Here is a 230,686-nt window from a genome sequence, read left to right on the forward strand (position 1 = left end):
TTGCTCCAGCACGGGGTGTGCCAGTGTCGTCGGTCCTCGATCCCGGAGTCGGGGCCCTCCACCAGCCAGACCACGACATGCGCAGTCCCCGAACGGATCTCGTGGTCACACCCGGGGCAGCGGTAGATCTTGACGGCGCGCTCCGCAGCGACCGGGTGAACCTCGTAGTCGTATCCGTCGGGCCCCGCCTCGACCCGCCGCGAGACCGACGACAACGGCGGGGGCCCGTACCGTCGTGGCGGTGTGCGGCGCCGTGTCATGCCGCCAGTCTAATCCGCAGGCCTCAGAACAGCCGGTATTCGTCGCTGTCCATCCCGCGCATTCTGTCGTAATCCAGTGTCACACAGCGGATCCCGCGATCGACCGCCAGCGTGCGCGCCTGCGGTTTGATCTGCTGGGCGGCGAACACGCCCCGCACCGGCGCCAGCACGCTGTCGCGGTTGAGCAACTCCAGATAGCGGGTGAGCTGCTCGACGCCGTCGATCTCGCCGCGCCGCTTGACCTCCACCGCGACCGAGCCGCCCCGCTCGTCGCGGCACAGCAGGTCGACGGGCCCGATCGCGGTCATGTACTCGCGCCGCACCAACGTGTACCCCTCACCCAGCAGGCCGACGTGCTCGGCCAGCAATGCCTGCAGGTGCGCCTCGACACCGTCCTTGACCAGCCCGGGATCGACGCCCAGATCGTGACTGGAGTCGTGCTCGACCGCTTCGACGGTGATGCGCAGCTGTTCTCCTGCTTTGTTTTCCACTACCCACACCGGCGCCTCGCCGCCGGGCTCTTCGGTCAGCCGGCACGGCGGACTCATCCAGTTCAACGGCTTGTAGGCGCGGTCGTCGGCGTGCACGCTGACCGACCCGTCGGCCTTGAACAGCAACAACCTGCGCGCGGACGGTAAATGCGCGGTGAGCCGGCCGACATAGTCCACCGTGCACTGGGCAATGACGAGTCGCACCCGACTCACCTTAGAGCGTGGCCGACAAATTAGGCTGACGCCACCATGTCGGCACAGAAGACCGTAGCGCGACGCCTGGGCCAGGTGCTCGAAGCGGTCACCCGTCAGAGCGGCCGGCTGTCGGAGACCCCGGCGTACGGCTCGCTGCTGCTCGGGCGCGTCACCGAAAGCCAACGGCGCCGGCGCATCCGCATCCAGGTGATCCTGACCGTGCTCGTCGTGGCCGTGAACCTGATCGGCATCGGCGTCGCCCTGCTGTTGGTGACGGTCGCGATCCCCGAGCCGAGCGTGTTCGACGACGCGCCGCTCTGGCTCACGTTCGCGGTGGTGCCCGCCTACATCGCGGTAGCGCTGGCGCTGGGCGCGTTCTGGATCACCCGGCGGACCGTGCTCGCGCTGCGTTGGGCGATCGAGGAGCGCACACCGACCCGCGAGGACGAGCGCAACACATTCCTGGCGCCGTGGCGGGTCGCGATCGTCGACCTCGTGCTGTGGGGAAGCGGGGCGGTGCTGCTGACGGTCCTCTACGGCCTGGTCAACACGTTGTTCATCCCGCGGTTCCTGTTCGTGGTGAGCTTCTGCGGCGTGCTGGTCGCCACCGGCAGTTACCTGCTGACCGAGTTCGCGCTGCGGCCGGTGGCCGCGCAGGCACTCGAGGCGGGACGTCCGCCTCAGCGGCTGACCGCGGGCATCATGGGCCGGACCATGATGGTCTGGTTCTTCGGCTCGGGCGTCCCGGTGATCGGTATCGCGCTGGTGGCCTTCTTCCAGCTCTTGATGCGCAACATGACCGAAACCGAGTTCGCCGTCGGCGTGGTGATGATCTCCACCGCCACGCTGATTTTCGGTTGCCTGTTGATGTGGATCCTGGCCTGGCTGACGGCAACGCCGGTGCGGGTGGTGCGCACGGCGCTCGAGCGGGTCGAGCGCGGCGATCTGCGGGGCAACCTGGTGGTCTTCGACGGGACCGAACTCGGCGAGTTGCAACGCGGTTTCAACGCGATGGTCGACGGCCTGCGGGAACGGGAACGCGTGCGCGACCTCTTCGGCCGCCACGTCGGGCGCGAGGTGGCCGCCGCCGCCGAACGCGAGCGCCCGAAGCTGGGCGGGGAAGAACGCCACGTCGCTGTCGTGTTCATCGACATCGTCGGCTCCACTCAGCTGGTGACCAGCCTGCCTCCCGCCGACGTGGTGGCGGTGCTCAACCGGTTTTTCAGCATCGTCGTCGAGGAGGTGGACCGCCACCGCGGGCTGGTCAACAAGTTCGAGGGCGATGCGACGCTGGCCGTGTTCGGCGCCCCGAACCGCCTCGAGTGCCCCGAGGAGGAGGCGCTGACCGCCGCCCGCCGTATCACCGAGCGGCTCGGCGAGGAGATGCCCGAATGCCAGGCCGGCATCGGCGTCGCGGCGGGCCAAGTGGTCGCCGGCAACGTCGGCGCCCGGGAACGCTTCGAGTACACCGTGATCGGCGAGCCGGTCAACGAGGCCGCGCGGCTGTGCGAGCTGGCCAAGTCATATCCGGGCCGGTTGCTCGCCACGGCCGGCACGCTCGACGGCGCAAGCGAGAACGAGCGCGCCCATTGGTCGCTGGGCGAGACGGTCACCCTCCGCGGGCACGAGCGCCCCATCCGGCTGGCCTCGCCCGCCGAGCCCGCTCCCCCGACCGAGTAGACCGCGTCACCGCCGCCCGCGGGGCGGCAGCACGGGTGTCACGAGCCGACCGGTCTCGAGATAGCTGTCCAGATTGCGGATCGCGAGCTGCGCCATCGCCCGTCTCGTCCGGGCCGTCGCGCTGCCGATGTGCGGGAAGAGCACCACGCTGTCGAGCCCGAGCAACTCCGTGGGCACCCAGGGCTCCTCGGCGAAGACGTCCAGGCCCGCGCCGGCCAGCCCGCCGCCGGTCACCAGCTCCACCAGCGCGTCCTGGTCGACCACGCTGCCGCGCGCGATGTTGATCAGGTAGCCCTCGGGCCCCAATGCGTGCAGGACGCTGCGGTCGACCAGGTGACGCGTTCCGTGATCTCCCGTGGTGGCGACGACGAGGACGTCGACCGATTCGGCCAACTCGACCGGAGACTCGGCGTAGCGGTATGGCGACCCGTCGATCCGATTGCGGTTGTGATAGGCGATGGCACAGTCGAACCCGAGCAGCCTGGTCGCGATGGCCGAACCGATGCGACCCAGGCCCAGGATGCCGACCCGCAGGCCGCTGACGTCGCGGGCGTACGGGAACTGGCCCTCGCGCGCCCATCGGCCGCCGCGCACGTAGCGGTCGGCGGCACCGAAACGACGCACCGTCGTCAAGATGAGCCCCAGCGCCGTGTCCGCGACCGTGTCCGAGAGCACGCCGGGGGTGTTGCTCACGCAGACCCCCCGGCGCTCCGCCGCATCCAGATCGATCAGGTCCACACCGGCGCCGTTGTTGACGATCGCCTCCAGGCGGGGCAGCGCCGCGATCGTCTCCGCGTCGACGCCGGGCCGCCCGGACGTGACCAGCACCCGGACGCCGGCCGCGCGCCCCGCCAGGAAATCGGCCCGACCGGGACCGTCGGGCAGCCTGGGGATCCGGTAACGCGCGGCCAGCTCGGCTTTGAATGTGGGCTCGAACTCGCCGATGCCCAGCACGCCGTCGGGACTCTTCACCGTCACAGCTCCATCATCGCCCACGATGCCGAGGGATCTCCCCAGCGATCACGTTGTGACGGAGCTTTTCCCGACCGGACGATTACATCGGCGGCATCAGCACCGTGTCGATCAGGTACACCGTCGCGTTCGCCGTCGGCACGCCACCGCAGACAACGCCGGCGTTGGCGACCCTGAGATCGTTCCCCTGGCCGGTCACGTTCACGTTCGCGCCTTGCAGGGTCTTGTGGGAACCCGCCACCCGGGCCGGGCTCAGCTGCCCCTGCACCACGTGATAGGTCAGAATGCTCGTCAGCAGCTTCGAATCGGTCTTGAGCTGGCCGATCGTAGACTCCGGCAGCTTGCCGAAGGCGGCGTCGGTCGGTGCGAACACCGTGTACTGGCCGTTGTTCAGCGTGTCGACCAGGTTGACATCGGGATTCAGCTTGCCGGACAGCGCGGCGGTCAACGTCGTCAACATCGGGTTGTTCGACGCCGCCACCGCGACCGGGACCTGCGACATGCCCTCTACCGATGCGGGACCGCTGGGATTTGCCGCCGCGTAATTCGCGCATCCCGGCCCCACCAGGTCGGCCGCTGCCGCGGTCGGGGCGGTGGTCACGGTGAGACCGATGAGGGTCGCCGCCGCGAAACCCGTCGCCAACATCGAGGTGGTGCGTGCTTTCATGTGTCTGGCCTCCTACGTGTCGGCGACGGGTTTCCGCCGCCGGATTGGTATCGACACGAGTAGTTCGGAGCCCGAACCGGTTTGGACTGCCGACCGGGGAAATTAATCGTGCCCCGGTTCAGCCGTAGGTGAACGAGTAGATCTGCAACCCCTGGCTGGGGCGAACCTCGAGCGTTCCCGACGCCGGACGATCGTCGGCGACGATCCGGTGCGACGTCGGCGGACCGCTGATCGGCACCGCAACGGAGTGTCCGCCGCGGGTGACGGTCAGGGTTCCCGTTCCGCCGGCGACGACATAGACGTCTTGGGCGTGGTAGTTCAGTTCGATGCCGCACCGGTCCGTGTCGGCCGTCGCGCCCTGGTAGTCCAGCGACCACCGTCCCCGCAGCGCGAAGCTGTCGGCGGCGAGGGCCTGCGGGTAGTCGAACGTCGCGGCCCCTTCGTCGTAGCGGCCGTCACCGCCGTAGTTGACGACCTTGCCCACCGCCAAATAGGTCTCCGGGGTCGTCTGTCGGCGGGGAGCGGACCCGGTCGTGTCCCCCGGCGGCGGCAGCTCGAGTCCGGGATGCGCGTCGACGAGCAGCCGCCGGATCAGCTTCTCGGTGACGCTGTAGTCACCTTCGCCGAACTCGATGTGGCGCACCTCGCCGGCGCCGTCGATCAGATATTCCGCGGGCCAGTAGCGGTTTCGGTAGTTCGTCCACGTCGAATACCGGTTGTCGAGGGCGATCGGATAACGGATGCCCAGATCAGCGGCGCCTTTGGCGACATTGCCGGCCACCTTCTCAAAGGCGTACTCGGGCGTGTGCACCCCGATCACCTCGAACCCGTAGTCCTGGTACGCGTCGTACCAGCCGACGACGTGGGGGATGGCGCGCTGGCAGTTGATGCACGAGTACGCCCAGAAATCGATCAGGACAACCTTGCCGCGCAGCGCCGCGAGTTCGACCGGCCGATCCCCGGGTGTGTTCAGCCATCCGGCTATGCCCTTGAGACCCGGTGCCGGGCCGCAGTTTTCGAGCTCCGCGGCACCGTCGCCGCAGTTGGACAGCTGCGCGTTCTGGTCGTTGACGATGCCACCGAGCTGCAGGTGCTGGCGGATCCCAGGGTCGGCGGCCAGCCTGTCCTGCAGCGGGCCGGTGTAGTCGGGCACGGCGGTCTGCAGCGCCGCGGCCGCATTGAACACCAAGGCCACCGCGAGCGAGATCATCACCAGGCCCGCCGCGACGCGGATCTGCCGCTGGTTGCGCCGGAACACGTTTATCCGCTGGGCCACTCGTTGGCCCGCCAGTGCGAAAACCAGCAAGGGCACGGCGATGCCGAGCGTGAACGCGCCCGTCAGCACCGCGGTGGCCGAACCGATGGAAGCCGTGGCGCCGGCCACCGCGATGGCGGCGAGGACGGGCCCCGCGCAGGGGACGTAGAGCGCGCCCAGCGCCAGACCCAGGCCGAAACCGCCGCCGTCCATGCCGATGGATTTTTGCGGGATGCGCGCGAACGGCCGCTCCAGCAGATGCTGGAGCGGCGGGAAGATCAGGCCCAGGCCGATCGCGACGAGCGCGGCGAGCGCGGCCCAGCGGATGGCGTCCTGCGGCAGGTGCAGCAGGGACAGCAGTGCCGAGCCGGTCAGCGTGACGAGGCTGAAGCTGACCACCAAGCCGCCGACGACCAGGTAAGGCCGCAGGGTCCTCGACCGCTTGCGTTGCGGCGCAGCGTCGTTGGCGGCGTCTGGGGTGCCCGCGAAGAAGATCACCGGGAGCACCGGCAGGATGCACGGCGAGACGCCCGTCAGCAGGCCACCGAGGAAGCCGATCAGCGCGACGGTCAACACGACAGGTATTCGTGGCCGCTGCGGTCCCGGATTGGTGCCGATCGAGAAGAACAGCCCGACCGTGGCCGGGCTGTTCTCGTCTCGCTCGCTCTACTGGCCCGGAGGCATCAGCACGGTGTCGATCATGTACACCGTCGCGTTGGCGGTGTGAACGCCGCCGCAGACCAGACCGGCGTCGTTGACCTTGAGGGCGTCGCCCTGGCCGGTCACGGTCAAGGTGGCGCCCTGCAGGGTCGGATGGGTGCCGTCGACCTTGTCCGGACTCGCCTGACCCTGCACCACGTGGTAGGTCAGGATGCTCTTGAGCAACGGGGCGTCCGTCTTGAGTTTGTCGATGGTGGCTGCCGGCAGCTTGCCGAAGGCCGCGTCGGTGGGCGCGAATACGGTGTACTGGCCGTCGTTCAGCGTGTCGACCAGGTTGACGTCCGGGTTCAGCTTGCCGGCCAGCGCCGACGTCAGGGTGGTCAGCATCGGGTTGTTCGACGCGGCCGTGGCAACCGGGTCCTGGGCCATCCCGGCGACGGACCCGGGACCGCTGGGGTTCTGCTTGGCGTAGGCGGCGCAACCGGCACCGATCAGGTCGGCCGCGGGATCGGCCATGGCCGACGTCGTCACGGACACCGCCATGTTCGACGGCGTGCTCTCAGTCGTCGACGACCCGGACGCCGACTTGTTGCTCGAACACGCCGAGAAGCCGACGACAGCGATCGTCGCGAGACTTGCCGCAGCGACTGTTCTGACCCGAGCGTTCTTCATCGCGTTTGCACTCCTTCATCAGGGACGGCCACCTGCGCCGCCTTTCGAACGGACGAAGGTGATTCGGAGACACCGCGGCCGCGGATGGGTGCGGGCGGTGATCCGTTCAGCGCAGCGGCAACTCGGCCAGTATCGCCCCGGTCGGCTGGGCCGAGCCGGTGCCCGGTTCGACGGTGAACGCCAGGGCCGTCGAGGCGCCGAGGTTGGTCAGCGTCGCGGTGGTCGAGGGCGCCACCGCCGCCGTGCCCATCGTCCCTGCCGAGGTCGCACCCTTGGCGCCCAGCAACCACATCTGGTAAACGGTGCCCGGTGAGGGTGGCGGGACATTGTTCATCACCAGAACGCCCGCGTTGCGATCACGGGAGAACACCACCGTGGCCGTGCCGTCGGCGAGCGGGCGGGACACCGTTCGCACGTCCGGGGCGGCCAGGACTTGCGCCGCGACCGTCGCGGGTGGATGCGGTCGCACCAGCACGCCGACACCGAAGGCGACCGCTCCGACCACGATTGCGGCCGCCGCGGAAGTCACAGCCGCGATCCGCCAACCTGACCGGCGCTTGCGGGGGGATTCCGCCGCCGCCAGCGTGGCGGCCCGCAGCCGGGGCGGCGGGCCGACCGCGGTCGCCGCCGACGCGACCGCCATCGTCTCGCGGATGGCGCGGACTTCAGCCTCGAAGGCCGCCGCCAACGGCCGCGGGGAGGCGGCCACGCGCCGCTCGATGTCGACTCGTTCCGCGTCCGACACGGCGTCGAGCGCGTATGGCGCGGCCAGTTCGAGCAGTTCGAATTCGGTCGGTTCGGTCATCGCACGTCCAGACAGTTCCGCAGGCTCCGCAGCGCGTCGCGCATGCGCGATTTGATCGTCGACAGATTCGCGTCCAACCGCTGCGACACTTCGCTGTAGGTCAATCCCTCGTAGTACGCCAACTGGATACACTGCCGCTGCGTGTCGGTCAACGCGTCCAGGCATTCGGTCACCGCACGACGTTCCTCACCGGCGATCGCCGAGTCGACGACGACATCGCCCGGCGGCTCGGCGCTGGACGCGGCGTAGCGAGACTCCCGCCTGCTGAACGCTTCCTCGGAGCGCACCCGGTCGACGGCGCGCCGGTGCGCCATGGTCAGCAGCCAGGCCAGAGCCGAACCTCTGCCCGAGTCGTACTCCCCCGCCGTGCGCCACAGCTCGAAATAGATCTCCTGGGTCGTTTCCTCGCTGTAGCCCGGGTCACGCAGCACGCGCATCACGAGTCCGTACACGCGGCTTGCGGTGAGGTCGTAGACGGCGGCGAACGCGGCACCGTCGCCGCGCGCGACCCGACGCAGCAATGCGTCCAGCTCGTCGCCCGGTCGTCCACTCATCGATGGGTAGCCTATGTGAGCTCCCGCGCGCCGGTCTTTCTTTCACGCTGGTGATTCGAAGCTGTCGGACAGACGGACGAGCCTTCCCCGCACCCCACTTTGATGTCGCATTTCCGCCAGCTTTGTCGGCGGGCGGGTGTAACTGTGGAAACGTGCACGAAGACTTCGAACGCTGCTACCGGGCCGTGCAGTCCAAGGACGCCCGCTTCGACGGCTGGTTCGTCACCGCCGTGCTCACGACCCGGATCTACTGCCGGCCGAGCTGCCCCGTGCGGCCACCCTTTGCCCGCAACGTCCGTTTCCTTCCGACCGCGGCGGCCGCCCAGCGGGCGGGGTTTCGGGCCTGCAAGCGGTGCCGTCCCGACGCGTCGCCGGGCTCCCCCGAATGGAACGTGCGCGGCGACCTCGTCGCCCGGGCCATGCGGCTGATCGCCGACGGCACGGTGGACCGCGAAGGCGTCGGCGGCCTGGCGGCGCACTTGGGCTACACCGCCCGGCAACTGGAACGCGTGTTGCGCGCCGAAGCCGGCGCCGGCCCGCTCGCGTTGGCCCGCGCGCAGCGGGCACAGACCGCGCGACTGCTCATCGAGACCACCGACCTGCCTTTCGGCGACATCGCTTTCGCCGCCGGGTTTTCCAGCATCCGCCAGTTCAACGACACCGTGCGTCTGGTGTTCGAAGGCACGCCGACGGCGCTGCGCCGGAGCGTGGCGACTCGGCCGCGACGCTCGAAGTCCGAACCGTCCCCGGCAGCGGTGAACCTGCGGCTGCCGGTCCGCACCCCGTTCGCCTACCAGGGTGTGTTCGGCCATCTGGCCGCCACGGCGGTAGCCGGTTGCGAAGAGGTCCGCGCCGACGCCTACCGGCGGAGCCTGCGGCTTCCTGCCGGCAACGCCGTGGTAGCCCTCACGCCGGCCGCCGACCACGTCCGCTGCCGGCTGGTGCTCGACGACTTCCGCGACCTCGCCACCGCGATCGCACGCTGCCGGCGACTGCTGGACCTCGATGCCGATCCCGAGGCGGTGATCGACGCGCTGGCCGACGACCCGGCGCTTGGGCCCGTCGTGGCCCGGGCCCCGGGGCAGCGCATTCCCCGCACCGTCGACGAGGCCGAACTCGCGGTGCGCGCGGTCCTGGGCCAACAGGTGTCCACCAAAGCCGCCGGGACCCACGCCGGCAGGCTGGCATCGGCCTACGGGGACCCGATCCACGACCCCGACGGGGGCTTGACCCACACGTTCCCCTCGGTCGATCAACTCGCGGAGATCGATCCGGAGCTTTTGGCGGTGCCCGCGGCCCGGCGACGGACGCTGGCCGCCCTGATCTCCGGCCTCGCCCGCGGGCACGTCGTGCTGGACGCCGGCTGCGACTGGGGCGGCGCGCGTGCCCAATTGCTGGCCCTGCCGGGAATCGGCCCCTGGACCGCGGAGGTGATCGCCATGCGCGGGCTCGGTGACCCCGATGCATTTCCCGCCGGTGACCTCGGCCTGAGGCTGGCCGCCGAGCGGCTGGGCCTGCCCACCCGGCAACGGGCACTCGTCGAGCACAGCGCTCGTTGGCGACCCTGGCGTTCGTATGCCGCCCAACATCTGTGGACCACGCTGGCACATCCGGTAAACGATTGGGAGGTTGCATGATTCGTGCCGACGACAACGCAGAGCGAAGCGATGAGCTGGGCGCCGCCAGCTGGCGGGGGAGAGTGGCGGACATGATCGAGTACCGCACCGTCGACAGCCCGGTCGGGCCCCTGACCCTGGCCGGGCGCGGATCGGTGTTGACCAATCTGCGGATGGTCGACCAGAAACACGAGCCCAGCCGCACCGGCTGGTCACCCGCCCCCGAGGCGTTCGCCGACGCCGTCGACCAACTCGAGGCCTACTTCGCCGGCGAGCTCGTCGACTTCGACATCGAGCTGGACTTGCGGGGTACCGATTTCCAGCGCCGAGTTTGGAAGGCGTTGTTGACGATTCCGTATGCGGAGACCCGCTCCTACGGACAAATCGCCGAACAGATCGGTGCCCCCGGTTCGGCGCGCGCGGTGGGCCTGGCCAATGGCCGGAATCCCATCGCGATCGTCGTGCCGTGCCACCGTGTCATCGGCGCCGGCGGCAGCCTCACCGGTTACGGCGGCGGCATCGAGCGCAAACGCACCCTCCTCGAATTGGAGAAACGGCGGGCAGGCGCGAATTTGTCATTATTCGACTAGAAAGCACAAAAACACCCCCGGGTTACGGGGGTGTTTTTGTGTATGTTCGGCGGTGTCCTACTTTTCCACCCGAAAAGGGCAGTATCATCGGCGCTGACAGGCTTAGCTTCCGGGTTCGGAATGGGACCGGGCGTTTCCCTGTCGCTCTGGCCGCCGTAACTCTATTTATTTTGAATAAAGTGTTCTGGTGGGGGGTGTGGTGTCCGAAGACAGTGGTTGCGAGGTGTGTTGGTAAGTTTTCGGCCGGTTAGTGCCAGTTCCCTGCACTCATTGCTGAGCTTCCAGGTCTGACCTATCGAACCCGTGGTCTGCGGGGGGCCTTATCCCTCTAAAAGGGTGAGAAACCTGATCTTGGAGAAGGCTTCCCGCTTAGATGCTTTCAGCGGTTATCCTAGCCGAACGTGGCTATCCAGCGGTGCCCCTGGTGGGACAACTGGTAGACCAGAGGTTCGTCCGTCCCGGTCCTCTCGTACTAGGGACAGCACTCCTCAAGTTTCTGACGCGCGCGGCGGATAGAGACCGAACTGTCTCACGACGTTCTAAACCCAGCTCGCGTGCCGCTTTAATGGGCGAACAGCCCAACCCTTGGGACCTGCTCCAGCCCCAGGATGCGACGAGCCGACATCGAGGTGCCAAACCATCCCGTCGATATGGACTCTTGGGGAAGATCAGCCTGTTATCCCCGGGGTACCTTTTATCCGTTGAGCGACACCCCTTCCACTCGGGGGTGCCGGATCACTAATCCCGACTTTCGTCCCTGCTTGACGTGTAGGTCTCGCAGTCAAGCTCCCTTGTGCATTTACACTCAACACCTGATTGCCGTCCAGGTTGAGGGAACCTTTGGGCGCCTCCGTTACATTTTAGGAGGCAACCGCCCCAGTTAAACTACCCGCCAGGCACTGTCCGTGAACCGGATATACGGTTCGACGTTAGGTGTCCAATACGATCAGAGTGGTATTTCAACAACGACTCCGCCCCAACTGGCGTTGGAGTTTCACAGTCTCCCACCTATCCTACACAAACCGTACCGAACACCAATACCAAGTTGTAGTGAAGGTCCCGGGGTCTTTTCGTCCTGCCGCGCGTAACGAGCATCTTTACTCGTAGTGCAATTTCGCCGAGTCTATGGTTGAGACAGTTGAGAAGTCGTTACGCCATTCGTGCAGGTCGGAACTTACCCGACAAGGAATTTCGCTACCTTAGGATGGTTATAGTTACCACCGCCGTTTACTGGGGCTTAAATTCTCCGCTTCACCTTACGGTTAACGGGTCCTCTTAACCTTCCAGCACCGGGCAGGCGTCAGTCCGTATACATCGTCTTGCGACTTCGCACGGACCTGTGTTTTTAGTAAACAGTCGCTTCTCACTGGTTTCTGCGACCGGTTTCCGCTCCCACCGCAAGGGTGTTCACGGCATGCCGGCCCCCCTTCTCCCGAAGTTACGGGGGTATTTTGCCGAGTTCCTTAACCATAGTTATCTCGTACGCCTTGGTATTCTCTACCTGACCACCTGTGTCGGTTTGGGGTACGGGCCGTGTGTGTGCTCGCTAGAGGCTTTTCTTGGCAGCAGAGGATCACCGAATTCGCCTCAATCGGCTATGCATCACCTCTCAGGATTAATGAGCGACGGATTTGCCTACCGCTCTCCCTACAGGTTTACCCCAGTATTACCACTGACTGGTACGGCTACCTTCCTGCGTCACCCCATTGCTTGACTACTACCAGCGAAGATCCCACGCAGCCCCGAAACGCCATGCCCCCGAAGGGGAATGGTCATTCCGGTTTTGGGTGGTTAGTACCGCTGATTCGTCAGGGACGCCCACACACGGGTACGGGAATATCAACCCGTTGTCCATCGACTACGCCTGTCGGCCTCGCCTTAGGTCCCGACTCACCCTGGGCGGACTGGCCTGGCCCAGGAACCCTTGGTCTTTCGGCGGGCAAGGTTCTCACTTGCCTAATCGCTACTCATGCCTGCATTCTCACTCCCCCACCCTCCACCACCGGTTACCCGGAGGCTTCGCTGAATGAGGGACGCTCCCCTACCCAACCTTGCGGTTGCCGCGGCTTCGGCGGTGTGCTTGAGCCCCGCTACATTATCGGCGCACAATCACTTGACCAGTGAGCTATTACGCACTCTTTCAAGGGTGGCTGCTTCTAAGCCAACCTCCTGGTTGTCTCTGCGACTGCACATCCTTTTCCACTTAGCACACGCTTAGGGGCCTTAGCCGGCGATCTGGGCTGTTTCCCTTTCGACGTACGGAGCTTATCCCCCGCCGTCTCACTGCCACGCTATACACCACGGCATTCGGAGTTTGGCTGACGTCAGTAACCTAGTAGGGCCCATCGGCCATCCAGTAGCTCTACCTCCGTGGTGAAACACGTGACGCTGCACCTAAATGCATTTCGGGGAGAACCAGCTATCACGGAGTTTGATTGGCCTTTCACCCCTACCCACAACTCATCCCCTCAGTCTTCAACCTAAGTGGGTTCGGGCCTCCACGCGGTCTTACCCGCGCTTCACCCTGGTCATGGGTAGATCACTCCGCTTCGGGTCCAGAACACGCCACTCAATCGCCCTATTCAGACTCGCTTTCGCTGCGGCTACCCCACACGGGTTAACCTTGCGACGTGTCCCTGACTCGCAGGCTCATTCTTCAAAAGGCACGCCATCACCCCACAAGGAGGCTCTGACGGATTGTAGGCACACGGTTTCAGGTACTATTTCACTCCCCTCCCGGGGTACTTTTCACCATTCCCTCACGGTACTAATCCGCTATCGGTCATCGAGAAGTATTTAGGCTTACCGGGTGGTCCCGGCAGATTCACAGCAGATTCCACGGGCCCGCTGCTACTCGGGAGTTGATACTAGGTAGGTGTCGGGTTTTCGCGTACCGGGCTCTCACCGTCTACGGCAGACCATCCCAGGCCACTTCCGCTAACCACGACACTTTATGACTACCTCTCAGCCAGGTAGAGCTGAGACATATCAATCCCACAACCCCGCACACACAACCCCTACCCGGTTACACATGCGTGCGGTTTAGCCTGTTCCGCGTTCGCTCGCCACTACTAGCGGAATCACAATTGTTTTCTTCTCCTACGGGTACTGAGATGTTTCACTTCCCCGCGTTACCTCCCGCACCCTATATATTCAGATGCGGGTAACACGACATCACTCGTGCTGGGTTTCCCCATTCGGAAATCCTCGGATCAATGCTCGGTTGACAGCTCCCCGAGGCATATCGCAGCCTCCCACGTCCTTCGTCGGCTCTCGATGCCAAGGCATCCACCATGCGCCCTTAAACACTTACTAACACACAAAAACCAAGAAGAAATTACACAAAACGAATACGCCGCCGCTATGAGCGACGAATCCGCTTAGATGCTCGCAACCACTATCCAGTAATCAAACACCACACCCCACCACCAAGATGGAGGGACACCACTGAGGCAGTCCCGCTAGGACAGCCCGAGTGTTGTCTCAGGGCCCAATAGTGTGTCTGGCGATCAGTTGCTGTTGCGCACCCGGCCCCGTCCACTACAGACGGGAACCCCTCACGGCTCGCACCCCACTTGTTGGGGTGCTTTTCGTGGTGCTCCTTAGAAAGGAGGTGATCCAGCCGCACCTTCCGGTACGGCTACCTTGTTACGACTTCGTCCCAATCGCCGATCCCACCTTCGACAGCTCCCTCCCAAGGGTTAGGCCACTGGCTTCGGGTGTTACCGACTTTCATGACGTGACGGGCGGTGTGTACAAGGCCCGGGAACGTATTCACCGCAGCGTTGCTGATCTGCGATTACTAGCGACTCCGACTTCACGGGGTCGAGTTGCAGACCCCGATCCGAACTGAGACCGGCTTTAAAGGATTCGCTCCACCTTGCGGCATCGCAGCCCTTTGTACCGGCCATTGTAGCATGTGTGAAGCCCTGGACATAAGGGGCATGATGACTTGACGTCATCCCCACCTTCCTCCGAGTTGACCCCGGCAGTCTCTCACGAGTCCCCACCATTACGTGCTGGCAACATGAGACAAGGGTTGCGCTCGTTGCGGGACTTAACCCAACATCTCACGACACGAGCTGACGACAGCCATGCACCACCTGCACACAGGCCACAAGGGAACCGACATCTCTGCCGGCGTCCTGTGCATGTCAAACCCAGGTAAGGTTCTTCGCGTTGCATCGAATTAATCCACATGCTCCGCCGCTTGTGCGGGCCCCCGTCAATTCCTTTGAGTTTTAGCCTTGCGGCCGTACTCCCCAGGCGGGGTACTTAATGCGTTAGCTACGGCACGGATCCCAAGGAAGGAAACCCACACCTAGTACCCACCGTTTACGGCGTGGACTACCAGGGTATCTAATCCTGTTCGCTCCCCACGCTTTCGCTCCTCAGCGTCAGTTACTGCCCAGAGACCCGCCTTCGCCACCGGTGTTCCTCCTGATATCTGCGCATTCCACCGCTACACCAGGAATTCCAGTCTCCCCTGCAGTACTCTAGTCTGCCCGTATCGCCCGCACGCCGAGGGTTAAGCCCCCGGTTTTCACGAACAACGCGACAAACCACCTACGAGCTCTTTACGCCCAGTAATTCCGGACAACGCTCGCACCCTACGTATTACCGCGGCTGCTGGCACGTAGTTGGCCGGTGCTTCTTCTGCAGGTACCGTCACTTGCGCTTCGTCCCTGCTGAAAGAGGTTTACAACCCGAAGGCCGTCATCCCCCACGCGGCGTCGCTGCATCAGGCTTGCGCCCATTGTGCAATATTCCCCACTGCTGCCTCCCGTAGGAGTCTGGGCCGTATCTCAGTCCCAGTGTGGCCGGACACCCTCTCAGGCCGGCTACCCGTCGTCGCCTTGGTAGGCCATCACCCCACCAACAAGCTGATAGGCCGCGGGCCCATCCCACACCGCAAAAGCTTTCCACCTCAAGACATGCGTCTCGAGGTCGTATTCGGTATTAGACCCAGTTTCCCGGGCTTATCCCGAAGTGCAGGGCAGATTGCCCACGTGTTACTCACCCGTTCGCCACTCGAGTACCTCCGAAGAGGCCTTTCCGTTCGACTTGCATGTGTTAAGCACGCCGCCAGCGTTCGTCCTGAGCCAGGATCAAACTCTCCAAACAAAAACTCCTCGCGAACGAGGTGAATTCAAATCAGAGATACCTGACAAGACACCAAATCTGGCGTCAAAAAGCGACCATACCCACACACGGGGCGTGTACGGCATGGTCAAAAAAACAACAACAAACAAAAACACCAAACACACTATTGAGTTCTCAAACAACACTCTATACTTGCCTCACCCGCTCCGGGGCAACCCTGCCAGCTTAATACAAACTTGGCAGTGGAGTCAAGCCCCAGTTTTTCCGGCCTTTTCAAGTGGCCCGTTTCGGGGCGGCCGTGCCAGGTTAGTACAGATCCAGCAGGAAGGTCAAGCCCAGTTTTGGCCAACTTCGTTCTCTGGCCGCGCCTTTGGGCGCTGACTCCGACTACTGTACCCGCTCGATCTCCGCTCCCAAAATCTGCAGGTTTTCCACGAACAATGGGTAGCCGCGGTCGATGTGGAAGACGTCGTGCACCTCGGTATCGCCGTCGGCCACCAGCCCCGCCAACACCAGGCCGGCGCCGGCGCGAATGTCCGAACACCACACCGGCGCGCTGGACAGCTGCGGGAGACCCCGGACCACCGCGTGGTGGCCGTCGGTACGGGCATCGGCACCGAGCCGGATCATCTCTTCGACGAAGCGGAAGCGTGCCTCGAAGACGTTCTCGGTGATCATCGACGTGCCGTCGGCGATCGACGCCAGCGCGATGGCCATCGGCTGCAGATCGGTCGGAAAGCCAGGAAACGGCAACGTCGCAACGTTGATGGCCTTGGGGCGTTCGTACTGGGCTACCCGGAAGCTGTCGTCGGTCTGGGTCACGGTGGCGCCGGCGTCGTGCAGCTTGTGCAACACCAGCTGCAGATGGGCGGGGTCGACCCCGGTCACCGAGATGTCACCGCGGGTCATCGCCGCGGCGATACCCCAGGTCGCCGCAACGATGCGGTCCCCGATGACCCGGTGCTCGGTCGGATACAGCCGTGGGACGCCGGTGATCGTCATCGTCGGCGAGCCCGCACCCTCGACCTGAGCCCCCATCTGGTTCAGCATCGTGCACAGATCGACCACGTCGGGCTCCCGCGCCGCGTTGTGGATGGTGGTCACACCGTCGGCCACCACCGCGGCCATCAAAATGTTCTCGGTCGCCCCGACCGACGGGAACTCCAGCTGAATCTCCGCGCCGCGCAACGTCTCCGCCTGCGCGACCACGCAACCGTGCTCGATGTTGCACTGCGCGCCCAGCTGGCGCAGACCCGCCTGGTGCATATCCAGCGGACGGGACCCGATCGCGTCACCGCCCGGAAGGGCGACCCTGGCCCGCTTGCAACGGCCCACCAGCGGCCCCAACACGCAGACCGACGCCCGGAACTGCCGCACCGCCGCGAAGTCGGCATCGTACTTCGGCTCGTCGGGGGACGTGATGCGGGCGACGTCGCCGTCGAGTTCGACGGTGGCGCCCAGACCGCGCAGCACCTCCGCCATCAACGGCACGTCGAGGATGTCGGGGCAGTTGGTGATGGTGCTGGTGCCCTCGGCCAACAGCGTCGCGGCCATGAGCTTGAGCACGCTGTTCTTGGCGCCGCCCACTACGACCTCGCCGGACAACCGGTTGCCACCGGTCACCACGAATCGCTCAGCCACCCGCATCAGTCTAGTGAAGCCCTATCGGCTTGTCAGTCAGCCCGGTTGACGACGATGCGGTCCGCGGAGCGGAGTGAGGCGGAGTCAAGCGATCGAGCCGAGCGGTTGGACCAGGGTACGGTTTTGTCATGGCGATACACCTGACCCGCATCTATACCCGGACCGGCGACGACGGAACGACCGGGCTGAGCGACTTCTCGCGGGTCTCGAAGAACGACCTGCGCCTGGTGGCATATGCCGACTGCGACGAGGCCAACTCCGCGATCGGTGTCGCCATTGCCCTGGGCCAGCCCGGCCAGGAGATCTCCGGTGTGCTGCGCCAGATCCAGAACGACCTGTTCGACGCCGGCGCGGACCTGTCGACCCCGGTGGTGGAGAATCCCGAATACCCGCCGCTGAGAGTCACTGAGCCCTACATCGACCGGCTCGAAAAGTGGTGTGACACATATAACGACCCGCTGCCGGCGCTGAACTCCTTTGTGCTGCCGGGCGGTTCGCCGTTGTCGGCGCTGTTGCACGTCGCGCGTACCGTCGTACGCCGGGCCGAGCGGTCGGCGTGGGCCGCCGTGGATGCCGATCGCGAGGCGGTCAGCATCGTGCCGGCGAGATACCTCAACCGGCTGTCCGACCTGCTGTTCATCCTGGCGCGGGTGGCCAATGGCGGCGACGACGTGCTCTGGGTACCCGGCGGCGGCGCGCCGGCGCGGGACTGACCGGGGGGCTCGCCGTCCGACCGTCGCTCCCTGGCGCTTCTAGGTGCTGCGTCGGCGGGCGCGCGGTGACGGCCGGGATTCCAGCCAGGACAGGAACGCGGTCAAAGCCCCCTTGTCCAGGGCGATCTCGTATCCAGACCTGCGGTCCTGCGTCGTGTCGCGCAACTCCAGAACGACGATCTCGTGGGTCATGATGTCGAACTCGTCGCCCCGCGGCGCGCGCCGTCCCACGATCTCCACTCCGCGCCGGGCCAGCCGCCGGTCCGGCCACAGCCTCAGACTCGACAGCCGGTAGAACGCGGCTTCGCCGCCACGATAACGGATCACACCGTGTCGCCAGCCGTGGCCGCCGACTGCGGGAATGTCCCGCATGATCGCCGCGGTGCCGCCTTGGCGCAGCTTCCACAACCGGTAGCTCAAGGCGAGGACGGCCACGCCCAGCACGACGACGAGCGCGGCCATGAGACCCATGGACGCGCTCATCGGCGCCTAGTCGATCGCGCCGAGGGCACGCAATCTGGCGCGGCCCCGTGCGGCGATACGAGGATCGTCGGACTCGGAATCCTGTCTGGCGGAGCTCTCGTCGATCTCCGATTCGAACGCCGCGGATTCGGCCAGGATGCTCACGCTCTCCTCGGTGACCGACAAGAATCCGCCGTCCACCGCGATCCGCAGATCGTCCGCGCCGTCCCGCTCCACGCGCACCACGGCGTCGTCGACCAACTGGGCCACCAGAGGGATGTGGTGAGGCAGGATGCCGATTTCTCCGACGGTGGTGCGGGTGAACAGGAACGTCGCCTCCCCGGACCAGATCTTCCGGTCGACGGCAACGATCTCCACGTTCAGTTCCGCCACCTCACACCGCCTTTCGCCTTGATGCCAGCAGGGTTTCGGTCACAGCTTGGCGCCGAGGCTCTCGGCCTTCTTGGCCAGGTCGTCGAGACCGCCGATCAGGAAGAACGCCTGCTCGGGGATGTGGTCGAACTCGCCCTTGGTCAGGCGGTCGAACGCATCGATGGTCTCCTTCAGCGGCACCGTCGAGCCCGGCTGTCCGGTGAACTGCTCGGCGGCCATCATGTTCTGCGAGAGGAACCGCTCGATGCGCCGGGCCCGGTTCACCAACTGCTTGTCTTCCTCGGAGAGCTCGTCGATACCGAGGATGGCGATGATGTCCTGAAGGTCCTTGTAGCGCTGCAGCACCCGGATGACCTCCTGGGCCACGCGGTAGTGCTCCTCGCCGACGACACCAGGATCGAGGATCGTCGAGCTGGAGGCCAGCGGGTCGACCGCGGGGAAGATGCCCTTGGAGAAGACCGAACGGGACAGCTCGGTGGTGGCGTCCAAGTGCGCGAACGTCGTTGCCGGCGCCGGGTCGGTGTAGTCGTCGGCGGGTACGTAGACCGCCTGCATCGACGTGATCGAACGCCCACGCGTCGAGGTGATGCGCTCCTGCAGTTCACCCATCTCGTCGGCCAACGTCGGCTGGTAACCCACCGCCGACGGCATGCGGCCAAGGAGCGTCGACACCTCGGATCCGGCCTGGGTGAACCGGAAGATGTTGTCGATGAACAGCAGCACATCTTGGCCGGCCTCGTCGCGGAACCACTCCGCCATGGTCAGGGCGGACAGCGCCACCCGCATACGGGTGCCGGGCGGTTCGTCCATCTGGCCGAACACCAGTGCGGTGTCCTTGAGCACGTTGGCTTCCTGCAGCTCCACCCAGAGGTCGTTGCCCTCGCGGGTGCGCTCGCCCACACCGGCGAAAACCGAGGTGCCACCGAAGTTCCGGGCGATACGGTTGATCATCTCCTGGATGAGCACCGTCTTGCCCACGCCCGCGCCGCCGAACAGCGCGATCTTGCCGCCACGCACGTACGGAGTCAGCAGGTCGACGACCTTCAGGCCGGTCTCGAGCATTTCGGTGCGCGGTTCGAGCTCCTCGAACGCCGGGGGCTTGCGGTGGATCGACCAGTGCTCGAAATCTTCGCCGTACCCCGGCTTGTCCAGGCATGCGCCCAGCGCGTCGAACACATGCCCCTTGACTTCCTGGCCGACCGGCACCGAGATCGGGCGACCGGTGTCGGTGACCTCCACGCCGCGCACCAAGCCATCGGTCGGCTGCAGCGAGATCGTTCGCACCAAGTTGTCGCCCAGATGCTGTGCGACCTCCAGCGTGAGGGTCTTGGCGAGCGCTTCGTAAGTGATCTCGGCGTGCAGAGCGTTGAACAGCCCCGGCACCGAACCCCGCGGGAACTCGACGTCCACGACCGGCCCGGTGATCCGGACCACGCGGCCGTTGCTCTCGCTCTCGGTCGTTTTCGCGCTCTTGTGGGCAGTAACAGTCATATCTTTTCGCTTCCTCGTCGGGCCTATCTAGCGCGCGTCGGCGAGCGCATTTGCGCCACCGACGATTTCGCTGATTTCCTGGGTGATCTGTGCCTGCCGCTCGCGGTTCGCCATCAGCGTGAGCGCCTTGATGAGGTCGTCGGCGTTGTCGGTGGCCGACTTCATCGCCCGCTGTCGCGACGCCAACTCCGATGCCGCGGCTTCGAGCAGCGCCTCGTAGACACGGGTGGTCAGGTACCGCGGCAGCAGGGATTCGAAAAGCGTCGTCGCGTCCGGTTCGAACGAATACAGCGTCCGCAGTTCGGGTTCTTCCTCGACGTACTCGATCACCATAGGAGCGATCCGGTGCGCCACCGCCGACTGGGACAACATCGACTTGAACTCGCTGTAGACGATGTGCAACTCGTCGACGCCCTCGGCGCCAGGCGGACTACCGACCTCGTCGCCGACACCGAACATGAACGCGTCGACCAGGGTCCCGGCGATCTCGGTGGCGTTCTCGTACTGCGGCTGCTCGGAGAAACCCGTCCACCATTTGGCGATGTCCCAGTTTCGGAACTTGTAGTAATTAAGAGCTTTACGGCCCACGGTGTAGAGCACCGGAGTCTTGCCTTCTTCTCTCAGCAGAGAAAAGAGTTCTTCGGCGCGCCGGAAGATGCTCGCGTTGTACGCACCACACAGGCCGCGGTCGGACGTCACCACGAGCACGCCCGCACGCGTGGGCTCTGGGCGCTCGACGAGCAGTGGATGATCCAGAGCGGCTTCAGCCGCCAACGTGGTCAGCATCGCCGTGATTTGGAAGGCATAAGGCCTGGCGGATTGGAGACGAGCCTGCGCCCGCCCGATGCGTGACGTGGCGATCAGCTCCTGGGCCTTGGTGATCTTTTTGATCGACCCAGCCGAGCGGATTCGCCCGCGCAACTCGCGAAGTGTGGCAGCCATTGGTTGCTACTTCTTCTCTTTCTTTGCCTTCTTCTCCGGCGCCGGCTTTTTCACCTTCACCGATTCCTTGCCCAGGTCCTCTTCGCTCATGGCACCGACGTGCTCGTCGGGTACCACCGACGCACCGCTTGTGGACCCGAAACTCTTCTTGAAATCCTTGATGACTTTCTCGAGCTTTTCGGCGGTCTCGTCGGAGAGCTTCTGGGTGTCGCGGATACTGCTGAGAATCTGCTCTTCGGACGCCCTGATGTGGTCCAGCAGTTCGGTCTCGAAGCGCCGGACATCCTCGACGGGTACCGAGTCCAGATGACCGCCGGTGCCGAGGAAGATCGAAACCACCTGTTCCTCGACGGGCATAGGCCGGTACTGCGGCTGCTTGAGCAGTTCCACCAGCCGGGCACCGCGATCCAACTGCGCCTTGGACGTGGCGTCCAGATCGGAAGCGAATGCGGCAAATGCCTCCAACTCGCGGAACTGTGAGAGGTCCAGGCGGAGGCTTCCCGCCACCTCCTTCATGGCCTTGATCTGCGCTGCGCCACCGACCCGGGACACCGAAACGCCCACGTTGATCGCGGGACGCACGCCCTGGTTGAACAGATCGGATTCCAGGAAGCACTGCCCGTCGGTAATCGAGATGACGTTGGTGGGAATATAGGCCGAGATGTCATTGGCCTTCGTCTCGATGATCGGCAGGCCGGTCATCGAGCCCCCACCGAGTTCGTCGGAAAGCTTGGCGCAGCGCTCCAGCATTCGCGAGTGCAGATAGAAAACGTCGCCCGGATAAGCCTCGCGGCCCGGCGGACGGCGCAGCAGCAGCGAGATGGCGCGGTAGGCCTCGGCCTGCTTGCTCAGGTCGTCGAAGACGATCAGCACGTGCTTGCCGTCATACATCCAGTGCTGGGCAATGGCCGAACCGGTAAAGGGCGCAAGCCATTTGAAACCGGCCGAATCGGACGCCGGCGCCGCGACGATCGTGGTGTAGTCCATCGCGCCACCCTCCTCCAGGGCACGGCGAACCGAGGCGATCGTGGTTCCCTTCTGCCCGATGGCGACGTACACGCACCGCACCTGCTTGCTGACGTCGCCGGTCTCCCAGTTCTGCCGCTGGTTGAGGATGGTGTCGACGCACACCGCGGTCTTTCCGGTCTTACGGTCGCCGATGATCAGCTGACGCTGGCCGCGGCCGATCGGAGTCATCGCGTCGATGGCCTTGATACCGGTCTGCAAAGGTTCCTTGACGCTCTGCCGTTGCACCACCGACGGCGCCTGGATCTCCAGGGCACGCCGCGTGTCCGTGTTGATGTCGCCCTGACCGTCGATCGGCTGGCCCAGCGGATTGACCACGCGCCCCATGAACGCGTCGCCGACGGGCACCGAAAGGACTTCGCCGGTACGCTTGACCTGCTGGCCTTCTTGGATCTTTTCGAAGTCACCCAGGATCACCGCTCCGACACTGTGCTCGTCGAGGTTGAGGGCGACGCCGAGAACACCACCGGGAAACTCGAGCAGTTCCTGGGTCATGACGGACGGCAGTCCGTCGACGTGGGCGATGCCATCACCTGCGTCGACGACAGTGCCGACTTCCTCGCGCGAGGTGTCGGAGCTGAAAGAGCCTACGTACTCTTCGATGGCGCCCTGAATATCGTCAGCGGAGATTGTCAACTCGGCCATGGCTTTTCGTCTTTCTACTTCTGTTCGCGTGGGTCTTCGATGGGTCTGTGATGAATACTTCGTGTTCAGTCAGGCAACTGAGCCTCGGCTGCGGCCAGGCGCGAGGAGAGCGTTCCGTCGATCACCTCGTCGGCCACTGCGATCCGCAGCCCGCCCAGCAGTGCCGAGTCGATCCGCAGTTGCACGGTCACCGGGTTTCCGTAGATGCGGCCGAGGACCTCGATGAGACGAGCGCGCTGGGCGCCGCTGAGCTCGGCTGCCGCGCCGACTTGCGCGACGACTTCGCCGCGGCGAGCCACCGCGACTTGAGCGAGGAACTGCACGGCCTCCTCGGCCGGCTGACCCCTCAGCAACTCGACCGTATGGGTCAGCAATGCCGACACGATCGGGTTGACGCTGCTGCTCGCGCCGCGAAGAACACTGCGCAGCAGCTGAACTCGTTTCTCGGCCGGAACGACATAGTCACCCAGCAGGATGCCGAGGCGCGGCTGCGTGTCGAGGATCCGGGAGAAACGGAACAACTGTTCTTCGACTTCGCCGGTCTTGTCCTCACGTTCGGCAACCTCCAGCAGGGCTTGCCGCGACAGGTGCTCGATCGCATCGATCAGGTCCTCCTCGGCCGACCAACGCTGGCTGACCGCCGCGCGCAACACCTCGATCGTCGCGTCGCCGACCTTCCCCGACAACAACCGCTCGATCAACCGGACCTGCGGTCCCGAGTCTTCGACCGACAAGGTGAGGTAGCGGGTGACCACCATTTCACTGTCGAGCATCTTGGCCACCGCGACCAGCTCGCCGGCCAGCACGGACAGCCCGTCCTCGTCGAGATCCTCGATAACCGTGGCGAACCGGTCCAACAGGTCCCGCAGTGCCCGCCGGCTGGCCGCACGCATCTTGGTCAGCAGCGGGTACTGCACGTCGGCGGAGGCCGGCGCCATCGCGTCGAGGTCGTCTAGGAACCGGTCCACGGTGGCCGACTGCTGCGCGGCGTCGGCGACGTAGTTGCGCACCAGTTCAGTTGCACCGCGCACGGATTCGTGGCCGAGCTCCAGCCGGAGCTGGCGGCTCAGCTGCGTCCGCAGCAGCTCGACCTGGCGGGCGCCCTGCCCCGTGATGCGTTCGGCCTCCACCTCGGCCTGAACCCGGAACTGCTCGGTGATTCGCTTCGCGTCGGTCTGAGCCTCTTCGATGACTCGCTTCGACTCCGACTTGGCGTCGTCGACCGCCTTGCTGTGCGCGTTGCTGGCCTGGCCCAGGCGCTCGGCGGCCGTGGCGGCGTCGCTCAGCTGTTGACTGACCACCTTCTGCCTGGTGGCCATCAGATTGCGCACCGGCGGAACGACGTAGCGCACCACGAGGAAAACGATGACCGCGAAACCGATCAGCTGTCCGATGAACGTCGACATGCGGCTACCGTCCGGACGATCTGGTCGAGGTGGCGACCGGGCCGACGTCGACGCCGAGGATACGACTGGCCAAAGTCGCCGACATGCCTGCCACGTTGGAGCGCAGATCCAGTTCCACCGCGTCCCTTTCCCGCTTCAATTGCTCTGCGGCCGTTTGCAACGTCGACATCACCTGGTGCTCGGCACGGGCTCGCGCGTCCTCGACCACCTTACGACCCTCGGCCCGGGCGTTGTCGCGGTGCGACGACGCCTCGATCCGGGCCTTGGTCATGACTTCGTCGTAATCGGCCTGGGCGGCCTCGAACTGCTCGTTCGCCTTCTTGTTGTCGGCAAGGGTCTTGGCGACCATCGCGTCGCGCTCACGCAACACCTTCAGGATCGGCGGTACGACGAACGTGCCGATGACGGCGAGGACGATCAGGAAGATGGCGAGAACGAAGAAAAAGGTGCCGTTTGGAATGAGGAAGTTGTTGGTCTTCCCTTCCTCCGCTGCCTGGCCGGCGGCCAGAACGAGGGTGCTTGCGTCGCCCATCACAGCGAATTAGGTGCCGACCGGGGTAGCGAAGACGAACAGCGCCATGAACGCCAGGTTGATGAAGTAGGCCGCCTCGACCAAACCGACGGTGATGAAGAACGGTGTGAACAACCGTCCCTGCGCTTCCGGCTGCCGGGCGATACCCGAAACCAGCGCGTTGCCGGCGATGCCGTCACCGATGCCGGCACCGATCGCGCCGCCACCCATGATCAGGCCACCGCCGATGAGCGCGGCGGCAGCGACTTGGGGGTCCAGGGCCATTCTTTCCTCCTTTGAGTGGTGGCTGTCTGGTAGCGGTCTACCAGGCGCCGATAGTGATGCGCGGATGAGCCGGATGCGTGGCGGTCTCAGTCATGGTGTTCTTCGACCTCCATCGCCTGGCTGAAATACAAGATCGTCAAGATGGCGAAGATGAACGCCTGGATCGCGCCGACGAACAGATCGAACGCCTTCCAGATCGCGTTGGGCGCCCACATGATGTACGGCGGAAACAGCGCGATCAGTGCGACCAGGATGCCGCCGGCAAAAATGTTGCCGAAAAGTCGGAGCGACAAGGAAATTGGCTTCGCGAGTTCTTCGACGAGGTTGATCGGCGCCAAGAATGCCACGTGTCCTTTGAGCACCGCGAGCGGGTGGCCGACGATGCCACGACGCCAGATTCCTGCCACGTGGTAGCAGACGAAGACGAACAAGGCCAGTGCCAGCACATAGTTGATGTCCGCCGCCGCCGACTTGAGCAGCTCGGTGGTGTGCCCCGACTTGTCGGTGTACTGCAGCGGCAGCACCGACAGCCAGTTGGAGATCAGGATGAACACGAAGATGGTGACCGCGAGCGGGAGCACGAAGGGGGCGATCCGCATGCCGATGGCGCCCTCGACCTGGGCGCGCATCTGCTCGGTGATCGCCTCCCAGAACAACTGCACCCCACTGGGCACGCCCGTCGAGGTGATCTTCGCGCGCAGGAAGAACGCCAGCCCGATCACGATCGCCGCGGCGATCGCTGTCGACAGGATCGTGTCGGTGTTGACGGTCATCCCCAGCCACGTGGCGTGGGTGTGCTCTCCGACCTCGATCTGCGACTCGGCCAGGATCACCTGAGTCATTTGCCGGTACCCCTTTCTTCCGGCCCTGCCGACGACTCACCGGGCACCCCTGCACGTAGCTTCTTCCAGACCGGCACGGCGGTCGATATCACCAGCAGCACCTGGAACAGTGCCAGCCCGAACATCACACCCAGCCCGGCGGGCCGGAAAAGATAGGCGATGACCAGCGCGACCACCGTCATGACGGCCAACCGCGACGCCGAGTTGATTGCCATCGACCTTTTCATCGGATTTTCCTGCGAGGTGATCGAGTCGACCGAGCGGCGCACCAACAACGCGTTGAGCAAACCCAGCAGTAGCCCGACACCGAAAAACACCCCGAGCATGAGATGACCCGACAACGCGGCGGCGACAACCGCGACCGCGGTGATCCCGATGCTGATCAGGAGAAGCCGAACGGGTCGGAAAGCAACAGAGGGAAACACCAACGGCGCGTCCTGCGCTGGCGTCGTCACTGCAGCACCTCAATCCCGAGTTAGTGGAGCGGGAACGCCCCGACCGACTGATCAGTGGCCCGCCGAGCGTATCGCAGTCATCACGATGGAATCACCCAAGGGGTAGCTCCCTGCGTCCGTCGTGAATCGGCGCGATCGGGAAGACGACCGATGGGCCGGTGAGCCGACAACCCTCGAGGTTCTTTTCGGGGTTCTACCTGCACCGTACCATATGACAGGGACCACTACTACTCCTTGTCGTAGCCGTCGTCGTCGTAGTCGTCGCGGCGGCGCAGCAGCGGGATCGCTGTCGCCACGCCGGCTACCACGATCGCGCCGAGCATCACCGCCCCGGTGCCGCGGGGGTTGAAAAAGATCGTGCTGGCCGCGCCGAAGGCGACGATGCCCACCCACAGGTAGATCAGCAGCACCACCCGGCGGTGCGAGTGTCCGATCTGCAGCAACCGGTGGTGCAGGTGCATCTTGTCGGGGGAAAAGGCGCTGCGACCCGCGCGGGTGCGCCGCACGATGGCCAGCAGCAGGTCCAGCATCGGCACGAACATCACCGCCGCCACCAGCAAGAACGGCGACAGCAGAGCAAACACGTCACGAGCGCCGTAGGCGTTCTGCGACACCGGGCCGGCGGCGGTCGTGGAGGCGGCAGCCAGCATCAGACCGATCAACATCGAACCGGAATCGCCCATGAAGATCCGGGCCCGGTGAAAGTTGTGCGGCAGGAAGCCCAGGCAGGCGCCGGCCAGCACCACCGAGATGACGGCCGGCGGATAGAACAGCACATCGCCGCCGTGGTCGCGCAGCATGCCCACCGAGAACATGCAGAAGGCCAGCGCGGTGATGAGCCCCAGCCCGGCGGCCAGGCCGTCGAGCCCGTCGACGAAGTTCATCGCGTTGACGACCGACACCGTCAGCGCCAGGGTCAGCAGGATCGACGAGGCCTGATCCAGCACGATGGTGCCGACTCCCCCGATCGGGATGTACAGAACGGTCCAGGCGACACCCATGGTGACCAGCACGCTGGCCGCGGTGATCTGCCCGGCGAATTTCGTCAGGGCGTCCAGGCCCCAGCGGTCGTCGATGAGCCCGATGCCCATGATGATCGCGCCCGCGACCAGCACCGCGGGCATGCCGGTCGAGTAGACGAAACCCCGGGTCAGCGCGGGCAGCTCGGAGGCCAGGAACACGGCGGCCAGGACGCCGAGGAACATCGCCAGCCCGCCCATGCGCGGGGTCGGCGTCACGTGCACATCCCGTTCCCGCGGATAGGCCACCGCGCCCAGCCGGGTGGCCAGCACCCGCACCGGTCCGGTCGCGAAGTAGGTGATGACCGCCGCGGTCAGGCCGACCACGGCGAGCTCGCGCAGGGGGACGCCGGCACCGCGATCGGACAGGGCGAGCAAACCGCCGGCAAGGCTGGTCACGTCGCTGGACACCTCGAGACCGTACTGCACCGGCCGTGAGCGTCGAACACCGCCGGACTGTATCCGATCGCCCGGCCCGGGAAGGTCGTGAGTCGTTGATTCACCGACGCCACAGGGCGGCTGCGCGGCCTCCCCACGCGCACCGTCGGCGCGCGGTCCGCTAGGCGGTCAGGGTTTCGGGATCCAGGCCCAGCACTTCGGCGATCCGCTCGGCGCTCACCGGTCCGGCGCGCAGAATGCTCGGTGCGGCCCCGGTCAGGTCGACGATCGTGGACGCGGCCTGCTGCTGGGCGGCGCCCGCGTCGAGGTAGACGTCGACGAGATCACCGAACTGGGCGCGCGCCTGGTCCGCATCCACCGCGGGCGGGCGGCCGGACACGTTGGCGCTGGACACCGCCATGGGGCCCACCTCGCGCAGCAATTCGATGGCGACCGGGTGCAGCGGCATCCGCAGCATCACGGTCCCCCGGGCATCGCCGAGATCCCATTGCAACGAGGGCGCTTGCGTCACCACCAGGCTCAGCGCGCCCGGCCAGAACGCGCGGATCAGCTCGCGGGCCCCGTCGGGCATGGTGTACACCAGGCCCTCGATGGTGTGCCAGGAGCCGACCAGCACCCCGACCGGCATGTCCCGGCCGCGCCCCTTCGCCGACAGCAGCGCCCCCACCGCGGCACCGTTGAAGGCGTCGGCACCGATTCCATAGACGGTGTCGGTCGGCATCACGACCAGCCGGCCGCCCTTGACCGCGCCGACCGCCGAGGCGATTCCCCGCGCACGCTGCTCGCGGTCGGCACAGCTGAACACTTCAGTCATCGGCGCCGCTCCTCCTCATCGCTGCACTCTGCATCGTCGCGACGCGAGTCATCGGCGCCGCTCCTCCTCATCACTGCGCTCTGCATCGTCACGACGCGAGTCATCGGCGCCGCTCCTCCTACGGGCCGTCACGAACCTGGGCCGGCCCGCCAGATCGCACCGGCTTTGGATGTCGTCGAAAAGCCCCGTGTCCTGCACCAATCGGGCCGTCCGCGCCGCGGTGGTGTCGTCGTGTTCGACGGCGAACAGGCCACCCGGGCGCAGCCAACGCCCGGCCAGGGCCACCACGGGAGCGATCACCGCCATCCCGTCCGGCCCGCCGAACACCGCATGATGCGGATCATGATGGAGCACTTCGGGTTCCAGCGCGGCGTTGGAATCCGGATCGTCGGGAACGTAGGGCGGGTTGGACACGACCAGGTCGACGCCGCCGTCGAGTTCGGGCAGCAGTCCCGACGTGCCGACGTCGGCGCGCACCAGCTCGACGGCGGTGCCCTCGGCGTTGCGGCGCGCGTACTCGAGCGCCGGCGCCGAGTCGTCGATGGCGATGATCCGGGCGTCCAGCCCGAGACCGGCACGGTGCCGGGCCAGCGCGACCGCCAGGGCACCGGATCCGGTGCACGCATCGACGATCACGGGCCGGGCGCCGAGCGGCTGCGCGATCGCCCACTCCAGCATGGCTTCGGTCTCCGGACGCGGGATGAACACACCCGGGCCGACGTGCAGAAGGAGCGGCCCGAACGCCGCCGTCCCGAGAAGATGCTGCAACGGCACCCGCAGCGAGCGGGCGGCGACGGCGTCGCGGTACCGACCGAAGAACTCGTCGTCGGGCGTGTCCAGCAGACCCAGCCTGCCCCGGTCGGTGCCGGCCAGATGGGCGGCCAGTTCCTCGGCGTCCCACCGCGCCGAATCGATCCCCGCCCGGGCGAGCAGCGCCGCCGCGGAGTCGATCGAACGCCGCAGCCGAGTCGTCATGCCTGCTGCAGCCGTGACTGCTTGTCGGCGGCGCTCAGCGCGTCGAGCAGCGCGTCCAGGTCGCCGCCGAGAACCTGGTCGAGATTGTGCGCCTTGAAGCCGATCCGGTGGTCGGTGATCCGGTTCTCCGGGAAGTTGTAGGTGCGGATGCGTTCGCTGCGGTCGACGGTGCGAATCTGGCTGGCCCGATCCGCCGACGCGTCGGCCAGCGCCTGCTCCTCGGCGAGCGCCTGCAGGCGGGCGGCCAGCACCTGCATGGCGCGGGCCTTGTTCTGCAGCTGCGAACGCTCGTTCTGGCAGGTGACGACGATGCCCGTGGGCAGGTGGGTGAGGCGCACCGCCGAATCGGTGGTGTTGACGCCCTGGCCGCCCTTGCCGGACGAGCGGTACACGTCGATGCGCAGGTCGGACTCGTCGATCTGCACCTCGCCGACTTCCTCGGGCTCCGGATAGACCAGTACCCCGGCCGCCGAAGTATGAACCCGGCCTTGGGATTCCGTCACCGGGACCCGCTGCACGCGGTGCACCCCGCCTTCGAACTTCAACCGCGACCAGACGCCGTCGACGGCGTCGCCCTTACTGGCGATCGACAGCGTCGCGTCCTTGTAGCCGCCCAGATCCGAGAACGTCTCGTCCAGCACCGTCACGGTCCAGCCGTGCCGCTCGGCGTAGCGGATGTACATCCTGGCCAGGTCGGCGGCGAACAAAGCAGACTCCTCGCCCCCCTCGCCGGATTTCACCTCGAGGACGATGTCGTCGGCGTCATGCGGGTCGCGGGGCGCCAGCATGTCGGTGAGCTGGGTGTCCAACTCGGCCACCCGCGCTTCGAGCGCGGTGACCTCCTCCGCGAACGACGGGTCGTCGGCGGCCAGTTCGCGCGCCGTCTCCAGGTCTTCCCTGGCCGACGTCAGCTTGCGGTGGGTGGCGACGATGGGGGCCAACCGGGCGAACCGGCGGCCGGCTTTGCGCGCCTCCCCGGGATTGCTGTGCAATTCCGGATCTGCCAGTTGGTGCTCAAGGTCGGCATGTTCGGCGAGCAGCACATCGATCGCCTGCGTCGGCTGCGTCATGTCACACCTCCTTCCGCACGCTGTTCGGCGCAGACACGAACCGACGCCCGCCTGTGCGGGTCACACACAGTCCGGGCGTCGGTGAGCCGGCTATTTGTCGGCCGCGTCGGCCTTGTCAGCTGCGCCCTTGCGCTTGCCGTAACGCTTCTCGAAGCGGGCCACGCGGCCGCCGCTGTCGAGGATCTTCTGCTTGCCCGTGTAGAACGGGTGGCACTGCGAGCACACCTCGACGACGATGCGGCCACCCGGCTTGGTGCTGCGGGTCTCGAACGTGTTGCCGCATCCGCAGTGCACCGTGGTGGGCTCGTAGGCGGGATGGATGTCAGTTTTCATGGGAGTCCTCTTCAGGTTGTCGAGCGTCGATTATGCCAGGTCAACCGATACCTCCCCAAAACACCGGCGTGCATCGCCGCATTCCCGGTGCGCCGGGGTTGCGCCCAGACATGATCCACGGCGACGTCGGTCGGCGTGTCGGGTGCAGCCCCTAGTCGTTGTCCATGGAGCCGGGCGTCGTCTTGGACACCTGCACCAGGAACTCGTAGTTGTTCTTGGTCTTGCGCAGCTGGCTCATCAGCAGGTCGATGGCCTGGTGGGAATCCAGGCCCGACAGCACGCGGCGCAGCTTGTGCACGATCGCGAACTCGTCCGGCGAGAGCAGCAACTCGTCCTTGCGGGTGCCCGACGGGTTGACGTCGACCGCGGGGAACACCCGGCGCTCGGAGATCTTGCGGTCCAGCTTGAGCTCGGCGTTGCCGGTGCCCTTGAACTCCTCGAAGATGACCGTGTCACCGGTGGACCCCGTCTCGACCATCGCGGTGGCGATGATGGTCAGCGACCCACCCTCCTCGATGTTGCGCGCGGCACCGAGGAAGCGCTTCGGCGGATACAGGGCGGTCGAATCGACACCACCGGAGAGGATCCGGCCCGACGCGGGCGAGGCGTTGTTGTAGGCGCGCCCGAGGCGGGTGATCGAGTCCAGCAGCACCACGACGTCCTTGCCCTGCTCGACGAGCCGCTTGGCGCGTTCGATCGCCAGCTCGGCCACCGAGGTGTGGTCCGACGGCGGGCGGTCGAACGTCGAGGCGATGACCTCGCCCTTGACCGAGCGCGTCATGTCGGTGACCTCCTCGGGCCGCTCGTCGACGAGCACGACCATGAGGTGGCATTCGGGGTTGTTCTTGGTGATCGCGTTGGCGATGTCCTGCAGGATGGTCGTCTTGCCCGCCTTGGGCGGGGAGACGATCAGCGCGCGCTGGCCCTTGCCGATCGGCATGATCAGGTCGATGACCCGCGTGGTCAGCCGCTCGGTCGTGGTTTCCAGGCGCAGCCGCTGGTTGGGGTACAACGGCGTCAGCTTGCTGAAGTCGGGCCGCTTCTTGGCGTCTTCGACCGATCCGCCGTTGATGGTGTCCAGCCGCACCAGCGGATTGAACTTCTGCCGCTGGTTGGCCTGTTCGCCGTCGCGGGGCACGCGCACCGCGCCGGTCACCGCGTCGCCGCGGCGCAGGCCGTTCTTGCGCACCATGTTCATCGACACGTAGACGTCGTGCGGGCCGGCCAGGTACCCGGAGGTGCGCACGAACGCGTAGTTGTCGAGGACGTCGAGGATCCCGGCCACCGGCTGGACGACGTCGTCCTCGCGCAGTTCGGTGTCGGCGCCGTCGCCGGAACGTTCGCTGCGGCGCTTGCGGTCCCGGAAGCGGCGTCCGCGCCGGCCCTGGCGCCCGTCGCCCTCGTCGTCCTGCTGGTTCGAGGCGCGCGACTGTTGGTTACCCGAGCCCTGCTGGTCATTGCCCTGCTCGCCACCGCCGTCCCGCCCGCGCTCGTCGGACTTCGTGTTCTGTTGGCGCTCTTGGGTGTCGCGTTGGCGCTCTTGGCGATTGTCGGCCGCGTCGGCCGACTTGCCCCCGCCGTTACCCGAGCCGTCGCGCTCGTCGTCCCGGGCGCGGTTCTTCGAACCGGCCTCGCGGGACGCGCCGCGACGTTCCCGGCGTGGCGCCTCGGCTTTCGCCTCGTTCTGGTCGGCCTGGGGGGCCGGCGCTTCGGCGGTGGCGGTTTCGCTGTCGGATTTGTCGCTCTTCTCAGGAGCCGGCCCGCCACCGGCGGTTGTGCCGTTGGCCTTGCCCCGGTGTTCCTGGATTGCGGCGATCAGTTCATTCTTGCGCATGCCTGACGTGCCCTTTACGCCGGCTTGGCTGGCCAGCGCGCGCAGCTCGGGCAGCACCATCGTGGACAGCGACCCGCCCGAGGCAGAGGCTTTGACGGCCGGCGCGTCATGGTTCACGGAATTCGACGCGTGATCGTTCTCGGTGCTTTCGCCAGCCGTGATGAGGTCCGTATCAGTCACGGATTTCCTTTCTTCCCCCGCTGATCACGTCATAAGGGGGTTCGTTGCGCACGTAGCTCGAATTGCCGAGTGCGCCCAATCGTCGACTCTGCGACGGTGATCGCCGGGATCAGTGCCAGGATCGGCGTGAGAAACGGCGACCTCGTCCACGAGAAGAATTGGTGGTGTCCTAGCGGCAAGGCAGTATGGATGCAGAAGCAGATGCTGCGATTGCTGGACGATGCCGAGGATAGCCCGCATCCTGGCCGGAAGCAAGCAAACGCGTTGACTCACCAAAAATGCGCGCGTAGACCCATTCGTTGCCTCAGCTGAGAATGCGCGCGTGCGGCGCGCCTACCCGGCCGGAGATGTATCGCTGGATAGGCCCAGAGGATGGGACTGACGGTGAGTCAACGCAAGGCTGTGACGAAGGCGATCGCGACCCGCTACGCGCGAGCTGACAAGGCCGGCAAGGGCCGGATCCTCGATGAGTTGTGTGCTACCACCGGCTGGCACCGCAACCATGCACGCAAGGCATTGAAGAATGCACTGCGCCCGAAGGTCGTCAAGATCAGGGCGCCGCGTCCACCGAAGTATGGGCCGAAAGTTATTGCGGCGCTGACGTTCTGCTGGGCGGTGCTGGGAATGCCCGCCGGCAAACGACTGGCGCCGATGCTCGACGAGTTGGTGGCGATCTTGCGCCGGTTCGGCGAGCTGATCATCGATGACGACACCGCGGCGCTGCTGGTGGGCATGTCGGCGGCCACCATCGACCGCCGCCTGGCCCCCGAGCGCAAGCGCCACGAGCTCAAGGGCCGCAGCCATACCAAGCCGGGATCACTGCTCAAATCCCAGATCCCGATCCGCACCTGGGCGGACTGGGACGACGCGGTGCCCGGGTTCGTTGAGATCGACCTGGTCGGCCATGAGGGCGGCAACGCCGCTGGTGAGCACGCTTACACGCTGACCGTCACCGACATCGCCACCGGGTGGACCGAGAACCGCAGCGTGCCCAACAAGGCCCGTAAATGGGTGCTCGCGGCGTTGGACGATATCGCGAAGGCCATGCCGTTCCCGATCCTGGGCGTAGACAGTGACAACGGAAGTGAGTTCATCAATCATCACCTGTTGGCCTGGTGCGAGCAGCGGAAGATCACCTTCACCCGCTCACGGCCAGGCAACTCCAACGACGGTTGCCACGTGGAGCAGAAGAACTGGGCGATCGTGCGCACCGTGGTCGGCTACCACCGTTACGACACCACCGCGGAACTGTTGCTGCTCAACAAGATCTGGGTATTGCAGTCACTGCTGACCAACTACTTCTACCCGCAGCAAAAACTCGTTTCGAAGACCCGTGTCGGCGCGAAGGTCAGCAAAAAACACGACAAGGCCACCACCCCGCATCGTCGCGCGGAGCGCCACGAGGCGGTCTGCGCCCAGGACAAGGCGATCCTCGCCGACACCTACACCGGCATCAACCCAGCCGCCGTGCAACGCCAGATCCAGGCCCTGACCACAGAGCTACTCACGATCACCACCAGCAAGGCCGGGCCGGCCAAAAAAGCCCCCGTTACGCGCGCATCCTCGAATGAGGCAACGAATCAATCCTCGCGCGCATCTTGACACGAGGCAACAGGGCAAACCCCTCGGCCGCGCCGCGGATCAACCGGCGACGGTGACCCCCGGGCCCCAGCGAACTGCGTCGCCGGCGGTCATCTCGGTGATGGTGAATCCGTTTGCGGCACCGTACTCCAGCGCTTGCCAGGGCAACTCCGCCTCTGTGCTGAGTGCGATCAATGACGGGCCGGCCCCGGAAAGCGCCGCTGCGACACTATGACGCCGCAGCAGGCGCAGATATTCCGCCGAGGCCGGCATCGCCGGGGCACGTTGCGGTTGGTGCAGCATGTCTTCGGTGGCCACGAGCAGCAAATCCGGTCGTTCGGTCAGCGCCACCACCAGCAGCGCGGCGCGGCTGACGTTGAAGCTCGCGTCGTCGTGGCTGACGTGGGCGGGCAGCAAAACCCGGGTCTCGGCGGTCAACGAACGCACCTCGGGAATCGCGCAGAACAGCCGGATCTGCGGATGAAGCCGCAGCGGCACCGCCGAGAAGGCGGGACCGGCACCGGTGCGGTCCACCCACGAGACCACCGCACCGCCCAACACCGCGGCCGCGGCGTTGTCGGGGTGACCCTCGAACTCCGAAGCCAGCTGGATCAGCTGCGCGTCCGTCAACGGAGTCGAATCAGCCTGTGCGACAAGGCCGTTGGCCGCAGCAAGGCCACCGACCACCGCCGCGGCGGAGGAGCCCAGACCGCGCGAGTGCGGGATGGCGTTACGGCAGCGGACCACCAGCCCCGGGGCGCCGACGCCGGCGGCCTGCAGACCGCGTTGGACCGCGCGGACCACCAGATGTTCGGGGCCACGCGGCAGCGAGTCGGCACCTTCCCCCTCGACCAGCACCCGCAGTCCGGAATCCGTTGTCTCCACGACCACGTCGTCGCAAAGGCTCAACGCGAGACCGATGCTGTCGAAACCTGGACCCAGGTTGGCGCTGGAAGCCGACACCACGGCGCTCGCCACCAGGCCCGCGGGCAGCATCAGAGTCACCGTCAGGCCAGTCCCAACTTCTCGACGACGAGCACGGGATCCACGGGCAGTGGGGACACGGTCGGCATGTCTTTCAGCGCGGTGTCGGGATCCTTGAGCCCATTGCCCGTCACCGTACACACCACCGTCGAACCGCGGGCCACCCAGCCGTCCTCGACGGCCTTGAGCAGCCCGGCGATGCTGGCCGCCGACGCCGGCTCGACGAAGACACCCTCGGAGCTGGCCACCAGGTGGTAGGCGGCCAGGATCTCCTCGTCGGTGGCGGCCAGGAAGCGTCCGTTGGATTGCTGCTGGGCCTCGACGGCCGCCGTCCAGGATGCCGGTGCGCCGATGCGGATCGCGGTCGCGATGGTCTCGGGATGGCGCACGGGCTTGCCGTGCACCAGGGGCGCCGCGCCGGCGGCCTGGGTGCCCAGCATGCGGGGCAGGGCGTCGATCACGCCCTCCTGGTGGTACTCCCGGTAGCCCTTCCAGTAGGCGGTGATGTTCCCGGCGTTGCCGACGGGCAGCGAGTGGATGTCGGGGGCGCGGCCCAGCGCGTCGACGATCTCGAACGCCGCCGTCTTCTGGCCCTCGATGCGCACCGGGTTGACCGAGTTGACCAGCGCGATCGTCGGGAAGTCGGCGGTCATCTTGCGGGCCAGCTCCAGGCAGTCGTCGAAGTTGCCGTCGATCTGGATGATCTTCGCGCCGTGCATGACGGCTTGCGCGAGCTTGCCCATCGCGATCTTGCCCTGCGGGATCAGCACCGCGCAGGTGATGCCGGCGCGGGCGGCATACGCCGCCGCCGAGGCCGAGGTGTTCCCGGTCGAGGCGCACAGCACGGCCTGCTGGCCGCGGGCCACCGCGTCGGTCACCGCCATCGTCATGCCTCGGTCCTTGAAGGAACCGGTCGGGTTGAGCCCCTCGACCTTGAGGTGAACCGTGCAGCCGGTCAGCTCGGAGAGCCGGGGCGCGGCGATCAGCGGGGTGCCGCCCTCGAGCAGCGTGACCGGGGTCCAGTCGTCACCGACCGGCAGCCGGTCGCGGTAGGCGGCGATCAGCCCCGGCCACGGAACGTGGGTGGCCATCCGTGGAGCGCTCATAGGGTGGTTCCTTCCAGCCTCAGCACGCTGGCCACCCGCTGCACGACGTCCAGCTCGGCGAGCGCCTCGACGGTTTCGGAGAGCGCGGCGTCGGTCGCGGTGTGGGTGACCACCACGATCCGGGCGCCGACGCGCCGCCCGCCCTCGTCGGCCACGCCCTCCTGCCGTACCTCGGCGATGCTCACCTCGCGTTTGGCGAATTCCGCGGCCACCGTGGACAAGACGCCGGGCTTGTCGGCGACGTCCATGCTGACGTAGTAGCGGGTCGTGATCAAACCCATTGGCGCGATGGGAAGTTGGGCGTACCTGGACTCCTTGGGACCCCGGCTGCCCAGCACCCGGTTGCGGGCGGCCATCACCAGGTCGCCGGTCACCGCCGACGCCGTGGGCGCACCGCCGGCGCCCTGGCCGTAGAACATCAGCCGGCCGGCGGCCGCGGCCTCGACCACCACGGCGTTGAAGGCGCCGTTGACCGTGGCAAGCGGATGCGACAGGGGCACCAGCGCCGGGTAGACCCGCGCCGACACCCGCTCCTGGCCGTCGCCGCCCGTGACACGCTCGCAGATCGACAGCAGCTTGATGGTGCAGCCCAGGGCCCGCGCGGAGGCGAAGTCGTCGGGGGTGATCTTGGTGATGCCCTCGCGGTACACGTCGTCGGCGGTCACCCGGGTGTGGAAGGCGATGGAGGCCAGGATCGCGGCCTTGGCCGCGGCGTCGTAGCCCTCCACGTCGGCCGTGGGATCGGCCTCGGCGTAGCCCAGCGCGCTGGCGTCGGCCAGTGCGCTGCCGTAGTCGGCGCCGGTGCTGTCCATCGCGGACAGGATGTAGTTGGTGGTGCCGTTGACGATTCCGGCCACCCGCAGCACCGTGTCGCCGGCCAGCGACTGGGTGAGCGGGCGGATGACCGGGATGGCGCCCGCGACCGCCGCCTCGAAATACAGGTCGACGTTGGCGGTTTCGGCCGCCTGCGCCAGTTCGCCGGTGGAGATCGACAGCAACGCCTTGTTCGCCGTCACGACGGACTTGCCGTGCTCGAGCGCGGTCAGGATCGCCTTGCGCGCCGGCTCGACCGGGCCCATCACCTCCACGACGATGTCGACGTCCTCGCGCGAGACGAGTTCTTCGACGTCGTCGGTGAGCAACTCGACGGGGACGCCGCGGTCGGCGGCCACGCGGCGCACCCCGATGCCGCGCAGCAGCAGGGGGGCGCCGATGCGGGCCGCGAGGTCGTCGGCGCTGTCCTCGATGATGCGGACGACTTCGCTGCCGACGTTGCCCAACCCGAGTACCGCTACGCCGACTGGCTTTTCACCACCGGGCACAGGCCGTTCACCTCACTTCCAGACTCAGCAGATCGTCGACCGTCTCCCGGCGCAGGATCAGGCGGGCCCGCCCGGCGCGCACCGCGACCACGGCCGGCCGGCCGATCATGTTGTAGCGGCTCGAGAGCGAATAGCAATACGCACCGGTCGCGGCCACCGCAAGCAGATCGCCGGGCCTCAGGTCGCCGGGCACCCAGGCGTCGCGCACGACGATATCACCGCTTTCGCAGTGTTTCCCCACGATGCGGGCCTGCACCGCCGGCGCATCGCTGCCCCGCGAGACCAGCCGGGCGTCGTACTCGGCGCCGTAGAGCGCGGTGCGGATGTTGTCGCTCATGCCCCCGTCGACGCTGACGTAACGCCGGTTCGCCGTGGCGCTCACGTCGACGTCCTTGACCGTGCCGACCTCGTACAGCGTGATCGTGCCCGGTCCGGCGATGGCCCGTCCGGGCTCGACCACGAGTTTGGGCGTGGGCAATCCCACGGCCGCCGACTCGCTGCGCACGATGGCTTGGAGTTTGGCCGCCAGGTCGGTCACCGGCGGCGGATCGTCGGGCGCCAGATACGAAATGCCAAGGCCGCCGCCGAGATCCACCGTGGACAGCTGGGCGGTCTTCTGGGCGCCGAACTCGGCGACGATCTCGCGCAGCAGGCCGATGACGCGATGGGCGGCGATCTCGAAGCCGGCGACGTCGAAGATCTGCGAGCCGATGTGGCTGTGCAGCCCGACCAGCCGGAGGTGATCGGTGGCGAACACCCGGCGCACCGCGGCCATCGCCGCGCCGCTGGCCACCGACAGCCCGAACTTCTGGTCCTCGTGCGCGGTGGAGATGAACTCGTGCGTGTGCGCCTCCACGCCGACGGTCAGGCGCACGAAGACGTCCTGGACGACGCCGGCGTCGGCCGCGACCGCGTCGAGGCGCTCGATCTCGGTCATCGAGTCGACGACGACGTGCGCCACCCCCGCCTTGACGGCGTCGGTGAGTTCGGCGACCGATTTGTTGTTGCCGTGCAGGGTGATCCGCTCCGGGGGGAAGTTCGCGTGCAGCGCCACGGCCAGCTCACCGCCGGTGGACACGTCCAGGGACAGGCCCTCCTCGTCGACCCAGCGGGCGATCTCGCCGCACAGGAACGCCTTGGCGGCGTAGTTGACGTTGCCCCCGCCACCGAAGGCCGCCGCCATCTCCCGGCAGCGGGAGCGGAAGTCGTCCTCGTCGACCACGAACAGCGGCGTCCCGTACTCGCGGGCCAGCTCGGTCACCGGCAAACCCGCGATGCTGACGACGCCGGTCGCGTCTCGAACGGTGTTGCGCGGCCACACGTTCGGCGCCAGCGCCAGCAGCTCCTCGGGGGACTGCGGCCGCGGCGGGCTGCCAGGATGGCGGGTCTCTTCGGCGTGCCGGGGACCGGCGGGATGCACGGTCACATGCGCTCCGGGGCGCCGACGCCCAGGATCGTCAGTCCGTTGGCGATGACCTGGCGGGTGGCCTGGCACAGGGCCAGCCGCGCGGCGTGCAGGTCGGTGGGCTGCTCGTCGCCCTGCGGCAACACGCGGCACGAGTCGTAGAACCGGTGGTAGTCGCCGGCGAGGTCTTCCAGGTAGCGGCAGACCCGGTGCGGTTCGCGCAGCGTGGCCGCCGTCTTGAGCACGCGGGGGAATTCGCCGAGGCTGCGCAGCAGCGTGCCCTCCTTGTCGTGGGTGAGCAGCTCGAGGTGGGCGGTGTCGGGAACCAGGCCGAGCTCGGCGGCGTTGCGAGCCAGCGCCGAAAGGCGGGCGTGCGCGTATTGCACGTAGTAGACCGGGTTTTCGTTCGAGGCCGAGGACCACAGCGCCAGGTCGATGTCGATCGGGGTGTCCACCGAGGAGCGGGTCAGGCTGTAGCGCGCGGCGTCGACGCCGATCGCCTCGACCAAGTCGTCGAGGGTGATCACGGTGCCGGCCCGCTTGCTCATCTTCACCGGCTGGCCGTCGCGGACCAGGTTGACCATCTGCCCGATGAGCACCTCGACGGTGGCCGGGTCCTCACCGAAGGCGGCGGCCACGGCCTTCAGGCGCGCGATGTAGCCGTGGTGGTCGGCGCCGAGCATGTAGATGCACAGGTCGAACCCGCGCTGCCGCTTGTCCAGGTAGTAGGCGATGTCACCGGCGATGTAGGCGGGCTTGCCGTCGCTCTTGATCACGACGCGGTCCTTGTCGTCACCGAAAGCGCTGGTGCGCAACCAGCTTGCGCCGTCCTTCTCGTAGATGTTGCCGGTCTGGCGGAGCCGGGCGATGGCCTCCTCGACGCGGCCGCTGGTGTGCATCGAGTCTTCGTGGGTGTAGATGTCGAAGTCGGTGCCGAACTCGTGCAACGACTCCTTGATGTGCGTGAACATCAGGTCGACCCCGATTTCGCGGAAGGTCTCGCGCATCTCGGGTTCGGGCAGGCTCAGCGCGTCGGGGGCCTTGGCCAGCACGTGCGCGGCGATGTCGGTGATGTAGTCACCGGCGTAGCCGTCTTCGGGCGCCGGTTCGCCCTTGGCCGCGGCGATCAACGAGTTGGCGAACCGGTCGATCTGGGCGCCGTGGTCGTTGAAATAGTATTCGCGCTCCACGGCGGCGCCCTGGCTGGACAGCAGCCGGCCCAGCGCGTCCCCGACGGCGGCCCAGCGGGTGCCGCCGATGTGGATCGGTCCGGTCGGGTTGGCCGAGACGAACTCGAGGTTGATCTTCTGCCCGACCAGGTCGTCGGCGTGGCCGAACGTGTCGCCGGCGTCGATGACGTTGGTGACGACGACGGCCTGCGCCGAGGCCTCCAGGCGCATGTTGATGAAGCCCGGCCCGGCCACCTCGGCCTGCGAGATCCCGTCGTTGCGTGCCAGCGCCTCGGCCAGCCATCCGGCCAGCTCACGAGGGTTGGCGCCGACCAACTTGGCGAGCTGCAGCGCCAGGTTGCTGGCGTAGTCGCCGTGCTCGGGGCTGCGCGGACGCTCCACGGTGACCGTCGGCGGCAACGCCGCGGTGTCGAGCCCACGCTCGGCCAGCACCGCGGCGGCGGTGGTCTTGAGCAGCTCGGCCAGGTCGGCGGGGGTCACGAGCGTCCATCCTATTGGCTCGGGTGCTCCCGCCATCCATCGCGGTGACGAAGCGCCCGCCGGAATGCGTTAGGCTGTCGGGGCCCCAACGGCGCAACATCTTGTTCAGTGCGCCCCCGTAGCTCAGGGGATAGAGCGTCTGCCTCCGGAGCAGAAGGCCGCAGGTTCGAATCCTGCCGGGGGCACCATCTGACCAGCGCAGATGCAATCCCGCGCAATATTCGCGCAACATCGGCGTGGCTCCGAGCAGAACGGAGCCCGTATATGACGACCTCACCATCCCGCGACAGCTTGTCGGTGCCTGGAGTGACGGTGGACTTCCCCACGCAGGAAGGCACCACCATGACAGCCACCACAACCAACCCGCACCCGGTCGACTCCGAAACCCGCGCATGCTGCGGCGGCATCGGCCGGCATGTCCCCGACTGCCCCGAGATGGCCGCCGTCCCGATGCCTGCCGGCGCCTCCCGAGTGTTCAACTGGGAGTCGGCCGAGGTCACCGGGCGCCAGCTGCCGTCCCGCATCTTCGACGGCACAGTCCGCCGCGTCGAGCGCCTGCGCGGCGACCCGATCGAGGTGCGCATCGAGGGCACCCAACTCGCGAATGGATTCCCGGAGCGTTTGGTGCGTTGCCAGATCCGCGAAGGCGACGACGTTCTCACGACCGCCCAGGCCCGCAAACTCGCCGAAGCACTCGCTGACGCGGCAGCCGAGGTTGACCAGATGAACGAATTTGACTCGGCGATCGTGGCCTTTTCAGAAGCCGCCGACGTGATCGACGGGTGGGTGAAGTCATGACTACCACCACACCAAACAGGTCCCCTAACGTCGCGCTGCCAGTCGGCACGGTAGAAGCTGACCGATGGGAAGACATCGACGCCCAGCCGTGGCGCACGGTCACATTCCTGCGCCACCAGGTCACCGACAGCGACGCCCGCGCGTCGATGAATGCCTGCCAGCACGCCGATGGGCGCATCGATGAGTACGAGGTAGTCGTGATCGGTGACCACCTCAACAGCGACCAGGCCCGCGAGCTGGCCGCCGTGCTGCTCGAAGCTGCCGCCGAGATAGACCGGCAGGTGACACGATGAGCACGAGCACCAACCCGCGGCCCGAGGTTGCACTGCCGCCTGGCGCAGTCACCGACGACGACGCTTGGGCATCCTGGGACAACGAGTGTCGCTGCTTCCGCGGCCCTGATCGCGCCGTGCTGAATGGCGCCGCCGAAGTGATCGCCGAAGTACGCACCTGCGGAGTGCAACTCGCGGATGGCAGCGTCGACAACGGCCAGGACGCGCCGACGATCGACGTTCATTTCCACCACGGCTCTGAACTATCGGCCGATCAGGCCCAAGAGCTGGCTCGAGCGTTGCTCAACGCGGCGGCCGAAGTGCAACGGTGGGTCCGTGGTTAGCCACGCGTGTCCGCGCTGTGGCTATGAGTCGCGCTGTTCGCGCGGCGGCTGGGTGGACCGTCACCCGGCCGCCGTCGCGGTCATCGCGTTGCCGACCATGTACACCCTCGTCGGTGTGATCTTGGCCTTCCCGTGGTTCTTCATCCCGCTGCTGATCGTCGCCGCGGCCGGCTGGGTCGACCGCAGGAATCGGAAGCGGGCAGCCATCGCGGCCCGAGCCGACTGGGAACACCGCACACTGATGGCCCGGGCCATCTTCGCTCCGCACCCGCTGCTACCGGCGCCGCTCAACCCACCGCCGAAGCCGCGGACGGCTCCGGTATCGGTGCGGCACGTCCTGACCGATTGGCCGACCACCCCGATGCTCACCAGGCCGATACGGACCAGACGATGACCGGCCGCACCTTTCAACGGGAACGGCTGTTTTCGCCGCGAGCGAATACCTGCAGAGAGACACTGCCTGCTTATCGGGCTTCCAAGCGGACTGAGCAACATCTTGGAGAGAAGATGAAACGACTATTCGTCGCCGCAGCAATAACCGCCTGCGCAGCCTTCGGCGCCACGCCCGCAGCACACGCGGATCCGCCGCCACCTTGGCAGGACCCCCATATCCCGGACCGGCAGCACGGCAACTGCGCCGGCGGCCAGGGCGGCGCGTTCGGATTCGGATGGTGCGACGGCGCGCCCTACCCAGACGGCACCCGCTGGCATCAAATCCTCGGCACCGGCGGTTCGTGGGGTGGCGGGAACTGGGCGCACAAACCAGAATGCGTCAACCCTGACAACAGCCCCGCACCGCCGAGCGGCTGCGGCGGCAACGCCTGAACACGGCCGATTGGAGACCATGATGAAACGCATACTCGCCGCTGCTGCGCTTCTGCTGTCCGCCTACGGCTTCGGCGCGTTCGATCCCGCATCAGCCCACGCCGAACCAGGCTGCCAACCATTCGGCGGTCCCGGCTGCTGCCAGTTCCTCGGCCAGAACTACACCGTGTACTACCCGTGCACGCAGTACCAGCCCTGGCTGCCCTACGGGACCGCGAACAACCCACCGCTGGGTGGGAGCGTGGCTGGGGATTGCTCACTGCCGATCAATGCGCACAATATCGGGTGCTCGTGACACGGACGGCTTAGGCGCATGTCTCGCATTTTCGATGACTTCGAACGGACAAATCTAGCACCCGCGTCCGACACCGAAAGCTCGTATCGCTTTCTCAACCGCGCAGCACGGCCCGACTGGGGATTGGTCCGCAACCTTATTGAGGACTGGTTCACTGAATATCCAGTGGCCGCGCAGGCGGATCTGCGAAGCCGATTCCAAGACGACGACAACATCCAACACATCGGCGCCTGGTGGGAGCTGTATACCTACACGCTGTTTCGCCGCCTCGGCTACCAAGTAGCTATCCACCCGGTACTGGAAAACACGAGCCGGCAACCAGACTTCCTGGTGATCCGTGACGGGGTCAGCATGTACGTCGAATGCGTTATTTTCCTATCAGGTCTTGGACCGGTGAAAGGCCAAGGCAGCGGCGAACGATCATGGATCTTTGAAGCCACAAATCAGGCTCGCGACCCAAACTTTATGGTGGACATCGAGATTCACCAAAGCGGAACGCAAAGACCTAAGGCGTCTGAGATTGTTCAGCCACTCGAATCCTGGCTTTCATCTCTGGACCCGGACGAAGTCGCAGAGCAGATCGACGCAGGGATGGGTATCCCAGCGTTAGTGCTCCGCGTGCGGGGATGGATCATCGAATACGGTGCATTTCCAGTGAAGCCCGAAAGTCGCGGGGAAACAAGCCGTCTCATCGGGAGTTATCCAATGACCGGAGGATCCATCAACAACGACACGGTCCGCTACCGTGACCTCGTCAGTCGCAAAGGCGGACACTATGGGCAGCCGGACAAGCCGTTGGTCGTCGCCGTCCTCAACACCTCAGGGTTCCTCGAGCAAGATGAAGTGGCCGAAGCGTTGTTCGGGTCACGAGCAATCGAATACTACGAAGGGCAACCCGAATCTGTGCGCGCCGTTCGCAGGCGCGACGGTTATTGGCGTCAAGGCCCCCCGAAACGCGGGGCGCGCGTTTCCGCGGTACTCGACGGTGAAAATATCTATCCTTGGCGCGTATCGGCGCAAATGCCGACTCTTTGGGTCAACCCATGGGCCGAAAGGTCGATCAATGCCACACTGCCGTTCGCCACTTTTACAGCGCGTGATACCGGCGAGGTTCACCAAACAAAAAGTGGCACTTCGGCTGGCGCTGTTTTCGATCTCAACACGGACTGGCCGGGATTCGGGCGCTGATCACGGGGCAGCGTAACTACACGTAGACATCGGAACCCCGTACCTAGCCGCCAGCAGCTCGCCGACCCGCTGATCGCATCCCGCGGCCACGATGTACAGCTCGAGGATTTCGCCCGAAGCGGCGCGCCACTCAACGCCGAGGTCATCGAACTTCGGCAACAGCGGGTCGCTGTACGGCACGGCCCCATTGAGGCGCACGCGGCCGGCGACGTAGGCCGGTTGCGCGGCCACGCCCAGGACCGACGCCCACCCTGCGACCTGGCTCTTGTACGCCGATGCCCGAGCCGATACCGCCGCCCAGGTTCGGTCCGCATAAACACCACAAATGCAACCCGGCGCTGGCGGCTGGTGCGCCGAGTCGCGGCGACACAGGGCTATCTGGGCTGCCTTCGACCACGATCCCGGCGCCACCGGATTCCGCAGCAGATCCTCGCCGGGGCGCACAATCCAAAAGCGCCAACCCTCGACGCTGTGTGTCCGCGCCAGGTGCTCATCCACCAGCCGATGCAGCGACGGCAGCGCGGCCGAGATGCGGTCGAACGCCTCGACGAAATCGCTTGCCGATGAAGGATTGCGGACCTCGACATAGTGCAGCCGGTCATCGGCGACGCCGTGCGCTTGGAGCTGGCCCACATGCTCACGACCGAGCGCGACCACCACGTCGGCGCCGAGCACCTGGGCGCCGATCGCCGCGGCCCGATGATCCGGCATCGGGTAGCCGCGCTCTACGAGCAGCCGCGCCGCGAGAGCATCCATACGGCCGCCGACAAGCGGGCACGTGCCGGCGCTGGACACCCGCACCGCGTCCGCCAAGCCGCGCTGCCGCAACTGCTCGGTGAACATGGCCGCGGCCAGCGGCGAACGCCCCCGGTTATAGCGGCAGACGAACGAAACGTGCACCGTCACTGCCAGTCCGCTGGCGAGTCGTCGTACCGTTCCGCGATTTCGATACGGTCGTTGGGATAGACGCGGTACGAACGCACCGACCGGTCCCGGAATATCTCAAGGTCTTTCGGCACCGGCACGCTGTGGCCGCCGAGCATCCACTTAGGCGCCGTCACCGGGTCGCCGGACTTCAGCCGCTCCTCAAACAGACGCTCAGCGTCCAAGGCGGCTTGGTCCTCAACCGAATCCCGCTGCGCCCGGTCCAACTCCACGTGAAGCAGGCCCCGGTCCGGCTGCGCCTCCATCTCACACTGGCGCCGCAGCACCTTCTCGAAAACTCCCGCAACGTGCACACCGAGCGCGCCGGTAGCACGCCTAGAACGCGCCATGCTGCCGACTCCATCTCGTCCGCGCCGCCCTCGAAGCCTTCTCCGACGCCCGCGACCGCGGCTGCGGCAAATCCGTCTCCACGTGACGCAACAACCGCGGCAAGCTGGCCTCCAACAGCCTGAGTTCGGCGGACAATTTCACGCGCACCTTGTCGTCATCACTCGCGCACCAGCGCCGCCACAAATCCACCTGCCGATCCACATTCCGAGCGATGGGCTCCAACACCGCCCGCTCGGCCGCCGACCAACTCAGCGGATCAACCAGCCCGCGATCCGCGCTGTTCTCGGCCAACTCCTCATCGAGCCAGCGCAGCAACTCCAACGCTTCGGCGCTATGGCCGCCCTCGGCGACTGGCGAAGTGACTGTGACAGTTCCGGTGTCACAGTTGTCACGGTCACTGTCACACTCACGGCGCGACCGCTGACGACGCGCCTGCTGCCGACACCGCGCCGAACAATACACAGCCCGAGCACCGCCAATGAACTTGTTTCCGCAGGTCGGACAGGTTGTCTTCTCTCCCGCCATCGTCAACTCCTTCCCCTGCTCAATCACGCGACTCGGAATCCGGCCCGTCGACTCCAATTCCGCCCGCTCGGCGCCACTACGCGATTCAGCCGGAATGCGTGCGGCCGTCCGAATTCGCAGAAAGCGAAGGCGCGGCGATATGCCCGGGGCCGGGGTGGTGGCACCCCCGTCTAGGCGTTTGAACTGCGGTGATGCTGCTGTAGCAAACACTTTCCCGTTCACGCTCGCTGTTTGTCGGTGGTGCGTGCTTTGTGGTCGTTGCATGGGGCACAGGCCCCGCGCAGGTTCGTCGGGTCGAGCGCGAGGTCTGGTCTGCGCGAGGCTGGTTGGATCTTGTCGACGGTGGTGGCCTTCCCGGTGCAGATCCCCGGGTAGTGGATTTGGCAGCGGTGGCCGTCGCGGTCGAGGATGTCGCGGCGGATGCGCTTCCATTGCGATGTTGAGGTGATCTGGCTGGACATGGTGCGCTCGGTCGGCCAGTTGCAGTTGTGGTCGTCGCAGTACTTCGTTCCGGCTGCGATCAGTGTGGTGCAGTTGCCGTTGTCGCCTGGGCAACGACGTGGTGCGCGTGGCATTAGGTCGTCATCTCCCTGGTTGGGGTTGGGCCGGCGGCGCGCGTGCTGGTGGTCGCGGGCGTGTCCACGGCGCCCAGGGTCCAGCGATGAGGAGATCGGAAGTGCAGCGCCGCCGACCCAAGCATTGCGGGTTACTTGCTTTCGAGCGCGATGACGCGGCGCTCGAGGTCGGCGAGCGCGTTGAAGATGGCGCGTAGTGCTGGCTCGGATGCGATGGGGCCTGCGGTTGTGGCGAAGCGGGCGGCCGCGACGACGTTCTTCGTCAGCGGCGGCAGGTCGCTCGGGCTGGAATCGAAAGCGTCAGCGGACATTGGTGGTTTCCTTTCGGGCGGTGATCTTGCGGATGACGCGGTCGTAGTCGCCCAGCGGTGCGTTGAGCGGGGCGGATCGGATGCCTTCAATGACTGTCGGGTTCGGGTTGGCGTCGCGGCGGCGCTGCTCGCGTTGCTGCTGCAATTCACGGAGCGTCGGTACCCACGGCTCGGCGGCGGATGTGACCAGCCACGCGAGCATCTGTGCGCTGTATTCGTGTTCGGGCCATGGTTCGAGCCGCGGTTGGCTGCCGTCGATGCGGATTGCAGCGGTGTGGTCGGGTCGCTGCCAGTCGGGCCAGACGGCGCTGATGTTGCGTAGGAACAACCTTGAGGCGTGGTCGTCGCCGCGGCCGTTGGCGCGGCGGGCGCCCATGTTGACATCCGCTGGGGCCAGGTACATGACTTCGCGTTGTGCGTCGCGTAGCGTGGCGTAGTCGTTTGCCAGCTCACCCAGGGTTTTCCATTGGGGGCCAGCGTCGTTGGCGACGGCTTCCTCGGGTGTCGTTGCGCCGCCGAGCTGGTCGACGATCGCCTTAGCGTCGTCGAGGAGTGCCATCAATTGGGTGTTCAGGTGTGTGAGTAGTGCGTCGATGTTCTGTACGGCGCAGGTGCGGGCGGCCGCGGTGGCGCGCTGTTGGACGTCGACCAGGATTGCGCGCTCTTGCTCAGCTATTGCGATGGCTGAGCGGTGTGCGAGGACGCGGCGCGGCCACTCGGTGAAGCTGCCGCCGTTCAGAGGGTCGTCTGCCGGGTCGATCGGCTCCGGCCGTGCTAGTTCGCTGATGAAGGTGCGGGCCTGGTCGGCGATATCCAGCGCGGTCCGGTAGCCGGGCAACTGATCGTAGGCGGCTGCAAGAAACTGATTCACTTCTGTGCTCCTGTTCCGAATCTCTTTTGTGCTGCTGCTCGGCCGACGGCACCGGGTCCGCTCTGAGTCGTTGCGGTAGATGATCCGGTTTGTTTCTTGCCGAATCGTTTCTCGGCTTCGGCACGGCCCGCAGCCCCCGGTAGCGCGCCTGGTGGTTGGCCGCCGTGCTGGCCCCAGCTCGAACGCTGCTGGCCGCCGGGCTGGTCGTGCTGCACCCCGAATAGCGCGGTCAGACTACCCATGACGCGCTGCTCATCGACCTGACCGTCCGTGTCGATGAACTTTGCCGGGTCGATGCCGGAGAGCCACGCATCGAGCTGGCTTCCCGACAGTATTTGCGCGGCAACTTCCTTCAACTGCTCGGCGCTGTTGGGCGGTCGGACGCGCGCGGTGAACGCGGTCCAGTCTTCGTCGTTCATCCGGCTGGCGTAGTCCTCGAGCTGGGCTTGCTGCCGCTCAGGGTCGTTGTCACTCAATGTGTTTCCTTCCAGTGCTCGACGGCTGTGCGTGGGAAGCGCCAGCGGTCGCCCTGCTGGATGCCGCCGAGTTCATCGCGGTGGCGACGGACCCACCTGTCGTTGCGCCCGATCAGTTGCGCGACTTCCATACTGCTGAGTGTGTCGGACTGGTCGGTGTTGAGCGAGTTTTGCTGTCCGCGTGCGGACATTCGGATTTTGGTGTCGAGCTGCACGTAATAGCGGTTCAACCACGGCGGAATAGGCTCGCCAGTCAGCCGGCGCCGGCGCACGACTTCAGCCGCACAGCGATAAGCACACTGCAAGTCGGTTTCGGTCACGCCGACACCGCCTTGCGCTTCCTGTGCTCGCTCGGGTGCGACACCCATGGCCGATGCTGCCCAGCGACGACGCCGTGAACGCCGTTGTGTGGCAACTCGTCGGCCCATGCACGGCAAGCCGCTAGTGCCGGGCAGCGGTGGCATGCGCTGATGGCGAACTGGATGCGCTCTGCCGTGTCGTCGTCGGATGGCCCGGCGTCGAATGTGTCTGAATGCCCGCGGCACAGTGCACCCGGTAGTGCTGGGACGCCGCGCAGGATCGCTGCCGTCAACTCAACCCACGGCGCCGTCATCGCACCGGACTCCCGAGCCCGACGACTTCTGACGGCCTGTTGGCCAGGTCCAGGCAATAGACCAGATGCCCCGGGTCCATGTACCAGTGCGACCGGCCGCACCAGTCGCAGGTGAGTTCGACGAATTGGTGGCCGTCGCGCAGCGGACGAGTTTGCAATACCTTCGCGCGCTTCACGATGCACCGCTCTGGTTTGCTGGGCAGCTTGGCTTGTGTCCCATCGTCGGCACGTGCCAATGGCACCCACTGCAGCGGTCAGGTCCATCCGGCGGTGTGAAGCCACTTTCTGCACCGTTTCCGAGGGGGTGGGTTTCGGATCGGTGCAAGCGGTTATTGCGGTGCATCTGGTTGTTTCCGCAGGAATCTGCACCGGTTTCACCGGTATAACCAGTTGCACCGGTTTCAGATGGGGGTGCACCGATTCGGAGTCGGCGCCACACCGGTTCGAATTGTGACCGGAAGAATCCCCTTGGCCCGCGTCCACCCGGGCGCTGGGAAGTGACCTTCGACGCCTGGGAAACGAGTTTGCCGAACCGGTGCTCGGTTAGTGCCTTGCCATAGCTACTTTGCACTCCCCAGTAGTCGGGATTGTGTCCGATGAGCTTGGCGACGAGTTCGCGCGTCGGTACCAGCTCGTCGTGGTCGGAGAAAACGGAATGCAAGTCTGTCATCAGCACCACGGCGGGCGGCTGATTCCGTAAACCCGCATCCCGTTCCGCTGCATCTTCATCGAGGCTTCGGCGTATGAGTTCATCGGCGACAGCCGGCCAGCGTCCCCCGGCGACGACTGCAACACGCTTGAGTGGGCGCCACTTCTCCTTGGTGCGGGCGATGCAGTTCGGCGGCAGATCGACGGGGAGACCTTTGATCTGGTCGCGTACGTGGTCGGCGAATCGAGCGACCCTATCGTGAAGCGCACGCGCCTCGTCCTCGATGTGCTCCCAATCGCTGTCCTCGATCGACCCATCCGTGTCGGGCATGAGCAGGAGCCGGATGCAGCGAGACCGTGTGTCATCTGCGAGGACCGGGGCATTGCCGGCTATGGCTACGGGTGCGTGCGTGGGCATCTCGCTTGCTTCCCAGCCGCCGCCCTTGATGGGCACCAACACCGGCCTGGTGGCCCCGACGCGGTAGCCGCTGTTGATGATCGCGAGCAGGTCAGGCGTTCCTGGACCGTCTGGGCGCAGCGTGCGGTCCACCTCGTCGAACAACAAAGTCCGCATCTCGCGTTCGAGTAAGCGCGGAATCAGGGCAGGTGATGGCGTACTTGCCATCTGAATCGGGTTGAAGCACAGCCGGTTTAGGTGATCCAGTGCGGTCGTTTTCCCGCTCTCGGGCATGATGGAATCTAGTTGCAACCGCGGAGTCGTATACAGTTCGGCGGCGAGATGCGTGTGCACGGTCCACAACGCCAGCAGCGCGAGGTCTCCGCCGAACGTCACCTTGATGAAGCGCCCGAACCACTTTTCAAGATCGTCGAGTACCTGGGCGCCGTCGGGGTCATCCTCGGCATACCATTCGCGCAGTTCGTCCGAGCGATCGATGGTAGTCACTAGATCACCGACCGCGGAATGTAGACGTCGCGACGGTTACGGGTCTGCCGCTCAACGTCTTTCCAGTCGGCAGCCGCGGACAGGGCCTTCGATGCCTCGGACATCGCCTCCTGGCGGCTGTCCAGCCTTAGCGCCCAGTGCTGGGCAGCATCGAGCAATGCGGCCAGTTTCACTGGCCCATCGGGGAGCGCGCACCACGCCGGAGAGCCGACCAGCGGCCACGAATCGACCCGATCCAGAAACGGCCGCACGTGCTCGTGAACTGACCACCAGGAGACCTGTTGCGATTCAATCGTCCTAGACATCGGCCGCCGCCGCTCGTGCCCGGCAGGTCGGGCCGCGATGATGGATCACCGAGACTGGGTCAGCCAGAGGCCGATGGCAGTCGACACACCGGACACTGAGCCGGTATCCGAGCGCGTAAGTCTCTGCCAGTACCGCGGCCTCGCGCCGGTCCTCGGCGGTCGGGGCGGCGTAACCGTCTTGACGGCGGTATCCGTTAGAATTCTGGGCAGTTGTGGTGGTTGGAGAGGGTCGGTCCTGTGGGGGGACCGGCCTTTTTCGTTCGGTCATGCAGCACCACCGCCGACCGGCTGCAGCAGCGCGTTTTCCAGCTCGTTCAGATCGACCTTGATCAGCCGCGGGCCGACACGGTATCCCTGTATGCGGCCTTGGGCGATGTAGCGCCGAATGGTGCGGGTGCAAACATCGGCCGTCGCCGCTGCGACGGGGATGCTGGCCAGTCGAAGTTGAGGTTTGTTCTTGGGCACGGTGAGCCGCCCTCCTTTAAAGGGTCGGCTCGGGCGCCCAGATCCGAGCTATTCGCGGGTCTCCCGCGGACGGTACCCACGATAACAGTCGTGTCCGCTAAGGTACGGACCTGTCACTGTTCGGCGTGTCCCGGCGGCGGCGACACGGTGGACTTGCGGCCTTCGCGGCCAAAGATGCCACCGACCGTGAACAGATATTCATCAGTGCGGCAATCGCAAGCGGCCCAAACCGGTTCGGTCGGGTCAAACATGCCCTCAATGAACGGCTCCGAACGCCCCCACTTCCCGCGCCGCTTCGATGCTTTACGTTCTGCGCTGGCGGCCGCCGCCAGGCGCCCATGCTCACCAGGAGGCAAATCCCCGGGGTCGGGAAGACCCCGAGGAAGCCGGTCGAGGGAGGCTAAGCGGATCACACGAACGTCGGTGCCGTCGGGGAGCTTGAGCGGAATCACTTCGATTATTTTGGAATGACAACCAGTACAATAGATTTCGTGGTCTACGTAGGACGCCTTGCTTCTCAATGCGTCAATTGCGGCAAGTTGGGCATCGAGGTAGGCGTCGACTTCGTGCATGGCTTCTTCGGTCAACCATGACAGGTCAGGTTTATCGTTCACGTTGTCTCCGTTGACTTTTTGGCGAGACGCGAGAGGCGTTCCGCAATTTCGGCGTCGCGCCCCTCGGCGACGTGCTGGTATTTCAGCGCCATTTGTGGGGTGGTGTGCCCGAGACGGTGCATCAATTCTGCTGTGGTGGCACCGGATTGGGCGGCGAGCACCGCGCCGACGTGGCGCAGGTCGTGGACTCTCAGGTTCGGTTTGCCGATAGCTGCGCGGGCCTTCTCCCAGTGAGTCCGGTACAGGTCAGCGCGCAGATGGTTTCCGTCCTCGTCTGGGAACAGCAGCGAATCGGCAGCGCGGCCGACGTGATTCTTTATGTGCGACTTGATGATTGGCCGTATGTGGGGCGGCACTGCCACATCTCGCACGCCGGCCGCGGTTTTCGGCTCTCCGGGATAGAAGTTGCCGTTGCGGTAGGTGACGGCCCGACGCACGTGCAGAACGGCGCAATCGCTGCTGACATCTTTGCGGCGGAGCTCGGAGGTCTCACCCCAGCGCAACCCGCACCATGCGGCCATGACCACGCTGGCGCGCAGCTGCGCGGGCATCTTGGCGGCCAGCTTGTCCACTTCGGCCGGCGTCAGGATGTCCACTTCGCGGCGGCGCTTGGTTTGCATCGCCGCGCGGATGCGGCACGGGTTGGCGTCGAGCACTTCGTCCTGAACGGCGGTCGCGCAGATGGCGTGCAGCAGCGCATAGGCGTGCGCGTTGCGGGTCGGATGCCCAGAACCGAGGGCGCCATGCCATTCGCGGACCTTGGCCGGTGTCAGGGTGACAATCTTCGCGTCGCCCAACTCGGGCAGAATCAGCCGCTCCAACATGGACTCGTAGTGTGAGCGCGTGCGTGGGCGCAACTGGCGCTGCTCGATCCAGCGGGCCGCGTAGGCGCGCAAGGTGATGCCGTCGGAGCGTTCGACCGCTCCCCACGTGCCGAGATCGATTTTGCGGCGCTCGATGGCAAGCCAGCCTTCGGCGTCGGACTCGCTGGCGTAGGTTCTGGGGGCACGGTGAAGCTTCGTGTCGGGGCCGATGTAGGCGGCGCTGTAGCGGCCCGAGCGTTCCTGCCGGATACGGCCGAAGCCGCGGCGACTACGCGCCACCGGTCAGACTTCCGCACAAGATTTGCACAACTTGAGTGTACCGATATGTCCGGCAGTGTCCTATACTGTCGGAGTGGGAAAAGTGCCTAATCCGCAGGTAAAGGCGCAGAAACCGCAGTTAGAGAAACCAGCCACGCCGCACGTCTCGTCAGGTTCGAATCCTGCCGGGGGCACCCAAGCATTGTTTTACCGTGAGATGGCGAAACGGCTGGGGTACAGCGTCGGCGTGGCTGGCTGATCGTGCCCTTGCCCTGTTCGATCACGGGCAGTGAGGCGTTCACGGAGTGGCAGGACGCGGGCCTGGGTTGGACACCGGAGGATGCCCTGCAGTGGCTGCCGTCCGAGTCGTGACCCACCTCTAGGGCTCATGATGCTGGCGCTGACCAGCATAGACGCGGGCCCGTGGAATTTCGTGTTACGTTAATCAAGTGAGGCCACTGAAGGTCCACGACTCCGCCCTGAAGCGCGAGTACACCGAGGACGACATACGACACGCTCTGAATCACATACACGTCTCCTACGACGTGGTCGACGATGATCCGCCCCGGACCTGGGTATTCGGGTTCACGGCCACGGGAGTCTTGATCGAACTGATAGTGCTTCACAAGGCGAAGGAAGACCTCGTGATCCATTGCATGACGGCCAGGAAGGCTGAACTTGACAAAGCCCTCCGCATCACGGGAGGCAGGTACTGACATGGCAACTTCGAAGAAGGATGCGGCGCGCGCCGCCACGACGCTCAGGACGGGCAAACGGAACAAGTCGCCCGCTGCGTCACACCTGGCCCACGACGAGCGCCCGTTGCCGGAGTCGGTGGACGAGGAAACCATCGCCCGTTTGGTCGCCGAAGCCGAGGAGGGTATTCCCGCCGAGAAACTGCGTCGTCGCGGGCGTCCTGCGATCAGCGATGAAGCGGCGCGCACGTTTTCGGTTCGGCTGCCTGATGACCTGGTAACCCTGGCTGACGAGCGTTCCGAGATCGACGGTGTGACGAGAGGAGAGACGATCCGCCGCGCGCTCATCGAGTACCTGACGAAGTGACGCGGAGCAACGAGAACCCACTCGACCTGTGAGAAAGCATGAGGACTATGACCGTTCGCGCCGGACTGGCTCCCAAGTTCTACTTTGGCCGCGACGCGGTGCTGTTGGCCATGGACAACGCAGGGGTGACCCCATTCCTCGCGGCGCTCACCCAAGCACAACAACAGGGGTCGTCTCGACTCGACGTCGACGAGATGACTCACCAGTTCTTCGTCGAACCCGGCGCGGCCGAGGTTCAGTTCCAGGACGCGGCGGCGGTGTGGCGGCTCGACCACGCCAAGGCGGCCGAAATCATCGACCTACTCACCGATATGAGTCGGCATCCGGGTGCGGGTCACTACTACGTCGACATTGCGGCGCCCGCTACCACGCTCGTGGTCTCACTCGACGAGTACGCCTGAGGACCGCGCCGCGGGTTCGGCCCCACGGGTGAACGCATAGTGCAACACCAGGGCGGTGACGACGCCGTAACCGATGTGGGGCACCAGGTCGCTGACCCAGCCCACGAGTCCCCAGGTGCGCGGGTCGGTCACCCCCAGGACGGTCATCGGCCCGTTGGTGCCGATCAGCGCGAACACGGCGGCGGCCAGGATGCCCGTCGTGAGCCCGGGCCGCCAGCCGAGCCCGTAGGCCAGCCCCAGAATCACGCCGATGCCGATGCCCGCGGTGTATCCGGTCAGCGCCCCGAGGCCCGAAAGCCGGGCCGCCAGCACGTCCCCGCTGCCGGGCACCCTCAGGTGGATCAGCTTCGCCATGGCCGCGACGGTCCGCTCAGGCGTGCTGCTGGCCGGCCGGCCCCGGATCGCCATGTCGAGGTAGGTGATCACGTTGAGTGTGGTGGTGCCCGCGGCGCCGGCCGCGGCGCCAATCAGCACACCCGCCCAGATGCGCGAAACCCGGTTGGTTTTCCTCACCGCTGTCTCCTGGATCGTCATGTCTTTCCGCGGTGGTCACCGCGCGGGCATTGACCCGTCAGCGCCGCAGCCGTGACCGCAGTGCCGACCACCATCGTCCGGCAACGCTGAGCTGGTCGAGCAGTTCGGGAGCCTGGGCGCGGACGGCCTCGAGCACCTGGCCGGGCGACGGGTTGACCATCGCGATGTCGCCGACGACCACCGTCGGAACGGTCTCGTTGCCGTCGGCGATCGAGCGGACCACCGCGGCGGCGTCCGGGTCGGCCCAGATGTCCACCTCCCGGGTCGGCAGGCCCAGCCGGCGCAGTGCGCCGCGCAGGCGCCAACAGAACGGACAACCCGGCCGCCAGTAGACGACCACCTCCGGCGCGCTCATGGCCGGCCCACCGAGCGCTGGATGTCCAGCAGCTCGTCGACCGACCATTGGTCGTCGGCATGCCGTCCGTAGTGGAGTGCGACAACCGTTCCGTCGGCATCGATGAGGAAGTCGGCGGGCAGCCCCAAATGCGTTGTGCCGTCATTCGATCCAACGCCGCCATAGTCGGGGTCGCCGCGGTGGTCGAGCATGGCCCGATACCCGCGCAACGCCGAGGACCACGAACGCGGGTCGGCGACGGCGCGCAGGCTGGTTTCGACCCCGAATTCGCGGTAGATCGCCTTGTCGGGGTCGGCGACCACCGCGAACGGTAACAACGCCTGGTAGCCGCGCAGCGCATCGGCCGGGGAATGGAAGAACACGACCTCGGTGATCCCGGCGCCGGCGAGTTCGGCGTGCCGGTCGGCGAATCCGCGCAGGTGCAGGCTGCAGATGGGGCACCCGGCGAATCGGCGAAACTGCAGGTGCGTGGTGCCGCTCGCCGCCGGTATCGACAATGACTCGCCGGTGATCGTTTCCCACCGGCGCACCGGGACGGTCGCGCCGGTCGACAGCCGGTCGCTCGTCGGGCGCTTCATGGCCGGCGCAACAGGAACAGGCTGTAGGCGGCCAGCGACTGCGCGTCGGCGATCACCCCCGAGCGGATCATCTGCTCGACGTCGTCGCGGGTGAACCAGGCATCGCGCATGTCCTGCTCCTCAGGTTCGCGGTCGTGCTCGCCCTCGACGATCCCGGTGGCCAGGAACACCCAGCCGCGCTGACTGGTCATTCCGGGTACCGTGTCGATCCGGCCCAGCGCCTCGAACGACGCGGCGCGCAGGCCGGTCTCCTCCCGCAGTTCCCGCTCGGCCAGCTCGGCCGGCTCGAGATCCTCGGCCGCGGTGCCCTGAGGGAACTCCCAGCACCGCACACCGAGCGGATACCGGAACTGTTCGACGAGTCGGAAGCGGTCCCCGTCGTAGGGCATCACCAGCGCGTAGTCCGGCTTGTCCACCACGCTGTAGATGCCGGTGGCGCCGTCGGGGAACCGGATGTCGTCCTCGCGGATCGACAGCCACGCGTTCCGGTAGATCTCGCGGGATGCCAGCTGTTCGATGATGGGCACCAGACCAGTATCGCGTCCGGGCGCAGCGCTGGCACAAATCGGCGCGGTGTCCGATAGTCATAACAACCAGCGAACACCGATAGCGCCAGAGGTGGGGGTTTATGCCGGACGAGCCAACCTCGAAACGCGCCTGACCATGCGCCGCCACATCATCGTCAGCGGTGACGACTCACTGGCCACGACGATCGTCGAGGAACTCAACAACGCCGGCGTCAGCATCGTCAAGCTCGCCAGCCCGGCCGATCTCCACGCCGCCGGGATAGCCCGGGCCGCCGCGGTCGTCTGCGCCGGCGACGACGACGCGATAAACCTCGAAATCGCGCTGCTGGCGCGCAAAGCCAACCCGGACGTGCGCGTGGTGGCGCGGCTGGCCAACGGCGTGCTGCGCGAAGCGGTGGCCGACGACAACGGCCCGGGCGCGATCCTCGACGTCGCCGACCTGGCGGCACCGTCGGTCGTGGAGGCGTGCCTGGCCCACAACACGCACCCGATCGAAGCTGCCGGCATCGAGTTCGTCGTCTCCGACGCCGAGGCGCCGCGGGACGGAACCCTGCGCGACATCTACGGCGACCTGGCGCCGGTGGCGGTCATCCACGGCAAGAACTCCGACACCCCCGGCAAGGTCGTGGCATGCCCGGGTCGGGACCTGCGGGTTCAGGCCGGCGACCTGACCGTGATGATCGGCACCCCCGAGGAACTGGACTGCTGCGGCATCAAGACGCCCCGGCCCAACCGCACGCGCACCCACCGGCCGCGGCTGCGGCGGCTGTTCGACGCCGTACGCACCCTGCGCAACGACGTCAACCCGATGTTCTATCGCGCGCTGGCTGCCGCGCTGACGTTGTGGATCGGCTCGACCGCGGTGTTGCGCTTCACCTACCAGACCCCGCCGGGCATGACGTGGATCGACGCGCTGTACTTCAGCACCGAGACGATCGCCACGGTGGGATACGGCGACTTCAGCTTCCTGCACCAGCCGATGTGGCTGCGACTGTTCAGCATCATGTTGATGTTCGCCGGTGTGACCACGACCGCGCTGCTGGTCGCGTTCATCGCCGACCTGCTGCTGTCGCGCCGCTTCGCCCACTCGGCCGGGCAGCGTCAGGCACGCCACCTGCGCAACCACATCGTCGTGGTGGGCCTGGGTTCGTTCGGCATCCGCGTCGTCAGCGATCTGACCGCCGCCGGGTACGACGTGGCGGTGATCGAGCGCGACGAGAACAGCCGGTTCCTGTCGTCGGCGGCCCAACTCGACGTGCCGGTGATCTTCGGGGACGCGACGCTGCGCCAGACGCTGGAGTCGGCCCGCGTCGACCACGCCCGCGCGGTCGCGGTGCTCACCCAGGACGACATGGTCAACATCGAGACGGGGATCGTGCTGCGCGAGATGCTGGGCCCGCGGACCATGCCGCACGTGCACCGGCCCGACGTGCCGACCGTGCTGCGCATCTACGACCGCGCGCTGGGCAGCGCGGTCGCCCAGCGGTTCGGATTCGAACACGTCCGCTCGACCGTCGACCTGGCCGTGCCGTGGTTCATCGGCGCAGCGATGGGCCTGCAGGTGCTCAGCACCTTCTCGGTCGGGCAGCGTTCCTTCGTGGTCGGCGCCATGCACGTGGCGGCCGGCAGCGAACTCGACGGCCTGCGGATGTTCGAGCTGTCCACCCGCACCCGCGTCATCGCGATCACCCGGCACGACGCGCCCCTGAACCTGCATCCGCGCCGCGACGCCTGGCTGCGCGCCGGCGACACCGTCTACCTCGTCGGGCCCTACCGGGAACTGCTGGCCACGCTGCGCAAGGGCCAGCCGCCCGCACCCGTCAGCGTCGACGAGCGCGCCAGCTAAAGCCGCCCGGCCACGTCGGCGGCGCGCCGGACCTGGTCGAGGTCCGAGCTCGTCGGGATGAGCTGCACCTCGTCGGTGCCGATGTCGGAGAACCTGCGCAGCACGTCCAGCAGCTGCTCCTCGGTGCCCGCCCAGCCGGTCGTCGGCGCCATCGCGTCGACGTACTCGGCCGGTATCCAGTTCATGTAGCGCCGCAGATGACGATGCACCTGCGCGCGGGACTCCTGGGGCGAGCCGAACGCGAACCAGAACGACGTCATCAGGTGGGGTTTCGGCTTGCCGGCCTGCGCCCACGCCTGCCGCGCCACGTCGAACAGCTCGTTCTGCTTGGCGGCGTCGAGGTCCAGGGTGGTGCCGGCCAGCCCGTCGGCCCAGGCCGCGGCGCTGCGGATGGTCTTGGGCCCGATGCTGCCCACGAGCAGCGGCGGGCCACCCGGCTGCACCGGCGCCGGCCCGACCGGCAGCACCGAGTCGGTGACCTTCTCCCCCGCCCACACCCGCTTCATCACCGCCACGCGCTCGGCCATGCCGCGCATCGTCTGCGTCGCCGGGTCCGCGCCCACGGCCTGATAATCCTCGTGCCTACCGCCGACGCCGATGCCCGCGCTCAGCCGCCCGCCGCTGAGCATGTCACCGGTGGCCAGCCCCTTGGCCAGCATGACGGGATCGTGCAGCTGCGGCACGATCACCGTCGTCAGCAGCCGCACCCGATCCGTCCAGGCTGCCAGCGCGCCGAGCAGCGTCAGGTTGTCCGGGTTGTCGAAGGCGATCCGCTCGCCCCAGCACAGCGACGAGAACGGGCCCTCGTCGACCGTGCGCGCCCAGTTCTCCAGAAGGGTCGCGTCGAGGTCAGGCTCCATCACCGGCATCGTCATCGCTATGTGCACACAGGCGATTCTGGCAGCATGATCCGGGTGGGCTCGAGCAGCACCTCCATCGCGCACGTGCGGCTGACCGTCACCGACATCGAGCGGTCGCGACGGTTCTACGAGAGCGTGTTCGGATGGCCCGTCCTGCTCGAGGTTCCCGACAACGCCGACGAGGCGACCCGCAACCGGCTGGGGTTTCTGTTCGGGGGCGTCATCTACGACCTCGGCGGCACGCTGCTCGGGCTGCGCCCGGTCGGCACCGACCGCTTCGACGAGGACCGCACCGGCCTGGACCACATCGCGTTCCGGCTCGTCAACAAGTCCGAAATCGACTCTGCTGCAGCACATCTGGACGAACTCGGCGTGGTCCATGAGCCGGTCAAGGACATCGGGCCGTCGTTCATCCTGCAGTTCCGCGACCCCGACAACATCGCCCTGGAACTCACCGCGCCGAAGTAGGGCGGGCGCGAGGGTGCGCAGAATGACAGCCTGGACGGCGTGTCACGGTACAGACACGCACGCTCGCGGGGAGAAGGGAAGGGGTACCACCATGGGCGTCAGTTTCAACCACACCATCGTCGCGGCCCGCGACAAGCACAAGTCCGCGGAGTTCCTCGCCGAGCTGTTCGGCCTGCCCGCGCCAAAGCCGTTCGGCCACTTTCTGGTTGTGGAGCTGGACCACGGCGCCAGCCTCGACTACGCCGACGTCGCCCCGGGCGAGGACATCACCCGCCAGCACTACGCGTTCCTGGTCTCCGAGCAGGATTTCGACGCGATCTACGGCAAGATCCGCGCGCGCGGCCTGCAGCACTGGGCCGACCCCCGACAGAGCCGGCCCGGCGAGATCAACCAGCGCGACGGCGGGCGTGGCGTCTACTTCCTGGACCCCGCCGGGCACGCCATGGAGATCATCACCCGCCCCTACGGCTCGGGCGGCTGACCGCTGACACCCTTTAGGGCGTGACCTCGTCGAGCTTCCCGGTGGCGACGTCGAAGACGAACCCCCGCAGCGACACGTGCTTGGTGACGAACGGGCTGATCTCGATGCGGCGCAACGACTGCCGCACGTCCTCCGCGACATCGGGGAAGGCCTCGGGCGCCCACGGCGGTTTGACGCCCGTCTCCTCGGCGATGGCGCGCCGGAAGTCGTCGTCGACGAACGTCAGCATGCCGCAGTCGGTGTGGTGGATCAGGATGACCTCGCGGGTGCCCAGCAACCGCTGGCTGATGGCCAGCGAGCGGATCGTGTCGTCGGTGACCACGCCGCCGGCATTGCGGATGACGTGGGCCTCGCCCTCGCCGATGCCCAGCATGCGGTAGACGTCGAGCCGGGCGTCCATGCACGCCACGACCGCGACGTGTTTGCTCGGCGGCATCGGGAGCGGGCCCTCGAAGGAGCTCGCATAGTCCGCGTTGTGGGCGAGATAGTCGTCAGTGACCGTCATGCCAGCCTCCCGGGAACGTTGCGGTGCATCGTAACAACCGGGCTTGGGGCCGCCGCCCTCGCGCCGCCGCGCTCCCCGGTCGATAACCTGTCCCCATGCGACACGGGCGGGCCAGTCAGGCATGATCCGCTTCCTGGCGCGCCGGTTGCTCAACTATGTCGTGCTGCTGGCGCTGGCGTCCTTTCTCACCTACTGCCTGACCTCGTACGCGTTCCGGCCGCTGGACAGCCTGCTGCAGCGCAACCCCCGGCCGCCGCAGGCGGTCATCGACGCCAAGGCCCACGCCCTCGGCCTGGACAAGCCGGTCCCGATCCGCTACGCCGACTGGGCCTCCCACGCGGTGCGGGGTGACTTCGGAACCACCATCACCGGCCAGCCCGTCGGCTCCACGCTGTGGCGCCGCGTCGGCGTCACGCTGCGCCTGCTGGTCATCGGCTCGGTGGTGGGCACCGCGTTGGGCGTGGTGGCCGGCGCGTGGGGCGCCATCCGCCAGTACCGGCTCAGCGACCGAGTCGTGACCGCGATGGCACTGCTGGTGCTGAGCACCCCGACCTTCGTCATCGCCAACCTGCTGATCCTCGGGGCGCTGCGGGTCAACTGGGCGCTGGACATGCACCTGTTCGACTACACCGGGGAGACCTCGCCCGGGGTGCGGGGCGGAACCTGGGCGCACCTGCTCGACCGCCTGCGGCACCTGATCCTGCCGTCGCTGACGCTGGCGCTGGGCGCCGCGGCGGGATACAGCCGGTATCAGCGCAACGCGATGCTGGACGTGCTGGGCCAGGATTTCATCCGCACCGCCCGCGCCAAGGGGCTCACCCGCCGGCGCGCCCTGGTCAAACACGGGCTGCGCACCGCGCTGATCCCGCTGGCCACGCTGTTCGCCTACGGCGTCGCCGGGTTGGTCACGGGGGCGGTGTTCGTCGAGAAGATCTTCGGCTGGCACGGGATGGGCGAGTGGCTGGTGCAGGGCATCGCGACCCAGGACACCAACATCATCGCCGCCATCACCCTGTTCTCCGGCACCGTGGTGTTGCTGGCCGGGCTGCTCTCCGACGTCTTCTACGCGGCGCTGGACCCGAGGGTGCGGGTGTCGTGACTTCCGAGGCCGCGAAGTTCACCTCGCAGCGCACCCTGGTGCTGCGGCGGTTCGCCCGCAACCGGGGCGCGGTGGTCTGCCTGACGCTGCTGGCGCTGCTGTTCGTCGGCTGCTACACGCTGCCGCCGCTGCTGCCGTATTCGTATCAGGACCTCGACTTCAACGCGCTGCTGCAGCCGCCCAACACCCGGCACTGGCTGGGCACCAACGCGATGGGCCAGGACCTGCTGGCCCAGATCGTGCGCGGCATGCAGAAGTCGATGCTGATCGGCGTCTGCGTGGCGTTCATCTCCACCGGGATCGCCGCCACCGTGGGTTCGGTCGCGGGCTATTTCGGCGGCTGGCGGGACCGGGTGCTGATGTGGGTGGTCGACCTGCTGCTGGTGGTGCCGGCCTTCATCCTGATCGCCATCGTCACCCCGCGAACCAAGAACTCGGCCAGCATCCTGATGCTGGTGCTGCTGCTGGCCGGCTTCGGCTGGATGGTCAGCTCGCGGATGGTGCGCGGCATGACGCTGAGCCTGCGTGAGCGCGAATTCATCAGGGCGGCACGGTACATGGGGGTGTCGAGCCGCCGGATCATCCTGCGCCACGTGGTGCCCAACGTGGCGTCCATCCTGATCATCGACGCCGCGCTCAACGTCGCCTCGGCCATTCTGGCCGAAACCGGCCTGAGCTACCTCGGTTTCGGCATCCAGCCGCCGGACGTCTCGCTGGGCAGTTTGATCGCCAACGGCACCCCGTCCGCGACCACGTTCCCGTGGGTCTTCCTGTTCCCGGCCGGGGTGCTGGTGCTGATCCTGATGTGCGCCAACCTCACCGGCGACGGTCTGCGTGACGCGCTGGACCCCGGCAGCGCGACGTTGCGGGGCGGCGCGCGGTGAGCCCGCTGCTGGAGGTGAGCGACCTGGCCGTCACCTTCCCGACCGACGGCGGGCCGGTGACCGCGGTGCGCGGCATCAGCTACAGCGTGGACGCGGGCGAGGTCGTGGCCATGGTGGGCGAGTCGGGCTCGGGCAAGTCCGTGGCCGCGATGGCCGTCGTCGGGCTGCTGCCCGAGTACGCCCGGGTGCGCGGCTCGGTCCGGTTGCAGGGCACCGAACTGCTGGGCCTGGCCGACGGGGCGATGTCGCGGTTCCGCGGCAAGTCGGTCGGTATGGTGTTCCAGGACCCGATGTCCGCGCTGACGCCCGTCTACACGGTGGGCGACCAGATCGCCGAGGCGATCGAGATCCACCAGCCGCGGGTCGGTCGCGGGGCCGCCCGCCGGCGCGCGACCGAACTGCTCGAGCTGGTTGGCATCGCGCAGCCGGAGCGACGCACCCGCGCCTTCCCGCACGAGCTCTCCGGTGGCGAGCGGCAACGGGTGGTGATCGCCATCGCGATCGCCAACGATCCCGACCTGCTGATCTGCGACGAGCCCACCACTGCGCTGGATGTCACGGTGCAGGCGCAGATCCTCGACGTGCTCAAGAAGGCACGCGACGTCACCGGCGCCGGGGTGCTGATCATCACCCACGACCTCGGCGTGGTCGCCGAGTTCGCCGACCGGGCGCTGGTGATGTACGCGGGCCGGGTCGTCGAGTCCGCCGGGGTGCGCGACCTCTACCTCGACCGTCAAATGCCTTACACCGTTGGATTGTTAGGTTCGGTGCCGCGGCTCGACGCCGCGCAGGGCACCCGGCTGGTGCCCATCCCCGGGACTCCCCCGTCACTCGTCGGCCTGGAGCCGGGCTGCCCGTTCGCGCCGCGCTGCCCGCTGGCTATTGACGAATGCCGTTCTGCAGAGCCGGATCTGGTGCCAGTCGGGCCTGAGCACCGGGCGGCCTGCATTCGCACCGAACAGGTCGACGGGCGCAGCGCCGCGGAGATCTACGGGGTCGAGACCGCATCCCGCGCTGCAGAACCCGGCGACTCGGCGGTCGTCGTGCGGGTCCGAGACCTGGTCAAGACCTACCCGCTGACCAAGGGCGTGGTGCTGCGCCGCACGATCGGCGAGGTGCGCGCCGTCGACGGGGTCAGCTTCGAGCTGCGCCAGGGGCGCACGCTGGGCATCGTCGGCGAGTCCGGTTCGGGCAAGTCGACCACGTTGCACGAGATCCTGGAACTGGTTGCCCCGCAATCGGGGTCGATCGAGGTGCTCGGCAGTGACGTCGCCGCGCTGAGCCCCGCGAGCCGCCGGGCACTGCGCCGCGACATCCAGGTCGTGTTCCAGGACCCGGTCGCCTCGCTGGACCCGCGGCTCCCTGTGTTCGAGCTGATCGCCGAGCCGTTACGGGCCAACGGTTTCGGCAAAGACGACACCAACGCCCGGGTCGCCGAGCTCTTGGGCATAGTGGGACTGCGCCGCGCGGACGCGACCCGCTACCCCGCCGAGTTCTCCGGCGGGCAGAAGCAGCGCATCGGCATCGCCCGGGCGCTGGCGTTGCAGCCCAAGATCCTGGCGCTCGACGAACCGGTGTCGGCCCTCGACGTCTCCATCCAGGCGGGGATCATCAACCTGCTGCTCGACCTGCAGGAGCGGTTCGGCTTGTCGTATCTGTTCGTCTCCCACGACCTTTCGGTGGTCAAACACCTGGCCCACGACGTGGTCGTGATGCACGCCGGCGCGATCGTCGAACGGGGCGACAGCGTGGCGGTCTTCGGCAACCCGCAGCACGAGTACACCCGCCGGCTGCTCGGCGCGGTGCCGCAACCGGATCCGAGTAGGCGTGGCTAGCGGGCCGGGCGCCGAGTCTGCGTCCAGCGCGCCGAGCCGCGGCAAATACACGCCCTGGACGCAGACTCGACCGGGGCGTCCCGCGGTCGCGCTTCTGGTCGCGCTTCTGGTGGCCGCGCTGGTGATCTCCGGCTGCTCGGCGATCAACCTGGCGCCCGAGACCGGCACGAAAGCGCGGATCGGCTCGAGCAGCGACGTCAACCCGCAGGATCCCGCCACGCTGCGCGACGGCGGCAACCTGAAGCTGGCGCTGAGCGACTTCCCGCCCAACTTCAACATCCTGCACATCGACGGCAATTCGGCCGAGGTCGCCGCCATGATGAAGGCCACGCTGCCGCGGGCGTTCGTCATCGGCCCGGACGGCTCGACGACCGTCGACACCAACTACTTCACCAGCGTCGAACTCACCGGAACCTCGCCTCAGGTGGTCACCTACACGATCAACCCACGCGCGGTGTGGTCCGACGGCACACCGGTCACCTGGCGCGACATCGCCAGCCAGATCCACGCCCTGTCCGGCGCCGACAAGGCGTTCGAGATCGCCGGGCCCAGCGGCGCGGACCGCGTCGCGTCGGTGACCCGCGGGGTGGACGACCGGCAGGCGATCATGACCTTCGCCAAGCCCTACGCCGAGTGGCGCGGCATGTTCGCCGGCAACGGTATGTTGCTGCCCGCCAGCATGACCGCCACACCCGAGGCCTTCAACAAGGGGCAACTGTCCGGACCCGGCCCGTCGGCGGGCCCGTTCATCGTTTCGGTCCTCGACCGGACCACGCAACGAATCGTGTTGACCCGCAACCCCACATGGTGGGGGCCGCGGCCACGCCTGGACGCCATCACCTATCTGGTGCTCGACGACGCCGCGCGGTTGCCCGCGCTGCAGAACAACACGATCGACGCCACCGGCATCGGGACGGTGGACCAGCTGGCGATCGCGCAGCACACCAAGGGCATCTCGATCCGCCGTGCGCCCGCCCCGAGCTGGTCGCACTTCACCTTCAACGGCGCCCGCGGATCGATCCTGGCCGACAAGGCGCTGCGGCTGGCGGTGTCCAAGGGCATCGACCGGCAGACCATCGCCAAGGTCGTCCAGTACGGGCTCACCACCGACCCGGTGGCACTGGGTAACCACATCTACGTCGCGGGCCAGGAGGGCTACCGGGACAACAGCGCCATCGTCCCCTACGACCCCGCCGCGGCGCGACGGGAACTCGACGCGCTGGGCTGGAAACTCAACGGCCGGTTCCGGGAGAAGGACGGCCGCCCGCTCGTCATCCGGGACCTGTTCTACGACGCGCAGGGCTCACGGGCGTTCGCCCAGATCGCCCAGCACAGCCTGGCCGAGATCGGCGTCAAGCTCGACCTGGTGGCCCGCTCCGGCAGCGGCTTTTTCAGCAACTACGTCAACGTCGGCGACTTCGACATCGCGCAGTTCGGCTGGCTGGGCGACGCGTTCCCCCTGTCGTCGCTGACCCAGATCTACCAGTCCGACGGGGCGAGCAACTTCGGCAAGATCGGCAGCCCGCAGATCGACGCCGCGATCGAGCGCACGCTCGAAGAACTCGATCCCGCCAAAGCGCGGGCGCTGGCCAACGACCTCGACAAGCTCATCTGGGCCGAGGGATTCAGCCTGCCGTTGACCCAATCCCCGGGCGACGTGGCGGTGCGCAGCACCCTGGCCAACTTCGGCGCCGCGGGCCTGGCCGACCTCGATTACACCGCGATCGGTTTCATGCGGTCCTGAGCCGGCGGCGCAGCGGCGCCGGATACGGAAGTGCAGCCTCCACGACGGCGGCCGCGTCGACCGCCTTCCACAGCAGCCGCATCCCCGCCCGCGGCGGGAGCGCGTCCAGCCGCGAGGCCTGGCCGACCAGCCTGGCCGGCGCCCCGTCCCACACCGCGGCGATGACGGCCAGGGCCGCGGGCTCGCGGAAGTCCAGCGCGCTGTGCGCCATCGTCGGCAGCGTCAGCAACACGGCACCGGGGATCAGCGACGCGATCCGGCGGGCCACCGCCGGCGGTGTCACCAGGTCACGGCCGCCGGAAAGCAGGACCGTGGGCCAGTCGAACTTCGGCATCTCGGCCGCCAGGTCGAAGGGCTCCGCCTCGAAAGCCATTGTCGGGGGCAGTGTTTCACGTAGCGCCACGGCCGGGTCGAGGGGCAGCCCGTCGGGCTCGGCGGCGTAGTCGAGTTCACGGAACGCGATGCGGCTGACCAGATCGGCCTCGAACCGGTACGGCACCTTGCGGTTGAGAATCTCGGTGGAGCGGAACAGGGTGCGCCACAGCAACGTTCGCCCGTCCAGCAACAGGTCGAGCTGGCGGTCAAGCAGCGCGGGGCCGCCGTACCCGTACATCCGGGCGGCCATCTCTCCGGCGGAGGCGGTCATCACCCCGGCGTCGACGAGCTTGCGCATCTTCGGTGCCAGCGCCGCGGTCTCGGGTCCCTCGCCGGCCAGCAACAGCCCGCGCACGGCGTCGCGCACCATCGCGATGTCGTGGCGCGACAGCAGCGGCGAATCCAGCACCATCGCCCGCACCCGGCCGGGATGGCGGACGCCGACCCCGGCCGCGATGTAGGTGCCGTACGAGGTGCCGTAGAGGACGGCCGAGTCGACGTGGGCGTCCTCGAGCACGGCGGCGACGTCGTCGACGACCTGCTCGACGGTGATCGCCTCGGGCGGCAGGTCGGCGCCGGAGTCGTCGTGGCGCGACATGCCCACCCCGCGGTGCTCGATCATGATGACGTCGAGGCCGGCCGCGGCGGCACGCCGCCGAAAACCCTGATACATCAGCACGGAGGCCACCCCCGGGCCGCCCGGGATGATCACCACCGGGTGGGTGGACTTGCGGCCGGCCCGCACGTAGTAGAGGTCGAACTCGTCGGCGCTGCCCGGCGAAACCGGCCGGCGCACCGGCCGCACCCCGGGCAGTCGGGCCAGCTTGTCTTGCGTGCGGCGCCGCTTGGCGTTCATGGTCATCGGTATCGGCCCACCATGGTCCCCTATTCTGCCGAGCGCGCCCGCGGTCGCGGTCCCGCGGCCCGCCCGGGGCCTTTCGACCCCGCTATACGTCGAGGTCGATGCGGTGCGCGCCCTTGACGCCGTCGTAGCGGCCGGGGCTGCAGGTCAGCACGATCACCTGCCCGTGCGCGCCCACGGTGTCGAACACCTGCCCCATCGTGGCCAGCCGGTCGGGATCGGTGAACCCGAGGGCGTCGTCGACCACCACCGGAACGGTGTCCTCCTTGGCGACCAGCGCGGCGCCGGCGAGCCGTGCCAGGATGCCGAGTTGCTCTTTGGCCCCGCCCGACAGGGATTCGTAGGGCACCGTGACGCCGTCGAGGGTCCGGCTGCGGATGCACAGGTCCGGGTCGATGTCGACCTCGAAGGTCGGCCCGAACACGGGGCGACCGAGCCGCTGCAGTTCGCTCCGGTAGGGCTCGACGTAGCGCAGCCGGGTGTTCTCGCGGTGGCGGGTCATCACCGAGCGCAGCAACTGCGCGGCGCGGGCCCGGCCGCCGATGCGGGCGTGCTCGGCAGTGGCGTGCTCGAGTTCGGTCTCGGCGGCGTCGAGTTTGCCTTTGCGGCCCTCGTTGCCGATGACCGAGAGTTCGATGCCGACCTCGCGCAGCGCGCCGGCGGCGTCCTCGTAGCGCTCGTGCAGGGATGTGGCCTCGACGGTCGCTGCCTGCAGTTCGGCGGCCACCGCGTCCGGCGCCGCCGCGGCCAGCTGTTCGGCCAGATCGGCCACGCGCTGCTCGGCGGCCCGGGCCGCCGCCAGCGTCGCCTGCGCCGCCGCGGCGAGGTCCTCGTCGCGGGATGACGCACGCTCCCGGGCCAGCCGCTCGGCAGCCGCGGCCAACTCCGCGCGCTGGGCCTCGGCTTTGTTCTGCAAAACCGTTGCCTGCGTGGATGACTCGTTGAGCCGGGCGCGGGCGGCGGCCGCCGCCTCGCGGGCGGTCTCGCAGGCGGCGTCCGCGGCCGCGCGGGCCTGCTCGGCGGAGTCGAGTTCGGCACGGGCCGCACCGGCATCGAGGGCCGGGATGCCGGCCTCGTCCCGCCCGGCGGCGCCGAGCTGCGTCAGGCGCGCGCGCAGGTGGTCGACATCGTCGTCGCCGCACAGCCCGGCCAACGTGGCGGTCAACCGGTCGCGGCCGCTCTCCAGTTCGCGGCGACGCCGGCCCTCCGAGCGTGCCCCGGCCAGGTCCGCCACCGCGCCGGCGGCCAGCGCGGCGGTCAGCTCATGGTGCGCCGCGGCGTGCTCGGCCTGAGCGTCGAGCGCGGCCGCACCCGGGGTGATCCGCGCGCTCAGCACGTCGGGCACCTCGACCGTGGTGGGGCCGGTGGCGGTGATCGACCAGGTTTCGCCGGCCGACAGCGACACCCGTTGGTCGCCGGTGCACAGTTCGACGTCGGTGGCCGCGGTGAACTCGACCGCCGCCGAGATCAGCGTCAGCTGCGCGCCGAGGCGATCGACCGCGGCCGCGGCATCCTCGATCCGCCCGAGCACCTGCTCGGTGACCGCGACCGCGGACAGTTGTGCGCAGATCTGGTCGCGCTCGGCCTGGAGGGCCTCGATCTTGGCCAGCCGCGCCCGCAGGCGGTCGGCCTCCTCGCGCTCGGCAATCCCGTCCACGGTGCGACGGGCGGCGTCGACGCGGCGTTGCGCGTCCAGCAGGGCCCCCGTCGCGGCTTGGGCTGCGGCGTCGGCGGACTCGGAGGCCACCCGCGCCACCGCCTGCGCCCCGGCGGCTTCCCGCGCCGCCGCCTCGGCGCCGGTGACGGTTGCCGTGCGGGCGGCGATGTCGCTGAGCAGCCGCAGGCGCCCCTCGTGGGCGGCGGCCGCGGCATCGCGCGTCGCGCCCGCCGCGGCGGCCACCAGCCCGGCTTCGCGCGCCTGGCCGGTGAGTTCGGCGACGGTGTCGGCGGCGGCCTGCGCGGCCGCCAGGCGCGGCCCGGTAGCCATCCGCTCCTGGGACAACTCGGCCACCTGCTCGGTCAGGGCGGCGTGGCGGCGCACCCGCTCGTCGACCTCGGCGACGGCCGCCGCGCATTCGGCCACCGCGGCCTCGGCTTTGTCCCGCCGGGAGATCGCGGTGGCCCACTCCCCGGTGGGCCGCCCGGTCGGGGTGAAGTAGCGGCCGTACTCGGCCTCGATCCGTTCGACCAGGAGCGGCTCGGTCCCCGACAGGGCCGCGTCGGCGCCCGAATGCGCGGCCGCGACGTCCAGCGCGCGCGACAGCGCGTCGCAGCCGGAGAGATTGACGGCGGCGGTCGACGCGCTCTGCAACACCCGCTGGGCGCGCCACAGGTCGTGGTCCACCGTCTCGGCCAGCATCGCCCTGACCCGCTCATGGGCTTCGTCGCCGGTCAGCTGTTCGCGGCGCGGCGTCAGCACCGTCAGCTCCGTCTCGTACTTCTTGTGGAACCGCTTGCGGTAGACGAAACGGTAAGGCCCGCAGCTGATCTCGGCGCAGACCTCCGAGCCGACGTCGCTGTTGGCGGGCTTGACCTGCTTGATCTCCTTTTTCGTCGAACGGTCCCGGCATTCCAGCAGCAGGTCCAGCGCCTCGATCATCGACGACTTGCCGATCTCGTTGGCGCCGCACACCACGACCACACCCTGGTCGGGAAACGCGACGTCCCGGTGCGCGATGCCGCGGTAGTTCGTCAGGACCAGCCGGTGCAGCTTCATGCCGCCCCCCGGTCGGCCAGCCGCAGCAACAGCGCCAGCGCCGCCTGGGCGTCGGCGGCGGAGTCGGTGTCGCCCTCGCGCGCCGCCGCCACGAGTTCCTCGACGGCCGCGGCGGCGAACCCGCCGATGCCCAGGTCGGTGAACTCGCCGTCGGCGGGGATCACGGCGAGGTCGGTGTGGCGGTCCCACAGCCCGAGCCAGGCGAACAACCGCGCGTACTTGTCCAGGCAGGCGTCCAGCGCGGCGCGGTCGGTGACGGTCAGCGAACCGGCCAGCGCCAGCCGCACCACCGTCCGGTCCTTCGCCGGCATCAGGTCGAGGTTGAGGTCGAGATCGGCGATGTCGCGGCTGTTGTCGACCTGGCGGCGCAGGGTGACGAACCGCCAGTCGCCGACGTTTCGGGAGTCCACGGTGACGGCCCGCCGCGGGTCGCCGTCGTCGATGTCGACGACCAGGACATGCCCCGGGTCGGATTCGACGTCGTCGAAGTTGGTGACCTCCGGGGAACCGGAGTACCAGACCCGGCCGCCGGCACCGACCCGGGTGAGCGAATGCTTGTCCCCCAGCGCCGCGTAGTGCACGACGCCCCGGTCCAGCGCGTCGTGGAGCCCGGCGAGCCGGATCAGCGAGGGTTTGCCGGGATCGGGGTCGAGTTCGTCGACACCACCGTGGGCGAGCAGGATCCGGGTGGCCGTGCCCGGGGACAGGCCGTCGAGGACGTCGGCGACCAGGTCGGTGGTCGGGACCTTGGACCGCCACGGTGCGGCGACGATCTCCAGCCCGGGCCGGACCTGGTGCACTCCCGCCCGGTCGAGCACCGTGACGTTGCCCGGGCATTCCGAGGTGAACAGCGCGCTGGTGTAGACCGACGAGGCGTCCAGCGGATCGTGGTTGCCCGGCAGCAGGTAGACGGGAATGCCGATGGCGCGCATGGCTTCCAGCGACTGGCTGACCACCTGGGGGGCGAGCTGGTTGTGTTCGAAGACGTCACCGGCCACCACGACGAACTCGGCGCCGACCTCGGCCGCCAGTGTCCCGAGGCCGGCCACCGCGTCGCGGCGCGCGGCCGAATAGCGCGGCTGGGCGTCACCGGCGAGGAAGTGCCGGGTCATGCCCAGCTGCCAGTCGGCGGTGTGCAGGAATCGCATGCCGGCGACCCCCTCTCGGATTGCGTGGCTGTCAGGGCACCGCGAGCTTAAATCCGGCCACCGACAAGAACGGGGACCTCGCCCGGCAGGTCTCGGGGAGGCCCGTCGAGACGGGCCACCGGCCACGTTTCGGCCGGTTGCACGGCGCGCAAGACCCCGCAGCGATGACCGCTGAAAAAACTTGTGTCACTTGTGTTTCTGTGGTCACATTCCGGGGTTTCTTGTCGGTGGGTGCCGATAGTTTCGCGGTGTGAGTGTTGACCGGGAGGCGTTGGGTGCGGCGTTCGACGCGCTCGACGCCGACCTGGACACGCTGCTGGGGTTCGACTGCGATGCGTTGACCACCCCGGAGTTGCTGGCCTGGCTGGGCCGGGTGGAAAAGGTGCGCCGGCGCCTGCCCGCCCTCGAGCATGCGGTGATCAACACCCTGGCCCACCAAGCCACCCCGCAAGAGTTGGGCGGCAAACTCTCCCACGCCCTCGCCGAGGCCACCCTGATCTCGCGTGCTGCAGCCAACCGGCGGGTGCGCGAAGCCGCCGACCTGGGCCCCCGCCACGGGCTGACGGGGGAACCCCTACCCCCGGTGCTGGCCGAGACCGCCGAGCGTCAGCGCCAGGGCACGCTCGGTTGCGAACACGTCACCGTGATCCGCCACTTCTGCCACCAGCTGCCCGGCTGGGTCGACCAACCCACCCGCGAACGCGCCGAAGCCGACCTGGCCCGCCACGGCACCCACATCCGCCCCGAACAACTCAGCACACTGGCCGAGCAACTCGACAACGCCCTCAACCCCGACGGCAACTACACCGACACCGACCGGGCACGCCGGCGTGGGCTGATCCTGGGCGCCCAGGGCCCCGACAAAATGTCGCACCTGAGCGGCTGGATCACCCCCGAACTGCGCGCCACCCTCGAAGCGGCGTGGGCCAAACTCGCCGCCCCCGGCATGTGCAACAACCTCGACGAGCAGCCCTGCATCGACGGCACCCCCACCCAGGACGCCATCGACACAGATGCCCGCGGCCCCGCACAGCGCCAACACGACGGCCTGCTCGCCGCGCTGCGCGCGATGCTGGCCTCCGGGGAATTGGGCAAGCACAACGGGCTGCCCGCCTCGATCATCGTCACCACCACCCTGGCCGAACTCGAAGCCGCCGCCGGACAAGCCCTCACCGGCGGGGGCACCCTGCTGCCGATGAGCGACGTCATCCGCCTGGCCCGCCACTCCCATCATTACCTGGCGATCTTCGACAAGGGCAAGGCCCTGGCCCTCTACCACACGAAGCGGTTGGCCTCACCCGCGCAGCGAATCGTGTTGTACGCCAAGGACCGCGGCTGCAGCGCACCGGGCTGCACCGTGGGCGGCTACTACTGCGAAGTCCACCACGTCACCCCCTACGCGAAATCCGGCACCACCGGCATCGACGACCTCACCTTCGCCTGCGGCGGCCACCACCCCATCACCGAAAAAGGCTGGACCACCCGCAAAAACAGCAAAGGCGACACCGAGTGGATCCCACCCAAACACCTCGAGCGCGGCCAACCCCGCACCAACACCTACTGGCACCCCGAAAAGCTCCTCCAGCACCGGGACGACGACGATGACGCGGCATAGCGGCCCCGGTTCCCCGTTGGCTACCGTGATGCCGATGAACGGCCAGCGCACGTTGCTGCTGCTGCGGCACGCGAAATCCGACTACCCCGCCGGGGTCGCCGACCACGACCGGCCGCTGGCACCGCGCGGCATCCGGGAGGCGGGGCTGGCCGGTGAGTGGCTGCGCGCCAACGTGACGGCCATCGACGCCGTGCTGTGTTCGACGGCGACCCGCACGCGCCAGACCCTGGCACGCACCGGAATAGATGCCCCGACGCGTTACGCCGAACGCCTCTACGGCGCCGCCCCCGGCACCGTCATCGAGGAGATCAACACGGTGGGCGACGAGGTCAAGACCCTGCTCGTGGTCGGCCACGAGCCGACGATGTCCGGCCTGGCACTGGTGCTGGCCGGCACCGACGGCACCGACGACGCCGTCGCCGAGCGCATCGCGGCGAAGTTCCCGACGTCGGCGATCGCCGTGCTCGCCGTGCCCTGCGCGTGGGAGGACCTGGAGCCGGGCGCCGCCGCGCTGGTCGGTTTCGAGGTTCCGCGCTGAGCCCGATTGCGCAGCTCCTCCTCGCCCCGCCACGCGGGCCGCATCGTCGCCGCGCTGAGCCCGATTGCGCAGCTCCTCCTCGCCCCGCCACGCGGGCCGCATCGTCGCCGCGCTGAGCCCGATTGCGCAGCTCCTCCTCGCCCCGCCACGCGGGCCGCATCGTCGCCGCGCTGAGCCCGAGCGGGCCGGCTACAGCTAGGAGTTGGTGGCCAGCGTCAGCTCCATGAGCTTGATGGCCTGCCCGCACGCGTCGATGCCGGGCGCCTGGGGGTTGATCCACCAGCCGACCACCCCCGCCGCGTCGCTGGCCACCCCGCACGCGCCGTTGGGGTCGTCCGGGCGCATCACGATCGAGTCGATGCCCGCGATGTTGCGGCTCTCGACCTTGTATTTCAGGAAGTCGGCGACCTTGCGCTCGTTGCTCAGGCTGCCCTGCTCGAACCAGAACCTCGTGATGTCGATCAGGCCGGCGGGGTTGGCCGCCTGCCACCGGCAGATCGCGCCGACGAACGTGCTCTGGATGTCGAGCGGATCGGCGCCGACCGTCTTGGCCAGGATGTCGGTGGTCAGCACCTCACATTCCTTGAGCAGGTTCGGATATTGCTGCTGGGAATTGTTGTTGCGCGGCACACCGCCCGAGCCGGCCTTGACGGCGTTGCCACCGACCGATCTCGAGCAACCGGTCAGCACCAGCAGCGCGGCGACCACCAGGGTCACCGCGGCGCGCACTCCTCTTCTGGCCATCACTTCGAATTCGCAATCGACTGGCGGGTGAGTTCGCGGGCGATGTCGCAGGGCGGCGGGAACGGCTTCTGGCTGAAGCTGATCGACCATTCGATGAAATCGTCCTGGAACTGGATGCCGACCTCGCACAGCGAGTCGCCGAGGTTGGGTTCGTTGCCGACCGCGATGAAACCGCTGTGGCCGTTGATGTTGATGTCGTCGACGCTGGCGCGCGAGAGCTCCTCGGTCTTGCGTTCCCGGCCGATGGGGCTGCCGCGATACCAGGAGAAGGAGAAATGCGGGCCGAGGATGCCGCCGCCGGCCAGCCACTGGCATCCCACCGAGTTGCGGGCGGTGTTGACCAGCCCGCTCATCTTGGTCAGTTCTGCCACCGTCTGATCGCTGATGCCACCGCACTGCGGGAACATCGGGCCGTGGTGGCCCTCGGCGTTGCCCGGCGCCGACGACGCCGTGGCCCCCGGCTTGTTGCCGCCGGAATTGGAGCACGCCGCCATCGCGGGGCTCAGGATCGTCAAGGTCGCGGCGGCAATGGCCAGGGTCGCCGGGTTACGCCGCACCGCTACTCCGCTGTTCCTCAGCCTGCTGCTCGTCCACACGATGCACTGTAGCGGCAGCCCCGCGGGGCAACCACCGGCGCGCCAGCTGAGCAGGCATTTCAATTCCCTTGATCCTGCCGGTGCTCAGCAGCCCGGCGCAGCACGTATGCGAGAGTTAGCCCCATGCTCCTGGCACTGCTGCGCCAGTACATCCGGCCCTACCGCCGGCTGGTCGCGGTGCTGATGACGCTGCAGATCGCCAACACGCTGGCGTCGCTGTACCTGCCGACGGTCAACGCCGCGATCATCGACGACGGCGTGTCCAAGGGCGACACCGCGACCATCGTCAGGCTCGGCCTGGTGATGCTTTGCGTCACCGGCCTGCAGGTGCTGTGCTCGGTCGGGGCGACCTACGTCGGGTCCCGCACGGGGATGGGCTTCGGGCGCGACCTGCGCGCGGCGGTGTTCGACCACGTCACCACCTTCTCCGAGCGCGAGACCGCGCGTTTCGGCGCGCCGACGCTGCTGACCCGCAGCACCAACGACGTCCGGCAGATCCAGTACCTGGTGCAGATCTCGGGCACCGTGCTGGTCACCGCGCCGATCATGTGCGTCGGCGGGGTCGTCATGGCCATCGACCAGGAGGCCGCGCTGACGTGGTTGCTGCTGGTCAGCGTCCCGGTCATGGCCGTGGCCAATTACTGGATCATGTCGCACATGCTGCCGCTGCTGCGCGGCATGCAGCGCCTCATCGACGGCATCAACCGGGTGATGCGCGACCAGCTCTCCGGTGTCCGGGTGGTGCGGGCGTTCGCGCGCGAGCGCTTCGAGAGCGAGCGCTTTGCCCGCGCCAACGCCGCGCTGTCGAACACCGCGCTGAGCGTCGGCAACTGGCAGGCGCTGATGCTGCCGGTGACCACACTGACCATCAACGCCTCCAGCGTGGCGCTGATCTGGTTCGGCGGCCTGCGCATCGACCGGGGCCAGATGCAGGTCGGCGCGCTGACCGCGTTCCTGGCCTATTTCACCCAGATCCTGATGGCGGTGCTGATGGCGACGATGACGCTGGTGGTGCTGCCGCGGGCATCCGTGTGCGCCGAACGCATCACCGAGGTGCTGTCCACCCGCCCCGCCGTCGGCAACCCGCCCAGCCCCCGGTTCCCTCGCGCGGGCATCACCGGCGTCGTGCGCGTGGCGGGCGTGACGTTTACCTACCCGGGCGCCGAACGCCCGGTGTTGCAGGACGTCTCGCTGACGGCGACACCCGGCACCACCACCGCGATCGTCGGCAGCACCGGGTCGGGCAAGTCGACGCTGGTGTCGCTGATCTGCCGGCTCTACGACGTGACCGACGGCGCGGTGCTCGTCGACGACGTCGACGTCCGCGCCTACGACACCGAGCGGCTGTGGTCGGCGATCGGGCTGGTCCCCCAGCGCGGCTACCTGTTCACCGGCACGGTCGCCGACAATTTGCGCTACGGCAGGGCCGAGGCGACCGAGGCACAGATGTGGGAGGCGCTGGAGGTGGCCGCCGCCGACGGCTTCGTGCGGGCACACCCGGACGGGCTGCAGATGCGGGTCGCGCAGGGCGGGATCAACCTGTCGGGCGGACAACGGCAGCGACTGGCCATCGCACGCGCGGCCATCCGGCGCCCGGCCGTCTACCTGTTCGACGACGCGTTCGCCGCGCTCGACGTGCACACCGACGCGCGGGTCCGGGCCGCGCTGCGGGAGGCGGCCGCTGACGCAACCCTCATCGTTGTCACACAACGTGTCTCGACCGCGGCCCAGGCCGATCAGGTGATCGTCGTCGACGACGGGCGGCTGGTCGGCGCGGGCACCCACGAGTCGCTGCTGGCCGGTTGTGCGACCTACGCGGAGTTCGCCGACTCCCAGTCGGTGGACGCCCTGCAATCGGGTCGGGTGGGGGGCGCGCCGTGACCGCGGCGGTCAGCCGGGTCCCCGTGCCCGCCGCGCGGTCCCGCGACTTCTGGGGTTCGGCCGCCCGGCTGGTCACACGGCTCGCGCCGCAACGGGGGCGGGCCGTGGCGGTGATCACGATGGGCGTCACCGGCACGGCGATCGGGGTGATCGTTCCGCGGATCCTCGGGCATGCCACCGATCTGCTGTTCAACGGCGTGCTCGGGCGGCAGCTACCCGCGGGCATCACCAAGGCCCAGGCGGTCGCGGCGGCCCGGGCCCGCGGCGACAACACCTTCGCCGATCTGCTGTCCGGGGCCAACGTGGTTCCGGGCCGGGGCGTGGACTTCGACGCGGTGGGACGAACCCTGGCGGTGGCCCTGGCGTTCTATCTGGTTTCGGCACTGCTGATCTGGGCGCAGGCCCGGCTGCTCAACGTCACCGTGCAGCGCACCATGGTCGCCCTGCGCGCCGACGCCGAGGCCAAGCTGCACCGGCTGCCGCTGTCCTACTTCGACGGCCGGCAGCGCGGTGAGTTGCTGAGCCGGGTCACCAACGACATCGACAACGTCCAGTCGTCGCTGGCGATGACGATCAGCCAGTTGCTGACGTCGGTGCTGACCGTGGTGACCGTCCTGGCGATGATGGTGTCGATTTCGCCGCTGCTGGCGACGATCACGGTGCTGACGGTGCCGCTGTCGCTGCTGGCGACGCGCGCGATCGCGCGGCGCTCGCAGCGCCTGTTCGCGGCCCAGTGGGCCAGCACGGGACGCCTCAACGCCCACATCGAGGAGACCTACAGCGGCTTCACGGTGGTCAAGACGTTCGGGCACCGGGCCGCGGCGCGCGAGCAGTTCCGCCGGCTCAACGACGACCTCTACCACGCCGGTTTCGGCGCCCAGTTCGTTTCGGGCCTGGTCGCGCCGGCGATGACGTTCGTCGGCAACCTCGGCTACGTCGCGGTGGCCGTCGTGGGCGGCCTGCGGGTGGCCAGCGGGCAGATCACCCTCGGCAACATCCAGGCCTTCATTCAATATGTCCGGCAGTTCAATTCGCCGCTGAGCCAGGTTGCCGGCATGTACAACACCCTGCAGTCCGGGGTGGCCAGCGCCGAGCGGGTTTTCGACCTGCTCGACGAGGCCGAGGAACCTGCGGACTCCCGGCCCGCGCCGCGGCCCAACGGCCTGGGTCCGCGGCCGGGTGGCCGCGTGGAGTTCCAGCACGTCAGTTTCGGCTACCGGCCCGGCGTCCCGGTGATCGAGGACCTGTCGATGGTGGCCGAACCGGGCAGCACGGTGGCCGTCGTCGGCCCCACCGGGGCCGGCAAGACCACCCTGGTGAACCTGCTGATGCGGTTCTACGACGTCGATTCGGGCCGGATTCTCTTCGACGGGGTCGACATCGCCACGTTGAGCCGGCAGTCGCTGCGGTCGCGGATCGGCATGGTGCTGCAGGACACCTGGCTCTTCGACGGGACGATCGCGGAGAACATCGCCTACGGGCGACCCGAGGCCAGCCAGGACGAGGTGACCCAGGCCGCCAGGGCAGCCTACGTCGACCGGTTCGTGCACACGCTGCCCGCCGGATACCAGACCCGGATCAGCGGCGACGGCGCCAACATCAGCGCCGGCGAGAAGCAGCTCATCACGATCGCACGCGCGTTCCTGGCCCGCCCGCGGCTGTTGATCCTGGACGAGGCGACCAGTTCGGTCGACACCCGCACCGAAGCCCTCGTCCAGCGGGCCCTAGGTCAGCTTCGCCAGGGCAGAACGAGTTTCGTCATCGCGCACCGTCTTTCGACGATCCGGGATGCGGACCGGATCGTGGTCGTCGAATCCGGCCGCATCGTCGAGCAGGGCAACCACGCCGAACTGCTGGCGCGGCGGGGCGCCTACTACGCGATGACGCGGGCCTGACCCGGCCGCCTCCGGGGCTGACGGCGGCCGGGCGGGCCGGGCTTACGGCTGCAGGTCCGGCCCCTGCGCGCGCAGGTCGTCGACCGCCGTCATCGCGTCGCGCAGCTTGGCCAGCCACTCCTCGGTGTGCTCACCCACCAGCCGGACCGTCCAGGCGAGCGCGTCGGCGCGCGACCGGGCGACCCCGGCGTCGACCAGCGTGTCGAGCACCTGGCGTTCGGGCTGCTTCAGGCGCGTCATCACCGGAACGGCGATGTGCGTGAACAGGATTCGCTCGGCGCCGGTTTTGGAGGGGACCTCGACACCCCAGGAGACCTTGCGGCCGTAGCGGTCCTGCGCCTCCTCGGCGATGCGCATCCGCTCCGAGCGGGTTTCCTCCCGGAACCGCGACGCCCGGCCGGCCGCGCGGGCCTCGCTGTCTGCGTCGCCCTCGGATTCCGGCAACTTCCCGACGACCGTGATCTCCTCGCGGTCGACGATGACGGTCGGGTCGCCGTCGAACCACCCTTCGGGCATACGCCCGGCGAACCATTCGCCGGCGTCGCCCGCATCCGGCTGCCCGGCCTGCTGCCAGCCGCCCGCGCGACCGTGCCGGTGGTGTGTGTGATGGGATTTCATAATTACATGATTACATCGTTACACACTGGATGGAAGGGTGTTCGCCGTCGGCCGAACCGGGGACGCCCCGGCGCCTCAGAGCTGGGAAAATCGTTGATCTGGGCGCCGGGACGGCGTATTTTCGGAAGGGAAGCAGGCCCGGAAGCGACCGAAATCAAAGAGCCGGACGATGGGGTAACAGTCGGCCGCGTAGCACCCGCGCATGACGGAGTTGCACGCCCCTAGCGTCGCGCCGGGCCTGCCCATACGGGATGGCTCAGCCGGTCCCCCGGCGAATCCGGAAGAGTTTCACGTCGCTTTTGACGCCCTTGAGCCGGCGCGCGCCCGCAAACGACCCGTCGAACGCGCCGGTGTCCGCGACGGCCTCCCACACCGAATCCGCGACGAGCGCCGTACCCGGGCGCGCCACCCCGGTGATCCGGCTCGCCACGTTGACGGGGCTGCCGAACCAGTCGCCGGCCCGGCTCACCGCCATCCCGGACGCCACCCCCGCGCGTAAGCGCGGAAAGTCGTCGTCGGTGTCGACGGCCTCGACGAGCTTCAGGGCGACATCGAGCAACGGCGCGGGATCGGGGCAGACGAACATCACCGCGTCGCCGATCGACTTGACGAAGCGCACCGGGGGGGCCGCCACGTCGCGCGCGAGATGGGCCAGCCGGTTGGCGAGGTGGCCCAGCTCTTCGGCCGAGATGACCTCCCCGAGCCGGGTGAAGCCGACCAGGTCGGCGAACGCGACGGTCACCGGTCGCGCACCCGGCAGGGGCTTCCCGGCGGCCCGCTCCCCCGCGGTGACGGCTTCGGTCTCCATCATGTGGCGCAGCTGAAGGAACAGCATCTCCTGAATCATGGGGCCGAGCACGGGGACGACGCGCCCCACCAGATCCTTTGACGCCTTTGCGATCTCCACCTCGGTGAGCCCGGGGCGCATGATCGCCGCCAGCGCGCTGTAGCGCATCACCTCGGCGGCGCGCGAGAGCCCCTCGGCGAGTACGCGGACGACGAGCACGACGTGCTCGGGATCCAGCCCCAACTCGACGAACCGCTGGGCGGTCGCGGCGGCTTCACCGTCGGCGCGCATGTGTACGACGGCATCGGGGTCGTCCACCCGGGCCAGGCCGATGGCGCGCTGGACGCGCTGCAGCAGCGTCAACTCGATGCCGTGACGCTCGCTGATCTCCCGGGCGGACACGTAGCTGCCGTCGTCTCCGATGAGGTGGCGGGTGGCCAGCAGCAGCGGGGGGTTGGTGGCGTGGATCTCGTCGGCGCCGATGCCCTGCTCGAGCAGCCACCGCACCAGCTGCGCCCGCTCGGTGCGCGCGGTGCCCTCCAGCCCGTCGAGCAGGTCGTCGATGCCCGGCTCATCGATGCCCGGCTCATCGATGCCCTCACCCACGTCCGGCCACCCGCCTGCCGGCGCGCCAGACGGCTTCGACGTCGCGGAGCGCGGTGAGGTCCTGCTGCACGCGGGCGGGAACGGCGAGCAGGTCGGCGTCGTAACCGGCGGCGATACGGCCTTTGCGGCGGCCCAGCCCGCAACTGTCGGCGGCGGCGGAGGTGGCTCCGGTCAGTGCCTCCGTGGTGGTGAAGCCGTGCCGGACCAGCTCCGCCAGTTCGTCGGGTAGCACGTCGTGGGCTTTGGCGGGCTCGATACCGGCGTCGGTCGAGAAGGCGACGCGGGCGCCGGCGTCGATGAGCCGGCGGATGTTCCGCCACACGCCCTCCATCAGCGCTTTGATGTCGTCCGGCATCTCGGGCAGCGCGCGGCCGATCGTGATCCCGCACCACACGCCCCGGCCGACGATCGCCTCGACGACCTCCGGGCTGGCGGCGACACCGCTCTCGGTGAGGAACGTGCAGTGCTCGATCCCGTCGACCCCCGCGGCGACCGCGGCCGCGATACCGGCGGTGGCGTGCGCGTGCGCGGTCACCGGCAACCCCGCCCGGTGCGCGGCGTCGACGACCGCGGCCAGTTCGTCGGCGCTGTACTGCGGCCGGCACGGATCGGTCCCGGCCGTCATGAAACCGCCGGTCGCCATGATCTTCACCCAGTCCGTGCCCCGCTCGGCCCGCTCCCGCACCGCGGCGACGAGCGCCCCGGTGTCCTCGGCCTCACCGCCCAGATACCAGCAATGCCCGCCGCGGCGGGTCAGCGGCGGCCCGGAGACCAGCAGCTCCGGCCCCACCTGCGCGCCGCGCCGGTATTCCTCGCGCAGCGTCAGGGTCGCGAAGTCGCGGTCACCGAGGTCGCGCAGCGTGGTGATCCCCGCATTCAACGCGGCCGCGGCGTGCCGCCGCGCCCGGTCGGCCAGCGCGTCGTGGGCCGTGTCGGCCAGGGCCTGGGGGTCGCCGTCGGGGTCCCAGCACAGGTGCGTATGCGCATCGATGAGCCCCGGCAACAGCGCCGCCCCGCCCAGGTCGACGAGCGTCGTGTCCGGCGGGCAGCCGGCGCTCGCAAACTCGACGGCGCAGATCCGGCCGTCCTCGACCACGACCGTCACCGGGCCACCGTGAAAGCCACCGTGAAACCGGTACCCGTCGAACATCCGGCCGGCGCGGATCGCGAGCCGTTCCCCCCGCCCCGCGGTCACGGCGGGGCCGGTGTGGGACTCATGGCGCGGCGAGCGAACTTCACGGACTGCGTGGTCTTCCGACGAAGGCGGCTGTTGTCGACAAAGATCTGTTATCGACAAAGATACAGTCCACGATGACCTCGCCACTTCTGCATGGATTGCCCCCGGTCGCCGACGACCGTGCCACGGTGGTGATCCTCGGCTCGTTCCCGAGTGCGCTGTCACTGGCGGCGGGCCAGTACTACGCCAACCCGCGAAATGCGTTCTGGCCGATCATGAGTCGACTTTTCGGCTTCGATGCGACGGCGCCGTACGACGCGCGGCTGGCGACGTTGCGGTCCCATGGGGTCGCCCTGTGGGACGTGCTGCACGCGTGCCGTCGCGTCGGCAGCGCGGACTCGGCGATCGAGCCGAAAAGCTTGGTGGTCAACGATTTCGGCGGATTCTTCGCCGAGCACCCGCGGATCTCGCGGGTGTATTTCAACGGCGCCAAGGCCGCCGCGCTGTACCGCAGGCTGGCGCCCGCCGCGCAACACGTGCACTACGAGCGGCTGCCGTCGACCAGCCCGGCGCATGCCGTGCGGCCGGACGTCAAGCTGACTGCTTGGCGGGCGATCACCGCGCCGATCGCGAGCGCGGCGCAGCCGGGCGAAGCGGGTCGGCGCCATCGGGCCGCCGCGTCATGACAGCGGCGGCCGCCGGTGGGCCCACGGCCGCGCCGCCTCGATCTGCGCGGACAGCGACAACAGCGTCGCCTCGTCGTCGGGCCGGCCGACGAGCTGCACCGCGAGCGGCAGCCGGTCACCGTCGAAGTCCCAGGGCACGGCCGCGACGGGCTGTCCGGTCAGGTTCCAGATCTGCTGGTAGGGGACCCGCTGCGCCACCAGCAGCAGCGTCGACACCGCGCCCCGGTGCTGGTAGGCGCCGATGCGCGACGGGCCCGCCGCGTTGCCCGGCGTGACGACGACGTCCACGTCGTCGAAGATCGCCTGGATCCGGGCACTCAGCGCCGGTTCCGCGGCGGCGAGGGCAGCCATCCGCCGGTCGGAGAAAAACGATCCGAGGCGCGCGATGTTGCGGGTGCGGGCCTCCATGAGCTCCGGGTGCGCCAGCGCGTCCGCGTCGTCGCTGATCCCGCGCAGGTAGCGCGGCAGGTAGTTCGCCAGGATCGCCGCGGGCGGGTACTCGGGGTCGGCGTGGATCACCTCGTGGCCCAGCTCGCGCAGCAGCGCGCCGGCCTCCTCGACCGCCGCCAGCTGGGCCTTCCCGACCCGCACGGGCAGCGGCGTCGGGACCTTGGTGCTCAAGGCGATCCGCAGCCTGCCGGGCGGGCGCCCCGCCGCGGCCACGAATTCCCCCTCGGCACCGGGCTCCGCGGACCCGGTGGCCGTCGCCTCGAGGAACACGGCCGCGTCCAGCACCGAGCGGGCCAGCGGACCGTTGGCGCTCAGCCCGTACCACGCGTTGTCGTGCGGCTCCAGCGAGATCCGGTCCCGCTGCGGTTTGAGGCCGAACAGGCCGCACCAGATCGCCGGGATGCGGATCGAGCCCCCGCCGTCGGAGCCCAGCGCCAGCGGCGCCAGCCCCGCGGCCACCGCCGCCGCGCTGCCGCCGCTGCTGCCGCCCGGCGTGCGCGTGAGGTCCCACGGGTTGCGCGTGGCGCCGAAGGCCAGCGACTCGGTGTAGGGGAACATCATCAGCTCGGGCGTATTGGTCTTGCCGATGATCACCGCGCCCGCGGCGCGCAACCGGCGCACCACCTCCGCATCGGCGGTCGCTGCCGGGCCGTGGCCGCCGCTGCCGTAGGCCGTCACCTCCCCGGCGACGTCGACATCGTCCTTGACCGCGATCGGCACCCCCAGCAGCGGCAGCCGCTCGCCCGCGTCGAGCCGCTCCTGCGCGACGGCGGCCTCGTAACGCGCGCTGTCGGTCAGCACCACGCGGTAGCAGCGCAGCTCGCTGTCCAGGCTCGCGATCCGGTCGAGGTAGACCTCGAGCAGCTCCGGGGCGGTCACGTCGCCGTCGGCCAGCATCCGCGCCTGCACGACCGCGCCGGCGAAGGCGAGCTCACGAGCGTCCATCGCGGCAGCATATCGGGCCGGACCATCGGCCCCGCGGCGCCGGACGCGGCGGCGTGGTGAAAGGTTGAGCCCATGCAGGATCACGTCTTCGATTCGCTGACCGAGGAACGACTCCGGGCCCGCAACACGATCAAGTGGAACTATTTCGGCGCCGACGTGCTGCCGTTGTGGGTGGCGGAGATGGACTACCCCACGGCACCGGCGGTGCTCGACGGGGTGCGGGCGTGCGTGGAGAACGAGGAGTTCGGCTACCCCCCGTTCACCGAGGACACGCTGCCGAGGGCAACCGCGGACTGGTGCCGGCAACGCTACGGCTGGCAGGTGGGGCCCGAGTGGGTCCGCGTGGTCCCCGACGTCCTCAAGGGGATGGAGGTCGTCGTCAATTTCCTCACCCGGCCCGAGAGCCCGGTGGCGCTGCCGGTCCCGGCCTACATGCCGTTCTTCGACGTCCTGCAGGTCACCGGCCGCCAGCGGATCGAGATCCCGATGGTGCGCCAGGATTCGGGACGGTACCTGCCGGACCTGGAGGCGCTCGAGGCCGCGTTCGTCCGCGGTGCCGGATCGGTGATCCTGTGCAATCCGAACAACCCGCTGGGCACGGCCTTCACCGCCGACGAGCTGCGGACCGTCGTCGACATCGCGGCCGCACACGGCGCGCGGGTGATCGCCGACGAGATCTGGGGGCCGCTGGTCTACGGGCGGCGCCACATTCCCGCGGCCTCGGTGTCGGAGGCGGCCGCGCAGACCGTGGTCACGCTGGTGTCCGCCTCCAAGGGCTGGAACCTGCCCGGCCTGATGTGCGCGCAGGCGATCCTGTCCAATCGCCGTGACGCCGAGGACTGGGACCGGGTCAACATGCTGCACAAAATGGGGGCCGCCACGGTCGGTATCCGCGCGAACATCGCCGCATACGGGCACGGCGGGCCGTGGCTGGACGAGCTGCTGCCCTACCTGCAGGCCAACCGCGACCATCTGGCGCGGACGCTCCCGGAGCGGGTTCCCGGGGTGACGGTCACCGCTCCGGAGGGCACCTACCTCTCGTGGGTGGACTTCCGCGGGCTGAACCTGCCGGCCGAACCGGCGGAGTATCTGCTCGACAAGGCCAAAGTGGCGGTGTCGCCGGGCATCCCGTTCGGCGCCGCGGTCGGCTCCGGGTTCGCCCGGCTGAACTTCGCGACCACGCGCGCGCTGCTGGACCGGGCGATCGACGCCATCGCCGGCGCGCTGCGAGCCTGAGCCGGCCAGTACCGTGGGCGACATGTCCTGCGTGTTCTGTGCCATCGTCGCCGGCGAGGCCCCGGCCGTCCGGATCCACGAAGACGACGACTACCTGGCGATCCTCGACATCCGCCCGTTCACCCGCGGCCACACCCTGGTGCTGCCCAAACGCCACAGCGTCGACCTCACCGACACCCCGCCCGAGATTTTGGCCGGGATGGCCACCCTCGGCCAGCGGATCGCCCGCGCGGCCCGGGCCACCGAGTTGGCCGACGCGACCAACATGGCGATCAACGACGGCCGCGCCGCCTTCCAGACGGTGTTCCACATCCACCTGCACGTGCTGCCCCGCCGCGACGGCGACAAGCTCTCGGTCGCCAAGGGGATGCTGCTGCGCCGCGACCCCGACCGGGAAGGGACCGGCCGAATCCTGCGGGAGGCTCTGGCCCGCATCGCGGCGAGCCAGCAGGAGTGAGTCATGCGAGCGTCGTTCGAGCAGTGGGTGGGCGTCCCGTTCCTGCGTCTGCATGACGCCGTCTACCAGAAGACCCACGGCTGGATCGGGCACCGGATACCCGGGGCGCCTCCCGCCCTGCTCCTGCACACCGTCGGCGCCAAAACCGGTCGGCCGCGCACCACGTCGCTGTCCTATGCGCGCGACGGCGACTCCTACCTGATCGTCGCCTCCAACGGCGGCGCCGACCGCCACCCCGCCTGGTACCACAACCTGCGCAAGCACCCGCGCTGCGAAATCAACGTCGGCCCAAGGCGTTTGGCGGTCACCGCCCGCCAGGTCGGACCGCAGGACACCGACTACCGGCGGCTGTGGGAGGTCGTCAACGCCAATAACGCCAACCGCTACGACGGCTACCAGAACCGTACGTCGCGGCCCATTCCGATCTTCGTCCTGACCGGGCAATAGCCGCGGAAAGGCCCATCGGGGCGTCGCGGCGCTCTATTGTTTGCTCACGCGCGGCGATGCGTCGCCAGGGCTCGCCGCGCACTTTGAAGTTGCGAAGTGGGGTGACGCAGCGATGAAGCCCTCGACCGGCAGGCCGTGGCAGCACCTGGGGGTGTCCGCGCGGGTCGGTTGGCTCCTCGTCGCCGCCTACGGCGTCGCGGAGGCGCTGGTCGTGGCCTCGTGGCGCTGGGGCTGGCGCGGCCCGTACGGGACCCGGCCGGTCGACGAGATCGTCACGGTGGCGTGTCTGCTGTGCGCGGCGGGGTGCGCCGCCAACGCGGCCCGCCACGCGGTTGGCCGCTCCCGATTCGGCTGGCTGGCCCTGGCGACGGCCCTGGTGGGCTGGGCGGCGGGAGAAGTCGTCTGGGCGGTCTACGACGTGCGACCCGACCTCGACCACGCGACCCACCCCGCGGCGGCCGAAGTGGTGCTCCTGCTGTATCCGATCGGGGCCATGGCGGCGGTGGTGGCGTTTTCCCACGTGTCCCGCAACACTCCCCCACGGATGGTGCTGGACGGCCTCATCCTGGCGACGTCGCTGTTCGTCATCTCCTGGGTGTTCGTCTTCGAAAAGCAGCTCCGCGAGGCCAGCGGCTCGCGGCTCTCCACGCTCACGGAGGTGTTCATCGACATCATCCTCGTGACGACGGCGATCATGGTGCTCTCGCGCGTCCGCCCCAGCGACGGGCCCAGCCGCAGCCTGGTCCCCGCCGGCATCGGGACGATCGGACTCGCCGACATCGCCGTGGTGTTCCACACCGGGATCGGCTCCTATCACACCGGCGACGTGGGCGATTTGACCCGGGTGGCCGGGTTGGGTTTGTTGACGTGGGCGGGGCTGGCCGGTGCGCACGAGTCCCCGACACCGGCGGCGCCCGACGACGCCCCGTACCGCACCCGGCTGTGGTTGCCGTACCTGCCGTTGCTGCTGGCCGCCGCGGTGGGGCTGGGTCACGCGCTGGGGCACATGCAGCACGGACCGATGCTCGCCGCGCTGGGAATCCTGGTTGCCGCCGTGCTGGCGCGCCAGTTCGTCGTGCTCGTCGAGAACCAGCGCCTGCTGACCGAGGTCGCCCGGGAAGCCTTCCGGGACAGCCTGACCGGCCTGGCCAACCGCGCCCGGTTCGTCCAGCGGTTGAACGAGGCCATCGCCCGCCCTCCGGTGGGCGACGCGCCGATCGCAGTCCTCTGCCTCGACCTCGACAACTTCAAGCTGGTCAACGACGCGTTGGGGCACCCGGCCGGCGACGAACTGCTCGTGCGGGTCGCCGAGCGGCTCACGGCCGCGGTGGACGAGTCGGCCACCGTCGCGCGACTCGGCGGCGACGAATTCGCGGTGCTCATCGAAGCCTCCGTCGAGGAGTCGCAGGCCACGGCGCATCGCGTCCTGGACGCCTTCACCCCGCGGATTCTCATCGACGGGGTGCCCTTGGACGTTCGGCCGAGCATCGGCTTCACGGTGGCTCCCGCCTCGTCGGGTTGCACCGTCGACGAACTGCTGCGCCACGCGGACCTGGCCATGTACGCCGCCAAACGCCAGGGTGGCCGGTGCGTCCACAGCTTCGTGCCCGATGTGCCCCTCACGGCCGCATCGCCGGAGGCCACCGGACCGGTGGTGTCGGCCGTCAGCGTTACGCGGCCCCGCCGGGCCCGTAGGCTTCCCGAGACGAGCGCCGACGCCGAGGTCACGGCGAGGTCCGTTCAGGAAACATCGACCGACGCACCCGAGGGCATCCGCTGGCCGCCGACGGCGGTCCGGATCGCCATCGGGGCCTTGGCGATCGGCGTCGTCGCCTTCGCCGCGCTGAGCGCGCTCACCCGGGCGGGCCAAGGCCACCCCGCCTTCGTCGGCGGCCTGTATGCGGCGTTGAACCTCTCGGCGGCCGCGCTGGTCGCCGCCCGCGCCGTGCACGTCACGGCGAACCGTTTCGCGTGGGCGCTGATCGCGGCCGGCATGGCGATCTCCGCGGTCGGTGACGTCGTCTACGCTGCCTGGGTCCCCGACGGCCAGTCGCCCTCGGTGGCGGACCCCGAGTACCTCGCGTTCTACCCGCTGGTCTACGCCGGGCTGTTGCTGCTGATGCGGGCACGCCTCGAGCGGGTGCCCGTGGTGATCCGGCTCGACTCGGTGACCTGCGGGCTTGCGATGGCCGCGGTGGCCGCGGCGTTGCTCGCGGGGCCCGTCCACACGGCCGCCCTCCGCCAACCGTCGACCGTGCTGGTCGGCCTGCTCTACCCGTGGAGCGATCTGCTCCTGCTGGCGCTGGCCACGAGCATGCTGCCGATCCTGGGCAGCAGCAAAGCCTTGCGCTGGTCTCTGCTGGTCGGCGGCTTCGTCCTATTCGCGGCGGCGGACACGGTCTACCTGTTCGAGACCTCGGCGCGCGCATACCGCGTCGGAACGGCGCTCGACGCGTGCTGGCCCGCGTCCTCGTTGCTGGTGGCGGCGGCCGCCTGGGCCCGGTCGGCGAGGGGACCGATCAGCGCCAAGCGCGGCCTGGGCTCCTTCGCCGTACCCGTCTCGTGCACCGTCGTGGCGGTGGCGGTGACCGTGCTGGGTCATGGATCACGGCCGGCCACGACGCTGGCCGCGTTGAGCCTGGTCGTGGTCGCCACCCGCTTCGCGGTGACGTTCCGCGACATCAGCGTGCTGGCCGAGGACCACAAACGCGCCATGACAGACAAGCTGACCGGCCTGCCCAACCGCCGCTCCCTGGTCACGGTGCTGACCGAGGTGTCCGCCCCGCAGCCCGCGCCGGCGACCAAGGTCGTATCGCGCCGCGCGCTGCTGCTGCTGGAGCTGTACGAGTTCCACGAGATCAACGGCTCGATCGGCGCCGCATTCGTCGACGAACTGTTGTGCCGCATCGCGAACCGGCTGGGGAAGACCATCCGCCGTGACGACCTGTTCGCCCGCGTCGGTGACAGCCGATTCGCGATCCTGCTGGCCGAGGGCACCGACCTCATCGCCGCGCGCGCCCAGGCCGGCCGTCTGCTCGAGTGCCTGAGCGAGCCGTTCGCGCTGGACCCGATCACCGTGCGGGTCGACGCCCGCATCGCCATCGCGCTGTGTCCCGACCACTGCGATCATCCCCAGGAACTCCTCGGCCTCGCCGAGGCGGCGATTCCCCACGCCCGGTCGGCCGTCAGCAAGATCGCCGTCTACGAAGCGGCGTTCGAGCTGTATCGGGACAACGACCCCAACCTCATCGAGGAACTGCGCGCCGCCCTGGACGACGGCGACGAGCTCACCTGTCACTACCAGCCCAAGATCAACCTCGACGGCAGCGTCCACAGCGTCGAGGCGCTGCTGCGCTGGCACCATCCCGACCGCGGTCTGCTGCTGCCGGCCGAGTTCGTCCCGGCCGCCGAACGCGCCGGGCTGATGCGCAAGATCGCCGACCGCACGCTGAACCTGGTCCTCGAGCAGATGCGGTCCTGGCGCGCGCGGGGCCTCACGCTGACCGTCGCGGTCAACCTGTCCACCACCAACCTGCTCGACCTGGACCTGGTCGGCACGATCGAACGGCTGCTGCGCGCCCACGACGTGCCCGCCGAGGCGCTGATCATCGAGATCACCGAGAGCACCCTGATCGACTCGATGAGGTCACGCCACACCGTGGCCTCGCTGCAACGCCTGGGCATCCACATCTCGCTGGACGACTACGGCACCGGATGGTCGTCGCTGGCGCGCCTGCAGGACGTCTCGGTCGACGAGCTCAAACTCGACCGGGTGTTCGTGGCGCGCCTCGCCCACGACCCGCGATCGGTCGCGATCGTGCGCTCCACGGTGGCCCTGGCCGAGAACCTGGGCGCCGACCTCGTCGCCGAGGGGGTCGAAGACGAGGTCACGCTGGATGCGCTGCGGCGCTACGGCTGCACGATCACGCAGGGCTTCGTGCACAGTCCGCCGCTGCCGGGCGACGAGCTGCCCCAGTGGATCGCCGACCACGCCCCGGCCGGCCGCGCGGCCCGGCAGCCGGCGGAGTCCTAGGTGGCTGGTGTCGAACGGCCATTGTGGGGGCGCTGGTTGACCGGTCGGGCTATTGGGCGATGCTCGTGTGGTCGTGAGCGGTTCCTAACTCAGGTGAATTCGGTTGTCGGGATTGGCGATTCCGTTGCTTGGCTGGTCTACAGGCGGTCCTGGTGGGCCGGTTGGCATCGCCGACCGGCCTCAGGTCGTGGCGGCGGCCCAGTTTGCGCCTTCCCGGTGTAATCCGAGCACACCCAGGCGTGCGAGGTTGATCGCGGCGGCCAGCAGGGAGAAATCGGCGGCGACCTTGGTGGTGCCGCGCACGCGCGCACGGCGGCCGCCGTGGCGGCGGCGCATCAGGTGGCCGATCTTGCGTTCCACTTTCGGCCGGGTGGCCTTGTAGTCGGCGACCCAGCCCGGATCTGCTTGGGTGGTGCGAGCACGGGTGAGTTCGGCCTCGTAGCGGCTGATCGCGATGGTGCGCCCGGCGGTTGAGCTGGTGCACTGCTCGGCCAGTGGGCAGCAGGCGCAAGCCGGGCCGAACACCGCGTTGCCGCCGCCGCCCTTGGCCGGGCGGATCGGCACGGTCACCGCGCCCGGGCAGGTGACCGTGCCGACGTCGAGGTCGATGACGAAGCGGTCCTTGGCGTAGCGGCCACCCGGCGCGGTCGGTGGCTGCACCTTGGTGAAGATTTCCGCGCCCGCGGTTTCCAACACGGCCAGCAGTTTGCCCGCACCGTAGGCGGCGTCGCCGTAAACCGCCGGGCATCGCTGGTCTTGGGCTCCGCACACGCTGGGGGCGCTCCCGTCGCCATCACCATCACCGACCGCGCCGGCCGCGGTCGTCGTGCCAGCACTTGCACCGAGGCTCGAGTCGTCCTGAGGATCAACGCAATCTCCGTCGGCGGTGTTGGTGTCGCTGGTCACCGGAGTGGGTAGGTCGCCGGCCAGCAGGTCGGTGGCGGGTTGGGCGTCGCCGGCGTTGCCGGCGGTGACTTCGGTGGCGGTGATGATCTCGGCGTCGGGGTCGATCGCGATGTGACCCTTGTATCCGTCGAAACCCCGCGCGGAGGTCTTGTGGCCGTGGCGTGCCTGCGGGTCCACCGTGGAGATCACCCGATCGGCGGCCACACGGCGCGCGATGCGGAATATCCCGTCGGCGGCGTCTTGGTCGAGGTCCTGGCCGACCACGGTGGCCAACAGTTTGGCCGCCTTGTCCACCTCGGGCTTCAGCGCCTGCTCATCCAGGCAGGCCAGCAGCGCAGACGCGTCGCGGGCCAGCGCGTCCACCAGCGCCTCGCGCGCCGCCACGTCGTCGTAGTCACACACCGGTTTGCCGGCGCTGACGTAGTCGTCGTCGCGGGACAGCCGCGCCCGCAGCGCGGGTTGCAGCTCCGCGCCGGCGACCGCCAGCAGTCCCCGGATCGCCGAGCGGATCAATGTGACCGTGTCCATGGTGGCCACCGCGTCATACAGCGGGGTCGAGTCCAGCACCCGCTTACGGCCCACCAGCCCGGCCGCCTTGGCCGCTTGCAGGGTGACCTCAAAGATCCGGTCCGGGCGATCCGAGCGGGCCAGCCTCGCGCGCATGTCCACCAACACGGTGTGCACAAACCCCGGATAATCGAAGTCCAGCCCGCCCGCGGCATACTTCCACCGCGCGTCGAACGCGAACCGATCCACCGCCTCCCGATCCGAAAGCCCCTCGATGCGCTGCAACACCATCACCACCGCCACAATCATCGGCGGCACGCTGCGCCGGCCGACATCGGTGAACAAGTCGGCGAACATTTCATCGCCGAACAAGTTGAAGCACTCCCGGTGCAGCACGCTGTAAATCGAGTCCGGCGCCACCCGGCCCTCGCAGAAATCCACCGTCGACCGCCACAAATCCGCCTGTTTCGGCGTCAAACCCAAACTCACCCAACCATTCTCGCCGACCGCACCCGATTACCCGGTCAACGCCACGCGAAAAACACCAGCCACCTAGAAAAGCTCTTTGGCCAGCAGCTCCAGCGTCGCGACCCGCGCAGGCGCGGTGGCCGGATCGGTGTCGTAGCGGGCCGACGCGACCGGGTTGACCATCACCTCGTCGACGCCGAACCGTGCGGCGAGCTCGCGCAGCCGGCCGGCGGCCTCGGCGGGCGCGCCGACCACGGCGCGTCGCAGCCCGCTGTCGACGATGCGCTGCTGCTCCGGCGTCAGCTCCGCGGCCAGGGCCTCTTCGACGAGGGGCACCGGCCCGAGGGCCTGGCCGGTCCGCAGGCGCGCCATCACCTGCAGGTTGGGCAACACCAATGCCGTTGCCTCCTCACGCGTTTCGGCCACCGAGGCGTTGACCGTCAGAAACGTCAGCGGCTCGGGGGTCAGCGTGCTGGGCTTGAACCGGGACCGGTAGATCTCCAGCGCCTCCTCGGTTCCCTGGCCGGAGAAGTGGTGGGCGAACACGTAGGGCAACCCCTTGGCGGCCGCCAGGTGCGCCGAGTACGTCGAGGAGCCGAGCAGCCACAGGCTCGGTTCGCCGGCGGCGGCGGGCGTGGCCCTGAGCCGGTAGTCCCCCGAACGCAGCGGCACCACCACGCCGCGCGCGCTCATCAGCGCGGCGACGTCATCGAGGTAGTCCGGGAAGTTCTCGATGTCCTCGTCGCCGCGGCTGCCGCGCAGGGCGTACGAGGTCACCGGGTCGGAGCCGGGCGCGCGGCCGATGCCGAGGTCGATGCGGCCGGGCGCCGCGGCTTCCAGCAGCGCGAACTGCTCGGCGACGGCCAGCGGCGCGTGGTTGGGCAGCATCACCCCGCCCGAGCCCAGCCGCAGCCGGGTGGTCTGCGCGGCCAGGTAGGCCAGCAGGACGGGCGGGCTGGTGGCGCCGACGGACGGCATGTTGTGGTGTTCGGCGACCCAGTAGCGGGTGAACCCCATCCGGTCCGCGGTCTGCGCCAGCTGCACGGTGGCGGCCAGCGCGTCCGCGGTCGTCTGGTCGCTGCGCACCGGGACGAGGTCGAGGACGGAGAGACGCACGATGGCGTCAACGCGCTTTGGGGTGCGAACGTTCCCCGTCAGTAGGTTTTCAGCTCGATCGAGTTGACGATGCGCTCGAAGACCTCCTGGGGTATCGGCGCGCCACCGGGGATGTTGTCGACGACCAGCCACTGGTTGCGCTTGACGTAGTCGGCGAACTCCTTCTGGTAGTTGGCGAAGCCCTTCTCGTAGTCGTCACCGCAGGCGGCGAGCTCCCCGGCCAGGATGTAGGCCCCCAGCAGCGCCACACTGGTGCCCTGGCCCGACAGCGGCGAGCAGCAGTAGCCCGCGTCGCCCACCAGCACCACCCGGCCCTTGGCCCAGTGATCCATCTTGATCTGCGACATCTCGTCGAAATAGAAATCCGGTGCGCTGCGCATGTACTCGAGCAGCTGCGGCCGCACCCAGCCGTCGCCGGCCATCCGCCGCTCCAGCTCGGCGAACTGGGCCTCGGTGTCGCGGTAGTCGATGCGCAGCTCGGCGTCCATGAAACCCAGCATGGCCCGGGCTTCGGTGTTGTCGCGCGCGCTGTAGACCCCGGCCATGCTCGACTCCCCGTAGTTCCAGGTCTGCCAGTAGTCCAGGTTCAAGAAATTGGGCACGGTGAAAATGGCCGCGAACGTGCCCAGCCGTTCGATGAACTGCTCCTCGGGGCCGAAGACCAGCCTGCGCACGGTGGAGTGCAGGCCGTCGGCGCCGACGACGAGGTCGAAGGTGCGCGGGTCGGCGCGCTCGAAGGTCACCCGGACCCCCGTGCCGTCGTCGTCGAGGGCCGCGATGCTGTCGCCGAACACGAACTCGGCATTGAGTTTGGTTGACTCGTAGAGCAATTCGACGAGGTCGTCGCGCAGCAGCTCGATCTCGGGGCCGGCGATGGGCCCAACGGTGGGTCCAGCAGGGGGGGCCTCGGTGTCGTGGGACATCTCGTTGCCGTCGCGGTCGACCACCGACGAGCCGCGGATCCGCGTCCGGAGATGGTCGGCAGCGGCCCGCAACGACATGCGTTCGAGCACCGTCAGCGCCGGGCCCCGCACGTCGATCGCCTGCCCGCCCGGCCGCAGCCCGGCGAAACGCTCCACGACCGTCACCGAATAACCTTGGTGGGCAAGCCAATACGCCGCGGTTACGCCGGCCACGCTGGCGCCGGATACCAGCACACTAACCATGGAAAGTCACTTGATCCCTGCCAGTTTCGCTGCATCGGTGAAGATGTCGTCGAGCATTGCCGGTGTCAACCTACCGGTGAACATGTTCTGCTGGCTCGGGTGGTAGCAGCCGAGCAACCGCACGCCCGCGTTCAGCTCCGCGACGACGCCGTGCCCGAACCGCGGCTTGGGCAGCCCGGCCGCGGCCGGCAGCCGCAGCGCGACCTGCCAGCCGAACCCGCCCAGGGCCACGATCACCCGGACGTGAGCGGCCACCAGCCGCCACTCGGCCTCCAGCCACGGCCAGCAGGTGTCGCGCTCCGCCGGAGTCGGGGCGTTGGCCGGAGGCGCACACCGCACCGGCGCGACGACGCGAACGTGCTTGGCGCGCAACCCGTCCGCGGCGTCCACGCTGGTCGGCTGGTTCACCAGGCCGGCCCGGTACAGCGCCGCGTACAGCTGATCGCCCGACCGGTCGCCGGTGAACATCCGCCCCGTGCGATTGGCGCCGTGCGCGGCGGGCGCCAGCCCCACGATCAACAGCCGGGGCCGCTCCGAACCCCAGCCCGGCACCGGGCGTCCCCAGTACGGCTGGTCGGCGAACGCCCGGCGTTTGGCGACGGCGACGTCCTCGCGCCAGCTCACCAGCCGCGGGCAGGCCCGGCACACGCTGATCAGCGCGTCGAGCCGGGGTATCGAGTCGGCGCCGGCCGCCAGCGCGAGTACCTGCGCGGCGCCGGCGGCCGCCGGGGTCTGCGGGGTCGCCGGATCGCCGGGCCATCCGGTGCCGGGTTCGACCGGGGAGCTGAACGGCTGGCCGGTGCGTGGGTGGACGAGCACATGAACATCGTGCATTCAGCCGGTGGCATCCGCGAAATTCGTTCGCTGCGCTCACCGACCCGGGGTTACATTCGGCCGCGATATCCATGAGTCTCACGAGCCGCGGCCCGGCATTCCTGATCCTGTTCGCCACGCTCATGGCCACCGCGGGCACGGGAATCTCGCTGGTGACGTTCCCGTGGCTGGCCCTGCAGCACCACGGTAGCGCGCGCGACGCGGCGATCGTGGCCGCCGCCATGACGGTGCCGCTGGTGGCCGCCACGGTGGTCGCCGGCACGGCCGTCGACTTCTTCGGCCGGCGGCGGATCTCGCTGGTGGCCGACCTGCTGTCCGGCACGGCGGTGGCCGGCGTCCCCCTGCTCACCCTGGCACTCGGCACCGACGCGATCACCGTGGCGGTGCTGGCGGTGCTGGCCGGGATGACGGGCGGGTTCGACCCGGCCGGGATGACGGCCCGCCAGTCGATGCTGCCGGAGGCCGCCGCGCGCGCCGGCTGGTCCCTGGACCACACCAACAGCATCTACGAGGCGGTCCTCAACCTCGCCTACATCCTCGGCCCGGGTCTGGGTGGTCTGATGATCGCCACGGTCGGTCCCATCTCCACGATGTGGATCACCGCCGGCGCATTCGGGTTGTCCATCCTCGCGATCGCCGCGCTGCGCCTCGAGGGCGCCGGCAAACCCGGGCCCTCGAACCGGGCCGAAGGGTTGATGTCCGGCATCACCGAGGGGCTGCGGTTCGTCTGGCAACTGCGGGTGCTGCGCACGCTCGGGCTGGTCGACCTGGCCGTCACCGCGCTGTACCTGCCGATGGAGAGCGTGCTGTTCCCCAAGTACTTCGCCGACCGGCGCCAGCCGGCCGAGTTGGGCTGGGCGCTGATGGTGCAGACCCGGGCCCCGGAGCGGCTGCGCGGCCGGGTGGTCGGGGCCATGGCGTCGCTGACCTACGCGGCGGGGCCTTTGGGACTTCTGGTGGCCGGGCCGCTGACCGACGCCGCCGGCCTGAAGGTCACCTTCCTGGCGCTGGCGCTGCCCATCCTGGCGATCGGACTGGTCGCCACCCGGCTGCCGTCGCTGCGGGAACTGGACTTGGCGCCCGAACTCGACGCGCCTTCACCGCTGTAGGCCTCGGCGTCACTCGCCGAGAATTCTGCCCCTTCCGACGCAACGGCGTAAACTAAGTCCATGACTAAGTCTGCTGCGATCAGGGTCGGCGTCCACGAGGCGAAGACCCGCCTGTCGGAGCTGCTGCGGCTCGTCGACAGCGGGCAGGAGGTCGAGATTGCCCGGGGAGGTGAACCCGTTGCAAAGCTCGTGCCGTTCCACTCGCAGAACACCCGCCGCTTGGGCATCGACCACGGCGTGTACACCGTGCCTGAAGATTTCGACGTTCCGTTGCCGGACGATGTTCTCGAAAGCTTTTATCGGTGAAGCGCTATCTCATCGATACCCACGTTTGGCTCTGGCTGCAGTCCGACCCCGGCCGGTTGTGCGACCAAACACGGGCAATCGTTCAAGACGTCCGCAACGGCATTTTCTTTTCGGCCGCCAGCGCCTGGGAGATCGCCATCAAATACCGGCTCGGCAAACTCCCGTTGCCCGAACCACCGGCCTCCTATATCCCTGATCGCATGCGTCGCTCCGGCACGTCTCCGCTGCCCGTCGACCACGCGCACACCCTGAGGACCGCTGATCTTCCCGATCACCATCGGGATCCGTTCGACCGTGTCCTCGTCGCTCAGGCGCAGCTGCTCGACCTGACGATCATCACCGCGGACAACCAGCTGTCTGCCTACGACGTCGCGGTCGTCGCCGCGTGATGATCGGATTTCGCCGGGGCTGCCCGATGCCACTGTCGCCCGCCTCGACGGTGCTGCGGCATCCCTTGGCTCGTCGCGACTTTGGTGAGTTCCTTTGTCAGAACACCGAACTTGACCCGTTCCAGGATCGCTCAACTGTGCAGCGGTCGGCGCGCCGTAGGATCGGCCCGTGAACCCGGATGCGTTGGCGGATCTGATCACCGGCCTGCCCGACGGGACGGTGGTCACCGATCCGGCGGTGACCGAGGGCTACCGGCAGGACCGGGCTTTCGACCCGTCGGCCGGCGAGCCCCTGGCGGTGGTCCGGCCGCGGCGCACCGAAGAGGTGCAGACGGTGCTGCGCTGGGCCAGCGCCAACCAGGTGCCGGTGGTGACCCGCGGCGCGGGCAGCGGCCTGTCGGGCGGGGCGACCGCGCTGGACAACGGGATCGTGCTGTCGACGGAGAAGATGCGCGACATCACCGTCGATCCCGTGACCCGCACCGCGGTGTGCCAGCCCGGCCTGTTCAACGCGGAGGTGAAGAAGGCCGCCGCCGAGCACGGCCTGTGGTACCCGCCCGACCCGTCGTCGTTCGAGATCTGCAGCATCGGCGGCAACATCGCCACCAACGCCGGCGGGCTGTGCTGCGTGAAGTACGGCGTCACCACCGACTATGTGCTGGGCATGCAGGTGGTGCTGGCCGACGGCACCGCCGTGCGGCTGGGGGGTCCGCGGTTGAAGGACGTGGCGGGCCTTTCGCTGACCAAGCTGTTCGTCGGCAGCGAGGGCACCTTGGGCGTGATCACCGAGGTGACGCTGCGGCTGCTGCCCGCGCAGAACACCTCGAGCATCGTGGTGGCGTCGTTCGGGTCGGTTCAGTCCGCGGTCGACGCGGTGCTCGGCGTATCGGCGCACCTGCGGCCCTCGATGCTGGAGTTCATGGATTCGGTGGCGATCAACGCCGTCGAGGACATCCTGCGCATGGACCTGGACCGCGGTGCGGCCGCCATGCTGGTGGCCGGCTCGGACGAGCGGGGCGCGGCCGGTGCGCAGGACGCCGAGGTGATGGCCGCGGTGTTCGCCGAACACGGTGCCACGGAGGTGTTCTCGACCGACGACCCGGACGAGGGCGAGGCGTTCGTCGCCGCCCGCCGGTTCGCCATCCCCGCGGTCGAGGCCAAGGGGTCGCTGCTGCTCGAGGACGTCGGGGTGCCGCTCCCGGCGCTGGGCGAGCTGGTCGGCGGGATCGCGCGCATCGCCGCCGAGCGCGAGCTGATGATCTCGGTCATCGCCCACGCGGGGGACGGCAACACCCACCCGTTGCTGGTGTACGACGCCGCGGACGCCGCGATGACCGAACGCGCCGAGCTCGCGTACGGCGAGATCATGGACCTGGCCCTCAGCCTCGGCGGCACGATCACCGGCGAACACGGCGTCGGGCGGTTGAAGCGGCCGTGGCTGGGCGACTACCTGGGGCCCGAGGCGATGGCGCTGAACCAGCGCATCAAGACCGCGCTCGACCCACTGGGCATTCTGAACCCCGGCGTGGCCATCTGAGCCCTCGCGCCCGGCTGCGGCGCGGTGCCGTCGGATTTGACACTGCGCGTCCCGTGTCGTACGAATGAGACATGACTGCGGCCGTGTCTCACAACGCGCCGGCCACGTTCGAACTCGCCACGGCCGACACGTGGGCGGCCCCCTGGTCGATGTACCGCGCGCTGCGCGACCACGACCCGGTGCACCACGTCGCGCCGGCCGGCAGGCCCGGGCACGACTACTACGTGCTGTCCCGCCATGCCGACATCTGGGCGGCGGCGCGTGACCACGAGACGTTCTCCTCGGCACAGGGTTTGACGGTCACCTACGGTGACCTGGAAATGATTGGGCTGCAAGACAATCCGCCGTTCGTCATGCAGGATCCGCCGGTGCACACCGAGTTTCGAAAACTGGTGTCGCGCGGTTTCACGCCGCGCCAGGTGGAGGCGATCGAGCCCAAAGTCCGCGCATTCGTGGTGGAGCGCATCGAGGGGTTGCGCGCCGCCGGGGGCGGCGACATCGTCGCCGAGCTGTTCAAGCCGCTGCCATCGATGGTGGTCGCCCATTACCTCGGCGTGCCCGAGGAGGATCGCGCGCAGTTCGACGGGTGGACGGACGCCATCGTGGCGGCCAACACCGTCGAAGGCGGTGTCGCCGGCGCACTGGGGAGCGCCGGCGACGCCGTCGGCTCGATGACGGCCTACTTCACCGGGCTGATCGAGCGGCGGCGCACCGAACCCGAGGACGACACCATCTCGCATCTGGTGGCCGCCGGGGTCGGCGCGGACGGCGACATCGCCGGCACCCTGTCGGTGCTGGCGTTCACGTTCACGATGGTCACCGGCGGCAACGACACCACGACCGGCATGCTGGGCGGGTCGATGCCACTGCTGCACCGGCGGCCCGACCAGCGCCGGCTGCTGGCCGATCGGCCCGGGCTCATCCCCGACGCGGTCGACGAACTGCTGCGGCTGACCTCCCCGGTGCAGGGCCTGGCGCGCACCACCACCCGCGACGTGACGCTGCACGGCACCACCATCCCGGCCGGTCGCAAGGTGCTGCTGCTCTACGGGTCGGCCAACCGCGACGAACGCCAATACGGGCCCGACGCCGGCGAACTCGACGTCACCCGGTGCCCGCGCAACATCCTGACCTTCAGCCACGGGGCGCATCACTGCCTGGGCGCCGCGGCCGCCCGGATGCAGTCGCGCGTCGCGCTCACCGAATTGCTGTCCCACTGCCCCGATTTCGAGGTCGACGAGTCCGCGATCGTCTGGTCGGGCGGCAGCTACGTGCGCCGCCCGCTGTCGGTGCCGATCCGGGTCGACGCCTGATGGCGGGCGACTGGCTCGGGGGGCGACGCCAGGAGGCGGCCACCGACCGGATCCTCGACGCGGCCGAGCGGCTGTTCACCGAGCGGGACCCGGCCTCGATCGGGATGAACGAAATCGCCGCGGCCGCAGGGTGTTCCCGCGCGACGCTGTACCGGTACTTCGAGAACCGCGACGCGCTGCGCACCGCGTACGTGCACCGCGAGACCCGCCGGCTGGCCCGCGCCATCGCCGAGCGGATCGACGGCGTCGACGATCCGGGCGAGCGGCTGATCGGCGCTGTGGCCGCGGCGTTGCGGATGGTGCGCGACAGCCCAGCCCTGGCGGCGTGGTTCGCAACCAGCCGTCCCCCGATCGGCGGCGAGTTCGCGGGCCGCTCCGAGGTGATCACCGCCTCGGCCGCGGCGTTCCTCGACTCGCTCGGTCCGGAAGACCCTGCCGCCGTCCAGCGCCGGGCGCGCTGGCTGGTGCGGGTGCTGACGTCGTTGCTGATGGTCCCGGGCCGCGACGAGGCCGACGAGCGGGCGATGATCGAGGAATTCGTCGTGCCGATCGTGACGCCGGCCGCAGCACGCCGGGTCTAGGTGGCTGGTGTTTTTCGCGTGGCGTTGACCGGGTAATCGGGTGCGGTCGGCGAGAATGGTTGGGTGAGTTTGGGTTTGACGCCGAAACAGGCGGATTTGTGGCGGTCGACGGTGGATTTCTGCGAGGGCCGGGTGGCGCCGGACTCGATTTACAGCGTGCTGCACCGGGAGTGCTTCAACTTGTTCGGCGATGAAATGTTCGCCGACTTGTTCACCGATGTCGGCCGGCGCAGCGTGCCGCCGATGATAGTGGCGGTGGTGATGGTGTTGCAGCGCATCGAGGGGCTTTCGGATCGGGAGGCGGTGGATCGGTTCGCGTTCGACGCGCGGTGGAAGTATGCCGCGGGCGGGCTGGACTTCGATTATCCGGGGTTTGTGCACACCGTGTTGGTGGACATGCGCGCGAGGCTGGCCCGCTCGGATCGCCCGGACCGGATCTTTGAGGTCACCCTGCAAGCGGCCAAGGCGGCCGGGCTGGTGGGCCGTAAGCGGGTGCTGGACTCGACCCCGCTGTATGACGCGGTGGCCACCATGGACACGGTCACATTGATCCGCTCGGCGATCCGGGGACTGCTGGCGGTCGCCGGCGCGGAGCTGCAACCCGCGCTGCGGGCGCGGCTGTCCCGCGACGACGACTACGTCAGCGCCGGCAAACCGGTGTGTGACTACGACGACGTGGCGGCGCGCGAGGCGCTGGTGGACGCGCTGGCCCGCGACGCGTCTGCGCTGCTGGCCTGCCTGGATGAGCAGGCGCTGAAGCCCGAGGTGGACAAGGCGGCCAAACTGTTGGCCACCGTGGTCGGCCAGGACCTCGACCAAGACGCCGCCGACGGGATATTCCGCATCGCGCGCCGTGTGGCCGCCGATCGGGTGATCTCCACGGTGGACCCGCAGGCACGCCACGGCCACAAGACCTCCGCGCGGGGTTTCGACGGATACAAGGGTCACATCGCGATCGACCCCGACGCCGAGATCATCACCGCCACCGAAGTCACCGCCGGCAACGCCGGCGACGCCCAACCCGCCACCGACCTGCTGGCCGGCGACCTACCCACTCCGGTGACCAGCGACACCAACACCGCCGACGGAGATTGCGTTGATCCTCAGGACGACTCGAGCCTCGGTGCAAGTGCTGGCACGACGACCGCGGCCAGCGCGGTCGGTGATGGTGATGGCGACGGGAGCGCCCCCAGCGTGTGCGGAGCCCAAGACCAGCGATGCCCGGCGGTTTACGGCGACGCCGCCTACGGTGCGGGCAAACTGCTGGCCGTGTTGGAAACCGCGGGCGCGGAAATCTTCACCAAGGTGCAGCCACCGACCGCGCCGGGTGGCCGCTACGCCAAGGACCGCTTCGTCATCGACCTCGACGTCGGCACGGTCACCTGCCCGGGCGCGGTGACCGTGCCGATCCGCCCGGCCAAGGGCGGCGGCGGCAACGCGGTGTTCGGCCCGGCTTGCGCCTGCTGCCCACTGGCCGAGCAGTGCACCAGCTCAACCGCCGGGCGCACCATCGCGATCAGCCGCTACGAGGCCGAACTCACCCGTGCTCGCACCACCCAAGCAGATCCGGGCTGGGTCGCCGACTACAAGGCCACCCGGCCGAAAGTGGAACGCAAGATCGGCCACCTGATGCGCCGCCGCCACGGCGGCCGCCGTGCGCGCGTGCGCGGCACCACCAAGGTCGCCGCCGATTTCTCCCTGCTGGCCGCCGCGATCAACCTCGCACGCCTGGGTGTGCTCGGATTACACCGGGAAGGCGCAAACTGGGCCGCCGCCACGACCTGAGGCCGGTCGGCGATGCCAACCGGCCCACCAGGACCGCCTGTAGACCAGCCAAGCAACGGAATCGCCAATCCCGACAACCGAATTCACCTGAGCTAGGAACCGCTCACGACCACACGAGCATCGCCCAATAGCCCGACCGGTCAACCAGCGCCCCCACAATGGCCGTTCGACACCAGCCACCTAGACGGTATGGGCAGGCTGGGGCCTCGCTGCATGTGATCGTGGGTTGCCGACAGGAATCAGGTCCTGGCCGGTAGAGCCACAGATGTAGGAGGCCCCAGTGAAACGCCATCGTACGAGTGTTGGGTTGGATGTGCACGCACGATCAGTGGTCGCGTGCGCCTTGGACGGGGACACCGGGGAGGTGTTCGAACGGCGATTGACCCCGGACTATCGGGATGTCCTGGAATGGTTGCGGTCGCTGCCGGGCAGGGTGGCGGTGACGTATGAGGCGGGGCCAACCGGGTTCGGGTTGGCCCGGTTTCTGCTGGCCGCGGGGGTCATGTGTCTGGTGGCTGCGCCGTCGAAGCTGCAGCGCCCATCAGGGGATCGGGTCAAGACCGACGCCCGTGATGCCGCGCATCTGGCCCGGTTGCTGCATCTGGGACAAATCGTGGCGGTCACGATTCCCAGCGCGGATCAGGAAGCAGCCCGCGATCTGGTGCGCGCCCGTGAGGACTGCCGCGGCGATCTGATGAGTTCCCGGCACCGGGTATCGAAACTGCTGCTGCGCCAAGGGATCATCTACTCCGGCGGGCGGACTTGGACCGGTAAGCACGAGGCATGGCTACGGGCGCAACGCTTCGAAGCCACCCCATTGCAGCTGGCTTACGACACCGCCCTGGATACGATGCTGGCCACCGTTGATCGCCGCGACCGACTCGATGCCGCGATCGCCGAACTGGCCGCCGACAGTGCCTACACGCCGGTGGTCACGCGGTTGGGCTGCTTGCGTGGGGTCTCGACGTTGACCGCGTTCGGGCTGGCGGTCGAGATCGGTGACTGGGGCCGGTTGACCGGGCGCTCAATCGGGGCCTACCTCGGGCTGGTGCCATGCGAGTACACGTCGGGGAATTCACGCTCGCAGGGATCGATCACCAAGACCGGCAACGGGCATGCCCGCCGGTTGCTGATCGAAGCGGCCTGGCACCACCGTCAACCGTATCGGCCCGGGGTAGATCTGCGGCGGCGCTGGGATGCCGCCAGCCCGGCAGCACGGGCGCGGGGCCAGCAAGCCAACCGGCGTCTGCACCACCGCTGGGTGTCCTTCGATGCCCGCAAGAAGCGCCCCGTGGTCGCCAACACCGCCATCGCCCGGGAACTGGCCGGCTGGTGCTGGTCGCTGGCTGTGCTCGACACCTGAGCACCGGCCCATAACTGTCCGAACAACCCGGTGGTGGCGGCAGCGCCTGGGAGTGACCCGCGAACGCCCTATGAGCAATCATGTTGCAGTGCAGTCTGATTACGCTCGATCTCTAGACCCGCGATCCACTCCAGCAGAACAGTCCGTCCTGCGGTAACCAACCCGCGAATATCAGACTTGACGACGCGTCGACAAACGACACGCTCGCCACCACAGAGTCCCCGTTCGGTCAACGGAAGCGGCGTCCCCGGCGACGGTCGAGGACGCCGCTTCCCCCTGCGGTCTTGACAAAACCGATTCCATATCAGGGCGTCCCGCGGCTCATTCGCGCACGCGCGTGAAGCGGTGCAGCAGCCAGGCCGGGGGGACCGTCATCGCCAGGGTCGCGACGAACAGGTACAGCATCGAGCCGGTGTAGACGTGCGCGCGCACGACGTAGACCATCGCGAATTCCATCGTGATCAGATGGATCAGGAAGATTTCGTAGGAGATCTCCCCCAGCCACACCATCGGCCGGCTGGCCAGCAGCCGCGAATACCAACCCCGGTCGCCCATGGCCAGCGGCGCCACCGCCAGCGTGGCGATCACCGCGTAGAACACCGTCTTGAACAGCGCCTCGCTCAGCGACGCCGGCGACGTCGTCGGCGCGCCCGCGATGGGCGTGGAGACGATGAAGTAGCTGACGACCGCCAGCGGGATGGCCACGAACGCGTAGCCGCGCACCCGCATCCCCTGCAGCACCGACAGCGCCATGCCGCCCAGGAACCAGGCCAGGTACGTCGGCAGCCACAGCCGGGCGCCGTCGGGAAATGCGTGGTCGGTGTGCACCAGGACCAGCCACGCGGGGCTGAGCAACGCCAGGCCCGCCAGGGCGCCCAGCACCAGCCGCGGGCGCCATCGCCGCCGGCAGATCAGCACCAGCAGCACGTAGGCCAGCAGCGGCAGCACGACGTAGAAGGACGCCTCCACCGCCAGGCTCCACATCTGCGTCAGCCCCTGGTGCAAGTACTTGCCCAGGTAGCCGTTGCAGTAGATCTGCGTCAGCGTGAGGTTGCGGGCCAGCCCCAGCCAGCTGTGCCCGGGGTTGGGCCCGGCCTCACGGAAGTGGTACAGCACGTAGGCGAACAGCACGGTGACGACGTAGGCGGGCATTATCCGGCGCACCCGGTGCCGCGCATAGCGGCTCAACGAGGGGGGCGGGCCGCCGGTGGCGGCCGATTTCACCCAGGGGCGAAACAGCAGGAAGCCCGAGAGCACGAAGAAGATCGGGACGCCGATCTCCAGCCGGGCGCCGACCAGGCCCCAGTAGCCGTGGGTGTACTTGCCGGTGGTGTAGGCCGCGTGGGTGCCGACGACCAGGAGCGCGGCGAGGGCACGGATGCCGGTCAGCGACGCGACCCGGTCCACATGCGAAATCTGTTCGAGCCCGCCCTGTTCGATCTCCTCGGACAGGGTCATCGGCCGGTGTCTCGTCGGGGCCGCCCACCGTCGTGGCGGGTCTTCGCGGGGGGCTTGCCGGACGACCTTTCGGGCCGCAGGTCGATGAGCACGCCCGAGATGCGGGTGCGCTCAAGCTTTTTCAGCGTCGATTTGGGCAGTTTGGCCGGCAGCTCCACCAGCGAGAAGTCCGGCCCGATCGAGATGTGACCGAAATCGCTGCGGTGCAGCCCGCCCTCGTTGGCGATGGCGCCGACGATGGCGCCGGGGCCGATCTTGTGCCGCTTGCCCACGGCGATGCGGTAGGTGCTGAAGGCGCGCAGGTGCCTGGGCTGCTCGGCGTGCTCGCGGCGCTCGCGGCGCTGCTCGGGTGGGGGTTCGGGCGCCATCAGGAACGCCTCGCCGTCGCGGGACTGCAGCGCCAGCGCCGCGGCGATGTCGGCCATCGGGACGTCGTGGTCGCGTTCGTAGTCCTCGACGAGCCGGCGGAACAGCTCGATGCCGGGGGCGCCGAGCGCGTCGGTGATGGAGTCGGCGAACTTCGCCACCCGCTGCGCGTTGACGTCCTCGACGCTGGGCAGCTCGGCCTCGGTGAGCGTCTGGCGCGTGGCCTTCTCGATCGCCTTGAGCAGGTGGCGCTCGCGCGGCGACACGAACAGCAGCGCGGTACCGCTGCGCCCGGCCCGCCCGGTACGCCCGATGCGGTGCACGTAGGACTCGGTGTCGTGCGGGATGTCGTAGTTCAGCACATGGGAGATGCGCTCCACGTCGAGGCCACGAGCGGCCACGTCGGTGGCTACCAGGATGTCGATACCCCCGGACTTGAGCGCGGCGATGGTCCGCTCCCGCTGCGCCTGGGGGATGTCGCCGTTGATGGCGGCCGCGGAAAACCCTCGCGCCCGCAGCTTTTCGGCGACCTCCTCGGTGGCCTGCTTGGTGCGGACAAAGACGATCATCGCCTCGAACGGCTCGACCTCCAGCACGCGGGTCAGCGCGTCCATCTTGCGCGGGCCGGCCACCTGGATGTAGCGCTGCAAGATGTTCTCGGCGGTGGCGGTTTTCGCCTTGGAGGTGACCTCGAGGGGGTCGTGCAGGTATTTGGTGGTGATCTTGCGGATCGCCGGCGGCATGGTCGCCGAGAACAGGGCCACCTGCTTGAATTCCGGGGTTTCGGACAGGATGCGCTCGACGTCCTCGGCGAAACCCATGGTGAGCATCTCGTCGGCCTCGTCGAGCACCAGGTAGTCGACGTGCGAGAGGTCCAGCGTCCCGCGCTCCAGGTGGTCGATGATCCGGCCGGGGGTGCCGACCACCACCTGCGCGCCGCGGCGCAGCCCGGCCAACTGCACGCCGTACGACGACCCGCCATAGATCGGCAGCACGTTCACCTCGGGCAGGTGGGCCCCGTAGCGGCTGAACGCCTCGGCCACCTGCAGGGCCAGCTCCCGGGTGGGCGCCAGCACCAGCGCCTGGGTCGCCTTGCTGGTCACGTCGATCTTGGACAGGATCGGCATCGCGAACGCGGCCGTCTTGCCGGTGCCCGTCTGGGCCAGGCCCACCACGTCCGAGCCCGCCAGCAGCGCCGGAATGGTCGCAGCCTGGATGGCCGTCGGCGACTCGTAGCCGACGTCGGCGGCCGCCCGCACCACGGCGGGATGGATCTGCAGGTCGGCGAAAGTGGCGGGCGGGGCCGCGGGCGAATCTTCGGAGGGGGCCATTGTCCTATGGAGTTTAGTGGGAACCGGCGGTTCGCAGGTGCCGAGCGGGGTCGGGTGGCCCCCCCCGTGGCCGAGCGCACATCGGGCCATGGCGGCCACGCCTGCCCGGCCCGCCGGCCCGAGGACGGTACGGTGCGCGGTGTGTGGTCGCTAGCCCGCCGTGCCCCGGCTGTCGTGTTGGTCGCCGCCACCCTGTCGGGCTGCGGCTCGGGTGACTCCACGGTCGCCAAGACCCCCGAGAGCAGGGTCACCGGCCCGGCGAGCGCCCCGGGCGCGGCGCCCGGGCCGCCGTCGATCACCGCGCCGCCGGCGCCCCCCACCAGCAGTGGCCCGCCGCCCGATCCCTGCGCGGTCGACCTCGCCGCGCCCGCGATCGCCAAAGTGGTCTCCGAGTTGCCACGCGACCCGCGCAGCGGGCAGCCCTGGAGCCCCGCCCCGCTGGCCGGCAACTACAACGAATGCGCCCAGTTGTCGGCCGTCATCATCAAGGCCAACACCAATGCGCCCGGCCCCAACACCCGCGCGGTGATGTTCCATCTCGGCAAGTTCATCCCGCAGGGGGTGCCAGACACATACGGGTTCAACGGGATTGACACCGCGCTGTGCACCGGTGACACGGTGGCGCTGACCTATCCCAGCGGCCTCAACGGCCTGCACACCCCGGTACGGTTCCATTGGAACGGCACCGGGGTCGAGATCATCGGGAACGTCCCCGGCTGAGCGGGCCAGCAGGCCGGCGACGCGGATACCCGCTGGTGCCGCATCGGCAACGAGGGAGATGACGTGAGTCACGACGCTAAGCGTGCCCGGTCAAGGCCATGGTGCCGGCAGTGCCGCCAACTTGGCTTCTCTCAGCAATGCGCCCGGCAAAGCGTTTCCAGATAGCGCGTGATCTCGAAGCTGCGCGTGTGCGGATCGACAAGCCGGAGCCGGATCGCTGTCCCCGGCACCGCCGAGCAAAGCGCAGGCCGGCGTTCTCGTCGGCTACCGCCCAGCTTCGCGCCGGTCTCGGCAAGCCGTATCAGCTGCTCACCAGGAGCGGCAGGGAGATCACCCCGGTGCCGCAGGTCACCACGAATACCCAACGGCCATCAACCGGCAGGCACACGTCGATACCGAAGAACGCGAATCCGATTTCGCCGCCGGCGGCGGCGTCGGGCAGCTCGTATTCGAAAGCGAGCGGCTCGTCGTCCGTCGGTGGCCTGGCTTCTACGTCGACCCGCCGAACCGGACTGTCGGTCTCAGTCTGCGTCAACAGCACGAGCGTGAACTGGGCCAACCGGTCGCTTCCAACCCTGAATCCGGCCAACACGCCGCCAGTCACCGTGAGTTTGTTGTCCACCACCGAAGCCGCTTCGGCGAGGAAGGCGCCGGTAATCACGCTGCCGAACGTACCGTGTCGCGGGCCCTCGCGGTCGGCAAGCCAGCGCACACCCGGCTCGGCACCCGACCGCTCACCTACAGTTGCTGCTGTGTTCGTCACCGGCGACAGCATCGTCTACAGCGCCTCGGATCTTGCCGCCGCCGCCCGCTGCGAATACGCCCTGCTCCGAGATTTCGACGCCAAGCTCGGCCGAGGCCCCGCCGTGGCCGTCGAGGACGAGCTGCTCGCGCGGACCGCGGCCCTGGGCAGCGAGCACGAGCAACGCGAACTCGCCGGACTACGAAGCGCATTCGGGGACGCCGTCGCGGTCATCGGCCGTCCGCCCTACACGCTCGCCGGACTGGCGGCGGCCGCGCAGGCGACCCGGCGCGCGGTCGAGCGACGCGCCCCGGCGGTGTATCAGGCCGCCATGTTCGACGGCCGCTTCGTCGGCTTCGCCGACTTCCTGGTGCGCGACGGGGACCGGTACCGGGTCGTCGACACCAAGCTGGCCCGCTCCCCCAAGGTCGAGGCGCTGTTGCAGCTGGCCGCGTACGCCGACGCGCTGGCCGCCGCCGGCATCGCGGTGGCGCCAGACGCCGAACTGCACCTGGGCGATGGAACCGTGGTGCCTTATCGGCTCTGCGACCTGATCCCGGTGTACCGCTCCCAGCGCGCGCTGCTGCAGCGCCTGCTCGACGAACATCACGCCGGCGGCACCCCGGTGCGCTGGGGCGACCCGCGGGTGGCCGCCTGCTTTCGCTGCCCGTTGTGCACCGAACAGCTGCGGGCGGCCGACGACCTGCTGCTGGTCGCCGGCATGCGGATGAGTCGGCGCGACGAGCTGGTGGCGGCCGGGATCACCACGGTCGCGCAGCTGGCCGGCCACACCGGGCCGGTGCCGGGCCTGGGTGCGGCGGCGCTGGCCAAACTGACCGAGCAGGCGAAACTGCAAGTGCGCCAACGTGACACCGGCGCCCCCCAGTTCGAGGTCGTCGACCCGCAACCGCTGGCCCTGCTGCCCGAGCCCGACCCCGGCGACCTGTTCTTCGACTTCGAGGGCGACCCGCTGTGGACCGCCGACGGCCGCGAGTGGGGCCTGGAATATCTGTTCGGCGTCCTGGAGACGTCGGGCACCTTCCGCCCGCTGTGGGCGCACGACCGGGTCGACGAACGCAAGGCGCTGACCGACTTTCTGGCGCTGGTGGCCAAGCGCCGCAAACGCCACCCCAACATGCACATCTACCATTACGCGCCGTACGAGAAGACCGCGCTGCTGCGGCTGGCCGGCCGCTACGGGGTCGGCGAGGACGAGGTCGACGACCTGTTGCGCAGCGGTGCTCTGGTCGACCTGTACCCGTTGGTGCGCAAAAGCATTCGCGTTGGTGCGGAATCCTTCAGCCTCAAGGCGCTGGAGCCGCTGTACATGGGGACGCAGCTGCGCGCCGGCGAGGTCACCACGGCCACCGCGTCGATCACCTCCTACGCCCGCTACTGCGAGCTGCGGTCCGCCGCCCGTTTCGACGAGGCCGCTTCGGTGCTCAAGGAGATCGAGGACTACAACCACTACGACTGCCGGTCGACTCGCGAACTGCGCAACTGGCTGTTGTTGCGCGCCTACGAGTCCGGCGTGGTGCCGGTTGGCGCGCAGGCGGTTCCGGCAGCCGATGCCGTCGAGGACAGCGACGAGGTGGCGGTGACGCTGTCGGCCTTCGCCGGCGATCCCGCCGCCGGCGGCCGCGCGCCCGAGCAGACTGCGGTGGCGCTGGTGGCCGCGGCGCGCGGCTATCACCGGCGCGAGGACAAGCCGTTCTGGTGGGCGCACTTCGACCGCCTGAACTTCCCGGTCGACGAATGGGCCGACAGCAGCGACGTTTTCATCGCGGTGGATGCGTCCGTCAGCGTCGACTGGCATACGCCCTCGCGCGCGCGCAAACCCCGGCGAGAGGTGCGGCTGCGCGGAGAGCTGGCGCGCGGCGACCTGGCGCGGGAGGTGTTCGCGCTCTACGACCCGCCGGCACCGCCCGGCATGACCGACGACCCCGACCGGCGGGCGGCCGGGCGCGCCGAGGTCGTCGGCGCCGACGACCCGATGGTGCCCACCGAGGTGGTCATCGTCGAGCGAGCGGGACGCGACGGCAACACCTTTCACCAGTTGCCGTTCGCCCTCACGCCCGGCGCGCCCATTCCGACGACAGTGCTGCGGGAGTCGATCGAGGCGACCGCCGCCACGGTGGCGGCCGGACTGCCGCGACTGCCGCGCACCGCCATCTTCGACATCCTGCTGCGCCGCACGCCCCGCACCCGCAGCGGCGATCCGCTACTGCGTAGCGGCGACGCCGCCGCCGACATCACCGCCGCGCTGCTGGACCTGGACTCGTCGTACCTGGCGGTGCACGGGCCGCCGGGAACCGGCAAGACACACACCGCCGCCCGCGCGATCCGCCGGCTCGTCACCGACCATGTCTGGCGCGTCGGCGTGGTGGCACAGTCGCATGCGGCGGTGGAGAACTTATTGGACTGCGTGATCGACGCCGGGCTGGATGCGGGACGGGTCGCCAAGAAGCGGCACCACCGCGACGCCGCGCGCTGGCAGCAGATCGAGGGCGACCACTACCCGGCATTCATCGCCGACACGCCCGGATGCGTGATCGGCGGCACGGCATGGGATTTCGCCAATCCGAACCGGGTGCCCCCGGGCAGCCTGGACCTGCTGGTGATCGACGAGGCGGGGCAGTTCTGCCTGGCCAACACCATCGCCGTGGCACCGGCGGCCGCCGCTCTCCTGCTGCTCGGCGACCCCCGGCAACTGCCGCAGGTCAGCCAGGGCACCCATCCCGAGCCCGTCGACGCGTCGGCGCTGGAGTGGCTGGTCGACGGCGAGCGCACGTTGCCCGACGCGCGGGGCTACTTCCTGGACCGCTCCTACCGGATGCACCCCGCGGTATGCGCCGCGGTCTCCACGTTGTCCTACGAGGGCAGGCTGCACTCCCACGACGAGTTGACCGCCACGCGCCGCCTCGCCGGATGCCGCCCCGGCGTGCGCGTGCTCCCGGTCGCCCACCAGGGCAACTCGAGCGAGAGCCCGGAGGAGGCCGACGCGATCGCCGCCGAGATCACGCGGCTGATCGGTGCCTCGTGGACCGACGAGCGCGGCACCCGCCCGCTGAGCGCCGCCGACGTGCTGGTGCTGGCTCCCTACAACGCCCAGGTGGCGTTGGTGCGCGGCCGGTTGGCCGCCGCCGGGCTCGGCGACGTGCGGGTCGGAACCGTCGACAAGTTCCAGGGCGGTCAGGCGCCGGTGGTGTTCGTTTCGATGACGGCGTCGTCGGCCGATGTGGTGTCGCGCGGAATGTCGTTCCTGCTCAACAGGAACCGGCTCAACGTCGCCGTCAGCCGGGCACAGTACGCGGCGGTGATCGTCCGGTCTGCACTGCTGACCGAGTACCTGCCGGCCACGCCCGCGGGCCTGATCGACCTGGGCGCCTTTCTGGCGTTGACGGACCGCGCCTACCTGCCGGAGGAGTGCCTGCCGTAGCCGGCGGCGGCTTCGCGGCGCAGGATCACCTCGACATAGTCGTCGTCATCGTCATGGTCGGCACCGACGACGGGGCCACCCACGGGCCGGGCCGGCACGTCGGCGCCCGTGCGGGTGCGGCCGATCACCGAGGGCGCGAACCCGACCAGAAACAGCGCCGCGAGGATCCCGAACAACGCGATGAACGCGGGCAGCAGCATCGACTGCGCCATCGCGGCCGAGAACGGGTCGCGCAGGAACGCGGGCAGTCGCAGCGCCCCCGTGTGTTCCGGGCTCCCCGCGGCCGGCATCTCCGCGCCGATCCGCGATGCCATGAACGCGGCCATGGCGGCGCTGCCCAGCACGGCCCCGAGCTGGCGGATCGCGTTGTAGACGCCCGAGCCGGCGCCGGCGAGGCGCGCGGGCAGATTGCGGGTCGCCGTCGCGGTCAGCGGCGACCAGACGAACGCGTTGCCCACCCCCAGCGCCAGGAACGGCAACACCAGCCGCCACACCGGGGTGTCGGGGCCCATCTCGAACGACAGCCACGTCAGCGCGACCGCCAGCATCGAAAAGCCGAAGCCGAGCACCGGCCGCGGGTGGTAGCGGTCGACGATCCTGCCGACGAAGGGCGCCAGCACGCCGTTGGCGATGGCCATCGGGGCGATCAGCAGGGCCGAGCGGGTCGGCGACAGCCCGCACACGGTCTGCGCGTAGAACGTGACCGGCAGCATCATCCCCGTCGTCGCGAAAGCCGTGACGGCCACCCCGGCGGCGCACAGACTGAAGTCGCGGTCGGCGAAGACGACCAGCGGAACCAGCGGTTCGCGGTGGTTGACCGACTGCCAGTAGACGAACGCGCACACGCAACCGGCGCCGGCGACGATCATCGCCCAGATCCAGGGCTGCCAATGCGCGGCCTGGCCCTGCTGCAGGGCGAAGACGATCAGGAATATGCCCGCCCCCGACAACCCGACGCCGACCGGGTCGAACCGGTGCGCCTGCGTGGGCAGCGCCGGAACCAGCCACACCGCCAACGCCAGCCCGGCGACGCCGATGGGCACGTTGACGAAGAAGATCCACTCCCAGCCCAGCGCGTCGACCAGTACGCCGCCGGCCAGCGGCCCCACCAGGCTGGCCACCCCGGCGGTGGCGCCCCACACGCTGACCGCCACACCGCGCCGGTGCGCCGGGAAGATCCGGGTGATGGTCGACAGGGTCTGCGGGGTCAGCACCCCGGCCCCGACACCCTGCACGACGCGCGCGGCGACCAGCATGCCGGCGCTGCCCGCCAGCCCGCACCACATCGAGGCGACGGTGAACACCACCAGACCGATCAGGTAGAGGTTCTTGGGGCCGAACCGGTCACCGAGCCGCCCCGCCACCAGCAACACCACCGCGTAACCCAGCAGGTAGGCGCTGGTCACCCACACCACGGCGTCGTACCCGATGTGCAGGTCGGCCATGATGGTCGGGTTCGCGATCGAGACGATGGTCGAGTCGACCATGATCATGAAGAAGCCGATCATCATCGCCCACAGCGCCGACCACGGGCTTCCGGTGAGCCGGGTGTCCGACGGCAGTCGCCGGGACCGGCGGGTGGCGACGTCGCGGCCGGGCCCCGGGCGCCGGTCTCCCGGGGGCGACGGGCGTGTCGCCGTGACCATGTACCCCACCTCGTTCAGCTCTTCGACGGTGCCCCACCACCGGGACCGGCAAACGGGCCGGACCGGCACGACCCGCGCTGCATCCCGCGTGCAGAGCCATTATCCCGGTGGGGTGACGGAACCCGCAGGCACGGACCCCCTGCCGGGCGACAATGCGCGTTAGCCTGAAATGAACGCCATTCGCAGGAGAGACGATATGCGGGCCCGACGGAACAGGTCTCAACGGTCTGACGGCCGATTGTCGAACAAGTCCGGCGCGGAGCAGCGGCCGCACCCCACCGACGGTCGGCCCAAGGCATCCGCGCGGGCGTTGGCGCAGGTCATCGAGCGGAGTGCGCGGCTACAGGGCCCGGCGGCCGAGGCGTATGTCTCCCGGCTACGGCACACCCACCCGGGGATCAGCCCCGCCGGGGTCGTCGCGAAGCTGCAGCGGCGCTACGTGGCGCTGGTCACGTTCAGCGGCATGGCGGTGGGGGCGGCGGCGACCATCCCCGGCATCGGCACGCTGAGCGCGCTGTCCGCGGCCGCGGCGGAGACCGTCGCGTTCCTCGAGGCCACCGCCTTCTTCGTGCTGGCGGTGGCGGTGGCGCACGGTATCCCCGCCGAGCACCGGGAGCGGCGCCGGGCGCTGGTGCTGTCGGTGCTGGTTGGCGACAACAGCAAGCAGGCGGTCGCCCCGCTGATCGGTCCGTCGCGCACCAGCGGCGGCTGGATCGCCGAGAGCGTGGCCGCGCTGCCGCTGTCATCGATGTCGGGGCTGAACTCGCGGCTGCTCAAGTCGTGGGTGCGGCGCTACACGGTGCGGCGCAGCGCCCTGGTGTTCGGCAAGCTGCTGCCGGTGGGCATCGGCATCATCGTCGGGGCCGTCGGCAACTACCTCGCGGGTCGCAAGATCGTGCGCAACACCCACCAGGCGTTCGGCACCCCGCCCCCGCGCTGGCCACGCGCCCTGCACGTGGTGCCACCGATCTCCGAGACGGGCTGAGCGCCCGTCGGTGGCCGGTTCGGCGGGCCTACCCCGCCCGTCTGGCGAATCGGTGGGGAAAGGTTAGCCTTTATGGGGCGGAAACGGTGAGGACCAGCGCCGTGAGGCGCCTCGCCAGCCGGGACGCACAAAGTCGCAGGCGTTGTGGAATCGAGATCCCAGGGCCTGCAGGGCAAAAGGATTGAGGCGAGAAGCGGCCGTGAGCAACATATCGCCATTCGGGCAGAACGAATGGCTGGTCGAGGAGATGTACCGCAAGTTCCGCGAGGACCCCTCGTCGGTGGATCCGAGCTGGCACGAATTCCTCGTCGACTACAACCCCGAGCCCGCCGCCGGTAGGCCCGCAAGCCCCCCGAAGACCGCCGGCGAGCCGTCGGCCGTCCCCGCCCCGTCGGCAAAGCCCGCGCCGCAGGCCAATAGCACCGAGACCCCCGCGGCTCCCGCCTCGGCCGGCAACGGCGCCGCCGCGTCACCGGCCGCGCCGCCCGCCAAGCCGCCGGCCAAGGCCGCCGTCTCCTCCGCCGAGGGTGACGAGGTGCAGGTGCTGCGCGGCGCAGCTGCGGCCGTCGTCAAGAACATGTCCGCCTCGCTGGAGGTGCCGACGGCGACCAGCGTGCGAGCGGTGCCGGCCAAGCTGCTCATCGACAACCGCATCGTCATCAACAACCAGCTCAAACGCACCCGCGGCGGCAAGATCTCCTTCACCCACCTGCTGGGCTACGCGCTGGTGCAGGCGATCAAGCAGTTCCCGAATATGAACCGGCACTACGCCGAGGTGGACGGCAAGCCGAACGCGGTCACACCGGCCCACACCAACCTGGGGCTGGCGATCGACCTGCAGGGCAAGGACGGCAAGCGCTCCCTGGTAGTCGCCGGCATCAAGGGCTGCGAGGAACTGCGGTTCGCCCAGTTCGTCACCGCCTACGAGGACATCGTCCGCCGCGCCCGCGACGGCAAGCTGACCGCCGAAGACTTTGCCGGCGTGACGATCTCGCTGACCAACCCCGGCACGATCGGCACCGTGCACTCGGTGCCCCGGCTGATGGCCGGCCAGGGCGCCATCATCGGCGTCGGCGCCATGGAATACCCCGCCGAGTTCCAGGGCGCCAGCGAGGAGCGCATCGCCGAACTCGGCATCGGCAAACTGATCACCCTGACCTCGACATATGACCACCGCATCATCCAGGGCGCGGAATCGGGCGACTTCCTGCGCACGATCCACGAGATGCTGCTGTCGGACGGCTTCTGGGACGAGATCTTCCGCGAGTTGGGCAATCCGTACCTGCCGGTGCGCTGGAGCACCGACAACCCGGACTCCATCGTCGACAAGACCGCCCGCGTCATGGAGCTGATCGCGGCCTACCGCAACCGTGGCCACCTGATGGCCGACATCGACCCGTTGCGGTTGGACGGCACCAGGTTCCGCAGCCACCCCGACCTGGAGGTGCTGACCCACGGCCTGACCCTGTGGGACCTGGACCGGGTGTTCAAGGTCAACGGCTTCGCCGGGTCCGAGTGCAAGAAGCTGCGCGACGTGCTGGGCCTGCTGCGCGACGCCTACTGCCGCCACATCGGCGTGGAGTACACCCACATCCTCGAACCCGAACAGCAGGAGTGGCTCGAGCAGCGGACCGAGACCAAGCACGTCAAACCGACCGTCGCCGAACAGAAGTACATCCTGAGCAAGCTCAACGCCGCCGAGGCGTTCGAGACTTTCCTGCAAACCAAATACGTTGGGCAGAAGCGGTTCTCGCTGGAAGGCGCCGAGAGCTTCATCCCGATGATGGACGCGGCGATCGACCAGTGCGCCGAGCACGGCCTCGACGAGGTGGTCATCGGGATGCCGCACCGGGGCCGGCTCAACGTGCTGGCCAACATCGTGGGCAAGCCGTACTCGCAGATCTTCAGCGAGTTCGAGGGCAACCTCAACCCCGCGATGACGCACGGCTCCGGTGACGTCAAGTATCACCTCGGCGCCACCGGTGTGTACCTGCAGATGTTCGGCGACAACGACATTGCGGTGTCGCTGACGGCCAACCCGTCACACCTGGAGGCCGTGGACCCGGTGCTGGAGGGCCTGGTGCGAGCCAAGCAGGACCTGCTCGCCGAGGAAGGCGACGACCCCGAAGCCCGCGCCTTCTCCGTGGTCCCGCTGATGGTGCACGGCGACGCCGCGTTCGCCGGGCAGGGCATCGTGGCCGAAACGCTGAACATGGCGAACCTGCCGGGCTACCGCGTCGGCGGCACCATCCACATCATCGTCAACAACCAGATCGGCTTCACCACCTCGCCGGAGTACTCGCGCTCCAGCGAGTACTGCACCGACGTCGCCAAGATGATCGGGGCGCCGATCTTCCACGTCAACGGCGATGACCCGGAGGCCTGCGTGTGGGTGGCCAAGCTGGCCGTGGACTTCCGCCAGCAGTTCAAGAAGGACGTCGTCATCGACATGCTGTGCTACCGGCGGCGCGGCCACAACGAGGGCGACGACCCGTCGATGACCAACCCGGCCATGTACGACGTGGTCGACATCAAGCGCGGGGTGCGCAAGAGCTACACCGAGGCGCTGATCGGCCGTGGCGACATCTCGATGAAGGAGGCCGAGGACGCGCTGCGCGACTACCAGGGCCAGCTGGAACGGGTCTTCACCGAGGTGCGTGAGCTGGAGAAGCACGGCGCGCGGCCCAGCGAGTCGGTGGAGGCCGACCAGATGATCCCCGCGGGGCTGTCCACCGGGGTGGACAAAGCCCTGCTGGCCCGCATCGGCGACGCGTTCCTGGCGCTGCCCGACGGGTTCACCCCGCACCCGCGCGTACAGCCGGTGCTGGAGAAGCGCCGGGAGATGGCATACGAGGGCAAGGTCGACTGGGCCTTCGGCGAGCTGCTGGCGCTGGGTTCGCTGGTGGCCGACGGCAAGCTGGTGCGGCTGTCCGGGCAGGACACGCGGCGCGGCACGTTCTCGCAGCGGCATTCGGTGATCTTCGACCGCCAGACCGGCGAGGAATTCACCCCGCTGCAGCTGCTGGCCACCAACCCCGACGGCACCCCCACCGGCGGGAAGTTCCTGGTGTACGACTCACCGCTGTCGGAGTACGCGGCGGTGGGCTTCGAGTACGGCTACACCGTCGGCAACCCCGACGCCCTGGTGCTGTGGGAGGCGCAGTTCGGCGACTTCGTCAACGGCGCGCAGTCGATCATCGACGAGTTCATCAGCTCCGGTGAGGCCAAGTGGGGCCAGCTGTCCAACGTGGTGCTGCTGCTGCCGCATGGGCACGAAGGGCAGGGCCCCGACCACACGTCAGCTCGGGTCGAGCGATTCCTGCAGCTGTGGGCGGAGGGCTCGATGACAATCGCGATGCCCTCGACGCCATCCAACTACTTCCACCTGTTGCGCCGGCACGCCCTCGACGGGGTACGACGCCCACTGATCGTCTTCACGCCCAAGTCGATGCTGCGCAACAAGGCGGCGGTCAGCGACGTCAAAGACTTCACCGAGATCAAGTTCCGCTCGGTGCTCGAGGAACCCACCTACGAGGACGGGGTCGGCGATCGCGGCAAAGTCACCAGGATCCTGCTGACCGCCGGCAAGCTGTACTACGAGCTGGCGGCCCGCAAGGCCAAGGACAACCGCGACGACGTGGCGATCGTGCGGATCGAGCAGCTGGCCCCGCTGCCGATGCGTCGGCTCCGCGAGACGTTGGACCGCTACCCCGACGCCGACGAGTTCTTCTGGGTGCAGGAGGAACCCGCCAATCAGGGCGCGTGGCCGCGCTTCGGCCTGGAGCTGCCGGAGTTGTTGCCCGACAAGCTGACCGGGCTCAAGCGGATCTCGCGCCGGGCGATGTCGGCCCCGTCGTCGGGATCGTCGAAAGTGCACGCCGTCGAGCAGCAGGAGATCATCGACACCGCGTTCGGATAGACCGGCGCCGACTCAGCGAGCGCCGGGCCCCTCTGTCCGAACGTCGGGCCTGCTACCGGCACATCGCGCTATCGGCACATCGCGAGGAAATCCAGGCGCCACAGCGACTGGAACAGCTTGCGGCCGAAATTCTCCGGGTCACCCGCCGCGACCCGCCGCGATCCCGTCTGCGCCACCGCCTCGGCGATCTCGCGGATGGTGCGCCGCCCGTCGACGTTCTGCACGAAGGGCAGTTGTGCCGAGTTGAGCTGCATGCTCCAATCCGGCCGGTAGATCTCGTTGCCGGACAGGCCGCAGCGCATCCGCATCGCCGGGATGTAGTCGAAGGACTCGTCTGCCGAAAAGTTCACGGCGTAGGACTGTTTCGGTCGATCTACTCGACACGCCATGAAAAAGTGGCACGCGTTCAACGTTTGGATCCGCTCCATGACGGACCAGAGTTTGCGCTCGGACATGTCGTTGGCGATGCGGTGAAAATCGCTGGTGGGCATGACCGAATCGTGCAGGTAGTAGGGCGCGTTGAAAAACCATCCCTGAAATGCCAGACCTGAAAGGTCGACAAGATCGATGCACTCGTCGACGGTGTAGCTGCACTGCCGCCCGTGCAGGAAAGTATCCACCAGGGCGGCGTCGGAGGATTGCAGATCACGCGCGATCCGAAGATAGCTCTGCACGGGGTGGTCGGCCGGCAGCATTGCGATGGTGTCCTTGATGATGCGGACCGATGCGTCCTCCTGCGCCAGTCCCATGTCACGAAAAAGCGACTCCAACAGCTCCACGCCGATGCGGCCGTATTTCGCATATAACATCAAGGCCAGGGCACCGTCTGGACGAAGGCAGCCGCCGAGCGCCCGCATCCCTGTCACCGGATCCGCAAGGTGGTGCAACACGCCGGTCGACACGATGAGGTCGAATTCGAGACCCAAGCTCGAGACTTCTTCGATCGGGAGCAGCTTCGGCTCGAGGTTCCACAGGCCGTGCTTGTCCTTGAGATAGTGGACATGGTCAAGTGAGGGCTGGCTGATGTCGATGGCCACTACCCGTGCGGTGGGGTTGGAATAGGCGAAAACCGCAGCCTGATTGGTTCCGCAGCCGGCGATCAGAATGTCGAGATCCGTCTTGTACTGCCGATCCGGCCACAACACCCGGTGCGCGTGAACCGGATCGAACCACTCCCAGTTGCCATCGAGCCACACTTCGAGGTCGTTGATGGGTTGCGGGTATCGCCACCGCTCGTACTGGCGGTTGACAACGTCCGCGCGAGGATCGTCGTTCATGTCCGTCCTGGCTCCTTAAACCCGTCAATCGAGAATAGATGACTACTGTGCTCACGGTGGCGCTGTGACAAAGCTGCCTCGCACCGATGGTTCCGCACACCCGTGACCTGACCGAGCCGGTACCGGCAGTACCGGCTAGCCTCGGTGGCAGCCGACCGACAAGGAGGAGCGTGTTCATGCAAGGTTTCGCCGGAAAAGTCGCCGTGGTCACCGGCGCGGGCTCGGGTATCGGCCAGGCGCTGGCCATCGAGCTGGCCCACTCGGGCGCCAAGTTGGCGATCAGCGACGTCGATATGGACGGACTGGCCGATACCGAGCAGCAGGTCGCGGCGCTCGGGGCCGCGGCCAAATCCGACCGGCTCGACGTGACCGAGCGTGAGACGTTTCTGGCCTACGCCGACGCCGTCGCAGCGCACTTCGGCACGGTGAACCAGATCTACAACAACGCGGGCATCGCCTTCACCGGCGATATCGAGATCAGCCAGTTCAAGGACATCGAGAAGGTGATGGATGTCGACTTCTGGGGCGTCGTCAACGGCACCAAGGCGTTCCTCCCGCACCTGATCGCCTCCGGCGACGGGCACGTCGTCAACATCTCGAGCGTGTTCGGGTTGTTCGCGGTGCCGGGGCAGGCGGCGTACAACTCGGCCAAGTTCGCCGTCCGCGGCTTCACCGAGGCGCTGCGCCAGGAGATGATCCTGGCAGGTCACCCGGTGGGCGTGACCACGGTGCATCCCGGCGGAATCAAGACCGCGATCGCGCGTAACGCCACCGCCGCAGAAGGGCTCGACCGCGACGAACTGGCCAGGACATTCGACAAGCAGATGGCGAGGACCAGCCCGCAGCGCGCTGCCGAGATCATCCTCGACGCGGTGCGCAAGAACAAGGCTCGGGTGCTCGTCGGCGGCGACGCCAAGGTTCTCGACATCCTGGTGCGGCTGACCGGGTCTGGCTACCAGCGGCTGTTCAGCCCGTTGATGCGCCGGATGCTGCCCCCGACGCATTGACGGGCGCGGTCTGGAAGCCGCCCACGCCGGCCCGGCACTGCGGGACCTAACGGCCCAGCGGGTGTTCGGCCAGCCATGCGTCGGCCACGGCCTGCGGATCGGCACCACCACCCCCACCACCATCGGCCGCCACCACCAACTGGCGGCGCATCGCCGCGAGCGCCGCGGTGTCGAGCACGCCCGCCACCTCGTTGATCGCCAGCAACGCACGATCGCTCAGCGCGTTGCGGCGATACAGCGGCACGACGTTCTCGGCGCGGATCAGCGCGGGCTTGCCGTCGGCGAGTGCGACCAGGTCGGCGGGAATGCCCGGATCGGCGGTGGTGGCCCATGCCGCCGTCAGCCGCGCGTCCCGCAGCGCCGCGAACATCGTTGCGTCGTCCGGGAATTCGCGCGGGGCCGAAAGCTTGCACGAGCCGACCGACGGGGGCGTTTGCAACCCGGAGACGGCCCCCAGAACCAGACCGTCACAGTGCTTGGGCAGCATGCTCAGGTCGGCGCCGGTGTCGCTTCCGCCCCAGGCCCGCGCGGTGGTCCCGGTCACCAGCACGACGGGTTTGTCCTCGGCGGCCGTCGCATAGTCGCCCGCGGCGATGCCCTCGGGCAGGGCGGCGACCAGGGCCCGGTACACCTGCTTGTCGGAGAGCACCGGGGTGCCCGGCTGCAAGGCCTGCAGGGTCCGGCCGGTGAACGCGGGGACGACGGTGAACGCGCCGGAAGCCAACTTCGAGATCGGGTCGGCGGTGGTCTGGGCCGCCTGCGCTGCGAAACCGTAGGACCGCAGCGCCGCCACGTAGACGGCGGCCAGCAGCGTCGACTCGGAGTCGAGGCGCGACCCTACAACCACGGGAGCGGCGCGGTGGTCGTCGCTGCCGCAGCCGGCGACGACCAGCACGGCGGCGAGCAGCAGCGCCACCAGCTTGCCGATCTTCACCCCGTGCGGGCGGCGGTGTCCGCGGCGATGGCCACCGCGGTGGCCACGGCTTCCCCGACGCGCAGGTCCAAGGGGCTCGGGACGATCCGATCTACGGCCAGGTCGTCGCTGACCACGGAGAAGATCGCCTCGGCGGCGGCGACCATCATCTTCTCGGTGATCCGGTCGGCCTTGGCGTCCAGCGCTCCGCGGAACACCCCGGGGAAGGCCAGGACGTTGTTGATCTGGTTGGGGAAGTCGCTGCGCCCGGTGGCCACCACCGCCGCATGCCGGGCCGCGACGGCGGGATGGATCTCCGGGTCGGGATTGGACAGCGCGAACACAATCCCGTCGGGCGCCATCGTGGCGATCAGCTCCTCGGGGATCAGACCGCCCGACACCCCAAGGAACATGTCCGCGCCGGCGAGGGCTTCGACCATGCCGCCGGTCAGGCCGCTCGGGTTGGTGCGCTGGGCCAGACCGACCTTGGCGCTGTTCATGTCGTCGCGCCCGGTGTGCAGGATGCCGCGCGAGTCCAGCACGGTGATGTCCGACACGCCCATCGCCATGAGCAGGTTGGTGCACGCGACGCCCGCGGCTCCGGCCCCGGAGACCGCGACCCGCAGCGAGGACATGTCGCGGCCGAGCAGCTTGGTGGCGCCCATCAGCGCGGCCAGCACGACGATCGCGGTGCCGTGCTGGTCGTCGTGCATCACCGGGCAGTCCAGCGCCTCGACGAGGCGGCGCTCGATGTCGAAGCAGCGCGGCGCGGAGATGTCCTCCAGGTTGACCGCGCCGAACGTCGGACGCAGCCGCACCAGCGTCTCGACGATCTCGTCGGGATCCTTTGTGTCCAGCACCACCGGGATGGCGTTGAGCCCGCCGTAGGCACGGAACAGGGCGCACTTGCCCTCCATCACCGGCAGCGACGCCGCGGGCCCGATGTCGCCCAGGCCGAGCACCGCGCTGCCGTCGCTGACCACCGCCACCAGCCGGTTCGCCCAGGTGTAGCGGGCGGCCAGGGTGTGGTCGGTCGCGATCGCGCGGCTGACCTGCGCCACCCCCGGGGTGTAGGCGATCGACAGGGCGCGCTGGGTGTCCAGCGGGGCGTTGAGCGCCACGGAAAGCTTCCCGCCCGCGTGCGCCTCGAAGATCTCCTCGTCGTGGATGACGATCGGGGAATGCTCGCTGTTCGGCACGGCCTCAGGGTACTGATTACCGATTAGTAGACCTAATCGGCGCCTCGGTCACCGGCGTCAGATCAGGCCCAGCTCCGTGACCGCTTTGCGCTCGTCGGCCAGCTCAGCGGTCGTCTTGTCGATGCGGGCGCGGGAGAAGTCGTCGATCTCGAGGCCGGTGACGATCGACCAGTTGCCGTCCTTGGTGGTCACCGGGAACGAGGACATCAGGCCCTCCGGCACGCCGTAGGAACCGTCGGAGATGACCGACATCGAGACCCAGTCGCCCTCCGGCGAGCCCAGCAGCCAGTCGCGGGCCGCGTCGACGGTGGCCGAGGCGGCCGAGGCGGCCGAGGATGCGCCGCGGGCGTCGATGACGGCCGCGCCACGCTTGGCGACCGTCGGGATGAAGTCGTTCTCGATCCAGGCCTGGTCGTTGACGACCTGGGCCGCGTTCTTGCCGTTGATCTCGGCATGGAACACATCGGGGTACTGGGTGGCCGAGTGGTTGCCCCAGATCGTCATCTTCTTGATGTCGGTGACCGCGACGCCGGTCTTCTTGGCCAGCTGCGTCAGCGCGCGGTTGTGGTCGAGGCGGGTCAGCGCGGTGAACCGCTCGCGCGGGATGTCCGGGGCGTTGCTCATCGCGATCAGGCCGTTGGTGTTGGCCGGGTTGCCGGTGGTCAGGACGCGAATGTCGTCGGCCGCGACCGAGTTGAGGGCCTTGCCCTGCGCGGTGAAGATCGCCCCGTTGGCCTCGAGCAGGTCGCTGCGCTCCATGCCCGGGCCGCGCGGGCGGGCGCCGACCAGCAGGGCCAGGTTCGCGCCGTCGAAGATCTTGTTGGCGTCCGAACCGGTCTCGATGCCCGCCAGCAACGGGAAGGCGCAGTCGTCGAGTTCCATCACGACGCCCTCGAGCGCCTTGAGCGCGGGCTCGATCTCGAGCAGGCGCAGCTCGATCGGGCGGTCGGGACCCAGCAGCGAACCGCTGGCCAGGCGGAACAACAGGCTGTAGCCGATCTGGCCGGCGGCGCCGGTGACGGCGACCTTGAGAGGACTTGCGCTCACGTCGGTTTACTCCTTGAGGAGAAGGTCGTGCGGTTCGGGTTTCGGCTCGAAACTATCGCACCGCGCCCGGCGCCCGGCGCCCGCACCCGGATGTCGCGCTGACGGGCACGAACACGCGTAGCATGGAGCACCGCCGGTCAGACCTGCGCTGCGATCGGAGGTGGATGTGTTCCAGGGATTCGACGCATTACCCGAAGCTTTGCGGCCGATCGCCAAGCCGCAGCCCCGCGTCTACCAGCATCACGTCCACCCCGAACCGGGACACGGCGCACCCCTGGTGGACTGCGGCGTCTACGTCGACGGCCATCGGCTGCCCGGCAGATACGGCTACGCCGACGCACTGCACAAGGTGCGCGAGATCGAACTGATCGGCCAGGAGGCGTTCGTCTGGATCGGGTTGCACGAGCCCGATGTCGAGCACATGCAGGAGGTGGCCGACGTGTTCGGGCTGCACCCGCTGGCGGTCGAGGACGCCGTGCACGCCCACCAGCGGCCCAAGCTGGAGCGCTACGACGAGACGCTGTTCCTCGTGCTGAAGACGGTGAACTACGTCGAGCACGAATCGGTCGTGCTGGCCCGGCAGATCGTGGAAACCGGCGAGATCATGATCTTCGTCGGCACGGGGTTCGTCGTCACGGTGCGCCATGGCGAGCACAGCGGGCTGGCCGATGTGCGCAAGCGGATGGACACCGACCCCGAGCATCTGCGGCTGGGGCCCTACGCGGTGATGCACGCCATCGCCGACTACGTGGTGGACCACTACCTCGGCGTGACGCGCCTGATGGAGGTCGACATCGACGCCATCGAGGAGGTGGCGTTCTCGCCGGGCCGCACCCTGGACGTGGAGCCGATCTATCTGCTCAAGCGCGAGGTCGTCGAGCTGCGCCGGTGCGTGAGCCCGCTGTCCACCGCGTTCTCGCGGATGCAGACCGAGAACAAGGACCTGATCTCCAAGGAGGTGCGGCGCTACCTGCGCGACGTCGCCGACCACCAGACGGAGGCCGCGGACCAGATCAGCGCCTACGACGACATGCTCAACTCGCTGGTGCAGGCCGCACTGGCCCGCGTGGGCATGCAGCAGAACAGCGACATGCGCAAGATCTCGGCCATTGCGGGCATCCTCGCGGTGCCCACGATGGTCGCCGGGATCTACGGGATGAACTTCGCCGACATGCCCGAGTTGCACGCGGAGTGGGGCTACCCCGCGGTGCTGAGCGGGATGTTCCTCGTGTGCTTCTTGTTGTACCGTGCCTTCCGCAAGCGGGGTTGGCTCTAGCGCGGCGGACTCACTTCGGCTGCGCGGCGGCGCGATTTGGATTCCGCACGTCGACGCCGTCGGTGTGCCACGCCCGCCGCATGGCCTCCGCGCCCTTCAGACGCACCCAGGCGGCCTCGGTCGCGGTGATGGGGGTCGCCGACAGGAAGACCACCGGATCGCAGGGCGGGTCCAGCTCGAGATCCGCGATCTCACTGCGGCCCAACAGGATCGCGGTGAACGGTGCGCTCACCGAATCCCGCGCCCACAGCGGCGCGCCCAGATCGATCAGCGCGTCGGGCACGAGCACCACCCCCTCGACGGCCGGGGTGGCCGCCAGAATCGCCAGGCTGCGGGGGATGCCGGTGGCCGGACCCGGATCGCGCAGGCACAGCGCGACTTCGGCGCGCGGGCCGCGCACCTGCTCGGTGACGGCCTCGGCTGGGTCACCCATCGGTCGCCGCGAGCAACCCAGCGTCACGTAGTGCACCAATTCGCCGGCCCCGCGCCGAAATCGCAGCACCTCCACGGGTTCGGCGCCCAGAAACGTCACCCGCGCCACGGCGGGCTCGGCACCGGCGAAGTGGGCACTCAGGTGCGCGCGCACCCGGTCCAGGATCTCTGTCACTGCCCACCGGCGGGAGCGACGGTGAGGTTGGCCCCGGAGTCGGCGTCGAAGACGGCGAGTTTGGCGGTGTCGAACGCCAACTCGACCGACTGCCCGATACGGGCCTTGGACTCTGCGGGAACCCTTGCCACGAACTGGTTCTCATGCCAATCCGCGTCCTCGGCCAACTCGTCCAACTGCAGGGAGTGCACCGCGCAACCCGCCGCGGTGAAGTACACGTACTTGTCGGCGCCCAGCGACTCGACCAGATCGACCTTCACCTCGAAGGTCAGCGCCCTGATGCGCTGGTAGCCGTCGATCAAGGCGGCGTCGGTGAGGTGCTCGGGCCGCACTCCGACGATGACGTTGTCCGGCTTCGGATGCTGCGCGATCGCCTGCTGGACCTCCGAGTCGAGCATCACCTCACCGAAGGGCAGCGTCAGCCCGAACGGCGTCAGCTTCGCGGGGAAGAAATTCATCGCCGGAGAGCCGATGAAACCCGCGACGAACAGGTTGGCGGGGCGCTCGTAGAGCTCGTCGGGCGTACCGATCTGCTGCGCGACGCCGCCGTGCATCACCACCACCCGGTCACCTAGGGTCATGGCCTCGGTCTGGTCGTGGGTGACGTAGACGGTCGTGGTGCCCAGCCTCTTCTGCAGCCGCGCGATCTCACCGCGCATCTGCACCCGCAGTTTGGCATCGAGGTTGGACAGCGGCTCGTCCATCAAAAATGCCTTGGGATGACGCACGATCGCCCGGCCCATCGCGACCCGCTGCCGCTGGCCCCCCGACAGTTGGGCGGGCTTGCGGTCCAAAAACTCGATCAGATCAAGGGTTTTGGCCGTTTCCTCGACCTTTTGGGCGATCTCGGCCTTCTTCATCTTCGCCAGGGTCAACGGAAATGCGATGTTCTGGCGCACGGTCATGTGCGGGTACAGCGCGTACGACTGGAACACCATGGCGATGTCGCGGTCCCTGGGCGCCCTCTCGTTCATCCGTTGACCGCCGATCCGCAGCTCACCCGAGGAGATGTCTTCGAGCCCGGCAATCATATTCAGCGTCGTGGTCTTGCCGCAGCCAGAAGGGCCGACCAGGATCAGGAATTCGCCGTCGGCGATCGTGATGCTCAGGTCCCGCACCGCCGTCGCGCCGTCCGGGTAGCTCTTGCTGACGTGCTCGAGCACGATCTCGGCCATCGAGTCATCCCTTCACGGCGCCAGAGGTCAAACCGGCGACAATTCGCCTCTGGAAGATTAAAACAAAGACGACGACGGGGACGGTGATCACGATGGCGCCGGCCGCGATCGAGCCGGTTGGCTCCTCGAATTGCGAACTGCCCGAGAAGTTCACGATCGCCACGGGCGCGGTGATCGCGGCCTTGGTCGCGGTCAGCGACAGCGCCAGCAGCAGGTCGTTCCAGGCGAAGATGAACACCAGGATCGCTGCGGTCACCACCCCGGGCGCCGCCAGCGGCACGATCACCTTCCGGAACGCCTGCGCCGGCGTCGCGCCGTCCATCTTGGCGGCCTTCTCCAGGTCCCATGGGATTTCCCGGAAGAACGCCGACAGGGCGTAGATGGCAAGCGGCAACGCGAACGTGGTGTACGGCAGGATCAACCCCGGCCAGGTGTCGAACAGTCCGGTGAAGCGCTCGATGTCGAACAACGGGGTGACCAGCGAGATCGCCGGGAACATCGTGATCAGCAGGGTGGCGCCGACGAGCAGGCGCTTGCCCGGAAAGTCCAGCCGGGCAATCGCGTAGGCCGCCATCGCGCCCAACACCACCGCGATCAGTGTGGTGATCAGCCCGACGCCGACGGAATTGACCAGCGCCGAGGAGAAGAAGTCGCCCCGGAAGATGCCGCGGTAGTTGTCCAGGGTCGGCGATGACGGAATCAGCTTGCCGTCCTTGACCGTTGACGTCGGCTTGAGCGACAGGCTCAAGATCCACAGAACGGGAAGGAGGGCGTACACCACCACCACGGTGTCGATGACGGCCCAGGCCGCGGTGCGCCGCCGGTCCCCGGGTTCAGCGGGCATGGACGTCACCACCGGGTGCCGCGACGCCGAACACCTTGATGAAGATCAGCGCGATGACGCCCACGCAGCAGAAGATCAGCACGCTGATCGCCGATCCCAGCCCGACGTTGAAACCCTTGAACAGGTTGTCGTAGCCCAGGATCGACACGGATTCGGTGCCGTTGGCGCCCTCGGTCAGCACGTAGATGTTGTCGAAGATGCGGAAGGCGTCCAGCGTCCGGAACAACAGGGCGACCACCACGGCGGGCTTGATGATCGGCAGGATGACGCGGGTCAGCCGCCGCCAGGCGCCCGCCCCGTCGACCTGCGCGGCCTTCAGCAGGTCCTCGGGGACCAGCGCCAACCCGGCCAGCAGCAGCAGCGACATGAACGGCGTGGTCTTCCACACCTCGGCGAGCACGACGATGCCCAGCGACGGGATCTGCTCGGTCAGCGGAGCCGCGTCGTGCGGCAGCAGGCCGGCCAGATAGCCGGTGCCCGGCGTCCAGGCGTAGTACCAGCTGTAGGAGGCGGCGACGGTGACGATCCCGTAGGGGATGAGCACCGCGGTGCGCACCAGGCCCCGGCCGACGAGGGTGCGGTGCATCACCAGCGCCAGCGTCAGGCCCAGCACGAACTCGATCGACACCGAAACCACCGTGATCGCCAGCGTCACCGTCAACGCGGTCCACCAGTACCGGTCGGTCAGGATGGTCTGGTAGTTGCCCAGGCCGACGAACGCGGTGTCCCCCGGCGTGGCCAGGCTGTTGCGTTGCAGGCTCAGCCATACCGCGTAGCAGATCGGATAGGCCGTCACGGCCAGCATCAGGATCGCCGCCGGCGCCACCAGCGCGAAGGCCAGCCGCCGCTCGTCGCGGCGGGTCATATGCCGGCGCGTCATGGCAGCAGCCCCTCCCCGTTGACGGCCTTTCGTACCTGCCGGGTGAGTTCGTCGGCCGTGCGCTCCGGGTCGATGTCGGTGATCGGGCTCAGCGTCGCCGCGAGCCGGATCGCCACCGCCTGGTAGTCCGGCGTCGCCGGCCGCACCGCGGCGTCGGTGAGCTGCTGGCGGATGATGGCGTACATCGGGTACTTGGCCTGGAACTGCGGATCGGAGTACAGCGAGATGCGCACCGGGGGCAGGCCCCCTTCGATCGAGACGTACTTCTGGCTCTGCATGCTGCGCAGGCATCGCACGGCCTCGAAGGCCTCGGTGCGGTGGCGGGTGGTGCTGGCCACCGCCAGGTTCGCGCCCCCGATCGTCACCCTGGCCGGCCGGCCGGGCGCCACACCGGGGTACGGCGCGAACCCGAAGACCTTCGTGCTGGCGTCGTAGGCGATGCGGAATTGCTCGTCGTCGGGGACGAAGGCGCCGAACTGGTTGATGGCGCCGGCCAACGCGGGGTCCTCGTTGAGCGGCAGGAAGCTCACCCCGCCCTTCACCGCGTTCTCCAGCATGGAAGCCAGCACATAGGGCCAGTTGACCTCCAGTGCGGCCCTGCCCTGTTCGAGCGCCAGCCGGGCGGTGCCCTCGTCGCTGCGGGTGATCGACGGGTCGGCTCCCGGGGCGGTGGCCACCGACTTGAGGATGCGCAGAGCGTTGACCGTGGCGGCCCGGTGCGCGGGCGTGTCGGTCAGGGTGACGTGGTGGCCGTCCTCGGAAAGCACCCGCCCGCCGCCGCTGACCAGCAGCGTGTTGAACCACACCACCAGACCCTCGTTCTGGTTGGCCTGCACGGCGATCCAGCTGGGCCGGCCCGCGGCCCGCAACGCGGCGGCCTCGGCAACCATCTCGTTCCAGTCGTGGGGCGGTTGCTTCACCAGATCCGCTCGGTACCAGAGCAGTTCGGTGTTGGTGACGACGGGCGCGGCGTAGAGCCGGCCCTTCCAGCGGGCGGTCTCGAGCGGGCCCGGCAGGGTGTCGGCGGTGGCGTCGGATTCGGTCAGGCCGGCCGGGTCGTCGGACAACGGCAGCGCCCAGCCCGCCTCGGCGAACTCCGCGGTCCACACCACGTCCATCGCCATCACGTCCAGGGTGCGGTCGTGCCCGGTCAGCCGTCGGGCCAGCTGCAGGCGCTGCTCGCCGGGGGCCCTGGGCAGGCTGATCTGCCGGATGGCGAACCTGCCGCCGGCCTGCTGGGTGCAGTCGTGGGCGACCGCGGTGAACGTCGCCCCGTCTCCGGCCGGCGTGTACAGGCTGATCACCAGCCCGTGCGCGCCGGAACCGCAGGCCGACCCGGCGGCTGCGGCGCTCGCCGTCGCGAGCAGGAGCGCACCCAGTCGGCGGACGCTACCGTGGCGCCGGCGGCGACTCACCCTCATCGGCTCTCGCGGGTTCTCTCGTGCGGCCTCAGATCGCCAGGCGCGCCAACAGGTCCCGCGCCTTCTCCGCGTTCTGCGGGTCGCAGAGCACGTCGTAGCGGCCGGCCACCAGTTGCATCGTGGAGCTGAAATCGCGCGTCCCGCGCGCCATCGCGTACGGAACCGCGGACGTGATCAGCCCGAAGAAGACGCCCGCGACCAGGCCGGTGACCAGCGCCGCCCACGGATTGGGGCTGAAGAAGCCCAGCACCAGCCCGATGAACAACCCCAGCCAGGCCCCGCTGAGCACGCCACCACCGATCACCTTGGGCCAGGTCAGCCGCCCGGTGACCCGCTCCACCTGCATGAGGTCGACGCCGACGATGGTCATCTGCTGGACGGGAAAGTCCTGTTCGGAGAGATAGTCGACAGCGCGCTGCGCCTCGGCGTAGGTGGGATAGGACCCGACGGGCCAGCCCTTCGGCGGGGTCGGCAAACCGGGCGCACCACGCCGGCCGGCCGGAGCGCCGGTGGGCGTGCCGCCGGGAACTTGTCCAGGCTGGAATGGACTAGTCATATGAGCTCATTCTCCTCCGCCTCGCCTTCGCTCGCTTCCACATCTCATCTTCGGCCCTCCCACCCTATGCCGCGACCCCTCGGCGACCTGCGAATACTCGAGGCGCCCGGCCCACACGTCCCGCGCGTTCGCGGACCGCGGTGGCCGCCCGCCCATGGGCTAGGTTGAACCCATGACGGCTCCCGGCGGCGGCTTCGGCGAGAGTGCCCACGACGGCGAGGCCGATGCGCCCCAGCCCGGCGGGGCCTTCGCGGAGCCGACTCGGCAAGGCCCCTGGGAGCCACCGGGATCCGGCTATCCGCCGCCCGGCCATCCGGCCGGGTATCCCGCGCCCTACCCCCCTCCGATGCCGCCGCCGGCGCCGATGCCGGGATACCGGCAGCCGGCACCGCCCTATCCCCCGGTGCCACCGCCGCCCGGCTATGGGCCACCACCCGGCTATGGGCCCGCCCCGTACCCGGGGGCCTATCCCCCGCCGCCGGACTATCGGGGCGGCTACGGGACGTTCGAGGTCGCGCGGTCCGGGACGAACGGGCTCGCGGTCGCCTCGCTGATTTCGTCGCTCACCGGTTTGCTCTGCTGTTTCATCGGCTCGATCGTGGGCATCGTGCTGGGCGTGGTCGCGCTGAGCCAGATCAGGCAGACCCGCCAGGGCGGCCAGGGAATGGCCGTGGCCGGCGTCGCGATCGGCATCGGCACGCTGCTGGTCGGCGTGGTCGTCGCCGTCTTCAACATGCATGCGCGTTAGCGGCGACAACGACTGCGCTCCGGCCGCCGGCTGCCGGCTGCCTAGGCTCTACGTCTATGGGATCGGCTAACAGGGTGTACGTCGCGCGGCTCGCGCGGATGCTGGTGCTGGGCCCACTCGGCGAAAACTTCGGGCGCATCCGCGATGTCGTGGTCAGCATCAGCATCGTCCGGCAGCAACCGCGCGTCCTGGGGCTGGTGGTGGACTTGGCCACCCGCCGCAGCATCTTCATCCCGATCTTGCGGGTCACCGCCATCGAGCCCGGCGCGGTCACGCTCAACACCGGCAACGTGTCCCTGCGCCGTTTCGAGAAACGGCCGGGTGAGGTGCTGGCCATCGGCCAGGTGCTCGACACCCCGGTCAAAGTCAGCGACCCCGCACTGCCCGAGCTGGCCGGGCTCGAGGTCGTGATCACCGACCTCGGCATCGAACAGACCCGAACCCGGGACTGGGTCGTGAGCAGGGTCGCGGTCCGCGGCCAGCGACGGCTGGGGCGACGCGGCCCCGTGCACGTGGTCGATTGGCAGTACGTGCAGGGCCTGACCCCGTCGGCGTTGGCGATGCCCGGGCAGGGGGTCGCCCAGCTGCTCGATCAGTTCGAGGGGCGCAGGGCCGTCGACGTCGCCGACGCCATCCGCGGGCTGCCACCCAAGCGGCGCTACGAGGTGCTCAGGGCGCTCGACGACGATCGACTCGCCGACATCCTGCAGGAGTTGCCCGAGTCGGATCAGGCCGACGTGCTGTCCCAACTGGGCACCGATCGCTCGGCCGAAGTGCTCGAGAAAATGGATCCCGACGATGCCGCCGACCTGCTCGGCGCCCTGAGCCCGACCGACGCCGAGATGTTGTTGACGCGCATGGACCCCGGGGAGTCCGGCCAGGTGCGCCGGCTGCTGACGCATTCACCGGACACCGCGGGCGGCTTGATGACGTCGGACCCGGTGGTGCTGACCCCGCACACCTCGGTCGCCGAGGCGCTGGCCCGGGTCCGCGACCCCGACCTCACCCCGGCGCTGTCGTCGATGGTGTTCGTCGCCCGCCCGCCCACGGCGACCCCCACCGGCCGCTACCTGGGCTGCGTGGCGCTGCAGCGGCTCCTGCGCGAACCCCCGGCCGAGCTGGTCGGCGGCATCGTGGACAGTGACCTGCTCACGCTGGCGCCGGAGACCCCGCTGGTCGCCGTGACCCGCTACCTGGCCGCCTACAACCTGGTGTGCGGGCCCGTCGTCGACGACCAGAACCATCTGCTGGGCGCGGTCACTGTCGACGACCTGCTCGACCACCTGCTGCCGCACGACTGGCGGATGGACATGCAGCGGCTGGACGCGGCCCGCCTCGAGGGACTGGGAGGGTCCGCGTGAGCAAAACCCCGGCACCCCGCGGGCTCTACACCCCGCGCACCTCCCGCCGGTACTCGCCGCGCGTGGACCCCGAGGCCGTCGGGCAGCTCACCGAGTCCATCGCGCGGTTCTTCGGCACCGGCCGCTACCTGCTGATCCAGACGATCGTGGTGATCGCCTGGATCGCCGTGAACCTGTTCGCGGCGACGGTGCGCTGGGACCCCTACCCGTTCATCCTGCTCAACCTGGCGTTCTCCACGCAGGCCGCCTACGCGGCGCCCCTGATCCTGCTGGCCCAGAACCGCCAGGAGAACCGCGACCGGGTCGCGCTGGAGGAGGACCGCCGCCGCGCCGCACAGACCAAGGCCGACACCGAGTTCCTGGCCCGCGAGCTGGCCGCGCTGCGCATCGCCATCGGCGAGGTCGTCACCCGCGAGTACCTGCGCGACGAGCTGGACGAGCTGCGAGCGAAACTCGACGCACTGGCGCCGGCATCGACGGATGCCGACTACCCGGCCGACGACGGTCAATGCCGCAGCTCTAAGAATTCGGGCTGAGAGCAGAACTGACCATTGCGCCACTCTCGTCACATGAGTTATGTATTGTGATCTGGTTCACGGAGCTAATAAGAACTGGTTACAGCCAGGTCACATTGCTTAGGACGGTCGAGTGCGCATTGGGGGACGCTGGGGTCGCCAGAGTCGAAACCCGGCCGCGGCGGCGGCCGGTCAACGCACGCGCCGCTTGACACGGACACCGGCCTTCGGTGTCGCCGTCATCACCCCGTTGATACTTGCGGGCGCGGTCGGCGGCGAAGCTCCGCCGCTGCAGGGCCCACCCCCGCCCAAGGGCACCGCCATCACCCCGGTGGCCGCGGTCTCACCCGCCGTTCCCGGGAATTCCGGGCCGGCCGTCGTCGCCGCCGACCGTGAGCCGACCGCCTTCCACATCGCGGAGGGTGCACTGGCGGCGCCGCCCCCGAAGGCCGTGAACGCCCCGGGCGCGCTGGGCATCCCGACGATGGCGCTGTCGGCCTACCGCAACGCCGAACAGAAGATGGCGGTCTCCGACCCGAACTGCGGCATCAGCTGGAACCTGCTGGCCGGGATCGGGCGCATCGAGTCCGGGCACGCCGGCGGCGGCGCCGTCGATGCGCGCGGCACCGCGGTCACCCCGATCTACGGCCCCGCGCTGGACGGCACCCTGCCCGGCAACGAGGTCATCATCCAGAGCAGCGTCGGCAACCGGGTGACGTACGCCCGCGCGATGGGCCCGATGCAGTTCCTGCCCGGCACCTGGGCCCGCTACGCCGCCGACGGGGACGGCGACGGCCGGGCCGACCCGCAGAACCTGTTCGACTCGACCCTGACCGCGGCGCGGTACCTGTGCAGCGGGGGCCTCAACCTGCGCGACCCGTCGCAGGTGATGGCCTCGATCCTGCGCTACAACAACTCGTCGGCCTACGCCCAGAACGTGCTGGGCTGGGCGTCGGCGTACGCGACCGGTGTGGTTCCGGTCGACCTGCCTCCGATGACCGGGCCGCCGCCCCCGCTCGGCGACGCCTTCCTCGAGCACCCGGAAGGCCTCGGGCCCAGCCTGCCGATGAACATCAACGGCCTGCCGATGGACCACCCGCAGGCGCGCACACCGCTGATCGACCTGAGTGGTTCCGAGCCGGCCGGCCAGCAACCGATGTTCCCCTGGATGGCGCCGACGCCGTCGCAGCTGCAGACCCAGATGCCCGGCTGCACGGTCATCTGCGTCACCCCGCAGGCACCCCCGGGGCCGGCCCCGCCGCCGTGGATGGCGGCCCAGCCGCCTCCCCCGCCGTGGATGGCACCGCCCCCCAACCCGGCGCCGGCGCCCGCACCCGGCGGCTGACACCCGGCCGCCCGACCCCGCCGCCTACACTCGGCGGTGATGTCACCTCATAACACCGACGACCTCACCGCAGCCATCCGCACGGCGCTGGGCAAGGTGATCGACCCCGAACTGCGGCGTCCCATCACCGAACTGGGGATGGTCAAGAGCATCGACATCGAGCCCGACGGCGGTGTGCACGTCGGGATCTACCTGACCATCGCCGGCTGCCCGAAGAAGAGCGAGATCACCGAGCGTGTCACCAGCGCGGTGTCCGACGTCCCCGGCACCGGCGCGGTGCGGGTCAGCCTGGACGTCATGAGCGACGAGCAGCGCACCGAGCTGCGCAAGCAACTGCGCGGCGATGCGCGCGAGCCCGTCATCCCGTTCGCCCAGCCGAGCTCCCTGACCCGCGTCTACGCGGTCGCCTCCGGCAAGGGCGGGGTGGGCAAGTCGACCGTGACGGTCAACCTGGCCGCGGCGATGGCCGCCCGCGGGTTGTCGGTCGGCGTGCTCGACGCCGACATCCACGGCCATTCCATCCCGCGGATGATGGGCACCACCGACCGGCCCACCCAGGTCGAGGCGATGATCCTGCCGCCCATCGCGCACGACGTGAAGGTCATCTCGATCGCCCAGTTCGTCGAGGGAAACACGCCGGTGGTGTGGCGCGGGCCGATGCTGCACCGGGCGCTGCAGCAGTTCCTGGCCGACGTGTACTGGGGCGACCTGGACGTGCTGCTGCTCGACCTGCCGCCGGGCACCGGCGACATCGCCATCTCGGTGGCGCAGCTCATCCCCAACGCGGAAATCCTGGTGGTGACCACCCCGCAGCTGGCCGCGGCCGAGGTCGCCGAACGGGCCGGCAGCATCGCCCTGCAGACCCGCCAGCGCGTCGTGGGGGTGGTGGAGAACATGTCGGGGCTGATACTGCCCGACGGGTCCACGGTGCAGGTGTTCGGCGAGGGCGGCGGCCAGCAGGTCGCCGAGCGGTTGTCCCGCGCGGTCGGCGCCGACGTGCCGCTGCTGGGCAAGGTTCCGCTGGACCCCGCGCTGGTGGCCGCCGGGGATGCGGGCATCCCGATCGTGCTGAGCGCGCCCGACTCGCCGGTGAGCGAGCAACTGCGTGGCGTCGCCGACGTCCTGTCCTCGCGGCGGCGCGGCCTGGCGGGTGTGTCGTTGGGCCTGGACCCCACCCGGCGCTAGGCGGCCCTCACAGCCAGCCGCCGGCGCCCGCGGTGCCGGCGATCACGAACGACATCCGCTACCTCCACGACCGCTCGCCGGCTCTCACCGGGCTCCGGGAACACTGTGCAGGCGCAGGCTGACGCGGCATCAAAGCCGCGGCCCGATGGTCGAAGCATCGGTGAACGGTCGGCGGCCCCGCGGCGCCGGCTCAGGTCGCGTCGCTGTCGAACGGCGTGGGGCCGTCGTGCTGCTCGGCCGCAAAGGTCGGTCCCGCCGGTTCCGCGGGCTGGGGCGGGGCTCCGTTGACCGGCCTGACCGGCCCGTCGAAGTTGCCGGTGAAGAAGGAGTCGTCGCCGTCGAAGAGGTGCTTGGTCAACGCGGCGCGCGGCGTCATCCCCCGCAGCCTCTGCAGCTCGCTGATCGGGCCGCGCAGGTCGTCGAACTCGGGGCCGATGTCCTCGCGCAGCTGACTGGTCACACCGCTGAGGTAGTCGCGCGCCTGCCGCAGCGCGGTCGCGCTCCAGCGGATGGCCCCCGGCAGCCGCTCCGGGCCGAGGATCACCAGCCCGACCACCACGAGGACAAGCATCTCCCCCCAGCCCACGTTGGCGAACATCTAGCTGGTATCGGGTTCCGGCTTGACCGTCAGCGTGACGTGCCGGCCGTCGCGGACCACCTCCACCGGCGCGTCCTGGCCGATGGTCAGCTGCCGCACGGCGACCACGAACTCGTCGGAGTCGGCCACGGTGCGGTTGCCGACCTTGACGATGACGTCGTTTTCCAGGATTCCCGCCTTCTGCGCCGGGCTGCCCGCCTTCACGTTGGCGACCTGAGCGCCGGACGCGATCGCGTTGCTCACCGACCGGGTGCTGATGCCCAGCGTCGGGTGCACGATCTTCCCGTCTTTGATCAGGGTTTCGGCGACCTGCCTGGCCTCGTTGATCGGGATGGCGAAGCCCAACCCGCTGGCGCTGTCCGACAACGACTTACCGGCGGTGTTGATGCCGATCACCTGCGAATCCATGTTGATCAGCGGGCCGCCGGAGTTGCCGTGGTTGATCGAGGCGTCCGTCTGGATAGCGTCGATGACGGTGTCGGTGTCCGACCCCTCCCCCGACAACGGGACGGGGCGGTGCAGCGCGCTGATGATGCCGTGGGTGACGGTGCTGCGCAGCCCCAGCGGGGCACCGGCGGCGAGGACCTCGTCACCGACGCGCACCTTGGCGGAGTCGCCGAGGCGGGCCACCGTCAGGTTGTCGACGTTGTCGACCTTGAGGACGGCCAGATCGGTCTTGGGGTCGCGCCCCACGAGGTTGGCGGGCACTTCCTTGCCGTCGTTGAACACCACGGTGGTCTTGAACTGGCTGGGATTGTTGGCCGCCTCGGAGATGACGTGGTTGTTGGTCAGGATGTAGCCGCGGCCGTCGATGATGACTCCGGAGCCCTGCAGCCCCTCCTGGTCGCTCTTGGACTCGATGGTCACCACCGAGTCGGCGGTCGCGGCCGCCACCTTGGCGAACCGGCCGGCCGGTCCCTGCGGGTTGTTGTCGGTGGCCAGCGTCACCCGCGAGGTGGTGAACGCCTCGACGACCTCCGCCGTCTTGCGACCGATCACCCCGCCGATCACGCCGATCAGCAGCGCGATCATTGCCAGGACGGCCAGCGCGCGGTAGGACACCCGGCCGCCGAACAGGACGTCGCGCACGCCCAACTTGCCGCGGTAGCCCGGCACGGTCTGCGGGGGGGCCGGGGCCACCGCCGGGGTTCCCAGCGCGGCCCCGGCACCGGGGTCGCGCCACGGGTCGTCGAGGTCGTCCGGACCGGCGCCGTTGCGTTCGCCGTCCAGCGCGCCGGCATCGATCGGGTGACGCTGCAGCGACTCGGAAATCCCCACCGGGCGGCTGAACGCCTCCTGCAGCACGGGGTCGGCCGGTTGGTCGTCAGGCCTGAATTCGCCTTGTTCGCGGTACTTCGCCGGTCGCACGCGCTCCGCCACGAAGGACCCCTGCAGCCCGGCGGGACGACTGAACGCCTGCCGCGACGCGGGATCGACCGGTGGCCGGGAGATGGGGCGCGGCGCCAGGCGCGGGGCGCTGTTCTTGCCGCTGTCTTGGTCGGAGGTCACATTATCCTCTTTGGATCCTCTTCTGAGCACTGGAGACAGCCCATTTAGGGGCGATAGCGGGACCGGCGTGGTCCGTGTCAATCCCTAGTATCCATGCTCCCCGGTCGTTCGGGGTGAGCGCCCACGGCGGGCCACCGGTCGGCAGGGGCGAGTCACCGGCGCTTGCGCTCGTCGCGCGCCTCGCGGTCGGCGAAAGGCTCCGATGGCGGCGATGCCTCGTCGGGCGAACAACGCGGGATGTCGGACAGCAAGCCAAGCAACGTGCTGGGGATCCGGATCGGGTGGGATTCGCGCAGCGCCGCACGCGCCCGGCTCTGATCGTCGACCTCGGCCGCGCACTGCGCGCACAACGACAGGTGGTGCGCGGCGCGCAGGTGCGCGTTCATCCTCAACTCGCCGTCGACGAAGGCCGCGATCGCCTCGGCGGACAGGTGTTCGGTGGAACCGAACTGGCGGGGCGCACCGACCGGCGCGTCGCTCTGGGAGGCGAACTGAGCGGGTAGCCAGGAGAACGCGCGGCGGAACACATGTCCCCGGTCGGCCATCGCCAGCTCCAATCGTCGCGCAACACCTCGAAATCCAACACCTCGAATGTAGCGCGACGTGGCGCCCGTGAGCCCGCTTGCGGACCCCGAAACCGCTGGTTTGTCCGGCCCGGTGTCGCGAGCGGGTCGCGATCCGGCTTGGTCGAGCCGGTGCATCGCATCGAGATCGGCCGCCGGGCGATCGTGCCGGCCTATGCCGACGTGACGGCGTCGGCGCGGCTGCCCTGGTCCGGGTGGGCGGCCAGGTAGTCGCGGAGCGCCTGGCGTCCGCGGTGGATGCGGCTGCGTACGGTGCCCAGTTTGACGCCCAGCGTGGCGCCGATTTCCTCGTAGGACAGACCTTCGATGTCACACAGCACCACGGCGGCACGAAACTCCGGCGGCAACGAATCCAGGGCCGCCTGCAGGTCCGGGCCAAGCCGGGCGTCGTGGTAGATCTGCTCGGGGTTGGGATCGTCGGCGGGTACCCGGTCGTAGTCCTCGGGCAGCGCCTCCATCCGGATGCGGGCGCGACGCCGCACCATGTCGAGGAACAGGTTCGTGGTGATGCGGTGCAGCCAGCCCTCGAACGTTCCGGGCTGGTAGTTCTGCACCGAGCGGAAGACCCGGATGAACGTCTCCTGCGTCAGGTCCTCGGCGTCCTGCTGATTTCCGGAAAGCCGGTAAGCCAGGCGGTAGACCCGGTCGGCGTGCTGGCGGACCAGCTCGTCCCAGGACGGCATCGTCGACTTGTCACCGGTCGCGTCGAACACCGCGGTGCCCTGCAGTTCCTCGGACGTCTCCACCCATTTGTCGTCGGGAAGCTCCTGGGGGTGCGACATGCTGGCCGGGCTCAAAAGCGTGGTGATGATCGAATCCTCCGAGTTCGGTCTGCCAGTGATTGGCATTTCGTCACTGGCGGCAACAGGAAGCTGCCATTCTGTATTCCCGGTCCATCGCCCTCCGCGTTCCATACGGCTACCGTCGCGTACCGGGGTGTGTGCGATATATGAGCAATCTGAGCTGAAGCTGAGAAACCATATCGTTACCTGCGCTGCGCAGGAGATATCCGCCGCGGGGCAACCTTAAACCTTTCCGTCCCGGCGGGCGTGTCGCCGCGGTCCGGTTCAGGCGCGCCTGAGCGACGGCGCCGCGGATTCGACATACGCTGCGGACATGGACGGCACCGGTAGCAGCTCCGTCACACCCGACCAGCCGGCCCCCGGCCGGGCCGAATCGCTGTTCGCGCACGCCGAGGGTTCGATCTCGGAGGACGCCATCCTGGCCGCGGCCCGCGAGCGCGCCGTCGACATCGGCGCGGGGGCGGTGACACCCGCGGCCGGCGCGCTGTTGAGCCTGCTGGCCAAGCTCAGCGGCGGCAAGGCCGTCGCCGAGGTCGGCACCGGCGCCGGTGTGAGCGGACTCTGGCTGCTCTCGGGGATGGGCGAGGACGGCGTGCTCACCACGATCGACATCGAGCCCGAGTATCTGCGACTGGCCAAGCAGGCGTTCTCCGAGGCCGGGGTGGGGCCGTCACGCACCCGCCTGATCAGTGGCCGGGCCCAGGAGGTCCTCACCCGGCTCGCCGACGAGTCCTATGACCTGGTGTTCATCGACGCCGACCCGATCGACCAGCCCGACTACGTCGTCGAGGGGGTGCGACTGCTGCGCTCCGGCGGCGTCATCGTCGTGCACCGGGCGGCTCTGGGCGGGCGGGCCGGCGACCCCTCCGCGCGCGACCCCGAGGTGGTGGCGGTCCGCGAGGCGGCGCGGCTCATCGCCGAGGACGAGCGGCTCACCCCGGCGCTGGTCCCACTGGGCGACGGCCTGCTGGCCGCCGTCCGCGACTGAACTTCTCGCGAGCAGACACAGAATCGCCCATTTCGGCACGAAATTGGGCGATTCTGCGTCTGCTCGCCGCGCCTGCTTGACCCCAGGCTGAACGCGCGTTTAGTCTCCTGAACATGCGTTCAGCCGACCTGACCGCCGCCGCCCGGATTCGCGACGCGGCCATAGCGCAGTTCGGCGAGCACGGGTTCGGCGTCGGAGTCCGGGCGATCGCCGAGACGGCCGGCGTGAGCGCCGCGCTGGTCATCCACCACTTCGGCTCCAAGGACGGCCTGCGCAAGGCGTGCGACGAATACCTCGCCGAAGAGATCCGCAGCGGCAAGCTGGAGGCGATGCGGTCCCCCGATCCGGCCTCGTGGTTCGCGCAGATGGCCGAAATCGAGTCCTATGCACCGTTGATGGCCTACCTGGTGCGCAGCATGCAAGCCGGCGGCGAACTCGCAAAGACACTGTGGCGCAAGATGATCGACAATGCCGAGAGCTACCTGGACGAGGGCGTGCGGTCGGGAGCACTCAAGGGAAGCCGCGATCCCCGGGCCAGAGCGAGATACCTGTCGATCACCGGGGGTGGCGGATTCATGTTGTATCTGCAAATGCACGACACACCAACGGATCTGCGTGCCGTGCTACGCGACTACGCCGACGACATGATGCTGCCCGCACTGGAGATCTACACCGAGGGACTGATGGCCGATCGCGCCATGTACGACGCATTCCTGGCCGCGAAAGAAGGAGAATCCCATGCCGGTTGAGCAGGTTGCGCCCATCGAAATCCGTGGGTTGACAAAATACTTCGGCGCGGTGCGGGCGCTGGACGGCCTGGATCTCACGGTGCGGGCGGGCGAGGTGCACGGCTTTCTCGGACCCAACGGCGCAGGCAAGTCCACCACCATCCGCATCCTGCTGGGCCTGGTGAAGTCCGACGGCGGCAGTGCGCGGTTGCTGGGCGGCGACCCGTGGACCGAGGCCGTCGACTTGCACCGCCGGATCGCCTATGTGCCGGGCGATGTCACGTTGTGGCCCTCGCTGACGGGCGGCGAGACCATCGACCTGCTGGCCCGGATGCGCGGTGGCATCGACGGGAAGCGCCGAGCGGAGCTGATCGAGCGCTTCGACCTGGATCCCCACAAGAAAGCCCGCACCTACTCCAAGGGCAACCGCCAGAAGGTGTCCCTGATCTCGGCCTTCTCGTCGCACGCCGAGCTGCTGCTGCTGGACGAGCCGAGTAGTGGCCTGGACCCGTTGATGGAGAACGTGTTTCAGCAGTGCGTCGGCGAAGCCCGCGACCGCGGGGTGACGGTCCTGCTGTCCAGCCACATCCTGGCCGAAACGGAAGCACTGTGCGAACGCGTCACGATCATCCGGGCCGGCAGAACCGTCGAGAGCGGGTCCCTGGCCGCCCTGCGGCATCTCAGCCGCACCTCGATCAGGGCTGAAATGACAGGCGATCCGGGCGACCTGACCCGGATCCGGGGAGTCGAGGACGTCATCGTCGAGGGCAACACGGTGCGCGCCCAGGTCGACAGCGAAAGCCTCGGCGAACTCATCCGGGCGCTCGGCCACGCCGGCGTGCGCAGCCTGGTCAGCCAGCCGCCGACGCTCGAGGAACTCTTTCTGCGCCACTACAACACCGCGGAGGCTTCGGCGTGATGAGCACCGCCACCGTGGATCGGCCACATCCCGCAACGCACCACGCACCGCAACGCTTTTCGAAATTCGCCGGCACGCTGGGGATGCTGCGGCTCTATGTGCGCCGCGACCGGGTCTCCCTGCCGCTGTGGGTACTGCTGTTGTCCGTGCCGTTGGCCACGGTCTACATCGGCAGCATCGAGAAGGTCTACCCCACCCAGGCCGCCCGCGCCGCACTCGCGGCCTCCATCATGGCCAGCCCGGCCCAGCGGGCGCTCTACGGGCAGGTCTACAACGACAGCCTCGGCGCGGTCGGCATCTGGAAGGCGGGGATGTTCCACGTGCTGATCGGGGTGGCCGTCATCCTCACGGTGATCCGGCACACGCGCGCCGACGAGGAGACGGGCCGCACCGAGCTGGTCGACTCGACCGCGGTGGGCCGCTACGCCAGCCTGAGCGCGGCGCTGCTGCTGTCGCTCGGGGCATCCGTGGCCACCGGCGCGATCGGTACGGCCGGACTGCTCGCCACCGCCGTGCCGGCCGGCGGGTCGCTCGCCTTCGGGGCGGCGCTGGCCGGCTCCGGCGTGGTGTTCACCGCCGTGGCCGCGGTGGCCGCGCAGCTGTCGTCGAGCGCGCGGTTCGCGCGGGGTGCCGCGTTCGCCGTGCTGGCGGGAGCGTTCACGTTGCGCGCCATCGGCGATGCCGGTGACGGCGCGCTGTCGTGGCTGTCGCCGCTGGGTTGGTCGCTGCAGGTCAGGCCGTATGCGGGCGATCACTGGTGGGTGCTGGCGCTGCACCTGGCGGCGGCGACGGCGCTCACCGCGGTGGCGTATCGACTGCTCGCCGCGCGCGACGTCGGCGCCGGACTGCTGGACGAGCGCGCCGGTCCCGGATCCGCGGCACCGCAGTTGGGCAACGCCTTCGGGCTGGCATGGCGGCTGGACCGCGGCTCGCTGCTGCTGTGGACGGCCGGGCTGTGCCTCTACGGCCTGTTGATGGGCAGCGTGGTGCACGGCATCGGCGACGAGCTGGGCGGCAGCCAGCTGGCGCACGACATGGTGGTGCGCATGGGCGGCACCGCCGCCCTCGAGGAGGCGTTCATCGCGGTGGCATTCACCATGATGGGCATGGTGGCCGCCGCGTTCGCCATCTCGCTGACCTTGCGGCTGCACCAGGAAGAGTCCGGCCAGCGAGCGGAGACGACCCTGGCGGGTGCCGTGTCGCGAAGCGGCTGGCTGGCAAGCCATCTGGTGGCCGCGCTGGCCGGATCCGCGGCGGCGATGCTGATCAGCGGTGCGGTGGGCGGACTCGTCTACGGCGTCGCCGCCGGCGACGTCGGCGGCAAGCTGGCGGTGGTGACCGGAACCGCCCTGGCACAGCTGCCGGCGGTGTGGTTGCTCGCCGCCGTCACGGTCGGGTTGTTCGGTCTCACGCCCCGTTTCGCACCGGCGGCATGGGGCGTGCTGGTCGCCTTCGTCGCCGTCTACCTGATGGGTTCACTGGCCGGGTTCCCGCAATGGTTGCTCGACCTGGAGCCTTTCGCCCACATCCCGCGCGTCGGCGGCGACTTCACCGCGGTGCCGCTGCTGTGGTTGCTGGCCATCGATGGCGCCCTGATCGCATTGGGCGACATCGCTTTTCGACGACGCGACCTGCGCTGCTAGGAGGATAGTGAAAACCGCCATTCGGCTGACGGCATCCTCGGTTCTGGGGCTGGCCGCATTAGCCTTGCTGCTGTTCGTACCGGCCGGCACGCTCGGCTATTGGCAGGCATGGGTTTTCATGGCCGTGTTCACGGCGGCGTCCCTGCTGCCGACGATCTACCTGGCGCGGACCCGCCCCGCCGCCCTGCAGCGGCGCATGCATGCCGGGCCGCGGGCCGAGACGCGAACGGCCCAGAAGATCAGCATCACCGGCTCGTTCGTGACCCTCTTCCTGATGGCGGCGTTCAGCGCATTCGACCATCGCATGGGCTGGTCGGGCGTGCCGGGGTGGCTGTGCGTGCTCGGTGACGTCCTGGTCGCGGCCGGGCTGACCGTCGCCATGCTGGTCATCGTCGAAAACAGCTACGCCGCCGCCACCGTCACAGTCGAGGCCGGCCAGCGACTGGCCTCCGCCGGTCTCTACAAGTTCGTCAGGCACCCTATGTACGTCGGGAACGTGATCATGATGGTCGGCATGCCGTTGGCGCTCGGCTCCTACTGGGGTCTCGCCTTCGTCATCCCGGGGATCGCGGCCCTCGTCTTCCGTATCCTCGACGAGGAAGAGTTGCTCAGCCAGGAGTTGGCCGGCTACAGCGAATACCGGGAGCGGGTGCGGTATCGATTGTTGCCCCATGTCTGGTAGCGGCCGGTCTAAGGTATCGGCGTGGCCCGAAATCCGGCACCCGCGCTCGACCGGCCGTGGCGGCGGGGCGGCGCCCTGCGCTACGGGGTGGACCGGATCCGCCGACTCGTCAAACCGCCCGTCACCGTCACCGACCCGCCGGCCGACGTCGTCGTCGACCGCGACGTGGGGGCCCCGGCCCGCGACGGAACCACGTTGCGCGTCAACGTCCTTCGCATGGAAGGCGATCCGCCCCGGCCGGTGGTGCTGAGCGTCCATCCCTACGGCAAGGACAAGCTGCCGGCGCGGCGGGGCAAGCGGTGGACGTTCTCGGCGCAGTACCGCATGCTGCGCCAGCCGCAGCCGGTGAGGTTCTCGGCGCTCACCGGCTGGGAGGCGCCCGACCCGGCGTGGTGGACCGCGCGCGGGTTCACGGTCGTGAACGCCGACTCCCGTGGGTGCGGCCATTCCGGCGGCACCGGAAAGCTGTTGTCGCACCGGGAGGCCGAGGACACCTACGACCTCGTGCAGTGGATCGCCGGGCAGCCCTGGTGCGACGGCCGGGTGGTCATGCTCGGGGTGTCCTATCTGGCCGTCAGCCAGTACGCCGTCGCCGCCCTGCGGCCGCCGGCGCTGCGGGCGATCTGCCCCTGGGAGGGCTTCACCGACGCTTACCGCGACCTGACTTATCCGGGCGGCGTCTGCGAGCGCGGGTTCGCCCGCCTGTGGGGACGCATCGTCGCCCGGACGACGCGGCAGACCTACAACCTCGCGCAGATGCAGGACGAGCACCCGCTGCGCGATGACTTCTGGCGGTCGCTGGTGCCCGACCTGTCGGCGATCGAGGTGCCCATGCTGGTGTGCGGCAGTTTCTCCGACAACAACCTGCACAGCCGCGGTTCCATCCGGGCGTTCACGCATTGCGGCTCCGCCCACGCCCGCCTCTACACCCACCGCGGCGGCAAGTGGGCGACCTTCTACTCCGAGGCCGCGCGCGACGAACAGCTGCAGTTCTTCCGCGGCGTGCTGGACGGCGCGGCGGGGTCGCGCAGCGTGCGGCTCGAGGTGCGCGAGGACCGCGACACCGTCGCCGCGGTGCGCGAGGAAGCCGAATGGCCGCTGGCCAGAACGCGTTGGCGGCCGCTGTATCTGGCCGGGGGCGGGGCGCTCTCCGCACAGCCACCGGCGGCCGGCAGCGTCACCTTCGAGACCCGTTTTCGCGCAGCATCTTTCACCTGGAAAATACCCGCGAATATCGAGCTGACCGGTCCCATGGCCGCGCGGTTGTGGGTCTCACTGGACGGCTGCGACGACGCCAACCTGTTCGTCGGCGTCGAGAAGTGGCGCGACGGAAGGTTCGCCGGATTCGAGGGTTCCTACGGCTACGGCCGGGACCGGGTCACCACCGGGTGGCAGCGGGTTTCACTGCGCGCGCCCGACCCCGAGCTCTCGCGGCCGTGGGAGCCCGTGCCGGCATGCACCGAACCGCAACCGGTGTCCGCCGGCCAGGTGGTGGCGGTCGACGTCGCGCTGGGACCGTCGGCGACGCTGTTCCGCGCCGGCGAGCAGCTGCGGCTGGTGGTCGCCGGGCGCTGGCTGTCGCCGCGCAACCCGCTCACCGGCCAGTTCCCGGCGGCCTACGCCAGATCGCCGCGGGGTCGGGTCACGTTGCACTGGGGACCGGGCTACGACGCCCACCTGCTCATCCCGGAGGTCCCCTGAGGCCCGCGAGCAGTCCCCCGCAAGCCGGAGGTGCCCCCGACAAAATCGCCCGTTTCGGCACGAAATTGGGCGACTTTGTGTCTGCTCGCCCTAGATCCAGACGCCCTTGCCCACCGCGACCACGCCGCCGGCGCTGATCGCGAAGCGCTCCCGGTCCCGCTCCAGGTCCACCCCGACCATCTCGCCGGGCCCCACCACCACGTTCTTGTCCAGGATCGCGTGCCGCACCACCGCGCCGCGGCCCACCCGGGCGCCCGGCATGATCACGCTGCCCTCCACGATCGCGCCGTCGTCGACCACGACGTTGGACGACAACACCGAGTTGCGCACCGAGGACGCCGAGATGATGCTGCCCGCACCCACCACCGACTCCTGCGCCGAGCCGCCGTTGACGAACTTGGCCGGCGCCAGGTTCTCCGACTCGCCGCGAATGGGCCAGCGCTTGTTGTACAGGTTGAACACCGGATGCACCGACACCAGGTCCATGTGCGCGTCGTAGAACGCGTCGAGCGTCCCGACGTCGCGCCAGTAGGCCCGGTCGCGGTCGGTGGCTCCGGGGACCTCGTTGTCGTTGAAGTCGTAGACCGCGGCCATCCCGTCGTTGACCAACCGCGGGATGATGTCGCCGCCCATGTCGTGATCGGAGTGGTCGTCGTCGGCGTCGGCGCGGATCGCGTCGATGAGCACCTTGGTGGTGAAGATGTAGTTGCCCATCGACACGAACGTGGACTCCGGGTCGTCGGGGGTTCCGGGCGGGTCCAGTGGCTTCTCCACGAAATCGCGGATGCGACCGGAGTCGTCGGCGTCGATGCACCCGAACGCGGTGGCCTCGCTGCGCGGGACGCGGATACCGGCCACCGTCGCGCCGGCCCCGCTGTCGATGTGGAACCGGAGCATCTGCTCGGGGTCCATCCGGTACACGTGGTCGGCGCCGAAAACCACGATGTAGTCGGGGTCTTCGTCATAGATCAGGTTGAGCGACTGGTAGATCGCGTCGGCCGAGCCGGTGTACCAGCGCGGGCCGAGGCGCTGCTGCGCCGGCACCGGGGTGATGTACTCACCGGCCAGGCCGGACAACCGCCAGTTCTGCGAAATGTGACGGTCGAGTGAATGCGACTTGTATTGCGTGAGAACACAGATCCGCAGGAACCGGGCATTCACCAGGTTGGACAGCACGAAATCGATCAGCCGGTAGGCGCCGCCGAAGGGAACCGCGGGCTTGGCGCGGTCCGCGGTGAGCGGGTACAGCCGCTTGCCCTCACCGCCGGCCAGGACGATGCCCAGCACGTGTGGCGCTTCCCTCATGGCACAAACCTATCGGCCGTTGCGAACCGCTGCCAGGGGATCCTTGCATTTGCCGTTCTGACGTTCTGTCCGTCAAGGTATTTGGCTCGCCCAGCCGCGCCGCGGCCCACCGGCCGCCGCCCACCGGCCGCCGTCCCGGCGCTACCCCATCCCGACTCGCGGACCACCCGGTCGCCGCACTACGGTGCCGATATGCGGGTGGCGATGATGACGCGGGAGTACCCACCGGAGGTCTACGGCGGGGCCGGGGTGCACGTCACCGAGTTGGTCGCCCAGCTGCGCCGGCTTTGCGAGGTCGACGTGCACTGCATGGGCGCGCCCCGCCAGGGGGCCCCGGGGGTGCAGGCCCACCAGCCCGATCCGCGGCTGCAGGACGCCAACGCGGCGCTGTCGACCTTGTCGTCGGACCTCGACATGGTCAACGCCGCGTCGGCGGCCACCGTCGTGCATTCGCATACCTGGTACACCGGCCTGGCCGGGCACCTGACCGCTCTGCTCTACGGCATCCCCCACGTGCTGACCGCGCATTCCCTCGAGCCGCTGCGGCCGTGGAAGGCCGAACAGCTCGGCGGCGGCTACCGGGTGTCGACGTGGGTCGAGCACACCGCGGTGCTGGCCGCCGACGCCGTCATCGCGGTCAGCTCCGGCATGCGCGAGGACGTCCTGCGGGTCTATCCCGCGCTGGACCCCGGCAAGGTGCACGTCATCCGCAACGGTGTCGACGCCGAGGTCTGGTACCCCGCCGGGCCCGCGGACCCCGGCGGCTCGTTGCTGGCCGAACTCGGGGTGGACCGGAACAGGCCGATCGTGGCCTTCGTCGGCAGGATCACCCGGCAGAAGGGCGTCGCCCACCTGGTGGCCGCCGCACATCATTTCAGCCCCGGGGTGCAGCTGGTCCTGTGCGCCGGCGCTCCCGACACCCCGGAGCTGGCCGAGGAGGTGCGCAACTCGGTGGCGCAACTGGCCCGCGCCCGCTCCGGCGTGTTCTGGGTCCGGGAGATGCTGCCCACGACCGATCTGCGCGAAATACTCTCGGCGGCAACGGTTTTCGTATGCCCGTCGGTCTATGAGCCGCTGGGCATCGTCAACCTGGAGGCGATGGCCTGCGGGACCGCGGTGGTGGCTTCCGACGTCGGCGGGATACCCGAGGTGGTCGCCGACGGTGTCACCGGGTCGTTGGTACATTACGATCCCGACGACGCCTGCGGATACCAGACGGGATTGGCCGCCGCGGTCAACGAGCTGATCGGCGACCCAGGAAAAGCCGAGCGCTACGGCCGGGCGGGACGGCAGCGCTGCATCGAAGAATTTTCCTGGGCGCACGCCGCGGAGCAGACGCTCGACGTCTACCGGAAGGTGTGTGCGTAGCACCCGGGCCTTGGGGTTCAGGAGACCTCAGGTGGAACTGGTGACGCCCTTGAGTTCGTCGCCCAGGGCGGCGGCCTCGTCAGGTGTGAGCTCGACGACCAGTCGACCGCCTCCCTCGAGTGGTACCCGCATCACGATGCCGCGCCCTTCCTTGGTCGCTTCCAAAGGACCATCTCCGGTCCGGGGCTTCATCGCCGCCATCGAGTGCTCCCTCCACAGTCGGGCCGGCCCGCTTGAGCGGGCCTGGTCGGCGTCGAGCGTGCCCCGCCGGCGAACTTCCTGCCACACCCGACATCGAACTGGCAAATCACCCCTCCATTGTTCCCTATGAAGGTCACGGGTTGCACCAAGACCCGGCTGTGCGGCCCCATCAGCCTGTCGCGGGCACCCAGCAAGCACGAATATGGTCGTCGACCATCCCGGTTGCCTGCATCAGCGCATAGGCGGTGGTCGGTCCCACGAAGCGGAATCCGCGGCGTTTCAGCTCGTGTGCCATCGCCTTCGATTCGGCGCTGGCCGAGGGGATTTGGCTGCCGTCGGCCGGCCGGGGCCGCGGCGGCGGCGCAAACGACCACAGCAGCCGGGACAGGTCGTCGGGAGATCCCAGCTCGGCGGCCGCGCGCGCGTTGGCGATCGTCGCCTCGATCTTGGCCCTGTTGCGGACGATTCCCCCGTCGGCCATCAGTCGCTGCACGTCGGCATCGGTGTAGCCGGCGACCTTCTCGATGTGGAACCCGGAGAAGGCGCGCCGGAAATTCTCCCGCTTGCGCAGGATGACCAGCCAGGACAGCCCGCTCTGGAAGGCCTCCAGGCTCACCCGTTCGAACAACGCGGCCCCGTCGCGCACCGGGCGGCCCCATTCCCGGTCGTGGTAGGCGCGGTACAGGTCGAAATCGGGGCCGGGCCGCGCCGACGCCCAGCCGCAGCGAACCAGCTCGTCATCGCTCATGTCAGTCCTGACGGTTTTGGCCGTCCTCGGGTTCCACCGGATCGGCTTGGGCGGCGGGCTCGGCGGCCGGCGCATTGACCGCCGCCAGCTGTCCGCGCAGGGCCTCGAGCTCGCGGGCGAGCCGGTCCAGCACCCAGTCCACCTCGCTGGTCTTGTATCCGCGCAACACCTGGGTGAACTTGACGGCGTCGACGTCGGAGCCGGTCACGCCGTAGGCGGGCAGCACCGTCGCCGTCGTGCCCCGCGGCAGCGGCGGCAGCTGCTCACCACGCCCGAACAGCAGGCTGGCCGCACCGAACAGCACGATCGCGACCAGCACCAACACAACCAGGTACAGCAACACCAGCGCCACGTGACCGATACTGCCTTATCGTGCCGACAGGCCGGGGATCACCGTGGCCGGACCATTTTCATCGGCGGCCGGTCCGCCAGCGACACCGGCGAGGTGTGCGGGGTGAAGCCGAAACCCTCGGGCCCGTCGGCGAGGAACTGGGTCAACCCGACCCCGGAGTCGGGGATCCCGCAGCGGGAGAGCAGGGTCGCGATGACCTGACGGCTCATCGCCCCCAGTTCGGCCAGCGGCCTGTTGCGGTGAGCCCGCACACCCAGGTTGACCTGGGCGATCGCGTCGAGCCCCAACCGGTCGAAGGTGTCGACCAGCAGGCCGATCTCCACGCCGTAGCCCGGGGCGAACGGTAGTGAGGTCAGCAATTCCCGGCTCGCGGCGTACTCGCCGCCCAGCGGCTGCAGAATGCGGCCCAGCTCCGGTCGCAACGCCGCCAACAGCGGCCGGGCCACCAGCTCGGTGACCCGCCCGCCGCCCGTCTCCCCCGCGGTGCCGTCGGCGTCGCCGACCTGCAGGGGCCGCCGGTAGAAGCTTTTCACCAGGTGAACGCCGTCGCCGGTGAGCAGCGGAGCGACCAGCCACGGCACGAACATCGGGTGCGGGTCGATCAGGTCGGAGTCGACGAACACCACGATGTCGCCGCTGGTGGCCGCCAGGGAGCGCCACAACGCCTCGCCCTTGCCGGGCCGGGGTGGCACCCCGGGAAGCGCCTGTTCGCGGCTGACGACGCGGGCGCCGGCGGCGATGGCGCGGATCTCGGTGTCGTCGGTCGAGCCGGAGTCGAGCACGATCAGCTCGTCGATCAGGCCCCCGCCGTCGCCGATCAGCGGCGAGACGCTCTCGATCACCGATTGGACGGTGTCCTGCTCGTTGAGGGCGGGCAGCACCACGGAGATGGTCCGCCCGGCCTTCGCGGCCTCCAGCTCCTCGACGGTCCAGCCGGGCCGGTGCCAGCGGTCGCGCAGCCAGACGTCCCCGGGGCGTGCGGACACGGTCCCCGCACCCGTCAGTTCGCCGGCGACGAGTTCGGATGCCGTCATGCCAGTCCCCTCACCGTGCGCGCCGGCGGGCGCGTTCCCTGGATCGAGGCCACCATCTCCAGAACCCGCCGGGTGGCCGCGACCTGGTGCACCCGAAACATTCGCGCACCCGCGGCCGCCGCCAGCGCGGTGGCCGCCAATGTTCCCTCGAGCCGCTCGGTCAATTCCACTCCAAGAGTCTCCCCGACGAAGTCCTTGTTGCTCAAAGCCATGAGCACCGGCCACCCCGTGTTAACAAGATCGCCGACGTGGCGCAACAGGGCCAGACCGTGGAAGGTGTTCTTGCCGAAGTCGTGGGCCGGGTCGATGAGCACCCTGTCGGGGGCCACCCCGGCCGCCACGGCCCTCTCGGCGGCGCCGGTGACCTTGCGGATCACGTCGTCCACCACGCCGCGGGCCGATGTACCGTAACTCACCCGGAACGGGCGGGTGCGCGGCAGCGCGCCCCCGGTGTGCGAACACACCAGTCCCGCGCCGAACTCGGCGGCCACCGCAGGCAGGGCGGGGTCGACGCCGCCCCAGGTGTCGTTGATCAGGTCCGCGCCGGCGGCGCAGGCCACCCTGGCCACCTCCGAGCGCCAGGTGTCGGCACTGACCAGCTGGTCCGGATAGGCGCCGCGCAGCCACTCGATGAACGGCACCAGGCGGGCGATCTCGGTGGCCGCGTCGACGCTGTCACCGGGCCCCGCTTTGACACCGCCCACGTCGATCACGTCGGCGCCGTCGGCGATGGCCCGGTGGACCGCATCCCGGGCGGCGCCGTCGCTGAAGGTCGCACCGCGGTCGTAGAACGAATCCGGGGTGCGGTTGACGATCGCCATGATCAGCGGGCGATCCCCTGCGACCGGGCGGCCGCACAGCGTGGACTGCACGCATATATGGTGCCTGGTTCCCGCAAACCCCGCGGCGCGCAGGCCCCGTTGCGGGCGTCTCGCGTCAGCCCCGCGGTCGCTTACCGGCTCGAACCGACGGGCCGGTGCACTCCCCCGGGCCCTTCAGCCCCCGCGGTCGCTCACCGGTAGTGGGTCAGTTTGAAAAGGTCAGTTTGAATCGGGTGGTCAACCCCTAACGGCGTCGTCGACGCTCAAGATATTGGTAGAAACCCGGGGCCGTGTAGATGTATTGGCCTTTGCGCTCTCGATAGATGACGTTCTCAGCGACTAGTCTGCCGAGGAGTACGTTCACGTTTCCCGATGACTTCGAAGACCGTGAGTTCAACTCCGCGACAATAAGCGGCGGGTAGGAACACTTGCCCGAGTCAACCAACAAGTCCTGCTCTGCCGGTGTTAGCGAAGCGATGCGGGGTTCGTAGAAGTCCAGATCCAGCCGCCGGTATATCTCCTCTCGGGCTTCGAGTAGAAGCGGCACACTCAATTCGGTCGTACCGGAAGCCCGCGCGATTTCCCATAATTCCTTGCCCCACAACTGAATGAAGTATGGGTAGCCTTCGACCTCGTCCAGAACAGCCGCCACTAGTTCTGGCGTGGCTGAGTAACCCGTGTCGTGGAGTGGAAGTACGAATGCGTCCTCAGCGGCGCGTCGATCGAGCGAACTGACCTCTTCGCCCGTAAACATACGTTCGGTATACGTCCGAGCGGCGAGCAAATTCACCGTGAGGGTGGGCAGTCCACACAGTACGAGCGCTAGGGGGGCCCCGGCTCGCTGAAGTGTTGAGACGGCCGAGATGAGTATTGAGAGGGGGTGATCCCCTTCACGACCCTTGTCATCGCTTAACACTTGCGCTTCGTCCAATAAAAGAGCGAATCCGGTCTTGCCGGCCTTTAACGCTGCATCGACCGTCTCTTTTAGCTCGTCACCGAGGGCAGATGCGTCTCCCGCCAGATCACCCGCCAATGACCACGAGACCCCCTCCCATTCCACTGTTACGGCGCGTCGCATCGCTTCTGCTGCCGACGCAAGGCCACGGCGAACCCGCGTGGCAATCGACAAGTCACGGCGTAGGCGATCGGTGGTCGATTGCAACATGGCGATTAGACCCGCGTTTGAGTTCTGTTGCGGTTGAAGCTCCAACTGGATAGTTGCCCAGTTCCGCTCAGTCGCTACTTCCTCCAGCTTCCGCAACAGGACAGTTTTGCCGACACCCCTCAGGCCGGTGATTCTGATACTGGCGGGTATATCTGGAGCACCGTCCAACGTGTTCACGAACCGCTGAATCTCACGTTCACGGCCCGTTAGGTGGGTGGGCGTTAGACCCACCCCGGGCCGGTATGGGTTTCTTGCCTGGACTGAGGGCGGCATCTCAAGCTTTCAATCAAGGAAAATTACAGAGTCTCTGTAAGGCTTCCCGTTGAGGGTACCCGCGACCTAAAGAACATTACAAAAACGTTGTAAGGTCTCGTACGATGAGCTACTCAAAGGACATTACAGATTGTCTGTAATGTTACGTGCGTTTGGGCGATGCCGCGGTAGGTCCGCACGCGGTCCTCAACGTCGGCGGGCGTCGCAGGCGTCACCTTACGGCCCCTAGCGGCCTTGGTGAGTGCCACGTGGGGCCGCGCGAAGTTGTAGACATGTAGTGCAGCGATATCGCGTTCCAGCCATGACAGCGACGGCAACTCGGGGCACAGCCCCACCCACCCGTTGTCCTCGTCCCACCACTCAACCCGGTAGGTGTAGCGATCTGGCGTCTCGTCGGTAGCATCGGCCGCGATGGACGCGGCGAGCGCATTGAGGTCGCGGGGACGTTTACTTGACCGGTCAGGCATTTCTCCCATCACCCCACCCGGACGCCGGAGCCCGGCGAATTACATCGCTTCAAACTGACCCACTACCCGCTTACCGGCTCGAACCGATGGGCCGGTGCACTCCCCCGGGCCCTTCAGCCCCGCGGTCGCTTACCGGCCGCCACCTCGTCGGGGTAGTCGTCGTAGTACGGCACGTAGCCCTCGTCGCGGCCGGCCAGCACGTACAGCGGGTCCTTGACGTCGGGACCGTAACCCTGGTCGCGCAGCTGCACCTTGCGGCTCTTGAACGTCGTGGTCTGCTCGATCGAGTCCACCACCCGCACGAACAGCGGCAGCGCGTACGCGGGGAGCTGCGAATACACCGCGCGGGCCAGCGACTGCCCATCGAACTCGGCGCCCTCGCGCAGCTTGACCGCGGCCATGCCGGCGCGCCCGCCGGTGCGGGGCACCTCGACACCGAACACCGTGCAGTCCTCGACGGAGTCGTCGGACGCCAGCGCCGCCTCGACCTCGGTGGTGGCGACGTTTTCGCCTTTCCACCGGAAGGTGTCGCCGAGCCGGTCGACGAAGGCGGCATGCCACAGGCCTTGCGGGCTCATCACGTCCCCCGAGTTGAACCAGCAGTCACCCTCGCGGAAAGCGTCACGCACCAACTTCTTTTCGGTCGACTCCGCGTCGGTGTAGCCGTCGAACGGCTGCAGCCGGTTGACGGGGGTGAGCAACAGGCCGGGTTGTCCGGCCGGGACCCGGCGCACCCGGCCGCTCTCGTCGCGCAGCGGCGCGCCGGTGTCGGGGTCGTACTCCACGTAGGCCAGCGGCATCGGGAACAGTCCGGTGGTCTTGGGCACGTTGAAGACGTTGATGAACGCGGCGTTGCCCTCACTCGAGGCGTAGAACTCGCAGACACGGCTGATACCGAAGCGCTTGGTGAACTCGTCCCAGATCTCCGGGCGCAGCCCGTTGCCGGCGATCACCCGAACGTTGTGCGCACGATCGGTGGGCTTCGGCGGCTGGTTGAGCAGGTAGCGGCAGATCTCGCCGATGTAGATGAACGCGGTGGCCCCGCTCGCGATCACCTCGTCCCAGAACTTGGACGCCGAAAACGACGCGCCGAGCACCAGCGTCGCGCCGGAGTTGATCACCGACGACAGCGCCACCGTCAGGGCGTTGTTGTGGTATAGCGGCAGGCAGCTGTACAGGGCGTCGGAGCTCTTCAGCCGCAGGCCCATGCCGCCGAACGCGGCCAGCGCGGCCAGCCACCGGCGGTGTGTCATCACGCTGGCCTTGGGGAATCCCGTGGTGCCCGAGGTGAAGATGTAGAACGCGGTGTCGCGGGCCTGCACGGCCGAGGCGGACGCCGGATTGGTGGCCGGGGCGCTCACGGCGAACCGCTCGAGGTCTTCGACGGTGAGCGTATCGGCGGTGGCCGAGACCTCGAAGGCCCCGCATTCGGCGACCGCGCTGACCAGGTCGGTCTCCGCGATCAGCACCTTGGCGTCCAGCAGGCCCAGGCTGTGCGCCAGCACCTCGCCGCGCTGGTGGTAGTTGATCATCCCCGCGACGGCACCGCACTTGACCGTGGCCAGCATGGCCAGCACGGTGCTGGGCGAGTTGCGCAGCATGATGGCAACGACGTCGCCCTTACCGACGCCCCGCGCGGCCAGCACCGCGGCGTAGCGGTTGGCGGCCGCGTTGGCGTCGCGGTAGGTCACCTCCTGGTCGCCGAACCTCAGGAACACCCGGTCGCCGTGGCGGGCGGCCCGCTCCTGGAAGACGGTGCCGATCGACTTCTTGGAGTCCGGCCGGGCCAGCAGCCCGGTCAGCGCCCCGCGCAGGATGACCGGCAGGTCGGCCAGTACGCCCGGCAACCTGAGTGCGATGTCGGTCAGGCCAACCGCCTTGCGCGCTCCCCCGTCGTGTTCGGACACGTCGATCCCTCGATTCCCTGTCAACAGTCCAGCTCGGCGGCCAGCCTATCGGGGGCCGCGACGGACCGCGGCTCAGGCGGGCGCGCACGCCTCGATCGCGGCGCTCACCTTGTCGACCAGCACCAACCGGTCCATGGCCGCCTGCGAGACGTACCCGCGGTCGGCCAGCCCGCACAACCAGATCCACAACCCCTCGTAGTGCCCCAGCGGGTCCAGCAGCACGATCGGCTTGCCGTGTATCCCGAGGTAGCCGGTGGTCCATGCGTCGAACAGCTCGTCGAGGGTGCCGACGCCGCCGGGCAGGACGATGAACGCGTCGGCGAGGTCTTCCATCGAGCGCTTGCGGTCGCGCATCGTGTCGCTGACGATCAGCTCGTCGGCGTCGGTGTCGGCGATCTCGCGGCGCATCAGGTGCTGCGGGATGACACCGATGGTGTGGCCGCCGCGGGCCCGCGCCGCGCCGGCGACCGCCCCCATCGCCGACACCCGGCCACCGCCCCACACCAGGGTCCAGCCGCGCTCGGCGATCGCCTCGCCGAGTTCGGCGGCCAGGGCGAGCAATTCGGGATGCGTCGGCGCGGACGCGCAGTAGACGCAGACGGCCCAGCGGCCTGACGCATTGCCTCCCGGGCCCATATCCGCCAAAGGTAGACCAAGCCCCGACGGCGCGCCCGCCGATGCGCCCCGCCGGGCTCGCCCGCGCAATAAGATCCGGCAGTGCCGATTCGATGGAACGTCCCGCTGCATGCGGCGGCGCTGGACCGGCTGAACGACGCCCTGGCCGGCGGCGCCGGTGCCGTGGTGCTCGGGCCCGACGGCGTCGGGAAGTCCACGTTGGCGCGGTTGGCCGCCGAGCACTTCGCCCGCCGGCACCCGAACGTGCTCGCCAGGTGGGTCACCGGCACCCCGAGCGAGCGGGCGGTGCCGTTCGGGGCCTTCGGCCATCTGGTCGCGGTCGCGGACCTCGGCAAGCCGGCGGCGTTGTTGCGGGCGGCCCGGGCCTCGCTGGCGGCGGGCGGTGAAGACCTGCTGCTGGTCGTCGACGACGCCCACGAACTGGACATCCTGTCGGCGACGCTGGTCTATCAGTTGGCGCTGGCCGGCACGGCACGGCTGATTGTCACCGCCCGTGCGGACGCCGCCCCCGAGGCCATCGCGGCGCTGTGGACCGACGCCCTGCTGGACCCCATCGACATCGAGGCGCCCGGCGGGCCGACCGACCCGGCCGAGGTCGACGAGTTCATCGCCGCGTTGCCCGCGCCGGCCCGGTCGGTGCTGGACTACCTGGCCGTCGAGGAACCGCTGACGCTGGCCGACCTGACGGTCCTGGCCGGCGACGGCGCGGTGGAGCAGGCGCGGGAATGGGGCGCGGCGGAGACGCGGGAACGCGGCGTGCCGGTGATCTACACCGCGCACCCGCTGTTCGCCGAGCGGGCCCGGGCCGCGCTCGGAGCCGACGGCGCCCGGCGGCGGCGCACCGAGATCGTGACGTTGCTGTCCCGGCGTGCGCCCGGGCATCTCAGCGAGCGGCTGCGGCTGGCTTCCCTGGCGCTGGACAGCGACGCCCAGCAGCCGGTCGCCGAGGTGGTCGCGGCCGCCGAGCAGGCCCTGCGGCTGGGCGACCTCGAACTGGGCGAACGGCTGGCCCGCTCGGCGCTGGACCGCTCCGGGGACCTCGCGGCGCGGCTGCCGCTGGCCCACGCCCTGGCCTGGCAGGGTCGCGGCCGCGAGGCCGAGGCGGCGCTGGCCGTGGTCGACCCGGCCGCGCTGCCCGAACCGGAGCTGATGGCGTTCACGCTGTTGCGGGCGGCCAATCAGTTCTGGATGCTCGGCGAACCCGAACGCGCGACCGCGTTTTTGCGGACCGTGCGCAACCGGGTCACCGATCCCGCCTCGCTGACCACCCTGCAGGCGCTGAGCGCCACGTTCGCGATGAACGCGGGCAATGTCGCCCATGCCGTCGAGATCGCCGGGGAGGTGCTGGCGTCGCCGGCGGCCGACGACCAGGCGGTGGCGTGGGCGGCCAGCGCGGCCGCGCTGTGCTCGGCGCGACAGGGCCGGTTCGACGATGTCGAGCCGCTGGCCCGGCGGGCCCTGGCCGCTGAGCATCCCGGGCTGCTGCGCTTCACCATCGGGTTGGGGCAGACCACCGCGCTGCTGATGGCTGGCCGGCTCGACGCGGCCGCCGAACTCGCCCAGCAGTTCACCGATTTCGCCGAACTGCAGCAGCCGGGCCGCGCGATCGGCGAGGTGCTGCTGGCCCATGTGCTGATCGCCGCCGGGGAATTCGACCGGGCCGCGGCGCTGCTCGGCCCGGCGGCCACCACGCTGGAACGCACCGGATATTCGTGGGGACCACTGTCGTTGACGCTGCTGGCCACCGCGCTGGCCCAGCAGGGCGACACCGCCGCTGCGGCAAAGGCGTTGAGCAGGGCCGAATCCCGCCACGGAACCAAGTCGGCGCTGTTCGCCCCCGAGCTCGGAGTGGCGCGGGCCTGGCGGCTGGCCGCGGTGCGCGACGCACACGGCGCCGTGGCCGCCGCCCGCGAGGCCGCGCGCATGGCCGAACGCGGCGGCCAGCCCGGCGCGGCGCTGCGGGCGTGGTATGAGGCCGTGCGTCTCGGCGACATTCGCGCCGCGGATCCGCTGGCCCGGCTGTGCGACGAAATCGACTGTCCAACGGGCAGTCTCGCACTGTCACACGCGCGGGCGCTGGCCGCCGGCGACGCGGCCGCGCTGCGGGCGGTGTCCGGCGACCTGGCCGCGCTGGGGATGCGCGCGGCGGCCGCCGACGCCGCCGCGCAGGCCCGGCGGTGCGCCGACCGTTAAGCGCTGAGGTACGCCCGCAACACGTCCACGGCGGCGGTGATGTTGCCCACCGGCACCGCTTCGTCGCGCTTGTGCGCGACGTTGGGGTCGCCGGGCCCGAAGTTGACCGCCGGGATGCCCAGGGCGGCGAACCGCGCCACGTCCGTCCAGCCGTATTTCGCCCGGACGCGTCCGTCGGCGGCCTCGACCAGGGCCCCGGCGGCGGGCTGCGCCAGCCCGGGCAGGGCGCCCGGTGCGGCGTCGGTCTGCTCGATGCCCACGTCGAGCCCGTCGAACACCTCGTGCACGTGCGCCAGCGCGGCGGCCACCGACCGGTCGGGCGCGAAACGGAAGTTGACCGTCACCGAGGCGGCGTCGGGGATCACGTTGCCGGCCACGCCGCCCTCGATCCGCACGGCCGACAGGCCCTCGCGGTAGGTGCACCCGTCGATGTCCACGGAGCGCGCCCGGTATCGCGCCAGCCGGTCCAGGACGGGGCTGAGCTTGTGAATGGCGTTGTCGCCCAGCCAGGAACGCGCCGAGTGTGCGCGGGTGCCGGTGGCGCCGATCACCACGCGCAGCGTCCCCTGGCAGCCGGCTTCGATGTAGCCGCCGGTGGGCTCGCCCAGGACGGCCACGTCGGCGGACAGCCAGTCCCGCAGCTCGCGCTCGATGCGCCCCAATCCGTTTGCGGCGGCCTCGATCTCCTCGCAGTCGTAGAACACCAGCGTCAGGTCGTGCGCGGGTTCGGCCACGGTGGCGGCCAGGTGCAGGAACACCGCGTCACCGGATTTCATGTCGGCGGCCCCGCAGCCGTACAGCAGGTCGCCGTCGCGGCGGCTGGGCAGGTTGCCGGCCGCCGGGACGGTGTCGAGGTGTCCGGCCAGCAGCACCCGCGACGGCCGGCCCATTGACGTGCGCGCCAAAACCGCGTTGCCGTTGCGGACGATCTCGAAGCCCGACGTCTGGGCGCGCAGCGCGGCCTCCACCTCGTCGGCGAGGTGCGCCTCGTGCCGCGATTCGCTGGGGATGTCGACCAGCGCCGCGGTCAGCTCGATCGGGTCCCCGCGCAAGTCCAGCACGACCCAAGTATGCCGAGCAGACGCAAAAGCTCCTATTTCCGCCCCGAACAGGGCGCTTTTGTGTCTGCTCGGCCAGAGTAAAGTAACCTGACCGCCGTGACTGGAGCTGCAGGAATCGGGCTGGCGACGCTGGCCTCGGACGGATCGATTCTCGACACCTGGTTCCCCGCACCGGAATTGACCGAATCGGGCACCACCACCACCTCGCGGCTCGCCGCGTCCGACGTTCCCGCGGACCTGGGCGCGCTGGTCGGCCGCGACGAGGACCGCGGCACCGAGACCGTCGCGGTGCGCACGGTGATCGGCTCGCTCGACGACGTCGCCACCGACTCCTACGACGCCTACCTGCGGTTACATCTGCTCTCGCACCGGCTGGTGGCCCCCCACGGCCTGAACGCCAACGGGCTGTTCGGGGTACTGACCAACGTGGTGTGGACCAACCACGGCCCCTGCGCCGTCGACGGGTTCGAGGCGGTCCGGACCCGGCTGCGCCGCCGCGGACCGGTGACCGTCTACGGTGTCGACAAGTTCCCGCGGATGGTCGACTACGTCGTGCCGAGCGGGGTGCGCATCGCCGACGCCGACCGGGTGCGCCTGGGCGCCCACCTGGCCCCGGGCACCACCGTGATGCACGAGGGCTTCGTCAACTTCAACGCCGGCACGCTGGGCGCGTCGATGGTCGAAGGCCGCATCTCCGCCGGTGTGGTGGTGGGCGACGGGTCGGACGTCGGCGGCGGGGCATCGATCATGGGCACGCTGTCCGGCGGCGGCACGGATGTCATCTCGATCGGGAAGCGCTGCCTGCTGGGCGCGAACGCGGGGCTGGGCATCTCGCTCGGCGACGACTGCGTCGTCGAGGCCGGCCTCTACGTCACCGCGGGCACCAAGGTGACCACGCCGGCCGGCAAAGTGGTCAAGGCCAGGGAGCTCTCCGGCGCCGGGAACATGCTGTTCCGCCGCAATTCGCGCACCGGGTCAGTCGAGGTGGTGGCCCGCGACGGCCGGGGCATCACGCTCAACGAGGAGTTGCACGCCAACTGAGTCAGCGGCAGCCGTTGCACTGCAGGTCTGGCGACGCCGCCGCTCCCAGCGCCGCCCCGTTGGTCTCCGGCAGCAAATAGGTGCTGAGCAGGCTGACCAACACCAGCGCGGCAAGTAGCAGGCTCAGCGCCCAGCTGCCGAAGCTGGCCAGCAGCGTCCCGGCGATCAGCGGCGGCAGCGCCCCGCCGAGGATGCCGGCCAGGTTGCTGGACAGCGCGGTGCCGGTGTAGCGGTAGCGGGTGGCGAACAGTTCGGGCACGAACGACGCCGTGGGGCCGGCGGCGATGGCGCCGACGGCGTACATGCCCACGATCGCGACCGCGAACAGGACGGGGCTGCCCGTGTCCATCAGCGGGATCACGACCAGCGACCACGGCAGCGACGCCGCCCTCCCCGCCAGCATCATCCGTCGCCGCCCGACCCGGTCGGACAGGCTCGCGGAGACCGCGACGAGCGCGATGCTCGCCAGGCCGCCCAGCACCCCGACGACCAGGATCAGGGTGCGGGAATGCCCCAGTTCGCTCTGCGCGTACCGGGCCAGGTACGTGCTGGCCATGTAGACGAATCCGAATCCGCTGACGACGCTGCCTCCGGCCAGGACGATCGTGCGGAACTCGCGGCGCAGCACCTCCTTGATCGGCGCCTCGGTGACGGGGGCGCGGGCCTTCTCGCCGGCGAACACCGGGGTCTCGCCGATGTTGAGCCGCACGTACAGGGCGACGGCGATCAGCGCGGCGCTGATCAGGAACGGAACCCGCCACCCCCACTGCAGGAACGCGGCGCTGCGCTCGCCGATGGTCGCGTTCACGCCGAGGAACACCAGGCTGGTCAGCACCAGCGCGACACCGCCGCCCAGCGGGGTGAACATGCCGTACCGGCCGCGGCGGCCCGCGGGCGCGTACTCGGCGCTCAGCAGCGCCGACCCCGCCCACTCGCCGCCGACGGCGAACCCCTGCAGCACTCGCAGGGCGATCAGGATCAGCGGGGCGGCGCCCCCGATGGCCGCGGGAGTGGGCACCAGGCCAACCCCGACCGTGGACACGGCCATGATCAGCAACGTGGCGACGAGCGTCTTCTTGCGGCCCAGCCGATCCCCGAAGTGCCCGAACACGGCCGCGCCGAGCGGCCGCGAAAGAAACGCGGTGGCGAACGTGCCCATCGAGGCGACCGTGGCCAGCGCGGGGCTGAGGCCCGGGAAGAACACGGTGGGGAACACCAGCGCCGCCGCGATGCCGTAGATGAGGAAGTCGTAGAACTCGATGGCGGAGCCGACCAGGCAGGCGGCCGCCACCCGCCTCATCGGCGTGACGCCGGGGTCCGCGTGGATCGACACGGTAACGACGGTAGGCGACGCCACGCGGTCGCGCTCGGGGACGGGCCGCGCTCTCAGCCTTCGGACAGCAACTGCTTCTTGAGCACCTTGCCCATGGCGTTGCGGGGCAGCGAATCCACGAAGCGCACCTCGCGCGGCCGCTTGTGGGCCGAAAGCTCCCGGGCGACATGGTTGACCAACTCGTCGGCGGACACGTCCGACGCCCCGACGACGTAGGCGACGATGCGCTGGCCCAGGTCGTCGTCGGGCACCCCGACGACGGCCACCTCGCCCACGCCCGGATGCCCCAGCAACGCCGTCTCGATCTCGCCGGCGCCGATGCGGTATCCGCCGGACTTGATCAGGTCGACGGACTCGCGCCCGACGATGCGGTGCATCCCGCTGCCGTCGATGACCGCGACGTCCCCGGTGCGGTACCAGCCGTCGGTGTCGAACGCCTCGGCGGTGGCGTCCGGCCGGTTGAGGTAGCCGTCGAACATCGTCGGCCCGCGAACCTGCAGCCTGCCAACGGTTTCCCCGTCGTGCGGCGCGGGGCCGCCGTCCTCGTCGAGCAGCCGGGCCTGCACGCCGGGCAGCGGGAGGCCGACCCAGCCGGCGCGCCGCTCACCGTCCGCGCGCGTGGACAGCGTGATCAGCGACTCCGAGGCGCCGTAGCGTTCGACGGGCCGGTGCCCGGTCAGCCCGGCGAGCCCGTCGAACACCGGTACCGGCAGCGGGGCGCTGCCGGAGACCAGCAGCCGCGCCCGGCTCAGCGCCCGCGCGGAGGCCTCGTCGGCCACCACCCGCGACCACACCGTGGGCACCCCGAAGTACAGCGTGCCGCCGGCTTCCGAACACGCCTGGGCATAACCGGCCGGTGTCGGCTTTCCGGTGTGCACGAAGCGGTTTCCCACGCGCAGCGATCCGAGCAGGCCCAAGACCAGGCCGTGCACGTGGAACAGCGGCAGTCCGTGCACCAGGACGTCCTCGGCCGTCCACTGCCAGGCTTCGGCCAGCGCGTCGAGGTCGGCGGCGATCGCGCGCCGGCTCAGCACCACCCCCTTGGGCAGCCCGGTGGTGCCGGAGGTGTAGATGACCATCGCGGTGGCATCGGGCGGCGGCTCGGAGTACCGGTGCCAGGAGCGCGCGTGCAGCCGGACGGGGATGTGCGGCAACCCTTCCGGCTCGTCCGGCAGGGGCCCCAGCCAGGCCTGCACCCGCGAGTCGGTGAGCATGTGGCGGCGTTCGGACGTACCGATGTCGGCGGGCACCGGGACGAACGGGACGCCGGCGATCAGACAGCCGGTGACCGCCAGCACCGTCGCCGCGGTGGGCGTGGCCAGCACCGCGACCCGGTCCGCGCCGGCGACCCGTTCGGCCACCGACGTCGCGGCACCGACCAGGTCGCCGCGGCTCAGCGCGACGCCGTCGATGCGCACCGCGTCGGCGAGGTCGGTGGCGGTGACGAGCGCGGGATTCAGGGAAGCCAGCAGCACGTGAGCAGGTTACTGCTCGTCCCAGATCTTCATCAGGGTGGCCAGGATCTCCTCGCCGCGCCCCAGCCCGGCGAGATGGCTTTCGCCCGGCAGCACGTAGAGCTCGGCGTCGGGCAGCCGCGACACCACGTGCTCGCCGTGGGCGAACGGCACGATGTGGTCGTGGTCGCCGTGCCACCAGCGGACCGGGACCTTGACCTCGTCAAGCCGGAATCCCCAGTCCCGGGTGAACAGGATGACGTCGTTGAACGGGGCCGCCAATTGCTTGCGGCTGCCGTTGAGCAGGTCGTCGAGGAACATGGCCCCGAACTCGGGCCGGGTGAGCAGGCGCCGGTCGCCTTCGGGCGACAGCGCGGCATACAGATGGAGCGCGGGGTTGGCGACCGGACGGATCATGCGGACCATCAGGCTCGCGCCGATCCGCAGCGGGTCACCGCCCAGCCGCAGCAGCGGCGCCGCCCGCTTGCCCAGGTTCATCAGGCCGCTGGTGATGCCTTCGTCGCCGACGAACGGCGCGACGCCGCCGAGCACGCCGGCGGCGACCACCCGGTCGGGCAGGACCGCGGCGGACGCCAGCGCGTAGGGACCGCCGCCGGACAGGCCGACCACGGCCATCTTGTCGATGCCCAGCGTGTCCGCGATCGTGCGCAGGTCTTCGCCGAAGGCCCGGATGTTCTCGTAGCGATGGGGCGTCGAGGAGCCGATCCCGGGGCGGTCCAGGCCGATGAGCCGGATGTGGTTGTTCTCGGCGTAGACGCGGGCCTCGGTGGGGATCTGCCGGCGCGCGCCGGGGGTGCCGTGCAGCCAGAACACCGCCCGCCCCTGGGGGTCGCCGAACTCGGCGAACCCGATCTGCCGGTCGGTGCCGACGGCGACGTTTCCTTCGAGCTTGGGACGGGCGATCTCGATGGCCATGCCGAGCAGCTTGGCATGGGAAAGGTGGTTTGCCAAAGGCTCACGGGGAGTCGACCGCTCCGCGGTTGATTGGGCAGTTGGAGCTCTAGCCTCGATTTTTCGTGCGGGTGGGGTTCGGGGGTGCTGAGCCATGAAGATCGCTGAGCGATAGCGATTTTGGGCTTGGGGTGTGTTTGGCCGTCCCGTGTCGCCGGGGTGGGCGGGCTTTCCTATGGCCGGTGGGTCTTTCGGGTCGTCGGGGCGGGTTTGCGGTGGTCAGGGGAAGGCGGCGCGGATGCGCTGCCAGGCGGTTGCGATGGCACCGGCCCAGCGCCAGGTGGCGTCGATGCGCAGCCGTAGTTGGCGGGCGCCGCGGGTGATGCGGGCCGCGACGTGCAGGACCCGGTAGCGGAAGGCGGTGATCTCGCAGCGGGCCAGCTGCGGGGCGTCGGTGAATCCGATCAGTTGGGCCCAGGCGACCAGATCGGCGGCGGCCAGGACGATTTCGAGCCAGGCGGCGTTGGACTGGAAATCATGACAGGGCAGGTTGGCCAGGCCGGCGGCTTTGGCTTCGCGGATGCGGTCCTCGACGCGGGCGTGCTGGCGGTGGCGCAGTTCCAGACCGGCCAGCTGCCCGGGAACCATCCCCGGTGGGGTGTCGGTGATGAAGGCGGTCACCCGCATGCCGTCGATGTCGGTGAAGCGCAGCTGCGCCCCGGGGTGTGGGCGTTCTTTGCGCAGCACCAGCCGGGTCCCGGCAGGCCAGGCCGACAGGTTGACCAGGCCGGTGGCCTCGGCCACCCACGCCCCGTCCCGGATCTGCCCATCGGAGTCGATCCCCGGATACCAGCCATCGCCGAGGTTGAGGGTGTCCACGGCGTCCTGGACCCGGGCATCGACGGGAAACCCGAAGGAGAACCCGACCCCGTGATCGCGGCAGGCCTGGGCAAACTTGTGGGTGGCTCCGGCGGAATCTGAGCGCACCACCACCGCCGGCGCAGCCGGGTTCTGCGGGCCGGGACGCCAATCTGCCGGCAGCGAATCCAAAGCCTGCTGAAGGACCGTGACGTGATCGGCGGCGGTATTGGATCCGGCGTTGCCTTTGCGCAGCAGCCCGGCCAGGGCCTCACCGCCGGCGATCTGCGGGCGGTCCAGAAACGCCAGCAGCGGGTGATGGCCGAACGACTTCTTCCACGTCGGCGCCGCCTGCGCCTTGTTGTCGGAATGGTCGATGACCAGCGTGGCGTCGATGTCGATGTACAGCGGCACACCCGCCGGGGGCGCGGCCCCGGCCGCCCAGGCCGCCGCCCGCGCCGATGCCCGCGCGGTGCGAACCTTCGGCAGGTGCGCGGCATCGATGCGATAATCGATCAGCCGCCACATCGTCGTTGTCGAGGCCTTGGCCCCGAACACATGCTCGCGATCCCCACACAACTGGCCGACCCCGTCGATGCAGTCCGCCCCGTCAGCCACCGCCGCGGCAAGATCGGCGAACACCGCACCCGGGGCATAAGTCCACGGCCCCTTGTAAGTATCGGCCAACACCGCCGTGACCTGCGCTGATAACCCGGTCAGATCGGCCAGTTCCCGCAACAGCCCCATCCCGGCGTGCGACACCACCCCGCGACCGTCCGCCGATACTTTCACCCGCCGCGTCACCGCGATACTCTTCACTTGCGAAGTGCCTTCCGCTCGCCATATGGAAACCTAGAGAATTCCCATTATGCGTTGCAGGACAGGCACTTTCGCGCATCAACACCCAGCTACTTCGGCATTCCGCGAAAAATCCGGGCTAGTGCCACGACGCGGCCCCCTAGCGACACCGGTTTTGCCCGGCTATTTATCCAGCCATTGATTGGCCAGGGTTCGGGCTATACTGCGGACTCATGAAGACGGTGCCGCTGACTGAGGCCAAGGACAAGCTCTCCGCGTTGGTCGACGAGGCCGACACCACCCACGAAATCATCCAGATCACCCGGCACGGCCGCGTCGCGGCAGTTCTCATGTCCGCCGACGACCTCGAGTCGCTCAACGAAACTCTGCACGCGCTCCGGACACCGGGTGTGGCCGACGAGCTCGCCCAGGCCGACGCCGACTACGCCGCCGGAAAGACGGTCAGCGGCGAAGAGATTCGCCGGCGCTACGGCTTGAAGTGACCGGGCCGCAGACACCGTGGTCCGTCCAGCTGTCGCCGTCGGCGTCGCGCTCCCTCGACCGGCTCGCGCACAGAGTCGCCGCTGCGATCGCCGAATTCATCACCCTCACATTGCCGGCTGACCCATACCGGCTGTCCAAGCCGCTGCGATTCGAATTCGAAGGCTGGCGCGTCGCGCGCCGCGGCGATTACCGCGTCACATTCCGGGCGCTCGAGAACGACCGCGTGCTGTACATCGGCCGCATCGAGCACCGCGCGCATGCCTATCGCCGCTGACGCCATCTGCGGCGGCTCAGACGTTCAGCACCCGCTCACCGATCACCCGAGCCGCGCGCAGCGACGCCACCTCGTCGTCGGAGCACCCCAACCCGCGCAGGATCTCGTCGTTGTGCCGGCCCAGGGTCGGCGGGGCGCTGCGGTGGTGCCGCGCCGGGCCGGGGGTGATGCGAAACGGCCACCCCGGGTAGCGGTGCGGCCCGGTGACCGGGTGCTCGAACTCCTCGTAGTAGCCGCGGGCGTCGAGTTGCGGGATGCCGTACATGTCCTCGCCGGTACTGACCCGCTCGGCCGCAATGCCATGCGCCGCACAGGTTCCCACGATCTCCGCGGCCGTCTGCGTCGCGGTCCAGGCGCCGACGATCGCGTCGAAGGCGTCGTGGTCGGACCCGTCCCGGTCGGGCACGGACAGCGCGACCCAGGCGTCGTCCGCGGTCGGGTAGACACCCTGCAGGTAGCCGCGCTGCCGGTTGCCCTCGCGCGGACGCACCACGCCGTTCATCGAGTACTCGATCACCGGTTCCGCGGTGACGCAGGCCGCGACCTCGATCTGGGCGATCTCGATCAGCCGGCCCGCCCCGGCGCGGTTGCGGTGCTCGAGCGCGGCCAGCAGCGCGACGCCCGCGTGCACGCCGACGATCGGGTCGGCGGGCCCCTGCGGGTTGCACGGCGGCCCGTCGGGATAGCCGGTGGCCGCCGACATCCCGGAGGTCTGTTCGAAGTTCAGCGCCCAGCCGACGTAGTCGCGCCAGGGGCCGTGCAACCCGAACCCGGGCATCCGGACCATGATCACGCCGGGGTTCAGCGCCACCACCGACTCGTAGTCCAGACCGAACTGCTCGACGACGCGCGGGGAGAAGTTCTCCACGACGACGTCGGCCTCCGCGGCCAGCCGGCGGGCGATGTCGAGGCCCCGCTGCGAGGTCAGGTCGAGCGTGAGGTCGCGCTTGTTGAGGTTGGTGCCCTGCCAGATCGGGCTGCGCTCGTACCAGTCGTCGCCCTCGTAGGCGAACGCCCCCGAGTAGCGGTGGCCGTCGGGACGCTGGATCGACTCGACCTTGACGATGTCGGCGCCGAACGCCCCGAGGTAGCAGGTCAGGTACGCCCCGGCCCAGAACGTGGTCAGGTCGAGCACCCGCAGCCCCGCGAAGGGCAGCCGCCCCGGAGCCACCGGAGTCAACGGGTTCGGCTGTGGCGCACCGGTTTCGGAGAACCGGAACGGCGGGCCCGGGCGCCGGAACGACCAGCCGGCGCCACCCGCGTCGACGAAGAATCCGCGTTCGGCGTACTGCGGACAGGCCGGCACCGTGGCGCCGTCGTTGACCGGGGAGGCCGGGATGCGCAGCGCCTGGGCCAGTTCGACGATCTCGGCGACGGTATGGCCGGCCAGCCAGGGCTCGGCCTCGGCGAAGAATTCGGCGCGCTCCGGTCCGCCCATCATGATCGCGATCTGCTGCTCGCCGCATTCCGGCAGTCCGAGCATCGCGCACACGTCGAGCCAGTGCTGCCCCGTCAGACAGTTGATGCCCACCCACCCGTCGGCGGACCGCACGACTCCGAGCATCGGCGCCGAGCTCGCATGCGTCGGCGGAATCGGTTGTGACCAAACGCTTCCCGGCATTGAGGTACTCGAAAAGCCCGCAGCGCCGGGGATCGGTGGCGCCACCGGGAAACGGGCCCCACCGGCGCAGCGGATCCCCTTCGGGCGGCTCGACTTTGGTGACCGTGGCGCCGAGGTCGGCGAGGAGCTTGCCGGCGTAGGGGCCCGAGATGTCGCCGGCGAGTTCGACGACGCGCAGCCCGGCCAGCGGCCCTGTCACGCGGGGATCCCGATGGCCTTCACCTCCATGTACTGGTGCAGCCCGCGGATCCCGCCGCTTTCCCGGCCGAATCCGCTCAATTTGAAACCGCCGAACGGGGCGTCGCCGGGCCCGACGCCGTTGATCGCGACCTGCCCGGTGCGGATGCGGCGGGCGACGGCGACCGCCCGGTCCACGTCGGTGCCCCACACGGCGCCGGAAAGCCCGTAGCGGGAGTTGTTCGCGATCGCCACGGCCTCGTCGTCGCCGGCGTAGCGCAGCACGGTCAGCACCGGGCCGAAGACCTCCTCCTGGGCGATCGCCGAGTCCGGGTCGACCTCGGTGAGAATCGTCGGCTCGAAATAGAATCCGGTGTCCAGCCCGGCCGGGCGGCCGCCGCCGGTCACCAGTTTCGCCCCGTCGCGAACGGCCCCGTCGACGTGCTTTTGGACGCGGTCGCGCTGGGCCGCGCTGATCAGCGGTCCCATCCGCGTCGCGGGATCCCGGGGGTCGCCGACCTTGACATCGCCGGCGAGCGCGACGAGCCGGTCGACGACGTCGTCGTGCAGCTTCTCGGGCAGCAGCAGCCGGCTGTGCAGGATGCAGGCCTGCCCGGCGTGCAGTGAGCAGCAGTTGAACAGCAGCTGCTCGAGCATCTCGTCGGTGACGGTCGCGTCGTCCAGGACGACGCTCGCCGACTTGCCGCCGCACTCCAGCAGGAGCCGCGTCATGGCGTCGCCGGCGGAGCGCATGACCTCGCACCCGACGGTCGAGCTGCCGGTGAAGCTGATCATGTCGATCCGCGGGTCGGTGGTGAGCAGCTTGGCGGCCTGCAGGCCCGACGGCGTCACGACGTTGACCACCCCCGGCGGGATGTCGGTGTGCTCGTCGATGATTCGGGCCAGCGCGAGCCCGGCCAGCGGCGTCAGCGGCGACGGCTTGAGCACGACGGTGTTGCCCGCGGCCAGCGCGTTGTTCACCTTCATGACGTTGAGAATGTGCGGGAAGTTCCACGGTGTCAGGATGGACACCACACCGAGGGGCTCGTGCCGCAGCACGGTGGTACCGGCGCCGATCCCGGTGACCGGCTCGTCGACCAGCTGCGTGGCCAACTGCGCCGCGTGCATGGACGTGTATCCGGCGCCGTCGATCTGCATCATTCGTTCGTTCGCAACGCAGCCCCACTCCGCCTGCGAGAGCGCGAAGAACTCGTCGGCGCGCTCGAGCAGCGCCGCGCCCAGCTGGTTGAGGCAGGCGGACCGCTCCTCGGGACCCATCGCCGACCAGGGGCCGTCGTCGAAAGCGCGGCGCGCGGCCGCGATCGCGTCGCCGACCTGCGCGACGCTCGCGTCGGGGGCGCCGGCGATGACCTGTTCGGTCGCCGGGTCGATGTCGTCGTAGCGGCCGTCCCCCGGTTCGACCCAGCCTCCGTCGATGTAGAGCCGATAGGTGTCGACCAGGGGACCCGGAGGTGGTAACTCGGCCATGCGCTTCCTTACCGAACGTCGGTCATCTCCCGAGACAGTGTTCACCTATGACGACGTGACGTCAATCACTGAAGAGACGAATCTCCGCGTATTTCAATGCGTTGCCCACGCCGTTGACAGAGCTGTCCGCCTGGAGTAGACACAACGGCGCAAGACATATTGCCGCAATATGTCGGATCGCCTGGTCAGGAAGGCTCTGCCGTGCAGACCACTTTGCCCGCTTCTTTGTTGCACTCCCCGGATTTCTACGCGGGCGACCCCTACCCGGCGTACCGGGAGCTGCGCGCGACCAACCCGGTCTGCTGGAACGATGTCACCAACTTCTGGGCGCTGCTGAAATACGAGGACATCCGGTTCGTGTCGGGAAACCCGGCCCTGTTCACCTCGACCAAGGGCATCACCATCCCGGACCCGCACATGGCCAACCCCGTGCAGGAGGGCAACCTCATCTTCACCGACCCGCCGCGGCACCGGCAGCTGCGCAAGCTGATCAACTCGGGATTCACCCGGCGGCGCGTGGCGGTGCTCGAGCCCAAGATCCGCGAGATCGTGCGGGGCATCCTCGATCCCCTGCAGCCGGATTCCGTGCACGAGTTCGCCGAGGAGATCGCCGCTCCGCTGCCCACCCGCATGATCGCCGAGCTGATCGGCGCCCCGCCCGACGACTGGGAGCAGTTCCGGGCGTGGTCGGATGCGGCCACCGGAACCGCCGACCCGGAGATCGAGCTCGACTCGATGGTCGCGCTGGGGCAGCTCTACGAGTACTTCCAGAAGCTCGTCGCGTCCCGCCGCGCCGCCCCCCGCGACGACTTGTTGTCGGTGCTGGCCGGCGCGGAGATCGACGGGCATCGCCTCACCGACGAAGACCTGCTCAACTTCGCGTTCCTGCTGCTGGTCGCCGGCAACGAGACCACCCGCAACCTGATCGCGCTGGGCATGTGCGCGCTGATCGCCCACCCGGACCAATGCCGGCTGCTGGCAGGCGATCCCACGCTGATCCCGGGCGCAGTCGAGGAGATGCTGCGCTTCAACAGCCCGGTGGTCCACATGGCGCGCACCGCGACCGCCGACGTCGGGATCCGCGGCCGGCACATCGCCGCGGGCGACGTCGTGGTGATGCTCTACGGGTCGGCCAACCGCGACGAGGACATCTTCGGCCCCGACGCCGAGCAGTTCAAGGTCACCCGGAACCCCAACCCGCACATCGCCTTCGGCTGCGGCGAACATTCCTGTGTGGGAGCGCAATTGGCGCGCCTGGAGGCGCGCGTACTGTTCGAGGAGTTGCTGCTCCGGTTTCCCCGGCTGGAGTTGGTGGGCGAGGTGGACCGGATGCGGGCCACCATGGTGCCCGGGGTCAAGTGCATGCCGGTACGGCTCGGGGCCTGACGGTGCACCTCGAGTACACGCCGGAGCAGGAGCGCCTGCGCGCCGAGATCCGCGCGTCGTTGGAGCGGGTGATGACGCCCGAGCGCGCCGCCGCGGTCCGCGAGCGCGTGGAGGGCGGCCCGGAGGTGCGGGAGTGCATCCGCGCGCTGGCGGCCGCCGACCTGCTCGGGGTCGGCTGGCCCAAAGAGTACGGCGGGCGCGGCTTCTCGGCGATCGAGCAGTTCATCTTCGCCGAGGAGGCTCGCCGAGCCGACGCCCCGATCCCGCTGGTGACGCTCAACACGGTCGGGCCGACGCTGATGCAGTGCGGCACCGAGGAGCAGAAGCGCAAGTTCCTGCCGGCGATCCTGGACGGCAGCGTCGAGTTCGCGATCGGCTACTCCGAACCCGGCGCCGGAAGCGACCTCGCCTCGTTGCGCACCACCGCGGTGCGCGACGGCAACGAGTACGTGATCAACGGCCAGAAGATGTTCACCAGCGGCGCCGCGTACGCCGACTATGTCTGGCTGGCCGTGCGCACCGACCCGGATGCCAAGAAGCACAAGGGCATTTCCATCCTCATCGTGCCCGCCTCGTCGCCCGGGTTCTCCTGGCAGCCGCTGCACACCATGCCGGGAGTCTCGACGTTCTACACCTTCTACGACGACGTGCGGGTGCCGGCCAGCGCGCTGGTGGGCGGCGAGAACCAGGGCTGGCAGCTGATCACCACGCAGTTGAACTTCGAGCGCGCGGCCCTGGGCAACCTCGTCGGGCTCGAGCCGCTGTTCGAGAAGACGCTGGACTGGGCCGCCACCACCGAACTCGACGGCGGCCGCGTCATCGACCAGCCGTGGGTGCGGCTCGCGCTCGCCCGCGTCGAGGCCCAGGTCGCCGCGTACAAACTCGTGAACCTGCGGGTCAACGCCGCGATGACCAAGGGGGTGCTCAGCATGGGAGAAGCGTCGGCGGCCAAGGTGTTCGGCACCGAGCTCACCCAGCAGGTCGCCCGCCAGCTGCTGGAAGTGCTGGACCACAACGGGTTACGCCGCGGCGCCGACGCACCGCTGCGCGGGGCGCTGGAGGCCGCGTACCGGTTCGCGGTCATCAACACCTTCGGCGGCGGTGCCAACGAGATCCAGCGTGACATCATTGCCATGGCCGGGCTGGGCATGCCCCGCGCGCCCCGCGACCTTCGCGCCACCACGTAGTCAAGGAGGACCAACGCAGTGACCGACCCAGAAACCGTCAGCGCCAAGGTGCGGGCCCTCGTCGGCCAGCCCACCGGCGGCAGCGGGAAGCCCTCGGTGGCGCCGGATCCGGTGAACCAGCCGATGATCCGGCACTGGGCTTACGCCATGGCCGACATGAACCCGGTCTACCTCGACCCGGAGTTCGCGGCATCGTCGCGGTTCGGTGGCATCGTGTCGCCGCCGGTCATGCTGCAGACCTGGACGATGCCGTCGCCCAAACTGGAAGGCATCGGCGAGCGGGGCGGCGCCCCGGTCGAGATCACCGGCAACCCAACGGCGTTCCTCGACGAGGCCGGCTACACCAGCACCGTCGCCACCAACTCGGAGTTCGAGATCGAGCGCTATCCCCGGCTGGGCGACGTCATCAGCGCCACGGCGGTCTACGAATCGGTCTCCGAGGAGAAGAAGACCGCGCTGGGCACCGGCTTCTTCCTGACCTGGCTGACCACCTACACCGACCAGAGCGGTGAGGTGCTGGGGCGGCAGCGATTCCGGGTGCTGCGATTCAGGCCGGAACGCTGATGGCGGCCCGGCTGGCCCCGGCCATCAGCAAGGACACCGAGTTCTTCTGGAACGGCCTGCGTGAGCACAAGCTGCTGATCCAGCGCTGCGGCGGCTGCGGGGCGCTGCGCCACCCGCCCCGGCCGATGTGCCCGGCGTGCCGGTCGCTGGACTGGGAGGCGGTCGAGGCGAGCGGCCGCGGCACCGTCTACAGCTACGTGATGCCGCACGAACCGAAATTCCCCTTCCTCGACTACCCCTACATCGTCGTGCTGGTCGAGCTCGCCGAGGGCGTACGGCTGGTGTCGAACCTGTGCGACATCGACCCGGCCGACGTCAGGGTCGGGATGGATGTCGAGGTCTTCTACCAGGCATTCGATGACGGCCTGGTGCTGCACCAATTCCGGCCGGTGGGGTGAGTTGTCGTGGATTTCGCCTTCACCGAGGAGCAGGAGACGATCGGTAAGCTCGCCCGCGACATTCTCGAGCGCCGCGCCTCCCCCGAGCGACTCACCGAACTCGAAGCCGGCGCGACCCGCCACGACCCGGGGCTCTGGCGCGAACTCGCGTCCGCCGACCTGCTGGGCACCGCGCTGCCGGAGCAGTTCGGCGGGAACGGCGGCGGTTTCGTGGAACTCGGGGTGTTGCTGGCCGAGGTGGGCTGGAGCGTCGCGCCGGTTCCCGCGTACGCGACCCTGGTGCTGGGGGCCGACCCCATCGCCCGGCACGGCACCGCGCAGCAACGGCAACGCTTTTTGCCCGACGTCGTCGCGGGCGCCCGCATCCTGACCGCCGGCTTGAACGAACCCGGCCGCTCCGACCCGACGAACCCCGGCACCACCGCCCGCCGCGACGGTCCGAATTGGCGCCTCGACGGCGTCAAGGAACTGGTGCCAGCCGCCCAGATCGCCGACACCATCCTGGTCCCCGCCGCCACCGACGACGGCGAGGCGGGCCTGTTCCTGCTCGCGACCGACGCTCCCGGCGTCGAGGTCCGGCCGGTGGCGACCACCAACCACGAACCGCACGCCGACCTGTTCCTGGACGGCGCAACGGTTTCCGAGCAAGACCGGCTCGACGCCACGCTCGACGACCTGCACACCCGCGCGCTCATCGGGCTGTGCGCCATCCAGCTCGGCGTCTGCGAGCGCGCGTTGCGGCTGGCCGCCGACTACACCAGCGGGCGTGAGCAGTTCGGCCGGCCGATCGGCAGCTTCCAGGCGGTGCAGCAGCGGCTGGCCGACGCGTTCATCGACGTCGAGGCGATCCGCTGGACCACCTGGCACGCGGCCTGGCTGGTCGCGAACGACCGGCCCGCAACGGAGGCCCGCCGCGCGGCCCGCATCGCGAAGTTCTGGGCCGCCGAGGCCGGCGCCCGCGTCGCCGCCACCGCCCAACAGGTGCACGGCGGCATCGGTATCGACGTCACCTATCCCCTGCACCGCTACTTCCTGTGGGCCAAGCACAACGAGCTCGCGCTCGGCCCCGCCTCCGCCCAGCTCGCCGCCATGGGCAGCGCTTACTCCGAAGGACACCGATGACCACCACGCAAGCACGCACCACCACCCTGAAGTGGGCCGACATCAATGTCGGCGACGAGGTGACCCCGCTCGACGTCCCCATCACCACCACGATGATCGTCGCCGGAGCGATCGCGACGCGCGACTTCATGCCGGTGCACCACGACCGGGACTACGCCAACAAGCAGGGCTCACCGAACCTGTTCATGAACATCCTGACCAGCAACGGCTACTGCGTGCGCTTCCTGACGGACTGGGCCGGCCCCGAGGCGATGGTCAAGAACCTCTCGATTCGCCTCGGGGTGCCGTGCTTTCCCGACGATCCGCTGCGGTTCACCGGCAGCGTGACCGGCAAGAGCGAGGGCTCGGGCGGCGAGAACTTCGTCGAGGTGACCTTCAAGGCCTCCAACAGCCTCGGCGATCACGTCTCCGGCACCGCGGTACTCAGCCTGCTCGACGGGGAGCGCGCGTGAGCGCGCTGCCCGGCGCCGCCGCGATCGTCGGGATCGGCCAGACCGAATTCTCCAAGGAATCCGGGCGCAGCGAACTGCAATTGGCGTGCGAGGCGGTCAGCGCCGCACTCGACGACGCCGGCCTGGCGCCCGCCGACGTCGACGGCATGGTCACCTTCACCATGGACTCCAGCGACGAGATCGACATCGCCCGCAATGTGGGCATCGGCGACCTGAGCTTCTTTTCCCGCGTGCATCACGGCGGCGGCGCGGCCTCGGGCACCGTGGTGCACGCGGCGATGGCCGTCGCCACGGGCGTGGCCGACGTGGTGGTGTGCTGGCGCGCGTTCAACGAACGCTCCGGCATGCGCTTCGGCGGCAGCGGGCGCACCGACCTGGGGACGCCGCTGTTCATGGCGCACTACGCGCCGTTCGGGCTGCTCACCCCCGCGGCGTGGGTCGCGATGCACGCGCAGCGCTACATGTCGACCTATGGGGTGACCAACGAGGACTTCGGCCGCATCGCCGTGGTGGACCGCAAGCACGCGGCGACCAACCCCGACGCCTGGTTCTACCAGCGCCCGATCACGTTGGAAGACCACCAGAATTCGCGCTGGATCATCGAACCCGTGCTGCGCCTGCTGGATTGCTGCCAGGAAAGCGACGGCGGGGTGGCGCTGGTGGTGACCAGCGCCGAACGCGCCCGCGACCTGCGCCAGCCGCCGGCGATCATCACCGCGGCCGCCCAGGGCGCGGCCGCCGACGGCGAGATGATGACCAGCTACTACCGCGAGGACATCACCGGGCTCCCCGAGATGGGCGTGGTGGCCCAACGGCTGTGGCGCGATTCCGGCCTGAAGCCCCAGGACATCCAAACCGCGTTCATCTACGACCATTTCACGCCGTTCGTGTTCGCCCAATTGGAGGAGCTCGGCTTCTGCGGGCGCGGCGAGGCCAAGGACTTCGCCACCGTCGAACGGCTCTCGCTGGGCGGGGAGTTCCCGATCAACACCAACGGCGGGCTGCTCGGCGAGGCCTACATCCACGGGATGAACGGCATCACCGAGGGGGTGCGCCAGGTGCGCGGCACCTCCCACAACCAGGTCGACAACGTCGAGCACGTCCTCGTCACGTCGGGAACCGGAGTGCCCACCAGCGGCCTGATCCTCGCACCGGCCGGCTAGGAGGGACCCGATGCCCACGCTCGCGCTGCTGACCGCACCCGGCGGCCCGATCGAGCTGGCCGAATTTCCGCTGTCGGACCCGGCGCCGGAGACGGCCGCGCTGAAGCTGCGGATGGCCGGGATCTGCGGATCGGATCTGCACATCTTCCGGGGCGAACTGCCGTTGCCGTGCCCGTTCGCCATGGGCCACGAAATGGTCGGTGAGATAGCCGAACGCGGCGAGGGGCTGACCACCGACGCGACCGGCCAACCGCTGGCGGTGGGCGATCGCGTGGTGACGCCGTACTTCTGGTTCTGCGGCTCATGCCACGCTTGCTCGCGGGGACGCCCCCGCGCCTGCCAGAACCTGATGGCCGGCGAGTACCGCACCCACGAGCAGGAGCCGCACTTCGTCGCCGCGCACGCCGAGTACTACTGCACCAGCGCACGCCAGCCGCTGTACAAGGTCCCCGAACGGCTCGACGTCGCCGCCGATTTCGGTGCCACCCACTGTCTCGACGCCGGCGGTCTGTCGGCCGCCGAGCTCAGCGAGCGGGTGCACGGGCTCACCGACGGCATCGGGGCCGACTGGGTGCTCGAGGTCGTCGGCGTGCCGGCGGTCATCCCGGACGGAATCGGCTTCCTCAACAACGGCGGCACGCTGCTCGAGGTCGGCAACGTCGGGATGGGCCGCACCTTCGAACTCGACCCGAGCGTCCTGGTCTACGGCAACAAATCCGTGCGCGGGGTGATGTTCTACGACCCGGTCACGCTGGCGATCGGCCTTTCCTTCTTGCAGCACAACAGCTTTCCGTTTCGCCGGTTGCTGCCCAGGCCCTTCCGCCTCGCCGACATCAACGCCGCCTACGCCGCGGCCGACACGGGGTCGATGCCCAGGGGCGCGCTGGTGCCATGACGCCCCAGGCTCAGGCCATCGAAACGCGCGAGCTCATCGTCGAATCGGCGTATGCCTGCTTCGGCAAGCAGGGTCTGCAGAAGGCGACGATCGTCGACATCGCCAAGAAGGCCGGCGTGTCGCGCAGCACGGTCTACGAGTACTTCAGCGACAAGGCCGCGATCGTCGAGGCGTGCGCCGAACTCGCCTCCCAGCGGTTTTACCGCGAGATGTCCAAGGCGATGGACCAGGGCGGCTCACTCGAGGACAAACTCAGCCGCGCCGCGGTGTTCGTCACCCAGGCGCGCCGGGTCATCGCCGCCGAGCGGTACTTCGACGAGGACGCGGTCAGCCTGCTGCTCACCAAGGATGCCGCCGTGCTGCTGCGCGAGTGCGTCGACTTCTTCAAGCCCTACCTGTCGGCGGCCAGGCTGACCGGTGAGGTGCGCAAGGACCTCGACGTGGACGCCGCCGCGGAATGGTTCGCGCGGATACTCTTCTCGCTGTTCAGCACGCCGTCGTCCACCCTGGACATGGGCAACCCCGAGGTGGCCGCGGAATTCGTGCGCGCGCACGTGGTGCGCGGCTTCGCCGGCGACCGCTCGCGGCCGAAGCGGTCTCAGTGACCGGCGCCGGCCGCTAGCATCCTGCGTTGTGCGACGAATCCTGACGCTCACGACAGCGGTGATGGCGGCGACGGCGTTGCTGGTGGCCTGCGGCCGGTCCGGCGAGGCGAAACACGCGGCATCGCAGGCGGTGGTGATCGTCTCCGGTGGCGACGCCACCAGCCCGTCACGAAATCCCGCCACCCGTTCACGCCCGGTGACCGCGAGACGCCAGCGCCCTCAGGAAGAACGTCAGGTTGGCGGGCCGCTCGGCCAGGCGCCGCATGAAATAGCCGTACCACTGGTCGCCGAACGGCACGTAGACCCGCACCCGGTTGCCGGCGGCGACCAGCCGCCGCTGCTCGTCGTCGCGGATGCCGAACAGCATCTGGTGCTCGAAATCGTCGACCCCACGGCCGGATTCGCGCGCCAGTGACGGGACCGCCTCGATGACGGCGGGATCGTGGGAGGCCACCATCGGATAGCCCGAACCGGCCATCAGCACCCGCAGGCAGCGCAGGTAGGAGTCGGTGACCGCGGCGGGGTCGCGGTAGGCCACCGACGCCGGTTCGTCGTAGGCGCCCTTGCACAGCCGGATCCGCGCTCCCGCCGCGGCGAATTCCGCGCAGTCCCCGGGTGTTCGGCGCAGGTATGCCTGTAAAACGGTTCCCAGCCAAGGGAAATCGGCCCGCAGGTCGCGCACGATCGTCAGCGTGGAATCCGTCGTCGTGTGGTCCTCGGCGTCCACCGTCACCCACACCCCGGCACGCTGCGCCGCCTCGCAGATCGCAAAGGCGTTCTCCCGGGCGATCTTCTCGCCGTCGCGGTCGAGCGACCGCCCCAGCGCCGACAGCTTCAGCGACACCTCCAGGGGCCGCGCGCCGACCTCGACGCGGTCGCCGAGCCGGCCCAGCCTGTCGATCAGGTCCAGGTACACCTGCGCCGCCGCCTCGGCGTCGTCGGCGCCGGTCACGTCCTCACCGAGGTAGTCGATGCTGACACAGAACCCCGAGCCGCGCAGCGCGGCGACGCTGTTCAACACCGACCCGATCGTCTCCCCGGGCACGAACCGCTGCACCACCTTGCGGGTGACCGGCAACCGTTCGGCGGTGCGGCGCAACCCCTCCCGCCGGCCGGCCGCCAGGATCGCCGGACGCAGCGTGTTGGCGAAGACCCCGCCCATCAGTCGGATTCCATGTGCGGGTAGCTGTGGTGGGTCGGCGGGACGAACGTCTCCTTGATGGTGCGTGCCGACACCCAGCGCACCATGTTCAGCAGCGACCCGGCCTTGTCGTTGGTGCCCGAGCCCCGCGACCCGCCGAACGGCTGGCGCCCGACCACCGCCCCGGTCGGTTTGTCGTTGACGTAGAAGTTGCCGGCCGTGAACCGCAGCCGGTCCTGCGCCGTCAGCACCGCGCGCCGGTCGTCGGCGATGACCGCTCCGGTCAGCGCGTAGCGGGAGCCGGTGTCGACGACGCCGAGGATGCGCTCGTATTGGTCGTCGGGGTAGACATGCACCGACAGTATCGGCCCGAAGTATTCGGTCGAGAAGGATTCGTCGGTCGGGTCGTCGGACAGCAGCACGGTCGGGCGCACGAAATAGCCTTCGCTGTCGTCGTATTCGCCGCCCGCGGCGATGGTCACGCCGGCGGCGCCCTTGGCGCGCTCGATGGCGTTGACGTTCTTGGCGAAGGCGCGGCGGTCGATCACCGCGCCACCGAAGTTGGCCAGGTCGGTGACGTCCCCGTAGCGCAGCGCCGCCGCCTCGCCCAGGAAGTCGTCACCCATGCGCTGCCACACCGAATGCGGGATGAAGGCCCGCGATGCCGCCGAGCACTTCTGGCCCTGGTAGTCGAACGCCCCGCGGATCAGGGCCGTGGACAGCACCCGCGGATTCGCCGAGGTGTGTGCGACGACGAAGTCCTTGCCGCCGGTCTCGCCGACCAGCCGCGGGTAGCTGTGGTAGCGGCCGATGTTGGCGCCCACCTGTTGCCACAGGTGCTGGAAGGTGGCCGTGGACCCGGTGAAGTGGATGCCGGCCAGCCGCGGGTCGGCCAGCGCCACGTCGGAGACCGCGAAACCGTCCCCGGTGACCAGGTTGATCACCCCGGATGGCAATCCGGCGGCCTCGAGCAGTTGCATGCTCAGGTAGGCCGCCAGCGTCTGGGTGATCGACGGCTTCCACACGACGGTGTTGCCCATCAGCGCCGGGGCCGACGGCAGGTTCGCCGCGATCGAGGTGAAGTTGAACGGGGTGACGGCGTAGACGAAACCGTCCAGCGGGCGGTAGTCGCTGCGGTTCCACTCACCCGGCCCGCTGAGCGGCTGCTGGTCGAGGATCTGGCGGGCGAACGCGACGTCGAAGCGCCAGAAGTCGATCAGCTCGCAGACCGCGTCGATCTCGGCCTGGTACGGCGACTTGGACTGGCCGAGCATCGTGACGGCGGCCATCTTCTCCCGCCACGGGCCCGCGAGCAGGTCGGCCGCGCGCAGGAACACCGCGGCACGTTCCTCGAAGGGCATTGCCGCCCAGTCGTTCTTGGCGGCTGTCGCGGCCTCGACCGCGGCGGTGGCCTCGGCGTGCCCGGCATTGGTCAGCGTCCCCAGCTTCGCGGCGTGCCGGTGTGGCTGCACGACGTCGATCCGCTCGCCGTCGCCCATCAGGTGCTTGCCGCCGATCACGTGCGGAAGGTCGATCGGGTGGTCGGCCACCGCGGCCAGCTCGGCGATCAGCCGCGCGCGTTCCGGGGAACGGGGGGCGTAGTCGTGGACCGGTTCGTTGGTGGGTACTGGCACCTGGGTGATCGCATCCATGCCTGCCAGGGTCCCCGCCGCGGCCCCCGATATGTTTGTCCGATCGGACAGGATTGGTCGGACTACGTAGTACAATCCAACAATATGCGGGCGGCTGGTGTCGGACTTGGTCAGTTGCTGCTCGCGTTGGACGCGACCCTGGTCAGCCTGGTGGGCGCACCTCGCGGCCTGGACCTGCCGGTGGGGTCCGCGGCGCTGGTCGATTCCGACGACGTGCGCCTGGGACTGGCGGCGGCGGCCGGTTCGGCCGACATCTTCTTCCTGCTCGGCGTCGCCGACGACGAAGCCCTGCGCTGGGTGGACAAGCAGGCGCGCGAGCGCGTGCCCGTGGCGATCTTCGTCAAGGAGCCCTCCGACGCGCTGGTGACCAAGGCGGTGGCGGCCGGGTCGGCGGTGGTGGCCGTGGAGCCGCGGGCCCGCTGGGAGCGGCTCTACCAGCTGGTCAACCACGTGCTGGAGCATCACGGGGACCGCGCCGACCCGGCGGACGACTCGGGCACCGATCTGTTCGGGCTGGCTCAGTCGCTGGCCGACCGCATCCACGGCATGGTCAGCATCGAGAACGCCGAGTCCCAGGTACTCGCCTATTCGGCCTCCAACGACGAGGCCGACGAGTTGCGCCGGCTCTCCATCCTGGGCAGGGCCGGCCCGCCGGAGCACCTCAAGTGGATCGGCCAGTGGGGCATCTTCGACGCGCTGCGCGCCGGCAGCGAGGTGGTGCGCGTCGACGAGCGACCGGCGCTGGGGCTGCGGCCGCGGCTGGCGGTCGGGATCTACCAGCCGGCGGCCGGCGCGCGCCGCGCCCCGGTGTTCGCCGGCACCATCTGGGTGCAGCAGGGGTCGCGACCGCTGGCCGACGACGCCGAGGAGGTGCTGCGGGGCGCGGCCGTGTTGGCCGCGCGGATCATGGCGCGGCTGGCGGCGCGGCCGTCTACGCAGACGCGGCGGGTGCAGCAGCTGATGGGCCTGACGGACGGCGCGCCCGCCTCGCCGGCCGCGGTGTCCGCCATCGCCGCGGAGCTGGGCCTGGCCGTCGACGGCAGCGCGGTGCTGATCGGTTGGGATACCGCGGACACCACCGCGCCGCGCCCGCCGCGGCTGTCCGATGTCGTGGCGTTGAGCGCGAGCGCGTTTCGCGGCGACGCCCGGGTGGTCTCACACAGCTCCCGGATCTATGTGCTGTTGCCGCAGACCGCGACGACGCGGTCGGTCACCTCCTGGGTCCGCGGCACGATCGGCGCCCTGCGCGCCGAACTCGGTATCGAGCTGCGGGCCGCCATCGCGGCGCCGGTCGCCGGTCTGGCGGCTGTCGCGGCGGCGCGCACCGAGGTGGACCGTGTACTCGACAGCGCTGAGCGCCATCCGGTTTCGATCGGTCAGGTCACGTCGCTGGACGAGGCGCGCACCACCGTCCTGCTCGACGAGATCGTCACCGTGGTCGCCGCCGAGAAGCGGTTGGTGGATCCACGGATACGCGACCTGCACGCCCGGGACCCGGTGCTGGCCGAGACCCTGCGCGTCTACCTGGACAGCTTCGGCGACGTCGGCGCCGCCGCGTCGGCGCTGCAGGTGCATCCCAACACCGTGCGTTACCGGATACGACGGATCGAGAAGCTGCTGTCGGTATCGCTGGCCGATCCCGAAGCGCGCCTGCTATTTTCACTCGGACTGCGCATCGTAGAAAGATCGCCTTAGCGACAAGATCGATCGGCCCCCAGCAGCGCCATCGGCTGTGCGGCGACCCTGTCGACGCCGCCACGCTTCGGCGAGCCCACCCTGCCGATCGTGTCGTATGCTTTCTGCCGAAGCTCTTTTCGGATCTCGAGGTGGGAGACATCATGCGCGCGACGAAGCTGCTGCTTTTGGCCATCACCTGTACGACAACCTCGTTCGTCGCATTTGGCGTCGCCCACGCCGACGGCAATGATGACGCATTCATCGAGGCGCTCAACGCAGAGGGGATCGAATACCCCAACGCGGACAAGGCTATATCCAGCGGCAAAGCTGTCTGTTCCTACATCATCGCGGACCGGCACACCGAAGACGAAACCGTGCAAATGGTGGAAGAACAAAACCCCAAGCTTTCGCCGATTCAAGCCGTTCGGTTCGTGAACCTCGCCCGGGGCGCCTACTGCCCGATGCCGCCGATGGGCGGAGGCGGCGGCGGCTAGGATCGCGGGTCAGGTTTTCATCCTGCGCTGAGGGCGACGAAATCCCGGTCCGCGCCGCCCTGGTCCGCTCTGGCCGATGACGGGTTCGGCGATCGCCGTGCGGCGTGCACAAATGTGGGCCGCGCTGGACGCACGCTTGCGGGCCATGCGCTGCTTTTCGCTGAGATCGTCGGGGATGGGCTCACGTTGGGCGACCGGCCGCGCGCCGCATCGGCGACGTCCGGGTGGCGATATCCGAAAGATCGAGACCGGTACCCGGCAAGGTCGCCTGGCTGCACGCCGCGATGCTCAAAGCCCCTCCCGCCCGGAGCTTTTGCGCCTCCCCAAAGCCGCCGGGCCTTGCCCCTCCGCCAACACCTGCGACATCTTCAACGCCTACGCCGCGACCGCGAGGGCCGGTTGACGCTCCTCTTCGCGCTAACCCCACGCGAATTCGTTGGCGGCCAATTCCTCCTGCCAGTCCGGTGGCAGCGGTAGTAACGCCGATGCCGGCTCCACCCGTCTGCGGTTGTTGTACGCCAGCGTCGACGCCAGCCAGCCGCTGGCCATGATCAGGGCGGCGGCCGACCCCTCCCCGTCCTTCGCCTTCTCATCTTTGCCCCCGCCGTTCCTGCCGCCTCGACCGCCGCCGTGGCTGTCCGCCACCGCGGACGCCGCGCCGCCCCCGGACATCGTGCCTACCATCGCCTCTTGCATCGCCATCCCCGGCGGCAGGCCGACGGCGGCAACCGGGGCGGCGCCGGCGCTGCTGGCCGTCAGCGACAGTGCCACCGGGTTGGTTTCGACAGCCGCGGCCGTGGCCCAGCTCGACGGCACCGACAACGCGCCGATCCCATACCCCTGTGCCATGCCCGCAGCCGGCAAGCCGACAACGTTCGGCCCGAGCAACGCAGTTCTACCCAGATCGCCGAGATACCCACCGGCACCGGACAAGTTGTTGAATCCGCCCAGCCCCTCGAACCAGGTATAGCCAGCGATCCCGCCGCGTACGATGCCTTCACGCCAATAACCGAAGCCGTTGGTGCCGACGGTGTAAAAGGCAGTGGTGTAACCCAACGGGACGTTTGTAGTGTCGCCAATCCCCTGATTCAGCCAGCCCAGGGCCTGGACGGTTAAACCGCCGTCCGCGGAATTGAGAAACGATGCTATCCCCGACGGGCTCAAGGAGCTCGCAGTGGTCGACGCGAGGGTCTGGGTGTGGGGCGCGACGCTGCCGGCAGCCTGGGCGACCGCGCCGGCCAGCGTGTCCAGCCCGGGCGCGTTGGTGGTCAGCGGCGGTTCGCGGAAGGGTGTGAGCACGCTCGCCGACGACGAGGCACCCGCGTAGGTGTACATCGCGGCGGCGTCCTGCGCCCACATCTCGGCGTAGTGCGCCTCGGTCGCCATGATCGCGGGCGTGTTCTGTCCGAAGAAGTTCGTGGCGACCAGCGCGGCCAGCGTCGCCCGGTTGGCGGCGATTACCGGGGGCGGCACGGTCGCGGCAAACGCCACCTCATAGGCCGCCGCGGCCGCCTTGGCTTGTATCGCGGTCCGCTCGGCTTGTGCGGAGCTGGTCTGTAGCCACTCCACATAGGGAGCGACCGCCCTCGCCATGGTCATCGCGGACGGACCGGTCCACTCGATGCCCGTTAGTTGCGAGACCACCGAGGCGTAACCGGTCGCCGTCAAATCCAGTTCGTTGGCCAGCGAGTCCCATGCCGCCGCGGCCGCCAGCAGCGGCGCCGCCCCGGCGCCCGTGTACATCAACCCGGAGTTGATCTCCGGTGGAAGCGATCCGAAATCCATGGGTTTTACCCACTTTCTTGTTAGCTACGCTTAGTAGATACGCGCAAGTCCCCGCCAGCCAGGTTGTTTGGCCCGGGACCAGCTACGACGACCCGCGCGGGCAGCGGGGCACGCCGCCAGATCCGGCCCCGGTCGGAGTGGTTCAGCCGCCCGCGGGCGAGTGGGACACCACACTGCGCCGGCGGGTGGCCGCGCGCTCTGTCGCCCCACCGAGACCACGGCCGGCCAGGGTGCCCAGCATGGTCTCGCCGAACGCCCCGCCCGGGAAGCCACCGGCGGCGGCCGGGATGCCGGCCGCGCTGCTGACTGGCAAGGTGAAAGACACCGGCGTGATCGCAGCGGCGGGCGTTGCCCAGCTCATCGGCACCGACAACGCGCCGATCTTGAGTGCCTGACCCGCGCTCCCGACGGCCCCGGCTGTCGCCGCGGCGCGCGCCGCCCCACCGCCGAAGCTCAACGCCGCCGGACCCACGAATGCCGGGTTGAGCGTTTCGGCGAGGCCGCCGGGGTTTTCGGCCGCCCACGTCAACAAACCGGCGCCGTTGTTGGCGTTGCTGAGGGCATTTGCCATATCGGCCCAGGAGGCGGTGCCGTTGCCGAACGCCTGACCCCCGTACCCGGCCGTCTGGTTGAGTAAGCCGTCCGCGTTGACCAAGTCGCCGTTCCCGAGTATTTGTTGCAGCCACGACGGCATGCTCGCTCCGGTGCTGTTGCCGGTGGCCTGGGCAACCGAGGCGGATTGGGCCGCTTGCCCGGTCGGGTTGGTGTTCTGCGCCGGTTGGTGAAACGGAGCGAGTTGCGCAGCGGCAGAAGAGGATCGGGCATAGCCGTGCATCGCGGTGGCATCCTGGGCCCACATCTGCGCGTATTGCCGCTCGGTTTCCCCGATCGCCGCACTGTACTGCCCGAAGTAGTTGTGCGCGATCAGCGCAACCAGCAGGGAACGGTTGGATGCGATCACCGGCGGCGGGACGTGGGCGGCCAGTGCCGCCGCGTGGGCACTGGCGGCGGCTTTGGCTTGGCTTGCCGTTTGTTCGGCCAGGGTGGCGGTGTTGTACAACCACGTCACATACGTCTGGGCGGCGGTCGCCATCGCCGTCGCCGACGGGCCGGTCCACCGCCCAACGGTCAAGCCGGAAATCACCGACTTGTACTGTGCCGCTGCTGAATTGAGCTCGATCGCCAGCGAATCCCAGGCCGCTGCGGCGGTTGCCAGCGAACCCGATCCGGGGCCGGCGTACATGCGCCCCGAGTTGATCTCCGGCGGTAACAAGCTATAGTCCACAACCATTTATTTCCCCAATCTCCTGGACATATTTTCGGGCTTTGCTGGTAAAGATTGCGGTTCGCCAACGGCACCGCCTCGGGCGGGAAATGCAGTAACACCGCCGTGCTTTTGGTCATCAATTTTGGCGCTTCGCTAAGGCGCGTCGGCGTGGCTATATCGAGACTGAAGCGACTGAGAAAGTTGGCCGGGCGCGTAGCCGGCAACGCCGTTTCAGTTGCGCTCCATCAGCGCTCACCGCCTTCCGCGCTGTCGCCAATCGGCAGGTCATGGTGCAGCTCACCGCGGCAGGCAAGCGGCCACGATCACGCCTGCGCCCCTCGGGTGAGCCAGTCTTCAACCGCTGAAATGACAACCTCTTGCGGTGAATAGAGGGACGGCAGAAATGGTCCGGATCTACTGACGTTGTAGTGGGTCATTTCCGTCCGGGTAGTGCTGGGCAGAGGCCGCCTCGGGTGAGCATGGCCATGGCGATGAGTGCGTCTGGGCTGTGGAATCCGTAGGCGCGTTTGGTTAATGCCCGCAGGTGGGTGTTAGTGGCTTCGGATCGGGCGTTGGACAGGCCGTGATCGAGCGTGTTCCAGATGAGGTCGCGGTAGCGGCGGATGCTGCGGGCCAGCGCGGCGAACTCGGGGATGCGTGAGTGCGACGCCCACGACAGCCAGCCGGCCAGCAGCTGCCGCCCGTGGGTGCCCTTGACCCGAAACACCTCGCGTAGTTGCTCTTTGAGCAGATACGCCCGGTAGAGGGTGCGGTTGGTGTCGGCGATCTTAGCGAGGCTGGTGCGCTGCTCGCAGGACAGGTCAGCCGGGTTCTTGCGGGTCGCCCACATGGCGTGCCGATCGGTGATCCCGGCGCGGGTCATGGTGCGTACCCGCACCTTGTCCAGTGCCTTCATGGCCCAGGCCACGACATGAAACCCATCCAGGCAAATCAGCGCCTGCGGCGCGCGGGCACGCACCAGGGCGTGGATCCATTCCGCCCCGTCGCAGCTGACGTGGGTGAGCAGCTTGGCCCGCTCGGCGCCGAGCTGATCGAAGAACCGGCCCAGCGTGTCCTGGTTGCGGCCCTCGCCGGCCCACACCAGCCGGCCTGTCGTGTGGTCAACCACGCACGTCAAGTAGCGATGTCCCTTGCGGTAGGCGATCTCGTCGATGCCGATCCGCGACAGTCCGGCGAGCAGGTCGTTGGTGTCGCGGCCATCGGCCACCACCCTGGTCACGATCGCCGCCACGGTGCGCCAGGCGATCTGCAGCAGCACCGTGAGCACACTCAATGCGGTGTGCGCGGCCAGCCACGCGCAGGTGTCCTCGAACGCCCAGGTGTGTTTGGCGCCCGGCCGCGCCCACGGCACATGCGCAACCACCACCCCATGCTCGCCGCATGCCACCCGCGGGGCCGCGGCCTGCAGATACGCCTTTGTGGTCCCCACATCCAGGGTCCGCCAGCGCCTGATCCCGTTCCCGTCCCGGCCCCCCGCGTCATAGCCCGGGCACCGCTTCCGGCACCGCGAGCACCGGCCCGCCTGCGACGCCTTGGGCCGCACCGAGAACACCAGAACTTCGGAGGTCTTCGGCTGCTTCCGACCCGTGGTCTCGGTCTCGATCGTCACGTCCTCGATCACCATGTTTTGGTCACCCAGACCGCTCGCCAATACCCTGGACATGCGCAACGCCGTAGCTCCTTCTCGCGGATTGAACCCTAGACAGTCCAAAACGTAAGCAGGACACGGCGTTGCGCCCAAATTCCCAGGTCAGCGAACCCACGACAACGTCACAAGAGCCAATGGTCCAATCGGTAATTTACAGATGAACTGTTGGTTACTGACGCACATTTAGCATGACCAGAAATTTGATGAGCAAATGCCGTCCCCGCACCGAACGGTGAGGTCATCGCCAATTTCCACGGGACTCGAGAAAACCTGCGGAATTAGCTTCCCCGGCGCACGGGCCTCGAACCGTTGGGGAAGCCGCGACGCCAAACCGGTTTGGGGACCTCCGCTACGGGTGCCCCTCTGCGCCACTGCGACTTTGAGCTGCAGAGGTGCGCGAAACAAATGCACACACCACCCGATTCCGAACTCACAGAACCGTTGCGGCCCTTGTGAAAACGACTCCCGACCATCGCCCCGGAAAGGCACCCACGGCAACCGCCTTCGGCGGCGAAGACCTTCTCGGATTCATCGACCAAGCGTTCGCCGGCGGTCGAGCGCTCGACGATGCACGTCCGGCAGTGCCTCGCAGGGGGCTTCGGCGATCATCGAGGCAACCTTGATGACCTTGCCCTCAGTTGCAGAGTCGAAGCGGAAGTAGGTCATCAACAACATTATTCGGGGAATTAGCTTCGATTGGTGCAACCGAGGACACCCCGGTCCGCTTTCGCGGAAAGAAGGCTTGGACCTGACACCCTTCCTCGCCCACGACCGAAGGCGTCCCCGAATAGCCTGGGGCGGTTCAACTTCGGGCAGGTGGCACCGTGATGTCGGAAACCCGACGACCAGTGTTCAGGTTTTCTTTACCTTCCGCCCAAGTGGAGTTAGTCGACAGCGAGAAGACTTCCGCAGCTATGTGGTTGACGAGATCGGCTTTGTCCGCGGCTGGCGTGTTGACGGCGATCGGCCTGGCTGCGTCCGCGCATGCCGACTACAACGACGCCATATTCTTCGATCAGCTCGATCGCGCCGGCATCGAGTTCGCGGACGCGCAGGACGCCGTGTCCACGGCCAAGGGGGTCTGTAGCTATCTTGCGGAAGGACGCTCCCCGTCCGTCGTCGCACGCGCACTGAAGATCCGGAATCACCATCTCTCCAACAACAACTGCCTCCAATTCGTCGAGATTGCCGGAGAGACCTACTGCCCGGGCGAGTTGTCGCCTGCTATCAGCGGTTGAAGAACGTGATGAGCGAGTGCCTGGACGGTTCCGGCTTTTCAGTTGTGCACGGTGCGTGGGCACCGTTGACGGGCGGCGACGGGTGCCCCCACCGCCAAATCCGGCTATGGCTACGCAAGGTTTCAGGATGTCTTTTGGTTCGTCGCAGAGAGCCAACCGGCTCAGGTGATGTTGATAGGGAGGCAACAGTGACAACGAAATTGGTCAAGCCGATGTTGATCGCGGCTGGAATCGCCACCTTCGCGGCGCCCGTGACTGCCCACGCCGATGATACCGGCTACTTCAATGAACTGAATCAGGCCGGTATCCAGTTCCCGGACCGGGCCGCAGCTATAGCCGCGGCCCGGGAGGTGTGTGACTACATTGCGGACGGACACACCGCGGCACAGACCGCTCGCGGGGTGAAAAATGCCAATCCCGAGTTGCCTCTGACACAGGCCGGCCACTTCGTGACCATCGCCCGAGGGGCGTACTGCAATCAGCCCATCATTGCCGCCAGTGACGATCAGCCCGTTGGTGAAGGCGCGCAACCGTAGCGGGTAGCTATCCGAGCCGATCGCTGGGAACTTATAGGCGGCGACCACATTTCCTCGGCAACGCGGTGGTGGAACCGATTGCGGGCGTGCATGCTTCGGAATCGCGAACGTCGGTAGCGGTGTGGCGTGGTGACATGACGAAGACGTCCGGGTGAAGTCTGACCCTGATTTTTCAGCCTGGTGTGGGGTGATCGCCGTGTCGTGATGCGAAAGTGCCCTTCGTGCAAGGGAAAATCATGGTGTCAACAGTCATGCTGTCCCGAGCAGAAGGGCACCCGCGAGGTGAATGCTACCGGTTTGTTGTTCGATGTCGATGATGTGGTGCTGGCGAGTCCGCAGCGCGCCGTGCCGCACCCGGTGGTTGCCGCGTCGGAGGACGATCTGACGCCGGTGGCGGGGGTCGCGTTATGGGGTCCGCTGCTGGACCGGCTCAACGTGGTCGCCGAGGCCGATCGGCGTGGGCTGCGCCCGATCGGGCCGGGTGGCTACACCGGTGGGCAGTGCTACCGGGCGCTGACCGAGACACTGCTGGCCGGTGGGGACTTCTTGAGTGATCGGGCGTTACTGGCCGACCCGGCAACCACGGTGCTGCGCGGGACCAACGCGTTGCCGTCGGTACCTACGTTGTGGCGGTTTTTGGCGGGTGCGGATTTGGGTCGGGTGGTCAAGGCCGCCGCGGTCAACCGGGTGATGCTGCGTCGAGCCTGGGCGGCCGGCGCCGCCCCTGAGGGCGATCGGCTCACCATCGACCCCGACGCCACCCGGGTGGCCACCTACGGGCCGGGCAAAGAAGGCAGCGCGTTTTCGCGTACCGGACAAACCGCCCTGTCCCCGCTGGTGGGGGTGTGCGGGGAGACCGGGGATGTGCTCGCACTGCGGGCCCGGGGCGGGGCGGCCAACGACGGTCGGGCGATGGGTAGCTTCATCGATGAGTGTGTCAGTGCGATCCCGGCCGGTTGCCGCGGTAAGTACCGGTTGTGGCTGCGGGTCGACTCGGCGGGCTATCAGCAGCAGGTGATCGAGGCGGCCGAACGCCACGACGCGGACTACTCGGTCACGGTCAAACAGTACAAGCCGGTCGCGGCCGTAATTCACGCCCTGGCAACCGATCCGGGCACGGCATGGGTTGCGGCGTTGGGGCATGAGACCGACAAAGGCAGCCAGATCGCCCAGACCACCACTACGTTGCTCGGGCGCAGCGTGCGGTTGATCGTGCGCCGTCAACCCAAAGGGTGCGGTGACCAGTTGGCCTTCGATGACCTGGATGGCTGGCGGTTGCACGCGATCATCACCAACGTTTCTGCCGAGCGGCTCAGCGCAGCCGAGGTCGAGGCGCATCACCGGCTGCGCGGTGGTATCCCCGAGGACACCATCCGGGCGCTCAAGAACGACTTCGGGATGATCCACGCCCCGGTGCAATCGTTCTTCGGTAACTGGCTGTACTGGCACGCTGCCGCGCTCGCCCACAACATCGCGCTGTGGTTGCGCACCCTGGCGCTACCCCGCACGGTACGTCGAGCGCGCGGCAAACGACTACGCCTGGCGTTTTTCAACGTCGCCGCCCGGCTGGTGCGCCACGGCCGGCGCCTGCATCTGCGCTTCGGCGCCGCCTACCCGCACCTGCAGGCGTTCATCGCGGCGCTGCACCGCATCCGGGCACTACCAGCCTTCGGTTGACCGCCACCCGCACCTAAAAGCACACCCTCGCAACACATCCCGAACCTCACACCGCGATCGGCCACGCCCGAAACCGGTTACCCCGCCGCCGCAGCCGTGTGCGCACCCAGTTACGCCATCGCCCAACAGCTTCCAACCCCGTCAGCGCGTCCCAACAGCGCAGCCGTCACCGACCCGATCACCGAAAACAAGATCATCACAAGCCGGCTGAAAAATCAGGGTCTGAGCTGTCCGGGAACGGCACTCGCTCTGGAGGGCTTCGTGGCCGACCGTAACGTTTCGCTATCGGAAACTGGTCGTTGCGGCTTGCTCGCTGCATTCCTTCGAGGAAGGCTGGCCGCCGCCTACCGGCGCACCCGGCATCGATGCCCGGTCTGGCGTACCCGGGAGCGCACCGACTCCACGCCCTAGCCGAGCCGACGGGCTACGCGCGAGATGGTGCCCAACTCAATGCCCAGCCAGCGCGCGGCGCACGCACCATCCGCGCCGCCGTGCCCCATCGTGGTCGAACACACGCCAGGTCCTGGGCGTGCGGCCGCGCGCCCTCCAATGGCCAGGTCCCGGCGCACGCCGGGTTGTGCCGAACCGTCCAGCACACGGCGTGGGTGCCGAGCACAGCCCGCATGCGGTGAGGTGAGGACCGGTAACCTGACGCCATGCAGAACTCGTCCGTTATCCCCTCTGCCAGGGAGTTGCCTGCAGCGCGGGGCTGCTCGACGTGCTGCCGGCTGGCTTGACCGCGATGCTGCTGCCGGTACCCGCGGTGGACGCACACGACGCCGGAATGAGTGCCGTCCTGGCGGATATCACCCCTAGCGTCACCCGCACCACGGCCGGCGTCGGGGGAGCCATCACCGAACACGATGAGCACCGCGATCACCACCACGAGGCTGTTCGCAGACTCACGAGCGCCGCAATCGAGGGCAGGGCCGCACCGTCGCGATCCCACGGCCGCGACCCGGCCGGCGTCGTCCCCGCCTCCCCCGCATCGGTTCCCCCGACGACGAACGATCTGACCAGGCGGGCCGTCTGCGTCGAGCACTATCGCCGCCGCGAGCTCGCCCACTGGGCAGTCTGAACGGACACGCCCGTCCGCAACCACGATTCGCCATGTTGATCACCATCCTGGTGATGGCCGTCGCCGTGAGCCTCGAACCGTTCCGTATCGGGATGACGGTGCTGATGCTGAACCGGCCGCGGCCGCTGCTGCAACTGCTCGCCTTCCTGTGCGGCGGTTTCGCGATGGGAATGACGGTGGGCCTGGCCGTTTTGTTCGTCTTTCGGCGCATTCTGGTGCGCTCCACCTATTTCACCCTGCCCAGGGTCCAGATCTTGATCGGGCTGCTCGCGCTGCTCGTCGCCGCCGTCCTGGCCGTCCGGGTCGCCACCGGGCGGTCCGGTTCGGTGCGGCTGCCCGCGCGGACACACCGGCTGCTGCACGGGCGCTCGCTGTGGGTCGCCGCGGTGGCCGGCCTGGGCATCGCCCTGCCGTCGGTGGACTATCTGGCCGCGCTGGCCGTCATCCTGGCCTCGGGTGCGGCCGCCGCGACGCAGGTCGGCGCGTTGTTGTTGTTCAACGCCGTGGCCTTCGCGTTCGTGGAGATCCCACTGCTGGCCTACCTGCTGGCACCGCGGGCGACGCGCACGTCCGTGGCGGCGCTGCACGACTGGATCCGCTCTCGGCGCCGCGTCGAGGTGGCCGCCCTGCTCACCGTCGTGGGCGGTGTCCTACTGCTGGCCGCCCTGACCGGTCATTGAGCGTCGCCCGCTGCCCGGCCGGGTAGCTAGGCCTGGGTGGGCTGATCCGCGGCCGCCCGGCCGATCACCGGCGCGGCCTCGGAGTCATGAGGCGCGCCGACGGGTTCGGCTGCCGCCATGTCGTCTGCGGACCCCTTCTCGTCCAGGTCGGACTTGAGCAACGGCCAGCCCCTGCGCAGCACGTAGTCGAGCCAGGCGCCGGCCACTTGCGAGGTGAGCACGGCCGCCACCACGAGGGTGGTGTAGAACTTCGGGCTGATGATGCCGGCGTCGAAGGCGACGCTGGCCAGCACGATCCCCGGGCCGCCGCGGGCGTTGGTGGTGATCGCGAGGTTGATCAGGTCGAGTCCCCGGAACCCGGCGAACCGGCCGGCCAGGGCGACGGCGACCACTTTGACCGCACAGGTGCCGACGATGAAGATCGCGATCATCGGCAGCGAAACCCCGCGGATCAGGTCCAGCTTGAGGCCGACGATCGCGAAGTACACCGGGATGAAGAAGGCGAAGGAGACCTTGCTGATCGCCTCCATCGAGTCGTCGAAGATTCTGCGCTCCTTGTGCACGACGGCGAAGCCCGCCAGGAACGCGGCGAAGACGAGGTTGACGTCGAGCGCCCCAGCGATGGCGCAATAGGTCAGCAGGATCGAGATGGCGTAGCCGGTCGGCGAGTGCTGCGCCAGGACGTTCCAGCTCGCGGTGTTGACACGCCTGATCAGGCGCGGCGCCAGCGTGAGTCCGATGACGAAGTAGGCCACCGTGACCGCCAGGTGCACGGCCATCTCCTCGGGCCGCAGCGCGGCCTTGGCCGCGACCGCGGTCGCGATGGCCAGGGCCAGCCACAACACGATGTCCTCCAGCACGGCGACGCCGAGAATGAGCCGCGCGAACCGGGTGTCCATGATGTTGAGGTCTGCGAAGATCTTCGACACCACCGGCACCGAGGTCACCGCGACGCCGACAGCGAGAATGATGATGAGCGACAACCGATTTCCGTGCGGCCCGGCCAGGCTGGGCCGGATGAGATGCGGTCCGAAGCCAAGCCCCAGCAGGAACGGGATGCCGGTCCCGACGATGACGAGCCAACTCACCGTGCGCCGCTCACCGCGGCCGAACAGTTGCTGCATCTCGGCCCCGGACACGAACATCAACAGCAGCAGGCCGAGCCAGTAGACGAACGTCAGGATGTTGCCCTGATGTGTGGCGCTTGTGACGAGGTGGGCCATGAACGGGATCTGCCCGAGCACCGCGGGGCCCAGCACGATGCCGGCCAGGATTTCGCCGACCACCTTGGGCTGGCGAAGCTTGACGAACACATACCCCAGCAATTGGGCGAGCCCCACTAGTAAGAGCAGGACGATGATGACGTGGGTCAGTTGGGCGTTTGACACTGTGCACTCCTCATATTCAGCCGCCGGTAGATCAGGTAGGCGAGCGTCAGGGCTGCCGCCCCGACGGTGACGGAGACGGGAAATTCGATACCGGGAGAAACGATGACCAGTGGAAGCAATCCGATCGCCAGCGCCGGTGGCATGTGGAATTTCAGGGCGCGAAGCACGATGATGCCCAACACCATCGCGCATCCGGCGGCGAAACCGCCCTTGCCCCACAGGCTGACGGCGATCCAGCCCGCGGTCGATATCGACGAGCATGCGGCCAGAAGCGCGATCGGCTTTCCGGCCCAGGGGCAGGTTCCGGGATGCGCGAACATCGCGTAGGCGATGACGATCACCGGCGGGATCAGCAGCAGCCGCAGGCCCGAAGCCGCGGCGCAGAGCGCCATCGTCGTCACGAACGCGTAGAAGGGCACGATCCAGCCGCGCCCGCCGGGTGGCGTTTCGAGGATGTCGTCGAGATTCGTGGCCGCGGTCGCGTCCGCCGACTGGTATCTGCGCCGGCAATATCGCTGCCACGGCAGCAAGATACAAAGCAGGACAACGAGGCTGACCGCTATCGAGGCGGGATAAACCCAGCTCTCGATCCCCAGGACCAGTGGCAGCACGCCCGCCGCGATGGCGGGGGCGATGTTCGATTTCAGCGCGGCCACCACCAGCAGGCACCCGGTGACAAGGCCCACGACGGTCAGAAAGTGGTACGGGAATTGCCGGGTGGTCCACACTCCGGCCACCGCCGCCACCGACGGCGTCAGCACGAGCCGCGCCGGCTGGCTCGCCCATTTCCCCCAGGGCCGGGTCAGCACGTCGTAGGCCAGGGCCGCGAGGCCCGGGAAGAACAGGTAGTGCCGGCCGTCGCACTGCGCGGCCACGACGATGTAGACCACGGCCACGGCCTCCGTGAAGAGGCGGTGGCGCGGCAGCAGCACGCGCGTGCGCGGCAGGACCCCGTCGTCCGGCGAGGTCCCGCCAACGCCCACGTGGCGGCGGTGAAAGCTAGCCCGCTGTTGAGGTTTCACCGGTCTCCAGCCAGTGCGCACACGCGGCCCCCAGCTTGTTCAGCGCGACCCGGTCGAAACGCTCGACCTGCCGAGGGCTCAGCTCGGTGCGGTGGTCCAGGTCTTTGCCGTTGCGCCCGACGAACACGTAGCGGGCCTCGGGCGCGATCGGCAGGGCGTCCGCAGGCAGGTGCGACTTCATGACCCACCGCGTGCCGGCCTCGCGCTGCCCCTTGAGCGTGGCGAGCATCGCGGCATGATCGCCCCAACTGGAGTCCAGCCACGGCGAGGTGTCCGAGAGGCCGCCGTCCCCCTCCTCGCCGTTCTGCAGAATCTGCTGAACGATTCGTTGAGTCCAGGTGGTGCCGGCCTTGAACGGATCGGCGACGACGATGTCCCCGTCGACGAAGCCGCCCTGAGCCGAAAAGTCCTCCCACACCAAGGAATTGGACAGGTAGTCCCTCAGCACCCGGCTCGGTGCGATGAGTTGGTTCGGCACGGCGATCCCCCCTTTCTGCGGGTGGGTCGAATGCCAGCGATTTCCAAGCCCGCCGACAGGGCGCGTGGAGGTGATTGGAGCGCTCCGGCCCCGGAAGGCAGGAACGGACGAAAAAATTCTGGGTCGAAATTGACATTTGCCACACCACTCGCCTAAAAGCGGCCCGGTCGACGAAAAAGGCGTCCGGGCTGAGGATTCGGCGGGATTCAGGACGCAGGCGCCGGCGTTGGTTATCGTTGCGATGTCACCGACCGCCTCTCTGCGCCCGTTTTATTCATCCTGATTCTTGAGGTAGCCTGGCCGCCCAAGCTGACGGTTAGCTGTGTTTCGGTTGGGTGTTTCCTGTTCCTTGCCTCGGGGTCCGGCGACGATCTGGGGGTTTCGCCGCCGCACCGACTTTTATTCAGGCCGCGGTAATCTCACGTTCATATCGCCGTCGGTCAAGTGCACCGCGTGGATGCCCGGCTTCTTGCGCAGCTTGGCGACGAGGCTTTCCAGTTCCGCCGATTCGGTGTACCAATGCTGGACATCGTCGGGCTTCTCGGCCATTTCGGCCACGAGCCGCTGCAGATTCGCCGGCGTCTCACCGCCTTTGGACGCGCCGTCTTTGAGCGAAGTGGAGCGCAGTCGTGCGTCCGCACCGCTGCGCGCTCCGGGCACGGCGGCGCCCAGAGCGCCTCCGGCCATGCCCGCCAACGCCGTTCCGCTCAGCCACGTGCCCTCGCTGACCGCGGCCGCCGGTACGGCGTCCATCCCCGCGCCGGACAACACCGCCGCCACCGTCCGGATCGCCGGGGTGGCCGTGGCCCAACTGGGCGGCACCGACACACCGCCGACCAGGCCGGCCTGCCCGACGCCCGCCGAGACGGCACCCACGCCCGCCAGATTCGCCAGCGGCGACACCGAGCCCAGACCGGCCGCCAACGCCGCCGACTCTGCACCGCCGGCGGCGGCCCCCACATCGAGGACGTGCCGCGCCCCGGACACCAGGCCGAAGATGGTGTTGATGAAGACGACATTGACCGGCAGGACCAGTTTGCCGATGTCCTCGAAATACGAGCTGAGCGAGCTCAACGTCTGCAGACCGGCGAATTCCTGCAGAGCGGTGAGCAGTCCTGCGGCCGGATTCGGTCCGGTCACGACGGCCCCCAGGCTCTGCAGCGCCGCGGGAACCGCGCCGAAGGCCGACGCCAACTCCGTTTGCGCGCTGGAGATGAAGTTCGCCGCCGGGGCGAGAGCACCGGCGGCGGTGGTTGCCGGGGGCGCCGAGAACGGGGTCACCGTCGACACGGCCGCCGACTGGGCGGCATAGGTGGTCATCGCCGAGGCGTCCTGCGCCCACATCCGGCTGTACTGGGCCTCGGTGGCCGCGATCGCCGCCGTGTTCTGCCCGAAGATGTTGGTGGCCACCAGGAACGCCAGCTCGCTGCGGTTGGCCGCGACCACCGCCGGCGGCACGGTCGCCGCGAACGCAGCCTCGTAGGCGGCCGCGGCGTTACGGGCCTGCGCGGCCGCCTGCTCGGCCTGGGCCGCCGTGGCGCTCATCCAGGCTGCATACGGCGCGGCCGCGCTCGCCATGGACACCGCCGACGGGCCCTGCCATGCCGTCGCCAGGCCGGAGATCACCGAGGAATAGGAGGCGGCGGTGGCGTGCAGCTGCGCCGCCAGCGCGTCCCACGACTCGGCGGCGGCCACCATCGGCCCCGATCCCGGACCGGAATACATTCGACCGGAGTTGATCTCCGGCGGTAACAACCCGAAAAGCATTGGCGGACCTCAGACCTGCGGGGGAATGGCGGGAATCACGAAGATGTTGACCGGGCCGGCGGCCTCGTCGCCGACGGTGAACCCGGCGGCGCCGGCCGAGCGGGCGGCGGTGCCGCCGGTATTCGCGATCGCCCTTCCGGCCAGGCTCGACAGTGCCACGTTGCCGAACAGGTTTCCTTCGCCCGCCGTCGAGGCCGCGGCCGCGACGCCGGGCGGGCCGGGATCGGCGAACACGGCGGCCACCGGCTTGACCGCCGGGGCAGCCATCGCCCAACCCTGCGGCACCGACAGACCCCCGACGAAGCCGGCACGTCCCACACCGGCCGTCACCGCCGAACCCAGCGCCCCGGTCGGCGAAACCGGCCCCCCCACAGCGGCGATCGCCTGCGCCGCGCCCACCTTGGCCATGGCGTCGGACAGGTTCGCACCCGCCTGTGGCAGCAGATAGCTCTGTGCTCCCAGCAGTTCGGGGGCGCCGAACGAACCGAAGTAGGACAGCGGCGACAACGGCCCGCTCGCGGAGGACAACAGCGAGTTCAGCGCCGATGCCAGCGATTGCGGGGCCGCCGGAGCGGAAGTCGTGACCGCGGGCGCCGCCGCGGCGGCGGGTCCCGCGAGGCCGTGCAGTGTGGACGGCACCGCAGACATCAGCGCCGGCAGCGCCTGGGAACCGGCCTGGCTCCCGGCGGCCTGGACGACGGCGGCGGCCTGCGCGACGGTGCCCGCCGGTTCGGTGATCCGCGGCGGCGGGCTGAACGGCAGCAGGTCGGCGGCCACCGCCGAGGAGCCGGCGTAGCCGTACATCGCCGCAGCGTCCTGGGCCCACATCTCGATGTACTGGGCCTGGATCTGCATGATCGCCGGGGTGTTCTGGCCGAAAAAATTCGTCGCGATCAGCGCCAGCAGCTGCGAGCGGTTGGCCGCGACCGCCGCCGGTGGGACCGTCACCGCGAACGCGCTCTCGTAGGCGGCGGCCGCCGCCCTGGCCTGGCTCGCCGCCTGCTCGGCCTGGACGGCCATGCCGCTCATCCAGGCCACATACGGCGCGGCCGCGGCCGACATCGTCAGCGCCGAGGCGCCCTGCCACTTCGCCGCCAGCCCCGAAATTGCGGACGTGTAATGCGCTGCCGCAGCGTGCAATTCGGCGGCCAGACCGTCCCACGCCTCCGCCGCGGCCACCATCGGTCCCGAACCAGGGCCCGTGTACATGCGACCGGAGTTGATCTCCGGCGGCAACGCCCCGAAATCGATCACCAGTCCACATCCCCTGTTCGCGTCGACGCAAAGAACTGACCCGGGCGGCCGTCCGGCCGCCCGGGTCAGCGTCAACGGCGTCGCGTAGCTCTGCAGCTTAGCTGACTCCGCCCGTCTCCAACCAGTGTGCGCACTCCGCACCCAGCTTGTCGAGGGCTTTGCGGTCGAATCGCTCGATCTGTCCGTCGGTCAGCTCGGTGCGGAAGTCGCGCTTGGGCCCCTTGTGGAAGAAGGCTTTCGCACTGGACATGTGGCCCCCACCGAAGGGGGCCATCTTCTCCGCCCGTCCACTCATGTACTCGAAGGAACTGTGCTCGAGGATGGCGTCCATCCGCAACGAACCGGGGTCGATGGACAAGAACTCAGCGATCCGCGAAACCTGGCCCCCCAGATCAGCTTTGAGGTCACCGTAGTGCACCAGCAGGATGTTGGGCTCATCCTTGAGCCGCCACCACGAGGCCATGACGTCGAACAGGTCGCAACACTGATACCCGTCGGTGTCCAGCCACAGGTCGAAGAACTCCCGCATGTCGTCGGGAATCACCAGCGGCGTCGGGTCACCGGACCATTCGGCGTGAATCCGGTTGATCTCGGCCATCGTCGACTCGGAGAAGTTGTGCAGGTAGTTGTGGAAGCTGATCCCCAAGTCCTTGCCGTTGCGGCCGACGAACACATAGCGAGCCTCGGGCGCGATCGGCAGCGCGTCGGCAGCCACATGGGACTTCATCACCCGCCGCGTACCGGCCTCGCGCTGCGCCTTGAGCGTCGCCAGCATCTCGGCATGATCACCCCAGCTGGAGTCCAGCCACGGCGAGGTGTCCGACAGCCCGGCGTCGTGCTCCTCGCCGTTGCTCAGGATCTGCTGGAGAATCCGCTGGGTCCAGGTGGTACCGGCCTTGAACGGGTCGGCGACCACGATGTCGCCGTCGACAAAGCCACCCTGGGTCAAAAAGTCTTCCCACACCGCGGAATTCGACAGATAATCCCGCAGAACCCTCCTCGGTTTGATCAGTTGATTCGTCTGGTTCGTCATAGGAGTTTGCCTTCCTCGAAGTTCGTCGTTCAGATGTGCGGACGGGGAATCTCTAAGCCTCGGCGCTCCCTTCCAGCGGACCTCCGCTTCGCGCAAGAGCCGGAATGATGCCCAGCTTCTCCAGGTAGGAAATCACTTCCTCGGCCAGCGTGTCGGCATCCTTCGACCCGCCCTCGAGACGCAGCTCCGGCTTGACCGGGGCCTCGTAAGGGTCGTCAATCCCGGTGAACCCCTTGATTTTTCCTGCCCTTACCTTCTTGTAGAGCCCCTTGGGATCGCGCTGCTCACATATTTCGATGGGCGTGTCGACGAAGATCTCGACGAAGTCGTCCCCGTCCAGCGTCGCACGAACCCTGTCCCGGTCGCGGCGGTACGGGCTGATGAAGGCCGTCAACGCGATGATCCCTGCCTCGCAGAACAGCTTCGCCACCGACCCGATCCGTCGGATGTTCTCCTCGCGGTCTTCGGCCGAGAAGCCCAGGCCGAACCGCTGGGCGAACTCTTTACCGTGGTGCTCTTCGATGATGTCGGGACTGGCGTTGAGCCCGTAACGGACGTTGTCGCCGTCGAGCAGATAGCTGCGCAGACCCCGCTCGAAAAGCTTCCGATCCACCAGATTCGCCACCGTGCTCTTGCCGCTGGCGCTCAGCCCGGTCAGCCAGATGACGCAGCCCCTGTGCCCGTTGAGCCTTTCCCGCTCGAGTCGAGTCACGCTGTGGTCGTGCCACGTGATGTCAGTGCTCACTGCAAAGCCCTTTCTGCGCTCATTTTCATCAGCCTGATTTTTATTGTTGCCGCGTAAATAGGTAATCGTTTTTTGACGATGCTTCCTACCCCTGACTCACCTGAAACCCATGACGAAGCTGCCATTTTTCAAAGCGGGTTTGTTATACGTCAGCGACGACGTGCGCCGCCCCAGCCGTGCCGAATTGCGGTAAATGCAGTCACCCGCAGCGACATCCCATTCCATGGTCGGGTTCATCCGCGGGTAGATATCCGCCAGACCCTCCGCCACCAGGCAGAACTTCAGCGAACTGCCCGCACTCACCCGCTCCTTGACCGGAAGGTCCTTGAGGTAGTCCTCCAATTCCGCCGACGGGTGCGACTTGCTCTCGACGACGGTAAGTCCCTTGGTCAGGTCCGGCACCGACGAAAATATTCGCACCGGTTCCTCGTCGCCCCGCCGCCGCCAACTGCCCCCGCCCTTTTCCGCGTAGTAGAGCAGCTCCTGCGCCGGAACGTAGATCACGCCGAGAACCGGTTCCAGATTGTCGATCAACGCGATGTTGACGGTGAATTCGTCGCTGCCCTTCACGAATTCCTTGGTCCCGTCCAGGGGGTCCACCAGCCAGAAACGCCGCCAGTTCTTCCTGGTCGCGTAGTCGGCCGATTTCGATTCCTCCGAAATGATCGGGGTTTGCGGATCCAGGGCCGCGAGATGTTCGGTGATGCACTGGTTGGCCGCCAGGTCGGCGTCGGTGACCGGCGACGTGTCGTCGCCGTGGTCGCCCTTTTCCGCCACCCGCGGATCCCGCCGGTACTTGAGCGTGAGCTTGCCGGCTTCGACCGCGATCGCGGTCACCTCTTCGAGGTGCCGGCCCAGGTCGGTTCCGCTCATCGGTTCACTTTCCCTTCGGTCATTGCCGTCTCGATCGACTCCCCGGTCGCCGGTTCCCGAGGCCCCGACGTCGCCGCCCGCCCGGCCGGGGACCGCACGTAGCGCGCCCAGGTCAGCACCGCGGCCCCGACGTAGCACGCCAAGAAGAGGCAGAACGCCGGGGTTTCCGTGCCCTCGGTGTCGTAGGACTGCCGCAGCGCCAGGTTGATCCCCACCCCGCCGAGCGCGCCGAGCGCTCCGGCGAACCCGATCAACGCGCCCGACCTGACCCGCGCCCAGTGGTGGCGTTGGCTGTCGTCGAGACCCAGCGCCCGGCTGCGCTCCTCGAACACCGACGGGATCAGCTTGTACACGGCCCCCTTGCCGGCGCCGCAGAAGATGAACAACGCGATGAAACCGACGATGTAGCCGGCCATCGTCAGCCCGGTCACCGGGCTTCCGCGGTCCTCGGCGCCGTCGGCGTTCATGCTGACGGCGACCAGCAGCCCGCCGGCCAGGATCGAGGCGAGGAACGCGGTGAATGTCACGTGACCGCCGCCGAAGCGGTCGCTCACCTTGCCGCCGACAATCCGCGCCAGCGAGCCCAACAGCGGTCCGATGAAGGCGATCTCGGCGGCGTGCAGCGCCGCCTGGGCGTGGCTCTCCCCGGCCGCGGCGAAGTTGTGCTGCAGCACCTGCCCGAAGGCGAACGCGAAGCCCAGGAAGGAACCGGAGGCGCACATGTACAGCAGGGAGATCGCCCAGGAATCGGGCACCGCGACGATGGCCCGCAGGTTGTCCAGCGAAAGCCCGGTGCGATGCGCGACGACGTCGTCCATGAACACCGCCGCGCCGACGCCGCCGACGGCCAGCAGGACCAGGTAGATCGCACACACCCAATAGGGCGCCTGGTGCCCCGCGGTGGCCAGCACGACCAGCCCCACCACCTGGATGGCCGCCGACCCGAGATTGGCCAGCCCGCCGGTCAGCCCCAGCGTGAAGCCCTTGAGCCGCTGGGGGAACAGCCCGTCGACCTTGGCCAGCGACCCGGAGTAGTTGCCACCGCCCAACCCGGTCAGCGCCGCGCAGATCAGGTAGGGCCACAGCGGAAGGCCGGGGTGGGCCAGCAGCACGATCGTCCCGGCGGTGGGGATCAGCAGCACCAGCGACGAGATCGTGGTCCAGGTGCTGCCGCCGAACCAGTTGGCCGCCATCGAGTAGGGAATGCGCACGAGCGCGCCGACCAGGGATGCGACGGCGTCCAGCAGGAGCTTGTCGCCGGTCGAGAACCCATAGATGGACTGCGGCATGAACAGCACCAGCACCGACCACAGGTACCAGACCGAAAAGGCGATATGCGCATTGATGACAAGCCAGATCAGGTTGCGACGGGCGATGGCGTCGTTGCCGGCGGTCCAGGCAGCCGTGTCCTCTGGATTCCAAGCGGTGATGCGCGAACGCGCCATGCGCTGTTTACCTTTCAGGATTGATGCCGGCTACCATCAAGCCGCCCCTAGCGCGTAGGGAGTAAGTTTGGGAGTTGTTGGGCCGGTTGAAGATCCGGTGCGAGCCGATCGAATTAGCCCCGCGTGGTTGGAATTTCCCCGCCTAGCGACGGCGGGAGCCGGTCGGCCATGCGGACCGGGGGACCCGGCTGGCGCTCAGCCAGAGATCGGGGTGAGTGGAAAAAATTGGATCGGCGCTCATAGTCCTCCTGCGTCACACGCGGCTGCATCGCTTGTCAGCCGATTACTGATCGGTTACGCAGGGACTGTTGGCCGTCGATGTCCGACGTGCGGTTATGGCGAGCCCCACCGCCGTCTTGCGTGGCCGGCCGGGGCGAGCCCCGAACTCGACACCGCAAGTTCACCACTTCGGTGGTCAGTCAAACGGAGATGCGGCCGTCAGACAACTCGGCGGGCTTGATGCACAGGAGATTTCCAGCAGACTTCATCGAGACGTCCAGCTACCGAGCACCCACCGGGGCGCGGTGCGGCCGGTCCCGGCGGCCGCCCACCCACTGGGGCGCGCCGGCCGCCGATTCGCCTGCCGAACCGCTGCCTCATTGCTCGATGTTTCCTGCGTACCTGTTGCCGAACAGCGCCTTTCGCGCCACCATGAGACATGCTGGCAACCCCGCTTCGGCGGGTTCCGTCGGCCCACGCAAGGAAGCCGAGATGCGGCCTTCCCGCCTCCCCGCGAGAGTGCACGAAGGGTTGGCTAAAATTGTCCACGACTCGCGCGGCATCGGTTCTTGCCCAGCACCAAGGCAATGGGTGGCCGTCATCGAAGAGAGCGGGACAGATTCAGCACAGGAGCGACGACGGTGGTGCAGCGCCGATAAAGACAACCGGAAGAAGTACCCCGCCGAACTGAACGATTAACAGTGGCAGAACTTTATCTCGGAAAGAGGTGGTAACAAGATGGACTATATCGGTCACAACGGAAAGCCGATCGTGGAGAGGTTATCGACCGCGAACGCCGCCAAGCAGATCGAGGGCTTGACGCGTGTTCCCATATCCAAGGCGACCGCGCACGAGGTGATCAGCCTTTCCTACGGCTTCTTCACCCCGCTCACGGGGTTCATGAGCCGCCAGGAAGTCGACGGAACGCTGGACAACATGCAGCTTCCGGACGGAACGCTCTGGAGCATTCCGATCGTGTTCGACATGTCCACCGACGACATCGAGAAGTTCGACATCAAAGAGGGCAGCAAGGTCGTCCTCGAGTACCTCGATGCGCCGATGGCCATGTTCGAGATCGCGGAGATCTACGAGTACGACCTCGAGCGCATGGCCGAGAAGACCTACGGCACCACCGATGCGCGGCACCCGGGCGTGAAGAAGACGATGTCGTACCAGAACAGGTTCCTCAGCGGTGCCATCACCCTGATCAACGAGCCGGTGTTCAACGAGCCGTTCAAGAGCTTCTGGCTCACGCCGAAGCAACACCGGGACCTGTTGTCGCAGAAGGGCTGGCAGCACGCCGTCGCACACCAGACGCGCAACGTGCCCCACACCGGTCACGAAGCCCTGATGAAGCAGGCCTGGTTCGCCGCGAACGAGGACCTCCCCATCGACACGCTCAAGACCGGTGTGCTGGTCAACTGCATCATCGGGCAGAAGCGGGCGGGTGACTACATCGACGAGGCGATCCTGCTGGCGCAGGACGCCCTGAGGGCCAACGGCTACTTCCGCGACGACGTCCACAAGGTTTCCTTCACGCTGTGGGACATGCGGTACGCCGGACCCAGGGAGGCGATTTTCCACGCGATCCTGCGGGCCAACCTCGGCTGCACGCACCACATGTTCGGCCGGGACCACGCCGGCGTCGGGGACTTCTACCAGCCCTACGACGCGCAGAACCTCCTCACCAAGCACCGGGAGCAGCTGTCCATCAAACCGGTCTTCCTCAAGGAGAACTGGTACTGCCCGCAATGCCAGGAGGTCACCAACTCGGCGCTGTGTGGCCATGACGCCACGTCGCAGAGCTTCAGCGGCAGCGTCATCCGCAGCATCCTCACCGACGAGGTGAAGCCGACCCAGCGGGTCATGCGCCACGAGGTTTTCGAGGTCGTCATGGACAGCGCCGCCAAGTACGGCGAGGGTTCACCGTTTTGCACCGAGGAGTACCTGAAGAACCGGCGGCCGGTCTTCACGCTCGATCAACTGGAAGGACTCGACTCATGAGCACGAATGGCGGCACCATCAAGATCAACGTGTGGATCAACGACGAGCGGCTCGACGCGCTGGAGAAGGCCGGAATGGCGCAGTTGGCGGAGGAGGCGTTCGCCGGCATGAGGCTGCTCGCCATCCACACGACCGAGGAGCAGAAGGACCTCATCCTGCAGCGGTTCGCGGGGGCGAAGTACGACTCCGCCACCACCAAGTCCATCGAGTTGCTCCCCAAGAAAGCCAAGGACAAGTTGCTGGAACTCTCCATCAAGATGCATTCGACCGGTCCCGACGTGACGGATCGCTTCCTGCAGGAGGCGTGAAAGCGGGAATCTGAGCAAAGCCAAGGGCCGAGCGGGACTACGTCCCCTCGGCCCTTGGCTTTGCCACCGTTGGGTTATCGGCGGCGTCCACATCGGAGGGCAGTCAAGTGTTGACCGTCACCTCGGCGGTGGTCTGCAGCGGCACCGCCGCCGGCGCCGCCTGGTCCTGCGTCCGCACGTAGCGCGCCCAGGCCAGGACCGCGGCGGCGATGTAGCAGCCCAGGAAGACCCAGAACGCGGGCGTCTCGGTGCCGGCACGGTCGTAGGACTGCCGCAACGCCAGATTGATCCCCACACCCCCCAGCGCGCCGAACGCACCGGCGAACCCGATCAACGTGCCCGATCGCACCCGCGCCCAGTGACGGCGTTCGGTCTCACTGACGTCCAGCTGGCGGCTGCGTACCTCGAAGACCGACGGGATCAGCTTGTACACCGCGCCCTTCCCCGCTCCAGAGAAGATGAACAGCGCAATGAACCCGATGATGTAGCCGGCCATCGTGAAGCCGGTCACGGGGTCGCCCTCGTGGCGGGTGACGTCGTCGTGGGTGCTGACGGCGACCAGGAAGCCGCCGCCCACGATCATGCAGGACAGTAGGGCCAGGCTCATGTGGCCGCCACCGAAGCGGTCGCTCAGCCTGCCTCCGACCACGCGGGCCACCGAGCCCAGCAGCGGTCCGCTGAAAGCGACCTCGGCCGCGTGCAGCGACGCCACCCCGTGGCTTTGGCCGCTGGCCACGAAGTTGTGCTGCAGCACCTGGCCGAAGGCGAACGCGAACCCGAGGAACGACCCGGAGCAGCACAGGTAGAGCATCGCGATCCCCCACGAGTCGCCCACCTTGAGGACGTCTTTGAGGTGGCTCATATCGATGCGGTAGTGCAGGTTGTTCATGAACAGCGCCGCACCGAGCCCGCCCACGGCCAGCAGGGCCAGATAGACCGCGCAGACCAGGTACGGCGCCTCGTGGCCGGCGGTGGCCAGCACGATCAGACCGACTGCCTGAATCGCCGCCGACCCGAGGTTGGCGATGCCACCGGTGAGACCCAGTGCGAACCCCTTGAGCCGCTGCGGGTAGAAGGTTTCGGCGGTGGCGAGCGACGCCGAGTAATTGGCACCGCCGAGGCCGGTCAGCGCCGCGCAGAGCAGATACGGCCACAACGGCAGCCCCGGGTGAGCCAGCAGGACGAGGGTGCCGGCGGTGGGAATCAGCAGCACCGCCGAGGAGAACACCGCCCAGTTGCGGCCGCCGAACCTGGCCCCCGCCATCGCATACGGGATGCGGGCGACCGCTCCGACCAGAGTCGCGGTGGCGCCGATCAGCAGCTTGTCGCCGGTGCTGAAGCCGTACACGCCGTATGGCATGAACAGCACCATCACCGACCAGAGATACCAGATCGAAAACGCGACGTGCGCGGTCACGATCGACCAGATCAGGTTGCGACGGGCGATGCGGCTGTTGCCGGCCCCCCAGGCCACGACGTCTTCCGGATCCCAGTCCAGGATGCGACGCGTACTTGCCATGCGATCTTTACCTTTCACAATGTCGGGCAACCATCGAGCCACTCCGCGCGCGGTGGGGAGCCGGGTTGCAGTGAACTCGTCAGCGCCACGGATCTTGCAATCCGAACAGCCTGGCGGTTCTGCTATTCGTTATCGCCCACCCGCATGCAGGAAGACCCGTATTCGGTGGGCACCACGCTGCGATCCCGAAACCCGTTGTCGGTCAGTGACATTGAACGACACCATGGAACGTGCGTCCGACCCTACCCGGCGGTCGACGGTAACGGGCATCGACACTCCGAAGCCGCGCCGGGCGCGGCTTCCGACGATCGCACCCGCGCACCCGGACGACAAACGAGACGAGACATGAACCGCCACTTGTTGCCCTCCGCGTCACATCTGGCCGCCGTCGCCGGCGCAGCATCGGTTGCTACAGGACCTGTTGGCGGTCGACATTGACGCGCGATCATGGCGGGCCCGCGCCACAGTGGGTCGACCCGTTCGGGACACCTGCCGGACACCACTCGGAAACCGTTCGGAAACCTTTTGGCGCGCGTTCGGGTGCGCCGTCGCGGCGACACGCTCCACTGCCCGACAGTCAAACTCAATTGCCGCGCTCCGACAACTCGCACCGACCGATCTACAGGATATCCCCAGTTAATTGCACAGAGACGTCCAGCTAGCCGGGCTGGGCGCCGTACACGGCTCCAAAGCCGCTGCTTATGCGAGTAAGAACTCACAAGCCGACCGGGGACCGGGTGAGGCATTGCCTGTCCAGCAAATTCGAGAATTGCGGTCGGCGCAGGCCCGGCATATACCCGTTCCACCTGCCGGTCATCCCTTATTCACGCCGGATTCGGTGAAATGCGACTGCCTCGTGGTGAACAGAAATTAGCTGCCCTGCGATTTGTGATTCGCAAATGCGCGGCGCGCGCCGCCGGCCCGGTTTGCCGGATCCCTCGCGCGCAGGTTTCGGCAGCGCCCCCGATGGCGGCCCCCACTGGGACGCCGGCCGGCACACCGGGCCCGGCCGGCGGCAAAGTCTCCCCCCGGCGCACCGCACGTTTGCGCAAAATGACGTAGGTAACGCCGCACCGGCGCCGGCCGCCGCCGGTGCGGCGCTTTCCGGTAGCCCCGGCCGGGGCGGTCCCGTGCCGGACGACGGTCGCGTCGCACCGTCAAAGTTCGTGCAGCCGACGTAATCACGCCCGCTGATGCTCGCGGTCGCAACCGCGTCGATTGCCGCCGCCATTCCGGTAACCGCGGGCGGACACCCGCCTCACGGCTAACTGGATATACTGGTGAAGTTAGCTGGAAATCTGCTGTACATCGATCATTCGCCGTTGTCGAACGGCCTAGGCTGGGTTTGACTGTCTATTGAGTGTCAAGGTGTGTTGACAGGGGTGTGCCCCGCGGGGGGATAGCCCGCCCTGGCAACGCACGATGGCGGTGGGGCCCGCCAGAACTGCGCGTCACCGTCGACCGCCAACGGTCCCTTCGGAACAATGAGTGCGCGACTGCCCAATGGCGCAGCAGCCGCAACGACCCGAAGGAGCACAAATGACCGTTGAATATTCGTCCTCGAGGCCATGGTCGTTGACTGCACCGGTCGGCGCGCCCCTCGCGGTCTCGACGCTCCGCGGCGTTGCGCGCCCGGGCGAGGGAGGGGAACGCTGATGCTGGATTTCGGGGCGCTGCCGCCGGAGATCAATTCGGCGCGCATGTATGCGGGTTCGGGCTCGGGCCCGATGATGGCCGCCGCCGCGGCCTGGGACGTGCTGGCCAATGGCCTGGAGTCGGTTTCGCGGGGTTACTCCTCGGTGATCACGCGACTGCAGGGCGAGAGCTGGTCCGGCGGCGCATCGGAGGCGATGAGCAGCGCGGTCGCACCGTATGTGGCCTGGGTCGCGACCGCCGGGGCCAAGGCCGAAGAGGCCGCAGGCCAGGCGCGCGCGGCCGCCGCGGCTTATGAGACGGCATACGCCGCGACGGTGCCGCCGCCGCTGGTCGCTGCCAACCGTGCGCAGTTCGCGGATTTAATCGCCAACAACGTCTTCGGGCAGTACGCCGCGCAGATCGCGGCCGTCGAGGCGCAATACGAGCAGATGTGGGCCCAGGATGCCGCCGCGATGTACAACTACGCGGCGTCCTCGTCCGCCGCGACCACGCTGAGCCAGTTCGGCCGGCCGCCGCAGACCACCAGCGCCGCCGCCCAGCCCGCCCAGGCCGCCGCGGTGGCCCAGAGCGCGGGCAACTCGGCGGCGGGTCAGTCTCAGACGACGCTGTCTCAGCTGATGTCGAGCGTGCCCCAACAGCTGCAGTCCCTCGCCTCCACGGGGTCTGCGAACCCCGCACAGGTGGCGGGGGCAACGCCGGTACTCAGCGCCTTTGACGCCTTCAACACCCTCACCGGGCCAACGTCCCTCGGCGCCGGCCTCAGCCGCACGATCACGTCGGGCGGAAGCTTCGGGACCGGGCTGCAGCGTGTCGGGCTGCAGTCGGGCGGAGCCATCCCGGGCGCGGGTGACGCCGCCAAGGCGGCCGCCGCCGCGGGCTTGGGACACGTGCCCGCACCGGTCGCCGCCAGTGCCGGCACTGCCGGCACGCTGGGCAAGTTGTCGGTCCCGCAGAGCTGGGCGACGACGAACCCGTCGGCCACCACCGTCGCCGAACCGCTCTGGCTCTCGGACTCCGACATCGGCGGGGGCCCGTCCTGGGAGGAAGTGACTCCCGCGACCAACATGTGGAACGGCGCGCCCGTAGCCGGCACGGGCACCAAGTCGAGCGTGGTCTCGGGTTCCACGGTCAACAACACGCTGCGGGTGGGGCCGCGCAAGTTCACCATGCCCCGCCCGTCCCTCGGCGGATAGCAGCCAGCCCACCACCTCAACGCTGAGTTAACCTGCCCCGCCTGGCCGGGGTGCTGCTTGACGGACGGTTGAGAAAGGAATGCCGATGTTCGATTTCGGGGCGCTACCGCCCGAGATCAACTCGGCGCGAATGTATTCCGGGCCGGGTTCGGCGCCGATGATGGCGGCCGCGTCGGCCTGGGATGCGCTGGCCGCACAACTGGAGTCCTATGCGTCGGGGTACGCCTCGACCCTTGAGGAGCTGCAAGGACTCTGGTCCGGGGGTGCATCGTTCGCGATGGCCGCCGCGCTCGCGCCCTACGTCGCCTGGTCGACGGTGACAGCGGCGCAGGCCGAGCAGACCGCCGCCCAGGCCCGCGCCGCGGCGGCGGCCTACGAGACCGCGTTCGCGGCCACCGTCCCGCCGGGAGTGGTGGTCGCCAACCGTATTCAGCTGGCCGTGCTGGTCGCTACCAACTTCTTCGGGCAGAACACACCGGCGATCGCTGCCACCGAGGCACAGTACGCCGAGATGTGGGCCCAGGACGCCGCCACGATGTACGCCTATGCCGCGTCGTCGTCGGCCTCGACCGTTCTGACTCCGTTCACCCAGCCACCGCAGACCACGACTGCGGCAGGCCCCGGCGAACAGACCGCCGCGGTGACGCAGGCCACCGGCACCTCGGCCGGAGAAACTCAGACCACCCTGGCCGAGCTGATACCCGCTCTGCCGCAACAGCTGCAGACCCTGGCGACGGGAATGTCAACGAACGCTTCGACAGCGAATCCGGCAGCCTTGTTGGGGTCCACGCCCATCGTCACCGCCTTCTCCTACCTCGACATCCTGCTCGGCCCGGGAAGAGTGATGTACGAAATTCCCTACGCAATTTTCTCGGCGGGCCATTACCAGACCGGTTTGATTCTGCGCGACCGTCAGCTGGCCAAGATCGCCGCCAAAGCGGCCGCCAACGGGGTCGGCGCGGTGGGCGGCCGCGGCCCCGTGCTGGCGGCAGTCGGCGAGGCGGCGCCGGTGGGGAAACTGTCGGTCCCGCAGAGCTGGGTCGCGGCCACCCCTGCCGATACCGCGGCAGTTCAGCCGGTCACCGTGTCGGACCACGAGTTCCGCGCGGTCCCGGCCGCGGCGGCGCACCAGCCCTCGGACATGGTGGGCGGCCTACCGACCGGCAAGTCCGAACCCGCGAGCAGTGTCGTGCTGCGCAACGGACGCCGGCGCTTCACGATGCCCCGCCCGCCCTACGGCGGGTGAGCGCGTTCAGCCGGCCTGGTCGGAGCCACCCGACTCGGCGGCCTTCGCGGGATCCTCGATCACGTGATAGGCCGGGTCGACCATCGCGATCGGCCAGTTGCCGCTGCGGCGCGCCTTCCCGGTGAGTCGTAGCAGCTGACCGGGCTCGATGTCGGCACCACCGTGGCCGGGACGGAACGTCACGGTCAGCTCCCCGCTGCTGTCGCCGACGACGACCTGCCGCAGGGTCCGCCGGCGTTCGCTGATGTCCTGGACCTCGCTGACCCGGCCTTCGACGGTGCCGCGCTGCCCCGGGATCAGCCCCGCCACCATGATCACCGAGGAGGGCCGCTCGGGATGCGTGTAGGCCTCGAGCGTCTCGTCGTCGCCCTGGGACACCCACGCCTCCACCTGGTCGAGTTTGTGCGCGAGCCGCTGTTCGAACTCGTCGGGATAGGCCTCCCTGATTCGCGATTCCACGTCGTAGGGCACGATCGTGGCCGCCGCGTCCGGGATTCGGCTGACGGCCGCTGCGATCTTGTCCGCGCTGCGGTCGTGCAGCAGCCGGCCCAGCAGCCGCGCGTACGTCCGGCGCGGGAGCAGCACCGTCACGTTGGTGTCCGGATGCTCGTCGCGCGCCTTGGCGACGAACACCTGCGCGGCCCGGGTGATCCGCCGGTCCGGGACGTCCACGATTCGCAGCGGCGTGTCCAGTTCGAGGTGATCCCATCGCTTCCGCAGTTGCGCGGCGTGGGCCGCGTCGACCATAAAGTGCACGGCGGTGAGCTCGTCGGCCCGCAGGCCCTTGCCGTAGCGCAACGCTTCGATCACCGCCAGGTCCACCGAGTCGACGAACACGAACACCCGGTGCCGCGCATACTTCATCAGCTCGGGACGGTCGGTGCGAAACATCTCGAGAATCGCTGCCTCGGAGCGATATTCGCGGTTGAGTCGGACGAGCACGAACACCAGGACCGGGAATACGACGACCACCAGCCACGCGCCCTCGGTGAACTTGGCCACCGCGAAGATGCCGACGACGACCGTCGACAGGATCCCTGCGGACAGGTTGATCGCCAGCCGCTTCCGCCAACCCGGAGCGCGGTGGGTCAGATGGTGTCTGGTCATCCCGTAGCCGGCCATCGAGAAGCCGGTGAACACGCCGATCGCGTAAAACGGGACCAGTGCCCCCACCGAGCCGCCGGTCGCCACCAGTAATGCCACCGACAGCGCGGTGAGCATGACGATGCCGTTCGAGAACACCAGCCGGTGGCCGCGTTTCATCAGCTGTCGCGGCAGGAAGCGGTCCTCGGCGACGAAGCTGGCCAGCGCCGGGAATCCGTTGAAACTGGTGTTGCCGCCGGTGAACAGGATGGCCGCGGTCGACACCTGCAGCAGCATGAACAGCGCCTGACCGATCATCCCGTGACCGAAGACCGTCCGGGCGACCTCGGACAACATCGACGGGTATTCGGAGACGTAGGGCGTGGCGTGGGTGGCGTAGACCAGGTAGGACAACCCGGCAAGCAGAAAGCCCAGAACGCACGCCATGATGGTGAGCACCCGGCGCGCGTTGACGCCCTGCGGCTTCTGGAAAACGTTGACGGTGTTGGAGATCGCCTCGACTCCCGTTAGCGACGACCCACCGTTGGCGAACGCGCGCAGCAGCACCAGGATCGTCGCGCCCATCACCAGGCCGTTGCCCTGGTGAAGCGGCACCGCGCCGGGGATGTGCGCGGGATCGTAGGTCGGCAGACCCCAGAAGAGCGCGCGCACGACGCCGACGACGATCAACAGCGTCATCATGGTCACGAACGAGTAGGTCGCCGCGGCGAATCCGCGGCCCGCCTCGCGCAACCCGCGCAGGTTCGCGTAGCACATGATGAACACCACGCCGATCGTGATCTCCAGGCTGTAGGAACCCAGCGCGGGCAGGGCCGAGACCACCGCCACCGTGCCCGCCGCCGTCTGCACCGCCACGGTGACCACGTAATCGATCAGCAGCGCCGCGGCGGCCACCTGCGCGACCCGGGGTCCGAAGTTCTCCCGCGCGACCACATAGGATCCGCCGGCCCGCGTGTAGGCCATCACGACCTGCCGGTACGACGCGGCCACCAGCACCAGGATCAGCAGGATGACACCGGTGATGGGCAGCAGCAACACGAACGCGGCCACCCCGGCATGCGGCAGCAGTTCCACCAGGATCTGCTCCGGCCCGTAGGCGGTCGACGAGATCGCGTCGGGTGAAAGCGCTCCGAGCGCAACGGGGTTCGACAACCTCTCGGACGACAGGTCCTCGGTGATCAGCGGCTTGCCCAGAAAGACGCGCTTGGCGATGTCCCCGATCGACAGTGGGATGCGTGGCTTGCCCGCCGAAGTAGTCACGACCACATCTTTACCCAAGTTCGCCGAGGACCGTGGGCACCCCGGCTAGCCGAGCCGTTCCACCGCCGCGGCGACCCGTTCGTCGGCGGCGGTCAGCGCGACCCGCACGTGCCGCGCTCCCCGCGGGCCGTAGAAGTCGCCGGGCGCCACCAGGATCCCGCGGGTGGCCAGCCAGGTGACGCTGTCCCGGCAGGGCTCGTCGCGGGTGGCCCACAGGTACAGGCCCGCCTCGGAGTGGTCGATGCGGAACCCGGCCACGCGCAACACCGGCAGCAGCGCGTCGCGGCGCCGCCGGTACCGTTCGCGCTGCGCCTGCTCGTGGGCGTCGTCGTCGAGGGCCGCCACCATCGCCGCCTGCACCGGCGTCGGAACCATCATCCCGGCGTGCTTGCGCACGGCCAGCAGCTCGGCCACCAACTCCGGGTCCCCGGCGACGAAACCCGCCCGGTAGCCGGCCAGCGACGAACTCTTCGACAGCGAGTGGATCGCCAGCAGCCCCGTATGGTCGCCGTCGCAGACCGACGGGTGCAGCACCGACAGGGGGCGCGAGGCCTCGGCGTCCCAGCCCAGGCCCAGATAGCACTCGTCGGAGGCCACCACGGCGCCCCGCTCGCGCGCCCACCCGATCACCTTGCGCAGATGCTCGACGCCCAGGACGCGTCCCGTCGGGTTGCCCGGCGAGTTCAGGTAGATCAGCGCCGGGGACTGCGGGCCCAACTGGGTCAGCGAGTCGGCGCGCAGCACCTGCGCTCCGGCCAGCCGCGCGCCGACCTCGTACGTCGGATAGGCCAGCTCCGGCACCGCCACGACGTCCGGGCCCGCGAGGCCCAGCAGCGTCGGCAGCCAGGCGATGAGCTCCTTGCTGCCGATCACCGGCAGCACCGCGCTCTCGTCCAGCCCGGTGACGCCGAAGCGTCGCGACAGCGCCCCCACGGCAGCCGAACGCAGGCCCGCGGTGCCGGCCGTCGTGGGATAGCCCGGCGCTGATCCGGCGGCCGCCAGCGCCTCCCGGATCAGCGGTGCGACCGGGTCGACCGGCGTGCCGACGGACAAGTCGACGATTCCGTCCGGGTGGGCCGCCGCCAAAGCCTTCGCCTCGACCAACGTGTCCCAGGGAAACTCCGGCAGCGACGCCGACACCTTGGCGCGCGCCGGCGGCGCCCAGACCGACCGGCCCGACCCGGGCTCGAGCGGCACCGCCCCGCTCAGTCGCCTTCGCCCTGCGGGGGCAGGTCCTTGACCACCTGCGGATCGTGCTCGGTCATGCCGACCTTGGCCGCGCCACCGGGCGAGCCCAGCTCGGCGAAGAAGTCGGCGTTGATCTGCGTGTACTGGCTCCACTGGTCGGGCACATCGTCTTCGTAGTAGATCGCTTCGACGGGACAGACCGGTTCGCATGCCCCGCAGTCGACGCATTCGTCGGGGTGGATGTACATCATCCGAGCACCCTCGTAAATGCAGTCGACCGGGCACTCCTCGATGCACGCCTTGTCTTTGATGTCGACGCAGGGTTCGGCGATCGTGTACGTCACAGACGTCTCCTCGTACTGATCAATGTGGGCTGCTGTTGTCGGCTCGCCGCCGGCCGCTCGGTGCCGGTAGGCGAGCATCTCGGTTACTGATACTAAACGTCGCACACACGTCGACCACATGGCACGCCCTTCGGCTTGCAGCCGTGTCCTCGCACGCGGGCTCTCAGGCGTCCGCCAGGGCGTCCAGCAGCGGAGATGTGACGGACATCACCACGTCCCCGACCTGCCGCTTGTCACATTCGGAAGCCACTTTCCGAAAAGACGTACGATAGGAGAACGCCCGCGCGGACTGGTAATCTCGACCGAGACGACACCGTTTGGGCAGTCGTCGTCGCCGTCTGTCGACGGTGCATTGAATGGGGAAGGTGTCCATAATGGTGAAGCTGTCGTTGGCCAAGATCGCCGCCGTGGCCGGTGGCGTGGCATTGGCGTTCACTGCTGGGGCCGGGATCGCGTCCGCGGACCCCGCTCTGGATCCGATCATCAACACGACCTGCAACTACGGGCAGGTCATGGCGGCGCTCAACGCGACTTCGCCCGGTGCCGCAGCTCAGCTGAACTCGTCGCCGATCGCGCAGAACTACCTGCGCCAGTTCCTCGCGTCCGCGCCGCCTCAGCGTGAGGCGATGGCGGCTCAGATCCAGGCGATGCCGCAGGCCGCGCAGTACTTCGGCGTCGTCCGGTCAGTCGCCGGTAGCTGCAACAACTACTGAGCCGATAACTCGTAAGCACCGGCTGCTCAGCACCCGCTGAGCAGCCGGTCGCTATGCGAGCTGCGTGGCGTACGTCGTGGTGCGCTGACGCGCCGGACGGCCGATGCCCTCGGCGATCGCGGCCAACTCCGCCGCACTCTTCGACGATCCGTGTTCCGAGCCGGCCATCCTCGAGATCGTCTCCTCCATCAGCGTGCCGCCGAGGTCGTTGGCCCCACCGTTGAGCATCACCCGGGTGCACTCCACGCCGAGCTTGACCCAGCTGGTCTGGATGTGCGAAATGCGGCCGTGCAACATGATCCGCGCGAGCGCGTGCACCGCGCGGTTGTCGCGATGGGTGGGTCCGGGACGGGCCGCCCCGGCCAGGTACAACGGCGAGTTCTGGTGCACGAACGGCAGCGGCACGAACTCGGTGAAGCCGCCGGTGCGGTCCTGGATGTCGCGCAGCACGTTGAGGTGGGCAACCCAGTGCCGCGGGGTGTCGACGTGTCCGTACATCATCGTCGACGAGGAGCGCAGGCCCACCTCGTGCGCGGTGGTCACGATCTCGATCCACAGCGACGTCGGCAGCTTGCCCTTGGTGAGCACCCAGCGCACTTCGTCGTCCAGGATCTCGGCTGCGGTGCCGGGTATGGTGTCGAGTCCGGCTTCGCGCAGGCTGCTCAGCCATTCGCGAACGCTCAACCCGCTCTTGGTCACACCGTTGGCGATCTCCATCGGGGAGAACGCGTGCACGTGCATCGAGGGCACCCGGGCCTTGACGGCGCGCACCAGCTCGGCGTAGCCGGTCACCGGCAGCTCGGGATCGATGCCGCCCTGCATGCACACCTCGGTGGCGCCCTGCACGTGCGCCTCCCACGCGCGCTCGGCGACCTCTCCGGTGGACAGCGAATACGCGTCGGCGTCACCCTTGCGCTGGGCGAACGCGCAGAACCGGCAGCCGGTGTAACAGATGTTGGTGAAGTTGATGTTGCGGTTCACCACGAAGGTCACGTCGTCGCCGACCGCGTCGCGGCGCAGCGAATCGGCCAGTGCGGCAACGGCTTCCAGTGCGGGGCCCGCAGCGGTGGCCAGCGCCAGGTACTCACTTTCGGTACAGCCGGCGGGATGGCGCTCCGCCGAGCGCAGCGCCGCGAGCACGTCGGTGTCTAGGCGTTCTGGCGCTTTGGCGCCCTGCGCGGCCAGCTCGTGCACGTGCGCCCGGATCGACTCCCAGTCGCCGAAGGCACTGTCGAGGTCGCCACGGGTTTCGGTGGTGCGCCCCTCGGTGTCGATGGTCGCGTTGAGGTCCACCCGCCCCGAAGACTCCACGTCGTCGGGTTCCTGCCAGGGCAGGCCCACCGGGTTGACGTCGCGGGCCAGGCCGGTGGCCGGATCGGCCACCGCCAGCACATGGCCCCGCACCCGGGGATCGATCCAGGCCGCACCCGCTTGCACGTATCTGGGTTGGGCGGTCAGCCGTTGCACCAGGTCGTACCCGGACTCCGCGGTGACGGCGGCCAGTTCCGCCAAAGCGGGCCAGGGCCGTTCGGGGTTCACGTGGTCGGGCGTCAGCGGCGAAACACCGCCCCAGTCGTCGACGCCCGCGGCGATCAGCGCCCGGCACTCCTCGCGCGAGACCAGGTTCGGCGGCGCCTGGATGCGCATGCCCGGGCCCAGGACCAGCCGCGCAACCGCCACCGTCGCCAGATAGTCCTCGAGCCCGGCGTCGGGCACCGCGGCCATCGCCGTGTGTTGCTTGGCCCGGAAGTTCTGCACGATCACCTCTTGGACGTGCCCGAATTCCTTGTGCGACTTGCGAATCGCATGCAAGGTGTCGGCACGCTCGGCCAGCGTCTCGCCGATGCCGACCAGCAGACCGGTGGTGAACGGGATGGACAGCCGGCCAGCGTCGGTGAGTGCACGCAGGCGCACCGCCGGGTCTTTGTCCGGGCTGCCATAGTGGGCAAGACCTTTGGTCTCGAACAGTCGCCGCGACGTCGTCTCGAGCATCATGCCCATCGACGGCGCCACCGGTTTGAGTCGCGACATCTCCGACCAGCTCATGACACCGGGGTTCAGGTGCGGCAGCAGCCCGGTCTCCTCCAGCACGCGGATCGCCATCGCCCGTACGTAGGACAGCGTGGCGTCGTAGCCCCGCTCTGCCAGCCACTCCCTGGCCTCGGACCATCGGCCCTCGGGCCGGTCACCGAGGGTGAATAAGGCTTCCTTGCAACCGAGTTCGGCCCCGCGCCGGGCGACTTCCAGAATCTCGTCCGGCTCGAGATACATGCCCGCCCCCTGGGCGCGCAACTTGCCCGGCGCGGCCACGAACGTGCAGTAGTGACAGCTGTCGCGGCACAGGTGAGTGACCGGGATGAAGACTTTGCGCGAGTACGTGATCAGCAGCCGCCCGTTGGGCCCGCGGCGTCCCGCCGAGTCCAGGCCCGCGTCGCGGACCCGCGCCGCGCTCGCGCACAGGTCGGCCAGGGCATCGCCGCGCGCGGTCATCGCGACCGCCGCCTCCTCCAGGTTCAGCGCGACGCCGTCCCGGGCGCGGCGCAACACCCTGCGCAGCGCTGACCCACCGGACCGGGGCGGAACGACGGGGCTGGGCAGAGCGGTGGGCTCCTGGCCCGGAGTCAACGGCACCTTGGTGTAACTTCCCCACGATCGATTTTCATCCGCGCGTCCCAACGCGAATCCCTGGGCAACGGTGCCATATGCGCAACAGTAGCGCCAGGCTGCCGCGCGCCTGCGCTCGACCGTCCCGGCGCGACGGCGGCCCGGGTGTGCGGGCGTGGCCGTTTTGCCGACATCCCGGCTAATCAACCGCGATCGCGCTACGATCCGAGCAAATCCGTTGCCGGCGACCCCGGTTGCCGGTCAGCAAAGCCTGAACCGAGGAGGCTGCGGGGATGTCCTTCGTGCTCGCGGCGCCGGATGCGCTGGTTGGCGCGGCGTCGGACCTGGCCGGTCTCGGGTCGACGATCAGCACGGCCAGCGCCGCGGCCGCACCGCCGACGACCGGCGTCCTCGCCGCGGCCGCCGACGAGGTGTCGACGCAGATCGCCGCCCTGTTCTCCGCACACGCGGCGCAGTATCAGCAGCTCAGCAACCAGGTGTCGGAATTCCACCAGCGGTTCGTCCAGGCGCTGACCGAGGCGGCGAACGCGTACGCGTCCGCGGAAACACGCGCCGCGCAGACCCTGGTGAACGCGGTCAACACGCCCGCCGAGATGGTGCTGGGACACCCGCTGGTCGGAACCGGGTCCGGCTGGATGACCGCGGGCGGCGCGGCCGGACTGCTCGGCACCGGAGCCGGGCTTTTCGGCGGCGACGGTGCCGCAGCAACGCAGGCGGCCGCCGCATTGCTCGCGCCGGCCGCGATCACCGGGGCCGCGTCGGTCCCGGCCGCCAACATACTGGCGCCGCTCGGCACCGCGATCGAGAACGCCTACCTTGCCGTCGAGCCGTGGGTGGCATACGGCTTCGACCTGGCCTCCTATGGAGTCCGATGGCTGTTCTTGATCGGCATCCTGGCACCGCAGATCAACTACTTCTACTACCTGTTCGAGCCCATGGTTCGTGGCGTCCTGTTCAACACGATCGACTTCCTCGACGGGACAGTGACTTTCACCCAGGGATTGAACAACATCTATGCGGCCACCACGGCCTCGATCAACCAGTTCGTCACCACCGAGACCAACTGGTTCCACAGCCTGTTCCCCCCACTCCCGCCGATCGGGACGAACCTGCCGTAATCCTCAGCCGTGTGGGCCGCGCCGCCACAACACCCACGCCGGCGGCGTCACCCCCAGCAGGATCAGCAACAGGGCCCCGTAGCGCATCAGGCCCTCGCCCCCCAGGATCACGTCGTCCGCCGGACCGCCCATGCTGATGAACCCGACGGTGATCAGCCACATCCATAGCGGCACCGCGGCCACGCGAGGGGACCTTGCCCACGAGCCGGCGGCCCACACCAGGGCCGCGTTGACCAGCCCGCTGGCCAGCCCGCTGGCGGGAAAGGGGATGGCACCTATATAGGAAGGCAGCAGCAGCGCCCCGGCCAGTGCGGACAGGACGCCGTCCACGGCCAACAGCGTCAGGACGACGACGCGAAAAGCGGAGTCCGCGGCGCCGCCGTCCTCAACCGGCGCGGCGCTCGGCTTGGTCGCGGTCAGGTCGGAACGCTATCGACCTGCGAGAGGATCGAGCCGATGACCCACTGGAAGCTGTCGAGCCGGTCCTGCCAGTGCTGCATATTAGGGTCCAGGTCAGGGTCCATGCGAATTCCTTCCGTGGGGCGCCTGCCTGGAAGCCTACCGCGTCACGCCGCAGTGAAACCAAGCCCTGCAAGCAGATCCGTTTCCCAACCGCGCGCGTCTCGCTCCCCCGCGGCGCCGGCGGCCAGCACATAGTGCTCGTGGGCGGGGATCGGCAGCGCGATGTTGTTGGACAGCGCGCAGGCCCGCCCGGTCGGCCCGAGATCCACCTGGGTGGCATGCGCGGCCAGCGCCGCCCGTTTCGCCGCCCAGGCCTCCGGCCCGGCCTCCACGACGGCGTCGATGTCCTCGTCGGCATACCCGAAGGCGAACCCGTCCTCCGGCGGGACCACCCAGTGCGGTTGCAGATCCTCGGCCCGCAGCTCGCCCCGGGCCGCCCGGAAGGCGCTCAGTGCGAACACCGACCAGTAGAACTTCGGGACCTGCCACGGATCGCCCGGATAGCCGGTCGTGGCGGCGGCCGCGACGGCGGCGGTGGTCACGGTGTGGGCGTGGACGTGGTCGGGGTGGCCGTAGCCCCCCTGAGGGTCGTAGGTCACGACGACGTGCGGGCGCATTTCGCGGATGACGGCGACCAGCGACCCGACGGTCTCGCGCTCGTCGGCGTCGATGAATCGCTGGTGCCGGCGCTGTTCGGTGCCGACCATGCCCGAGTCGCGCCAGCGGCCGGCGCCGCCGAGATAGCTGGGTCCGCCGGCGCCCAGCGCCCGCAACGCCGCGGTCAGCTCGGCGACCCGGTAGCCACCGAGCTGGTCGGCGCGATCGACGGCCAACCCGGCCCACCGCTCGCCGATGACCTCGCCCTCCTCGCCGAGCGTGCAGGTGACCACGCGCACCTCCGCCCCGCGGGCGGCGTAATGGGCGATGGTGGCGCCGGTGCTGATGGTCTCGTCGTCGGGGTGCGCATGGACGAACAACAGCCGCGGGGACTCAGACATGAACGCACCCTACCCGGACCGGCCTTCCGCCCACGGCCCATATAGTGGTCGGTTCCGTTTCTTATCCGGTTCTTCGGAATGTGAGAACGCCGACGGCTACTATCGAACGATGCCGCAGCTCACCCCCGCCGCCGGCGCCCGGGGCCGCCGACGCGGCGAGGTCCTCGAACGCGCGCTCTACGAGGCCACGCTGGCGGAATTGGCCGACGTCGGGTACGGCGGGTTGACCATGGAGGGCATCGCGGCACGCGCCCACACCGGCAAGGCGGCCCTGTACCGGCGCTGGTGCAGCAAGCACGACCTGCTGCACGCCGCGCTGGTGTATGCCCTGCCGTCGCTGCCCGAGTCGCGCCCCGGCCGGTCGCCCCGCGAAAACCTGCTGGCCGTGTTCACCGCGCACCGCGACGTGCTGGCCGGCAAGACCGGATTCCCCGGCCTGGACATCATCGGCCAGCTCGTCCACGAGCCCGAGTTGCGCGCCATCTTCGCCGACGCCGTGGTCGGCCCGCGGCTGGCTGTCGTGGAGTCGATCCTGCGCACCGCCGTCGAGGACGGGGACCTCGACCCGGCCGCGATCACACCGTTCACCGCGCGCATCGGGCCGGCCTTGATCAACCACCAATGCCTGGTCACCGGGTCGCCGCCGACCCGGCGGGAGCTGGGCCTGATCGTCGACACCGTCATCCCGCCCAGGCCGCCGGCCCGCGGGAACTGACCGCGCCGCGCCCTACAGCAATCCGGCGAGGTCGAAGCCGGCCGCGAGGGTCTGGTCGAAGATCCCCTCGATGCCGCCGATCGCGTTCGGGCCGGACTGGTTGAAGACCAGCGCAGGGGTGCGCGGCCCGTCGATGACGAGCGACCCGCCCCCGGTCAGGAAGGGGTTGATCGGGCCGGTGGGGAACGCCGGGACCGCCTCACCGCCCAGGACGCCGTTGACGGCTTGCTGGCCGGTCAGCACGGTCAGGTTGGCGACGTTGAAGAGCCGATCGAGGGCGCCGTTGAACGCGCCGGCGCCGAAGGTGTTTGCCTCCCAGGTCAGCTCGCTGGCCAGCAGGTTGGTGTCGAAGGCGGTCTCCATGCCGACCAGGTTGTGGAAGAAGCCCAACTCGGCCGTCCCGATCCCCTGCAGGCCGGCGAGCGGCGCCGCGATGAGCGCGGCGCCCGTCGTGGGAATCCCGGCGAACAGCGACCCGTTGAGCAGGGCGCTCACCGACAGCCCCGCGCCGGAGAGCGCCCCGGTCAGCGTGGCCGACAGCGCGCCGTTGCCGGTCAGGGCGCCGGTGATCGCGCTGATGATGTTGAGGTCCCACAGGAACTTGTCGGGCACCGCGGCCAGCAGCCCGCCGAGCGCTGAGCCGAAGATGCTCGGGCTGGTTCCCACGAAAAGGCTGGAAACCAGGGCCGCGCCCACCGGCACACCCAGGATGGCGTCGAACGTCGCCTCGCCGGCACCCAGCAGCGGGTTCCAGAAGTTGTAGAAGCTGTTCAGCACGCCGTTGCCGAGGTTGCCGAACAGGGCGAGCTCCAGGCCCGCCTCGTTGGCGACCAGGGCGGCGTTGAAGCCCAGTTCGGCGTTGAGCAGGGTGCTGTTGAACGCCAACTCCATCGCCTGCAACTGGGCCAGGAACGCGGCCGGCGAGGCCGCCGTCAGCAGCGCCTGCCACGGCGCCGCCAACGTGCCCAGCAAGGCGGGAATTCCGGCCAGGCTGGCGCTCAGACCCCCGGTCAGGAAGGCGCCGAGTTGGGCACCCATCCCGGCGAGCCCGGCGGTCACGTCGGCGAACAGGCCGGCATTGAGGCCGAGCATGCCCGCCAGCCCGGCGATGTCGGCGCTCAGCGCCGGGAACGTCGCGCTCAGGCCGGCCGCCAGCCCGGGCAGGCCCGCGGCCAGCACGCCCGACAGGGCGGGCAGCGCGGCCCCGGTCTGCGCCAGCGCCGTCACCGCGCCGTTGACGTCCGCGGCCAGTGTCACGCCGAGGGGCCCCAGGCCCGCGAGGCCGCCGCTGAGGCTGGCCTGCAACCCCGGCAGGCCGGCCGTCAACGCACCCGACAGGCCGGGCAGCCCGACACCCAGGTTGGTCAGGCCGGAAAGGCCGGCTTTGAGGCTGCTCGACAGCGACGCGCCGGTCTGCGTGAGGGCCGACAACCCGCCGTTGAGGTCCGCGGTCAACGCGGCACCCAGTGGCGCCAGCCCGGACAGATTGCCGCCCAGGTTGAGAGACAGGCCGGCGTTGAGCGCAGCGCTGAGCCCGGAGATGTCGGCGGCCAGGTTGGCCTCGAGGCCCCCGAGCGCACCGCTCAGGTCCCCCCCGAATGCGGGAACCGCACTCGCCAGGGTCTGGACGACGCTGGTCTCGGCGGACGCGTACGAGGCCGCGCCCAGGTTCATGGCCTCGACGAACTGCTGATGGAACGCCGCCGCCTGCGCGCTGAGTTGCTGGTAGCCCGCCGCGTGCGCGGAGAACAGCGCGGCGATTTCCGCCGACACCTCATCGGCGGCCGCGGGCAGAACGCCCGACGTCGCTGCCGCCGCCGCGAAATTCGCCGAGCCGATGGACGAACCGATGTTCGCCAAGTCAGATGCGGCCGCAGCCATCGCATCCGGCGCTGCGATCAAAAACGACACCCCGTACCTCCCCAGTTCAGCGAAATGTGACCGCTATCCCACCAGCACGCGCGTGCAGATATTGCGATGGGTCGGAGCGTATCGAAATAGCACGGTGAAAACGGTCATTTGCAGTAACGGATTTGTGTATACCCGCTGAACGACCCGAGATACTTCGTTTCCGGGGCAGAGAAATTCGCGCCGGACGGCCGGCGATCACTGGCCGGTGAACAACCCGACGAGGTCGTCGCGCGGGCCGCGAGGGTCTGGTCGAAGGAACCCACCAGGCCGCCGAACTGCCCGCTGTTGAAGACCTGGAGGTCGCTGCCGGTCAGCAGGGTCTGGTTGAAGGCGGGCTGGCTCACCAGGGCCCCCGACAGGTTGTTGATGCTTTGCTCGCCGGTGCCGACCAACAAGTTGAAGGCGTTGTAGGAGCGGTTCACCGGGCCGTTGAGGGCGCTGTCCGTTCCGAAATTGACTTCCCCAAGCCGAGCTCATTGGTGAGCAACGCATTGTTGAAGCTCAGCTGGTGGGTGATCAGGCCGGCGTTGTAGGCGAGCTGCGCCGTCTCGAGTTGCGCCAAGAAGTTGCCCGGAGCACTCGCCAGCATCGCCCGGGGGTCTGTGCGGGCAGCAGACTCAGGACGGCCTGACCCGGCTAGGTGGGCGCAGCAACCGTACCCTGCATCGCCTGGACGACGCCGGCCTCGGCGCCGGCGTACGCGTTCGCCCCCGCGGCCAGTGCCTGCACGAACTGGGCATGGAACTGCGCCGCTTGCGCGCTGAGCGCCTGATACGCCTGGCCGTGGGCAGCGAACATGGCGGCGACGGCCGCCGATACCTCGTCGAAGGCCGGCGGCATCACCCCGGTCGTTCCCGCTGCCGCCGCGGAACTGGCCTCATTCAGAGTGGAACCGATACCCGAAAGGTCCGCTGCGGCCGCAGACACCATGTCCGGCGTAGCGCTGAGGAACGACACCCGTACACCTTTCTGAAAGCGTGGCATGACGGCCGTCCCCCCAAGACCCGGTCGTCAAGCCTTGGACGAGCAAATGATAGCGCCCCCGCGCACAATGCGGGCTGTTATCCGGAAACCATCGTTTTCCGGCTAGGGCCCGGTCTTCACCCACTGGCCGGCGTCGCCGACGATGCCCACCGGCACCGCCCCGGTCAGGCTGACGTTCTGGACGCTGGGGCCGGCCGCGACGATGGTGGTGTCCTGCAGGATCGGCAGCACCGTCGACATGTTCCACAGGCGTGGCTCGACCGCGGTGATCACATCGTTGATGTTCTTGGTGCCGTTGAGCGCGGCGTCGATGTTCGACTGGATGCTGGGATCGCAGATGCCGGTGAGGTTCGACGGCGCCTGCACCAGCGCCCCGGGCTCCGGCGCCGGGCTCGGCGACGGCGCCGTCGTCCCGGGACCCGCCCCGCCGGACGGCGTCGCGCGGGCCGGCGGGTTCGTCGGGGCGGCGGGAGCCGGAAGCTGCGTCGACTGCAGCGCCGGGCAGCCGTACCGCGACTCCAGCAGCGTCGCTAGGTTGCCGCCCGCCTGGCGCCAGCCCACGACCGCGTCGACCCGGTTGTCGTCGAGCGCGTCACGGTAGAGCGTCACCGGGTCCAGCGCCAGCACCGTCGCGGCGATGCCCACGTTGCGCAGCTGGTCGGCGGCCGTGTTGGCCACCGCGACGGCCGTCGGGTCGTTGGCCGCCACTCCGATGACGAGCGACAGCTGGTGGCCGTCCCTGCTGATGCGGCCGCGGACGACTTCCGGCGGTCCGGTGCTGGCCGGCGTCGGCGCCGGCACCGAAGACGCCACCGAAACCGGCCCGTTGCTCTCGACGTCGAACCCGGCGGCGGTGAGCAAGCCCAGCGCCGCGGTGGTGGTCATCGCCGGGGGCGCGGTCGGCTCGTAGCCGGGATCGCTGGGCGAGCGGATCTGCGCCTGGTCCAGCGTGACAGTGTTGTCGCTGCCGGCGCCCACGGCCGCGAGCAGGTCGACGTCGAGCAATCCCAGGATCGCCTTGCGGACCTGGGTGTCGGCCAGTTTGGGTTCGTTCGCGCGCAGCGTCAGCTGCATGACCCGCGGTGTCACGATCCGGGCGGTCCGCACGTCGGGGATCGCCGACAGCTGCGCGAACGCCGCGGACCCGCCGTGCACCTGGGCGACCTGCGTGTCGCCGTTGCGCATCGAATCGGCCAGCGCCGCCGGGGCGCCGGCCCGCCGGAACAGGATGAGCGCGGGCTTGGCCGGCGGCCCCCAGTAGCGGTCGTTGCGGGCGATCAGGATCTCGTCGCGCTGCGGGTCGATGTTCTCCACCCGGAACTGGCCCCCGGTGACCGGCAGCGCCCGGGCCAGCCCGGCCGCGAAGCCGCCCGGCACGTCCTTGACGATGTGCGCGGGCAGGATGTTGGTGAACAGCTCCCGCCAGGCCGGATACGGCTGCGCGAAGGTGACCACCGCCTGCTTGCCGCCCTCGAGCGACTGCACGCCGGTGATCATGTCGTAGCCGGCCGGATCCACCACGCCGGGCTGGCTCACCATCTGGCGCCACAGGTACCAGAAGTCGTCGGCCGCGATCGGGGCGTTGTCCGTCCACTGCGCCTCGGGGCGGATCTTGTAGGTCACGGTGAACGGGTTCTGGGCGGTCACCTCCGCGGACACCAGCAGCGTCGGATCCATCTCCCAGCGCGATCCGGTCGGCGTGCTGGTGTCGGGCACCGGCCGGAACGCACTGGGCAGCACCAGCGCGCTGATCGCCGCGTTCACCGGCGACAGGTCGGACAGCAGGTGCGGGTTGAACCCGGCGCCGATCGAGTCGATGCCCATGATGATCTGCGTGACCCGTTGGGGCGGCGCCGAGTTGTGCGGCGTGTCGGTGCTCTGCGGCGCCGGCGGGGGTTTGACGGTGCACGCGGCCGGCGCCAGTCCGGCCAGCGAGACGACGACGCCGACCGTGGTGAGCAGGCGGCGAACTCGTCTCGGCACGCCGATCAGGGTATCGGGCGCGCGGGCCGCGGTCCGCTCGGCGAGCGGAGCGCCGTCGCCGAAATCCGGGCCGGGTTTGGCAACGGCGTCACGCCCGCGGGCGCAAAAGCCCAACGACCTAACTCCGGGCCTTGGCCCGCGCCCGGCTGCGGGCCCGGGACGTCGCGTCCAACTCGACCTTGCGGACGCGCACGATCTCCGGGGTCACCTCGACGCATTCGTCGTGCGCGCAGAACTCCATGGCTTGTTCGAGGTCCAGCTCGAGCGGCTTGGCCAGGGTCTCGATAACGTCCGCGGTCGACGACCGCATGTTGGTGAGCTTCTTTTCCCGGGTGACGTTGACGTCGAGATCCTCAGCGCGCGGGTTGATTCCGACGACCATGCCCTCGTACGTGTCTTGGCCGGGTTCGACGAAGAACTGGCCACGGTCGGCGAGTTGGATCATCGCGAACGGCGTGATGGTGCCGGAGCGGTCCGAGACCAGGGAACCGGTGTGGCGGGCGCGGATGTCCCCCGCCCACGGCCGGTAGCCGTCGAACACGGCGTTGGCGATCCCGGTGCCGCGGGTGATGGTGAGGAAGTCGGTGCGAAAGCCGATCAGGCCGCGGCTGGGCACGATGAAGTCCATCCGCACCCAGCCGGCTGCGTGGTTGGTCATGTCCTCCATGCGGCCCTTGCGGCCCGCCATCAATTGGGTGATCGCGCCGACGAATTCCTCGGGGCAGTCGATCGTGATCGCCTCGAACGGCTCGTGCAGCTTGCCGTCGATCGTTCTGGTGACCACTTGCGGCTTGCCGACCGTGAGCTCGAAGCCCTCGCGGCGCATCTGTTCGACCAGCACGGCCAGGGCGAGCTCGCCGCGGCCTTGCACCTCCCACGCGTCGGGCCGGCCGATGTCCACGACCCGGATGGACACGTTGCCGACCAACTCGGTGTCCAGCCGGCTGCGGACCATGCGCGCGGTCAGCTTGTGGCCGGGCACCTTGCCCGCCAGCGGCGAGGTGTTGGTGCCGATGGTCACCGAGATCGCCGGCTCGTCGACGGTGATGCGCGGCAGCGCGTGGGCGTGATCGGGGTCGGCCAGCGTGTCGCCGATCATGATCTCGGGCAGGCCCGCGACGGCCACGATGTCGCCGGCGATCGCCTCGTCGGTGGCGCTGCGCTCGACTCCCTCGGTCGCGAGCAGCTCGGTGATCTTGGCGCTGGTGACAACGGGCAACCCGTCGACTTCCCGCATCCAGGCGACCTGCTGGCCCTTGCGCAGTTTGCCGTTGTAGATGCGGATCAGGGCGAGCCGCCCGAGGAACGCCGACGCGTCGAGGTTGGTCACCAACGCCTGCAGCGGCGCCTCCGGGTCTCCCGACGGCGGCGGGATGTGCTCCATCAACACGTCGAACAGCGGGTCGAGGTTGTCGCCGGCGGGCACCTCGCCGTCGGCGGGCTGTTCGGTGCTCGCGATGCCCGCGCGACCGGACGCGTAAAGCGTCGGCAGCCCCAGCGCGTGCTCGGCCGCCTTGGCCGCCTCGTCGTCGAGGTCCGAGGCGACGTCGAGCAGCAGGTCGTGGCTGGCTTCGACCACCTCGGCGATGCGCGCGTCCGGCCGGTCCGTCTTGTTGACGACGAGGATCACCGGCAGGTGCGCGGCCAGCGCCTTGCGCAGCACGAACCGGGTCTGGGGCAGCGGCCCCTCCGACGCGTCGACCAGCAGCAACACCCCGTCCACCATGGACAGTCCGCGCTCGACCTCGCCGCCGAAGTCGGCGTGCCCGGGGGTGTCGATGACGTTGATCACCGTCACGGTCCCGTCCGGGTGAAGGCGGTGCACGGCGGTGTTCTTGGCCAGGATGGTGATGCCCTTTTCTTTCTCGAGGTCACCGCTGTCCATGATGCGTTCCTGGGTGTCGTCACCGCGGTGCGTCAACGCCCCTGACTGCCGCAGCATCGCGTCGACCAGGGTGGTTTTTCCGTGGTCGACGTGGGCGACGATGGCGACGTTGCGAAATGGCACGTCGGTGATTGTGGCAGCGCGGGCTGCGCATACGCGAACCGAGCAGGTCACCGGGCGCCCGTCGAGTGTGAAAGGGCGGCGTCGAAGGGTGGGCTGGGCGGCGACGACGCGCGGCGTGTCGGCGCCCGTGCGCCTACCAGCCCTTGCGGGGCGGCGCCGCGCCGAGCATGTCGCCCTTGGCCGCCACCTCACGGCTGCGGTAGACGATGTAAGGCCGGAAAAGGTAGGCGACCGGCGCGCTGAACACGTGCACCAGGCGGGTGAAGGGCCACAGCGCGAACAGCACCATCCCGATCAGGGCGTGCAGTTGGTAGTCCCACGGCGCGTTGATCATCACCTCGCCGTGCGGCTGCAGGATCCAGATCCGCCGGAACCACAGCCCGACCGTGTAGCGGTAGTGGAACTCGCCGCCGTGGGGACCGGTGCCGAGCAGGTCGCAATAGAGGCCCACCACGATGGCCAGCACCAGGACCACATACATCACCTTGTCGCCGCGGGTGGTGGCCATGGCTACCGCGGGCCGGGTGAATCGCCGGTAGATCAGCAACCCGATGCCGGCCAGCGTCGCGGCGCCGGCGATCGACCCGGCGATCACCGCCTGCAGGTGGTAGGCGTGGTCGCTGACATGGAGCGCCTGGGTCACCCGCGGCGGGATGAGCAGCCCCATCACATGCCCGGCGAAAACCGCCAGGATGCCGAAGTGGAAGATCGGGCTGCCGATCCGCAGCAGCCGCGACTCGTAGATCTGCGAGGACCGGGAGGTCCAGCCGAACTTGTCGTAGCGGTATCGCCACCAGCTGCCGACGCTCAAAACGGTCAGCGTCACGTAGGGCGCGATGTCCCAGAACAGCACGTTGCTAAACACTTGGCGCTCCTGTCTGCCGCCGGGGCGGTACGGTCAGTGTGAACGCCTGCAGCCCAACGGCTTCCGCGGGCGGCCCGGCTTTGGCCAGTCGCTCCGCCCGAGTGATCTCCTGGTCGGTTGCTGCCGGCAGCGTCCCGCAGACCGCCGCCACGGTGGGCTCGTAGGGCGACTTCGCATCGGCCAGCGCGCTGCGCAACACGTCGAGGGGGACCCGATGCTCGCTCAACAGCCGCCGACCCGCCCCGGGATCGACGGTGGCAGCGAACTCGAGCACCACCGGGAGGTGGTCCGGGGCTTCGGTGCGCGGCGGCTGCACGCCGGCCTCCCGGTAGGCGGTCGCAAAGGCCAGCATCTCGCGCCCCCGGTTGCGGGTGTCCCCGGCGGTCCAGTACGTCAGATACATCGTGGCCCGCCGGCGCAGGTCGAAGGTCGCGACGTAGTCCATCGCCGCGGCCATCGGCTCGCGAACCCGCAGCGCCGCCGCCGTGTGCCCGAGCAGCTCGCCCGCGGGGCCCACGACGTGAGCCAGCAGCTCCGCCACGGTGTCCAGCCGTGCGGTCAGCCCGTCGTCGGGGTAGGCCAGCAGCAGCGACGCCGCCTGCCAGACCAGCCGATCTTGCATCCGGCCGCCGGTACGGTCCCGGCGCTGAAGCAGTCTCATTGCCCGCGTTCTTCCGGGAACATCCCGGCCGATGCCTGACGAGCGTCCCAGTTGAGCAGATTCACCCGGGATCGCTGCGTGGCGTGGAAGGTTTCCACCGACACGGGCACCGGTTCGCCCGACTCGTACATGCCCGGGCCGCCGTCGCCCTCCAGCGCGCAGACCTGCTCCTCGAGCTCACGGGCCTGTGGGCTGAAAGCCGTCGGGATGACGTAGCGCTCCTCGTATTTCGCGATCGCGAGCAACCGGTACATCTCGTAGATCTGCTCTTCGGTCATTCCCACCGAATGCGGGATGTGCGGCTGGGTCTCCCGCCCCAGATTGATGTCGCGCATGTAGGAGCGCATGGCCGCCAGCCGGCGCAACACATCCTCCACCGGGCCGGTGTCACCGGCGGTGAACAGTTCGGCCAGGTACTGCATCGGGATCCGCAGCGCCTCCAGCGCACCGAACAGGTTGCCCAGGTCCTCCCCGTCGTGACCGTCGCGGCTGACCGCGTCGACCACCGGCGACAGCGGCGGGATGTACCAGACCATCGGCATGGTGCGGTACTCGGGATGCAACGGCAGCGCCACCTTGTAGGTGTTGATCAGCGCGTAGACCGGCGAGCGCTGCGCGGCCGCGATCCACTCGTCGGAGATGCCCTCGGCGCGCGCACCGGCGATCACCTCGGGATCGTGGGGGTCCAACAGGATGCTGCGCTGCGCCTCGTAGAGGTCGGTGTCGTTCTCCACCGACGCGGCGGCAAGCACCCGGTCGGCGTCGTAGAGCACCAGGCCGAGGTAGCGCAGCCGCCCCACGCAGGTCTCCGAGCAGATGGTCGGCAGGCCGACCTCCATCCGCGGGTAACACAGCGTGCACTTCTCGGCCTTACCGGTCTTGTGGTTGAAATACACCTTCTTGTAGGGACATCCGGACACGCACATCCGCCAGCCCCGGCAGCGGTCCTGGTCGACCAGCACGATGCCGTCCTCGCTGCGCTTGTACATCGCGCCCGACGGGCAGGAGGCGACGCACGAGGGGTTGAGGCAGTGCTCGCAGA

At 68.7% G+C, this 230,686-nt stretch carries 211 protein-coding genes, 1 tRNA gene, 3 rRNA genes and 2 pseudogenes (2 of these 217 only partly in view); 85 read left to right on the forward strand and 132 right to left on the reverse strand.

Annotated features, from left to right (window positions below; translation table 11 throughout):
* Both ACJ512_RS21890 and nucS read right to left on the reverse strand, forming a co-directional pair.
* Window positions 1-260 carry the 5' portion of a hypothetical protein gene (locus tag ACJ512_RS21890; protein ID WP_407686061.1) on the reverse strand. 37 nt of this gene lie to the left of the window's left edge, so 260 of the gene's 297 nt are visible here — the first part of the coding sequence; its start codon is at window positions 258-260; its stop codon lies beyond the left edge, outside the window.
* A gap of 23 nt (window positions 261-283) precedes the next feature.
* Window positions 284-955, reverse strand: coding sequence for an endonuclease NucS (gene nucS, locus ACJ512_RS21895; RefSeq protein WP_407686060.1), 672 nt, complete (start codon window positions 953-955; stop codon window positions 284-286).
* Window positions 956-1,000: 45 nt separating this feature from the next.
* On the opposite strand from nucS, the gene ACJ512_RS21900 reads away from it, so the two are divergent.
* A complete protein-coding gene (locus tag ACJ512_RS21900) occupies window positions 1,001-2,626 on the forward strand; it encodes an adenylate/guanylate cyclase domain-containing protein (protein WP_407686059.1) in 1,626 nt (541 codons plus the stop codon).
* A 6-nt stretch (window positions 2,627-2,632) separates the two neighbouring features.
* Here ACJ512_RS21900 and ACJ512_RS21905 read toward each other — a convergent pair whose 3' ends face one another.
* The 6 genes from ACJ512_RS21905 to ACJ512_RS21930 form a co-directional block, all read right to left on the reverse strand.
* Window positions 2,633-3,604 carry a 2-hydroxyacid dehydrogenase gene (locus ACJ512_RS21905; protein ID WP_407686058.1) on the reverse strand — a complete coding sequence of 324 codons (972 nt, stop codon included), beginning with the start codon at window positions 3,602-3,604 and terminating at the stop codon, window positions 2,633-2,635.
* Window positions 3,605-3,680: 76 nt separating this feature from the next.
* On the reverse strand, window positions 3,681-4,244 hold the full coding sequence (locus ACJ512_RS21910) for a fasciclin domain-containing protein (protein WP_407686081.1): 564 nt from the start codon (window positions 4,242-4,244) through the stop codon (window positions 3,681-3,683).
* A gap of 139 nt (window positions 4,245-4,383) precedes the next feature.
* Complete coding sequence (locus tag ACJ512_RS21915) at window positions 4,384-6,096, reverse strand: cytochrome c biogenesis protein CcdA (protein WP_407686057.1); 1,713 nt, start codon at window positions 6,094-6,096, stop codon at window positions 4,384-4,386.
* 90 nt (window positions 6,097-6,186) lie between these two features.
* Window positions 6,187-6,852, reverse strand: coding sequence for a fasciclin domain-containing protein (locus ACJ512_RS21920; RefSeq protein WP_407686056.1), 666 nt, complete (start codon window positions 6,850-6,852; stop codon window positions 6,187-6,189).
* A gap of 106 nt (window positions 6,853-6,958) precedes the next feature.
* Window positions 6,959-7,657: an anti-sigma factor gene (locus ACJ512_RS21925; RefSeq protein ID WP_407686055.1), complete on the reverse strand. Its 699-nt coding sequence runs from the start codon at window positions 7,655-7,657 to the stop codon at window positions 6,959-6,961.
* Window positions 7,654-8,211, reverse strand: a complete 558-nt coding sequence (locus ACJ512_RS21930; RefSeq protein ID WP_407686054.1) for a sigma-70 family RNA polymerase sigma factor — start codon at window positions 8,209-8,211, stop codon at window positions 7,654-7,656. Before ACJ512_RS21930 ends, ACJ512_RS21925 begins: the two co-directional genes overlap by 4 nt.
* Window positions 8,212-8,363: 152 nt before the next feature.
* Here ACJ512_RS21930 and ACJ512_RS21935 point away from each other — a divergent pair, with 152 nt between their 5' ends.
* Both ACJ512_RS21935 and ACJ512_RS21940 read left to right on the forward strand, forming a co-directional pair.
* Window positions 8,364-9,848 carry an AlkA N-terminal domain-containing protein gene (locus tag ACJ512_RS21935; RefSeq protein ID WP_407686053.1) on the forward strand — a complete coding sequence of 495 codons (1,485 nt, stop codon included), beginning with the start codon at window positions 8,364-8,366 and terminating at the stop codon, window positions 9,846-9,848.
* 71 nt (window positions 9,849-9,919) lie between these two features.
* A complete protein-coding gene (locus ACJ512_RS21940; protein ID WP_407686080.1) occupies window positions 9,920-10,417 on the forward strand; it encodes a methylated-DNA--[protein]-cysteine S-methyltransferase in 498 nt (165 codons plus the stop codon).
* A gap of 44 nt (window positions 10,418-10,461) precedes the next feature.
* On the opposite strand, the gene rrf is transcribed toward ACJ512_RS21940, so the two are convergent.
* The 4 genes from rrf to murA all read right to left on the reverse strand — a co-directional run bounded on the left by rrf (window position 10,462) and on the right by murA (window position 17,161).
* A 5S ribosomal RNA gene (gene rrf / locus ACJ512_RS21945) occupies window positions 10,462-10,575 on the reverse strand.
* Window positions 10,576-10,644: 69 nt separating this feature from the next.
* Window positions 10,645-13,732: ribosomal RNA gene (locus ACJ512_RS21950) — 23S ribosomal RNA — on the reverse strand.
* Between the two features lie 291 nt (window positions 13,733-14,023).
* A 16S ribosomal RNA gene (locus tag ACJ512_RS21955) occupies window positions 14,024-15,541 on the reverse strand.
* Together the 16S, 23S and 5S rRNA genes form the textbook arrangement of a ribosomal RNA operon.
* 366 nt (window positions 15,542-15,907) lie before the next feature.
* Window positions 15,908-17,161 (reverse strand): UDP-N-acetylglucosamine 1-carboxyvinyltransferase, encoded by a 1,254-nt coding sequence (murA, locus tag ACJ512_RS21960; RefSeq protein ID WP_407686052.1) that lies wholly within the window; start codon window positions 17,159-17,161, stop codon window positions 15,908-15,910.
* Between the two features lie 128 nt (window positions 17,162-17,289).
* Between murA and ACJ512_RS21965 the strand changes: the two genes are divergently transcribed.
* The gene (locus ACJ512_RS21965; protein WP_407686051.1) at window positions 17,290-17,874 is read left to right on the forward strand and encodes a cob(I)yrinic acid a,c-diamide adenosyltransferase; all 585 of its coding nucleotides are present in this window, start codon (window positions 17,290-17,292) and stop codon (window positions 17,872-17,874) included.
* Between the two features lie 39 nt (window positions 17,875-17,913).
* Here the strand turns inward: ACJ512_RS21965 and ACJ512_RS21970 are convergent, their stop codons facing one another.
* The 16 genes from ACJ512_RS21970 to rho all read right to left on the reverse strand — a co-directional run bounded on the left by ACJ512_RS21970 (window position 17,914) and on the right by rho (window position 32,956).
* Window positions 17,914-18,345, reverse strand: a complete 432-nt coding sequence (locus ACJ512_RS21970; protein ID WP_407686079.1) for a DUF2550 domain-containing protein — start codon at window positions 18,343-18,345, stop codon at window positions 17,914-17,916.
* 18 nt (window positions 18,346-18,363) lie between these two features.
* Window positions 18,364-18,729 (reverse strand): F0F1 ATP synthase subunit epsilon, encoded by a 366-nt coding sequence (locus ACJ512_RS21975; protein WP_407686050.1) that lies wholly within the window; start codon window positions 18,727-18,729, stop codon window positions 18,364-18,366.
* Between the two features lie 39 nt (window positions 18,730-18,768).
* The gene (atpD, locus tag ACJ512_RS21980; protein WP_407686049.1) at window positions 18,769-20,220 is read right to left on the reverse strand and encodes a F0F1 ATP synthase subunit beta; all 1,452 of its coding nucleotides are present in this window, start codon (window positions 20,218-20,220) and stop codon (window positions 18,769-18,771) included.
* A gap of 27 nt (window positions 20,221-20,247) precedes the next feature.
* Complete coding sequence (locus ACJ512_RS21985; protein ID WP_407686048.1) at window positions 20,248-21,162, reverse strand: F0F1 ATP synthase subunit gamma; 915 nt, start codon at window positions 21,160-21,162, stop codon at window positions 20,248-20,250.
* A gap of 6 nt (window positions 21,163-21,168) precedes the next feature.
* Complete coding sequence (gene atpA / locus ACJ512_RS21990; protein ID WP_407686047.1) at window positions 21,169-22,833, reverse strand: F0F1 ATP synthase subunit alpha; 1,665 nt, start codon at window positions 22,831-22,833, stop codon at window positions 21,169-21,171.
* Between the two features lie 65 nt (window positions 22,834-22,898).
* Window positions 22,899-24,239 carry a F0F1 ATP synthase subunit B/delta gene (locus tag ACJ512_RS21995; RefSeq protein WP_407686046.1) on the reverse strand — a complete coding sequence of 447 codons (1,341 nt, stop codon included), beginning with the start codon at window positions 24,237-24,239 and terminating at the stop codon, window positions 22,899-22,901.
* Between the two features lie 4 nt (window positions 24,240-24,243).
* Window positions 24,244-24,771, reverse strand: a complete 528-nt coding sequence (locus tag ACJ512_RS22000) for a F0F1 ATP synthase subunit B (RefSeq protein WP_407686045.1) — start codon at window positions 24,769-24,771, stop codon at window positions 24,244-24,246.
* Between the two features lie 9 nt (window positions 24,772-24,780).
* Window positions 24,781-25,029, reverse strand: coding sequence for a F0F1 ATP synthase subunit C (locus ACJ512_RS22005; protein ID WP_024636915.1), 249 nt, complete (start codon window positions 25,027-25,029; stop codon window positions 24,781-24,783).
* A 92-nt stretch (window positions 25,030-25,121) separates the two neighbouring features.
* Window positions 25,122-25,877, reverse strand: a complete 756-nt coding sequence (gene atpB, locus ACJ512_RS22010; RefSeq protein ID WP_407686044.1) for a F0F1 ATP synthase subunit A — start codon at window positions 25,875-25,877, stop codon at window positions 25,122-25,124.
* Window positions 25,874-26,332, reverse strand: a complete 459-nt coding sequence (locus tag ACJ512_RS22015; RefSeq protein ID WP_407686043.1) for an ATP synthase subunit I — start codon at window positions 26,330-26,332, stop codon at window positions 25,874-25,876. Before ACJ512_RS22015 ends, atpB begins: the two co-directional genes overlap by 4 nt.
* Before the next feature lie 227 nt (window positions 26,333-26,559).
* Entirely contained in the window at window positions 26,560-27,780 is a 1,221-nt protein-coding gene (locus ACJ512_RS22020; RefSeq protein ID WP_407686042.1) for a glycosyltransferase family 4 protein, read from the reverse strand.
* Window positions 27,781-27,910: 130 nt separating this feature from the next.
* Window positions 27,911-28,564: an L-threonylcarbamoyladenylate synthase gene (locus ACJ512_RS22025; protein ID WP_407686041.1), complete on the reverse strand. Its 654-nt coding sequence runs from the start codon at window positions 28,562-28,564 to the stop codon at window positions 27,911-27,913.
* Window positions 28,565-28,612: 48 nt separating this feature from the next.
* Window positions 28,613-29,539 (reverse strand): peptide chain release factor N(5)-glutamine methyltransferase, encoded by a 927-nt coding sequence (gene prmC / locus ACJ512_RS22030; RefSeq protein ID WP_407686040.1) that lies wholly within the window; start codon window positions 29,537-29,539, stop codon window positions 28,613-28,615.
* Window positions 29,536-30,609 (reverse strand): peptide chain release factor 1, encoded by a 1,074-nt coding sequence (gene prfA, locus ACJ512_RS22035; protein WP_407686039.1) that lies wholly within the window; start codon window positions 30,607-30,609, stop codon window positions 29,536-29,538. The genes prmC and prfA overlap by 4 nt, the downstream gene beginning before the upstream one ends.
* Before the next feature lie 90 nt (window positions 30,610-30,699).
* On the reverse strand, window positions 30,700-30,942 hold the full coding sequence (gene rpmE, locus ACJ512_RS22040; protein WP_144952059.1) for a 50S ribosomal protein L31: 243 nt from the start codon (window positions 30,940-30,942) through the stop codon (window positions 30,700-30,702).
* A 151-nt stretch (window positions 30,943-31,093) separates the two neighbouring features.
* Entirely contained in the window at window positions 31,094-32,956 is a 1,863-nt protein-coding gene (gene rho, locus ACJ512_RS22045) for a transcription termination factor Rho (protein ID WP_407686038.1), read from the reverse strand.
* A 372-nt stretch (window positions 32,957-33,328) separates the two neighbouring features.
* Here rho and ACJ512_RS22050 point away from each other — a divergent pair, with 372 nt between their 5' ends.
* Complete coding sequence (locus ACJ512_RS22050; protein ID WP_407689821.1) at window positions 33,329-34,558, forward strand: transposase family protein; 1,230 nt, start codon at window positions 33,329-33,331, stop codon at window positions 34,556-34,558.
* 39 nt (window positions 34,559-34,597) lie between these two features.
* Here ACJ512_RS22050 and thrB read toward each other — a convergent pair whose 3' ends face one another.
* The 5 genes from thrB to argS all read right to left on the reverse strand — a co-directional run bounded on the left by thrB (window position 34,598) and on the right by argS (window position 41,024).
* The gene (gene thrB, locus ACJ512_RS22055) at window positions 34,598-35,533 is read right to left on the reverse strand and encodes a homoserine kinase (protein ID WP_407689530.1); all 936 of its coding nucleotides are present in this window, start codon (window positions 35,531-35,533) and stop codon (window positions 34,598-34,600) included.
* Between the two features lie 11 nt (window positions 35,534-35,544).
* Complete coding sequence (gene thrC, locus ACJ512_RS22060; protein WP_407689529.1) at window positions 35,545-36,627, reverse strand: threonine synthase; 1,083 nt, start codon at window positions 36,625-36,627, stop codon at window positions 35,545-35,547.
* Window positions 36,624-37,949 carry a homoserine dehydrogenase gene (locus ACJ512_RS22065; protein ID WP_407689528.1) on the reverse strand — a complete coding sequence of 442 codons (1,326 nt, stop codon included), beginning with the start codon at window positions 37,947-37,949 and terminating at the stop codon, window positions 36,624-36,626. The genes thrC and ACJ512_RS22065 overlap by 4 nt, the downstream gene beginning before the upstream one ends.
* A 7-nt stretch (window positions 37,950-37,956) precedes the next feature.
* A complete protein-coding gene (lysA, locus tag ACJ512_RS22070; protein ID WP_407689531.1) occupies window positions 37,957-39,291 on the reverse strand; it encodes a diaminopimelate decarboxylase in 1,335 nt (444 codons plus the stop codon).
* Between the two features lie 80 nt (window positions 39,292-39,371).
* Window positions 39,372-41,024 (reverse strand): arginine--tRNA ligase, encoded by a 1,653-nt coding sequence (gene argS / locus ACJ512_RS22075; protein ID WP_407689527.1) that lies wholly within the window; start codon window positions 41,022-41,024, stop codon window positions 39,372-39,374.
* 112 nt (window positions 41,025-41,136) lie between these two features.
* Between argS and ACJ512_RS22080 the strand changes: the two genes are divergently transcribed.
* The 8 genes from ACJ512_RS22080 (at window position 41,137) to ACJ512_RS22115 (ending at window position 44,746) form a co-directional block, all read left to right on the forward strand.
* A tRNA-Arg gene (locus tag ACJ512_RS22080) sits at window positions 41,137-41,212 on the forward strand.
* Between the two features lie 76 nt (window positions 41,213-41,288).
* The gene (locus ACJ512_RS22085) at window positions 41,289-41,822 is read left to right on the forward strand and encodes a hypothetical protein (protein WP_407689724.1); all 534 of its coding nucleotides are present in this window, start codon (window positions 41,289-41,291) and stop codon (window positions 41,820-41,822) included.
* Window positions 41,807-42,115, forward strand: a complete 309-nt coding sequence (locus ACJ512_RS22090) for a hypothetical protein (RefSeq protein WP_461479839.1) — start codon at window positions 41,807-41,809, stop codon at window positions 42,113-42,115. The genes ACJ512_RS22085 and ACJ512_RS22090 overlap by 16 nt, the downstream gene beginning before the upstream one ends.
* Window positions 42,112-42,438 carry a hypothetical protein gene (locus ACJ512_RS22095; RefSeq protein WP_407689722.1) on the forward strand — a complete coding sequence of 109 codons (327 nt, stop codon included), beginning with the start codon at window positions 42,112-42,114 and terminating at the stop codon, window positions 42,436-42,438. Before ACJ512_RS22090 ends, ACJ512_RS22095 begins: the two co-directional genes overlap by 4 nt.
* A gap of 52 nt (window positions 42,439-42,490) precedes the next feature.
* Window positions 42,491-42,832, forward strand: a complete 342-nt coding sequence (locus tag ACJ512_RS22100) for a hypothetical protein (protein ID WP_407689721.1) — start codon at window positions 42,491-42,493, stop codon at window positions 42,830-42,832.
* Entirely contained in the window at window positions 42,829-43,263 is a 435-nt protein-coding gene (locus ACJ512_RS22105) for a hypothetical protein (RefSeq protein WP_407689720.1), read from the forward strand. Before ACJ512_RS22100 ends, ACJ512_RS22105 begins: the two co-directional genes overlap by 4 nt.
* A gap of 10 nt (window positions 43,264-43,273) precedes the next feature.
* Window positions 43,274-43,558: a hypothetical protein gene (locus ACJ512_RS22110; protein WP_461479840.1), complete on the forward strand. Its 285-nt coding sequence runs from the start codon at window positions 43,274-43,276 to the stop codon at window positions 43,556-43,558.
* Window positions 43,559-43,576: 18 nt separating this feature from the next.
* Window positions 43,577-44,746 carry a hemin-binding protein gene (locus ACJ512_RS22115; RefSeq protein WP_407689718.1) on the forward strand — a complete coding sequence of 390 codons (1,170 nt, stop codon included), beginning with the start codon at window positions 43,577-43,579 and terminating at the stop codon, window positions 44,744-44,746.
* On the opposite strand, the gene ACJ512_RS22120 is transcribed toward ACJ512_RS22115, so the two are convergent.
* From ACJ512_RS22120 to ACJ512_RS22185, 14 genes are all read right to left on the reverse strand, one after another.
* Complete coding sequence (locus ACJ512_RS22120; RefSeq protein WP_461479841.1) at window positions 44,747-45,589, reverse strand: arsenate reductase/protein-tyrosine-phosphatase family protein; 843 nt, start codon at window positions 45,587-45,589, stop codon at window positions 44,747-44,749. It lies immediately after the preceding gene.
* 59 nt (window positions 45,590-45,648) lie between these two features.
* Window positions 45,649-45,936, reverse strand: a complete 288-nt coding sequence (locus ACJ512_RS22125; RefSeq protein WP_461479842.1) for a hypothetical protein — start codon at window positions 45,934-45,936, stop codon at window positions 45,649-45,651.
* Window positions 45,937-46,006: 70 nt separating this feature from the next.
* Window positions 46,007-46,546 (reverse strand): hypothetical protein, encoded by a 540-nt coding sequence (locus ACJ512_RS22130; RefSeq protein WP_461479843.1) that lies wholly within the window; start codon window positions 46,544-46,546, stop codon window positions 46,007-46,009.
* 218 nt (window positions 46,547-46,764) lie between these two features.
* A complete protein-coding gene (locus ACJ512_RS22135) occupies window positions 46,765-47,121 on the reverse strand; it encodes an HNH endonuclease (RefSeq protein ID WP_461479844.1) in 357 nt (118 codons plus the stop codon).
* Between the two features lie 131 nt (window positions 47,122-47,252).
* Complete coding sequence (locus ACJ512_RS22140; RefSeq protein WP_407689370.1) at window positions 47,253-47,432, reverse strand: hypothetical protein; 180 nt, start codon at window positions 47,430-47,432, stop codon at window positions 47,253-47,255.
* Window positions 47,422-48,270 carry a hypothetical protein gene (locus ACJ512_RS22145; RefSeq protein WP_461479845.1) on the reverse strand — a complete coding sequence of 283 codons (849 nt, stop codon included), beginning with the start codon at window positions 48,268-48,270 and terminating at the stop codon, window positions 47,422-47,424. The genes ACJ512_RS22140 and ACJ512_RS22145 overlap by 11 nt, the downstream gene beginning before the upstream one ends.
* A gap of 29 nt (window positions 48,271-48,299) precedes the next feature.
* Window positions 48,300-48,779 (reverse strand): hypothetical protein, encoded by a 480-nt coding sequence (locus ACJ512_RS22150; protein WP_407689368.1) that lies wholly within the window; start codon window positions 48,777-48,779, stop codon window positions 48,300-48,302.
* Window positions 48,776-49,099, reverse strand: coding sequence for a helix-turn-helix domain-containing protein (locus ACJ512_RS22155; RefSeq protein ID WP_407689367.1), 324 nt, complete (start codon window positions 49,097-49,099; stop codon window positions 48,776-48,778). The genes ACJ512_RS22150 and ACJ512_RS22155 overlap by 4 nt, the downstream gene beginning before the upstream one ends.
* 289 nt (window positions 49,100-49,388) lie before the next feature.
* The gene (locus ACJ512_RS22160; RefSeq protein WP_407689366.1) at window positions 49,389-49,568 is read right to left on the reverse strand and encodes a hypothetical protein; all 180 of its coding nucleotides are present in this window, start codon (window positions 49,566-49,568) and stop codon (window positions 49,389-49,391) included.
* Entirely contained in the window at window positions 49,565-50,944 is a 1,380-nt protein-coding gene (locus tag ACJ512_RS22165) for a DUF3631 domain-containing protein (protein WP_407689365.1), read from the reverse strand. The genes ACJ512_RS22160 and ACJ512_RS22165 overlap by 4 nt, the downstream gene beginning before the upstream one ends.
* The gene (locus ACJ512_RS22170; protein ID WP_407689364.1) at window positions 50,944-51,249 is read right to left on the reverse strand and encodes a DUF2742 domain-containing protein; all 306 of its coding nucleotides are present in this window, start codon (window positions 51,247-51,249) and stop codon (window positions 50,944-50,946) included. Before ACJ512_RS22170 ends, ACJ512_RS22165 begins: the two co-directional genes overlap by 1 nt.
* 264 nt (window positions 51,250-51,513) lie before the next feature.
* Window positions 51,514-51,714, reverse strand: coding sequence for a DNA-binding protein (locus tag ACJ512_RS22175; protein ID WP_407689363.1), 201 nt, complete (start codon window positions 51,712-51,714; stop codon window positions 51,514-51,516).
* A 113-nt stretch (window positions 51,715-51,827) separates the two neighbouring features.
* Window positions 51,828-52,328, reverse strand: coding sequence for a hypothetical protein (locus ACJ512_RS22180; RefSeq protein ID WP_407689362.1), 501 nt, complete (start codon window positions 52,326-52,328; stop codon window positions 51,828-51,830).
* Entirely contained in the window at window positions 52,325-53,431 is a 1,107-nt protein-coding gene (locus ACJ512_RS22185) for a tyrosine-type recombinase/integrase (protein ID WP_407689361.1), read from the reverse strand. Before ACJ512_RS22185 ends, ACJ512_RS22180 begins: the two co-directional genes overlap by 4 nt.
* 428 nt (window positions 53,432-53,859) lie before the next feature.
* Here ACJ512_RS22185 and ACJ512_RS22190 point away from each other — a divergent pair, with 428 nt between their 5' ends.
* The 3 genes from ACJ512_RS22190 to ACJ512_RS22200 are packed head-to-tail and all read left to right on the forward strand — an operon-like array spanning window position 53,860 to window position 54,873.
* Entirely contained in the window at window positions 53,860-54,126 is a 267-nt protein-coding gene (locus ACJ512_RS22190) for a toxin (RefSeq protein WP_407688888.1), read from the forward strand.
* Window position 54,127: 1 nt separating this feature from the next.
* Entirely contained in the window at window positions 54,128-54,472 is a 345-nt protein-coding gene (locus ACJ512_RS22195) for a ribbon-helix-helix protein, CopG family (protein WP_407688887.1), read from the forward strand.
* A 47-nt stretch (window positions 54,473-54,519) separates the two neighbouring features.
* Complete coding sequence (locus ACJ512_RS22200) at window positions 54,520-54,873, forward strand: hypothetical protein (protein ID WP_407688886.1); 354 nt, start codon at window positions 54,520-54,522, stop codon at window positions 54,871-54,873.
* On the opposite strand, the gene ACJ512_RS22205 is transcribed toward ACJ512_RS22200, so the two are convergent.
* Genes ACJ512_RS22205 through ACJ512_RS22220 form a run of 4 tightly spaced genes read right to left on the reverse strand, consistent with a single transcriptional unit; the run spans window position 54,853 to window position 56,867 of the window.
* Window positions 54,853-55,386, reverse strand: coding sequence for a hypothetical protein (locus ACJ512_RS22205; RefSeq protein WP_407688885.1), 534 nt, complete (start codon window positions 55,384-55,386; stop codon window positions 54,853-54,855). The two genes, ACJ512_RS22200 and ACJ512_RS22205, sit on opposite strands and share 21 nt — an antisense overlap.
* A gap of 58 nt (window positions 55,387-55,444) precedes the next feature.
* Complete coding sequence (locus ACJ512_RS22210; protein WP_407688884.1) at window positions 55,445-55,762, reverse strand: glutaredoxin family protein; 318 nt, start codon at window positions 55,760-55,762, stop codon at window positions 55,445-55,447.
* Window positions 55,759-56,340 carry a peroxiredoxin-like family protein gene (locus ACJ512_RS22215; RefSeq protein ID WP_407688883.1) on the reverse strand — a complete coding sequence of 194 codons (582 nt, stop codon included), beginning with the start codon at window positions 56,338-56,340 and terminating at the stop codon, window positions 55,759-55,761. Before ACJ512_RS22215 ends, ACJ512_RS22210 begins: the two co-directional genes overlap by 4 nt.
* Window positions 56,337-56,867, reverse strand: coding sequence for an NUDIX domain-containing protein (locus ACJ512_RS22220; RefSeq protein WP_407688882.1), 531 nt, complete (start codon window positions 56,865-56,867; stop codon window positions 56,337-56,339). Before ACJ512_RS22220 ends, ACJ512_RS22215 begins: the two co-directional genes overlap by 4 nt.
* 136 nt (window positions 56,868-57,003) lie before the next feature.
* On the opposite strand from ACJ512_RS22220, the gene ACJ512_RS22225 reads away from it, so the two are divergent.
* Entirely contained in the window at window positions 57,004-58,713 is a 1,710-nt protein-coding gene (locus tag ACJ512_RS22225; RefSeq protein ID WP_407688881.1) for an NAD-binding protein, read from the forward strand.
* Here ACJ512_RS22225 and ACJ512_RS22230 read toward each other — a convergent pair.
* A complete protein-coding gene (locus ACJ512_RS22230) occupies window positions 58,710-59,588 on the reverse strand; it encodes an LLM class flavin-dependent oxidoreductase (RefSeq protein ID WP_407688890.1) in 879 nt (292 codons plus the stop codon). The two genes, ACJ512_RS22225 and ACJ512_RS22230, sit on opposite strands and share 4 nt — an antisense overlap.
* A 39-nt stretch (window positions 59,589-59,627) precedes the next feature.
* On the opposite strand from ACJ512_RS22230, the gene ACJ512_RS22235 reads away from it, so the two are divergent.
* Together ACJ512_RS22235 and ACJ512_RS22240 are read left to right on the forward strand one after the other, a co-directional pair.
* Window positions 59,628-60,041, forward strand: coding sequence for a VOC family protein (locus ACJ512_RS22235; protein ID WP_407688880.1), 414 nt, complete (start codon window positions 59,628-59,630; stop codon window positions 60,039-60,041).
* 91 nt (window positions 60,042-60,132) lie between these two features.
* Window positions 60,133-60,522 (forward strand): VOC family protein, encoded by a 390-nt coding sequence (locus tag ACJ512_RS22240; RefSeq protein WP_407688879.1) that lies wholly within the window; start codon window positions 60,133-60,135, stop codon window positions 60,520-60,522.
* Window positions 60,523-60,535: 13 nt separating this feature from the next.
* Here ACJ512_RS22240 and ACJ512_RS22245 read toward each other — a convergent pair whose 3' ends face one another.
* Window positions 60,536-61,027: a beta-class carbonic anhydrase gene (locus tag ACJ512_RS22245; RefSeq protein WP_407688878.1), complete on the reverse strand. Its 492-nt coding sequence runs from the start codon at window positions 61,025-61,027 to the stop codon at window positions 60,536-60,538.
* A 121-nt stretch (window positions 61,028-61,148) separates the two neighbouring features.
* On the opposite strand from ACJ512_RS22245, the gene ACJ512_RS22250 reads away from it, so the two are divergent.
* From ACJ512_RS22250 to ACJ512_RS22265, 4 genes are read left to right on the forward strand one after another with little or no spacing between them, the layout of a single operon-like run.
* Window positions 61,149-62,126 carry an ABC transporter permease gene (locus ACJ512_RS22250; RefSeq protein ID WP_369737604.1) on the forward strand — a complete coding sequence of 326 codons (978 nt, stop codon included), beginning with the start codon at window positions 61,149-61,151 and terminating at the stop codon, window positions 62,124-62,126.
* Window positions 62,123-63,010 (forward strand): ABC transporter permease, encoded by an 888-nt coding sequence (locus tag ACJ512_RS22255; RefSeq protein WP_369737603.1) that lies wholly within the window; start codon window positions 62,123-62,125, stop codon window positions 63,008-63,010. Before ACJ512_RS22250 ends, ACJ512_RS22255 begins: the two co-directional genes overlap by 4 nt.
* Window positions 63,007-64,845 (forward strand): dipeptide ABC transporter ATP-binding protein, encoded by a 1,839-nt coding sequence (locus ACJ512_RS22260; protein WP_407688877.1) that lies wholly within the window; start codon window positions 63,007-63,009, stop codon window positions 64,843-64,845. The genes ACJ512_RS22255 and ACJ512_RS22260 overlap by 4 nt, the downstream gene beginning before the upstream one ends.
* Window positions 64,826-66,589 (forward strand): ABC transporter family substrate-binding protein, encoded by a 1,764-nt coding sequence (locus ACJ512_RS22265; RefSeq protein WP_407688889.1) that lies wholly within the window; start codon window positions 64,826-64,828, stop codon window positions 66,587-66,589. The genes ACJ512_RS22260 and ACJ512_RS22265 overlap by 20 nt, the downstream gene beginning before the upstream one ends.
* Here the strand turns inward: ACJ512_RS22265 and ACJ512_RS22270 are convergent.
* From ACJ512_RS22270 to ACJ512_RS22280, 3 genes are all read right to left on the reverse strand, one after another.
* Window positions 66,576-67,826: an alpha/beta hydrolase gene (locus ACJ512_RS22270; protein WP_407688876.1), complete on the reverse strand. Its 1,251-nt coding sequence runs from the start codon at window positions 67,824-67,826 to the stop codon at window positions 66,576-66,578. The two genes, ACJ512_RS22265 and ACJ512_RS22270, sit on opposite strands and share 14 nt — an antisense overlap.
* Window positions 67,827-67,911: 85 nt before the next feature.
* Window positions 67,912-70,542 (reverse strand): AAA family ATPase, encoded by a 2,631-nt coding sequence (locus tag ACJ512_RS22275; RefSeq protein WP_461479846.1) that lies wholly within the window; start codon window positions 70,540-70,542, stop codon window positions 67,912-67,914.
* Entirely contained in the window at window positions 70,539-71,690 is a 1,152-nt protein-coding gene (locus ACJ512_RS22280; protein ID WP_407689769.1) for a metallophosphoesterase family protein, read from the reverse strand. The genes ACJ512_RS22275 and ACJ512_RS22280 overlap by 4 nt, the downstream gene beginning before the upstream one ends.
* A 250-nt stretch (window positions 71,691-71,940) precedes the next feature.
* Between ACJ512_RS22280 and ACJ512_RS22285 the strand changes: the two genes are divergently transcribed.
* Both ACJ512_RS22285 and ACJ512_RS22290 read left to right on the forward strand, forming a co-directional pair.
* Window positions 71,941-73,305, forward strand: coding sequence for an HNH endonuclease signature motif containing protein (locus ACJ512_RS22285; protein ID WP_461479847.1), 1,365 nt, complete (start codon window positions 71,941-71,943; stop codon window positions 73,303-73,305).
* Between the two features lie 34 nt (window positions 73,306-73,339).
* Window positions 73,340-73,843, forward strand: a complete 504-nt coding sequence (locus ACJ512_RS22290; RefSeq protein ID WP_407688825.1) for a SixA phosphatase family protein — start codon at window positions 73,340-73,342, stop codon at window positions 73,841-73,843.
* A 195-nt stretch (window positions 73,844-74,038) separates the two neighbouring features.
* Here ACJ512_RS22290 and ACJ512_RS22295 read toward each other — a convergent pair whose 3' ends face one another.
* Complete coding sequence (locus ACJ512_RS22295) at window positions 74,039-74,587, reverse strand: DUF3558 domain-containing protein (RefSeq protein ID WP_407688815.1); 549 nt, start codon at window positions 74,585-74,587, stop codon at window positions 74,039-74,041.
* Entirely contained in the window at window positions 74,587-75,081 is a 495-nt protein-coding gene (locus tag ACJ512_RS22300) for a DUF3558 domain-containing protein (protein ID WP_407688826.1), read from the reverse strand. Before ACJ512_RS22300 ends, ACJ512_RS22295 begins: the two co-directional genes overlap by 1 nt.
* 225 nt (window positions 75,082-75,306) lie before the next feature.
* Between ACJ512_RS22300 and ACJ512_RS22305 the strand changes: the two genes are divergently transcribed.
* Together ACJ512_RS22305 and ACJ512_RS22310 are read left to right on the forward strand one after the other, a co-directional pair.
* Window positions 75,307-77,064: an ABC transporter ATP-binding protein gene (locus ACJ512_RS22305; protein ID WP_407688816.1), complete on the forward strand. Its 1,758-nt coding sequence runs from the start codon at window positions 75,307-75,309 to the stop codon at window positions 77,062-77,064.
* Window positions 77,061-78,959, forward strand: a complete 1,899-nt coding sequence (locus ACJ512_RS22310; RefSeq protein WP_407688817.1) for an ABC transporter ATP-binding protein — start codon at window positions 77,061-77,063, stop codon at window positions 78,957-78,959. The genes ACJ512_RS22305 and ACJ512_RS22310 overlap by 4 nt, the downstream gene beginning before the upstream one ends.
* Before the next feature lie 42 nt (window positions 78,960-79,001).
* Here the strand turns inward: ACJ512_RS22310 and ACJ512_RS22315 are convergent, their stop codons facing one another.
* From ACJ512_RS22315 to ACJ512_RS22325, 3 genes are all read right to left on the reverse strand, one after another.
* Window positions 79,002-79,577, reverse strand: a complete 576-nt coding sequence (locus ACJ512_RS22315) for a hypothetical protein (RefSeq protein ID WP_407688818.1) — start codon at window positions 79,575-79,577, stop codon at window positions 79,002-79,004.
* 256 nt (window positions 79,578-79,833) lie between these two features.
* Entirely contained in the window at window positions 79,834-80,958 is a 1,125-nt protein-coding gene (locus ACJ512_RS22320; protein WP_407688827.1) for an adenylate/guanylate cyclase domain-containing protein, read from the reverse strand.
* Window positions 80,959-80,962: 4 nt separating this feature from the next.
* Window positions 80,963-82,120: an amidohydrolase family protein gene (locus ACJ512_RS22325; protein WP_407688828.1), complete on the reverse strand. Its 1,158-nt coding sequence runs from the start codon at window positions 82,118-82,120 to the stop codon at window positions 80,963-80,965.
* Window positions 82,121-82,281: 161 nt separating this feature from the next.
* On the opposite strand from ACJ512_RS22325, the gene ACJ512_RS22330 reads away from it, so the two are divergent.
* Complete coding sequence (locus ACJ512_RS22330; RefSeq protein WP_407688819.1) at window positions 82,282-82,833, forward strand: DNA-deoxyinosine glycosylase; 552 nt, start codon at window positions 82,282-82,284, stop codon at window positions 82,831-82,833.
* On the opposite strand, the gene ACJ512_RS22335 is transcribed toward ACJ512_RS22330, so the two are convergent.
* Complete coding sequence (locus ACJ512_RS22335) at window positions 82,828-84,228, reverse strand: amidase (protein WP_407688820.1); 1,401 nt, start codon at window positions 84,226-84,228, stop codon at window positions 82,828-82,830. The genes ACJ512_RS22330 and ACJ512_RS22335 overlap by 6 nt on opposite strands.
* A gap of 72 nt (window positions 84,229-84,300) precedes the next feature.
* On the opposite strand from ACJ512_RS22335, the gene ACJ512_RS22340 reads away from it, so the two are divergent.
* From ACJ512_RS22340 to ACJ512_RS22355, 4 genes are all read left to right on the forward strand, one after another.
* The gene (locus ACJ512_RS22340) at window positions 84,301-85,464 is read left to right on the forward strand and encodes a MalY/PatB family protein (protein WP_407688821.1); all 1,164 of its coding nucleotides are present in this window, start codon (window positions 84,301-84,303) and stop codon (window positions 85,462-85,464) included.
* A gap of 22 nt (window positions 85,465-85,486) precedes the next feature.
* Window positions 85,487-85,921, forward strand: a complete 435-nt coding sequence (locus ACJ512_RS22345; RefSeq protein WP_407688822.1) for an HIT family protein — start codon at window positions 85,487-85,489, stop codon at window positions 85,919-85,921.
* 3 nt (window positions 85,922-85,924) lie between these two features.
* Window positions 85,925-86,368, forward strand: a complete 444-nt coding sequence (locus ACJ512_RS22350) for a nitroreductase family deazaflavin-dependent oxidoreductase (RefSeq protein WP_407688823.1) — start codon at window positions 85,925-85,927, stop codon at window positions 86,366-86,368.
* A 112-nt stretch (window positions 86,369-86,480) separates the two neighbouring features.
* Window positions 86,481-90,401: a diguanylate cyclase domain-containing protein gene (locus ACJ512_RS22355; protein ID WP_407688824.1), complete on the forward strand. Its 3,921-nt coding sequence runs from the start codon at window positions 86,481-86,483 to the stop codon at window positions 90,399-90,401.
* A 180-nt stretch (window positions 90,402-90,581) separates the two neighbouring features.
* On the opposite strand, the gene ACJ512_RS22360 is transcribed toward ACJ512_RS22355, so the two are convergent.
* From ACJ512_RS22360 to ACJ512_RS22375, 4 genes are all read right to left on the reverse strand, one after another.
* Window positions 90,582-92,303 (reverse strand): transposase, encoded by a 1,722-nt coding sequence (locus tag ACJ512_RS22360; protein ID WP_461479751.1) that lies wholly within the window; start codon window positions 92,301-92,303, stop codon window positions 90,582-90,584.
* Between the two features lie 63 nt (window positions 92,304-92,366).
* Window positions 92,367-93,398, reverse strand: coding sequence for an LLM class flavin-dependent oxidoreductase (locus ACJ512_RS22365; protein WP_461479848.1), 1,032 nt, complete (start codon window positions 93,396-93,398; stop codon window positions 92,367-92,369).
* A gap of 38 nt (window positions 93,399-93,436) precedes the next feature.
* Window positions 93,437-94,564, reverse strand: a complete 1,128-nt coding sequence (locus ACJ512_RS22370; RefSeq protein ID WP_407689403.1) for an FAD-binding protein — start codon at window positions 94,562-94,564, stop codon at window positions 93,437-93,439.
* Between the two features lie 6 nt (window positions 94,565-94,570).
* Window positions 94,571-95,398, reverse strand: coding sequence for a uracil-DNA glycosylase (locus tag ACJ512_RS22375; protein ID WP_407689402.1), 828 nt, complete (start codon window positions 95,396-95,398; stop codon window positions 94,571-94,573).
* A 71-nt stretch (window positions 95,399-95,469) separates the two neighbouring features.
* Between ACJ512_RS22375 and ACJ512_RS22380 the strand changes: the two genes are divergently transcribed.
* The 8 genes and pseudogenes from ACJ512_RS22380 to ACJ512_RS22415 all read left to right on the forward strand — a co-directional run bounded on the left by ACJ512_RS22380 (window position 95,470) and on the right by ACJ512_RS22415 (window position 103,781).
* Entirely contained in the window at window positions 95,470-96,507 is a 1,038-nt protein-coding gene (locus ACJ512_RS22380) for an MFS transporter (RefSeq protein WP_407689401.1), read from the forward strand.
* A gap of 75 nt (window positions 96,508-96,582) precedes the next feature.
* Window positions 96,583-96,666 (forward strand): annotated as a pseudogene (locus ACJ512_RS22385) (type II toxin-antitoxin system Phd/YefM family antitoxin); the annotation flags it as partial.
* Window positions 96,667-96,809: 143 nt separating this feature from the next.
* Complete coding sequence (locus ACJ512_RS22390) at window positions 96,810-97,202, forward strand: type II toxin-antitoxin system VapC family toxin (RefSeq protein ID WP_407689400.1); 393 nt, start codon at window positions 96,810-96,812, stop codon at window positions 97,200-97,202.
* A gap of 169 nt (window positions 97,203-97,371) precedes the next feature.
* Window positions 97,372-98,739, forward strand: a complete 1,368-nt coding sequence (locus tag ACJ512_RS22395) for an FAD-binding oxidoreductase (RefSeq protein WP_407689399.1) — start codon at window positions 97,372-97,374, stop codon at window positions 98,737-98,739.
* Window positions 98,740-98,810: 71 nt separating this feature from the next.
* A complete protein-coding gene (locus ACJ512_RS22400; protein ID WP_407689398.1) occupies window positions 98,811-100,052 on the forward strand; it encodes a cytochrome P450 in 1,242 nt (413 codons plus the stop codon).
* The gene (locus ACJ512_RS22405) at window positions 100,052-100,633 is read left to right on the forward strand and encodes a TetR/AcrR family transcriptional regulator (RefSeq protein WP_407689397.1); all 582 of its coding nucleotides are present in this window, start codon (window positions 100,052-100,054) and stop codon (window positions 100,631-100,633) included. The genes ACJ512_RS22400 and ACJ512_RS22405 overlap by 1 nt, the downstream gene beginning before the upstream one ends.
* A gap of 63 nt (window positions 100,634-100,696) precedes the next feature.
* Window positions 100,697-102,418, forward strand: a complete 1,722-nt coding sequence (locus tag ACJ512_RS22410; RefSeq protein WP_407689781.1) for a transposase — start codon at window positions 100,697-100,699, stop codon at window positions 102,416-102,418.
* A 280-nt stretch (window positions 102,419-102,698) separates the two neighbouring features.
* Window positions 102,699-103,781 (forward strand): IS110 family RNA-guided transposase, encoded by a 1,083-nt coding sequence (locus ACJ512_RS22415; RefSeq protein WP_461479761.1) that lies wholly within the window; start codon window positions 102,699-102,701, stop codon window positions 103,779-103,781.
* Window positions 103,782-104,102: 321 nt separating this feature from the next.
* On the opposite strand, the gene ACJ512_RS22420 is transcribed toward ACJ512_RS22415, so the two are convergent.
* Entirely contained in the window at window positions 104,103-105,239 is a 1,137-nt protein-coding gene (locus ACJ512_RS22420) for an acyltransferase family protein (RefSeq protein ID WP_407686181.1), read from the reverse strand.
* Window positions 105,236-106,936, reverse strand: coding sequence for a DEAD/DEAH box helicase (locus tag ACJ512_RS22425; protein WP_407686182.1), 1,701 nt, complete (start codon window positions 106,934-106,936; stop codon window positions 105,236-105,238). The genes ACJ512_RS22420 and ACJ512_RS22425 overlap by 4 nt, the downstream gene beginning before the upstream one ends.
* A gap of 132 nt (window positions 106,937-107,068) precedes the next feature.
* On the opposite strand from ACJ512_RS22425, the gene ACJ512_RS22430 reads away from it, so the two are divergent.
* Window positions 107,069-107,656, forward strand: a complete 588-nt coding sequence (locus tag ACJ512_RS22430; protein WP_407686223.1) for an LppP/LprE family lipoprotein — start codon at window positions 107,069-107,071, stop codon at window positions 107,654-107,656.
* Between the two features lie 301 nt (window positions 107,657-107,957).
* On the opposite strand, the gene ACJ512_RS22435 is transcribed toward ACJ512_RS22430, so the two are convergent.
* Complete coding sequence (locus ACJ512_RS22435; protein WP_407686224.1) at window positions 107,958-108,317, reverse strand: hypothetical protein; 360 nt, start codon at window positions 108,315-108,317, stop codon at window positions 107,958-107,960.
* Window positions 108,318-108,408: 91 nt separating this feature from the next.
* Here ACJ512_RS22435 and ACJ512_RS22440 point away from each other — a divergent pair, with 91 nt between their 5' ends.
* Window positions 108,409-111,837, forward strand: coding sequence for a TM0106 family RecB-like putative nuclease (locus ACJ512_RS22440; RefSeq protein ID WP_407686183.1), 3,429 nt, complete (start codon window positions 108,409-108,411; stop codon window positions 111,835-111,837).
* Here ACJ512_RS22440 and ACJ512_RS22445 read toward each other — a convergent pair.
* On the reverse strand, window positions 111,810-113,483 hold the full coding sequence (locus ACJ512_RS22445) for a DHA2 family efflux MFS transporter permease subunit (protein ID WP_407686184.1): 1,674 nt from the start codon (window positions 113,481-113,483) through the stop codon (window positions 111,810-111,812). The two genes, ACJ512_RS22440 and ACJ512_RS22445, sit on opposite strands and share 28 nt — an antisense overlap.
* Before the next feature lie 196 nt (window positions 113,484-113,679).
* On the opposite strand from ACJ512_RS22445, the gene ACJ512_RS22450 reads away from it, so the two are divergent.
* Entirely contained in the window at window positions 113,680-114,468 is a 789-nt protein-coding gene (locus ACJ512_RS22450; RefSeq protein WP_407686185.1) for a hypothetical protein, read from the forward strand.
* 199 nt (window positions 114,469-114,667) lie between these two features.
* Window positions 114,668-118,387, forward strand: coding sequence for a multifunctional oxoglutarate decarboxylase/oxoglutarate dehydrogenase thiamine pyrophosphate-binding subunit/dihydrolipoyllysine-residue succinyltransferase subunit (locus ACJ512_RS22455; RefSeq protein ID WP_407686186.1), 3,720 nt, complete (start codon window positions 114,668-114,670; stop codon window positions 118,385-118,387).
* Between the two features lie 68 nt (window positions 118,388-118,455).
* Here ACJ512_RS22455 and ACJ512_RS22460 read toward each other — a convergent pair whose 3' ends face one another.
* Complete coding sequence (locus ACJ512_RS22460; protein WP_407686187.1) at window positions 118,456-119,664, reverse strand: class I SAM-dependent methyltransferase; 1,209 nt, start codon at window positions 119,662-119,664, stop codon at window positions 118,456-118,458.
* Window positions 119,665-119,840: 176 nt separating this feature from the next.
* Here ACJ512_RS22460 and ACJ512_RS22465 point away from each other — a divergent pair, with 176 nt between their 5' ends.
* The gene (locus ACJ512_RS22465) at window positions 119,841-120,671 is read left to right on the forward strand and encodes an SDR family NAD(P)-dependent oxidoreductase (protein ID WP_407686188.1); all 831 of its coding nucleotides are present in this window, start codon (window positions 119,841-119,843) and stop codon (window positions 120,669-120,671) included.
* 46 nt (window positions 120,672-120,717) lie between these two features.
* Here the strand turns inward: ACJ512_RS22465 and ACJ512_RS22470 are convergent, their stop codons facing one another.
* The 3 genes from ACJ512_RS22470 to ACJ512_RS22480 are packed head-to-tail and all read right to left on the reverse strand — an operon-like array spanning window position 120,718 to window position 123,830.
* Entirely contained in the window at window positions 120,718-121,605 is an 888-nt protein-coding gene (locus ACJ512_RS22470) for a glycine betaine ABC transporter substrate-binding protein (RefSeq protein ID WP_407686189.1), read from the reverse strand.
* A complete protein-coding gene (locus tag ACJ512_RS22475) occupies window positions 121,602-122,783 on the reverse strand; it encodes an NAD(P)-dependent malic enzyme (RefSeq protein ID WP_407686190.1) in 1,182 nt (393 codons plus the stop codon). Before ACJ512_RS22475 ends, ACJ512_RS22470 begins: the two co-directional genes overlap by 4 nt.
* A 57-nt stretch (window positions 122,784-122,840) precedes the next feature.
* Entirely contained in the window at window positions 122,841-123,830 is a 990-nt protein-coding gene (locus tag ACJ512_RS22480; RefSeq protein ID WP_407686191.1) for a malate dehydrogenase, read from the reverse strand.
* A gap of 166 nt (window positions 123,831-123,996) precedes the next feature.
* On the opposite strand from ACJ512_RS22480, the gene corA reads away from it, so the two are divergent.
* On the forward strand, window positions 123,997-125,106 hold the full coding sequence (gene corA, locus ACJ512_RS22485; RefSeq protein ID WP_407686192.1) for a magnesium/cobalt transporter CorA: 1,110 nt from the start codon (window positions 123,997-123,999) through the stop codon (window positions 125,104-125,106).
* A 10-nt stretch (window positions 125,107-125,116) separates the two neighbouring features.
* Here corA and ACJ512_RS22490 read toward each other — a convergent pair whose 3' ends face one another.
* From ACJ512_RS22490 to ACJ512_RS22515, 6 genes are read right to left on the reverse strand one after another with little or no spacing between them, the layout of a single operon-like run.
* Window positions 125,117-125,713 carry a suppressor of fused domain protein gene (locus ACJ512_RS22490; RefSeq protein ID WP_407686193.1) on the reverse strand — a complete coding sequence of 199 codons (597 nt, stop codon included), beginning with the start codon at window positions 125,711-125,713 and terminating at the stop codon, window positions 125,117-125,119.
* Window positions 125,710-126,888, reverse strand: a complete 1,179-nt coding sequence (locus ACJ512_RS22495; RefSeq protein ID WP_407686194.1) for an ABC transporter ATP-binding protein — start codon at window positions 126,886-126,888, stop codon at window positions 125,710-125,712. Before ACJ512_RS22495 ends, ACJ512_RS22490 begins: the two co-directional genes overlap by 4 nt.
* Window positions 126,889-126,892: 4 nt before the next feature.
* Window positions 126,893-127,732: a carbohydrate ABC transporter permease gene (locus tag ACJ512_RS22500; RefSeq protein ID WP_407686195.1), complete on the reverse strand. Its 840-nt coding sequence runs from the start codon at window positions 127,730-127,732 to the stop codon at window positions 126,893-126,895.
* Window positions 127,722-128,612: a carbohydrate ABC transporter permease gene (locus ACJ512_RS22505; RefSeq protein WP_407686196.1), complete on the reverse strand. Its 891-nt coding sequence runs from the start codon at window positions 128,610-128,612 to the stop codon at window positions 127,722-127,724. Before ACJ512_RS22505 ends, ACJ512_RS22500 begins: the two co-directional genes overlap by 11 nt.
* The gene (locus ACJ512_RS22510; protein WP_407686197.1) at window positions 128,609-130,033 is read right to left on the reverse strand and encodes an extracellular solute-binding protein; all 1,425 of its coding nucleotides are present in this window, start codon (window positions 130,031-130,033) and stop codon (window positions 128,609-128,611) included. Before ACJ512_RS22510 ends, ACJ512_RS22505 begins: the two co-directional genes overlap by 4 nt.
* Window positions 130,034-130,061: 28 nt before the next feature.
* Window positions 130,062-130,589, reverse strand: coding sequence for a YflT domain-containing protein (locus ACJ512_RS22515; RefSeq protein ID WP_407686198.1), 528 nt, complete (start codon window positions 130,587-130,589; stop codon window positions 130,062-130,064).
* Window positions 130,590-130,761: 172 nt separating this feature from the next.
* On the opposite strand from ACJ512_RS22515, the gene ACJ512_RS22520 reads away from it, so the two are divergent.
* The 5 genes from ACJ512_RS22520 to ACJ512_RS22540 all read left to right on the forward strand — a co-directional run bounded on the left by ACJ512_RS22520 (window position 130,762) and on the right by ACJ512_RS22540 (window position 135,743).
* Entirely contained in the window at window positions 130,762-131,337 is a 576-nt protein-coding gene (locus ACJ512_RS22520) for a DUF4190 domain-containing protein (RefSeq protein ID WP_407686199.1), read from the forward strand.
* 56 nt (window positions 131,338-131,393) lie between these two features.
* Window positions 131,394-132,698, forward strand: a complete 1,305-nt coding sequence (locus tag ACJ512_RS22525; protein WP_407686200.1) for a magnesium transporter MgtE N-terminal domain-containing protein — start codon at window positions 131,394-131,396, stop codon at window positions 132,696-132,698.
* On the forward strand, window positions 132,695-133,234 hold the full coding sequence (locus ACJ512_RS22530) for a DUF1003 domain-containing protein (RefSeq protein WP_407686201.1): 540 nt from the start codon (window positions 132,695-132,697) through the stop codon (window positions 133,232-133,234). The genes ACJ512_RS22525 and ACJ512_RS22530 overlap by 4 nt, the downstream gene beginning before the upstream one ends.
* Before the next feature lie 112 nt (window positions 133,235-133,346).
* Entirely contained in the window at window positions 133,347-134,558 is a 1,212-nt protein-coding gene (locus tag ACJ512_RS22535; protein WP_407686202.1) for a lytic transglycosylase domain-containing protein, read from the forward strand.
* A gap of 39 nt (window positions 134,559-134,597) precedes the next feature.
* Window positions 134,598-135,743, forward strand: a complete 1,146-nt coding sequence (locus ACJ512_RS22540; protein WP_407686203.1) for an Mrp/NBP35 family ATP-binding protein — start codon at window positions 134,598-134,600, stop codon at window positions 135,741-135,743.
* Between the two features lie 190 nt (window positions 135,744-135,933).
* Here the strand turns inward: ACJ512_RS22540 and tatB are convergent, their stop codons facing one another.
* The 4 genes from tatB to sigE all read right to left on the reverse strand — a co-directional run bounded on the left by tatB (window position 135,934) and on the right by sigE (window position 139,348).
* Window positions 135,934-136,341, reverse strand: coding sequence for a Sec-independent protein translocase protein TatB (gene tatB, locus ACJ512_RS22545; RefSeq protein ID WP_407686204.1), 408 nt, complete (start codon window positions 136,339-136,341; stop codon window positions 135,934-135,936).
* Complete coding sequence (gene htrA, locus ACJ512_RS22550; RefSeq protein WP_407686205.1) at window positions 136,342-137,850, reverse strand: serine protease HtrA; 1,509 nt, start codon at window positions 137,848-137,850, stop codon at window positions 136,342-136,344.
* A gap of 152 nt (window positions 137,851-138,002) precedes the next feature.
* The gene (gene rseA / locus ACJ512_RS22555; protein ID WP_407686206.1) at window positions 138,003-138,395 is read right to left on the reverse strand and encodes an anti-sigma E factor RseA; all 393 of its coding nucleotides are present in this window, start codon (window positions 138,393-138,395) and stop codon (window positions 138,003-138,005) included.
* Between the two features lie 191 nt (window positions 138,396-138,586).
* A complete protein-coding gene (sigE, locus tag ACJ512_RS22560; RefSeq protein WP_407686207.1) occupies window positions 138,587-139,348 on the reverse strand; it encodes an RNA polymerase sigma factor SigE in 762 nt (253 codons plus the stop codon).
* 202 nt (window positions 139,349-139,550) lie between these two features.
* Here sigE and ACJ512_RS22565 point away from each other — a divergent pair, with 202 nt between their 5' ends.
* The 6 genes from ACJ512_RS22565 (at window position 139,551) to ACJ512_RS22590 (ending at window position 145,898) form a co-directional block, all read left to right on the forward strand.
* Window positions 139,551-140,225: an O-methyltransferase gene (locus tag ACJ512_RS22565; RefSeq protein ID WP_407686208.1), complete on the forward strand. Its 675-nt coding sequence runs from the start codon at window positions 139,551-139,553 to the stop codon at window positions 140,223-140,225.
* Between the two features lie 113 nt (window positions 140,226-140,338).
* The gene (locus ACJ512_RS22570; RefSeq protein WP_407686209.1) at window positions 140,339-140,974 is read left to right on the forward strand and encodes a TetR/AcrR family transcriptional regulator; all 636 of its coding nucleotides are present in this window, start codon (window positions 140,339-140,341) and stop codon (window positions 140,972-140,974) included.
* Window positions 140,964-141,872 carry an ABC transporter ATP-binding protein gene (locus ACJ512_RS22575; RefSeq protein ID WP_407686210.1) on the forward strand — a complete coding sequence of 303 codons (909 nt, stop codon included), beginning with the start codon at window positions 140,964-140,966 and terminating at the stop codon, window positions 141,870-141,872. The genes ACJ512_RS22570 and ACJ512_RS22575 overlap by 11 nt, the downstream gene beginning before the upstream one ends.
* Entirely contained in the window at window positions 141,872-143,515 is a 1,644-nt protein-coding gene (locus tag ACJ512_RS22580) for an ABC transporter permease (protein ID WP_407686211.1), read from the forward strand. Before ACJ512_RS22575 ends, ACJ512_RS22580 begins: the two co-directional genes overlap by 1 nt.
* 7 nt (window positions 143,516-143,522) lie before the next feature.
* Window positions 143,523-144,197 carry a methyltransferase family protein gene (locus ACJ512_RS22585; RefSeq protein ID WP_407686212.1) on the forward strand — a complete coding sequence of 225 codons (675 nt, stop codon included), beginning with the start codon at window positions 143,523-143,525 and terminating at the stop codon, window positions 144,195-144,197.
* Between the two features lie 21 nt (window positions 144,198-144,218).
* Window positions 144,219-145,898, forward strand: a complete 1,680-nt coding sequence (locus tag ACJ512_RS22590) for a CocE/NonD family hydrolase (protein ID WP_407686213.1) — start codon at window positions 144,219-144,221, stop codon at window positions 145,896-145,898.
* A gap of 90 nt (window positions 145,899-145,988) precedes the next feature.
* Here ACJ512_RS22590 and glgC read toward each other — a convergent pair whose 3' ends face one another.
* Window positions 145,989-147,203: a glucose-1-phosphate adenylyltransferase gene (gene glgC, locus ACJ512_RS22595; RefSeq protein WP_407686214.1), complete on the reverse strand. Its 1,215-nt coding sequence runs from the start codon at window positions 147,201-147,203 to the stop codon at window positions 145,989-145,991.
* A 192-nt stretch (window positions 147,204-147,395) separates the two neighbouring features.
* On the opposite strand from glgC, the gene glgA reads away from it, so the two are divergent.
* Window positions 147,396-148,571: a glycogen synthase gene (glgA, locus tag ACJ512_RS22600; protein WP_407686215.1), complete on the forward strand. Its 1,176-nt coding sequence runs from the start codon at window positions 147,396-147,398 to the stop codon at window positions 148,569-148,571.
* A 27-nt stretch (window positions 148,572-148,598) separates the two neighbouring features.
* Here the strand turns inward: glgA and ACJ512_RS22605 are convergent, their stop codons facing one another.
* The 9 genes from ACJ512_RS22605 to ACJ512_RS22645 form a co-directional block, all read right to left on the reverse strand.
* Window positions 148,599-148,772 carry a DUF3117 domain-containing protein gene (locus tag ACJ512_RS22605; RefSeq protein ID WP_066995255.1) on the reverse strand — a complete coding sequence of 58 codons (174 nt, stop codon included), beginning with the start codon at window positions 148,770-148,772 and terminating at the stop codon, window positions 148,599-148,601.
* 169 nt (window positions 148,773-148,941) lie between these two features.
* On the reverse strand, window positions 148,942-149,520 hold the full coding sequence (locus ACJ512_RS22610) for a DNA-3-methyladenine glycosylase I (RefSeq protein ID WP_407686216.1): 579 nt from the start codon (window positions 149,518-149,520) through the stop codon (window positions 148,942-148,944).
* Window position 149,521: 1 nt separating this feature from the next.
* Complete coding sequence (locus tag ACJ512_RS22615; RefSeq protein ID WP_407686217.1) at window positions 149,522-149,872, reverse strand: DivIVA domain-containing protein; 351 nt, start codon at window positions 149,870-149,872, stop codon at window positions 149,522-149,524.
* A 38-nt stretch (window positions 149,873-149,910) separates the two neighbouring features.
* Window positions 149,911-150,906, reverse strand: coding sequence for a glucosyl-3-phosphoglycerate synthase (locus ACJ512_RS22620; RefSeq protein WP_407686218.1), 996 nt, complete (start codon window positions 150,904-150,906; stop codon window positions 149,911-149,913).
* Window positions 150,903-151,727, reverse strand: coding sequence for a dihydropteroate synthase (folP, locus tag ACJ512_RS22625; protein ID WP_407686225.1), 825 nt, complete (start codon window positions 151,725-151,727; stop codon window positions 150,903-150,905). The genes ACJ512_RS22620 and folP overlap by 4 nt, the downstream gene beginning before the upstream one ends.
* Before the next feature lie 244 nt (window positions 151,728-151,971).
* Window positions 151,972-153,069, reverse strand: a complete 1,098-nt coding sequence (locus ACJ512_RS22630; protein ID WP_461479849.1) for an AAA family ATPase — start codon at window positions 153,067-153,069, stop codon at window positions 151,972-151,974.
* Between the two features lie 209 nt (window positions 153,070-153,278).
* Entirely contained in the window at window positions 153,279-153,641 is a 363-nt protein-coding gene (locus ACJ512_RS22635; RefSeq protein WP_407686220.1) for a hypothetical protein, read from the reverse strand.
* A 104-nt stretch (window positions 153,642-153,745) separates the two neighbouring features.
* Window positions 153,746-155,539 (reverse strand): long-chain-acyl-CoA synthetase FadD6, encoded by a 1,794-nt coding sequence (gene fadD6 / locus ACJ512_RS22640; RefSeq protein WP_407686226.1) that lies wholly within the window; start codon window positions 155,537-155,539, stop codon window positions 153,746-153,748.
* A gap of 72 nt (window positions 155,540-155,611) precedes the next feature.
* A complete protein-coding gene (locus ACJ512_RS22645; RefSeq protein ID WP_407686221.1) occupies window positions 155,612-156,175 on the reverse strand; it encodes a TIGR00730 family Rossman fold protein in 564 nt (187 codons plus the stop codon).
* 81 nt (window positions 156,176-156,256) lie between these two features.
* Here ACJ512_RS22645 and ACJ512_RS22650 point away from each other — a divergent pair, with 81 nt between their 5' ends.
* Window positions 156,257-158,368 carry an AAA family ATPase gene (locus tag ACJ512_RS22650; protein WP_461479850.1) on the forward strand — a complete coding sequence of 704 codons (2,112 nt, stop codon included), beginning with the start codon at window positions 156,257-156,259 and terminating at the stop codon, window positions 158,366-158,368.
* Here ACJ512_RS22650 and dapE read toward each other — a convergent pair.
* The gene (gene dapE, locus ACJ512_RS22655; RefSeq protein ID WP_407689580.1) at window positions 158,365-159,429 is read right to left on the reverse strand and encodes a succinyl-diaminopimelate desuccinylase; all 1,065 of its coding nucleotides are present in this window, start codon (window positions 159,427-159,429) and stop codon (window positions 158,365-158,367) included. The genes ACJ512_RS22650 and dapE overlap by 4 nt on opposite strands.
* An 87-nt stretch (window positions 159,430-159,516) precedes the next feature.
* Between dapE and dapD the strand changes: the two genes are divergently transcribed.
* Window positions 159,517-160,470, forward strand: a complete 954-nt coding sequence (gene dapD / locus ACJ512_RS22660; protein ID WP_407689582.1) for a 2,3,4,5-tetrahydropyridine-2,6-dicarboxylate N-succinyltransferase — start codon at window positions 159,517-159,519, stop codon at window positions 160,468-160,470.
* 1 nt (window position 160,471) lies between these two features.
* Here dapD and ACJ512_RS22665 read toward each other — a convergent pair whose 3' ends face one another.
* The 4 genes from ACJ512_RS22665 to ACJ512_RS22680 form a co-directional block, all read right to left on the reverse strand.
* Window positions 160,472-161,770, reverse strand: a complete 1,299-nt coding sequence (locus ACJ512_RS22665; protein ID WP_407689583.1) for an MFS transporter — start codon at window positions 161,768-161,770, stop codon at window positions 160,472-160,474.
* A gap of 86 nt (window positions 161,771-161,856) precedes the next feature.
* A complete protein-coding gene (locus ACJ512_RS22670; RefSeq protein WP_407689581.1) occupies window positions 161,857-163,278 on the reverse strand; it encodes an acyl-CoA synthetase in 1,422 nt (473 codons plus the stop codon).
* Between the two features lie 9 nt (window positions 163,279-163,287).
* Window positions 163,288-164,193: an alpha/beta fold hydrolase gene (locus tag ACJ512_RS22675; RefSeq protein WP_407689584.1), complete on the reverse strand. Its 906-nt coding sequence runs from the start codon at window positions 164,191-164,193 to the stop codon at window positions 163,288-163,290.
* A gap of 255 nt (window positions 164,194-164,448) precedes the next feature.
* Window positions 164,449-165,846 (reverse strand): IS1380 family transposase, encoded by a 1,398-nt coding sequence (locus ACJ512_RS22680; protein ID WP_461479851.1) that lies wholly within the window; start codon window positions 165,844-165,846, stop codon window positions 164,449-164,451.
* 212 nt (window positions 165,847-166,058) lie between these two features.
* On the opposite strand from ACJ512_RS22680, the gene ACJ512_RS22685 reads away from it, so the two are divergent.
* Complete coding sequence (locus ACJ512_RS22685) at window positions 166,059-166,328, forward strand: type II toxin-antitoxin system Phd/YefM family antitoxin (protein WP_369737527.1); 270 nt, start codon at window positions 166,059-166,061, stop codon at window positions 166,326-166,328.
* Window positions 166,325-166,603, forward strand: coding sequence for a type II toxin-antitoxin system RelE family toxin (locus ACJ512_RS22690; protein WP_407688937.1), 279 nt, complete (start codon window positions 166,325-166,327; stop codon window positions 166,601-166,603). The genes ACJ512_RS22685 and ACJ512_RS22690 overlap by 4 nt, the downstream gene beginning before the upstream one ends.
* A gap of 16 nt (window positions 166,604-166,619) precedes the next feature.
* Here ACJ512_RS22690 and ACJ512_RS22695 read toward each other — a convergent pair.
* Both ACJ512_RS22695 and ACJ512_RS22700 read right to left on the reverse strand, forming a co-directional pair.
* Window positions 166,620-168,423: pseudogene (locus tag ACJ512_RS22695) on the reverse strand (CaiB/BaiF CoA-transferase family protein).
* A complete protein-coding gene (locus tag ACJ512_RS22700; protein WP_407688936.1) occupies window positions 168,420-169,889 on the reverse strand; it encodes an aldehyde dehydrogenase family protein in 1,470 nt (489 codons plus the stop codon). Before ACJ512_RS22700 ends, ACJ512_RS22695 begins: the two are co-directional and overlap by 4 nt.
* Window positions 169,890-170,090: 201 nt before the next feature.
* Between ACJ512_RS22700 and ACJ512_RS22705 the strand changes: the two genes are divergently transcribed.
* The 9 genes from ACJ512_RS22705 to ACJ512_RS22745 are packed head-to-tail and all read left to right on the forward strand — an operon-like array spanning window position 170,091 to window position 177,661.
* Complete coding sequence (locus tag ACJ512_RS22705) at window positions 170,091-171,275, forward strand: cytochrome P450 (protein ID WP_407688935.1); 1,185 nt, start codon at window positions 170,091-170,093, stop codon at window positions 171,273-171,275.
* A 2-nt stretch (window positions 171,276-171,277) separates the two neighbouring features.
* Window positions 171,278-172,462, forward strand: coding sequence for an acyl-CoA dehydrogenase family protein (locus tag ACJ512_RS22710; RefSeq protein ID WP_407688938.1), 1,185 nt, complete (start codon window positions 171,278-171,280; stop codon window positions 172,460-172,462).
* An 18-nt stretch (window positions 172,463-172,480) separates the two neighbouring features.
* Window positions 172,481-173,026, forward strand: coding sequence for an FAS1-like dehydratase domain-containing protein (locus ACJ512_RS22715; RefSeq protein ID WP_407688934.1), 546 nt, complete (start codon window positions 172,481-172,483; stop codon window positions 173,024-173,026).
* Window positions 173,026-173,424, forward strand: a complete 399-nt coding sequence (locus tag ACJ512_RS22720; RefSeq protein ID WP_407688933.1) for a Zn-ribbon domain-containing OB-fold protein — start codon at window positions 173,026-173,028, stop codon at window positions 173,422-173,424. Before ACJ512_RS22715 ends, ACJ512_RS22720 begins: the two co-directional genes overlap by 1 nt.
* Before the next feature lie 6 nt (window positions 173,425-173,430).
* On the forward strand, window positions 173,431-174,546 hold the full coding sequence (locus ACJ512_RS22725) for an acyl-CoA dehydrogenase family protein (RefSeq protein ID WP_407688932.1): 1,116 nt from the start codon (window positions 173,431-173,433) through the stop codon (window positions 174,544-174,546).
* Complete coding sequence (locus tag ACJ512_RS22730; protein ID WP_407688931.1) at window positions 174,543-174,998, forward strand: MaoC family dehydratase; 456 nt, start codon at window positions 174,543-174,545, stop codon at window positions 174,996-174,998. Before ACJ512_RS22725 ends, ACJ512_RS22730 begins: the two co-directional genes overlap by 4 nt.
* Entirely contained in the window at window positions 174,995-176,161 is a 1,167-nt protein-coding gene (locus tag ACJ512_RS22735) for a lipid-transfer protein (RefSeq protein WP_407688930.1), read from the forward strand. The genes ACJ512_RS22730 and ACJ512_RS22735 overlap by 4 nt, the downstream gene beginning before the upstream one ends.
* Window positions 176,162-176,171: 10 nt before the next feature.
* Window positions 176,172-177,056: an alcohol dehydrogenase catalytic domain-containing protein gene (locus ACJ512_RS22740; RefSeq protein WP_407688929.1), complete on the forward strand. Its 885-nt coding sequence runs from the start codon at window positions 176,172-176,174 to the stop codon at window positions 177,054-177,056.
* A complete protein-coding gene (locus ACJ512_RS22745; RefSeq protein WP_407688928.1) occupies window positions 177,053-177,661 on the forward strand; it encodes a TetR/AcrR family transcriptional regulator in 609 nt (202 codons plus the stop codon). Before ACJ512_RS22740 ends, ACJ512_RS22745 begins: the two co-directional genes overlap by 4 nt.
* 187 nt (window positions 177,662-177,848) lie before the next feature.
* On the opposite strand, the gene ACJ512_RS22750 is transcribed toward ACJ512_RS22745, so the two are convergent.
* Complete coding sequence (locus ACJ512_RS22750) at window positions 177,849-178,823, reverse strand: proline dehydrogenase family protein (protein WP_407688927.1); 975 nt, start codon at window positions 178,821-178,823, stop codon at window positions 177,849-177,851.
* Window positions 178,823-180,454, reverse strand: coding sequence for an L-glutamate gamma-semialdehyde dehydrogenase (gene pruA / locus ACJ512_RS22755; protein ID WP_407688926.1), 1,632 nt, complete (start codon window positions 180,452-180,454; stop codon window positions 178,823-178,825). Before pruA ends, ACJ512_RS22750 begins: the two co-directional genes overlap by 1 nt.
* A gap of 84 nt (window positions 180,455-180,538) precedes the next feature.
* Here pruA and ACJ512_RS22760 point away from each other — a divergent pair, with 84 nt between their 5' ends.
* Both ACJ512_RS22760 and ACJ512_RS22765 read left to right on the forward strand, forming a co-directional pair.
* Window positions 180,539-182,149, forward strand: coding sequence for a PucR family transcriptional regulator (locus tag ACJ512_RS22760; protein ID WP_461479852.1), 1,611 nt, complete (start codon window positions 180,539-180,541; stop codon window positions 182,147-182,149).
* A 131-nt stretch (window positions 182,150-182,280) separates the two neighbouring features.
* Entirely contained in the window at window positions 182,281-182,625 is a 345-nt protein-coding gene (locus tag ACJ512_RS22765) for a DUF732 domain-containing protein (protein WP_407689658.1), read from the forward strand.
* Window positions 182,626-183,042: 417 nt separating this feature from the next.
* On the opposite strand, the gene ACJ512_RS22770 is transcribed toward ACJ512_RS22765, so the two are convergent.
* The 4 genes from ACJ512_RS22770 to ACJ512_RS22785 all read right to left on the reverse strand — a co-directional run bounded on the left by ACJ512_RS22770 (window position 183,043) and on the right by ACJ512_RS22785 (window position 188,012).
* A complete protein-coding gene (locus tag ACJ512_RS22770; RefSeq protein ID WP_407689657.1) occupies window positions 183,043-184,410 on the reverse strand; it encodes a PPE family protein in 1,368 nt (455 codons plus the stop codon).
* A 142-nt stretch (window positions 184,411-184,552) separates the two neighbouring features.
* Window positions 184,553-185,701, reverse strand: coding sequence for a PPE family protein (locus ACJ512_RS22775; RefSeq protein ID WP_407689656.1), 1,149 nt, complete (start codon window positions 185,699-185,701; stop codon window positions 184,553-184,555).
* 409 nt (window positions 185,702-186,110) lie between these two features.
* Window positions 186,111-187,367, reverse strand: a complete 1,257-nt coding sequence (locus ACJ512_RS22780; protein WP_369736942.1) for an ISL3 family transposase — start codon at window positions 187,365-187,367, stop codon at window positions 186,111-186,113.
* A gap of 507 nt (window positions 187,368-187,874) precedes the next feature.
* The gene (locus tag ACJ512_RS22785) at window positions 187,875-188,012 is read right to left on the reverse strand and encodes a hypothetical protein (protein WP_407689784.1); all 138 of its coding nucleotides are present in this window, start codon (window positions 188,010-188,012) and stop codon (window positions 187,875-187,877) included.
* Between the two features lie 212 nt (window positions 188,013-188,224).
* On the opposite strand from ACJ512_RS22785, the gene ACJ512_RS22790 reads away from it, so the two are divergent.
* The 5 genes from ACJ512_RS22790 (at window position 188,225) to ACJ512_RS22810 (ending at window position 192,555) form a co-directional block, all read left to right on the forward strand.
* The gene (locus ACJ512_RS22790) at window positions 188,225-188,584 is read left to right on the forward strand and encodes a DUF732 domain-containing protein (RefSeq protein ID WP_407689783.1); all 360 of its coding nucleotides are present in this window, start codon (window positions 188,225-188,227) and stop codon (window positions 188,582-188,584) included.
* A 188-nt stretch (window positions 188,585-188,772) separates the two neighbouring features.
* A complete protein-coding gene (locus tag ACJ512_RS22795; RefSeq protein ID WP_407689782.1) occupies window positions 188,773-189,120 on the forward strand; it encodes a DUF732 domain-containing protein in 348 nt (115 codons plus the stop codon).
* 282 nt (window positions 189,121-189,402) lie between these two features.
* Window positions 189,403-190,797, forward strand: coding sequence for an IS1380 family transposase (locus tag ACJ512_RS22800; protein ID WP_461479798.1), 1,395 nt, complete (start codon window positions 189,403-189,405; stop codon window positions 190,795-190,797).
* Window positions 190,798-191,515: 718 nt separating this feature from the next.
* Entirely contained in the window at window positions 191,516-191,875 is a 360-nt protein-coding gene (locus tag ACJ512_RS22805) for a hypothetical protein (RefSeq protein ID WP_407686711.1), read from the forward strand.
* A gap of 32 nt (window positions 191,876-191,907) precedes the next feature.
* A complete protein-coding gene (locus ACJ512_RS22810) occupies window positions 191,908-192,555 on the forward strand; it encodes a GAP family protein (RefSeq protein ID WP_407686710.1) in 648 nt (215 codons plus the stop codon).
* A gap of 26 nt (window positions 192,556-192,581) precedes the next feature.
* Here the strand turns inward: ACJ512_RS22810 and ACJ512_RS22815 are convergent, their stop codons facing one another.
* The 9 genes from ACJ512_RS22815 to ACJ512_RS22855 form a co-directional block, all read right to left on the reverse strand.
* A complete protein-coding gene (locus ACJ512_RS22815) occupies window positions 192,582-193,943 on the reverse strand; it encodes a cation:proton antiporter (RefSeq protein ID WP_407686709.1) in 1,362 nt (453 codons plus the stop codon).
* Window positions 193,925-194,986: a hypothetical protein gene (locus tag ACJ512_RS22820; RefSeq protein ID WP_461479853.1), complete on the reverse strand. Its 1,062-nt coding sequence runs from the start codon at window positions 194,984-194,986 to the stop codon at window positions 193,925-193,927. The genes ACJ512_RS22815 and ACJ512_RS22820 overlap by 19 nt, the downstream gene beginning before the upstream one ends.
* Entirely contained in the window at window positions 194,943-195,443 is a 501-nt protein-coding gene (locus ACJ512_RS22825; protein WP_407686707.1) for a sulfotransferase domain-containing protein, read from the reverse strand. The genes ACJ512_RS22820 and ACJ512_RS22825 overlap by 44 nt, the downstream gene beginning before the upstream one ends.
* A 399-nt stretch (window positions 195,444-195,842) precedes the next feature.
* The gene (locus ACJ512_RS22830) at window positions 195,843-197,210 is read right to left on the reverse strand and encodes a PPE family protein (protein WP_407686706.1); all 1,368 of its coding nucleotides are present in this window, start codon (window positions 197,208-197,210) and stop codon (window positions 195,843-195,845) included.
* Window positions 197,211-197,219: 9 nt separating this feature from the next.
* Window positions 197,220-198,461 (reverse strand): PPE family protein, encoded by a 1,242-nt coding sequence (locus ACJ512_RS22835; protein ID WP_407686716.1) that lies wholly within the window; start codon window positions 198,459-198,461, stop codon window positions 197,220-197,222.
* Between the two features lie 100 nt (window positions 198,462-198,561).
* Window positions 198,562-199,497: a sulfotransferase domain-containing protein gene (locus ACJ512_RS22840; protein ID WP_407686705.1), complete on the reverse strand. Its 936-nt coding sequence runs from the start codon at window positions 199,495-199,497 to the stop codon at window positions 198,562-198,564.
* 52 nt (window positions 199,498-199,549) lie between these two features.
* Window positions 199,550-200,242, reverse strand: a complete 693-nt coding sequence (cysC, locus tag ACJ512_RS22845) for an adenylyl-sulfate kinase (RefSeq protein ID WP_407686704.1) — start codon at window positions 200,240-200,242, stop codon at window positions 199,550-199,552.
* Window positions 200,243-200,338: 96 nt separating this feature from the next.
* Window positions 200,339-201,115, reverse strand: coding sequence for a 3'(2'),5'-bisphosphate nucleotidase CysQ (gene cysQ, locus ACJ512_RS22850; protein WP_407686703.1), 777 nt, complete (start codon window positions 201,113-201,115; stop codon window positions 200,339-200,341).
* Window positions 201,112-202,560, reverse strand: a complete 1,449-nt coding sequence (locus ACJ512_RS22855) for an MFS transporter (protein ID WP_407686702.1) — start codon at window positions 202,558-202,560, stop codon at window positions 201,112-201,114. Before ACJ512_RS22855 ends, cysQ begins: the two co-directional genes overlap by 4 nt.
* Before the next feature lie 957 nt (window positions 202,561-203,517).
* Here ACJ512_RS22855 and sat point away from each other — a divergent pair.
* Together sat and ACJ512_RS22865 are read left to right on the forward strand one after the other, a co-directional pair.
* Window positions 203,518-204,783: a sulfate adenylyltransferase gene (gene sat / locus ACJ512_RS22860; RefSeq protein WP_407686701.1), complete on the forward strand. Its 1,266-nt coding sequence runs from the start codon at window positions 203,518-203,520 to the stop codon at window positions 204,781-204,783.
* The gene (locus ACJ512_RS22865) at window positions 204,780-205,091 is read left to right on the forward strand and encodes a DUF6955 family protein (RefSeq protein ID WP_407686700.1); all 312 of its coding nucleotides are present in this window, start codon (window positions 204,780-204,782) and stop codon (window positions 205,089-205,091) included. The genes sat and ACJ512_RS22865 overlap by 4 nt, the downstream gene beginning before the upstream one ends.
* A 103-nt stretch (window positions 205,092-205,194) precedes the next feature.
* On the opposite strand, the gene ACJ512_RS22870 is transcribed toward ACJ512_RS22865, so the two are convergent.
* Complete coding sequence (locus ACJ512_RS22870) at window positions 205,195-206,610, reverse strand: MFS transporter (protein ID WP_407686699.1); 1,416 nt, start codon at window positions 206,608-206,610, stop codon at window positions 205,195-205,197.
* Between the two features lie 1,655 nt (window positions 206,611-208,265).
* Here ACJ512_RS22870 and ACJ512_RS22875 point away from each other — a divergent pair.
* Both ACJ512_RS22875 and ACJ512_RS22880 read left to right on the forward strand, forming a co-directional pair.
* Window positions 208,266-209,459, forward strand: coding sequence for a PPE family protein (locus ACJ512_RS22875; protein WP_407686698.1), 1,194 nt, complete (start codon window positions 208,266-208,268; stop codon window positions 209,457-209,459).
* 85 nt (window positions 209,460-209,544) lie between these two features.
* Entirely contained in the window at window positions 209,545-210,705 is a 1,161-nt protein-coding gene (locus tag ACJ512_RS22880) for a PPE family protein (RefSeq protein WP_407686697.1), read from the forward strand.
* Window positions 210,706-210,711: 6 nt separating this feature from the next.
* Here the strand turns inward: ACJ512_RS22880 and ACJ512_RS22885 are convergent, their stop codons facing one another.
* The 3 genes from ACJ512_RS22885 to fdxA all read right to left on the reverse strand — a co-directional run bounded on the left by ACJ512_RS22885 (window position 210,712) and on the right by fdxA (window position 214,601).
* On the reverse strand, window positions 210,712-213,069 hold the full coding sequence (locus tag ACJ512_RS22885) for an APC family permease (RefSeq protein WP_407686696.1): 2,358 nt from the start codon (window positions 213,067-213,069) through the stop codon (window positions 210,712-210,714).
* Window positions 213,070-213,114: 45 nt separating this feature from the next.
* The gene (gene dapC, locus ACJ512_RS22890; RefSeq protein WP_407686715.1) at window positions 213,115-214,209 is read right to left on the reverse strand and encodes a succinyldiaminopimelate transaminase; all 1,095 of its coding nucleotides are present in this window, start codon (window positions 214,207-214,209) and stop codon (window positions 213,115-213,117) included.
* Between the two features lie 65 nt (window positions 214,210-214,274).
* Complete coding sequence (gene fdxA, locus ACJ512_RS22895) at window positions 214,275-214,601, reverse strand: ferredoxin (RefSeq protein WP_407686695.1); 327 nt, start codon at window positions 214,599-214,601, stop codon at window positions 214,275-214,277.
* A gap of 377 nt (window positions 214,602-214,978) precedes the next feature.
* On the opposite strand from fdxA, the gene ACJ512_RS22900 reads away from it, so the two are divergent.
* Window positions 214,979-215,314 (forward strand): hemophore-related protein, encoded by a 336-nt coding sequence (locus ACJ512_RS22900; RefSeq protein ID WP_407686714.1) that lies wholly within the window; start codon window positions 214,979-214,981, stop codon window positions 215,312-215,314.
* Between the two features lie 51 nt (window positions 215,315-215,365).
* Here the strand turns inward: ACJ512_RS22900 and ACJ512_RS22905 are convergent, their stop codons facing one another.
* Window positions 215,366-217,945, reverse strand: coding sequence for a bifunctional FO biosynthesis protein CofGH (locus tag ACJ512_RS22905; RefSeq protein ID WP_407686694.1), 2,580 nt, complete (start codon window positions 217,943-217,945; stop codon window positions 215,366-215,368).
* Between the two features lie 266 nt (window positions 217,946-218,211).
* Here ACJ512_RS22905 and ACJ512_RS22910 point away from each other — a divergent pair, with 266 nt between their 5' ends.
* Window positions 218,212-219,057, forward strand: a complete 846-nt coding sequence (locus ACJ512_RS22910) for a PE family protein (protein ID WP_407686693.1) — start codon at window positions 218,212-218,214, stop codon at window positions 219,055-219,057.
* Between the two features lie 3 nt (window positions 219,058-219,060).
* Here ACJ512_RS22910 and ACJ512_RS22915 read toward each other — a convergent pair whose 3' ends face one another.
* Window positions 219,061-219,477 (reverse strand): hypothetical protein, encoded by a 417-nt coding sequence (locus tag ACJ512_RS22915; protein WP_407686713.1) that lies wholly within the window; start codon window positions 219,475-219,477, stop codon window positions 219,061-219,063.
* A 146-nt stretch (window positions 219,478-219,623) separates the two neighbouring features.
* A complete protein-coding gene (gene mshB / locus ACJ512_RS22920) occupies window positions 219,624-220,517 on the reverse strand; it encodes an N-acetyl-1-D-myo-inositol-2-amino-2-deoxy-alpha-D-glucopyranoside deacetylase (RefSeq protein WP_407686692.1) in 894 nt (297 codons plus the stop codon).
* Window positions 220,518-220,626: 109 nt separating this feature from the next.
* Between mshB and ACJ512_RS22925 the strand changes: the two genes are divergently transcribed.
* Entirely contained in the window at window positions 220,627-221,232 is a 606-nt protein-coding gene (locus tag ACJ512_RS22925; protein ID WP_407686691.1) for a TetR/AcrR family transcriptional regulator, read from the forward strand.
* A gap of 12 nt (window positions 221,233-221,244) precedes the next feature.
* On the opposite strand, the gene ACJ512_RS22930 is transcribed toward ACJ512_RS22925, so the two are convergent.
* From ACJ512_RS22930 to narH, 9 genes are all read right to left on the reverse strand, one after another.
* A complete protein-coding gene (locus ACJ512_RS22930) occupies window positions 221,245-223,143 on the reverse strand; it encodes a PE domain-containing protein (protein WP_407686690.1) in 1,899 nt (632 codons plus the stop codon).
* A 104-nt stretch (window positions 223,144-223,247) separates the two neighbouring features.
* Window positions 223,248-223,538, reverse strand: coding sequence for a hypothetical protein (locus tag ACJ512_RS22935; RefSeq protein ID WP_407686689.1), 291 nt, complete (start codon window positions 223,536-223,538; stop codon window positions 223,248-223,250).
* Window positions 223,539-223,561: 23 nt separating this feature from the next.
* Window positions 223,562-223,732, reverse strand: coding sequence for a hypothetical protein (locus tag ACJ512_RS22940; protein WP_407686688.1), 171 nt, complete (start codon window positions 223,730-223,732; stop codon window positions 223,562-223,564).
* Window positions 223,733-223,779: 47 nt separating this feature from the next.
* Window positions 223,780-224,100, reverse strand: a complete 321-nt coding sequence (locus ACJ512_RS22945) for a PE family protein (protein WP_407686687.1) — start codon at window positions 224,098-224,100, stop codon at window positions 223,780-223,782.
* 129 nt (window positions 224,101-224,229) lie between these two features.
* Complete coding sequence (locus ACJ512_RS22950) at window positions 224,230-226,116, reverse strand: ABC transporter family substrate-binding protein (protein WP_407686712.1); 1,887 nt, start codon at window positions 226,114-226,116, stop codon at window positions 224,230-224,232.
* A gap of 112 nt (window positions 226,117-226,228) precedes the next feature.
* Window positions 226,229-228,118, reverse strand: a complete 1,890-nt coding sequence (gene typA / locus ACJ512_RS22955; RefSeq protein ID WP_407686686.1) for a translational GTPase TypA — start codon at window positions 228,116-228,118, stop codon at window positions 226,229-226,231.
* Between the two features lie 133 nt (window positions 228,119-228,251).
* Entirely contained in the window at window positions 228,252-228,983 is a 732-nt protein-coding gene (gene narI, locus ACJ512_RS22960) for a respiratory nitrate reductase subunit gamma (protein ID WP_407686685.1), read from the reverse strand.
* The gene (gene narJ, locus ACJ512_RS22965) at window positions 228,976-229,644 is read right to left on the reverse strand and encodes a nitrate reductase molybdenum cofactor assembly chaperone (RefSeq protein WP_407686684.1); all 669 of its coding nucleotides are present in this window, start codon (window positions 229,642-229,644) and stop codon (window positions 228,976-228,978) included. The genes narI and narJ overlap by 8 nt, the downstream gene beginning before the upstream one ends.
* Window positions 229,641-230,686, reverse strand: partial view of a nitrate reductase subunit beta gene (gene narH, locus ACJ512_RS22970; RefSeq protein WP_407686683.1) — the 3' portion only. The gene runs 541 nt beyond the window's last position; 1,046 of the gene's 1,587 nt are visible here — the last part of the coding sequence; the start codon falls outside the window, past its right edge — the gene reads right to left on this strand; the stop codon is at window positions 229,641-229,643. Before narH ends, narJ begins: the two co-directional genes overlap by 4 nt.

Origin of the sequence: Mycobacterium cajalii, assembly GCF_045809005.2 — a bacterium.
Taxonomy (GTDB): Bacteria; Actinomycetota; Actinomycetes; order Mycobacteriales; family Mycobacteriaceae; genus Mycobacterium.

Bases quoted from the DNA above. Each gene is read 5' to 3' on its own strand.
- cysQ (WP_407686703.1), bottom strand. From the start codon at position 201,115: ATGAGCGGAACCGACCTGGGCCGGCACCTCGAAGAGGTGACCGCGATC.
- ACJ512_RS22340 (WP_407688821.1), top strand. From the start codon at position 84,301: ATGCAGGATCACGTCTTCGATTCGCTGACCGAGGAACGACTCCGGGCC.
- ACJ512_RS22000 (WP_407686045.1), bottom strand. From the start codon at position 24,771: ATGGGCGACGCAAGCACCCTCGTTCTGGCCGCCGGCCAGGCAGCGGAG.
- ACJ512_RS22645 (WP_407686221.1), bottom strand. From the start codon at position 156,175: ATGGGCCCGGGAGGCAATGCGTCAGGCCGCTGGGCCGTCTGCGTCTAC.
- ACJ512_RS22025 (WP_407686041.1), bottom strand. From the start codon at position 28,564: ATGACTGAAGTGTTCAGCTGTGCCGACCGCGAGCAGCGTGCGCGGGGA.
- ACJ512_RS22195 (WP_407688887.1), top strand. From the start codon at position 54,128: ATGGCAACTTCGAAGAAGGATGCGGCGCGCGCCGCCACGACGCTCAGG.
- prfA (WP_407686039.1), bottom strand. From the start codon at position 30,609: ATGACGCAGCCGACGCAGGCGATCGATGTGCTGCTCGCCGAACATGCC.
- ACJ512_RS22760 (WP_461479852.1), top strand. From the start codon at position 180,539: ATGCGGGCGGCTGGTGTCGGACTTGGTCAGTTGCTGCTCGCGTTGGAC.
- ACJ512_RS22810 (WP_407686710.1), top strand. From the start codon at position 191,908: ATGTTGATCACCATCCTGGTGATGGCCGTCGCCGTGAGCCTCGAACCG.
- ACJ512_RS22170 (WP_407689364.1), bottom strand. From the start codon at position 51,249: ATGTCTAGGACGATTGAATCGCAACAGGTCTCCTGGTGGTCAGTTCAC.
- mshB (WP_407686692.1), bottom strand. From the start codon at position 220,517: ATGTCTGAGTCCCCGCGGCTGTTGTTCGTCCATGCGCACCCCGACGAC.
- ACJ512_RS22290 (WP_407688825.1), top strand. From the start codon at position 73,340: ATGAACGGCCAGCGCACGTTGCTGCTGCTGCGGCACGCGAAATCCGAC.
- ACJ512_RS22865 (WP_407686700.1), top strand. From the start codon at position 204,780: ATGAGCACGAATGGCGGCACCATCAAGATCAACGTGTGGATCAACGAC.
- atpB (WP_407686044.1), bottom strand. From the start codon at position 25,877: ATGACTCAGGTGATCCTGGCCGAGTCGCAGATCGAGGTCGGAGAGCAC.
- ACJ512_RS22720 (WP_407688933.1), top strand. From the start codon at position 173,026: ATGGCGGCCCGGCTGGCCCCGGCCATCAGCAAGGACACCGAGTTCTTC.
- ACJ512_RS22280 (WP_407689769.1), bottom strand. From the start codon at position 71,690: ATGCGATTCCTGCACACCGCCGACTGGCAGCTGGGCATGACCCGGCAC.
- ACJ512_RS22115 (WP_407689718.1), top strand. From the start codon at position 43,577: ATGTCTCGCATTTTCGATGACTTCGAACGGACAAATCTAGCACCCGCG.
- ACJ512_RS22345 (WP_407688822.1), top strand. From the start codon at position 85,487: ATGTCCTGCGTGTTCTGTGCCATCGTCGCCGGCGAGGCCCCGGCCGTC.
- ACJ512_RS22540 (WP_407686203.1), top strand. From the start codon at position 134,598: ATGTCACCTCATAACACCGACGACCTCACCGCAGCCATCCGCACGGCG.
- ACJ512_RS22770 (WP_407689657.1), bottom strand. From the start codon at position 184,410: ATGGATTTCGGATCGCTTCCACCGGAGATCAACTCCGGGTTGATGTAC.
- ACJ512_RS22275 (WP_461479846.1), bottom strand. From the start codon at position 70,542: ATGAAGCTGCACCGGCTGGTCCTGACGAACTACCGCGGCATCGCGCAC.
- ACJ512_RS22445 (WP_407686184.1), bottom strand. From the start codon at position 113,483: ATGGTCACGGCGACACGCCCGTCGCCCCCGGGAGACCGGCGCCCGGGG.
- ACJ512_RS22635 (WP_407686220.1), bottom strand. From the start codon at position 153,641: ATGGGAGAAATGCCTGACCGGTCAAGTAAACGTCCCCGCGACCTCAAT.
- ACJ512_RS22830 (WP_407686706.1), bottom strand. From the start codon at position 197,210: ATGCTTTTCGGGTTGTTACCGCCGGAGATCAACTCCGGTCGAATGTAT.
- thrB (WP_407689530.1), bottom strand. From the start codon at position 35,533: ATGCTGCCCGCGGGCCTGGTGGCGAGCGCCGTGGTGTCGGCTTCCAGC.
- ACJ512_RS22460 (WP_407686187.1), bottom strand. From the start codon at position 119,664: ATGAACGACGATCCTCGCGCGGACGTTGTCAACCGCCAGTACGAGCGG.
- ACJ512_RS22620 (WP_407686218.1), bottom strand. From the start codon at position 150,906: ATGACGGCATCCGAACTCGTCGCCGGCGAACTGACGGGTGCGGGGACC.
- ACJ512_RS22300 (WP_407688826.1), bottom strand. From the start codon at position 75,081: ATGGCGGCGTGCTCCAATTCCGGCGGCAACAAGCCGGGGGCCACGGCG.
- ACJ512_RS22925 (WP_407686691.1), top strand. From the start codon at position 220,627: ATGCCGCAGCTCACCCCCGCCGCCGGCGCCCGGGGCCGCCGACGCGGC.
- ACJ512_RS22730 (WP_407688931.1), top strand. From the start codon at position 174,543: ATGACCACCACGCAAGCACGCACCACCACCCTGAAGTGGGCCGACATC.
- ACJ512_RS22750 (WP_407688927.1), bottom strand. From the start codon at position 178,823: ATGGGCGGGGTCTTCGCCAACACGCTGCGTCCGGCGATCCTGGCGGCC.
- ACJ512_RS22375 (WP_407689402.1), bottom strand. From the start codon at position 95,398: ATGCACGATGTTCATGTGCTCGTCCACCCACGCACCGGCCAGCCGTTC.
- ACJ512_RS22400 (WP_407689398.1), top strand. From the start codon at position 98,811: ATGACTGCGGCCGTGTCTCACAACGCGCCGGCCACGTTCGAACTCGCC.
- narJ (WP_407686684.1), bottom strand. From the start codon at position 229,644: ATGAGACTGCTTCAGCGCCGGGACCGTACCGGCGGCCGGATGCAAGAT.
- ACJ512_RS22130 (WP_461479843.1), bottom strand. From the start codon at position 46,546: ATGGCGGGAGAGAAGACAACCTGTCCGACCTGCGGAAACAAGTTCATT.
- pruA (WP_407688926.1), bottom strand. From the start codon at position 180,454: ATGGATGCGATCACCCAGGTGCCAGTACCCACCAACGAACCGGTCCAC.
- ACJ512_RS22785 (WP_407689784.1), bottom strand. From the start codon at position 188,012: ATGACCTACTTCCGCTTCGACTCTGCAACTGAGGGCAAGGTCATCAAG.
- ACJ512_RS22425 (WP_407686182.1), bottom strand. From the start codon at position 106,936: ATGGCCCCCTCCGAAGATTCGCCCGCGGCCCCGCCCGCCACTTTCGCC.
- ACJ512_RS22200 (WP_407688886.1), top strand. From the start codon at position 54,520: ATGACCGTTCGCGCCGGACTGGCTCCCAAGTTCTACTTTGGCCGCGAC.
- ACJ512_RS22370 (WP_407689403.1), bottom strand. From the start codon at position 94,564: ATGGTTAGTGTGCTGGTATCCGGCGCCAGCGTGGCCGGCGTAACCGCG.
- ACJ512_RS22880 (WP_407686697.1), top strand. From the start codon at position 209,545: ATGTTCGATTTCGGGGCGCTACCGCCCGAGATCAACTCGGCGCGAATG.
- ACJ512_RS22570 (WP_407686209.1), top strand. From the start codon at position 140,339: ATGCGTTCAGCCGACCTGACCGCCGCCGCCCGGATTCGCGACGCGGCC.
- ACJ512_RS22050 (WP_407689821.1), top strand. From the start codon at position 33,329: ATGGGACTGACGGTGAGTCAACGCAAGGCTGTGACGAAGGCGATCGCG.
- ACJ512_RS22665 (WP_407689583.1), bottom strand. From the start codon at position 161,770: ATGAGGCGGGTGGCGGCCGCCTGCCTGGTCGGCTCCGCCATCGAGTTC.
- ACJ512_RS22775 (WP_407689656.1), bottom strand. From the start codon at position 185,701: ATGGTTGTGGACTATAGCTTGTTACCGCCGGAGATCAACTCGGGGCGC.
- ACJ512_RS21925 (WP_407686055.1), bottom strand. From the start codon at position 7,657: ATGACCGAACCGACCGAATTCGAACTGCTCGAACTGGCCGCGCCATAC.
- ACJ512_RS22355 (WP_407688824.1), top strand. From the start codon at position 86,481: ATGAAGCCCTCGACCGGCAGGCCGTGGCAGCACCTGGGGGTGTCCGCG.
- thrC (WP_407689529.1), bottom strand. From the start codon at position 36,627: ATGAGCGCTCCACGGATGGCCACCCACGTTCCGTGGCCGGGGCTGATC.
- ACJ512_RS22270 (WP_407688876.1), bottom strand. From the start codon at position 67,826: ATGACCATGAACGCCAAGCGGCGCCGCACGCAAGACAAGCTGGCCCGA.
- ACJ512_RS22215 (WP_407688883.1), bottom strand. From the start codon at position 56,340: ATGAAGCGCCCGACGAGCGACCGGCTGTCGACCGGCGCGACCGTCCCG.
- ACJ512_RS22405 (WP_407689397.1), top strand. From the start codon at position 100,052: ATGGCGGGCGACTGGCTCGGGGGGCGACGCCAGGAGGCGGCCACCGAC.
- rseA (WP_407686206.1), bottom strand. From the start codon at position 138,395: ATGGCCGACCGGGGACATGTGTTCCGCCGCGCGTTCTCCTGGCTACCC.
- ACJ512_RS22505 (WP_407686196.1), bottom strand. From the start codon at position 128,612: ATGACGCGCCGGCATATGACCCGCCGCGACGAGCGGCGGCTGGCCTTC.
- ACJ512_RS21920 (WP_407686056.1), bottom strand. From the start codon at position 6,852: ATGAAGAACGCTCGGGTCAGAACAGTCGCTGCGGCAAGTCTCGCGACG.
- folP (WP_407686225.1), bottom strand. From the start codon at position 151,727: ATGGCGATCGTCAACCGCACCCCGGATTCGTTCTACGACCGCGGTGCG.
- ACJ512_RS22095 (WP_407689722.1), top strand. From the start codon at position 42,112: ATGAGCACGAGCACCAACCCGCGGCCCGAGGTTGCACTGCCGCCTGGC.
- ACJ512_RS22315 (WP_407688818.1), bottom strand. From the start codon at position 79,577: ATGAAATCCCATCACACACACCACCGGCACGGTCGCGCGGGCGGCTGG.
- ACJ512_RS22350 (WP_407688823.1), top strand. From the start codon at position 85,925: ATGCGAGCGTCGTTCGAGCAGTGGGTGGGCGTCCCGTTCCTGCGTCTG.
- ACJ512_RS22465 (WP_407686188.1), top strand. From the start codon at position 119,841: ATGCAAGGTTTCGCCGGAAAAGTCGCCGTGGTCACCGGCGCGGGCTCG.
- ACJ512_RS22085 (WP_407689724.1), top strand. From the start codon at position 41,289: ATGACGACCTCACCATCCCGCGACAGCTTGTCGGTGCCTGGAGTGACG.
- ACJ512_RS22700 (WP_407688936.1), bottom strand. From the start codon at position 169,889: ATGGCCGAGTTACCACCTCCGGGTCCCCTGGTCGACACCTATCGGCTC.
- ACJ512_RS22225 (WP_407688881.1), top strand. From the start codon at position 57,004: ATGCGCCGCCACATCATCGTCAGCGGTGACGACTCACTGGCCACGACG.
- ACJ512_RS22450 (WP_407686185.1), top strand. From the start codon at position 113,680: ATGCGGGCCCGACGGAACAGGTCTCAACGGTCTGACGGCCGATTGTCG.
- ACJ512_RS22675 (WP_407689584.1), bottom strand. From the start codon at position 164,193: ATGGCCATCGAGATCGCCCGTCCCAAGCTCGAAGGAAACGTCGCCGTC.
- ACJ512_RS22295 (WP_407688815.1), bottom strand. From the start codon at position 74,587: ATGGCCAGAAGAGGAGTGCGCGCCGCGGTGACCCTGGTGGTCGCCGCG.
- ACJ512_RS22135 (WP_461479844.1), bottom strand. From the start codon at position 47,121: ATGCCACGCGCACCACGTCGTTGCCCAGGCGACAACGGCAACTGCACC.
- ACJ512_RS22240 (WP_407688879.1), top strand. From the start codon at position 60,133: ATGGGCGTCAGTTTCAACCACACCATCGTCGCGGCCCGCGACAAGCAC.
- ACJ512_RS22515 (WP_407686198.1), bottom strand. From the start codon at position 130,589: ATGACTAGTCCATTCCAGCCTGGACAAGTTCCCGGCGGCACGCCCACC.
- ACJ512_RS22335 (WP_407688820.1), bottom strand. From the start codon at position 84,228: ATGGACGCTCGTGAGCTCGCCTTCGCCGGCGCGGTCGTGCAGGCGCGG.
- sat (WP_407686701.1), top strand. From the start codon at position 203,518: ATGGACTATATCGGTCACAACGGAAAGCCGATCGTGGAGAGGTTATCG.
- ACJ512_RS22125 (WP_461479842.1), bottom strand. From the start codon at position 45,936: ATGGAGGCGCAGCCGGACCGGGGCCTGCTTCACGTGGAGTTGGACCGG.
- ACJ512_RS22565 (WP_407686208.1), top strand. From the start codon at position 139,551: ATGGACGGCACCGGTAGCAGCTCCGTCACACCCGACCAGCCGGCCCCC.
- ACJ512_RS21970 (WP_407686079.1), bottom strand. From the start codon at position 18,345: ATGGGTCTCATGGCCGCGCTCGTCGTCGTGCTGGGCGTGGCCGTCCTC.
- ACJ512_RS22580 (WP_407686211.1), top strand. From the start codon at position 141,872: ATGAGCACCGCCACCGTGGATCGGCCACATCCCGCAACGCACCACGCA.
- ACJ512_RS22245 (WP_407688878.1), bottom strand. From the start codon at position 61,027: ATGACGGTCACTGACGACTATCTCGCCCACAACGCGGACTATGCGAGC.
- sigE (WP_407686207.1), bottom strand. From the start codon at position 139,348: ATGGAACGCGGAGGGCGATGGACCGGGAATACAGAATGGCAGCTTCCT.
- ACJ512_RS22605 (WP_066995255.1), bottom strand. From the start codon at position 148,772: ATGGCGGCGATGAAGCCCCGGACCGGAGATGGTCCTTTGGAAGCGACC.
- ACJ512_RS22230 (WP_407688890.1), bottom strand. From the start codon at position 59,588: ATGACGATGCCGGTGATGGAGCCTGACCTCGACGCGACCCTTCTGGAG.
- ACJ512_RS22740 (WP_407688929.1), top strand. From the start codon at position 176,172: ATGCCCACGCTCGCGCTGCTGACCGCACCCGGCGGCCCGATCGAGCTG.
- ACJ512_RS22500 (WP_407686195.1), bottom strand. From the start codon at position 127,732: ATGCCCGCTGAACCCGGGGACCGGCGGCGCACCGCGGCCTGGGCCGTC.
- ACJ512_RS22325 (WP_407688828.1), bottom strand. From the start codon at position 82,120: ATGTTCGACGGGTACCGGTTTCACGGTGGCTTTCACGGTGGCCCGGTG.
- ACJ512_RS21910 (WP_407686081.1), bottom strand. From the start codon at position 4,244: ATGTTGGCGACGGGTTTCGCGGCGGCGACCCTCATCGGTCTCACCGTG.
- rpmE (WP_144952059.1), bottom strand. From the start codon at position 30,942: ATGAAAACTGACATCCATCCCGCCTACGAGCCCACCACGGTGCACTGC.
- ACJ512_RS22525 (WP_407686200.1), top strand. From the start codon at position 131,394: ATGGGATCGGCTAACAGGGTGTACGTCGCGCGGCTCGCGCGGATGCTG.
- ACJ512_RS22840 (WP_407686705.1), bottom strand. From the start codon at position 199,497: ATGACGAACCAGACGAATCAACTGATCAAACCGAGGAGGGTTCTGCGG.
- ACJ512_RS21985 (WP_407686048.1), bottom strand. From the start codon at position 21,162: ATGGCTGCCACACTTCGCGAGTTGCGCGGGCGAATCCGCTCGGCTGGG.
- ACJ512_RS22910 (WP_407686693.1), top strand. From the start codon at position 218,212: ATGTCCTTCGTGCTCGCGGCGCCGGATGCGCTGGTTGGCGCGGCGTCG.
- ACJ512_RS22305 (WP_407688816.1), top strand. From the start codon at position 75,307: ATGCTCCTGGCACTGCTGCGCCAGTACATCCGGCCCTACCGCCGGCTG.
- ACJ512_RS22380 (WP_407689401.1), top strand. From the start codon at position 95,470: ATGAGTCTCACGAGCCGCGGCCCGGCATTCCTGATCCTGTTCGCCACG.
- ACJ512_RS22140 (WP_407689370.1), bottom strand. From the start codon at position 47,432: ATGTCCGCTGACGCTTTCGATTCCAGCCCGAGCGACCTGCCGCCGCTG.
- atpD (WP_407686049.1), bottom strand. From the start codon at position 20,220: ATGACTGTTACTGCCCACAAGAGCGCGAAAACGACCGAGAGCGAGAGC.
- ACJ512_RS22610 (WP_407686216.1), bottom strand. From the start codon at position 149,520: ATGAGCGATGACGAGCTGGTTCGCTGCGGCTGGGCGTCGGCGCGGCCC.
- tatB (WP_407686204.1), bottom strand. From the start codon at position 136,341: ATGTTCGCCAACGTGGGCTGGGGGGAGATGCTTGTCCTCGTGGTGGTC.
- ACJ512_RS22250 (WP_369737604.1), top strand. From the start codon at position 61,149: ATGATCCGCTTCCTGGCGCGCCGGTTGCTCAACTATGTCGTGCTGCTG.
- ACJ512_RS22875 (WP_407686698.1), top strand. From the start codon at position 208,266: ATGCTGGATTTCGGGGCGCTGCCGCCGGAGATCAATTCGGCGCGCATG.
- ACJ512_RS22330 (WP_407688819.1), top strand. From the start codon at position 82,282: ATGACCTCGCCACTTCTGCATGGATTGCCCCCGGTCGCCGACGACCGT.
- ACJ512_RS22940 (WP_407686688.1), bottom strand. From the start codon at position 223,732: ATGCTGGCGAGTGCTCCGGGCAACTTCTTGGCGCAACTCGAGACGGCG.
- ACJ512_RS22120 (WP_461479841.1), bottom strand. From the start codon at position 45,589: ATGTTCACCGAGCAGTTGCGGCAGCGCGGCTTGGCGGACGCGGTGCGG.
- ACJ512_RS21900 (WP_407686059.1), top strand. From the start codon at position 1,001: ATGTCGGCACAGAAGACCGTAGCGCGACGCCTGGGCCAGGTGCTCGAA.
- ACJ512_RS22870 (WP_407686699.1), bottom strand. From the start codon at position 206,610: ATGGCAAGTACGCGTCGCATCCTGGACTGGGATCCGGAAGACGTCGTG.
- ACJ512_RS22855 (WP_407686702.1), bottom strand. From the start codon at position 202,560: ATGGCGCGTTCGCGCATCACCGCTTGGAATCCAGAGGACACGGCTGCC.
- prmC (WP_407686040.1), bottom strand. From the start codon at position 29,539: ATGACGACTCGGCTGCGGCGTTCGATCGACTCCGCGGCGGCGCTGCTC.
- atpA (WP_407686047.1), bottom strand. From the start codon at position 22,833: ATGGCCGAGTTGACAATCTCCGCTGACGATATTCAGGGCGCCATCGAA.
- ACJ512_RS22510 (WP_407686197.1), bottom strand. From the start codon at position 130,033: ATGAGGGTGAGTCGCCGCCGGCGCCACGGTAGCGTCCGCCGACTGGGT.
- glgC (WP_407686214.1), bottom strand. From the start codon at position 147,203: ATGAGGGAAGCGCCACACGTGCTGGGCATCGTCCTGGCCGGCGGTGAG.
- ACJ512_RS21930 (WP_407686054.1), bottom strand. From the start codon at position 8,211: ATGAGTGGACGACCGGGCGACGAGCTGGACGCATTGCTGCGTCGGGTC.
- ACJ512_RS22495 (WP_407686194.1), bottom strand. From the start codon at position 126,888: ATGGCCGAGATCGTGCTCGAGCACGTCAGCAAGAGCTACCCGGACGGC.
- ACJ512_RS21995 (WP_407686046.1), bottom strand. From the start codon at position 24,239: ATGTCGACGTTCATCGGACAGCTGATCGGTTTCGCGGTCATCGTTTTC.
- ACJ512_RS22105 (WP_407689720.1), top strand. From the start codon at position 42,829: ATGACCGGCCGCACCTTTCAACGGGAACGGCTGTTTTCGCCGCGAGCG.
- ACJ512_RS22745 (WP_407688928.1), top strand. From the start codon at position 177,053: ATGACGCCCCAGGCTCAGGCCATCGAAACGCGCGAGCTCATCGTCGAA.
- ACJ512_RS22520 (WP_407686199.1), top strand. From the start codon at position 130,762: ATGACGGCTCCCGGCGGCGGCTTCGGCGAGAGTGCCCACGACGGCGAG.
- ACJ512_RS22210 (WP_407688884.1), bottom strand. From the start codon at position 55,762: ATGAGCGCGCCGGAGGTGGTCGTCTACTGGCGGCCGGGTTGTCCGTTC.
- ACJ512_RS22575 (WP_407686210.1), top strand. From the start codon at position 140,964: ATGCCGGTTGAGCAGGTTGCGCCCATCGAAATCCGTGGGTTGACAAAA.
- ACJ512_RS21940 (WP_407686080.1), top strand. From the start codon at position 9,920: ATGATCGAGTACCGCACCGTCGACAGCCCGGTCGGGCCCCTGACCCTG.
- glgA (WP_407686215.1), top strand. From the start codon at position 147,396: ATGCGGGTGGCGATGATGACGCGGGAGTACCCACCGGAGGTCTACGGC.
- ACJ512_RS22685 (WP_369737527.1), top strand. From the start codon at position 166,059: ATGAAGACGGTGCCGCTGACTGAGGCCAAGGACAAGCTCTCCGCGTTG.
- ACJ512_RS22420 (WP_407686181.1), bottom strand. From the start codon at position 105,239: ATGACCCTGTCCGAGGAGATCGAACAGGGCGGGCTCGAACAGATTTCG.
- ACJ512_RS21965 (WP_407686051.1), top strand. From the start codon at position 17,290: ATGGCGATACACCTGACCCGCATCTATACCCGGACCGGCGACGACGGA.